This window comes from Arthrobacter sp. B055-34 (assembly GCF_059090425.1).
On sequence record NZ_JBNHFQ010000001.1, the window covers coordinates 400409 to 631094 of the forward strand.

A 230686-nucleotide genomic window follows, 5' to 3' on the forward strand; every position below is an offset into this window, starting at 1 on the left:
GAAGTTCGCCCAGTCCGTGCTCCACGCGCGCTTGGTCGAGTGCTTCGAGCTCGGCCACCAGCCAGGCGGAGGCTTTGACCTCCTCCAGGCCGGTCTCCGGGCTACCGTGGAGTCGATGGCTGAAGTCCACAATCCGGTCCAGTCCCGCCTCGAGTGCCTCCTCGGCCTGCTGCTTCAAGATATCCACCGTGCTCATGCCGTGGCTCCCTGAATGCTCTCGGCGATGGCCAGTCCGAGGCGTCGGACGCCTTCGCGCAATCGTTCAGGCGTCTCGAAGGAGAATGCGATGCGCAACTGGTTATCGCCGGCGCCATCCGAATAAAAAGCACTGCCGGGAACGAATACCACCTTGTGGCCGATCGCCCGGTGCATAACGTCTTCGCCGGAAATGCCCTCGGGCAGGGTCACCCACGTGAAAAAGCCGCCGCCGGGCACGGTCCAGGTGGTGCCGGCCGGCATGAAGTCTGCGAGCGCTGTCATTGTGGCCTCGCAGCGGTCCCGGTAGAGATCGCCGGCTGTGGCTAGGGTTTGGCGCCATTCGGTTTGGCTCAGGTACTCCTGCACAAGCATTTGGCTCAGAACTGAGGGGCAGATGGTGGTGGCTTCGGAGGCCAGTTGCAGTTGCCGGCGCACGTCATCGGGCACTACCGCCCAGCCCACACGAACCCCTGGGGAGAAGATCTTGGAAAAGGAACCGAGGTAGAACACGTTCTCCGGGTCCAGCTGGTGGAGGCTCGGCAGGTAGAGGCCATCGAAGCTGAGCATGCCGTAAGGGTTGTCTTCGATGATGGCTAGGCCCGCCTCCCTGCAGATACGGACGACGTCCGCCCGCCGCTCGGCGGAGAGCGTGACGCCGGAGGGATTATGGAAGTTGGGAATGGTGTAGAGCAGCTTGACCCGTTTACCTTCGGCAGCCAGCTCGCCTAATTTTCGCTCAAGTTCCCCTGGGATCAGGCCGTCGTCGTCCATTGGGACATGAACCACGTCCGCCTGAAGTCCGTCGAAGATGCTGATGGCGCCGACGTAGGTGGGACCCTCGGCCAGGATGACATCCCCGGGATCGCAAAAGAGCTTGACCAGCAGTTCAAGCGCCATCTGGGATCCCGCCGTTACCTGCACATTGGCGGGAAGTGCCGGGTTTCCTTCGGCCGCCATGACTGAGCAGATAAGCTCCTGCAACTCCTTGGTCCCGCCGCCGCCACCATACTGAAGCGCGTCCAGGCCCTGGGTGCGAACCAGCTCGGCCGCCGTATCTGCGAGTGCGTCCAGGTGCAGAACGCTGAGGTCTGGATTGCCGCCAGCCAGGGAGATCATCCCCGGCTGCATGGAGATGTCGAAGACCTCGCGCACCGGCGACGGCTTGTAGCCGGAGGCACGGGCTGCGAACAGGTCCGCTGCCGTGGAGGACGGAAAGGAGGTGATGGTCATGAACTTCCTCATTCTGTTGGACTTGCGCAAAAGTGGATTCGGCGGACAAAAGCGGCTGGTCAGCGTTCTGCTGCGTAGGCGAGCGTGGACTCCCACGCGGACGTATCAACGCCCAGTTCGGCAGCGGCAAAGCGATAGAGCAAGCGCCGCATATCCTCGGGGCTACTGCCGTAGGTTCCGTTCACGGTCTGGATGGCAAGACCATCGACGACGGCGAGCAGGAGCCGGGCCGCGTCCTCGGGGTCATGCACAGGATTGATGCTGCCCTCAGCAACGGCTTCCTCCAGCACGTCCAAGAAGAACTTGCGCCATAGCTCGAGAATGGTGTTGACCTCCTGCCGCATGGCTGGGTCCTTATGCGACGCTGCATACAGCTCAAGCCAGAAGCCCCAGGCGTCCGCGAAGGACTTGTCCCCTTCTACGGAGAACGTCAGGAGGTCACGAATCTTCGCCAGTGCGTTGGCCCCACGGGAGGCGATCTCGCGCCATTCCTCCTCGGCTTCGTGGATCCGGTGGTCGATGGTCGCCAAGATCAGGCGGTCCCGCGTGCGGAAGTAATGCTGGATCATCCCGATGCTGAAGCCGCTCGCCTCCGAGACCGCGGCAAAGGAGCAGCCGTCTACCCCCGAGTCGGAGATGATGGCAGCCGTGTGATTGACGATAGCCAGCCGGCGCTCTGCGATGGCTTCATCCGTCACAGCATGTTTGATCCTTGATCCACCCACGGCTTACTCCCTCTGATCGCACCTCAGCTGCGGCCGGCTGGGGATTCCAACTCGGCGCATTCTCAAAAATAGCCCTTGACAGTGATCTCTGTCACTTCAATAATAAGTTGAACATATTGAACTTATCAACACTTCTTCGCAAACTCATTTCGCCGATGGAAGGCCCACCATGAACATGACGTTCCGGAACTCTTGCCTCGCAGTCACCGCACTCGCGCTGATGGCAGGTGCTACGGCCTGCACGAATACAGAGAGTGCCGCCTCGTCGGGCGGCGAAGGCTCTACCCAGGCTGCGGGACCCGTACTGGGTGCAGGCGGACAGGAGGCTGCGCAGGCGGCGGAAGAAGACCCAGCCGTCAGTGCACTCGTCCCCCAGGACCTCAAAGAAAAAGGAACCATGGAGCTGGTGACGGATCCGACCTACGCGCCCATCGACTTCACCGATGACAAGGGCAATATCGTCGGACTTGAACCGGACATGGCTTTGGCAGCCGCCAAAAAGATGGGCCTGGATATCACCATCAACAAGGGGGATTTCAACGGCATCCTCGCCGGCATTGAGGCCGAGCGGTACGACGCCTCCTGGGCCGCCTTCTCCATCACCCCGGAACGCCAGGAGCGGGTCACCATGGTCAGCTACATGCAAGGTGGCACATCGGTCATGGTCAAGAAGGACAACCCCGACAGCATCGCTTCGGTTCTGGACCTGTGCGGCAAGACGGTAGCCGCCCAGACCGGCACCACCCAGGCCCTGACCGTGTTGCCAGGCTTCCAGAAGGAGTGCAAGAAGGCCGGGAAGGAAGAGGTTACCGAACTGGTCCTGCCCCAGCAGGACAATGTGAATCAAGCAGTGGCAACCGGCCGGGCGTCCGCCATGGCGGCCGACGGCGCGCTGATCGCCTACTACTCGCAGCTGCAGCCCGACGTCTTCGCTGCCGTCGAGGACATCCTCGTCGAGCCGTCGCTGGCCGGCGTCGTCGTGAACCAGAAGGACAAGGACCTTGCGGACGCGTTCAAGGCCGCCATCGACTCGTTGATCGCCGACGGCACCTACACGGAGATCATGGAGGCTTGGAGCCTGGGCAACACCGCAGTGGAAGAGTCCGAGATCAACCCCGCCAAGTGAGCCGGACAAACCAGGAAGGCCAGGCCCAGACATCATGACCATGGAACGAACGAGCAAGCCCGCCCCGGCATCCGGGTTGCCAGGCACGGACATCGACTTCCTCGCTTTAACCGGGAGGCCGGTGCTTAGGCGCAAGCGCCCGGGTCAGGTGGTGGCGATCATCACCGTCGCATTCTGCATCCTCATCGCGGGCATCACGCTGGTTACCAACCCGGGCTTCGGCTGGGACGTGGTGGCCCGCTACTTCTTCGATACGCGGATCCTCGGCGGCCTTCTGACCACGCTGCAGCTGACTTTCATCGCCATGGTCATCGGGTTCGTTGTCGGACTGATCGTCGCGGTTATGCGGATGAGCGACAACTGGCTCCTAGCCGGCGTTGCGGGAGCGTACGTTTGGTTCTTCCGCGGAACGCCGTTGTTGGTCCAGCTGCTGTTTTGGGGCTTCGCCGCGGCGCTCTTCCCCAAGATCGGGATCGGCATCCCCTTTATCGGGCCGAACTTCGTCGAGTGGAACACCAACGACGTCATTTCCCTCATGACCGCGGCCATCCTCGGCCTCGGCCTGAACGAGGGCGCTTACATGGCCGAGATCGTCCGCGCCGGCCTGCTCAGCGTCCCGCACGGCCAGACCGAAGCCAGCCGGGCCATGGGCTTCAGCAAGATGTCCACGCTGTGGCATGTAGTCATCCCTCAGGCCATGAAGGTCATCATTCCACCGGTGGGCAACAACGTGATTTCCATGCTGAAAACAACCTCGCTGGTCATCGTCATCGGGGTGGGCGACCTGCTCTACAACACCCAGCAGATCTACGCCCAGAACCTGCGCCAGATCCCGCTGCTGATCGTCGCCAGCATCTGGTACATCATCCTCACCACCATCCTGACTTACTTCCAGGGCAAACTGGAAAAGCGCTATTCCAAAGGCAACTTCCTCATTGCCGGAAAGGCGGCCCGCTGATGGCAACCGTCGAATTCCTCAACGTTCACAAGAGTTTCGGTGACGTGGAAGTGCTCAAAGGCATCAACCTCACCGTCCAGCCGCAGCAGGTGGTCTGCCTGATCGGCCCGTCGGGTTCCGGCAAATCCACCCTGCTGCGCTGCGTGAACCATCTGGAGATGACCACTGCCGGCGCCATCCTGGTGGACGGACGGATGATCGGTTACGACGTAAAGGGCGACCAGTTGATGGAAGCCCGCCAAAGGGAGATCAACAAGCGCCGGTCGAAGATCGGCATGGTATTCCAAAACTTCAACCTCTTCGGCCACATGACTGCGCTGGAGAACGTCATGCACGGCCCGCTGAAGCTGCTCAAGGCGCCACGGGCCGAAGCAGAGGCCAAAGCACGCGATCTGCTGGGCAAGGTCGGTTTGGCCGACAAGATCGGCAACTACCCCTCACAGCTCTCCGGCGGCCAGCAGCAGCGCGTGGCCATCGCCCGGGCCCTGTCCATGGACCCGGACGTGATGCTCTTCGACGAGCCCACGTCCGCCCTGGACCCGGAGCTGGTCGGCGAGGTCCTGGAGGTCATGAAGAAGCTGGCGCGCTCGGGCATGACGATGATCGTGGTCACGCACGAGATGGGTTTCGCCCGCGAGGTCGCGGACATGGTCGCGTTCATGGACAACGGCGTCATCGTGGAGCAGGGCGCTCCGGACGACGTCCTGCTTCATCCGCAGCACGAGCGGACCCGCAGCTTCCTGGCCCGCGTCTCCTGACCCACGAGCAAGGACTTTCGAGAACAACGACGGCGGGTGGTTGCGTTTTTTGACGCAACCACCCGCCGTTTCCGCTCGGCCTGCTTATAGAACAAGCGCCAACCCTCACCCGGACGCACGGTGCGTCAAGACTTGAGCAGTTCTTGGGCCAATATTGAGGCATTTTTGTCAGGTACATGCGTCTGAGCAGCGGTTTTTCTTGAGGTTAGCCCGCGAAAGTGAATCCAGAGCAGATCAGCTTCTCGACTCACTAACAAAGGGGCACATCATGAAGAAGTTCACACGCAAAAAGCGCGTAGCCATCACGACCGCAGCCCTCGTCGCCATCGGCGGCGGGGCCGCCTTCGCCTACTGGACCGCCACGGGCTCAGGCACCGGCGGCGCCACGACCGGAACCACTGAGTTTTTCACTGTCACCAGCAAGACTGCGACCGGCGGACCGCTCACTCCGGGGGGACCGAGCCAGACCGTCGCCTTCGACGTCATCAACCCCGGCACCGGTATGCAGCGCCTGAGCGATCTGAAAGTGACTGTGGCTGACGAAGAAGGAAATCTGTGGACTGATGACGCCGGGTGCTCGTGGAAGGACTATTCCGTCAGCACCCCGATCTTCGAGCCGGACTTTGTCAAGGGCGACGACATCGCGCCCGGCGATACAGTCACGGGCACCGTGACGATCACGATGAACAACCTACCCACGAACCAGAATGCTTGCAAGGGCCTGGCCGTGCCGCTGCACTTCGCCGCCAGCTAACCGATAGCCGTCTGTACCTCCCGGCCCGCTTGACCTTCGTGTCGCGGGTCGGGAGCCGTGTTTCTAGGAATGAGTCCGGAAGGTCGAGATGCTCGTGCCCAGCCAGCCCGCCATCCCCGAATCCCCTCCCGGGGTCCGGGCCAGTGCGCTGCCTTTGAGGCGCCTGTTACGCTCCAGCGCGATCGTCGTCGCTGTCTGGTTCCTTGCGGTTGTTCTGGGTGCGGGGCCAGCAGCGGCTTACTGGACGGCGACCGGATCCGTGACCGCGGAGGTGTCGACCGGAACGCTGTCGGCACCGACTGCCGTGACAGTTTCCCTGATCGGCGCTTCCACCGTCCCGGTCAACTGGACGGCATCTTCGGGTACTCCTATCCCAGAGGGTTACTACGTCACGCGCGCCAGCAGCAACGGGACGGCCGTGGCTGCCTGCGGAACCAGTTCGACTGTTCTGGTCACGGGCACTTCCTGCACTGACACCGCCGTGGCGGCGGGCACCTTTACCTACACCGTGACAGCGGTCTACAAGTCCTGGACTGCTGCCAGCGTACCCAGCGGTGCCGTTACCGTCGTTGCGGCGAACAAACTGGCTTTCACCTCCTCGCCAAGTGGGGCTACGGCCGGCGCCCCCATTAGCCCCGCCGTCGCGGTGAGCCTGCAGTCGGTGCTGGGCACCACTGTCGAGGCTGCCGGTGTTCCCATCACTGTGTCCTTAGGCAGCCTGAACCTCAACGGTGCCAGGCTCTCAGGCACGCTGACTGTCTTGACCAACGCCCAAGGGGTGGCCGTCTTTACTGACTTGTCCATTGATAAGGCAGGTCTTGGTTACTCGCTGAGGGCGACCAGTCCGGGACTGATTGAAGCAACGAGCACCCCCTTCACCGTCAGCGCCCCGTTACCGGCTTCCAAGCTGGCAATCACCACGCCGCCTGTTTCAGGTCCCGCATCCACCACTGCGTCTCTGGGGCCGGTGACCCTGCAACTGCAGGACGCGTCAGGAAATTCCGCTCCTGCGCCGGCCGGAGGTACTGTCGTGGCCCTGTCGTCGAACTCCACCGGAACCAAAGTCTTCTCTGCCACCGCCAGCGGCACGCCCATCACGAGCCTAACGATCCCGGCCGGTTCCTCCACCGCGTCCTTCTACTACGGCGACACAAAAGCCGGCACCCCAACCCTCACCATCAGCGCCAACGGCCTGACCAGCGCCACCCAGACCGCAAACGTCAGCGCAGCAACCGCCTCCAAAGTGGTATTCACTTCTGCGCCGGTCACCGGAACCGCTTCCGCAACGGCAACCCTCGGCCCGACCACCGTGCAGCGCCAGGACACGTTCGGCAACCCCGTCACCTCCGGAGCCACCACATTGGCCCTGTCGTCGAGCTCCACCGGAAGCAAGGTCTTCTCCGCGACCACCGGCGGCACGCCCACCACAAGCGTCAACATCCCGGCCGGCTCCTCAACCGCGTCCTTCTACTACGGCGACACCAAAGCCGGCACCCCAACCCTCACTGTCAGCGGCAACGGCCTGACCAGCGCCGCCCAGACCGCAACCGTCAACGCAGCAACCGCCTCCAAAGTGGTATTCACTTCTGTCCCGGTCACCGGAACCGCTTCCGCAACGGCAACCCTCGGCCCGGCCACCGTGCAGCGCCAGGACACGTTCGGCAACCCCGTCACCTCCGGAACCACCACGTTGACGCCGTCATCGAACTCCACCGGAAGCAAGGTCTTCTCCACCACCGCCGGCGGCACGCCCATCACAAGCGTGACGATCCCGGCCGGATCGTCCACGGCGTCGTTCTACTACGGTGACACCAAGGCCGGCACCCCGACGCTCACCGTCAGCGCCAGCGGCCTGACCAGCGCCACTCAGACCGCAACCGTCACGGCAGCCCCCGCAGCCAAGCTGATGTTCGGTCAGCAGCCACCCAGCACGGTGAGGGGAGGTCAGATCATTGCGCCAGCTGTCACCGTTCTGATCGTGGACGGATTCGGGAATCAAACCGTAGATACGGCGCAGGTAACGATGAGAAAAGGCTCTTCACCCGGAGATCTCAAGGGGTCCCTAACGACCACTGCCGTCAACGGCGTAGCCACCTTCAGCGACCTATCTGTCGCTGGACAGGCTACGGCATCCCACGTCCTCATAGCCTCCGCACCAGGTTTTGCAGACGTTACCAGCAATACGTTCACTGCAAACTGATGAACCGCTGCAGCAGGAAGACCCTCCCATGAACTGTAACCAGCTCGCCGCCACCGGCATGCCTATAACGGCGCTGATAGCACTGGCCGTCGCCTTCGTGGCTGCCGGCCTGTTGTTGGTGGCCGCGGCCCGACGACGAGTCGGCACCAGACGGGGAGGCATCACTGTCCTGCTGCTGTTACTGCTCTTTGCTGGCGGCTCCGGCGCCGAGGTTCCAGCGCATGCCGCGCCTGACTGCGGCCCGGCGACCCACGGCACGGTCGGAACCGGGCCGGACGGGGATGTCACGGCTGAGCAGATCTCGACGATCACCGGCATAGCCCCCGGAGTCGAGCCCGCACTCATCACTGGGACCGTGACCAACGGCAGCACGGAAACCAGATACATCACCACGGTTACTACCAGGATCAGCTCCGTGGTTACGGCCCCCAGTGCGGCACCTGGAACGTGCGACGTCAGCGACTACATCCTGACCGACGCACAAATGCCAGTGCACCGCGCTCTGGCACCAGGAGAAAAAGCGGCATTCACCGGCGCGAAAATCGGCTTCAACAACAAATCTGTCAACCAGGACGCCTGCAAACGGGCCACAGTTACCCTGCGCTACGACGTTAGCTAGGTCCACCCCACGGTGTAGACGGGGTTGTAGCCGGCCGGATTCGCGGGGTCCTTCACGATGTCGAAGATCTTGCCGTCCCCGGCGGTCTTGGCGGCATAGGCTGCCACTGCGGAATCGACGACGTCGGCAGAGGCCTTTCCGGAACGGACGGCCGTCTGCACATCAGTTTCCAGCGGGAGCTCGGCAACGTTCACCGGCTCGGAGCCCTTGTCCTTGCACTGCTGGTCGTAGCTGCGGAGGATCTCCCCCTGCACCGTCGCCTTCTGCACGGCGACGTTCTTGCCACACAGGTCCAGCACGGTGGTGATGTTCTCCGGATTGCCCTCCGGGACCAGGATGGAGAACCCGGCGTGGAGGTAGTCCACAAAGTCCAGCATCTCCTGGCGCTCAACCGTGTCGTTCATGCCGGACATGATGATGTCGTTCTTGCCGGACTGCAGCGACGGGATGATGCTGTCGAATGCCTGCGTCTGCAGTTCCAGCCGCACGCCCAGCTCGGCGCCCATGGCCTGGGCAAGGTCGTAGTCCAGGCCCGTGAGTTGCTGGTTTTCATCGAACATCTCCAGCGGCGGATAGGGAATGTCCGAGGCCACCTTGATCACTCCGGCCGATTTGTATTCCTCCGGCAGGGCCGCTGCGGCGGCGGGGTCGATGTCGGCGGTGGAGATGGGCTGCGGCTCTGCAGCCGGGGCGGCTCCTCCTGCACACCCGGTGAGTCCGACGAGGAGGCTCAGGCTAGCGACGCCGAGGACGTGGCGCACGCTGACTGTTCGATTTTTGTGGCGCATTGTTTACTCCTGGTGTTGGGTGTAGGTCAGGCCTGGCTAGATTTGGTCAACCGGTACCACCCGGCCCGGGTGACCCCGGTGGCGCTGTAGCCGGAGGCGAATGCGGATTCGAAGATCCCGCGGATCGTCAACCGCCATTGGCTTGCTTCGTGAGGGTTCGCCGCCCTCAAGGCGACGATGTCCTTCGGTGCACGGCACCAGAGCATGCCGGGGGTTCCGCGGAGCAGTGGCCCGGAGTCAGGGCCGTATTCGAGGATGTGGACCAGATCGGATTCGGGCAGCTGCGGCTCTTCGACTACGCCTTCGCTGCAGTTGATGCTCCGCGTGGCGGTCAGCGGCCAGACGGCCACGAGCCGGTCACTTTCGTCGTTGGCGTTGATATCGTCCTGCATTTCGCCGTAGAAATCGCGGGCGTACTCCGTGGCGTGGGCACCGAGTTTCGTCAGGTTGAAGCGGGCGTTCCGGCTGACCACCGGATCGAACGTCCACGTCATGGTGTCGATCCCGCGGGCAAGGGACCAGGCCCGCTGGTGTTGTTTGAGAGCGAAACCCACCCCTTGTCAGCAGTGCCGGGCAGAACGCCGGCGATCAGTGCTTGTGCATATCAGTTCGAGCGTCAGTCAGCCTCAGTGATCCCAAAAGTACATCCGCGTTCGGCAGGTCCGCGAGTCCATTCCCGATATCCACAGCTAGTTGACGGAGAAGGCCTATCCCTTAAATACCGCGTCGATGACGCCTTGGGCCCATTCGAGGACGGCTTGGTCGGAGAGGTCGCGGCCGCCGATGCGGGAGGTTTTGGGCTTGGGGATGAGGATGAAGTCGAGGTTGGGTTTGACCTGAGAGCCGGGGTACATGCGGTTCAGGCGCATGGTCTTGGACTCCGGCAGTGATGCCGGGGCGAACTTGACGAAGTTGCCCTGCAGCGCCACGTCGGTCAGCCCGACTTCGCGGGCGCCGACCCGGAAGCGCGCCACGGCAATGAGGTTCTGCACGGGCAGGGGCGGTTGGCCGTACCGGTCGGTCAGTTCCTCGACCACTTCGTCGATGCCCTCAAGCGTCGTCGCTGAGGCGAGCTTGCGGTAAGCCTCCAGGCGCAGCCGCTCCCCCGGGACGTAGTCGTGCGGGAGGTGGGCGTTGACTGGCAGCTCGATCTTCATCTCGGCGGCCTTCTCTTCGGCTTCGCCGCGGTAGTCCGCTACGGCTTCGCCGACCAGGCGGATGTAAAGGTCGAACCCGACGCCCTGGATGTGCCCGGACTGCTCGCCGCCCAGCAGGTTGCCGGCGCCGCGGATCTCGAGGTCCTTCAGGGCAAGCTGCATGCCGGCGCCGAGCTCGTTGTGGGAGGCCACGGCCTTCAGCCGCTCCAGCGCCACCTCACCCAGCGGCTTTTCCGCCGGGTAGAGGAAGTAGGCGTACGCCCGCTCGCGCCCACGGCCCACGCGGCCGCGGAGCTGGTGCAGCTGGGACAGGCCGTAGTTGTCCGCCCGGTCCACAATCAGGGTGTTGGCGTTGGAGATGTCCAAGCCGGTTTCGATGATGGTGGTGCAGACCAGCACGTCGAAACGCTTCTCCCAGAAGTCCACAATGATCTGCTCGAGTTTGGATTCGCTCATCCGGCCGTGCGCCACTTCCACCCGGGCTTCGGGCACCAGTTCGCGGATGTGCGCGGCGGTGGCATCAATGGAGGAGACCCGGTTGTGCACGAAGAACACCTGCCCTTCGCGCATCAGCTCGCGCCGGATAGCGGCAGAGGCCTGCTTGTCCGTGTACGGGCCCACATAGGTCAGGACAGGGTGCCGCTCTTCCGGCGGTGTGGCCAAAGTGGAGGTCTCGCGGATCCCGGTCAGCGACATCTCCAAGGTACGCGGAATCGGCGTCGCACTCATGGCCAGGACGTCCACATTGGTGCGCATCTTTTTCAGCGCCTCCTTGTGCTCCACGCCGAAGCGCTGTTCCTCATCCACGATGACCAGGCCCAGATCCTTGAAGTCCACTTCCTTGGACAGCAGCCGGTGCGTGCCGATGACCACGTCCACCGCGCCGTTCTTTACGCCCTCGATGGTCTCCTTGGATTCCTTGGCGGTCTGGAAGCGGGAGAGCGCCTTGACCCGGATGGGGAAGCCGCTGAACCTCTCGGAGAAGGTCTCGTAGTGCTGCTGCGAGAGCAGGGTGGTGGGCACCAGCAGCGCCACCTGCTTGCCGTCCTGCACCGCCTTGAATGCGGCGCGGACGGCGATCTCGGTCTTGCCGTAGCCAACGTCGCCGGAGACGAGGCGGTCCATGGGGATCTCGCGCTCCATGTCCTGCTTGACCTCGTTGATGGTGGTCAGCTGGTCCGGCGTTTCGATGTACGGGAACGCCTCCTCCAGCTCGCGCTGCCACGGGGTGTCCGGGGCGAAGGCGTGCCCGCGCGAGGCCATCCGCGCCGAGTACAGCCGGATGAGCTCGCCGGCGATCTCCTTGACGGCCTTGCGTGCCTTGTTCTTGGTGTTGGCCCAGTCCGAGCCGCCCATCTTGGACAGCGCGGGCGCATCGCCGCCGACGTAGCGGGTGACCTGGTCCAGCTGGTCCGTGGGCACAAACAGCCGGTCCCCCGGCGCCCCACGCTTGGACGGCGCGTACTCCAGCACCAGGTATTCGCGCATAGTTTTGGTGGGCCCGGCCCCGGACGAGCGCTGCAGCAGCTCCACGAACTTGCCCACGCCGTGCTGCTCGTGCACCACAAAGTCCCCCGCGGTCAGCTGCAGAGGATCGACGGCGTTGCGGCGCTTCGAGGGCATCTTGCGCATGTCGCGGGTGGAGGAAGCCGAGGTCCGGCCCAGCAGGTCCGCCTCGGTGAGCAGCCCGAGCTTCAACCCGTCGAAGACGAACCCCTTGCCCGCACTCGCCGTCGTAATTTCGATGATGCCCGGCTGCGGCTGGTCCTCGAGGGAGTCGACGCGGGTGGCGGGGATGTCATTGTCGTGGAAAAGCTCGGCCAGGCGCTGCGCGGGGCCGGGGCCTTCGGTCGCGACGACCACGCGCCACTGGTCGCGGACACGGCCGCCGATGAACTCCATCATTTCCGCCACATCGCCCTGGTAGCCGCGGGGTTCGCGCGCGCTGACGGTCAGCGAGTCCACGTCCAGCACGGTTTCATCGTCCGGGTTGAAGGAGGTGATGGACCACCAGGAGACCTTGCGGTCCAGTGCGGTGGTGCGCGTGTCGGCTAGGGAGCGGAAGCTGGCTTCGTCCAGGTTCCCCTGCAGGGCCAGGTCCAGCGGCGCGTCGCCGCCGTCGGACGCAGTGGCCCACGCCGCGGCGAGGAACTCCGCGTTGGTCGCTTCCAGATCGTGGGCGCGGGCGCGCACCTTCTCCGGCTCAATAACGACGGCGAGGGAGCCTTCCGGCAGCTCGCCCAGGAACGGGACCATCGCGTCCACCAGCACCGGGGCCAGCGACTCCATGCCCTCCACGGCGATGCCGCCGGCAATCTTCTCCAGCATGTCCGCCGCGGCCGGCATCTGCGACTTCAGCTTCGCGGCCCGGCTCATCACGTCCGGGGTGATCAGCAGCTCGCGGCACGGCGGGGCGTACAGCGCGCTGGGGTGCTTGACGTTCTCGCCCGAGAGGCTGCGCTGGTCCGCCACCGCGAACCAGCGCATCTGGTCCACCTCGTCGCCGAAGAAGTCGATGCGCACCGGATGGTCCTCGGTGGGCGGGAAGACATCCAGGATGCCGCCGCGCACCGCGAACTCGCCCCGGTGCGTTACCATGTCCACGCGCGCGTAGGCGGCATCGGCCAGCTGCCTGACCACGGATTCGAAGGAGACTTCGTCCCCCACCTTCAGCGATACCGGCTTCAGCTCGCCCAGGCCCTTGACCAGCGGCTGCAGCACCGCGCGCACCGGCGCGATCACCACGCGGAGCGGGCTGGCGGCGTCGTCGTACTTGAGCCGGCGGAGCACGGACAGGCGCCGGCCCACTGTGTCCGAGCGCGGGGAAAGCCGCTCGTGCGGGAGCGTCTCCCAGCTGGGGAACTCCTCGATGGACTCGGCCGGCAGATAGCAGCGCAGCGCCGTGGCCAGATCCTCGGTCTCGCGCCCGGTAGCGGTGACCGCAAGAACGACGCCGGAATCCTGCCCCTCGACCATCTCCGCCAGCAACGCCGCACGCAGCCCGGGAGGCGCGCCGATCTGCAGATCCTCGCTGCGCTCCCCCGCCGGCCGGGACGCGTAGAGCCGTACCCGCTCGAAGGACTTATCTTCAGCGAGGGCAGTCCGCAGTCCGTTCAGGCTCATGGTCTTTTATCCTTACTCTTCCCCGGCAGGGCGCAACACAAGTACCCGAAGTTCAGCAGAACTCCGGGGTCACGGGTAAAAGTTTACCGCCAACGACTGACGTTCTGAGCCGGAGCCGTATCCAAATTCAGCGATCGCAGCTTCTCTCCTACGGTTGATTTGACCCCTTCGATCTCTGTCGTCAGAGCATCGAGCTTGGTGTCCTGTTCGGCTTGTTTGGTACCAACGCATCATTGGCTGATTGAGCCTTGCGTGGGAACTGGACTACTGGGTGTTTCCAGTTACGAGTTTTGAACCTCCCAAGAAGCAGCTGCCCGAGTTGTCGCTCGGGGAGGAAACGGACTTTACAAATGCTAGGGTCGTGGCCTTCAACTTCAACGGAGTGGAACGAGCGGTTTCGAGTTGGCGAGACCTGACCTCACAGGTGATTCGACTACTTGATGAGGTTAACCACGATGCGGTCTTTGACACAGCCGGAAAGAGCACCTGGTTTACCGTCGGGCAAGAATTGCCGGACTGGCAGGTCGAGATCATGCCGGGTCCGTCCATGGACATGAACAACAACACGTTGACGAAGACCCAGCAGATTCGTGCAATGTTCCACGCAGTGGGAGTTAGCCGGGATGACCTCACACTGTATTTCCCTGCCGATGAACCTCCGAAGCCGCCGTCCCGTCCCCCGCCGTGGCCGATTTGAATTTCCATCCATTCACGGATCTAACGGCGTTCCTTGATATCTTCGAAGAGCGTTCCGGGAAACATCTGGCCCCGGATGACAACGCCCAGCTGATCGAGCAGTTCTTGACTGCTCTGGCCCCTCATCAATGTGCTGATGTCTTGGCGGAGTTGGGTATGAACGCACTTCAGTTCGCGCACACGAAGAACGACTCCACGCGGCGACTACGATCCAGATACTAGCGCTCATCTCGGCAAAAGCAGTAGAAAAGGAGTCGTTCAATCCACACGCCCTGCACGCGGCAATCATGGATGGAACGCTGCTCGATTGGTTGCGACGTTTGGACGCTAGTGCGCTGTCCCCTGCCTGACGAGGACACCAGAGCAGAGCCTGCCTTTTCGGATCTGACGACGCCAGGATCGCGGCGCCCACGACGGTCTCGTACCTGCCGACGCGCCGTCCACCGACCCAAGGGAGACATGCCTTGGACAGTACGGCGTGATTAGCGCCGCCGCGCTTAGAGTAGCTGGCGACCAAAATCGTGAAATCATGCATTAGTCAAGGCCGTAGTCGAAGTACGCCGATACGGCCAACATTGTGGGTATGCGCGTATCGACGCAGCAAACACCAGATTTGCAAATGGCATGGATAGCGGCAGAGGGCAATGAGGGCCGGCGCCTTATCGACGAGGCCAACGGCTACGATCTGTGGATCAGCCCGGCGCAAGTGCAAAGACTCGGTCTGCTGGCCTCCGCTGCCGCGCGAAGGCCAGCATCAAACCAGCAGACCATGTCAGGCTCCTAACGCACAAACACAATCTTAGGACCGCTTAGGGGATTGACTCTGCACGTTTAATCGTCAAGCAAACGTCCGCACCTCATTCAGTATCATGACGGATTTGGACATGTGTTTGTTGACAGCAATCACTATTGTTGCTTTTTTCAATATAGGCGTTTACCTAGCGAATACAAGGTTCTGAGACTTCCTGAGATGAGCACATTTATTCATCCTGCTGCGGACCCTTGGGCCACTGATTATCTTCACCGTTCCTGTTACAAGCCGGACAACTGAGTTCGGCCGCTTACCAACCTGTTCAGCGCGTCCAAGGGAATGCGCCGGCAAGACATCGTAACAATCGGATTACGGCCAAGATTAACCGTTCACCTCCCCGGCTTTTAGGGTATTTCCGTCCCACAGTCACTCTTGTCGATTCGTTTAACTCAGCGTGTCTTTCCCGGCGTGTCGGAATCGCCTTACGTCATAAACTCACTTTGGCCGACCTCATTCTTTCCCGCATCTGTCTTTTAGGCCTGATCTACATTAGGTTTTTGCCACGCCTTAGGATTTATATCGGGGCAAACGCCCATCGCGCACTTCCATTGCGCATTCACCGGCATTTCGCGCCGGGCCTTTTCCCTGACGGAACTACGTATTTCTGCCAGTCAGAGAGGGCAAGGGCTGAACGATTCAGGGGAATATCGTGCACACAGGGGGAAAGAAATGCAAACCATACCGACTCTTAATATTTATGCTTTGGTAGGTTATCAAAGTTTCTTCAAGGTCTGTTTTCTAGGGTCGTGCTCTCTTCAATGCTCCGCCCCGAGAAAATGTGTGCGGGACAGCCAGCCTCTCCTAAGGAACAGAAAATGACAGATATTTTTGCATCCCTGGAGTCTGCGGTCCGCAGCTACTGCCGGGGCTGGGACACTGTTTTCGATCATGCTGTTGGGGACTCCTTATACAGCGAGGACGGCACAGAGTATCTGGATTTTTTCTCAGGCGCCGGAGCACTCAATTATGGGCACAATAATCCGCTCCTGCTGGAACCGCTGATTTCGTACTTGCGCTCGGGCTCGGTCATTCATTCGCTCGATATGAAGACAACGGCGAAGCGGCGATTCCTAGAGACGTTCCAGGAACTTATCCTGGTACCGCGCGGGCTGGACTATAAGGTGATGTTCACCGGTCCCACCGGGACGAACAGCGTTGAGGCAGCGCTCAAACTGGCTCGTAAGGTGACTGGCCGGCATCAGGTGCTGAGCTTCACCAATGCGTTTCACGGGATGACTCTCGGCGCACTGGCGGTAACCGGAAATTCCATGAAACGCCAAGGGGCAGGCATTCCGCTCAACAACGCCTCCACCATTCCTTACGATGGCTACCTTGACCGGCAGACAGACGATTTCCTGTGGTTGCGGCGTTTATTGGAGGACAGCGGGTCCGGACTGGATAAACCCGCCGCGGTCATAGTGGAGACTGTCCAAGGCGAGGGAGGGCTCAGGGCAGCCACTGGAAATTGGTTGCGGCAGCTCTCCGAACTTTGTCAACAGCACGGCGTGCTCGTCATCGTTGACGATGTTCAAGCCGGGTGCGGGCGTACAGGTACGTTTTTCAGTTTCGAGGAAGCAGGCATCCGCCCCGACATCGTCTGCCTGTCCAAGTCGCTGTCCGGTTTCGGACTTCCGCTTGCCGTCACACTGTTGAAGCCCGAATTAGACATCTGGAAGCCTGGGGAGCACAACGGCACCTTCCGGGGCCATAATCCGGCCTTCGTGACCGGGACTGCTGCGCTGGAGCATTTCTGGAACGGACGCGCATTCGAACGACAGATCGCTGCCCGGGCGTCGCAGCTGCACGCGGCTCTGGCAACGCTGGCGGCCGGCACCGAAGGCGCTCTCGTCCGGGGCCGGGGGCTCCTGGCCGGTATATATTTTCCGGACCCGACAATGGCACGAAAAGTTGCCGCTGAATCCTTCTCCCGCGGCTTACTGGTAGAAACCTCCGGCCCGGAGGGAGAAGTCGTCAAAGTCATGCCGGCTCTGACTATCAGCGCAGTGAATATGGCGCGCGGGCTTGACCTTCTTGCAGGAGCAGTCCGCTCAGTTACCGGTGAGGGACCCGAAGAAATACTACGCGACCTCGGCCGGGAAGTCCCTAAGCCGCGAGTGTCTAGCTCGGCTCTGCAGTAGACGGTTAGCACGCAGGATCCGAACACATTTACAAACACCGGATAGCGCTCCCGATGCATGTAGGAGAGCGCCGGAACTGCAGCACCAGACGCCGCTGAGGTGCAGCGGCCGTCCACGAAGTTGGGGGTCAGGGTGAAAAACTTTAAACGTCTGGATGAAACTACTGTCCACATGGCGAAAGACTCTTTCGCCCCACCGCCCAGCGCACCAACAATGCGCGCACCACTGCCGCTTCGCATGCTGCCGGCGGCGATGGGCTCGACTAGATCGTCGAAGAAAGTCATCGTGCAGAAGTATGGTGGCTCGTCAGTGGCGGATGCCGCAGGTGTTCGGCGCGCTGCGCAGCGGGTGGCTAAGACACAGGCGTCTGGATATCAGGTAGTAGCGGTGGTGTCCGCTATGGGCGACACCACCGACGAATTGTTGGATCTCGCGGCCAGTGTCTCCCCTCATCCCCCTGCCCGCGAGCTCGACACCCTATTGACGACCGGTGAACTCGTTTCGGCGGCCATGCTGGCGATCGCACTGGCGGATCTCGGAGTCGATGTCCGGACATTCACAGGCAGCGAGGCGGGCCTCATCACCGACGACCTCCATGGCAAAGCCCACATTGTCGATATCGATCCGCGCCGGATCCTGGCCTGTCTGAAGAACGATCAGATCGCCGTCGTGGCAGGTTTCCAAGGCAGAAGCCGCATAGGGAAGACGGTCACCACTCTCGGGAGGGGAGGTTCGGACCTGACCGCCGTCGCCCTCGCCGCAGCACTGGGTGCAAGCGTCTGTGAGATCTATACGGACGTCGACGGTATCTACACGGCCGATCCGCGGATAGTTCCCAATGCCCGCAAGATCGACGTGCTCGCCAGTGAGGAAATGCTTGAATTCGCAGCCTCGGGAGCAAAGGTTCTCCACCTCCGCTGCATCGAGTACGCTCGCCGCTTCGGCATTCCGATTCATGTCCGATCCTCGTTCACGCAAAAGCAGGGCACAATGATTCTGCCCAGTCTTGACCACTACCATGCAGACGCGCATCCGGGCGAACAGACTCTGGTTTCGGGTGTGGCCAGCGTTAACTCTGCAACACAAATCACCGTCGCTGGCGTCCCCGATTGTTCCCGAACCACCGCACGGCTCCTTCACGAGCTCGCCGCAGCGGGCCTGAACATTGAAATGATCGCCCAAAACCGGAGCGATACAGGCACCAAATACGCCGATGTCGCCTTCACCCTTCCGTCCTCGGAAGCGCCGGCAGCCATCGCTGCGCTGGACGCGGCCCAGAGCCGAATAGGATTCGAAGCCCTCCATCACATTGACGAAATGGGCAAGGTCTCGCTCACTGGACTCGGCATGCGTTCTTCGCCCACTTCCTTCAGCACATTTTTCAAAGCGCTGACCGACGCCGGAATAAGTCCGGAAATTATCTCAATTTCGGAGCTGTGCATCGCGGCTGTGACGCGCTCCAATCAGCTTGCCGATGCTGTGAACGCGCTCCAGATTGCTTTTGGTCTAACGCCGCAGGAGAAGGACGTTGCGACCGAACCGCAGGTTAGACACACTTCCGCTGTTCGTGTTCAGGCGGTCGCCTCAATGAGGCAAGGAGATGTTCCTTGACATTCGGCTGGAAGGGGAAGGCGGATGCCTGGACACCTGCCCGTGTCCGGCCCGTTCCTGCGGTGAAATCCACCGCAGGCGACCCCCTAAACGAGATAACCCCCAGACAAGGAAAAACCGCAACAACGGAAGATACGATGGTTTTGCCCGACAACTCATACCCTGTACGCGCCGACAGTGAGGGCCCTGCCCTTGCGGGCCGGGACGACGAGCATGTCAGACTCGCCGAACGGAGAGTCGAACTCACCGAGACAGCGTGCAGCGCAGCACCGTACGAGGTGCTCTCGGATTATTCGGCGAGCGCGGCTGACATGGCTCATGAGGCGATGCCCGCTACTTTGGACCCGTTGCTGCTGCAGTCCTCCCACCGCCAAAGTGTGCGGTGGTCTCCAGGCGAGCGTCTGGAGGGGCTTTTCGAGAGCCGATGCGACTCGTTACGCCGTGAAGGTCGATCAGGCCAGTTGGCAGTTGATTCCGGGGACTCGACGTTGACCTACGATCAGCTTGATGCGCGAGCTAATCAACTCGCCCGTCACCTGTTGGCAGACGGCGCCCGGGCCGGCGACCGTATAGCGCTGCTGTTTGACCATGCGGTATGGTCCTACGTTTCGATGCTGGCCGTGTTGAAAATCCAGGCGGCTTATGTGCCGCTGGACGCCGGATTCCCCGCGGACCGGATGGGCTACATCATGGAGGACTCCGGGACCAGCCGTGTGCTGACCCTGAGCCACCTGACCCGTCTATTGCCGGGAATGTGCTGCCGCGCTCTGAATTTGGACGCAGCAGACACGGACATCAAGGGTCTGTCCGGCTCCCGACTCACGGACATCGAAAAGCCCGACCCAGTTGAGGACCTGGCCTACGTCATCTATACCTCAGGGTCTACCGGCCGTCCCAAGGGGGTGGGCATCGAACATTCCAGCATCTGCAACTTCGTCCGCGTCGCCGCCGAGGTCTACGGATATCAGAGCGACGACCGTGTCTATCAGGGGCTGACAATCGCCTTCGACTTCTCCGTCGAGGAGATGTGGGTACCGTGGATGGTCGGCGCGACACTCGTGCCCAAGCCGAGTTCGAAGAGCCTTCTCGGAGCCGATCTGGGACGCTTCGTAATCGACAATCGTATTACCGCGATGTGTTGTGTACCCACCCTGCTGGCCACGCTGGAGGACGAGCTCCCTGACCTGCGCTTCCTGCTCGTCTCCGGTGAGGCCTGCCCGCGCGATCTGGCCGAGCGCTGGCACCGGCCGGACCGGCGATTCCTCAATGTCTATGGACCCACCGAAACTACCGTGACCGCCACGTGGGACGTCATGCACCCCGACAGGCCTATTACCCTCGGGCAGCCCCTGCCGACCTACACAGCCATGATCCTGGATCCCGACGAGCCACGGGCGCTACCGAGAGGCGAGATGGGTGAGATTGGCATCGCCGGGATCGGGCTCGCAGTGGGATACATGAACCATCCCGAGAAGACGAATGCAGTTTTCATCCCCGACTTCATCGGCATTCCGAACAACCCCTCCGGACGCATTTACCGCAGCGGCGACCTCGGCCGCATCACCGACGACAGGTTGATCGAGTACCACGGCCGGATCGACACCCAGGTCAAGATCCGCGGATACCGGATCGAGCTGTCCGAGATTGAATCCGTGCTCCTGCAAGTCCCCGGAATCGCGCAGGCAGTGGTCGAGACCCATGAATCAGCACCGGGGGTAACAGAGCTCGCCGCGTTCTATACATTGCGCAAAGGCGTCTCCGATCTCGCGCCTCAGACGATCAGGGAGGAGCTGCGCGACCGGCTGCCGAGCTACATGATCCCGGCCTTCTACGAGCAGCTTCAGCATATGCCGATGCTGCCCAGTGACAAGGCCGACCGGAAGAACCTTCCGACGCCGAGCAACCGGGTGAGCGCCTCGGTCTGCGCCGAGTACTGTGAACCCACCACGGATATAGAGGCGGCTTTGGCCGCGCAGCTTGCTGCCGTGCTGGGATTGGAACGCGTCTCCGTCGAGGATCATATCTTTGACCACCTCGGGGCCAACTCCATGCTGATTGCGCACTTCTCCGCCGCGCTGCGCAAAAATACCGACCTGCCGCCAGTCGGAGTACAGGTCATCTACGAGCATCCGACAATCCGAGGGCTAGCTGAAGCGATCGCTGCTCCGACCGCTGCCCAGTCGTGGGCTGTACAGGACTCAGGACCCTATCGAGGGCGGGCCAGCACTTTCGATTTCGTCCTCTGTGGGGTCCTGCAGGCCGTGTTCGCCATCGGCTACTCTTATGCCTTCATCGCCGCGATGGTGGCTGGCTATACCTGGGTCGCTGAAGGGGCTGGGGTCTTGGAAGTCTGGGGACGTTCGGTCATCTTCGGGACCGGCGTCTTCTTCGCCCTCGCTATCGTCCCGATCCTGCTCAAATGGATGATCGTTGGGCGCTGGGAAGAACAGAACATCCGCATCTGGAGCCTGGCATATGTCCGATTCTGGTTCGTCCGGGTCCTGCTCAGGATCAACCCGATGGTCTTCTTTATCGGCACTCCCATCTTTCCGTTCTATCTGCGTTTGCTGGGAGCCAAGATCGGTTCCAACGTCACGATCCTCACCCCCACCATTCCTGTGTGCACCGATCTATTGACGATTGGTGAGGGAACGGTGATTAACAAGGACACCCGGTACCTGTGCTATCGCGCCGTCAACGGTTGGATCCAGACCGGACGCGTCACGCTCGGCCAGGGCGTCCAGATAAGCGAAAAGTGTGTTCTGGATATCGACTCCGCGATGGGGAACGGGGCGCAACTTGGACACTCGTCGTCCCTGCAGCGACTTCAGTCCGTACCCCCGGGCGAAAGCTGGCACGGATCCCCTGCCATACCGACCGATGTGAACTACCGGGTGGTAGAGCCGCTCGAGAGCAGCGTGCGCCGGCGGGTCATCTACAGTGCCTTCGTCCTGATAAACAATACGGCGCTGTTTAGCCCACTGGGCCTGCTTGCCATCGCGCAGCTTGTGCCGGCCTATTTGGAAACCGGGCATCTGAATTATGCGAACCCGGGGTTCTACGCCGATCTGGTGCTGGTCTCGCTCGTCTTGCTGCTCGGTGGCCTGCTTGTCTCTTTGGTCGGCGTGCTGACGCTTCCTCGGCTGCTCAACCTGTTACTCACACCGGGGCGGACCTACCCTCTGTACGGTCTGCACTACGCAGTCCACCGGGCGATTTTCCGGATGACCAATGTTTTCCAATTCATGCATATCACCGCGGACAGCTCCCTGGTCGTGCACTACCTCCGCCTACTGGGTTACAAACAACCCAACCTGGAGCAAACCGGATCGAACTTCGGCCCCGAACTCACCCACGAGAATCCATACCTGACCACCGTGGGATCCGGGACCATGGTCTCAGACGGCCTGTCGATCATGAACGCCGAGTACTCGGGCACGTCCTTCCGTGTGTCCGAGGTGAAAATCGGAGCGAAGAACTTCTTTGGCAATGACGTTCCGTATCCGGCCAGCGCCCGTGCCGGCGATAACATTCTCTTTGGCACTAAAGCCATGGTCCCCATCCACGGCGAGGTTCGCCGGGATGTCGGGCTGCTGGGTTCGCCGGCGTTCGAGATTCCACGAACGGTCGATCGAGACGCAGCATTCCTCAAGATCGACGGCCGGGAAGAGATCGCCCGCAAACTGCCGGGCAAGAACCGGCACAATGCAATGACGATTGGCCTGTACCTAGTCAGCCGGTGGACCCTCGTCTTCGCCGGCCTGCTCTCGGCCTCGCTCGCCCTCACCTTATTCCCGGACGTTGAGGGTCTCGGGCTCTACGTGGGCACCGTCAGTTTCTTCGCCTTCATGATCGCCTTCTTTATCCTGCTCGAGCGGGCCACCCAGGGATTCAAACCGCTGAATCCGACGATGTGTTCGATCTATGACGTGAAGTTCTGGCGGCACGAACGGTTCTGGAAGTTCATAACGTATCCGCTGCCTTTCTTCGATGGGACCCCGTTCAAGCCCCTGTTCTGGCGCCTGCAGGGTGTGCGGATGGGCAGACGGGTCTTCGACGACGGCTGCACCATACCGGAGAAGACTCTGGTCAGTATCGGCGACGACACGACGCTCAACGCCCACAGCATCGTGCAGTGCCACTCAATGGAGGACGGTGTCTTCAAACTGGACGCCATCACCATCGGCCGCGAAGTCACAGTTGGCATCGGCATCTATCTGCACTACGACGTCGTCATGGGCGATGGTTCAGTGCTGGAGGCCGACTCCTTCCTGATGAAGGGGAGCCATGTGCCGGAAAGCGCCCGGTACGGCGGCAACCCCGCACAGGAAATCATCTAAACACCGAAAGAAGGACAACGATGGGCTTACCTCATCACAAGAGAGGACGCCACTCCAGCCCCGCAGACGTCACCGCTGCACAGAGCCGGAAACGGCTCATCGGCCTCGATGCGGCACGCGGTCTAGCCCTAATCGGGTTGATCGCTATTCATATCTTCCCTACCGAGAACGAGACCGGCGACCCGACCCTGGCGTGGAACCTGTTCTCCGGCGACTCTGCCGCGCTGTTCGCCCTGCTTGCGGGAGTGGGCCTGGCCCTGTCCTCCGGTGGGCAGCGACCGCACAGGGAGCAGAGGATGGCGGGCGATCGCCTGGGACTGGTGGCCCGCGCCTTCCTGGTCGGCGTCGTGGCCTTGGTGGTCGCGGCCTTCATGCCACCCGACCCGCCTGCTTTCGGCATTCTGCTCTACTACTCGGTGTTCTTCTTGCTCGCCATTCCGTTCCTACACCTGCGACCCAGGACTCTATTCCTCAGTGCCGCCGTCTTCGGCATCGTCGCACCGCTCCTGCTGCAGAAGCTGGGGCCGCTGCTGCCCGAAACGTCGGACTTCAACCACACGCTGATAACTCTCGTTTCAGAGCCGGCCGGGGTTGCCTCGGAGCTGCTGTTGACCGGCTCCTACCCGGCACTGGCATATATGTGCTACATCCTGACCGGAATGGGAATCGGACGACTGGACCTGCGAAAGCCCGCGGTCCAGGGGTACCTCGCCGCTTTCGGCGCGGGACTGGCGCTCCTGGCCAATGTGGCATCGACCGTTCTGCTATATGCCATGGGAGGTTATGAGCAGCTGCTGGACACCCCGGGAATGAGCGTGGACTCTCTGGACGATGCCCTTCTCTTCGGACCCGCGGTCGTTCCGGACACCTCCCCGTGGTGGCTGGCCATTGCGACGCCGCACACAAATATGCCGCTGGCAATCGCCAGCAGTCTCGGCATCGCCCTGTCGGCGACCGGCCTGTTCCTCCTGATCGAGCGGGCGGTCACACCCTGGCTGCGGCCTCTGGCGGCGATGGGCACAATGACCCTGACCCTCTACTCTGCGCATCTCCTCGCGCTCAGCTTGGAGGTCCACTATGAGGAACCCGTCGTGTGGTTCATCGTGCACCTGGCGGTCGCCGTGGCGTTCGGCATGCTCTGGAGCCAGTGGCTGGGACAAGGCCCACTGGAGAGACCGGTCACCGCGGCCGCCAAAAACTTCCGGCAGATCGTGGACTATGGAGGTGCAGCAGGCTCTACCACCAAGGTGCCCGGGACGGTTCCCCGTTGATTAAGGACCTTCTCCCCCCTGACACATACGCCGAGGAGTGCTTCGGTGACCTGACGCCGACGACGGTTCTGCCGGATGAGCTTGCGGCAGTCACAACGGCAACTACTGCACGTCGCCGTGAATTCCACACGGTGCGAGCCCTTGCTCGCAGGGCCTTGGCACGACTCGCACCGGAATCCCCGCGACAGTACGAGGTCCATGCACTGCTACCGGACGCCCGAGGAGCGCCGATCTGGCCCCCCGGTATCGTCGGCAGCATGAGCCATAGCCAGGGCTACCGGGCCGCCGTCGTGGCCAGGTCGAGCGCGTACGCCGCCATTGGACTGGATGCGGAATCGAACCGGCCATTGCCGCCGGAAGTATGCGAGATCGTCTGCCGACCAGAGGAGCGGTCGATGATCGATGCGCTTACACGGCGGGAACCAACGCTGCCCTGGTCCTGCCTGTTGTTCAGCGCCAAGGAGTCCGTCTATAAAGCTTGGTATCCCCTTACCGGGGCCTGGTTGGATTTCAACGGAGTATCCGTGCAGCTCGAGCTCGGTTCCCACTCGTTTCGTGCTGCTCTGCCGTCGCACGTCAGAACAGGTCAGGCCCGCACATTCGAAGAGCTCAAAGGCCAGTGGATGATTACTGCAGACTTCATCCTCACGACCGCATATTTGCCGTCAGACAGTCCCCGAGCAACGCCCAGCGCTAGAATATTGCCGTGATGCTGTACTCATGAGGAATGAAATGACGCTGAACCGGCAGCGGAGCCGGCCCCGGAAAAAGACGGTCGTCATCACGGCGCTCGGGTTGATTGTTCTCCTCTTGGCGCTTGTCCTGGCCACAAGGCAAGCGGAGCCGCAGGCGCAAGCTTCTACAGCATACGAGCATCTGGAAGAGTTTCAAGCGATTGCCGATGTGCACGGAGACCGAGCTACCGGCACGTCCGGATACGAGGCCGCTGCTCAGTACGTTGAACAGCAACTCGCCAGTGCTGGTTATCAAAGCAGCCGCCAGTACTTCACCTTCGAAGATCAGGGCGAAGATTTCGAAACTTTCAACATCATCACCGAGACCGATGGCGGCACCGACGACGACGTGATCATACTTGGCGCGCACCTCGACGGGGTGCCGGACAGTCCTGCGATCAATGACAACGCTTCCGGCGCGGCGGCGCTTCTGGAGGCCGCGAAAGCGCTCAGCCAGCAGGAGGAGATCAACAACAAAGTGCGTTTCGCGTGGTGGGGAGCGGAGGAGTTTCCGGAATCGCTCGGTTCCAAGCACTACGTAAAGGACTTGGCGGAGCACAACAGCGGCGAACTCGACAACATCGCCGCCTATCTGAACTTCGACATGATCGCCTCACCCAACTACGCCATCAAGGTCTACGACGCACGGGAACTTGATCACAACTCCCGACTCGAAGTGCCCGACGGTTCCGTGGAGATTATGGACTTCTTCACCGGCTACTTCGACTCCCGTGACCAGCCCTGGGTGACTACGGAATGGAATTTCGATTCCGATCAGAGGGCGTTCCTTGACGAAGGCGTTGCAGTGGGCGGCCTCTTTACCGGCAGCAACGAGCGGAAATCGGGTAAGCAAGCCGACCTCTTCGGCGGCGCTGCAAGGGAGCCGCACGATCCCAACTACCACACGTCGGGTGATGACATCAGCAACATCCATCAGGAGGCGCTGAGCATCATGACCGACGCGATCACACATGCCGCCACCAGCTTGGCTAAGGACAACAGCGCTATCAAGTAGTCGGGTCAGCGACGAGAACAGCCAGGGAAGTCGAAAGCCCGCTGGCAGATCGCTTCTTCTGCAATAGCCCGATTCGGCAGCAATATGCGCCTGCGTCACCTTCGACTGCAGCCGGTCTAACGCCGATAACGGCCCATCTGTCGCTCTAAGCTCTCCTGCCAGTCAGAACGGCTATGGTCGGCAAAACAACCTGTCTCGTAACGACGCACGCAGCTTCGGAAGCTTGCAATAGGAAGGCAAGTGACACGGCCTCGGCCGCCGCACGCTCGATAGAATTCCCGGTTGCCGGCTTACTCCTGGCCCTCACGGTTATGGAGCAGCGTGCGCAGCAGCTCTTCGAGTTGCTGCCGCTGACGGGTGGTCATAGTCGCGAGCAGGCCTTCTTCATTGGCGACATGGTCCTTCAGCGCCGCATCGATGACTTCCTGACCCTGTCGTGTCAGGGCCACACGAATGGTGCGGCGGCTGAGCGGATCCGGCCCTCGGGTGACGAAGCCCTTGGCGACGAGTCGGTCAAGCCTGTTGGTGATCGCGCCGGACGTCACCATGGCACTGGCCGCAAGCTCCCCCGCGGTCAGGCCGTGTCCCTCCACATCCGCGCGCAGGAGAGTCGCCAGGATGTCGAACTCACCCGGTTGCAGGCCGTGCTGCGAGAAAACCTCCCGCAACTCACGCTCGAACAGACGGCTGAGACGGGACAGCCTGCCGAGCACTCCCATCGGGCTGACATCCACGTCGGGACGAGCCGCCGCCCACTGCGCGATGATCCGGTCGACACTGTCCTCCATGCGACACCTTTCAACGTTGAACTGTTTGACGCAAGCGATCGTACCACGTAGTCTTTTCAACGTTGAACATTTCAAGACCGAGGAGTTGTTGTGGACAGACGGACAATCACGTTGCTCACAGCGATCGCGCCAGCGGTGTGGGGAACCACATACATCGTGACTACGGAGTTACTGCCTTCCGGGCATCCCCTGTTCGCATCGCTGGTGCGGGCGTTACCCGCGGGACTGCTCGCCATCGCTCTGACCCGCGTCCTGCCCACAGGCAGCTGGTGGTGGAAATCTGCCGTGCTGGGAGTGCTGAACATCGGCGCCTTCTTCCCGCTGCTCTTCGTCGCCGCGTACCATCTGCCCGGCGGTGTTGCAGCGACCTTGGGGGCTGCACAACCTCTTGTGGTCGCCATCCTCGTCGTCGTCATTTTGGGTGAACGGTTCTCCGCGTGGCGCTTGTCGTGGGGGATCGTCGGGATTATCGGGGTCGCCCTGGTCGTGCTGCGTTCCACGGCGACACTCGACGCGGCAGGTGTCATCGCCGGGTTGCTGAGCGCAGTGTCCATGGGGTTCGGAGTCACCCTCACAAAGAAATGGGGACGGGCCTCAGGGGTGCCCCCGATGAGCCTCGCCGGGTGGCAGCTGACCGCCGGCGGACTGTTCCTGCTGCCCATCACGCTGATCTTCGAGGGCGTCCCAACGAACATCGACGCCGCGGCACTCGCCGGCTACGCATGGCTCGGACTCATCGGCGGGCTCCTGGCCTATACGCTGTGGTTTAGCGGCATCGGCCGCCTACCCGTTGCCTCGGTCGCCGTGCTTGGACTGCTTTCACCACTGGTAGCGGCTGCCCTTGGAGCGCTCCTCCTCGGAGAAAACCTTGGCATCGCGCAGCTGGCTGGGTTCGCCCTTGCCCTGACGGCGATCGCGGCAGGCCAGATCACCCCCGGCACTAAACGGACTAACGCCTCCGACGTCACCAACGCCTTCGATTCCGGCACCAGCAAGCCGGCCATGGCCGCCACGCACACAAGGAGTGAAGCATGAGGATCGCCATTATCGGAGCAACAGGAATGGCGGGCTCCCGCATTGCTGCAGAAGCGGCCCGCCGAGGGCACAGCGTCTCCGGAATCTCGCGATCAGACGGGGGCCGTGCACAAGCCCTTCCCGGCCTTACGTTCTCCACTGCGGATGCCACCGACCCCGGAGCCATGGGCCGCATGGCGAGCGAACACGATGTGCTGGTGCTGACAACCAGACCAGCTCCCGGAACGAATGACGACGCCGAATCCCCGGTGGCCAATGTTCTCGACGCCGCACTGGACTTCGGGTGCCGAGTCCTGGTGATCGGCGGCGCCGGACCACTCCGAAGCCCTGACCGCTCAGATCAACTCGTGATCGATGATCCGCGTTTCGTCCCCGAGCAGTGGCAAACCGTCGCCCAAGCCAGCATCGACCAGTTCAATGTGTGCACGGCACATCAGGCGGACTGGACCTATTTGAGTCCGCCCGCTCTGTTTGAACCGGGCACACGCAGAGGAACCTACCGCCGCGGAGGAAACCGACTCCTCATCGATAGCAAAGGAGTGTCTCGGATTTCAGCTGAAGACCTGGCAGTGGCCGCAATGGACGAGATCGAGAACCCATGGCCCGGCCTGCGGCACTTCACGGTTGCGTACTGAGGCTTAGCGGCGACTGTTGAGTTCGGGTTCGACGGCGGCGGTGCCAGTCACTGCTGCGAGTGCGGGGAAAGCCGCTCGTGCGGGAGCGTCTCCCAGCTGGGGAACTCCTCGATGGACTCCGCCGGCAGGGAGCAACACAAGTACCCGAAGTTCAGCAGAACTCCGGATCATGGGTAAAGATTTACCCCCATGACTGACGTTCAGGGAGCGCGCTCACCTGATGCGCCGCATATGTAACATCCGGGGATTCGGAAAGAAATGTGCCATATACGTCGCTTTTCTTCCAAATTCAGGTATGGTACATATATGTCACATCCTGAAAGCCGCACAGCGTTTTTCCGGGCTAGCACCGCTGCCTCATTCGGCGCCGCGCTGCGCGGCGCACGGCAGGAAGCCGGCATGACCCAGCAGCAGCTGGCCGACGCGATCGGCACCAACCGCCGCACCATTGTCCGCCTTGAGGCCGGCTCCGCCGTATCGATGGGGGTCGCAGTTGATGCAGTACGGGCCGTTGGTCGGGACATCGCGCTGATCCCCCGTTTCTCCAGGCTGGAGGTCCGGGAGTGAGTCCGCGGAAGACACTCGAAGTTTTCCTGCACGGACGGCATCTGGGGACTCTGGGCGGAACCTCCATCCGCCCTGAGCTTCGCTACGACACCGCGATCGTCAATGAGTACGGCGCCGGCTCCGTGCTGCTCTCCCTGTCGCTGCCCCTGTCACCGAAGAAGATCACCGGCCCTGCCGTCTACAACTTCTTCGACGGTCTCCTGCCCGAGGGCCAGGTCCGTGCACATCTGGCCCACCTGCACGGCGTCCCGACTACCGACGTCATGGGGCTGCTCGAAGCCCTTGGATCAGACTGCGCTGGCGCCATCCAAATCCTGCCCCAGGGACAGGAACCGCCTGCCGTTGCCGCGCCCTTGCCCATGACACGGCAGGAGGTCGTGTCGGCGGTAGAATCTCTGCCCACATGGGAGCTGCCGGATGACTTCACGATCACCACGTCTCTGGGCGGCGTCCAGTCCAAAATCCTGCTGAGCCAAGAAGGAAACGACTGGTCCTGGCCGGCTGCGGGAGCCCCCTCGACCCACATCATTAAACCGGACCCCCTTGACTCCCCCGTTCCCCACCTTCTGCAGGCTGGAGACTGGGCCTTGCGGCTGGCGGCGGCGTCAGGCCTGCCCGCGTCGGAAGCATGGCTGGAGACGTTCGGCGAAAGGCTGGCGATCATCGTTGCCCGCTACGACCGGCAGCCAGGCGGAGGCAGGATCCATCAGGAAGACTTCACTCAGGCGCTGGCCCTCGGCAGCAATGCAAAATACGAGGGCGGCACCGCCGGATCATCCCGGCTGTCCAGCCTCGTGGACACGGCGGTTCCGCATGTTCGGGACATGGCATCTTTCCGTTCGGCCCTGCTGCAGTACATCACCCTGAACCTCGTGATCGGCAACGGTGATGCCCATTCGAAGAACTACTCCCTGATCATTCGGGACGGCGGCGAAGTTCTGCTCGCGCCGATGTACGACATTGCCCCGACCCTGCTGCTGTATTCGAAAAGCCGGAACGCCGGCCACACCGTGGGTGGGCAGTCTGTGCTGAACTACATCACCTTGGAGCATCTCGTGCGGGAAGGAGCCTCCTGGGGCATGAAGGAGCCCGACGCCCGGGCCGCGGCGGCCGGCCTGCTGGAACAAGTGAATGCGGCAGCCTCCGGTGTGCCTTGCGGACAGGAGCTCAGCTTCATACCGGAACTGGTCACGCTCAGGGCGCAGGACCTTCTGGCGGGCAAGACCGCCCGCAGGAGCCTGCCAGCATCCTGAGGTCCCGACACCAAAGGTTTATGAGCCTTGTGATCGCCACATCCGCGGTCAAAGACCTCGTCTGCCGAGTCCGCGGCCGGAACCACGGTCATGAGGTCGAGGGGCTGGAACGGGTACATGATCGGCAGCTGAGCCTGGCCGGAATGCGGGCAGGCTCTTCCCAGCGCTGCCCGCACCCCGTTTAAGCACAACCTGAAGAGACAGCTGCGAATGGTCCAGGCAAGGGGCGTCCGGACTGTGCCGCTGCAGGTATGCGCTGTCAGACAGTATTTGGCCAACACCTCAAGGACAGCGTCTGCGCCAGCTCAGTATTTCCTCAAAATTTTAGGTCAACGCGAGCGGATAAATCGGATTCGATCTAGCCGTTTGATTTTCTTGGCGTCGAGCTCTCCACCTCCGCTGCGACTACCGTTATGCTCGGTCGTGGGGCCGCTTCCGCCGGCGGCCGGCCGTAGCTACGACTGCTAAGGGGATTCCGGAGAATGCGCGAAAAAGAAGTATGGAACCGAGCGCTGGACTACGACTATGAGGGTCCACGGGCCGAAGGGGACCGGGCCCTTTATGACCTGTTGATGCTGGACAACGTCGCCCAGAACGGTGGCCTGCTGCACGGGATCCAGGTTCTCGATGAGGATGAACTCGCCGCCGCTGTGGCGGGCTACCGCTGGTTCGGGCTGGATGCCCTGGCCGACGGCATCGTATCGATCGCCACTGATGCCGAAGACATCGATGTCGATGACCCTGATAGCGTGGACGCCCAAAGCGAACTGGAGGAGCGCGCGGACGAACTCTTCTTCGGCGAGCAAGGCAGCGACCTCCTGGGCCGGGCGTTCAACAAGAAGCTGGCCGATCAGCCGGACGCGTTCGCGGACCCGGCACCGGTCAGCGGGTAGCTCCAGTCAGCTGACGGGCTCGGATTCCCGCCATGAGTCCAACAAACTGGGTCGAGGTTCCCGACGGCGCCCATAGCAGCGAATGGGCCGAGGTGCCCGAAACCGGCTGGGGCATGCTCGCCGCATGGGCAGCCGGCACCGAAAACATCTGCAAGCTGCCCGCCGATGACACCGGCCGAGAAGTGCGGGTCACGATTGAAACCGGCGGCGTCACCGAAACGCGTATGGAACCGTTCACGGTGAATGACCGGCAGACCATCGACGAGAGTGTGGAGGACTATCTCCGGGACGCCGGCGTACCGGCACCCCCTCGCGGCTTCGTGTGGTTGATGCGGCTCCCGCCCGGCATCTCCTCGGAAGAGGCCCTGTCACGCGAAATCAACCGCGGCATCACAGCGGCCGCCCCCGGAGCCGTAAACCCGGCCGACATCGCATCGATCATGGTGCGGATCGTCGACGTACTTTACGGGAGGGACTGAGCCGGAGCGTCCCCGGCGTCTGGAAACTTGGCTGCCGACTCCCCCCCTGCTAACCGTCGCTTCTGTAGCTGCGAATCGTTGCCGCGAAGCGGGTTCTTTGGCCTGCGAATTAGCCCATTGTGCACCGTGTTTTTGGCGCTTATCCTGATGCCAAGGGCAGGAGCTCGACATGGAAATTACCCTTTACGTTATCGTCCTCGTACTCACCTTCACCCCTTTTGCGGTGGTGATGCTCGGTCCCAATCTAAGGGCAGACAAACCTGTTGCGAGACGCCATCGCTCCGCTTCCAGCATGCCGGGTTCCCACCGGACTAGGGAGAGAATTCTCCCGGAAGGAGTAGGGCTCCCACTCCCCCTGCCTCCGTCGGGTGTCCGCGGAGGAGCGCCAACGCGGGTGCGGCCAGCCCGGCGGACTGTACGACCCAGGTTCCACCGACGTCCGAGAGGTCACGCGCCAGGAACGTGATGAAGTACCCTCGCCAATTTGGCGGCTCAGGCGGGGGCGGCATCCCGATAATGCTCGAATGTGCCAGCCGGACCCAGGTAATAACGGGTGTCGAGCCGGAGCCTGCGGGTTGGGAAACGTAGGCTCCGGCTCGACCGGCCGTCCCTTCGGGAATCTTCGCTGCTGGGACGGCTATACCTAGTGTCCAATCCATTGACCTGACCGGTAAGACCCGGACGAGGGACATCTGCACCCCTAGTTTTCGGGATAGTTACGTTCGGCTGTTCCCCGCCGAAACTCCCACCTGCGATTTCATAGCCGTGGCACCTCCGCCGGGGTTAGCATATGCGTGTGCATGTGCCTTGAATCACATGTCCATGCGGGACCCTTTCACCCAGTGACTGCTTCAAAGGAGTCGTAGATGGGCAATGCCGCCGCCGTGATGACCGGCTTGAACAGCATCGAGATTCAGGAACGCCCGACGCCGGAGCCCGCTCCCGGTCATGCCGTGATCCGTGTGGAAGCCGTGGGGGTCTGCGGCTCCGACGTCGCCTACTACCGCTACGGAAAGATCGGCCCGTTCGTCGTCGATGGCCCGTTCATCCTGGGCCACGAGGTTTCCGGCGAGGTGGTGGCCGTCGGCGAAGGAGTCGACAATGTCCGCGTTGGTGACCGGGTGGCCGTCGAGCCTGGCACGCCGGACCGCAGCTGCGAAGAATGCCGGGCGGGACGCTACCATCTCTGCCCCAACCTGGAGTTCCTGGCCACCCCGCCCTACGACGGCGCACTGCTGCAGTATCTGGCCATGGATGCCCGCTGCTACTTCCCGATCCCGGATTCGATGAGCTACGAGGACGGCGCGCTGATCGAGCCGCTGTCCGTGGGGCTGTGGGGCTGCCAGCGGGCGAATCTGCAGGCGGGCGATGACGTGCTGATCACCGGCGCCGGGCCGGTTGGCCTGCTGGCCGCCGAAGCTGCGCGGGCCCTCGGCGCGGGCAGCGTCACGTTGACGGACATCTCCGACTACCGGCTCGGTATCGCCGCCGACCATGGGTTCACGGTGGAGAAAAGCGACGCGTCGACCTCGCGGACCTTCGACGTACTGCTGGAATGCTCGGGCGCAAATGGCGTCCTCGCCTCCGCGCTGGGCCGGCTGCACGAGGCCGGGCGGGCCGCCGTCATCGGCATTGCCAAGACCGAAGAGGTGCCGCTGCCTCTGTCCATCCTCAATTGGAAAGAAATCACCATCTCCATGGTGAACCGGTACAACAACACCTGGCCCCTGGGCATCGCCCTGGTTTCGTCCGGCCGGATCAACCTGGAGGGCCTGGTGACGCACAGCTTTTCACTGCCGCAAACCGCGGCCGCACTGGACAACACGTCCACCGAACCCGAATCGCTCAAGGCGATGATCTACCCCCAGCAGCTCTGACCGCGGGAGTCGGAATCATAACCAGCCGCAACGGAGCACATCACCAGTACAGAGGAGCACCGATGAAGAAGCACACACGGGGAATCCTGGGCCTCACCACGGCCCTGTTCCTGGCAGCCGGCATGACTGCCTGCGGTGGCGGTGGCGGCGGCGAAGGCGGCGGAGGCGGGAACGGCGGCGAGGCCGAGGGAAAAATCGCCTTCCTGATGCCGGATCGGGCCTCCACCCGCTACGAGCAGCAGGACAGCCCGCTGTTCAAGGCCAAGGTAGAAGAACTCTGCGCCGGCTGCGAGGTGCTCTACCAAAACGCAGACGGTGACGCGAACAAGCAGCAGCAGCAGGCCAACGCGATGATCACCCAGGGCGTCAAGGTCCTGGTCCTCGACCCGGTAGACAGCACCGCTGCCGCCTCGCTGGTCAACACCGCAAAGGGCCAGGGCATCAAAGTGATTACGTACGACCGGCCCGTTCCGGATACGCCCGCCGACTTCTACGTCTCGTTCGACAACAAGGAGATCGGTTCCCTCATCGCCGAAGACCTGGTCAAGAAGCTGGACGCCGACGGCAAGGAGACCGGCGGGGTGCTGATGGTCAACGGCTCGCCCACAGACCGGGCTGCACAGCTGATCAAGGAAGGTGCGAAGGAAGCCATCGATGCCAGCGAGCATCCGATTTTGGCATCCTATGACACGCCCGAGTGGCAGCCGTCCAGGGCCCAGGACTGGGTGGCCGGCCAGATCACCCAGTTCGGCGAGGAGATCACCGGCGTCGTAGCCGCCAACGATGGCACCGCCGGTGGCGCCATCGCGGCGCTCAAGGCAGCCGGCGTCTCGCCCTTCCCGCCGGTCACCGGGAACGACGCGGAGGTTGCGGCGATCCAGCGGATCATCAGCGGCGACCAGTACAACACCATCTCCAAGCCGATCAGAATCGTCGCGGAGAAGTCGGCCGAGGTTGCGGTCCAGCTGCTGAACGGCGAAACGCCGGAACCGGATGCCACGCTCTTCGACACCCCGTCGGCGCTGTTCGTGCCAACGGTTGTCACCAAGGAGAACGTCAAGGAAGTGATTTTCGACGGCGGCATCTACGAGGCCTCGGAAGTCTGCACCGGCGAATACACGAAGGGTTGCGACGAACTCGGCATTGAATAGGACGTCACAGGGAAAGGGAAAGCAGTGTCCACTGTCTCAGCGGAACGCCCGGAGGCAACCTCTCCGGTGCTGTCCATGCGGGGTGTCAGCAAGCACTTCGGTGCCGTCGCCGCATTGACCGACATCGAGCTGGACGTCCACGCTGGCGAAGTCGTCGCCCTTGTCGGGGACAACGGCGCCGGGAAGTCGACTCTGGTCAAGATTCTCGCGGGCGTGCATCCGCAGGACACTGGAACGGTGAACTTCGACGGCAAGGACGTCACCATCCACACGCCGGTGGATTCCATTCAGCTGGGCATTGCCACCGTGTTCCAGGACCTCGCCCTCTGTGACAACCTCACCGTCGTCGACAACCTTTTCCTTGGCCGGGAGCTGGGACCATGGCGGCTGAACGAAGTGGAGATGGAAGTCCAGTCCTGGAAGCTACTGCGCCAGCTCTCGGCCAAGATCCCCTCGGTCCGAATCGCCGTTGCCTCCCTGTCCGGCGGCCAGCGGCAGACCGTCGCCATCGCCCGGTCGTTGCTCGGCAGCCCCAAGCTCATCATCCTCGACGAGCCCACGGCTGCCCTCGGCGTGGCGCAGACAGCCGAGGTCCTGAATCTGGTCGAGCGGCTGCGTGAGAACGGCCTCGCGGTGATCATGATCAGCCACAATATGCAGGATGTTAAAGCGGTCGCCGACCGCGTTGCGGTGCTGCGGCTGGGGAAGAACAACGGCACGTTCCGCATGAAGGACGTGTCTACCGACGAACTGATCGCCGCCATCACCGGCGCCACCGACAACGTCGTGACCCAGCGCGCCGCTCAAACCGGCGCCGCAGCCGCCGCGAACGCGGCAGGGACGGCAGGAACGGTGGGCGGGGCTGACCGGCTGGACGGACCAGGTGGAGGTTCGCTGCCGCCCGGCCAAGCCCCCGGAAGCGCCGGGCAACCGGGGTCCGGACCAGCACCGGAAGAAGGAGCCGCACCATGACAACCAATCCAACCAGTCCGGTCGTCCCGGTGGCCACGGATCTGCAGGATGAACGGCTGATCCGGACCGAGGGCTTCAAGGGCGCCGTCAAGGTCGGGATCAACCGGGTCCGCGGCGGCGACTTGGGCGTGCTGCCCATCGTCGTCGGACTGCTGGTAATCTGGAGCATTTTCCAGCTGCTCAACCCCTTCTTCCTCTCCAGCGCCAACCTGGTCAACCTTTTGTTGGAAAGCGCCGCCGTCGGAGTCATCGCGCTGGGCATCGTCTGCGTCCTGCTGGTCGGCGAGATCGACCTGTCTGTCGGCTCCGTCAGCGGCCTATCGGCCGCGATCGTTGGCGTCACCTTCATCAAGCAGGACTGGCCGATCGGGCTGGCGATCCTCACGGCGATGGCCGCCGGTGCTGCTATCGGCCTGGTCTATTCGCTGGTGTACACCAGGTTCGGGGTGCCGTCCTTCGTGATCACGCTGGCTGGCCTCCTCGGATTCCTCGGCCTGCAGCTGTTTGTGCTCGGTGTCGAGGGCACCATTAACCTGCCGTTCGATTCCTTCCTGGTCTGGTTCGGCCAGCAGGCGTTCGTGCCGGGATGGCTGTCTTACGTCCTGGCGGTCCTCGGCGTGGCAGGCTTCTTCCTCAGCCAGCTCACGCTCTCCCGCCAGCGGGTCAAGGCAGGCCTGTCCGGGCGGCCGATGCGGCTGGTCGTGGTGCAGTCGATCCTGTTGGCCGTGATCCTGCTCTTCGCGGTGTGGTACCTGAACCAGGCCCGCGGCGTCGGCTGGATGTTCGTCTTCTTCGCAGCCCTGGTGCTGGTGATGCATTACGCCTTCACCCGGACCCGGTGGGGCCGCTCCGTCTACGCCGTCGGCGGCAATCGGGAAGCGGCGCGGCGGGCCGGCATCAGCGTCAACCGCATCTACGTGTCCATCTTCGTTCTGTGTTCGACGTTCGCGGCTGTCGGCGGCATGCTGGCTGCCGGCCGGCTAGCAGCCTCGGCGCAGAGCAGCGGTACCGGCGACGTGAACCTGAATGCGATCGCCGCCGCGGTGATCGGCGGAACCAGCCTGTTCGGCGGCCGCGGCTCCGCGTTCTCCGCCCTCCTGGGCATCCTGGTGATCCAGTCCATCTCCAGCGGCCTCACACTGCTTAACCTTGAATCCTCGTTCCGTTACATGATCACCGGCCTGGTGCTGCTGCTTGCCGTCATCCTCGACGCCGTCTCACGGAAGTCCCGCACCTCGCACGGCCGCGCTTAGTGGCCGGCCTTTTGAGTGACATGTTTCTGGGCATCGACATCGGTACAGGCAGCAGCAAGGCCGTACTGGCCGACGCCGAGGGCCAGGTTCTGGACAGCGCAACGGTCACGCACGACGTCGACTACCCGCGGCCTGGGTGGGCCGAGTTCGACGCCGAGGGCGGGGCCTGGGCAGAGGTGGTCCAGCTGTGCCGGGAGCTTTTCTCCCGGCACGACGCCGGGGCTGTCGCTGGCATGTGCGTCAGCGCGATGGGTCCCAGCCTGGTCGTCACAGACGAAAACCTGACCCCGCTGCGCCTGGCGATCCTGTACGGAATAGACGCGCGGGCCGTCGTCGAAATCCGCCAGCTCACGGAGGAGTTCGGTGCCGAGGCGATCTTCCGCGATGCCGGGAAGGTCCTGTCCTCGCAGGCTGTGGGACCAAAGCTCCGCTGGCTGCGCAATCGGGAACCGGAGGTCTTCGCCCGTGCCCGGAACTGGCACAGCCTGAACTCTTTCATCCTGGCGAAGCTTACCGGAGAGCTGGTTTTGGACCACCACACCGCCAGCCAGTGCGATCCGCTGTACGACCTCCGCGCCAACCGGTGGCATCCGGAGCGGTACGACGCCGTGGCCGGCCATCTGCCGAAACCCCGGCTGGTCTGGCCAGCAGAAGTAGGCGGCAGCGTGCACCGTCAGGCAGCCGAGGCGACAGGGCTGCCGGAAGGCCTGCCGGTCTGCGCAGGCACGGTCGACGCCTGGGCAGAGGCGTTCAGCGCCGGCGTCCGACAACCGGGCGACCTCATGCTGATGTACGGCTCCACCATGTTCTTCGTCCAGGTCCTCGGGGAGTTCCGCGCCAAACCAAAACTCTGGACCACGGCCGGGGTGGACCCGGGGTCTTTGACGCTGGCCGCGGGGATGTCGACGTCCGGAAGCCTGACCACCTGGCTGCAGCGGCTTTTCGGCGACGTCCCCTTCGAGCAGCTCGTCACGGAGGCCGCCACTGTGCAGCCGGGGTCTGACGGGCTTCTGCTACTGCCCTACTTTGCCGGCGAACGCACGCCTGTTTTCGATCCCGACGCCCGCGGACTCATCACGGGTCTGTCGCTGCGCCACACTCGGGGCCATCTGTTCCGCGCCGCCTACGAGGGCATCGGCTTTGGTATCCGACAGATCCTGGAGTACCTCGAGAACGCCGGCGAACCGATCCGTCGCGTCGTAGCCGTCGGCGGCGGCACCAAGGCCAGACTCTGGACGGAGATCGTCAGCAACATCACCGGACGCGAACAGCTGGTCCCGGAACAGACCATCGGTGCCAGCTACGGGGACGCGCTGCTCGCCGCCATCGGAACCGGCGCCGTGCCTGCCGGGACAGACTGGGCCCGGACGGCGGCGACGGTGAAGCCCGATCCGGCGACGGCCCCGCTTTACGAAAAGCTCTACACCACTTACGGGCTCCTGTATCCGTCGAATCGTGAGCACATGCACGTGCTCGCCGCCCTGCAGGAGCCCGCGGACGAGTAGGCGGTTCGAACTGCCGACTCTGCTAACGTCAGTCCGGCCGGGCCCTGTGCCGGTGTGTCACCTACCGCCGTCTCCGCGGTCTCCTGTGGCGTCACGTTCCGAGGGCCGGTAGCCGGCGACAGCGGCGCATGACTCGCGCTCGGTAGCGGTTACCACAAGAACGACGCCGGAATCCTGCCCCTCCACATCCCCCCAGCAATGCCGCGCAGCGCGTGCTTTCCAACTGGTAACCGCTGGCTCCGCGGCCTTGCGAGTGACGTGTAACCCACGCCTTTCCGTACCCAATCGAAGCCATGACCCTCCCGCCGGCCTCGACCGGACCTGAGCCTGCCTTGCCAAGAGTTTCCTCACCGACGCTTGTGTGACCGCGAACACAGTGATACATTCTCTGCCGCCTTATAGAGGACACGGTCCTTATATATAGGACAGCATTCCAATCCTCGCCTTTTGCTGACTTCAAGGAGCTTCATGAGCGTCACCATTCCGTCACTCCGGCCGCCTGAACAGGTCATGCATCCGCGCTGGTTGGGTGCCTTGCAACCCAACCGGCTCAGCGCCGCTCGTAGCTTCGTTGCCAAGATGGTGCGGGAGCAGTGGGACATCCGGTTGAAGAGCATTGATGTCGATACGCACGGCAACGGGACACTGCTGTATAACATTGAGACCCCTCAGGGCACGATGTCCTTCGCGGGGTTCACCTCCGAGCCGCAGTCCGTAAACCGGACGTCCAGAATCATCGGTTCCAGCTGGGACATGCTGGGGGCGCTCATGGATGGCGAAGCCGACGAGACCCGCGTTGCGCAGAACCGCCGGGAACTTCCAAAACTCTATGCCGGCCGGGCGCCCAAGGGGACGTTGACGTGGTTCCGCGCCAACCAGAGCGTACGCCTCTTCGAACACGTTCGGGCAAGCTTGGCCGCGGGACGCCAGCCGGATCAAGCGTTGGTCGCGGAGGTCGGCTATTTGATGCGTAACACGGGCTTGGACGGCAACGGGACGTTCGGCACCCGTGACTTCCGCGACTACGGACCTGACCATCCGCTGAGTGCGCCTTACCACGCGCAGATGCTGTCCGCCTATCTGATGCGCGAGCTCTCGATCGACCTGGTCCAGCATCTTGCACGGCTTGACTCGCCGGCCGCGGTGACTCTGTCCCCCGCGATTCGTCGTACGCTCGCGGTCGGCAACGGCTCTGCTCTGGGGCTCGTCCTCCTTGCCTTTAACCGGCCGCGGCTGGTCGGGACCCTGATCGAGCAATACGAGAAGGCCCTTGCTCATGTCCTCGAGCGGGAGATGCTGCCGGAGGATCCGGCTTGGGAACGTCTCGAAAACCTGGTGAACCGCTCAATCCTCTACCGCCAGCAGGATATGGGTCGATACGTCTCCTTGCCCAACGGACCACAAATCTCCGCAGAACTACGGTCCGTCAAACGCTTGATTGAAGCCGCCAAGCACGGAAGCTTTGCCCTACCACTACGTGAACTCGAGGAATCCGTACGGTCCTTCCTCCCCGAGACTCAGGAGACGCTACATGCGATCCTACTCGAACTCGATCCCGACGAGACGGACCGCTACCTGACTACCGAAGCGGTGGATGAGAGTCTTCTGATCGATGGAACGGTTCCGTTGTTCGAACTACGGCAAATCGTGGAGGAAAAGTTCGCCTGGGCGCTGGAGTTGCCCTTGGCCGCGGACGATGAGGCAACGCGTGTCTGGTACAAGTCTCGCGATTCCGAGGAGCCACGGTGCGGACCGGAGGGGGAAGTCCCGGAGGGAACTCACGAGCTCGCCTTCGACGTGCCCCGCGAGATGCGCCGTCTGAGGGAGTCAATCCTCGCATGCCCGGAAGCGGGGACTACAGGGCAGCTACTGGTCAGGGATCCAACGTTGGAGCAGGTAGTGGCGCATGTGCAAAACCTGGCTGACGTTGCCTACGCCATCCCGCGGCTGGACATCAAGGACGATGATCTGGTGCCGGTGTACTTGATCCATCTGCTCAACGGATTCGCATTCGGCCTCGACAAGACAGTCGACCGGTTGGAACGGATCTTGAGAGGTCTGATTTTCGACGGCGCTCCGTTCCGAGACGAGCTCTCAACGGATCAGGCCCAGGACTGGTACTGGGCGCCAATCAACGATGTCTTTGAGCTGCCGGTATCCGACTCCGCCCAATGGAGCGAAATCTAATGGCCGACGAAAGAGGCGGAAACGGCGGGACCAATCTGCTGACCACGGGACTGAAGATCCTGCATGTCGTTGATACCGTGGCGGACTTCAAGGACGGCGTTGGGGTATCGGAACTGGCGAAAGTCCTCGGGTGGTCCCGCAACGTCACCCATCAATACCTAACAACCGGTGTTGCGGCCGACTGGCTGGTCCAGGGAGAGAACCAAAAGTACCACGTGGGCTTCCATGCGGCTGTGGTGGCACGGAACGCTTCCCCCCATGGACGGATCAGGCCGTTGCTACTCGCGGAGATGAGCGAGATGGTGGAGCTCGTTAACGCCCCGGTGTCGTACGCGGTCCTGGACAAGGGCCGCCCCATAATTGTCGACCGGGTAGAGCCGGACCGAGCCATTCAGGTCCGTGGCGGTTTGGAGTCGCGCGTCTCGCTACGGACTTCCGCCTCCGGTCAGGTCTTCCTTGCCCATACGCCCGAACTCATCCCCGCGGGGGCATTGGACGTGGCCGACGAAGAGGTCCAGCAAGCAATCCGCCGGGTCCATGAACGCGGTGCCTCAAAGGTGCGATCACGCTGGCGCGGCGACGAGATCATCGCCGTGGCCGCACCCGTTTTCCTCAGGGGACAGTGCGTCGGTGCCCTCAGCGTGATCATGCCGGCTGCCAGGACTGACGACGACAAAGTGGAAGCCGTTCTCATCGACCGGGCGGCCTCGGTTAACCAACAGCTATTGGAACAACAGAACGGAATGAGGGAATGGTGAATTCATTACAGGGATCCAGCAGCGAGCCCGCCCCAGTCAATCTGGACGAGGTTGATGACGAGCCTCTACTGCTCAAACGCCGGGAACTGGCGCTCATCAGCGAGCGAATCTTCCAGCACTGCGGCGTCCCTGCCGGAGCTTGGGCCGCCGCCCGCAACAACTTCCTCGACACAGTGTCGCAACTGGGTCCGGAAGCGCTGGTCGGTTTGGCCGAGGTCGCCGATGCCGAAGCACCAGTTCACCCGGACGGATTCGGCGTAAACGTGTCAGCCAAGGGCCACCGGATCGACGCCCGCCAACAACATTCACTTGTCGTTGGGGCCATCGTTGGCAATGCCCTCGAAGGCCATCTTGCGACGTCGGACGACGTGACCGTTTCTGTCATCAACGTAGACAGCCCCCGTTACTTGGCCGGTGTCGCACATCGTCTCGCACGGCGTGGCATTCAGGTGGAAATCGTCTACGGGGACGCCGCTTCCACCCTGCGCGCCCGTGGACGAATTCAGGGCGACCAACCCTCCAATCACACAGATCTTATCGACGGCGTCGTGGCCGATCCCCGGCTCTGGTGGAGAATCTACAACGCCTCAACGCTGGCCCTTAGCAAGGTCACGGAGATTTCCCGGTTCCACACAGGAAATACCGCGGCACCGCCCAGTCGCCGGCTGGCGATCAAGTAAGGAGTAAAGATATGTATTTGGACAGTCTGATCTGTTCACGACTCGACCGCCAGGGGCTGCAGGACCTCGTGGACGGCGGTGTCCGCGCTGCCACGGTTACCTGCGGCTTCTGGGAGGACGCCACTGAATCAATGGACTCCTTGGTTCGATGGCAACGGCTCATCACCGACAACAGTGATCTCGCAGGAATCGGAACCTCCCCTGGAGAAATCGACAGGATCTCCGCCGAGGGACGCGTAGCCGTAATTCTAGGATTCCAGAACAGTGCCTTCCTGCAGGGCCGGCTGGGCTACGTCGACCTTTTCCACCAGATGGGGGCACGAGTCGCCCAATTAACCTACAACATTCAAAACGACGTCGGAGGGAGCTGCTATGACCCCGAGGATGCAGGGCTGACCCGGTTCGGCGAGGAGGTCGTCGCAGAGATGAACCGGGTGGGCATGGTCATCGACCTCTCCCACGTGGGCAACCGTACCTCGCTCGAGACAGTCCAGCTATCCGAAAAACCCGTGGCCATCACCCACGCCAACTGCTCGGATCTGGTCGATCATCCCCGTAACAAGCCGGCGACGCTGCTCAAAGAAGTGGCCGAACGCGGGGGCATGGTCGGCTTGACCGTCTACCACAACATCACCCGGGGCTACAGCGCCTCACCGGACGATTGGGCAGGCATGGTTGCCAAGACAGCGGAGTTGATTGGGACGGAGCACATCGGCATCGGCACGGACGATAACCAGGGCGGCGACGCCGGATACCTCGCCTGGATGCGCAACGGCCGTTGGAGCCACCGGGCGCAGCCGGGCGCGAGCGTCGGTGCAAGTAGCGAATCCGTGCAGAAGACTGATTGGTACCGCAGTCCCGCCGACTTTGAAGTATTCGGGCCGGCATTGCGACGTGCTGGATTCAGCGAAGAAGAAACCAGCGGCATCCTCTGGGACAACTGGATGCGCTTCTATAAGGAGGTCATGGTATGACGACGACAATCCAGCCGCCAGCCGTAGCGACGGCGACGAGCGTTTCGATTCAGAACGTCACGAAGTGCTATCACCGCGCAGGGAAAACTATCCATGCCTTGGCCGAAACGTCCCTGGACTTCGAACCGGGAAAATTCATCTCCCTGATCGGCCCCAGCGGCTGCGGCAAATCGACGTTGCTTAAAATCATGGCTGGGCTTGAGTCAGCAACGAGCGGTCGTGTCCTGGTCGACGGGGAGCCGCTGACCGGGCCTCACGACGGAGTTAGCGTCGCCTTCCAGAAGCCGACGCTGCTGCCTTGGCGCACCGTCATGGAAAACTTGTTGCTGCCGTTGCAGCTGAAGGGATCAAAGATCGACTCTTCAGTCCACGACCATGCCAGGCAGTTGCTCAAAGTCATGGGTTTGGAGGACTTTTCCGGGCACTATCCGCGTGAGCTGTCCGGTGGCATGGAGCAGCGTGCAGCGATAGCCCGCTCGCTGATCTCCAGGCCGAGGCTGCTGCTAATGGACGAGCCGTTCGGTGCCCTCGATGAGTTCACCAGAGAAGATCTCAACGACGAACTGCTATCGCTGTGGTCCAACGAGCCAAAGACCCTCATCTTCGTTACCCACAGCATTTCCGAAGCGGTATTCCTCTCCGACCACATCGTCGTTATGAAAGCCCGGCCAGGAGAAATCCACGACATCATCGACGTGCCTCTCCAGCGCCCCCGCTACCGGGACATCCGCAACAGCGCGGAGTTCTACGAAATCATCCGTACGGTACGCCTGAGCCTCGAAGAGGCCAAATCCTGCCGTGTTCCCAGCGAGAATGGAAAAAAGCCATGACAGTGATCGAAGAGCGGCCGCCGATTGGCCATCAGGGCTCGCAGAGTCCTGCGACCCATGAGCAGACACCCTCGCCCTTAACGCAAAGACTGCAATCGACCAGTGTACGCGGCGGCATCATCGCCTTCGTGATGCTTGTCGGTGGCTACGTGCTCTGGCGGGCGGCATCAGATAAGGGATGGATATCCCCACTGATCCTTGCCCACCCCGACGACGTCGGCAAGGCTCTCGGAGACATGTTCGCGACCGGTGCCGTGTGGAGCAACCTTGGTGCCACAGCCTATGTCACGCTGATCGGCTTCCTGGCAGCAACGGTGGCAGCTTTGCTCGTGAGCTTCATCTTCGTCTTCTCCGAGTCACTCCAGAAGGCCGTCTACCCATTCCTCGTCATCATCCAGACCTTTCCCAAGGTCGCTATAGCGCCAATGATCATTGCCGCTTTCGGGTACGGTCTTTCACCGAAAGTCATCCTCGCGGCCCTTATGGCGTTCTTTCCTGTCTTGGTCAACGCCATGGTGGGCTTGACCAACATCAACCAGGACCAGTTGAATCTGTTCCGCTCCCTGCGTGCAAGCCGCTGGCAGATCTTAGTGAAGCTGCGGATACCCAACGCAATCACGTACATCCTGCCGGCGCTGAACACCGCATTGGTTCTCGCGCTCATCGGCACGATCGTTGCCGAGTTCGTCTCGGCACGGCAGGGCCTCGGATTCGCCATTCAGTCGGCGACCCAAACCGGCTCGGTAGCCACAACGTTTGCGCTACTGATCGTCCTCGGCGTCTTTGGTGCGCTGATATGGGTAGTCATGGCCATCCTCAACCGTCTCCTTAAGAACTACAAACAATGACAAAGGGACTCAAAATGAAATACAAGGCAGGAGCCGCCCTCGTCGCGGCAGCATTGACCGCTGGACTGGCCGGATGCGCGGACAATTCCGCCCAGGCTGATGGTCTGACCAAAATCACCTTTGCAGTCGCTGATCAGTCGCTGAGCCCTACCTCGGCCAGCTACGCCACGGTTCCGGCCACAATGGGCTACTTCGAGGAAGAGGGACTGCATGTCGACATGCAGCCGGTGGAGACGGCTCTCTCGGCAATCCAGTCGGTCGCCTCGGGCAACACCTTCTGCACGTACGCGTCCACCTTCAACGCACTTCAAACCGTCAAAGACGATCCCACGCTGGTGGTCGTTGGGACGACCACCGGCAACATCTTCCGGGTCATTGCGCCGGCCTCCCTCGGTATAACAGAATCCAAGGACTTGGCTGGCAAGACTATCGGTGTCTCTTCGCTGACATCGATCGCCACTGACGTGGCCAGCATCGGGATGCGCCATGACGGCGTTGAGCCCGAGGCAGATCAGTTCCTCGCCGTCGGCTATGGTGCCCAAACCGCGCAGGCTTTCAAGAATGGGGATATCCAAGCCTACTCAGGATTCGATGGACCCAACCTCGTCATCGAATCCCTGCTGGGTGAGGATGTCGTCGACGTGGCCTCCGAAACCGATTCGCTGACCGGGACATCGTCCCTGGTATGCCGCAAGGACGATGTGGAGAACAGGTCGGAGATGGTGGCTGGACTTTGGCGGGCATTTTTCAAGGCAGCCGTATTCTCACGGGAGAATCCGAAGGCCGCAGTGCAGATGCACTGGGAAAAGTTTCCGGCTAGCAAGCCAACCGAGGGAGACATGGAAGCAAATCTGGAGACTGCCGCGAGCCAGCTCCAGTTACGCATGGAAACGACCGGTCAGATCGGCTCCGCTGGCAACTACGGGCAACAGACCGACGCCGATATGGAGCGCCTGATCCAGGAAGGCGTCAACGGGGGCATTCTTGACGGCACGGTCGCCGACTATCCGTTGGATAAGGTCTTCGACTACTCGGTCGTCCCTGAATACAACGACTTCGACGAGGAAGCCGTGGTCAAGCAGGCCAAGGACTGGGTACAGAAGTGACCACAGTGGTAACGAGTCCGAGCGCGCCGCTGTATGCGAGAGTTGGCAATCTGGTCTTCGCCGGAGCCCCCTGCCACGCCGGCCAGATGGAACCGTACCCGAAGACTTCGCAGCGCAGGTCAGACTTGTCCTCGCAAAGCTGGGCCGCACCCTGAACGAGGCAGGGTCAGGACTGGATCGGCTTGTGAAAGTTAGTGTCTACATGGCCGATATTGACAGGCTGCCCGAATTCAACGCGATTTACTATGAGATCCTCAAGGGACTACCGATACCGCCACGGACCGCAGTGGCGGTAGTCCGGTTCCGGGACATCTCAATGCTTGAGGTCGAAGCCATCGCCCGGGCAAAAGCTTGAGGTGGCGGAGGCCGGGACCACCGTCGGTCCCCGCCTCCGCTTCAGCGGCGCAATGGTGCAGCGAGCAGGAATCCTGGCTCGATCAGTCCCCCAAACAAGGCCCGGCAGGATTCCGGCCGGGCCTTGTTCCCGCGTGTTACTTGCCGCCGTCTCCTGCGGCGTCGCGTTCCGGCGGCCGGTAGCCGGCTACAGCGGCGCGGATGTCGCCCTCTTCGTGCCCGCCCTTCTTCTTGCCGAACGGCAGCAACTTCACCAGCGGGTGCACGATGGCCATGACCACGAGGCCCCATGCGAGTCCGAGCACAGCTGAGCACAGGGTGTTCACAAGCCAGGCCAGGAAGCCGCCAACCGCCGGGATCCCGGCGAACGGGTGCTCGAGGACGTGGACCAGGTCATACGGGGCGTGCCAGCCGAGGTCGTACGCACCCTGGAGCATGATGTGCCCGCCGACCCAAAGCATGGCGATCGTGCCGATGAAGGTGATCGCGGCCAGCACCGTCGGCATGCCCTTTACGAGCAGGCTGCCAAAGCGTTTCGCGCCGGCCGAGTTCTTGGTGGTCATGTGCAGGCCGATGTCGTCCATCTTGACGATGAGCCCGACGGCGCCGTACACGATTACCGTGATCGCGATCGCCACGAAGACCAGGATGAACGCCCGGACCCACAGGGACTCGTCGGCCACCTCGTTCATCGAGATGACCATGATCTCGCAGGACAGGATGAAGTCGGTGGTGATCGCACCCTTGGTGACCTTGGCTTCCGCCTCCGGGCCCTGTTCGACCGCCGGCGCGTGCTCGGCCTCGTGGTGGCCGCGGACCTTGTGCCAGACCTTCTCGGCACCCTCGTAGCAGAGGTAGGTGCCGCCCAGCATAAGGATGAACGGGATGATCACCGGGATGAAGGCGCTGATGAGCAGCAGTGCCGGCAGGATGATCAGCAGCTTGTTCCGGAGCGAGCCCCAGAAAATCCGCTTGATCATCGGCAGTTCGCGGGACGGGTCTGCGCCGGACACGTACTGCGGAGTGACCGCCGCGTCGTCAATCACCACGCCGGCGGCCTTGGTCCCGGCCCTGGCGGCACCGGCGGCGACATCGTCCACCGAGGCGGCCGCTATGCGGGCCAGGGCTGCGACGTCGTCCAGCAGGGCGACGAGGCCGCCGCTCACAGCTCGCCCCCGCACTGCACGACGGCGGACTGCTGGGCGAGGGGGACACAGTTGAGACACCTGATCAGCATGCTTTGAGTATATGACGACGGCGAAGCCCGCTGGCCGGATCCTCCGTATTCCTGCCGTTGGAGGTCCGGGTTACATTCGTGCTGGCGAGCTAGCGGATGGTGATACAGGCGAGGCGGTCTCCGGCCTCGCCTGCTTCACCTTCTTGCATGCCGGTATGCGTGGCGTGGATAACAACAGACCGGCCTTCGCCCTCGCGGAACTGCCAGCCGACGGTGCTTTCGACTTCGGCGTTACCTTCGGCATCGGTGATGAAGTCCAGCCATACTTCGTTCTTTGGGTTGGCGTAGACCGGATCCGTCGACGCTACGACGTCCTCCTGACCCTGTGTCGCAGGATCCTGCTGATCCTGGTAGTGCAGGCCGGCATCATCCGGATCGGAACCGCACGCCGCGACGTGGACATGCGAGCCGAACTCCGATTCGGGTTCGAGCCCCTTCACCGACAGGGTCACGGTCGTTTTGGCACCGTCCTCGTTGACCGTAACATCGGCGGAACTGCCGTCGGGTACACGCTTGTCATAAGTCACGGCGGTGGCACCCTCGGCATACGGTGCAAATTCGCCAGAACCTAGCTCGCCCGTAGGTTCCGGTACTTGGCTTTCGGTGGCTGGCGTTGGGTTCCCCGTCTCCTCTTCCGTCGGTCCGGGCGCCGGTTCATCCCCGGCGCCTTCCGGAGCGCCGACGCACGCGGTCAGGCTAAGAACCAGGGCGGCGAGGGTTGTCGGAACGATAGTGTGTAAGGGTTTCACGATGCAATCCTCCGTGCCGTGGAGTGGACTGATGTAGCTTGGATGAGCTCAAGCGAAGGTTCGTTTTTTCAGGGTGGCACGACCGGTACCGAAGTACCAGAGAGAACAGCGTTTTCGCACCCTCCAATAATGAATTCGAGCTGCCCGGTGACGCCCCGCTTCATTCGCGTTGAGGACGCGGCCCTCGAATGGTGGACACAACTTGTACACGGTGCCAATATGTATGCACGCTTCAGCCGGCTCATGTGAATTCCGATTGAAGCCGGAGGCTGGAGGAGAAATGACTGGATCTGCTTTCGATGCAGCTGTGGAGCAGTACCACCAAGCTGTGAATGCGATCGTCCAGGGAGATGCGTCCCCTCAGAAGCAGGTGTGGTCAAGACAGAGCGACGTCACGCTGGCGAACCCCTTCGGCCCGCCCATTCGAGGATGGAGCGCAGTCGAAAAGGTGATCAGTCGCGCAGCTTCCCACCTCAGGGGCGGTGAACCCAACCGCTTCGAGCGGATCTCCGGGCATGTCGGGACGGACATGGCCTACATCGTCGAAATCGAACGGACCCGTGTGAAGGTAGGCCAGACGAATGAGCTGTCGCCCGTATCCCTTCGGGTGACAACGATATTCCGGCTAGAGGAAAGCCAGTGGAAGGTTGTTCACCGGCATGCAGATCCGATAACTTCTCCACAGCCAGTTGAGTCCATCATTGAAAAGTAGCGGTAGATCACCACGCCACGGTCGTATTCTCAACAACCTCGACAATTCTGGTTTCAGGCGTTCCTACCAGCGCCGGGGCAGCTGAGCCTGACTTCCAGACCTCTTCCTCAAGCCTGGCCAGAAACATGACTGCCCCTTCCTGAGTATCGAAGTCCAGCTCAATCAGGACGGAATCATCTCCCACGGGTCGATAAATCCGGAAGGAACGAACGCCGGATCCGGCACGGTCGAGCGGGTCGCTGTCGAAAACCTGTCGCCATATCGAAAAGTCCCGCACCTGATGCTCTATCTGCAGGGAATACATGGGATTAGTCCCTTCTCCTCGGTCTTGCTGCCCATCATAGGCCTCGAGGGTGCCTAGTAATCCCTATTCTCCGCCGTCCTATTAGCTCAAACCAGACTTGACCGCGTCGTTCCGCCCAGTACCGGAGACGTCAGCGGTTGATCCGGTGGAGCATTCGGAGTGCTTGACGGGCGGTAGGCCTCTCTGCTGGCTGCAGGTCCGTCATGGCTCGCAGCAGCACTGTCCATCGGCGGCCGAGGGTGTACGGCATGCGCGGTTTGTTGAGTGCGCGGGCGACCATCGTCTCCATGGGAGTTCCCGGGAAGGGTTTTACTCCTGTGAGGCACTCGAGCGCGACCAGACCCAAAGCATATATATCGCTTGCTTCGGTAGCTGGAGCGCCGTGGACCTCTTCAGGACTCATGTAGTGGGCGGTGCCGGAGAGGGAAGCCAGCGGTGCATACCGCCGGCTGGTGGCGATGCCGAAGTCGGTGAGTTTGGCAAGGGCGCCGCTGCGCTCGTTCCCGAGCGATGGGATGAGGATGTTTGCCGGCTTTATGTCGTTGTGGACAATACCCTTGCGGTGAACATACGAAAGCGCGTGCAGAATGGCAGCCATCCACGCCGCTGTCACAGCAGGATCTGCGGGACCCTCTTGCAGCACGTGCCGAAGGTTCCGGCCCTCCACGTACTCCATAACCATGAATGCCGGTCCGGTGGTTCCGCCAGCCGCAGGCATTGGGCCGTAGTCGGTCATAGGCACGATGGCCCAGTGGTTCAGCCGCCGGTGGATACTGACTTCCCGATGGAACCGCTCGCCCGAGTGCACGGCGTCGGTTCGGAAAATCTTGACGGCCACGGTGCGTCCCGTGTGCGTGTCCAGGGCCTTGCGGACCGCGGCTTCAGAGCCATAGCCCAAGAGCGGTCCCAACCGGTAGCGCCGACCGGCTAGATAGGAGTCTTCCCACGCCGGCCCATCGGCTGTCGGCTTGAGCGCCTCCTCACGGTCGGCCGTGATGACCGGCGGGGTCACTTCAGCACATCTTCAAGCTCGGATTCCGTCATGTCGGATGCCAGGCACAGCGCGGACCTAGCCGCTCCGGCGGCGGCAGCGTTCCGGATCGCTTCAACGAGCGTCAACTGCGCCGCATCGAGTTCCCACTGCAAGCTTTCCTGCCTGGCTGCGGCCAGTCGAACCATGCCCAGTGCATCAGCCGCTCGGCTCGAGCTCGGCGCACCACAATGCACAGGGGGCGAGAGCACAGCCGCCGCGTCGCTCATCCAAGGAAACGTGTCGTCTCGCTGCAAAGAAAACGCGCCGCCCGGTAGGGCGCTTTTCCATCCGGTTGCGTCGGGGGCATCAACCACTTGCGTCACAGCACACTCCTCAGACTACTGATAATTCGGATAAAAAGTATCTCGTCTGACTAGTTATATGACGGTTTAGCGGTTAAGTCCACATAGCGCTCAATCTTGGCTGGCGGGATCGATGGCGTCCACCGTGCCGCGCATGCGCTGCAGGAAGTCCGCAACGGTTTTGGTGTCTTCCGGTGAAAGTGATGAGGCGATCTCCGCCATCCGCCGGTGCGTGAGGTCCATCAGCCCCCGCACTTCCTGGCTGGAACCCGGCGCCGGGCGCAGCAGCAGCGCCCTCCGGTCCGAGGGATGCGGCTCTCGGCTGACGTGCCCGCTCTTGACGAGCCGATCAATTAGCGCAGTCATGGACGCAGAAGTAACGCCGAGTTTTTGCCCCAGCTCCTTCGGTCCTATCGGCCTGTTCGCCGCATCGGCTTCAATCACATACCGCAGGGCAAGCAGGTCTGTTTCCCCCAAATTCATGGACCCGCGCATGCGGCGCCTCATCGCGATTTCAGACGCCCCATAATCGCTTAAGGCATCCAACAGGCCCGAACCCGCTGGCCGCTGCTCCACTTCGTCTGCTTTTCCCAGGCCGTCTTGGGCCGCTTCGTCTTGCATAAAGCTGATCCTTCGATGGACATATATCTTGCTTGTCTAGCTATCGAATATAGCGTCGCAGCAAAGGCATGTCCACGTCCGACACCAGCTGCCATGCCTGGTGTCGCCACACCTAACAAGATCATCTCCTAGCGGATCTGCTCCCCGCTGACGGCATCAATGACCACTTCAGTGAGGCCGCCACCCTCAGCCCGGATTTCCACTTCCCACACCGGCTTGTCGCCCTCGTCCTCCAACGACGCTTCCTCGAGGTCGCCGACGGCGGCCTGTTGCGCGGTCTCGATCGCCTCAATTAGAGATACAGTCGCCGATTCGACAGCGAGCCGGTCTTCCTCGTCGGCCGGGCCCTTGTCCCGTTGATCCAGTACTTCGCTGCCGTCAGCCAGGACCAGGACCTCATGCTCGGTGCCACCACTGACGAGCTCTACTTCCCAGCCCTGCCGGTCTGTGCTGTAATCAACGTCCACTGCGGCGCTGCCCGGCACGGCTGCTACCGCAGTTTCGACGGCGGCACGACCGTTGGAATCTCCGGTTGGCGGTGTGCCGGTCGCTCCCCCGACCCCGGGACTCGTCTGCCCGGCGGTCGCTCCCCCGGCCCCCGGACTCGTCTGGCCGGGAGACGCCGCGCCCGGCGAAGTAGCCCCAGGGATCGGACTGGTCGTCTCCGGCGTCACCTGTGTTTGCGTGCCTTCGCCGGTGGTCGCAGGCCCATCTTCCGCGCCATCACACCCTGTCGCGACCAAAACCACGCCGGCAGCAACCGAAAACAAAGGAAGTAGTCTTATCTTTTTCATGGTTTCATTGTCCGTTGGATCGCTCCCGTCGTCGAGGGGCGAGATCCAACGCTTCATCTTCGGTGCCGATGCGGCATTTCCCTCGCCCCACGAGCAGAGGAAACGTCGCCGCAACGTATGAAACTTGCGACTTCCTACCCCTAAATAGCTGAATCCGGGCACCTTGGAATTCCTTGGAAACGCTCCTTCTTTGGAAGAATTCATATCAACATCGGATGCAGAAGTCCCGGAACTAGGATATTAATCGATTAACTTGTTTAACCGGGGGGAACTTCGACTCGGGCGGTTTACATCCAAAACCCGCTCCCGCTGCCTCGTTGTCCGGGAAACAAGTGAGCAGTATCTTGTGCGCCGGACGCGCCGGTGCTCGTAGTTGGGGAGAATATTATGGGGAATATTGTTAATGGTTCCAGGCGGAAGAAAGCTACTGCTTTCGCGGCCGCAGGCGTGGTACTGGTTGCTGGGGCAACCGTCACCTCGCTGGCAGCCTGGACCGATACGGAATGGATTTTCGGCGGCGCCAACGGCACACCGGCCGTCGGTACGAGCAGCTTTGAAGTCGAGCAGAACGTCACGGCCGACACATCCGATCCCGCGCTCTGGGTAAACGAAGAAAACGCCCCGGGTGGCCAGATCGATTTCAGCACCAAGGCCTCAGCTCTCACTCCCGGCGACACGGTCTATGCTTTCGTCCGCTTGAGGACGGAAGCCAAATCAGATGCCGGTGAACTGACGCTGAATCCCGCCATACCAGGCAAAGGATCCTCCGAGCCGCTCTTCGCCGCTTTGACCTACCAAGCGGCCGTGGTTCCTGATTCCGCTGCCTGCGATGAGACAGGGCTCGCCGCAGCGACGGAAGGCCTTGTAGCGGCAGGTTCAAGCTTGGCCACGGGTTCAGGCACGACGACCTTCGAGCTCGCCGCCGACGGCGCGGGCCTCGGCGCTGCAGGCGAAAAGACCGTCTGCTTCGCCCTGACCTTGCCAAAAACCCACGCTTCGGGAGAGGCACTCCAGGGCCTGAGCGCCACTCCGGTCTGGAACTTCACCGCCGAATCCCTATAAGGCCATGGCCGCTGACAGCGCCCGCGATACCCGCCGGCGCACCCGAAGCGCGGGCAGGCCCTACCGCTGGACCACGCTGATCTATGCCCTGGCCATGACCGCCATCGCGGTGGCCATTGGCGTCGTCGTCGTCGGTCCGGCAGTGGGTCTGCACACCGTGCGCCTGGCTACCGGTTCCATGTCGCCGGGCCTGCCCGCCGGATCGCTGCTCGTGGTGCGTGACACCGCGGCAGCGGCGGTGCAGCCTGGTGACGTGGTCATGGTCCAGCGCCCGGACCATCGCCCGGTCACGCACCGCGTGGTCGCCGTCCGTCCGCCCACGGAAGTGACGGACGGCAGGGTCGCCCTGACCCTGCGCGGGGACGCCAATGCCACGGACGATCCGCAGCCGTACCTGGTGGACCGTGTCGGCCGGATGGTCTTCGGTATCCCGTGGGGCGGGCAAATGGTCCAGTTCGTCCGGTCCCCGGTGGGCATGGGCGTGCTGACGATGCTGCTCAGCTCCTTGGTGCTGTGGGTGCTCTGGCCAGCCGGTAGGCAGACCGATATCCAGCGGAGCGGAGCCAGCTGAAATGTTAACCAGGGCCATACCGGCAGCGGGGGTGCTGCTGCTCGCCGGCATGATGGTTCCGTCCCCTGCGTGGGCAGCGGACGCGGCGCCTGACGAGCGCCCGCAGACCGTTGTCAACACAACGCAGGGTCCGCTGAGTCTGGAGGTCTCGCCTTATCCGCTCCAGTTCGAGGATCTGACTCCGGGTGATTCGGTAGCTTGGACCATCACGCCCCGGCTGAAGGGGGGTTTGTCCGGACCCCTGAGCCTGCAGATCCTCTCGGATGGACCATTGGCAAACAACGACGCCGGTGCCCGGCTTACGCTGCGGCGCTGCAGTGAGCCATGGGTACAGGAACATTGCGCCTCGGGCGGGACCGTGGTCCTGGAGGCCCCGCTCAGCCGGCTCGACCCGGAGACGGTGCATGACCTCGGGTTCCTGTCGCCGGACAAGGGTGCGTACTTCCACGCGACGTTCACCATGCCGGCGGACCTGCCCGACGAGCTTCAGGACAGCAGCGCCACGTTCGGCCTGGGCTTTGCCTCGCTCGGCGATGAAGAGAACGTCGACGGCCCGCCGTCAGCCTGGAAGGTTCCACCGGGGCCGCTGCCCTACACCGGGGCCGACGGTCTCCTGGGGGTCTTCGGTCTCGGCCTGCTGCTGGCCGTGACCGGGATCGTCATGCGGTTCCGCAAACCAACAGGGGCCGGCTCATGAGGCGGCGGCTGCGTGCACTCGTCGCCGCTGCGGCCGGCAGTGCCCTCATCGGCACGCTGATGATTCCCGCCTCTGCCGCGAGCTGGACGGACCGGGAATGGATCCACGCGAACGCGGCCACGCTCAACTGCGCGGCCATGGACAGCGCAACAACGCGCGGGGCGGGGAAGCTTCTGGGCGGCGAGCTGCTCGACAAGGATCTGGACGACCTCGGGGAAGTGGAGGACGTCGTCGTCGTTAATGACGGGACGGCTTCGAGCGTCGATCCTCAGAACGCAACAATCCTGGGCGATGACGCCTATGCCAACCCGCTGAACGTCGAGGCACTCCAGTCGGTCAACGCCGAGCTCACTGGCCTGCTGGTCCTGCCGCTGGGTGCCGAAGCCGGCATGGTCAACCAGTTCGGCCAGGCCAAGGACACCGGTTACTCAGCGGGGGCGGCCGGCGCTGTCAGTGACTCCGGCGGCATAGATCTGCACCCTGAAACCGACCCCAAGCTCCCCCGCTTCGCCACCCTGGAGCTCGGCGAGGTATTAGACCAGGCGCTTGGGGAAGGAAACGGGGCCGGCATCGCCAACCTGGCCGATGTCCGCCTTGGCATCGGCGCCGTCGCCAGCAGGGCCACCTTGGATGCTTGCGCCGCCGAATGGCAAGGCAATATCTATTCAGCGCTCAAGCGGCAGTATGCAATCGCCGGCTTGGACGCCGAGCTGGACACTCCCCTGGCCGGAGACCTCATGTCCACGGTGGACACCACGCTCGGCACGCTCGAATCCAACGTGGAAACCCTGACCGGGCACGATGGAGCCGTCGACGACATCACAACTCTGGTCCTCGGTCCCGACGGACTCGGGCCTGTCCTCGGCGGCCTGTTGCTGGATGAGAAGAACATGGAGGCAGACCTCGGCCTCACCGTAGATCTTTCCGCCGTTCGAACGCTCCTGACCGAACCGATCAGCGACGCCGAAGGAACCTTCGTCATCGATCCGCAGCACGGCACGGTCACCGTGGATTTGGCCGCGCTGCTCGGACCGGAGTACCAGGATTCCGCCGGCCTCAACGGCCTGCCGCCCAATAGCCAACTGCAGGTCAAGAGCGCCGCGCTGAACACGCTGACGGGCGCCCTGACATCGGCGCTGGACAATTGGACTGCCCGGATCATGACGGCGGTCAACCAAGCCCTGGATGCCATCGAAGTGCAGCTCAGCGTCACACTGCCGGTAACGCTGATGGACGACGGGCTGCTGGGCGAACTCCTTCCCGTTGAAGTAGGCACACTCAGCATCACTGTTGGAGACGCGGCCACCGGGACAGGAGTCAGCCTCGCAGCGCTGAGGGCCGGACAAGCGGATGTAAAAGTCGCCTTGAAGCCCTCTGGCGTCTGTTCGGGCATCCTTGTCGGATCACTTTGCAGCGTGGTCAACGGGGTTATCGATGGCTTGGCAGGATTCGCCTCGAACCAGATTCTTGGTCCGCTCATTGCCGAAGTCCTAGACCGCAGCCTTCAGCCCTCGGTCACCAACCTCGGAACCCACCTGCAGGCGATGACCAGCCCGCTGGTCTCCGTGGTTTCCGAGTCATTGTCAGGACTGTTCGGCCCCGAAAGCGCCTTGTCGCTTACGGCGAACGCCCAGAACCAGCCGGACCCGGCAGAACTCGAGGGCCTGGATCCTTCGTGGACAGAGCGAAACCCGTGGCCTGATCTCGACGGTACGGGGCAATACGACGTCGCGGCCCTACGGATCGATGTTCTCGACCCGCTCGGGCTGGCCGAACTGGAACTGGCGCGCTCCTCCGTAGGCCCCAACGCCGTCAGGTAGCCTGGCTGCGCTCACAGCCTTCCCGCAACACGGTTCCGGCAGGGATCAGTTGCGGATCAGTTGCGGAAGTCGAGCTGCTCCGTGTAGCCGTAAGGGACGGAATCGCTGATCGCCACGGTAAACCGCCCGGGTTCGTGGCGGGTGACGAGGATGCCCCCGTTCCGGCAGCGCCTAGCCAGCCCCGTCATTTCCTCGACGGCGGCATTGAGCCTCTCGTCCATGGCGGCCCGGCTCTCAACCCGCACCTCGATGGTGGCCTCACATGGCGTTGTCATCGGACTGCCAGCTCGGGCTCGCCGGACAGCGGCCAGGCGGTATAACCTTCTGCCTTTTCAAAAAGTGTCCGCAGCTGGGCTCCGTGGCTTTCCAGCCAAAGGGCGTCTGCTCCGCGGGTCACTGCGCCGACATGGCCGGTGCGGATGCTTCGCCCGTCCTTCTTGATCTCGACTTCAAGACCGGTCAACTCGTTCCAGTCTCCATACAAAACGCTGCTCACGGTGATGCCCCTTCCTGCTGACATTTGCCGCCCTGTTCCGCCGCGACGGCGTGGGGACAAAAACGACCCGCCCCTCCCAGGGCCAACACCGAACGCTACTCGCCGGTCACGTGTTCCGATATGTCCGGTGGAACGGAACTAGCGACAGGTCCTTGTTCACCTGCCCAGTCGCAAGCAGCCTCCGCAGACGAACGCGCCCGGTGTCATTGTCAGAAGTCGCCTGCACGGAATGTCAGAACCCGGCCTGATTGAGGAGGTCCGGATACCCGGAGGACTGTCCCGAGCCATGTTCTACAGGCGGTCCGGGCACTCACGACCTGACCGCGTTACGACCTCCGTTAAGGCTCCCCCATGGGCGCAGACGGCGGAGGCAGGAAAAATGCTGCCTCCGGCCCTTGGCCACTTGAGCGAAGCCGAAACGTCGTTACTCTCGCCATGTAACTGGGCATCCGGGTCGCCGGCGTCATGGCAGAAATGCCGTCTGCCCACGACTGTCGAATTTCTTCTTCTCCATGTATCACGTGCTCGACGGCGTGCGTCAGCGGTCGGTGATCAGGTCGTCGGTCACGTGCCGTGTGCGGCGCGAACCGCTCTGCGATCATAAGACTGTGGCGAAAAAGTTGACGGTGCGAAGGATCATGCCGCTCGCGACCTTGTTCGTCGTCGTCGGGCTCCTGATTGGCATGCCGTGGTTCTTCCAACGCTCGCTCATCTATTTTCCCGACCGCGGCCAGCCACGCCCGGCCGCCGAGCTGTTGCCCGGAGCCCAGGAAGTCACGCTCATGACGAGTGACGACCTCAAGCTCGGTGCCTGGTACTTGCCAGCCGCAGACGGCTGCCGCGCGACCGTGCTCGTCGCACCGGGCAACGGCGGCAACCGGGCTTATCGGGCAGGGCTGGGACGAGCGATCAGCGAGCTCGGCTTCGGCGTGCTGCTTTTCGACTATCGCGGTTATGCGGCGAATCCCGGGTACCCGTCCGAGGACGGTCTCGCGCGCGATGTCCGCGCCGCTCGCGAGTTCCTGACAGGTGCGGCAGGAGTACCGGCGGGCTCGCTCGTCTATTTCGGGGAGAGCATCGGCGCCGGGGTGGTCACGGAGCTCGCCACCGAGCATCCTCCAGCCGCGATGGTGCTGCGCTCACCTTTTACCTCGCTCGCCGACGTCGGCCGGGCAGCCTACGGCGTGCCGGTGGGCTGGATGCTTCGCGATCACTACCCGGTACGCGAGAACGTAGTGCGGGTGGACATCCCGACCGCCGTGGTCTACGGGAGCGGGGACACCATCGTGCCCGCACAGCAGAGCCGGGACGTGGCTCAGGCGGCCCGGGACGCCGGAAACTACGTCATCGAGGTGGAGGTAGCGGCGGCGGACCACAACGATGCAGCACTGGCGATGGGTCCCGAACTCATCGGTGCCCTCGTCGACGTGGCTGGCCGCGGCGGGGCGACCGGGTGCCCGTGACGGTTCAGGACGCCGAGTACAAGCGCGTTTCGGCCGCTCACCACACACACTGCACGTCAATGGCCAGGTGGAAGTCCCCTGCGGAAGGCGTCCAGACGCCGCAAGAGCACATTCCCGTGCACACCTGCCTTGTTCTCGACGAAGGTCAGCGGTAAATCCGTGAATGCGTCCAGTACTTTGTCCTGATTGAGACCGTCTTTCGGCCCGGCGGGCGCGTCTGGCGCTGGAGGGCGTGCATCAGCGACCACCGGGATCGCAAGCATGCCAGCGAGAATGAACGCGCCGGTGACCTTCAAGAACGGTTTCTTGCTCAATGAGGAGGACATGATCCGGCTCTCTGTTCATGGCGCAACATCTGCGGCCGCTGAAAGCGGCGGGGAACCTGCCTGAAAGAGCGCCTGGACTTATGCGCTTATCCGAGAATACGTAGATCGGCAGTTGGAAAACCTTGGAACGGCTCGGAACGCACCTCATGCGAGGGTCACAATCCCCCGGCAACACTGATGACCGTTCCCGTGACGTAACTCGCCTCGTCGGACAGCGCCCAGAGAACGGCGGCGGCAACCTCCTCCGGATTCCCAACCCGCCGCAGCGGCACGCGCGCCGCAACCCGGCCCGGCCGCTCCGGATCTCCGGCAGCGGCGTGGATCGAGGTGTCCGTTGTCCCCGGCGAAATGGCGACTACCCGGATTCCCTGAGGGCCGAGCTCTTTACCCAATCCCTTGGTGAAAGTTTCAACGGCAGCTTTCGACGCCGCATAGGCCAGGTACTCACCGGGAGCACCTGTCGCAGCTGCAACGGATCCAAGATTGACGACGACGCCGGCCGCCCCTCGTTCCAGCCACCGCTGTACTGCGAAGCGGCTGTAGGACATCGTGCCGTGGACATTCACGTCGAAGATGCGCCGTGCCGTTTCCTCGTCCGAATCGAGAAAGGAGCCGAGCGGACCCGTGATGCCTGCGTTGTTCACCAGCAGGTCCACCGGCCCGAATTCTGCCTCGGCCTCGTCAAAGAGGGACGGAGATGCCGCTCCCGCGTCGGCCTGCAGAGCCTGGACACGATGCCCATTCGCTGCCAGTTCGGAGGCCAGTGCATTGGCATTATCTGCATCGCGGCTGTAGCTGAAGGACACGGAGTAGCCCCGTGCAACAGCACCCCTGACAACGGCAGCCCCGATTCCGCGGCTTGCGCCGGTGACCAGCAAATGTTTATCCATGCGAACAAGTCCTCTCCTCGATTCTCGCCGGAACCTAGCCGGAGTGGTGCGCGTCCTCCGGGTTCTCAGGCGCGTCATCACGGCGTTCCTTCACCAGCTTGCTGGCGCTCACCAGCCGCAGCGCGGTCACTAGCACGATCCCGCCAAGCACGTTGAAGACCACTACATAGGAAAACCAGCCGAGCCACTCAAGGTAGTTGATGTCAGCTCCCGCGTGGATGGCGCCGAAGATCAGCAGCGAGTCCAGGATCGAGTGGAAGAGTTGCATCCCGGCGAGCAGGAAAGCCCCTACGATTGCGGCCGCGATCTTGCCGGTGACGCTGTCCGTACCGTGCTGCATGCGGGTCATCAACGTGATGGTGCTTCCTCCTAACACGGCAAGACACACGGTTTCCCAGTTGAACCCGGCGTCGAGAAAGTGGTTGGCCGCCGTCGTGATGGTCTCGCTCCACTGCGGGAACGCCGTCATGATCAATGCCATGAACAGCCAACCGCCCATCAGGTTGGCAATGAGCGTGCCGCCCCAGAGCTTCCCGAGCTGCGCGTAGCTTGCCTCCCGTGCGACGACGGCCGCAATGGGCACCAGGAAGCCCTCCGTGAACAGCTCGCTCTTGGCTAGCAGGAGGGCGACGAGGCCCGCGCTGAACGCCAGTCCCGCGAGGAGGTGGTTCCCGGTCTCATGGAGCACGCCGAGGTAGGCCATAATGCCAATACCTATCTCAAACCCGCCGAACAAGCCGGTGATGAGCACGTCCCGAAAGGAACGGTTCAGCCGCTGCGCTCCTTCCTCAACCGTGCGGTCGAAGGATTCCTCCACCTCCTCCTCAACCGGGCCTGAATTGTCGCCAAGTTCCCGCCGGCGTGCATCGCCTTCGGTGTCGCTCATACGTGTCGCCTATCCGCCGGAAAGTGTGTGGTCATTCTACTGTTCCACCAGACCCGAGCTCAGCGGTGATGGCCGCGTCACGGCGTGCCGCCCTGTTGCCCGCCCGGCGGTTCCCGGTCCGCTATCCTGTCCTATGGCAAGCTCCGTCTAAAGCCAATTACGCCCGGCTGCGGCCGTGCGGAACCCACGTCAATCGCAGCTTTCCCGGTTGAGCATCCGCCAACCCAACCGATCCCCCGCTCAGGGGCGACAAGGAGAGAAGATGCACCGGCCCGGCGCCCAACTGCCTTTCGCCGAGAACTTTCACAGTCTCGGCCTTCGGGCCAGGGTGGTGCTCTGCCAGTTGCCGCTGGTTTCCTGCATGCTCGTGGTTGTCGGCGTCTTTGCCCTGGCTGAGCCTGCCATGTTCGCCAATCCCTGGTTCCGCTTGTGCCTGCTGCTGCACGCTGTGGTCCTGGCCCTCTGCGCACTCATCCCTTGGGAACGATTGCCGGTTCGGAGTTTCCAGATCATCCCGATCATCGACTTCGCCCTGATCGCGCTGTTGCTGCATGCCGACGGCGAGGCGCTCAGCGGATTGGGCATGCTGCTGGTTTTCCCGGTGATCTGGCTTTCCGTCAGCGTCCTGAAAAGCCGCATCCTGATCAGCTTTGCCGGGAGCCTGCTGGCCGTCCTCGTGCCCGTGCTGCTCTCCGAAGCCGTTAATGCCACCCATCTGCTGCGCCTGGTGCTCGCACCGGCCATCATGCTGGCCATCTCCGTCTCGGTGCACATTATCGCCAACAACCTGGAGTTCCAGCGCGCCCAGATCGCAACGGCCGAGGCCGAACTGCAAAAGGTGCTGCAGGCCAGCCGGGAACGCGAGCAGTTGCTGCACGCGGTCGTGGACAGCATGGACGTCGGATTGGTCGCCGTGGACTCCCGCGGCGGCGTCACTCTGGTCAACCGGCAACAGGAAGAATTCGCCGTTCGCGCGTCATCGCCGGGACGCGAAGTGGCATCCCCGGATCTGCAGGCAGACCACTCAAAGATTTACGACGACGACGGCGCCACTCCCCTGCCGCTCGATGCCCGCCCCGTGCACAAAGCGGCCAGGGCGGAGGAATTTTCCGGCCAGATCGTGTGGCTCGGCGACGGACCCCAGCGGATCGCGGTGTCTGCCTCCGCATGCAGGATTTCCGCTCAGCAGACGGAGCCGGCGTACGCCGGATCGGTGGTGTTGTTCAAGGACGTGACTGCCCAGTTGGCCGCACTGGCCGCCAAGGACGATTTCATGTCCGCCATTTCGCATGAACTCCGTACGCCGTTGACCTCGATCCTTGCCTACGTGGACCTGGCACTTGAGCACCCGGACCTGCCCGGCCAAGCCGCCGATTACCTCGCGGTGGCTGACCGCAACGCCGAGCGGCTGCTGGAGCTGATTTCGGACTTCCTCTCCTCATCGGCCGGGACGCTCGAAATCCAGCCCGAAGCCGCAGACCTGGCGGACGTGGTCCAGAGAAGTATGCTTTCCGCGGCAGCCGGCGCAGCGGCCAAGGGCATCGCCCTGATCAACGAAATCGACCAGGAACTGCCAGCGGACATAGACCCCGGGCGGATGACCCAGGTGATGGATAATCTGCTCTCCAATGCAGTCAAATACTCCCCTCGGGACAGCACCATCAGAATCCGAGGCTGGCGAGATGGCGGCTCGTCGGTTCTGGAGGTCGAAGACACCGGCTATGGAATGGATGCCGCGGACCAGCGCCGCGTGTTTGACCGGTATTTCCGGTCCAGCTCAGCCCGAAGTGCAGGCATCCACGGCACGGGGCTCGGGCTGGTGGTTACTAAGGAAATAGTGAACCGCCACGGTGGCACCATCGAAGTTGCCAGCCGGCTGGCTGCCGGAACCAGGGTTACCGTCAAAATTCCGACGGCGGGTAGTCACCAGCGAGCCGAAGCGCTGCCTTCGAGAGCGACGGCGATGGACAACAAGCGTTAGCAGTTCCGGACATGGCTGCGGGCCGGTGGGAAAACCCCACCGGCCCCAGCCTTTGCAAGGCAACAAAGGATCAGACAGCAGCCCCCTGCAGGTCCTCCTCGCCAACAAACGTGGCGCCCTTGTCGCGGTTGACCATCAGTGCCAGCAGGTCGAAGACCACCGTCGCCGCCGCAAGAGTCGTCACGTCGGCATGGTCGTAGGCGGGCGCAACCTCAACAACGTCGGCACCCACAATGTTGATGCCGTTCAGTCCGCGCAGCAGCGCCAGCAGTTCGCGTGAGTGCAGGCCACCCATCTCAGGCGTCCCGGTCCCCGGGGCGAAGGCCGGATCCAGCACATCGATGTCGATGGAGACGTAGACGGGCGTGTCGCCCAGCCGGTCCTTGACCCGCTGGATCGCAGCGGGCACCCCGATGACGTCCAGGTCCGAACAACGCAGGATCTGGAAGCCGAACTCGTGGTCCCGCAGGAAATCGTTCCGGTCATAAACCGGCCCGCGAATGCCCACGTGCATCGAGCTGTCCTCCACCAGCAAGCCCTCCTCAAATGCGCGGCGGAACATGGTGCCGTGCGTGACCGGCTGGTCGAAGTAGGTGTCCCAGGTGTCCAGATGCGCGTCGAAGTGCAGCAGCGCCACCGGACCGTGCACCTTGTTCAGCGCCCGCAGCATCGGCAAGGCAATGGTGTGGTCCCCGCCGATCGAGATGAGCCGCTTGTCCAACCCCAGCAGCGGCAGCGCCTGCTCCTCGATCTCCTGTACGGCCCGGGTGATGTCGTACGGCGTGCAGGCAATGTCGCCCGCATCCACTACTTGGGTCTCGTTCACGGGTTCGACGTCGAGCTCCACGTGGTAGCCCGGACGGAGCAGCCGGGAGGCTTCGCGGACGCCGGCCGGACCAAACCGGGCGCCAGGCCGGAAGGAGGTTCCGCCGTCGAACGGTACGCCGACAATGGCGATGTCGTAGTCGGGGACGCGGTCAATCTGGGGCAGCCGGGCGAACGTGCCCAGGCCTGCGTAGCGCGGAACTTTAGTGGCGTCGACGGGTCCGATGGGACGGTGGGTGGTCATAGCGAGGATCCTTCCTTGGTACGTTCTGCCGGAAAGGCCGGCTTTTTGTCAGAGGTGAGTTCGGAAAGGGTCTTGTTGGCGGTTTCCGGCGCGAGCAGGAACGTGGCCACCAGCCCCACCAGGGAGATAACGGCGCCGATCAGCAGCGAGCCCGCGGCACCGAAGCTGAGGATCGCCACCGGCATCAGGTACGTACTGGCGGCGGACCCCACCCGGCTGATCGCGGTGCCGAATCCAACCGCCGTCGCCCGGATCTCCGTGGGGAAGAGCTCGTTCGGGTAGACCACCTCGAGGAAGCTGGAGGCACCCGAAGCAATAGCGAAGATGGCGAGCGCCAGGAACAGCGGGCCGGCCTGCACGTCCGGGATGAAGGCCGGGATGGCTAGCGCCACGGCGATGACTCCGAAGGACCCCAGCAGCAGCTTCCGCCGCCCGATCTTCTCCACCAGCCAGAGGCCCGGCACTCCCCCGATCACAAACAGCATGGAGATCAGGAAGGAGCCGCCGTAGAGGTTGGCATCCCCGGTCAGGCCGAAGGAGGCCAGCAGGTCCGGCGCGAAGGTGTAGACCGCGAAGAGCGGAATCACTTGGGCCGTCCAGAAGATGGAGACGAACAGCGTGCGTTTCCACAACTGGCCCTTGAAGATATCGGTAAAGCTGGCCTGTTTGGCGCTCGCCTCAACATCAGAGGAAATGTCGCTGATGTCGTATTGCTCCCCGTACACCTTTTTGATCACCGCACGGGCTTCGTCCTGCCGGCCGCGGGAGAGCAGCCAGCGCGGGGATTCCGGCGTTCCCAGCCGGCAGAGCAAAGTAACGACGGCGAAGATCGCCGGGCTCGCCACCATGAACCGCCAGGCGTCCGGTCCCATGTCGCGCAGCAGGTATCCCACGGCGAAGGCCGCCGCAGCACCAACGGCCCAGACCACAAAGGTGGCGCCGAGCAGCCGGCCGCGCACCTTGCGGGGCAGGAACTCCGCGAGCAGCGAGGTGGCAATCGGATAGTCCGCTCCGATGGCCATGCCGAGGAGGAAGCGGCACAGGACAACGTGCCAGACTTCGGTGGCGAAGCCGTTCAGCAGAGAAAACAGGGCCAGCGCGATCAGGTCGGCGATGTACATCTTGTGCCGGCCGATCTTATCCGTCAGCCAGCCGAAGATGGCGCCGCCGAAGAAGATGCCGATCAGGCTCGCCGCGCCGATCAGCCCGATCTCCCCGGTGGTCAGCTGCAGCCCCGGCGTCATCGTAATAAAGGCAATCCCGATGATCGACAGCGCGTACCCGTCAATGAACGGACCGCCCGAGGCGAAGAAGGTCAGTTTCTTATGGAATGTGGTCAGCGGGGCATCGTCAATGAGATTGCTCGTTGCGCTCATGGCCGCCCTCTCTCGTGAATGCTCATCATTGAGCTGGATCGTGATGGTTCCATCATTCGTGATCCTGCTCACGGCCAAAACCCATAGAATGACTACAAAGAAAGAGGACGCTTAGACATATGTATAAAAACCGCAAACAACGACGGCGTTCTGCCCGCCTTCAGGAGGGCGCATGGCGATAACGGTCGCCGAACTGCTGGCCGAGCCGCAGCTGGGTTTGAGCCTACTGGCGGGCGCGGACGGTTTGCAGCAGCGGATCACATGGGCGCACACGTCAGACCTGCCCAGACTGTGGGAGTGGGTGACCGGCGGGGAGATCATGATGACCAACGGCCTCTCCATCCCGGCTGACCCCGCGGGTCAGGTCGGGCTGGCGGAGGCCTTGGTGGCTGCCGGGGCGAGCGCGCTGGCCATCGGCGAAAAGATGCATGCACCGGAACTCACTCCCGAATTCCTGGAGGCCTGCGACCGGCTGCCGCTGCCGGTGCTCAACGTGCCGTACCCGTTGCCGTTCATTTCCATCGCGCGGTCCGTCGCCGAGTCCTCACTGCTTGAGGAATCGCGCAGGCTCCGGCAAACGGCCAGGATCTATGACCTGCTGCGGCTGGCCGGCCCGCTCGCAGAACAGTGGCAGGCCCTGGTCCAGGGGGTGGCCGCCCAGCTGGAGGCCCAGCTTTATGTAGTGGACCGCCGGTGCCTCCACCCTTGGCACCCCGGCGGAGAAGCCCTGCCAACCGAACTCGCCGGGCAACTGCAACCGCTGATCGCAGCGGCTCCGGCTGCGGGCAAGAAATTCCAGTGGCATCACGTGGACGGAAGCCACGTCCTCATGATGGACGTTCCCACCCATGACAACGCACTGCTGCTGGTCCTGCCGCTGTCCGAGCCGCACCCGGACGCAGTTGTGCTGCTGCACGCAGCTTCCGTCCTGGGGCTGGAGCTGTCCCGCACCATGCTCGCGTTGGAAGACCAACGGCGTCTGGGAGCGGAGTTCCTAGCCCAAGCGCTCGAAGGCCGCTATGCCCTTGCGGATTTGGAAAGCCGATTCAAGAGTTTCCAGCTGCCGGCCGAGCAATTCCTCATCGTGTCCGTCTCGGGGCTGGATGAAGAGAGTTTCGCCACTATCCATGCCGAATTGTGGCGCCATGGCCTAGCCCATGTAAGTCTGCGCCAGTCCAACACCCTGCATCTCGTCCTGCCGCCCGAATGCACCGAAGACCAGCTGCGGCACACACTCCCCGACGGCGCCAGAATCGGAATGAGCCGACCCACCGACGCCAACGGAATACAGCGCGCCCTACAGGAATCGCTGTGGGCGCTGGGCACGGCGGCCAGCACAGGCCAGACACTGGTCCGCTACGGAGACGGCCCCTCGTGGTTGGGCTTGACCAGTATGGAAGAAGGACAGGCGATGGTCCAACGCCTGCTGGGACCAATCCTGGAGTATGAACGGGGCAAGCAGCCGGATCTGCTCAAGACCTTGAAGACTTACCTTGACCATCAACGGTCCTGGCAGAAGACCGCCGCGGCACTGTTCACCCACCGGCAAACCGTCATTTACCGGATCCGGAAGATCAGCGAACTGACCGGGTTGGACATGGCCGAGACATCGTCCTTGGCCCAGCTGTGGTTTGCGTTGCAGATCCACCAGACGATGGATCAGCAGCAAAATTAGTTACAGAAGTCGAGCTGCTCCGTGTAGCGGTAAGGACCCGCATCGCTTATCCCACAGTAAACCTACGAGCTGTGTTCATCGGGCAGCCAGCTCGGTCTCACTGGACAGCGGCCAGCGGCCTAGCTGTATAGCCTTCCGCCTTCTCAACAGTGTCCGTAACTGTGCCTGTGGTTTTCGAGCCACATCGCATCGGCCCAACGGGTGACTGGACCGACATGGCCTCTGCAGACAATTCGTCCGTCATTCTTGATCTCAAGACCGGTCAATTCGTTCCAGTCTCCATACAGAGCGCTACTCATGGTCGTGCCTTTCAAGGGACCCGAGCACGAAGACCCCGGCGCCAAGCGATGACGAGCACCGCAGCCAACGCCAAAATTTAGGTACCCAACGGGGATTACCTATCCCTGGCATTGATCAGTCGGATTTTTTCCAAGTAGCCCACGTCAGACTTACATTGTCTTGATCATCGGGAGCTGACACCCGCGGGAGAACGATCAAGTTCGGTGCCCGGCCTATTCCCTAACGGGGCCGGCACCTTGCTCATCCCCGCGTACCATTGGCAGAGTCCTCGGTGCTCATTACGATGCTATGATTCGGGCATGTCGTTGGGGGAACAGCTTCTTTCGCTTGCCGTTGAGTACGTTCGATCTATTGAAATGCGCAGTGAGGCCGAGACTTATGCGTCGTTTGGTGGATTCCACGCCGGCAGGGATCCATCCGAAATCGCCACTGAGTCTGAAGCCGTATTGAAGCGAGCCGTCAACGGAAGCTAGATCGATTGCCGTAGACGTTAGGTACATGCGGCGTGCTTAGACGACGTAAAGAAAACACCGGGTGACGTGATGCTGGCACCAGCCGTCACGCCCAAACCGGAGGTCTTCAATGTCCCATGCTAATGCGGCCTTTACTCCAAAAGGAACGACTGTGCCCGACAGAATATGTCGCCGACGCTGTACACTTCGGTTGAGCGTTCCAGGTCTCCTTCACGGTCTCCAGCGCTGCCCCCTGGCCGACGCGATACCGTCAGGAGGCGAAGCCGGTTGGCCTATGCGAACTCCCACATCTCAGAAACCCAGCCTCCCACAGCGTTTGCGGCTGACTGCACCTAACACCACAGAAGCCTTACCCGCCTAAAATCAACCCCGCAACCAACCGTGTACCCTAACTTCAGGACAATCGAACTTGCCTGAGTTTTACATACGTCAGTGGCCAACGGTCATGATGCCGGCTGAGCCGCTTGTTATCGGCGAGCCGGACGGGCCGACCACCACAAAGTCTGTCTAGTCTTCCCTCGATGGCTTGTTCTAAGGAGAACACGCTTCTTCGTGAGCGTTCAATCGTCGGCTGGACAAGGCTAAGTTGACGCGTCACCTAAAGGTCCCAGCTTGAGCTGTCTCTATCGAGCAGCCCCAGACGCTTTTATTTGTGTCTTCCGCTCGTCCCCGATAAGCCACGCGGGAGGTTCCAAGAGGAACCTAAGTCTGGACTTGCCGACCCAGATGCCGGCTGAAAGTGACATACATACCAGTGCCATAGTAAGGACAGGCACTGTCAGCAGACTCAACCATCCTGGATTGCCTAGGTACAGACTAGCGACGGGAGTTCGAGTAGTGGCTTCCAGTATCACGGAGATTAGCACAATGTGGAAGATGTAAATCGGCAAAGTCGACCGACCCACCCGCGCGAGCGCAGCCTGAATGGCTCCGGTACCGGTGAGAAAGTTGCACGTCAGGCAGACAGCGAATAGGCCGACAAGGGAAAGGACCGGCTCTAGTGTTTGCGCCATTCCGGCTGCCTTGAGTGCCAGGTAGAGGATTAGATACGTACCCCCCAAGGCGACAGCGGCAGGTACAGACGCGCGACCAGCGACCCTTTCCCACGCGTTGCGTCCGAAAGCGCCCGCATAGAACCATACAAAGTTGGCCAAAATAGCAGGAATCTGCGGAGAGCTCCATGGATGCGATAGCAGGTCCCGCGCTAGATCGGAATACAATATTGCGACTGAGGACAACACGAGAGCGGCCAATCCCACGCCGATCTTCGCACCTGGGCCACACTTGGCGACGGTAAAGCACATAAAGAAGTATCCAGCCAAGGCGTAGATGTACCAGAACGTCGTGGGCAGTAGGAGCGACGACACAAAATCGCTGAGTTGCAGATTTTCGATCCACCCCACTAACGAAGCAGGAACTAATCTTAGTGCGAATAGAGCTGTCCAAATTACGTAGAGATAAAGTGGGCCCAAGACTCGCTTCCGCAGTGCAGGGACGCGTCGCTGCAGGGCAAAGCTGATAACAAACCCGGACAGCAAGAAAAACAGCGGCATCCGCAGCGGAACAAGAACATTAGAGAACTCGGTCCAGACGCCCCACCCGCCAGGGTTTAATTCTGCATCAAATCGGGTTGATACATGCTGGATTACGACCATGACGATCGCGACACCCTTCAGAACGTCGACCCATTCAAGACGTCGGTCAGACTGTGCGATTTTCCCACTCCTCTGCTACGCATTGAGCAACAACTACTCCACCTTACAGTTTCTTGAACCGTCTGCTAAGGGATCCGACGATGACGATGGAGAGTTGCTAGTCTAGTATGAAGATTTGTATTTCTTTCAATTTCTTGGAGAACAGATAATGAATCCTCTTCAGCGCTTCCGCATGCGGTTCCTCGGTTATCTTTCAGAAGAAGACTACCGCAAAGCAGGTGCGAAAATCGGACAACAATTCATGCCTGCTAGAGGGTTTAACCTGAATTTGAATGACTGCTGGATGGTTACTATTGGCGATCGTTTTGCAACTGGCCCTGACGTCATGATTTTAGCTCATGACGCATCGCTCCGTAATCGAATAGGCTATTCGAAAATGGCCCCAGTTGATATTGGCGATGACGTTTTTATAGGTGCGCGATCATTGATACTGCCCGGGGTGACGATCGGTGATCGAGCCGTAGTCGCTGCTGGCGCTGTAGTTATTCGCGATGTTGCGGCCGGCACCATTGTTGGAGGAACGCCCGCCCGAGTAATCGGCGATGTGGCCGAAATGGAATCCAGATGGGAGACCGCTGCAAAAAACGGCTCCAAAGCGGGCCCAGGCTGGAAGGAACTCACTCGTACCGCAACGGGCCGTACATCCCTCAGAAGTCTGGTTGGCGAAGGCCAGATCTGGGTAGATTAGCTTCTTCTTATCCTGATTGAGTTATTAGGGAGTACGCCACACACCAGCCAGCCATTTCCGAGTTTCGTTTATGGGACGTAAGCCCGATAAATCCCCCTTAGTTCTGCTTAATCTTTAGGTAGATCTCGATAGAAGCTCGATATCCATTCAATAAACGCGCCTTTTTCCACATGAGCAGATCCTCTATACAAATTTCATGTCGCCCGGCAGGGCCTCAAAATCCGGCTCTTAACAGGGCATCGAGAGGGCCTACACATCGTCTCCGTCATCTAGGATGATGACAGACTGGTCCTGCAGATCGAATCCTGCCGGCAGGCACGGACGCAGACGGGTACGCCTGCACGATATCCCGTGCTTCGGCGGGCCCGTCCGGTTGGTTTGGCCAAACGGCTCTGGCGGTGCCCGGATGCCGACGGCCCGACAACTGCTTTCACGGCTCATCGACTTTGAACGTGCTGTCCTTCAAGTGAAGGGGCTCGTAGCCTGCGAGCATAGGTGTTGTAGAGACATCTATTGCTGAGGGAAAACAACAGCCGGACGGCGGGTTTTCATTGAACCAGTCGAGAGGGAAGCCGCGTGCCCTGAATGCGGGGTCTCTTCGCCCCGGAACCACGGCCGGTCCACCTGTTCGGTGGTCTTCATTGCGGCGGCGCACCGTTGGAAGTCTTTGTCGGGAAACGACGCTTGCGATGCCGGAAAGAACTGTGTCCGCGGCGTTCTTTCGTGCAGACCACCGAGCAGCTCCCGCTACGCGCCCGGCTGGACATAGCATTGTCTCGGTTCTCGCTGCAGAGATGCATGCCGTTTCGGCCTGGCAACAATCTGCCAGGTTTCCTGGACGACGGTGATGCGGGTCCTGAACCACACGATTCTGCTGGAAGGAAACCTGGATCGCCGGCTTGTTTCGTCGTCTTGGCATTGATAAGCACCGATTCCGGACGGTACGGTACCCGAAGAGCGAGGGCAAGGTGAAACACGTTGAACCGTGGTCAATCGTGTTCACCGATTTGGACTGCGGCACGCCCCTCGACATCGTTGACGGCCGCCCGGGGGTCAAGCAGTTCGGGACTGGTCCGTGCAATTCCGCGGCGACGGAACAAGATTCAGACGGTCGAGACGGATATATCCGCGGAGTTTCACCGGGCTGTACGCACGGTCCTGCCCAAAGCGGTGATCGCAGTCATTTTCATGTGGTGGCAAGAGCAAACCAGATGATCACGGAGGTGCGTAGTCGCCCTTCCCACGATCTGCATATCCGACGTGGCAGGGCCAGCGATCCGGCATGGCGTATCGGAAACTGCTGACCTGCAATCAGGAAAAACTTCCCGTGGCCCAGCGCGACAGGCTCAAGGAAATCATCGCCGCCGATATCGAGCTAGGCGTTGTCTGGGGGATCAATGAAACGCGTACGGCAACTCCTCAAAACATGGGACATTGAGGAGTTCCAGCGAGCGTGGGCCGCCATTGAGCAAGCAGTGAAGGCCACGAAGATCGAAGCGAAATCGCTGGTCCGGACGATGAAGATGTGGCGGCGAAAGCTTCTGCAGGACCGGGATCACAAATGCCCGCCGCGAATGAGCTAATCTCACGGCAAAAACCTCAAGCGCGCTGACCGTGGCCACCGGAACCATGCACACTGCCGAACGCGGATACTCTTATACCCAGCCGCCCGCCGGGTCGGCTAAGCACCTACCGTTACGCGGAAAGTGGAAGAGCCCCATACGTTGGCCAGGGCCAAGGCGAACCTGACCATCCGCGCCGTCGCCTGGGCCACCGATGCTCTGGAGTGTTTCGGTTCGTTCGTCGCCGCGCTGGCCCCCTGCTGGACGTCTCCTGGCACACCGTCTGGGACGCCATCAGGCCTAAAGTTGAACGGCGCACGAGCAGCACGAACCGGCTCCAGGGCATCAACGCCCTAGGCGTCGACGAGCATAAACGGTCCGACATCGACCCCTCGGGCACCGGCACGGTCACCGGGTCATCGACTACACCCGCGACGCCCCCGGCGGGGTCCGCGCCGACTTGATCGTCCGCTACGTCTCGGAGGAGGGCCCTGAACTCGTCACCGGGTTCCTCGCCGCATTCCCGACCTAACTACAGACTCAGACCATTACTCGCAGCTGGCGGCTATCGACTAAACCGAGAGAAATCCATCAGCCATCCTAGATGCGAAGAGCCTAAAATTCAGGCACTACATAGCAAAGGCGTTCTGTCTTATGACTGGAAGTATGACTTTCCCTTAACGAGAGGAGCGCGCGGATGTGGTATTCGACAATGGATAGAAAGAAGCGCCCGATCTGATATTTTGACGAACGAAGTCACGAGACGGTCCGCAATAAGCGGCATCCGTGGTTTATGCCGCCGCATGACGGCTTTCGATTCGTCCTGGCTTCCCTTTTGGGACGAAATGCTGCCCGCATGAACTCGAAACGATGCTAGTTCCTTCGGAACGTATAAGACGCGCCCCATCTTAGCCAGCTTGAGAAAGAGATCCTGATCCATTGAGTTCATTAGCGCCTCATCGATGCCCCCAACATGATCAAAGTGCTTGCGACGCATAAGCGATCCGGGCTGACCCATGAAATTGTGTCCGAGACGAGCGTATACTGCTGACCATCGTCCGGGTCGGATCACCCATTTAGACTGGTCCCGCCCGTCAATATATCGAACGCGGCCCAAAACTAACGAAGCGTCTGGAGCACGGTCCATGACTTCTACCGTGCTGGCTAGGGAACTAGGTGCCAAAACATCGTCGTCGCCCAGCCATGCGAGATATTCTATATGCTCGCCCATTTCCTCGAACCCTTGGTTGAGTGCGGCTGACAGACATCGTCCTCTTTCCCAGATGATCTTGGCACCATACTTGGTAGCAAGATCATGGATTTGGGCACCAGCCGGAGCAACGACAACCAATTCTACAGTAACACTCTGTTCAAATATGGACCGTAGCGTCGTCTCAAGCCAAACTCGGTTTCGGCCTAACGTAGGCACCACGAACCGTATCCGCGCTGCGTTACTTATATTCTGCGTCTCAACGTTTTCCAAGAGATGGTCCCTCATTTAGTTGCATGAAATTCTTCGTAGTGCTAACCGGGTATTCAACACGACGCATTCCACCAGACCACCAGAAAGCAACGGAAGCAAAACCCCACAAAACAATAGTGTAGTCAGTAAAATTCGAAAAGAGACAATCCCACACTACCTGAAAAGCAATAAATGTTGTTAAAGCAGCCCATCTAACATTCATGGTCATCGTCGACTTAATCGCTGCATAAATTATCCAGAGACAGAATATGGTACTCAGCACTCCTCCCTCAACCCAATATTGGGCCAACACGGAGTGCAGGGTCACGGCTTCGTTGCCCCGGTACCATCCAGCATAAATAACTGAGGTGTTCTGTACCCCCAGGACCTCAAGCAGGTGGGCGCCTTCACGCACCAATTCGTCAGGAACGACGCTCACATCGCCCCAGCCCAAAAATGGCCGTTCTGAGATGATAGAGAATGACATCGCTGGTTCGGTTCGGCCCGCCAAGAATAGTGGACCTTGATCAGCCTGAGCGATAGTTTTTGCCCTTACGGCATCACCAAAATAACCTTGTTCTATCGCCCACGGAACAACTGCCAGCGGCATCAGAAAGAGCGTGCACAATCCTCCCCTCGTGATCATGCGCATCACGAGGCTCTGAGACGATCTGCCTGCGAGATGGCGCCCCAGGTAGATGGCAGCAGTTAGCAAGCATATGATCGCATGTGACCGGAAGTTCATGAATAACGATGCTGAACCTATGCAGCCAAGAACAATGGCGTTCGGCCACACTCTCTCTCTGTTACGCGATAGAAAATACAATGCGCAGATGGTCACAGGTATGGCAATGCCATACTTCCACAGCATGTCGAACCCGCCTGAAGTCAATCGGCTACCCACGATTACCGAACGTAATATCCATCCAATGGAAACTCCGCAAATGAGAGCCATAATTAGCGTATAACGCCCTTTGGCTAATGCGGAAGCAGCAATAAATGAGGCGGCTAGAACAAGAAGTATGATGAAGCTTCTTTGCCATATAGGTGCCGCATTGTTCAACATTGCGAATATGTATGAAATCGCCGATATGAATACGACGATCAATGGAACCTTCACGGATCTGGCCAGTTTCCCGAATGGGACGCCCATGGCAACGACCAAGCCTGCGATAAGTGGTATCCCGACATAAGTGGGAAGGATGGGCAAGGGAATAGCAAACAAACCGCCTACTAGCACGATCTTCCAAGCGGGGGTGTCTGTTGTCCTGAGCATCGCTCACCATTGTTCCACTGAACCGGCTCCGAGCCTATTCCGTGAACACCGCTGGATTCAGTGCGGTGCCCGAGCATAACGCTCCTAGCGGTTCGCTGGGCCTCCACCTTCGACCGTCGATCCACTCAGGCTGGGTATGTGATTACCCCGGTCAGGGTTTGTCATCATTTTCGAGAAGAGAGGACTGCCCCTAAGCTAGGTGTATGAATCAGGGCTTGAAAGACGCTGTCATGAAGGCTGTCCGTGCACACATTGGCCCAAGTCGATCACGTATTTCTGTGTTTCAGTCCCTACGGTCAGCCATCATCTTCCGATCAAGGAATACGATGGTTGGCGCAGGATTCCGCATAGTGAATAAGGGTTCGGTGTCAGTGGACCCTTCCGCTCGAATTCGCTTCGGCACCGGATTCTTCGGCTTCACTGATGGAACAGAAAAGGGACTTATACGAAATCGAGGACACCTCATATTACGTGGTCCAGTTTCAACCGGACCTGGTTCAAGGTGGGACATAGGTACTGATGGAACTTTGGACATAGGGCAGGACACATACTTCGCCCCAATGGCTCTAGTAGTATGTAGTCGGTTAGTCCGTATCGGGACTGGTTGTGCGATTGGCTGGAACACGCAAATTCTCGATGCTGACTTTCATGTTCACGGAACAAAAAACAGTATTGATAACTTCTCAAGGAACCAATTCGAGTCTCCGGTAGAAATAGGCCACCGAGTATGGATTGGGAGCAACGCGCAGATTTACAAGGGCGTCAAGATTCCAGATGGTTGCATAGTAGCCGGCGGTAGCGTTGTAATCAGCTCCTTTGATGAGCCCAACTCGCTAATAGCAGGCAACCCGGCACGGATCGTAAGATCAAATGTTGAGTGGCGGTAAGTCCGTTGCCTAGAAACGTCGCAGTTTGGAAGAACACCTGGCTTCCATATTCAGAAACATTTGTCCAGAACCAAATTCGCTACTTGACGCGTTGGCACGCCATCAAGATCGGTTTTCATCAGCTCGACAGTCCACTAATGCCTGCAGATCTCGCACCCTACGGTCTCTCGCTCAAGGCCAAGAGTTTACGACGAATTGCTGGAGTTCGCCCTTACAAGCGAGCGTACGTCGAACTCCTCAAATCCTCATCTACAGAAGCCATTCATGCCCATTTTGGCAGCGGCGGCATAAATGTTCTCCCCCTGGCTCGATCGCTAAGACTCCCCTTACTCACTACCTTCCATGGGTCTGACGTAACGCGCTATGGAAGTTCGCTTCCCATTCTCGAAACTCGCTATCGGCAACAGCTTCGCTCTCTGTTCGAGTTTTCGACCACGCTCATTGCCGCGTCCAACTACTTGGCTGACAATCTCATGCGTTCCGGAGCACCGCATAAAAAGATCGAAGTCCTGTACACCGGAACTCCTATCCGTGAACCTGTGGCAGTGGGCAGACGTCATGGAATTATATTCGTTGGGCGCCTGATAGAGATCAAAGGCGTCGCAGACCTACTACGAGCGGTATCATTACTTCCAGCGGCGGAGCTTCGACGCACTCCCGTAACCATAGTCGGTGACGGTCCCATGAAACCTGGTCTCGAACGATTGGCCAAGGAACTGGGCGTACAGGCAACTTTTGCCGGACGCAGGCCTACAGAGGAAATACCAACATTACTAGCTAGGCATAAAATCTTTTGTGGACCCTCTAAGAGAAGCTCAGCGGGCACCCGCGAGGGTTTCGGGATGGTTTACGTTGAGGCGGCACTTCAAGAGCTGCCCGTTGTTGCTTACAGTTCCGGTGGGGTTCGGGAAGCTGTCGAAGATAGGACGACGGGCCTATTGTGCGCGGAAGCAGACGTTGTGGCACTCTCCAACAATTTGAACGCCCTCCTTACCGATCCTTCGGCAGCGAGACAGATGGGGAAAGCCGGACGTTTGCGTGCAGTTGAAAAGTTCAACATCGAGTCTCAAACAAATCTGTTGCAGAACATCTATGAGGCTGCCGCCGGCTGATCTTATTGTCCCGGCCTCAGTTCGCTTTGGGCGCGAAGCAATCCTGGCGTCACTTGAAACATCAAAACAGCTACTGCTGTAACGAGCCCGGGCGCAACAGCGCCCAAGAAGGGGCAAAGCATCCATGAGCCGACCGCTGCCACTATAGCAACCGAGACCGCTCCGACGCTTTGGAAGGCTAATCCGCTCGCCTTCGTCAAAAACATTCCTGGAACCTGCTGCATCGCTTGGACCAGAATAAGCGCGCCAGTAGATAGGAGTAGAGGAAGTCCGAGAGATATCGTTCCGGCCGAGACTATATCTGCAATCCATTCCCCGAAAACCAGTAAGCCTATCAGGGCAACAAACCCACCTAAACTGAACAATCCAAATGTCGATCGAAATATACGTCGCGAGGATAATGGATCTTCACGATGTTTTGCAAAGATAGGCCAGAGAGACATAGCAGCAGCGGAAACGAAAGACCATAGAGGCGAGTAAAGCTGCATGGCGAGGGTGTATTCCGACAGTTCAATGTCGGAGGAACGATAGGATAAAATAACTCGATGTGAATGAAGCGCTATAGGTAGCGCAATCATCAGCAACAACATCGGGGCAGCGGTATTAATAATGCCCCTCAGCGGACTGCTGTTACGCACCAAAAGCTTCAGCAAATTGAATTGCAATCGTCGACTAGCCAATATAAAAGAAATTGCTTGGGACAGGAATATACCTGCAGGTACAGCAGCGGCAAGAAAGAGCTGATCCACATTCAGACCCGCTAAGACAATTGTAACAATCAGAGTAAAAACACTCGTGGTTGCCGAAACACCCAGCGCTATATCGTTCCGTCCCAATCCAATTAGTATGCGTTGCCCAATGGATAAAGGCACGGAAAAACCATACAACGCCAGGCTAACCGCGGTGGCGTGATCAATTCCGGATGATGAATAGCCTTCTGCACTTAAAATATCAGCCCAAGACCAAAGCAAAGAACCGGAAATGGCAACCAAGAATATGCAGAGTCCCGAGATAGTCAGGAGTCTCAGTACAGCGGCAATTTTCTCAAGCTGATACTTCCGGGAACTACCAGATTCGGATAGGACATTAATTACGACCGCACCTGTGCCTAGATCTGCAAAAGGAATTAACAAGAACAAGCTCGATATCAGCATAATCACGCCATAGACTATGGAATCTGTATGGCGTATAACAATCGCTGTAGTGGCGAGCGTGGCCAAGGCGGTGATTGGAAATGTCAGGATTCGGACGATTAATGCCCTACCTATGCCCCTCATGGAGTTTCCACAGCTCAGTGCATGCTTAGTTTGTCAATGGCATGACGCCAACGAGTGACCGCCGTCTCCCAAGCATAGTTTTCTTCAGCACAAACTCGCGCGGCTAACCGCCTAGATTCGGCAGTAGCGCCGCACACTAGGTCTTTAATGGCATTTGCTAAATCGTCCCCAGACGGAAGTGTGACTACGCGGCCGGCATTCGAACTCAGATAGCGTGCCGATGCCACGCCTTTGCTCGCTACAACGGGTACTCCATGCGCAAGCGCCTCAGCAAGCCCAATGCCGAAATTCTCATCATCGCTTGGAAGCAGGAAGACATCTGCGTCGAGGTATACGGCCTTTTTCTCCGCCCCTACTAGTTGACCGCGAAAGATTACAGCATCGTCAACAGATTCTTGCACCGCAAGATTTTGTAAATCACGCACGAGTGATTGGTCCCCTATTCCAACCACGTCCAGTTCCGCGGCAATACCCACTTCTCGGAGTCTCGATAGGGCTTGAATCGAAAGGTCGATACGTTTCTTAGGAGCTATACGGGAGAGCGACAGAAGACGAAGCGGTTTGCCCCACTCGCCACCTTTCCGATACTCAGCGGGCAAGCTTGTACCCACCCCGGCAACCTCGACGGGAACCCGCGGGAACTTCTCACTAAGCTCCGTCGCCTCAATTTCAGATCCGGTGACAAACCCCGAAATTTGTCTACGTACAATCCATCCAACCGTTGCCTCAAACAGTTGCTTCTTGCCAGCGGAGGACTTCTGTTGATGTTTAGTCAGAGACCCATGCGGAGCAATAACACAGGGAATTTGCATTAACTTCAAGAGCAGCACAACGGGCGGGACCCATGGCAAAAAATAACCGTGGATAACAGCTGATTCGGTTCCTCGTAACTGACCTATAAGTTGGCGTAACGATATGAGACGCTGGCCGTTTTTGCTGGATAAGGAGAGTTTTCGAGGTGCGCATTCTGGTAGAGGGCCAATTTCACCCGAATAAGACTTGAGGACCGACTCCTCATAGGGCCCACGCATCCAGATCAGTTGTGCTTCCAGGTCGCGTTCCTTGTTAAGGGACAAGTTGAGCTCAAACGAATTCCGTGCAGGTCCACCATCGGCGGCGGACAATGTGTTAACGAATTGGACTATCTTACGAATTTTACAGGCCATTTTCTCTATTCAATTCCCGACTCTTCAGTCCAATTTGCCAATAGTAAAACGACAAAGCAACAGCATAGCTAAACCCCTGACGGCCGTCTAGGAACCCGCGTTTGACTATGTAGGAGTATATGAAGAATATGATGGATTTTGCAGGTAGCTTCGCAGCCAATCGCCCCAAGTAACTTCGTGCCTGCAGTGATGCTTTGTCATTCTCCGTGAGCATATGAGCTTCCCAATCGCTATAACGATTGTGACGAGCAAAATAATCGTACAGACCGTCTTCATCCATGTGGCCTAGTGGATTCTTGAGCTGACGAACATCTCCCTGCCCGGGATCCACCTGTGGTTGATAATGTCCTTCGACTTCCCACATATTCTTGACATGCAGATCGTTCGGCCGTGGCCACCAGGCCTTAGATTGGCGCATCCCTATCCGCTTACTAACACGGTGGCCATGCTGAAGTTCCTTACCAAGCCAGTGATAACGGATCGGGACTTCAAAGGCCGCTAGTTGTGGCTCGCTCACGGCGTCTCTAATCTCGTCGACCAGTACCTGTAAGAAGAACTCATCAGCATCTAGATAGATGACCCAATCATGGGTGGCGTGCTGCAACGCCCATTCCTTCTTCTTGGGATAAGCACCATCCCAGACAAAAGGGATTACACGTGCGCCGCCCTTGGAGGCCAACTCTTGGGTTCTATCGCTACTCGAAGAATCTATAACAAGAACTTCGTCAAATTCTGACGCACTTGCCACTGCTCGCTCAATATGAAGTTCTTCGTTTTTAGTGAGTATAATGACGCTTGCTTTGATTTTAGTGATCAATCTACTTCTCACTATTCTTCGCGAATCGACTGCCGACAATTTTGGCTGGTATGCCAGTAGCAATCAAGCCACATCCAATCGTGGATTTGGGCCCAACTACCGAATTTGGCGTTATCAGCGCCGACTTTCCAATTCTGGTACCGCCGAGCACCATTGCACGGGACGTAACCCAAACACCAGACTCTATGTGTATCGGACTGGTCACTAAAGCCATATCTCGACGGTGGGCATGGCTTCCCGTAGTAAGAAACACATCCTGCGACAATACGACGTCCTGGCCTATGTACACATTATCTTGATTATGGATCCAGACTCCTTCACCGATCCATGAACGAGCCCCTACACGAAGTTTCCAGGGAAACTTCACGCGTGTCCTTGGGCGGAAAATCACGCCCTCATCAATCCTCGCCCCGAACATTCGCAGCACTATAATTCTCAGCCTAGAGCTGATCTGCCAAGGATTCGACACAACCAGCAGCTCGAAGATCGACCACAAGTAAATCAAGAACTTCGGACGGTCCCACGCCTCTTGTTCGCCGGGCGCGGCCGACAAGTCGATGACCGGCACGTCGGCTCGCTCCTGCGAATGATTGTTAAGATGTCCCGTCATGGTCCCCGCATGTCCCAGTAGTACTAATTACCCCGTCTATTCTTACATGTGTGAATGGAACGAAACTCCGAATTACAGTCCTCGGGCTTAACTACGCGCCCGAGGCCACTGGCATAGCCCCCTATACGACAAAACTTGCCGAAAGTTTGGCATCCGAAGGTCATGTCGTCCATGTGATCACAGGTTACCCTCACTATCCAGAGTGGAAGTTACGAGACGGTTACTCAGGTTGGTCCCAGGTTGAGGAAATCAACGGAGTCAATATTCTGAGGCTGCGCCACTTCATTCCCCGCAATGTGAACAGTTTCACCAGGATGCATTTGGAGCTCAGCTTTGGCATCAGGCTGCTCTTCGTGAACTGGAAGGAGCCTGATGTTTTGCTTGTCGTCTCGCCTGCTTTACTCTCGTCCGCAATCGCGCTGGTCCGTGCTCGTATCGGAGTCAAAAAGCCGGCGACCGGGCTGTGGGTTCAAGACATATACAGCCGGGGTTTGCAAGAAACGGGTGCAGGAGGCTCACTTGCAGCTCATTTCATGAAAAAGATCGAAGGCTTGGTGTTTCGTTCTGTAACGTGCGTCACCGTGATCCATGATCGATTCAAGAATTACGCCGTTTCTTCTTTGGACGTCCCTTCCAGCAAAATAGAAGTAATTAGAAATTGGACGCACGTCAAGAAGAAGTCCCAAATCGATCGAAGGTCAATCCGCTCCCGTTACGGATGGACCGACATAGACATAGTTGTGCTCCATGCAGGCAACATGGGTGTAAAACAAGCCCTCGAAAACGTAGTCGAAGCCGCGCAGCTGGCTGAGGAACGAGATTCAAAGGTCCGGTTTGTTTTACTTGGCGATGGCAACCAACGTCGTCACATACAGAAGTTGGCAAGTGACGTTGGGCACATCCAATTCATTTCCCCGTTACCGGATGAGGATTTTTCAGCTGTGCTCCAGTCGGCAGACATCTTACTGGTCAACGAAATGATCGGACTGCGAGAAATGGCTGTGCCGAGCAAGCTGACGTCCTACTTCTCAACGGGCCTTCCTGTCATCGCCGCAACAGAGGCCGATAGTACGACTGCCAGCGAACTGCAACATTCGATGGGAGGAATCCGCATCGATCCGAATGTCCCCATACAGCTACTCGAGGCTGCCGAACGCCTCGGATCAGACAGGGACTTAGCAGATGCTCTGGGAGATGCTGGACGACGCTATGCCGCTGAGACGCTGTCCCAAGACACGGCTATAGTTCGGTACAGTGCATGGTTAAATCGGATAGCTAGTTCCAAAGATTGAGCTATCCGTCCAATCACCGATCATTTGCTAATCACAAGGCAGGGGGCTTGCGTTGACGAAGCGCGCTTTCATTACTGGAATAACGGGCCAGGACGGCTCATATCTAGCCGAGTTTCTGCTCAAGAAGGGGTATGAAGTACATGGTCTTATTCGACGTGCTTCTACTTTCAACACTACGCGCATCGATCACTTATACGTGGATCCCCATGATGCGGCAGCCAAACTCTTTCTGCACTATGGCGACCTCAGCGACGGTGCTCGCCTAGTCACGCTGCTCGGACAAATTCGCCCGGACGAGGTTTACAATTTGGGCGCTCAATCACACGTGCGCGTCTCGTTTGAAGAACCCGAACACACCGGTGACACAACTGGCATGGGGACTATACGGCTTCTAGAAGCAGTTCGTATGGCAGGTATTGATACTCGCTTTTACCAAGCCTCATCTTCGGAAATGTTCGGTGCGACGCCGCCACCTCAGGATGAAGAAACACCGTTCTATCCGCGGTCCCCATATGGCGCTGCCAAGGTGTACAGCTACTGGGTGACTAAGAATTACCGTGAGGCTTACGGTATGTATGCCGTAAACGGTATTTTGTTCAACCATGAATCACCTCGTCGTGGTGAAACATTTGTGACGCGGAAGATTACTCGTGCGGTTGCCGCCATTAAAGCTGGTAAGCAGGACGAACTATTTATGGGCAATCTGGATGCAGTACGAGACTGGGGCTATGCCGCCGAGTATGTCGAGGGTATGTGGCGCATGCTGCAAGTCGATGAGCCTGATGATTTTGTTCTTGCCACCGGAGTAGGGTACACAGTGCGCGACTTCCTTGAGGTTTCCTTCCAACATGCGGGGCTTAACTGGGAAGATTTTGTTAAATTCGACGAACGCTATCTACGCCCGACTGAAGTTGACGCCCTTATCGGTGATGCGTCGAAAGCTCACGAAAAGCTGGGATGGAAAGCTACAGTCGAGACGCCTGAACTTGCCCGCATCATGGTTGACGCTGACATTGAAGCGCTCAAACATGCAGGCAATCACTGGATAGATAAAGTTCAGCTCGGAAGCTGGTCTCAGTAAAAATGGGAGTGAGGAATCCGAGTGCAACTAGCGCGGGTGACGATGTCGAATTCATACCTACACTGCTAAATCGCGAGTCGGTATTCTACGTGGCCGGGCACCGTGGCCTAGTGGGATCAGCTATTTGGCGAAAGCTCCAATCTGAAGGATTCACCAACCTTATAGGCCGAACTTCATCTGAATTGGATCTGAAAGACCGCGACGCTGTTTTCGCATTTTTCGCGAAAACAAAACCGCGTTACGTGGTCATCGCGGCTGCAAAAGTTGGTGGAATTCTTGCAAACAATACGTATCCGTTAGATTTTCTTAGCGAGAATTTGCGTATTCAAACTAATGTTCTCGATGCCGCCCTCGAACACAGAGTTGAAAGACTACTGTTCCTAGGCTCGTCATGTATTTATCCTAAGTTCGCTGAGCAGCCCATCAAAGAGGAATATCTGCTTACGGGGCATCTGGAACCGACGAATGATTCCTACGCGATCGCCAAGATAGCTGGAATCATGCAAGTCCAAGCTGTTCGTCGTCAATTCGGTCTACCGTGGATATCGGCTATGCCGACAAACCTCTATGGCCCAGGGGATAACTTCTCTCCGGAGGGTTCTCACGTGTTGCCTGCATTGATCCGTCGATACGATGAAGCGGTTAGAACGGGAGCCGGCTCAGTCACGAACTGGGGAACGGGGTCACCACGACGCGAATTCCTTCATGTGGATGATATGGCAGCGGCATGCCTGCACCTCTTGGAGCACTATGACGGTCCCGATCAGGTGAATGTTGGCACGGGTACAGACGTCAGCATTAGAGACCTAGCCGAAATCGTCGCAAAGACCGTCGGATTTCAAGGCGCCATGGAATGGGACACGACGAAACCGGACGGAACGCCCCAGAAGCTGTTGGACGTCACGAAGCTGTCTGTGGCAGGGTGGAACGCGCAGATCAGCCTTATAGAAGGCATAGCTGACACTGTGCAGTGGTATCGACAGAACGCAAAAGATATCCGACAGTAGCTCGCTTGAAGGGTAGGGTCGTACCACCTGTTCGGCCTTACCCTGAGTGGACATCCTCGAGTTCCAAGTGCTCGTGAAGATCCCTCTGACTGGCGCCATTGAAGGTCCCTGCGCCGACATCTACGGATCGGTTCCCGCCCGCGACAGCTCGTGTCGGTTCAGCCTCCGCCCGTCAACCGAACTCTTCCTGCCCCTGAATGCAGAAGCCACCGACACCGCAACACTGGATGTCAAGGGCCAGTATTTCCTGCCCACTGGCGGCCAGGTTAAGTGCCCGCCGATGGCCAGTTAAACTGCCCGGTGGTGGCCAGCAAATCTGCCCACGTCGTGTTCTGCGGGGCTGGCCGTCCACCGGTTCGGGTTAGTTCAGGGCGTTGACTCCTTTCCCGGCGAGGGCCTGGGTCAGGCGGATGGATTTACCGCTGGTCTGGCAGACGTGGGCGTGGTGCAGCAGCCGGTCCACGGTCGCGGTGGCGAGGGTCTTGGGCATGAGCTCGTCGAAGCCTGCCGGGTGCAGGTTGGAGGAGACCGCGACGGAGCGTTTTTCGTAGGCGGCGTCCACGACGCGGTAGAGGCCTTCGGCGGCGTCCGCGGCGACCGGGAGCAGGCCGATGTCATCGATGACGACGAGTTCGGCGCGCAGGATCCGGGTGACGGCTTTGGTGACGCTGTCATCGGCGCGGTGGGCGCGGATCAGGGTGCCGAGGTCTTCGAGGGTGAACCACGCGACGCGCATTCCGGCTTCGACGGCCTGCTGGCCCAGGGCTTCGAGGAAGAAGGTTTTCCCGGTCCCGGAGGGCCCGCAGACGACGAGGTTCTCGCGCCGGGTGATCCATTCCAGGGTGCGCAGGGACTGCTGGGTTGGTGCCGGGATCGAGGACGCGTCGGGGTCCCAGGCGTCGAAGGTTTTCCCGGTCGGGAAGCCGGCGGCCTTGCGCCGGGTGGCGAGCATGGAGCGGGCGCGGCCTGCTGTTTCCTCGGTGAAGAGGGCTTTGACGATTTCGGCCGGTTCCCAGCGCTGGGCGCGGGCGGTGTCGAGCAGTTCCGGGGCCAGGGCGCGGGCGTGGGGCATTTTCAGTTGCCGCATTAGCTGCTCGAGGTCTGCCGGCAGCGGCGGGGCGGTGGTTGTGGGCACGGGGTTCATTCGGTGTCCTTCTTCGTGGTGACGCCCAGGGCGGACCAGGCGGCGGTGCCTTGGGTCAGGGAGCGGGTTTCGCCGGCGGCGTGGGTGGTGGTGCGGCGGGCGCCGGCGTTGAGGATGGAGGCCAGGTCGCCGTGGGCGAAGCGCCCGTTGACGGCGGCGTTGCCCAGGGCCCGGTCGACCGCGGCGGTGCCGGCTATTTTGGCCAGGGTCACGGCTTCGGCCATTTTCACGTTCATCCGGGCTGTTCCGGCCGCGGCGGCTTCGAGGAGCCAGGTCCGGGCGCCGTCGCCGATCGCGAGGAACTCGGCCTCCGCGGCGGTGCGGGCCGTGACCGTGTAGTCGCCGGGGATTTTCTCACCGCTGCCGGGGAAATGCTCGTCAATGATGGCCGGGCTGCCCGGGCGGGCACGTCGGTGGCGGGCGACCTCGACCGGTCCCGCCGGGCCGTGGTGGACGAAGATGACCTGTTCATCGATGCCGGTGCCGTGGGTGCGCACGAACACGCGGGCGCCGAGCAGGTGCGCCGGCACGGAGTACTGCGCGTTTTCGAACGTGACCATCGGCGTGTTCTGGGGAACCGTGCGGGAGAGCCCGAACGCGACCGTATGCGCGGCGTCCGGGATCCGGTGGAGCCGGGGCTGTTCCTCGCCGAGCATCGCCACCGGCTTGCGCCGGGTCACCCGGTGCTCACGGTGGTTGACCTCGTCCATGAACGCCTCGCACGCCGCTTCCAGCCCCGCGAACGTGGCGTACTCGGCCAGAAGGTTGGTGTCGGTGGGCACAATGTCGGCCTTGGCCAGTTTCACCGAGGCTTCGACGCCGCCCTTCGTCGCCGGATCGGCCGGCTGGCACGTCAGCACACTCACCCCGTAATGCCGGGCGAACTCCAGGGTCTGCTGGTTACGTACCGGCACCCCGGCAACATGCATCGTGGTGACGGTTTTCTCGTTATCGGTCAGCACATACGTCGGGGCGCCGCCCACGATGCGGAAGCACCGGTCCAGGGCGGCGAACACGCTCGGCGCAGTCCGGTCCCGCAGCGGGATCACGATCCGGAACCGCGACCAGGCCAGCCACGCGACGAACAGGATCGTCTTGACCCCGCCGATCCGGGGACCGTCGCCGAAATCATACTGAAGCCACATCCCGGGCTCCGTGATCCAGGGCCGGTGCACGCGGGTATGGCCCAGCCGCCAGGCCGCCTTGACCCGGTGGACGGCGCGGCGGGTGGAACGCTCGGAGCCCTCGTAGCCGAGCAGGCGCAGCGTCCGGTGGACCTTATCCGCCCGGACCCGGCCCTTGGAACGCTCGACCAATTCTTCGATCTTCGGCATGAACGCATCCGTGACCCGGTCCCGGACCGCGCGTTCAGCGATCGGACGCCCGGCATCACGGGCAGCAACATGCTTGGCCACAGTGTGGTGCGAACAGCCGGCCAGCTCGGCCGCGGCACGGAACGACCCGGTCAGTTCGTAGGCAGCAAGAATTTCCATGATTTCTCCGTCAGACTTCATACAGGGTCTCTTCCTGGTTCAGTTTTGATGCGCTTAGACACCGTCATCAAACCCCAGGGAGAGGCCCCCACCGCTTAAGACGCGGTCGGTTCAGTAAGAAAGTGGGCAGATTACATGGCCGCGAATGGGCAGTTTTACTGGCCGCCAGCGGGCACTTTCGTGGCCATCTATGGGCAGTTTTTCATGGCCGCTGACAACTGGACAAAGTGGCTCTCCGTGGTTGGTGGTGAAAACGGGTACCGGGCCAGTTATGTGAAGGGCCCGTAGCCCTGCTGTGATGGATGTTCTCGACGCATTCATCACTGACAGGAACTACGAGCTTGACCGAGCTTACTCCCGCGCGCCGCGATGCTGCCACCGCGATCTTCAACTTGCCCGATTACCGGGTTCTCAACGCAGACATCCTGACCTTCGGCCAGCGCCGGATCCACGTGGAAACAACCATCGAATCCGGTTGCCCGTCCTGCGGAGTGATCGGCACGCGGCGGCATTCCCGGCGGAAACAGCGTGTCCGCGATATTCCCCTCGCCGGCCCGGTGGAAGTCCTCTGGTCCAAGCGCCGATTCTTCTGCGACGAGCCCGAATGCCCACGGCAGACCTTCGTTGAGTCGACCGCGGAGGTCCCGCGCCGGGCACGTTCCACCCGCCGGTTGCAGGACGCGCTGGTCTCCGCCGTGATCGGCTCGGGACGGGCCGCCACCGAAACAGCGGCGGCGTTCGGAGTCTCGTGGTGGCTGGTGCAGCGTTCCCTGAACAATGCCATGACCGAACTACCCGACGTGAACAACCTGCAGCCGAAGAGACTGGGAATCGATGAACACCGCTTACGCTCCGTGCGCTACTTCAGGGACCCTGAAACCAATGCTTGGAAGCGCTACGAACCGTGGATGACGACGATCGTGGATCTGGACAGCGGGCAGGTGCTCGGCGTCGTCGACGGCCGCGACAGCAGGGGCGTCGGCGACTGGCTCTTCGCCCGCCCGCTGGACTGGCGGCTCGGCGTGGAGGTCGTGGCCATCGACCCGTCGGCGGCGTTCCGCAAGGCCCTGCGGATGTGGCTGCCCCGCACCGCGGTCTCGGTCGACGCGTTCCATATGGTCATGCTCGGGAATAACATGCTGACCGAAGTCCGCCAGCGGCTGACCCAGGAAACCAAGGGCCGGCGTGGCCGTTCCGGCGACCCGGTCTGGGCCAACCGACTTCTGCTGCTCCGCGCCTCCGAAACCCTCTCCGACCGTGCCCGGAACCGCCTGCAGACAGTCTTCGACGTCGATGATCCCACCGGCAAGCTGAAGGCAGCCTGGGACGTGAAGGAACAGCTACGTGCACTGCTGCGGACAGGTTCGCTGGCCGACGCCGCGGCTGCCAAGGACACGCTCCAGCGCTTGGTGGAACGCGCCGGACAGCCTGAAACCAACCGGCTCTGGCGCACCGTCTGCCGCTGATGGCAGGAGATAGAAGTCCTCATCGTCAGCGACGCCACGACCAGCAAAGTGGAAGCCAACAATACGGCGATCAAACACATCAAAAGAACCGGCCGCGGGATCGTAAATAGCGCCAATTACACGGCGCGTATTATGCTCAGAAGCGCCGCCAGAACGGCCGCCTGATCATGCATCGCAGCAGTGGAATTCACCACGAAACACGGAGAGCCGACAAAGTCCGGGACACCGTCCTGAACTTGGTTAGGGAATAAGCATGACAACACTTGGTACCGAGAAGTCGGATGTGCTGGGCCGTTTTTACGGTGTTATTCCGGCTGGCGGGGTGGGGACCCGGTTGTGGCCGCTTTCGCGGGCGGCGGCGCCGAAGTTCCTGCATGATTTGACCGGGTCCGGGAGCACGCTGATCCGGGCGACGTATTCGCGTCTGGAGCCGTTGTGCGGGGACCGGACCATGGTGGTCACCGGGACCGCGCACCGCAAGGCGGTGCTGGCGCAGCTGCCGGAGCTGACGAAGAACAACCTGGTGCTCGAGCCCGAACCGAAGGACTCCGCGGCCGCGATCGGGCTGGCCGCGGCGATCCTGTACCACCGGGATCCGCGGATCATCATGGGTTCCTTCGCCGCGGACCAGGTGATCAACCCGGTGGAGAAGTTCCAGGACGCGGTGCGCGAGGCCATCCATACCGCCGCCGAGGGCTACATCGTCACGATCGGGATCACCCCCAACCACCCCTCGACCGGGTTCGGGTACATCCGCACCAACGGGAACCTGGGCATCGGCGCGGCGCCGAACGCGCTCGGGGTGACCGAGTTCGTGGAGAAGCCCGACGCCGAGACCGCGCAGGCATACCTGGCCGAGGGCGGGTATTCGTGGAACGCGGGCATGTTCGTGGCCCCGGTGGAGCTGCTGCTCAAACACCTGGAGACCAACGAGCCGCTGCTCTACGCCGGTTTGATGGAGATCGCCGCGGCCTGGGACACCCCTAAGCGCCGCGACGTGGTCCGCCGGGTGTGGCCGGGACTGGCGAAGACCGCGATCGATTACGCGGTGGCGGAGCCGGCGGCCGCGGCCGGGGACGTGGCGATGATTCCCGGCGACTTCTCCTGGGACGATGTGGGGGACTTCGCCGCGATCGGCCGGCTGAACGCCGCGTCGGAGACGAACAACCTGACAGTGCTCGGCGAGGGCGCGCGGGTGTATGCGGAGAACTCGACCGGGATGGTGGTCTCCGATACCAAGCGCGTGATCGCGCTGATCGGCATTAACGACGTCGTTGTCGTAGACACCCCGGACGCGCTGCTGATCACCACCAAGGAACACGCCCAGCAGGTCAAGAAGGCCGTCGAATCCCTCCGCGCCAGCGGCGACACCGACGTCCTCTAAACGTTCACATCTCCAATTGGGGTGCGGCATCCCGGATGGGTACCATTGTCGAGGTCTCACTCACGCTTTCACAAAGGACGTTTATGCCAGGCGCCGCAGATGCCACCACGGAAGCACGTCAAGGAAGCTCTGTGGTGACAGTGAAAAGGCGGCGGTCAGGATATGGGCGCAAACGGTCCCGACAACGGATGTTTCGCGTAGTACTTCCGCTCACGGCACTAGTGCTACTACTCCTCTTGGCCGTAGGGTGGTTGGCCTTCCGTGCAATGCAGGTCAAAGACAATCTGGAAGCTACCACCCAACTCGTACCCGCCATGCAATCCGCTATCGCTGAGGGCAATATCAAAGAAGCGGCTGCGTATCTGGAACAGATAGAAACGCACACAGCCGAAGCACGGGGTGCCGGGACCGACCCGCTTTGGCGCGCAGCCGGCGTGTTGCCATGGTTTGGTCAAAACTTCTCCGCAGTTACCGACATCACAGTTGCGGCCGACGTCGTGGTTGGCGCCGCCGGTCCCCTCATGGATTCCATCGGACCTGGCGGGCTCGACGCCTTCGTCCCCAAAGACGGAAAAATCGAGTTACAGCCGCTTCGAGAACTTGCACCAAAGTTAACACGAGCTTCCGCTACCGTCTCGGCCGCATATGAAAGCCTCAACCAGATCGATGAGGGACAGCTCCTCCCGCAACTGTCGGAGCCGCTTGACCAGGCCACGTCAGCGCTGGAGGGCGTCCAAGGAACTCTCCATGGCGCGGCCTCGACGGCGGAAATCCTCCCGGCAATGCTCGGAGGAGACGGTGACCGGAACTATCTGGTTCTGGTTCAGAACAACGCGGAGATCCGTGCTACGGGTGGTATCCCGGGAGCCCTGGTTGTGCTCAAGACAAGCGACGGCCAAATCGCGTTCACAGACCATGGCAGCGCATCGGCTCTGGGCAGGTTCAAGCCACCGCTGGAAGTGGATGAAGAACAGGAACAGATTTACACCACCCGTCTCGGTGGATATATGCAAAACGTCAACCTCACTCCCGACTTCCCGACTGCGGCCTCTACTGCGCAAGCAATGTGGGAGAAGGAGAATCCGAAGGCGAAGATCGACGGTGTCATTGCACTTGATGCTGTTGTTTTGTCGCAACTTCTGGTGGCCACGGGACCGGTAGAACTCAGCTCGCTCGACTCTCTACCGGTAGGTACGGGTGACCTCCCGACGACGCTCGACAGCGAGAACGTGGTCCAGACCTTGCTCTCCGACGTTTACCGGGAAATCGAAGAACCTCAAGTTCAAGATGCTTATTTTGCTGCAGTTGCCAGCGACATTTTCGCTGCCTTGACCGACGGGAGTACGGATTCTGTGCAGATGCTAAAGGCCGTACAGGATAGCGCCGAGGATCAGCGATTGTTCGTATGGTCCGAGTTCGAAGATGAGCAGACGGTAATTAGTGCTTCGACGCTCGGTGGCTCCATCTTGACCGATGAGCCGACAATTGGCGTGTATTTCAACGACGGCACCGGCGCCAAGATGGATTACTACGTGGAACGCGAAATACAGCTGATTGAGCGATGCCATCCGGACGGATACTACCGTTATGCAGTTCAGGCGACGCTGACTAACAATGCACCTTTAGATGCGGCGGAGACTCTGCCTGAATATGTCACAGGAGGTGGCAACTTTGGCGTGAGCCCAGGGACGATCAGGACGAATATCTATGCTTATGGCCCGTCGGAATGGCTACTTGCGTCGGCAGATGTCAACGGCGAAACATCGTCGTTCGGCTCCTACCGTCACGGGACCAGTCCCGTGGGCGGGCTGACGGTCTCGCTCAAGCCTGGAGAATCGACCACAGTTGAGTTTGAATTTTCCACTTTGTACGAAACGGACGAGCCTCAATTGCGCGTTACTCCAACAGTCCAAGCTCGTTCAGAAGTAGTAGCTCCAGCGAAATCTAGTCCGAATTGCACTTCCTAATGTTAACTCGGGGTTAAACGTTGGAATTTTCAGTTGCCCAAGTTGCTTCAATCGTTTCATCGATGTAGCGTCATACACGAATAAAGCTAGTCTGTCTTCACACCTGCACCTATACATCTGACCCACGGGGGATCACTTATGAAAAAGACCTTGACTGCCTTGGCCATCGCCGGATCGCTGACCTTCCTGGGCGCCGGCGCTGCACAGGCCTTGCCCTACCCGGCCCCGCCGGTTGCCGAAGTTTCCGACAGTACAGTAGCTCCGGGCGAGACATTCGTCTTCAGCGGTGAAGGATTCATTCCCGGCGAAACCATCATCATCACCATTACCCTTGAAACCGAGCCCACCGCTTCTGGCGTTGGCGGCCTAGGTCTCGGTGGCGGACTCGGCGCCGGTGTAACCGGCGTCATCGTGCCGGCAACGGTTGTTGACGACAGCAGTGTAGTAGCCGACGAAAACGGCGCATTCGCTACCGAAATTGCACTGAGCGAACCGGGCACCTACACCCTCACCGCTGAGGGCCAGGAGTCAGGCGTAGTCCAGTCCGCCACGGTTGAGGTTGTCGCCGTAGATGGTGCGGCCACTCCGGGCGACGATAGCAGCAACGGTGGCGCCGGAGCCGGCGACGAATCCGCAGCCAATGACGAAGCTGTAGCAAACGGCGATCGCTTGGCCGACACCGGCTTGGATTCCAGCGCCCTCCTCTGGGGCGGTGCCGGTGTACTGGCCCTTGGTGCAGGTGCTACCGCAGTGGTAGTGTCCCGCCGCAAGAATGCCTAGTCGACGCTGACGTATAAAGAATGCCCGGAACCGATCGGTTCCGGGCATTCTTTATACCGGCATGCATTAATTGGCTGCCAGAAGAGCTTCTTCCAATGCAACCCAAGCGAGCATTGCGCATTTGACGCGTGCTGGGTACTTCGAAACTCCTGAGAATGCTGCCGCGTCCCCAAGAATCTCTTCGTCCGCCTCAATGCTGCCACGGGACCGCATAACCTCACGGAACTGATCCACGAGCTTCATAAGCTCATCTCTTTCCATTGAAAGCGCCATGTCGGAAAGGACTGATGCGGATGCCATGGAAATAGAACAACCTTGCCCGTCCCAGCTAATGCTCGAGAGCGTGCGCTTATCACCGTCTGCATGCACGGATGCACGGAGGGTGATCTCATCACCACAGGTGGGGTTGAGCATGTGCGACTCCCCCACCTTGTCGCCCTCAGGTGTCTCGGCTAGTCCAGCGCCATTTCGGAGCTTCGTATGCTCCAAGATGATCTGTTGGTACAGCTGCTGTAGCTCGGAACTCACTTACTTCACTCCAAAGAACGGGCGGACTCCGGCGACGGCTTCCAGGAAGGCATCGATGTCGTCCGTGGTGTTGTACAGATAGGTGCTGGCCCGGGTGGTGGCTATCAGGCCGAGCCGGCGGTGCAGTGGCTGAGCACAGTGGTGGCCCACGCGGACGGCAATGCCCTTGTCGTCTAGGAATTGGCCGACGTCATGGGCATGGACCCTGTCTACGTCGAAGGCGGCCAGACCGATCCGCTCGGAGCCGGCCCTCGGCCCTAGGACCCGGATGCCGTCTATCTGCTCCAAGCCGGTGACGAGTCGCTGTCCGAGCTCAACTTCCCATGCATGGATACGGTCCATGCCCGTTTCCTGCAGGTAATTCACGGCCGCCGCCAGTGCCACTGCTTGCGAGATCCGCTGTGTTCCGGCTTCGAAACGCGTAGGTGCCGGCAGGTACGCTGCGTGCTCCATGGTGACTGTCGTGATCATCGAGCCACCCGTCAGGAACGGTGGCATCGCGTTGAGCAGCTCAGCCTTGCCGTAGAGCGCGCCGATGCCAGTAGGAGCCAGCATCTTGTGACCGGAGAAGACAGCAAAGTCGACGTCGAGCGCTTTCACGTCCACAGGTAAATGCGGCACGGACTGGCACGCGTCCAGGACAACAAAGGCCCCTGCCTCTCGGGCCATAGTCACCAGTGTCTCAACAGGATTGATCGTGCCCAAAACATTGGATGCGTGGGTGAACGCCAGGATCTTTGTCTGTGGCGTGATCACCGTGTTGGCGCGCTCGAGCTGCAGGGCGCCGTCGTCGTCCACTGGCAGGTAGCGCAGTGTGGCGCCGGTACGGAACGCCAGTTCCTGCCACGGAATCAGGTTCGCGTGGTGTTCCATCTCGGTCACCACGATTTCGTCCCCCTGCTTCAGCACGAACGGCTCGGCTTCCTCTCCCCCACGGCCTGCGGTGGCGTTGGAGAAAGCATAAGTGATGAGGTTGATGGCCTCGGTCGCATTGGAAGTCCAGACCAGTTCGTTGGTGCGGGCGCCAATGAAGCTGGCGACAGTTTCACGCGCCGCCTCGTAAACGTCGGTGGCTTCGACCGCAAGGCTGTGTGCGCCGCGGTGGACGGCGGCGTTGCGCTGCTCGTAGTACTCCTGCTCGGCTTCAATGACACTCAGCGGGTTCTGCGAAGTGGCTCCGGAGTCGAGATAAACCAGCGGGCGTCCGTTGACTTCCCGGTTCAGGATGGGGAAATCATTGCGTATACGCAGGACTTCGGCGTTATTGATGGCGCCGACAGAGTGCTTCAGCGTTGTTGGAGTGGAAACCACAGGCACTGCGGGTGCTCCTTGTTTGACTGGGCAGGATCAGTTGCCTGCAATACGCAAGACAACTCTGCCCTAATCTTCCCATGTTCGGCCCGCAGCGGTCATGTGAGTAGCGCCTAATTTGCTTTCAGATGAATCGAATCCGGGCACGAAAAAGGGACCGACGATGGGATGGGGGTGGCCCAGTCTCAGAGGCCGCCCATCGTCGGCCCCCGCTTTCGGAGCCATTAAGGCTGTGAGCGACAAGAGCGCTCGGCGGGATGGCTTTCGCACTCCCGACAATTGATACTAGACGTTCAGGTCAGTTTCGTCTAGCTGATCTTCGAATGGAACTTCTGCTGGGCTGCCAGCAAGCCCTCGTCAACCATCAACTCCACGGCGTCAGCGGCGTCATTAATCAGGAATGGCAGTTCCTTCTTCTCCACGATCCCAAAGTCCCTGAGGACGTAGTCCGCCGTGTCCATTCGGCCCGGAGGACGCCCCACGCCAACACGGACCCGATAGTAGTCCTTGGTCCCGAGAGCTTTGGACATGTCCCGCAGACCGTTGTGGCCCCCTTCTCCGCCGCCCATTTTCAGCTTGAGTGTGTTGAAGGGGATGTCGATCTCGTCATGTACCGCTACGACGTGGTCGGGCGCGATATCGAAAAACTTAGACAACGCCGAGACCGGACCGCCGGAGAGATTCATGAAGGTGAGAGGCTTTGCCAGGACTACTTTGGGACCGCCGATACGAAGTCGGGCTTCGAGCACTTGGGCGTGGGCCTTGTGGGACTTGAAAGATCCGCCAATTCTGGAGGCCAGTTCGTCCAGCACCATCTGCCCGATATTGTGCCGGTTATGACTGTAGCCGGGCCCGGGGTTCCCGAGCCCGACTACAAGCCAGGTGTTGCTGTTCACTGAGGAGAATTACTCGGCAGACTCAGCGGGAGCAGCAGCTTCTGCAGCGCCGCCTTCAGCCCCCTCAGTCTCCTCAGCAACGGTCGGAGCCGAGATGGCGGCGATCAAGGTGTCGGCCTCGATCACGAGGGTGGTCCCCTTCGGCAGTTCCAAGTCACGGGCGTAAATGTGCTCGCCCACCTGGCGTCCTTCAACGTTGATGGTGACCGACTCAGGCAACGCCGTAGCGTCGGCTTCCACTGCTACGGTGTACTCTTCCAGCTCCAGGACAGCGCCCGGAGCAACTTCGCCTTCAACATGGACGTTGACGTCGACGTGCACCTTTTCGCCCTTACGGACGGTGAGCAGGTCCACGTGCTCAACGATCTGCAGGATCGGATCGCGCTGGATGTCCTTGGCGAGGGCGAGGTGCTGTTCGCCCTCGACGTCCAGAGTCAGTAGAGCGTTGGACGTACGCAGTGCGAGGGTGGTTGCCTTGGCGGGCAGCAGGATGTGCATCGGCTCTGCGCCGTGGCCGTAAATCACTGCGGGGATTTGCTCGTTGCGGCGGGCGCGGCGGGCAGCGCCCTTGCCGAATTCGCTGCGGACTTCGGCAGCCAGTTTCAGATCAGACATATCTGTCTCCTTGGGAGTAATAGGATTCTCTACGGTTCAATGGCCGGAGCTACAGGAAAATGTCTAGAAAGATCATATCTAGCCACCGTCGATAACGGACACTCCACAAGATCTATGGAGTTCCCTCGCCTAGGCATCGGCAGTCAGTCTATCAGCGCGCCACTGGGACGCCGAATCCGCATAGAGCGGCACCGTGAGTGAAATCTTTAACTCGAACGAGCCTACGCGGTACCTCGTTACCTTCCGTTCATGTAACCTGCGTTAGACTTTAGGCTGACTTGGGGCCAGATGACCGCCATTGGAAGGACTGCAAGAGTCTCGTGGAATTGAACCAAACCGAAGAGCAGCCACAAGGGCTTGAGCTCCGGGACTACCTTAGGGTCCTACACACATACTGGCGCGGCATCGTCGCCATCACGCTTTTGGTAACCCTGCTGGCCTTCGGCTGGACGTTCCTGCAAAAACCTGTTTACGAGGCTCAGTCCATGGGTCTGGTGACGGCCGGCGCGGGCGAAGACATCAATCAGACTTTGGCCGGCGACAACCTCGCTAAGTCAAAGGCGACCAGTTACGCCAGTGTTGCCACTACGCGTCCTGTCGCCCAGGCCGTCATCGACGAATTAGGCCTCGACACGACACCGGCGCAGCTCATCGAGCGAATCGAAGTCGAAACTCCTTTGGACACCGCGGAGCTCCGCATCACGGCGTCTTCCGAAGACCCTGCCGACGCGCGCAATCTGGCCGACGCTTGGGTCACGGCATTGATGAACCAAGTCGAAGAAATCGAGACTTCCGGCACTGGCGCAGAGCAAGCTGCTGTGCAGATTGTCGCGCTGGCAGATGCGGCCCTCCCGACCTCGCCCGTCTCACCCAACGTCAAACTCACCTTAGCCATCGGGGCCGTCATTGGTCTGATGCTCGGCCTTGCCTACGCACTGATTCGCAACCACTTGGATCGACGAATCCGTTCGGCGGAAATGATCGAGAAGCAGTTCGGCGTCCCCGTCATCGGAACCATTCCTGTGGATAAGCGGATGCTGGATCGCCGTAAGGTTGTCGAGACCGGGACCGTTGAGTTCCAGAGTGACCGAGCAAGCCACGCCATGTCAGAGGCCCTGCGTGAACTTCGTACCAACCTGAGTTTCGTAGATGTCGACAACCCGCCCCGGATCATTGTTGTCACCAGCTCGGTTCCTGGCGAAGGCAAGTCCACAGTCACAGCCAACCTCGCGGTTACCATCGCAGCCGCCGGTAAGCGCGTAGTTGTAGTAGACGGCGACCTCCGGAGGCCTGTTGTAACTAGCATGTTCGACCTCGTTCCTGGCGCTGGAGTTACCGACGTTCTCAGCGGTCAGGCAGACCTCGAAGACGTGCTGCAGGTTTGGGGCCAGGTTCCAAACTTGGCCGTCCTCGGTGCTGGCCGTATTCCGCCGAATCCTAGCGAACTGCTGGGATCGCATTCGATGGCGGACATGCTAAGGCAGCTCGCCGAACACGCAACCGTACTGATTGACGCTCCACCGCTGCTCCCCGTCACTGACGCCGCGATCCTGTCAAAGGTTGCAGACGGTGCGATGGTGGTCCTCAACGCCGGCAAGACCACGGTGGACGCCTTCGACAAGGCACTGGGAAACCTTGCCCGCGTTGATGCCCATGTTCTTGGCGCCATCCTCAACCGTGTTCCCACCCAGGGTGCCGACGCGGCCCAGTACGGCTACTACGGTCAGTACTACCAGCAGGACGAAGAGGAGCCTGCACCGAAGGGCGGCCGCCGTAAGCAGAAGCAGCCGCGCCGCGCCGCTGCGCCTGTTCCTGCTCCCGCCCCGGACTTCGGTTCGGAGTCCGAAGAGGAGTTCAGGGCATTGCTGAGCGGGGAACCGGTCCAGGACCGGCGCGTGCCTCCGGCACGACGCTAGCTTCTCCCCGTCGCGAACGTAACCAATAACTCGACCCCGGTGTCCTCGGATGCCGGGGTCGAAGTGTTTCCAGGAGGAGTTCAATCACGCTGTTTGTTCAGCGTGGCACAGTAGTTTCATCTGTACCTAAGCCAGGCATGCTCGGAGCAACCGGTCTCCCCAGCCGCTGACACTCTTGTGAGAGGCTAGAAAGCCCGTCGCGCATGTTGGCATAGGAAAAGGCTCCGGCTCCTCTGTTCCAGAGAATCCGGAGCCTATACGTATTCCGGTGACCTTAGTGAAAGGTGACGCTCGCTGGTAAGTCTGGACGCCGCCGTCGTTCTTAGTAAGCCCCGTCCTTGGCGACTACAGCTTTGATGGTGCGCATGATGATGGTCAGGTCCCCTGCCAGCGACCAGTTCTCCACGTAATAGAGGTCGAGGCGTACGCTCTCTTCCCAGGATAGATCCGAGCGACCGCTGACCTGCCACAGACCGGTGATGCCGGGACGTACAAGAAGTCGACGGTGGGTGTGCTGCTCATATACAGCTACTTCCCGCTCCAATGGTGGACGCGGGCCAACTAGGCTCATGTCGCCAATCAGAACGTTCCAGAGTTGGGGTACTTCATCGAGAGAGTACTTGCGGATGAAAGCACCGACGCGGGTTACCCGTGGGTCACGCTTCATCTTGAACAGCGTGCCGTTGCCCTCGTTCTGCTCCGCCAGTTCCTTCAGCCGCGCCTCGGCGTCGACCACCATGGACCGGAACTTCATCATGTGGAACCGGCTGCCCTGGATGCCTACGCGCTCCTGGCGGAAAAACACCGGGCCCGGATTGTCGAGCTTGATTGCGATGGCGATGGCCAGCATGACGGGTGAAAGGACGATTAGTCCGAAGGCCGAAGCAACGACGTCGAGGGAGCGCTTCCAGGTGAACTTGGCGCCGTCGTACTGCGGCATCTCGACATTCATCAACGGCAGGCCCTCGACCGGCCGCCAGTGGATTCGCGGACCAGCAACGTCGACCAGCTTGCTGGCGACAACGAGCGAGGTGTTGGTCCCCTCGAGCTCCCAGCTCAGTTCCTTGAGGTAGCGCTGTCCGTTCTGTGCTGTGCCGGCGACGATAACAGTGTCAAAGTTGTGGTCCTTGACTGCCTGAACGACGGATTCCGGAGAGCTGATGACGGGAAGCCTATGGCCCGTGGCAAGCGTGACCTCGGATTCCTCAGTTCCGCGAATGGCTGCACCGAGCAGCCGGTAGCCAGTCTGCGGGGACTTGAAGATCTTGTCTCCTACGAAAGTAACGTCCGAGACCGAGCCGACGATGATGGCGCGGTCCGTATAGTTCCCCTTGGATCGCTGCCGGCCCAGCCAAAGGCGCCAGACATGCCTGGATAGGAGGAGAAGACCAAGACCGACAGGCAGGGCGATGGCAAGATAGCCTCGTGCGACGTCGTATTTCAACAGCATGGCGGCGATGGCGAAGGCGCCGAACGTTCCGATGGTTGCGTTGATAACGCGTCGGTACTCGTCATTTCCTACTCCGAGGACCGGTAGGGCGCGGCTTTGCGTAATCATGAGTGCCACGAGCCACATGAGGCCGAGAACCAGCGAAACCATCGAGTACGTCTGAGCGGCGCCAGCCAGCTGGAGTTCCTGCTCTGTGACACCGAAGCGCAGAAGCTGGGCCAGGAACAGGGAGGTCGCGACAACCAGCGTGTCAGTCACAACCAGTCTGTTCTTGAGGCATCTACCCCAGCTTCGGTCCTGCCCAGCCGTACCTGCAGACATCGGTGATGGCGCCGGCAGTGGATCGGCCGTTTTCTGTTCTGGTTCCACGGTGCGAATGTGTTCCCTGATGTCGTGACTCGGTTCCTCGACGGTTGTACGCATTAAGTTGAAGCTCCCCCTACGATGCCTGCCTTTCCCCGACAGACCATTCCCGTATGAAGTATACGGGCGATCAAAGGGTTTATCTAAGCTCGGGAGTAATCTTCGCTTCGAATTCGACCAAACGTTCCACTGCAGGTATAAGATCCCTGACCATCTGCTGGTAGACGGTGTCGTCACGGCGGTACGGATCCACGATTTCGTCTTCGTTTTGGTCCACAGCGCGGGCCTGGTAGCGCTTGAGGGCGGCTAGGTGGGGCAGTCGCTTCCACCGGTATTCGACTTCTTTGTCAGATGTGCCGCCGGGGATTTCCGTGTCCGGGTCTGCTTCGAGAGCATCGATCATCCGGGCGAGTTCGCGCACCGTAAAGGTCCGCTTCAACAGGCGGGGCATCAGGTTGAGGATCCGGTCCCGGTGCTCGATACTCATGGCCAGCACCAAGTCGACGTTTGCCAGATGGGATTCTTGCAGTTGCCTGGCGGCAAAACCTTCAGAAGATCCGCCGAGGACATGGAGCAGGCCTGCCGCGCGGGTGTCCATAGGCGAATTGACGAGGGCTTGGATGCCGGCACTCTGGACATCGAAGACGCCTGGGCGGACTTGGTCCAGTTTTTGCTGCAGCAACCGCTCCGCCATTGGAGAGCGGCAGACGTTCCCGGTGCAAATGGTCAGAATGCGGATCATTCCAGAACTCTAACGTCTGGCTCCGCCTTCGGTCATTCCGAGTCGCCGGGCCCTTTCACGTTGGCTTGAGCGAGAGCACGATCAACCCAGTCCAGGTCCCGTGACTTTTCGCGTAGCAGCAGGTAGCGGGCAGTCATCAGGAACGCGCCACCGAGCGGCAGGGCGATCAGGAAAAGCCCGGGAGCCACGTCGATCTCGACCAGCAGTACCCACGCGGCGAAGAAACTGAAGGCCCAGAACGTTGCCTTGGCTGCGCTCCAGCACTCCGCCATTGCCCGGCGTGGAAACAGGATGTCACTCCGGTAGGTCAGGGCCAGTGCGCAGAACCACGCGAAGCCGAGAACGAAGGCAGCCCAGCCGGAGCCTCCGTCAGCACCTATTCCGGACACGGGGACCAGGAACAGGCCGGCAGCAACCGAGGCAGTGATGGCGATGGCGTCGGACGTCCGCAGAACTGAGCCGGCGCTCAGGTGCCGGCGGACGGACTTGGTGATGGGAACAGTAACCACGTGCACACCGGACCTCTCTGGATGGTGACGAGACGCTCTATTTGTAGCAACGAGTGGTTGGCGAAACCTTGGAGTCCGCGGTGCCCGGGTGAGGCAGCCAATCGACCGGCGCACATTGTCGCGGCCTTGCCTGGCTCATAGTGTTGACATCCGAGTCTTGATCCATCAATCACGAGAACGGCAGGGCTGCATGCGTACATTCGGAGTCGAAGAGGAACTGTTGTTGGTGGACCCCGAGAGCGGACACGCGGTGCCGCTCGCCCTTGCACTGATGGACTGCTACCAGCAAGGGCTGCCGGACACGGTGCGGGACATTTCTGCTGATCCGTCACTTCCGGAATTCAACGGTTCAAGGCTGGCAACAGAATTCCAGCAGGAGCAGATCGAAGTCATCAGCAGGCCTCACAGCTCCCTCGCGGATTTGGCTACTGATATCAGGACGGGGAGAGCCTTTGCCGATGAGTGTGCCAAGGACGTTGGTGTACGGACGGCTGCCTTGGCAATGGCTCCCCTGCCCACGGTCCCCCACCCCGCACCCGATGAACGTGTGGGGATCATGATCGCGCGTTATGGGCTGACGGCCCGGGAGCAGTTGACGTCCGGATGCCACGTCCACGTCAGTGTGGACTCGGATGAAGAAGGCGTGGCCGTCCTCGACCGCATCCGGATCTGGCTCCCCGTCCTGGCGGCGCTGGCCAGCAATTCCCCGTTCTCGCAGGGCATCGATACCGGCTATGCCAGCTTCCGCGGCCAAGCCTGGTCGCGTTGGCCATCTACCGGGCCGCTGGACATCTTCGGCTCGGCGTCTGCCTATTACCGCACGATCGAGCAGATGCTGGCGACCGGCGTCGTACTTGATAAAGCGATGCTCTACTTTGACGCCCGGCTGTCCAACAACTACCCGACGGTGGAGATCCGGGTCAACGATGTCTGTCTGGAGTCCGACGACACCGTGCTGATCGCCGCCCTCACCCGGGCCCTGGTTGCGACGGCCGCCCGGGACTGGCGGTCGGGCAAGGCTCCGGACCCCGTACCCGTTGCTATCCTGCGGCTCGCGGCTTGGCAGGCGAGCAGGTGGGGAATCGAAGGCGATCTACTGCACCCAATGACGGGCAGGCCCTGCAAGGCTTCCCACGTCCTCGACATGCTGCTGGAGCACGTCAGGGAGGCGCTTGCTGACAACGGGGATGAGGCGCAGGTACGGCGGCTGTATGGGCAGTTGCGTGGCAGGGGAACCGGGGCCCGGCAGCAGCGCAATGCGCTGGAGCGCACGGGTTCACCGGAGGGCGTTGTTGCGGAATCGATCCGCCTCACACATACGCGAAGCGTTGACCTTCTGCGCGCCGAAGTTGGGCCAACGGCAATATGACCGTACAGCTTCGAGGCAGGAGGCTATTCGCCGTCGCTGTCCCGGGCGGCGAGTTCAAGTTCCACGAGCGACTGCCGCAGTAGGGTTTCCGGGTTGGCTTCACCCGCCCCCGCGTTGCACTCCCGGAAGACTTCCTCCTGCAGCTGCTGCGCCAGCAGATCCAGCTCCTCGCGGGAGAGAGTCTCCAAGTGCGCGGGGAAGGCTTCCTTCGGCGAAAGGTAGGGCTTGCCTGACATTCGTGCTCCTTATGCTCGATGCTTCCCCGGAGTGCCCCCTGCGAGGGTGAATCCACCCTACGCCACTGCTCGGCCTGCTGCCTAGCGTCAAGATTGCGGGAAGGCGAGCAACATGTGAACTGCCTGTTCACGGCCAAGTTCAGGAGCGTTTGCGGGCTGCAAAGAGCACTGCGCCGTACGCGCCGATCAGGAGTATCACCGCGGCGATGGCGGACAGAGTTCCCGTTTCAGACAGGGCGAACGCGGGATCCAGCTGGAGCAGCTGCGGTCGCATCATGCCCTCTGCTGCCACTGGCTGCTCAGCCTCGGTCTGTGACTCCCCCGGGCTGGCCGGTTGCTGGTCCTCGTTGGCGTTGGTTGCCTCGGGTGCTTCGGTCTGGCCGCCGAGCGGAGGAATGGGCAGGAGGTCCGCTTCCGCACGTTCGATGTCAGGAGCGCTGGCTCCCGGCTGGTCAGCTTCCGGCGCTGCTGTGAAGACCGGCTCCCCGCTGGGTGCCGGAATGCAGATGCTGCCGCGGCCCTCTTCATCAAGCTGCACGGTGTTCCGCAGCCCGGTTCCCGAGGCGGCATCGGCCACGCAGTCCAGTTGCTCGGCCGGAATGTTCGGATCCAGCTTGATACGCACATTGACCAGGTAGAGGTGGCTGTCCAGGAGTTCAAGGCTGCGGTCGGTGGCGAGCACAGCGGCAGGATCCGTTTCGGGATCAGGCCATTCGCCGCCGTCGGATGTTCCCAAGAGCATCCACCGGGCGTTCAGGATGTCCACGCCGGCGCCGAAGTCCAAGGTGTCGGTCAGGTTGTAGGTGGCGCCGGCGACCACGGACGGGTTCTCCACGGAGACCTCGTACACCACGTCCCAGACGCCCTCCCCGGCGCCGGAAACCTTGACCGGCTCGCGGGCGGACTTGGTGACGTTCAGGGCCGGCGCTTCCCAACTGCTGACGATGGCGCAGACGATGCTCTGCCCGTAGGACGGGACCACGATGGTGCCGTCCTGGTGCAGGGTGCCGCTGCCGCTGTCCAGTTCGCAGGACCAGTCGCTGGCGAGGAACTCCGTGCCGCCGATGAAGCCGGCCGTTTCGGATAGGTCGTAGGCGGTGCCGGCGGCCACGCTGCCGGCGATTCCGGTGGCGCCGGCGACGGTGGCGGCTTCGCCACCGGCCGGGGTGGCGGAGAGCTTCCAGTCATCCGGGCTGATGCCGGCCGGCGGCCGCGGGCCGACGGCCTTGATGAGGGTGAGCTGCTGCTGGCAGTCGATGTTGTTGGTGACGGCGACCTCGTTGGCGATCATCAGCTTGGTGATCTTGCCGAGACCGTCCGAGTTGGCCACGGCGCAGCCGGCCGGCAGCGTGAGGTTGGCGCCGAGCGCAAGGCGGGTGCCGGCGTCGTACGCATAAACCGTGCCCCATTTGCCCGGGGCCGGCGCTCCCCCGCCGTCCGGCAGGACCAGCTCGGCCGCGAAGCCATCGGGCTGGCTGCCGCCGGCGTACACGGTGCCGTTGATGTTCCAGCTGTTGGTGGCCTTGAGGGTCACGGGCAACGGCTGGCAGGCCTTGGCGCTGAGCCCGTTCAGCTGCACGGAACTGGTCAGCCCGGTGCCGCTGCCGCTGTCGATCCGGCAGTCCAGGTGGGCGGCGCGGGTACCGTCGGGCACGGCGACCACGGCGTGCACGCTGTAGGTGTGGACGGTGTTGCCGTCCGGACTGTGGCCGATCACGGTGCCGGCTGGCGCGAGGACGGTGGTGCGGTTGGCATCGGGGCTGGCCCAGGAGCCCGACGCCGGTGCCCCGCCGGTGCGGGTCCAGGTGGCGGACTTGATGGTGACGCCGGGGCCGAAGCCCAGCGTGTCCGAGAGGCTGTAGGTGTTGTCCGAGCTGCGAGAGGTGTTGGTGACGGTGATGTCGTAGCTGATGCTCCAGCTGCCGGCCTCGCTCGGGACCGGGGTGCCCGCGGTCTTCAACAGCTGCAGGTCACCTTCCTGGTTGCTGCAGTCCAGGGAGTTGGTGATGGTGAACGAGTTGACGCCTGCATTTAGTGCAACGGTGGCGCCGCTGTCCGGGAGGGCCTTGCCGGCGAGGGAGCGCGAGAGCAGCCGGCACTGCTGGCCGGGCGAGAAGCCCTCCTTGATGGTGACGCGGCCGCCATCTTCGAAGCCGATGGCGGGGACGCCGAACTGCGCGCCGTTGACCGAGCCCGGGGCCAGCATCAGGTGTGCGCTGACGCCGAGGCTGCTGACCTCCTCGTGGCTGGCGGAGCGGCCGTTGACCTGCCAGTTCACGTTGACCAGGACGTCCGCGTTCTTGATGCCGTCATTGTCATCGTCGTCGTCGCGGGGCTCGGGCTTTTCGATGCTGTTGCCGTTGGCGTCTTCCTTGGGCGTGGGCTTGCCTTCGACGACGGTGATGTTCGGGGCGACCGCGACGGGCTCGCCTGCGCCGTCCGGGGTGCCGGGGGTTTCCGGGGCGGCTTCGCCGTTGGTGTTGTCCGGGGTGTCCGGGCTGCCTTCGCCGGTATCCGCGGGCGGGGCCTCGGTTTCCTTGGGCGTGCCCGGGTTGATCTCGTCGACGGGCGGCGGGACGGGAATGTCCACGTTGCCGCCGTCCGTGGCGGGCGGGGGCGTGGTGGTTCCCCCGGTGGCCGGCGGATCAACCGTGGCCGGCGGTTCCACCGAAGTGGGCGGCGGGCTGACGACCGGCGGCGTTGTGGTGGGCGGAGGCGTGGTCGGGACGACTTCTTCCGGCGTCGTCGTTGTTGGCGGTGGCTTTGTCGGATCCGTGGCAGGGGGCGTGGTGCCTGCCGGAGCCGGGTCCGGAGTGGTTGTTTCCGCCGGAGGCGTTGTGTCCGGAGCAGTGGGCGAGGTCTGCGGCGCGGGCGACGGCGAGATGCCGGAGAGCTCAGGTGCCTGGGTGCTCAGCTCGCGGGTGGTGGAATCATCCACGAGTTCCTTGACCGTCCTGGCGGCTCCGTGGTCATCGGCTGGTGCCGTGGCGGTGGCGGAGGGGGTGGCGGAGGGGCTGGGAGAGGGCGTTGCCATCGCGGCGGCGGGCCAGCCGAGCACGAGCATGGCGAACATTACTGCCGTGGCCAGCGCGGTGCGCATTATCGTCAGCGCGGTATGCCGGCCGGATTTCGCGCGGACACTTCCGCGGCTTCTGGCTGCTGCGCGCCGGCGGTGCCGGGGCACAGCGGAACTGGACCTCTCACCTCCGGTTTCCCGGAGAGGGAAATACCTCATCTGTTCCCCCAAGCGGTTGTACGCAGTCACACCGGGCGGCTTCGCTGCCTACCGGTTTCGACGTCAAACCTCTACCTCATATGCCCCGCGAAACCGCAGGGTACGATGCTTCGGTCCTCCCCCATGAAGGGCCGCAGCGGATGGTGATGCGGTACGGTGCGCGTTCCCGCATCACGCCAACTGGTGCCGCCCCGAGCACCGCGTGCGAGTGTCCTGCTCCCCAGCAGGACCCTTTCCAATACGTCCAAGCTACCAACCGGCACTTGTAAAAACCATAGTCGTTACCGTACTGCGCCCCGTAAACACGCGGAAAAACAGGTTATACGATGCGTTTTACGCCAACGTTGCGGCGGCCCGGATCAGCGAGGGTGCAAAGTTCCGGCGCTGGCGAACAACCGCGATAGTAAGTAGGGTTAGGAATGTCCGGCCTGCCGGGTGATACACCGGCAGCAACCATCGACCGTAGGAGAAACACCATGGGTTTGGATGACAAGATCGGAAACGCCGCAGAGCGTGCAGGCGGCAAGGCCAAGGAAGCAGCCGGAGACGCCACCGACGACCAGAGCCTGCAGTCCGAGGGCAAGAAGGACCAGTCCAAGGCAGACCTCAAAGACGCCGGCGAGAAGGTCAAGGACGCGTTCAAGAAAGACTGACTGAATCACTACTCAAGAGGGTGCGGCCACACGTGGCCGCACCCTCTTCGCTTTTCATTTGGTAGCTGCTCCACCCTCCCCCAAGAAGGGCGGATCAGCTTTGGTTATGCGCGCCGGCCGATATTGACTACTTTGACGGCCGGACCTCAAGGAACGCGCCGGGCTTCACGAAGCTTCGGCTCAGACTTTGCTCAAGGTTGGGACCGTGCTCAAGATTGGCTCAAGCCGCGCGCAATGGCTGGCCGAACACCAAAGGCGACGTCCGCCGTCGGACGTCTTATAAGTCTGCTTACTATTGTCGGACAGCAACCCGATCAAGCAGTCCAGCAGGAGGACGCCATGAACCAGCCCAAGCAGCAGCAGGAAGTACCCGGCACCCAGTCCGAGATGACACCGGTGCCCGATTGCGGGGAACAGAGCTATCGCGGCATGGACAAGCTCAAAGGCAAGGCCGCGGTCATCACCGGAGGCGACAGCGGGATCGGCCGGGCGGTGGCCATCGCGTTCGCCCGCGAAGGGGCAGACGTGCTGATCTCCTACCTCAGCGAGGACGAGGACGCCCGCGACACAGCCCGGCTGGTGGAGGAAGCCGGGCGGAAAGCAGTCCTCGTGCCCGGCGACCTGGATACGGCCGAACACTGCCGGAAGATCATCGATACGGCCGTGCAGGAGTTCGGCAAGATCGACATCCTGGTCAACAACGCCGCCTACCAGATGACTCACGAGACGATCGAGGAAATCAGCGACGAGGAGTGGGAGCACACCTTCAAGGTGAACATCAACGCGATGTTCTATCTGGTCAAGGCGGCACTCCCCCACATGGCGCCGGGGTCTTCAATCATCGGCAGCTCTTCGGTCAACTCAGACATGCCCAACCCCACCCTGGCACCCTACGCCGCAACCAAGGCGGCAATCGCCAACTTCTCCGCCAGCCTGGCACAGCTGCTCGGCGAGAAGGGCATCCGGGTGAACAGCGTTGCGCCCGGTCCGATCTGGACTCCCCTGATCCCCTCGACCATGCCGCCGGAGAAGGTGGAATCCTTCGGAAGCAACACGCCGTTGGGGCGCGCCGGGCAGCCTGCTGAACTGGCGCCCACCTACGTCCTGCTTGCCTCCGACGACGGCAGCTACATCTCCGGCGCCCGCATTGCGGTCACCGGCGGGCGACCAATTCTGTAGCAAACGAAAAAAACAGACAGGTCTGTCTTGCAACAAGAAAGTAAGCATGCTTTGCTTCTAACTACGGAATAGAAAGCATGCTTACGAGAAAGGCCACCCCCATGAAGCCTGTAGTACGGGACAATTTCGGCGCCTCACAGTTCGATGCCTACATTGACGGAGCTGTGGTGGCCTCCCTGCATTACCGCATCCACAAGGGCGAAATCTGGATGCTCTTTACCGATGTCCCCGGTGGACGGCTGGGCAAGGCGCTGGCCTCGAGCCTGATCACCACGGCACTGTCCGACGCGCAGCGCAGGCGCCTGGCGGTCCGGCCGTTCTGCCCCAAGGTACGGCACATGATCGCCACGCTGCCGAACTACCTGATGCTGGTCCCGCAGGAGGAACGGCTCCGCCTGCACTCGTCCCTGATCGCCGACAAGCAGGAAGCCGAACGCCAGCAGCAGCTGGCGCGCGTGCAGGAACAGCGCAACGCCCGGCGCCGGGCCGTCCGGGAACACCAACCGGCTGCCGCCTGAGGAACTGCATGAGCAGCAGCATGGCCAGGCAAGACGGAACCTCGCCGGGTGCACGGGCTTGGCAGGACGGATTGGGCCGTGCGGGAAGCCGCGCGGCCCAGGTCCTGCTGATTCTGGCCCTTGTAGCGGTCTCCATCTACGGCCTGCTGCAGATCCGGTTGCTGGTCATCCCCGTGATGATCGCGCTGATCCTCGCCGCGGCGATCGGCCCGTTTGTGAACCTGATGCGCCGGAAGGGCGTGCCGGGAGCGCTGGCGACAGTAATCGCCTTCCTCAGCCTGCTGGTACTGCTGGCCGCGACCACCACCGTGATTGTGGTGGCGGTCCGGAGCGAATGGGACGAACTCGTCACGGCCGCCGCATCCGGTCTCGACGAGCTGCAATCCTTCCTGCTGACCGGCCCGCTGCCGATCGATCAGGCACAGATCAATGAGGCTCGCGAGGCGCTGATCGATTTTGCCACCAGCCAGCAGGTCCGATCCGGCGCCCTTACAGGTCTCTCGGCGGTCACCGAGTTCATCGCCGGCACCACGCTGATGGTGGTCGTGCTGTTCTTCTTCCTCAAGGATGGCCAGAAGATCTGGAACTTCTTCCTGCGCCCGTTCGGTGGACGGCGTGCGGCCAAATTGCGCCGGGCAGGCTCCCGCACGCTTGAGGTTCTGGGCGGTTACGTCCGCGGCACGGCGATCATAGCGCTGGTGGATGCCACGGCCATCGGCATCGCCCTGCTGATCCTGCAGGTTCCGCTGGCCATCCCGCTGGCCATGATCGTGTTCCTCGGCGCATTCATCCCGCTGGTGGGTGCCACCGTGGCCGGCATTCTCGCCGCGCTGGTGGCGCTCGTGGCCAACGGGCCCGTAGTGGCGCTGATTGTGGTCATTATTGTGATTGCGGTGAACCAGCTGGAGGGCGATCTGCTGCAGCCGATCGTGATGGGCAACGCCCTGAAGCTGCACGCTCTCGTCATCCTGTTCGCGCTCACCGCCGGTACCATCCTCGCCGGGATTATCGGTGCGGTGCTCTCGGTGCCGCTGGCCGCCGTTATCTGGGCCATACTCCAGGTTTGGACCGCGGAGGATCCGCGCATTGAAGACCTGAATCCTGACCTGCCGCCAGCGGGGTCGGAGCCGACTTGATCCCGATCTGGCTGCAGGCGCTGATCTGGGGAACGGTGGGCGGCGCGGCGTTGTGATTCCGTTGTCTTTCGTACTTGGCAGATTACGGAACGGTTGCGGACCCCAGGGGCCCCTGTCACCCGGAACCCACGAGCCGTAGGATTGAGGTTGTCGCCGGCAACGAAGCCGGCCGGACAAAGGAGCCACGGAATGCGTCGAGGACCTGTCCTGCCTACGCCCCGGGAAAAATCAGTATGACCGCTGTAGAAGCATTTTCGTCAGAAGGCCTGCGGTGGCGCGGCTGCACGGGGAACTCCGCTCCCGCCGCCTCTGAAGCCTCCGCGGCCTGCCAGGAAGACGAGGCACTCGCACGCACCATCGCCGAGCATGTCCACTGCGGGGAACCCATGCAGTTGGTCAACGCCGCAGATCTCCCCATCACCGCACCGCTCATGATTCTGACCGCCGAAACGGTCCTGCCTGAGCCCGAGGCAACGACAGTGCGCACCTACCGCTGCAGCTGCGGCTTCACCCTCGACTCCGATCTCTGAACCGCGAACCGCGAGCGCTGAACCCGCCACTCATATCCAGGGCAGGGCCTCTTCATAGCTGGGGCATAGCTTCGCTTCCTACGGTGGATCCCAAGAGCACATAACGCATCGAGGGAGTGGCTGATCATGACCGGCACAGCAGACGAAAGCACCCGCAGGAACGCAGTTCCCGTTACGCTCGTCATCCGGGCCTGGCAGGAAACCGGCCACGATGGTTTCCGGGCGCGCATCATCCGTGGCCCACGCCGGGCCCGGCGTCCTGCGATCGAAACAACCACCGATCCGGAGCAGGTGATGAAGATGGCCCGCGAGTGGCTGACCGGCCTGCAGAATCCGCGGTGAGCGTCTCCTGCGCCCGACCTCTGCTAGGCAGCTGCGCCTATCGAGGCTGGCGGCCTCGCGCGTCCGGACTCGGCGGCAGCGAGGGCTGCCCCGGCGGCCAAGACGCAGTCAACTACGGGAAGACCGAGCCGCCGGTTCAGTTCCTTTCCTATGCCCATGCTCGTGAAGCCGGTACAGGCCAGCAGAATCACATCCGCCCCGGCATCCGCCAGCCTGTGGCCGGCGTCGAGAGTTTCGAACACTCCGGTCGGCGTCAACAGCTCTGTACTGAAGTTGACGCTCTGCGGTGATTCAACTGCAATAAGCCGGGTGCCCAGGGCGGAGGCAACGGCTTCGGGCGCCTCCTGCGTTATGCCGAGGACGCCAATGCGAACGCCCATGGCCATTGCCGCCGCGGCGCCCGCTGCCCCGGCTCCAACTACCGGCACGTCCACCGCCAGGCGAGCTTCTGCCAGGCCTGGATCGGCGGAACAGCTGATAATAATGCCGTCGACCGCGGGAGCAAGTTCCCTGGCCAAGGCAACCACTTTGGGTGCGGCGCGGACGCAGGATTCCGCATCGTGCACCGCCTCGGGCTGGAACGGAATGGCGCGGGAGACCACAGCAAAGGGAAAGGCCGATTGCAGGATCTGTCCGTGGAGCTGAAGCAGCCCTCGAGCCTCGGTAGATAGAGTGCGAATCAATCCAACACGTTTCATTCTGACTCCCTGTCCCCAATTGCTTGTCCCTTTCCATGCTGTCGGTTGGACGTTGCCGCAACATTACGTCGAGGTAATTTTTCACTTTCTTCAAAAAAATCCAATCCGTGGTGCGGGTCACTCCGAATGCCTTGTATGCGCTCCACAACCGGAGCGTTGACAACCCGCATTCTGGAGGATCCTTTCGTGAACAAGAAGATGCGTTTGATGACCATTCCCGCACTGGCCCTCGGCGCCGTCGCCCTGGCAGGCTCCCCCGCCATGGCCCACGGCGATTCCGACCACTACCAGGCCAACCTCGGCGCGCTAAACGGCAGCAGCGCCACCGGTACCGTCATGGTGGACGTCACCGGCAACCAGGCCCACGTCAAGATGGATGTTTCCGGGCTGGCCGAAACCTTCAACGACGCTCCCTACCCGCACGTCCAGCACATCCACATCGGAGCCCAGGGCACCTGCCCCGGCCCGGAAGCAGATACCGACGGCGACGGCGTGGTCTCCACCACCGAAGGCCACCCCTTCTACGGCCACATCGGCACCACGCTGGCCACCTCGGGCGACACCAGCCCCGACGCCGGGCTGACCCTCGAGGTCGGCGGCCAGGGCGGCGCCTACACCTACGACCGCACGTTCGAGCTCAACGCCGACACCGCGGCCTCGCTCGAGGCGGGCACCGCCGTCGTCGTTGTCCATGGCCTGGATCCGGCAACCCTGAGCGCGGAGGCGCAGGAGAAGATGAGCGACCTCGTTCCCGAGCTGCCGCTGGCCGCGACCTCGCCGGCAGCCTGCGGCACGCTCGCCGCCTCCCAGATGGGCGCAATGCCCGACGGCGCCCCGGACACGGGCGTGGAAGTCACGGAGAACAACACCACCGAAATGCTCGCCCTCGGCGGTGGCCTGGTCCTGGCCGCAGCGGCAGGCGGAACGTGGATTGTCCGCCGCAGCATGGCCAAGTCCTAGGCACGGCAGGACAGCACACCAGCCATGACGATTGGTAGAAAAGGCCGCCGCGGACCAGCACTGCTGACCGCGGCGGCCGCCCTGCTCCTGACCGCCTGCGGCACCTCGCCGCCCTCCAGCCCAACACCACCAACCCCAACAACGACGGCGGCGCCCGCCCCCGCTTCTGACCCCACGTCCGGCGCTGGACGTGCGGCCGCCTCCCCGTCCGGTTCCGCAGCTGCTTCCAGTTCCACGACTGCATCCAGTTCCACCCCGGCGGAGGCTGCGAAGCCAAGCGAACCGGCCGCCGAGCCTGCAGCCGCGCCGGATTCGATGCAGATTGAGAAGATCGGGGTCTCCTCGGAACTGCTCCACCTCGGCCTGCAGGAAAACGGCACACTGGAAGTACCGCCGGAGGACGACGGCGCCCCGGCCGGCTGGTACACCGGCTCCCCCGCGCCTGGCGATCCGGGCCCGGCCGTGCTGCTGGGTCATGTGAACTCGCTCAGCCAGACCCCCGGTGTCTTCGCCCGGCTGCCGGAACTGACCAAGGGCGACAGCATCCGCGTCCAGCGCGAAGACGGCACCAGCGTGGTCTTCACCGTGGACCGCGGCGAGCAATACCAGAAGAACCAGTTCCCCACGCTCGAGGTCTACGGCAACACTGAAGGACCGGAACTGCGCCTGATCACCTGCGACGGCTACAACCCCGACACCGGCATCTTCGAAGACAACTACGTCCTCTACGCCTCGCTCGCCGGCTGAAACGGGACCAACACAGCCCACGGGCAGCGCGGTCCAAGAACAGCTTGAACACATGAGTGAAGCCATGGAGGCGGCCACCTGCGCGCAGGCTGAACGCCGGCACCTCCTGCAGCTTGTCTGCGCCGCCGAGACCGCCTCCGATGTTTGAGCCTCGATCAGCCCGGGTACGGAGCGGACATCCGGGTGCATCCGCAGCTGCAGCCCCGCCTGCCCACCACTGAAGTTCATGGCCCGATGGCTGCAGCAGAAGGGTCGCGACGGCTGGCCGACCCAGTACGCCGACACCAACGCATAGCAAAATTCCTCCCGGCCAATGGTGAAGGCCGGTGCCGGCATGTTGCGGGCCGATCCCGCACCGCCGTCGCCCCTTCAGACTTCGGCGGCACCGGAACAGCTTGCGAATCAGGCTACTTCCAGGGTGCCACCGACGTGGTTTCGGTCGCGCTGTTGTTGGCGGTGTCCGGGTCAGGCTGGTTTGCCCTCACCGACGCGGAGTTGCTGACCGTCCCATCCCTGGCCGGTATGACGACAATCGTAACGGTGGCTGTTTGTCCCGCGGTCAGGGTCCCGAGGTCGCAGGCAAGACTGATGTCGCCATTGACCTTCTCTTCCAGGCAGGTGCCCTGGGTCGTGGTCACGGAGACCAGGTCCTCGTCCGGCAGTTGATCCTTGAGCGAAATCCCTGATGCCGCTGTCGGGCCATTGTTGGTTACCTCCAGCGTGTACGTAAGCTCCTGCCTGGCGGTGACCGGATCCGGCGAATCAGTCATCGTCAGGCCAAGATCCGCCGCGGGACGCATATCGCGGACAAAGATATCGCTGGTCGACCCGTTGGAATCCTCCGGTACCAGGGTCGAGGACCGCGAATCGTACGCGGTGACCTTCCCGTCCGGCGTCATTGACGGGGCCAGGCTGGCCAAGTCACCGAACGTGCCGTCGCTGGCCGCGCTGATCAGCGATGTGGTGCCCGTGGTCAGGTCGCGCTGGTAGACGTTTTCGCGGAAGTTGGCCGGGCCGCCGAAGTTCGTGGCCCTGGAGACCAGCGACACGTAGCGGCCGTCGTCGCTGACGTCCCCGCCGAACGTGAATTCATCGCCCTGCTCACCGGCGTCGTTGACTCCCACCAGCGTGTAGTCACCGGTGACCGTGTCGTAGAGCCAGGCGTCGTCGGTGAATCCGTTGGTATCGGTACTCTCGTCCGCGAACTGATCGTCCTTCGTGGTGAAGCTCAGGTACCTGCCGTTGCTGCTCATGCCGTCCGCCATACCGTGCACCAGCACGAAGGAGTCGGGGTTGCCCTGGCCTGCCGTCACCGCGGTCATCTCCCCGCTGGCCCGGTTGAACAGGAACGCGTCGGTGTCGCCGTCGCCTTCGATGCCCGGCACCAGGTTGGACGCCGACGAGGAGAAGTAGACGAAGTTCCCGTCCGCGCTGAGGTGCGGGGCGAACGAGGATCCGCCGTTGGCCCCGGTCCCGTCCGGTGCCTGGCTGATCCTCTCGGTGGTACCGGCCTGGATGTCGTGCACGAAAATATCCGGCGCGAAGTTCGTATCGCCGGGCACCACGTCCTCGGCGAACGAGGTGAACGCGATGTACCGGCCGTCGGCGCTGATGTCCGGGCCCTGTCCGCCGCCGGTCTCGTCTCCGCCGCTGGCCACACTGACCCTGGTCGTGGTTCCGGCCTGCCGGTCGCGGACAAAGACGTCCACGGTACCGTTCTTATCGCCGCTGACCAGGTTGGTCGCTTCGGAGGCGAAGGCCACATACCTGCCGTCGGCACTGATCGAGGGTCCGCCCATATTGCCCAGGAACCCGCTGTCCCCGTCGGCTTCGCGTCCGTTGCTTGACACGCTCACGCGCTCCGTCGTGCCGGTAAGCCGGTCACGGACGAAAATGTCATAACCGGAACTCGTGGAGTCCAGACCCCCGTTGGTGTCCTCCGGCACGAGATTCCCGGCAGCCGATACAAATGCCACATAGCGCCCGTCCGCACTCACCGAAGGTGCCTGGCTGTCACCATCTCCCTGGATCGAACCGCTGTCAACGCTGACCAGCTCGGTAAAACCGGACGCCACACCGGCATAAGCCACACCCGGCGGCAGAAGCAGGGCCGCCGCAGCAACCGCAGCCACCCCCACCGGTCCCTTGCCCCTGAGAACAGGGGCACCTGCTTTTCTGGTTCTTGATGTCATTGTGAAACCACTCCCAACAATCTCATGGTGCGATCCGCCGCAACGCCCTCCAATCCCCCACTATCCAAGGCCCGCGGCCTGCCCGGAAAGGCTCGCACATCGCCCTTGGATAAAGGTTGCACTACAACATCCAGATCGATATGCAGCATCTGTCTGACTTCAGAGGATGGCGTCAGGGAGCCGTGCGTCATGGCCTTCCGGTGGGGTATGTGGCGGTCCACGCTGTAGCGGCGTCAATGTCGGCGGATCCAACGCCCTCGGGACTCTTATCTGTCCGATGACCACAGCCAGCAAGTGGCAACAAGAGCAGTTGTTGCCATACAGCGCCAGCGAGCAGCACGACATGTCCGTGTAGGTGGAGGCATGTCCCCGCCGCCGAACAGGCTGACCGGTTCCCCTGCCCTGCTCTGGAGAGTCTCTCCTGACGAGGCCATAATGAATCAAAGTATTCAAGGCGAACACCGGTACCGGCCGCCTGTTGGCCGTTTCCACCTGACCGGCCTACCCAAGGACAAGAAGGCTTCGATGTCGTTATCGGATGAAGAGCGCAGGCGTCTTCGGGAGCTCGAAGAGGAACTCGCCGCAGAGGACCCGGATCTGGCCCGCCAATTACAGGACAACGGGCCCTCCGACAGGAGCGGAGCCCGAATAGTATACGGCCTGCTGATCATCGTGGCCGGCTTCGCCCTGGTCATCACGGGAATCAGCACCCAGCTGATCGTTCTTGGTGTCATCGGTTTCCTGGCAGCAGGCGCGGGCGCTTACCTCTTCCTCAGCGGCCGCAGCAGGCGCCGCTCCCCCGGGTAGCCGGATCACCGATGAGACAACCAGCCTGCGGGTGTTTCGCCCGTGGGTTTATATGGAATTGATGAGCAGCGGGCGGATGAGTCCGGTGACCTCCGCCGGGATGGCGGCGCCGAACTCTGCCCGCATCCGGGAGCTGAAGCCCCGGTAAGCGGCCAGCGCGCTGGCGTGGTTGTGGATCGACGTGTGTATCGGTTGTGCCTCCGTCTACAGCTACGGAACATTGATCATTATCGGGTCCGTCTACTCAGAAATCACCTCACCGTATGTTTCCTACTCAGCCGGCGGCTACCTCGGGGTCTTCCGGTTCTTTAGACGGGGTTTCTTGGCCGGCAGCCATGGACGCGGCCTTGTCTCGACCTCATCAGGAAGGGCATTTTCGATCCGGTCATCAATCCGCTCACCAAAGTGCTGGTCGAAGTTCGTGGAAAGGCTGCCGGTGACGTCAGCACTGACCTCGCGGGCAAGTTCCTCCCGCCGCTGACGCCGTTCCGCCCGGAGGAGCACCTGGTGCTCGGCATTGAGAGCCTTATACAGACCGATACACATGCCGACGATGATGACACTGAGCGGCAGGGCCGTCAGGATGGAACCGGTTTGCAATGCCGACAATCCACCGGCAAGCAGCAGCGCGATTGCCACGAGCCCTTCCAGTATCGCCCACATCACACGACTCCACTTCGGCGGATCGGTCTCGCCTCCGGAGGCGAGCATGTCCACCACCAGGGAGCCCGAGTCTGACGACGTAATGAAGAAGATGGCGACCAGGAACACGGCAATAACGGAGAGCACGCCGCCCAACGGCAACCCGTCGAGCATGCTGAACAGGACTCTCTCGGACACGATCCCCTCGTCCGGGTCGAAAAGTCCGCCGTTAAAGTCGTTGAACGCCCGCTGGATGGTGGTGCCGCCCATGACGGCGAACCAAATAAAACTGACCATCGAGGGGACCAGCAACACACCCAGGACAAATTCACGGATGGTCCGGCCACGGGAAATGCGGGCGATGAACAGCCCGACAAATGGTGCCCACGACATCCACCAACCCCAGTAGAAAACGGTCCAGCCGCCCTGCCACTCCCGGCCTTCCTGTCCGGCATAGGCCGTGGTGTTGAATGTCAGGCCGACCGCGTCCTGCAGATAGGCCCCGAAGGACTGCACAAACTCGCGGAACAGAAACAGCGTGGGCCCCAACAGCAGGATCGAAATCAGGAATACGCCCGCCATGCCGAGGTTGATGTTCGACAACCATTTGATGCCTCTGCCAACACCGCTGACAACGGACATCATCGCGATCAGCGTGATAACCGTGATGAGGCCGATAAGCAGCGCATCGCTGCTTTCAGGGAACACCCCCAACTGGACCAGCCCAGCGGATATCTGCTGGACACCCAAACCCAGCGAAGTGGCCACGCCAAACAGTGTTCCGACAATGGCGACAATGTCTATGACGTCGCCGATCCGGCCACGGACCCGGTCCCCCAGCAAAGGCTCCAGCGCCCAGCGAATGGACACCGACCGTCCTCTGCGGTGAATGGCGTAGGCCAGGGAAAGGCCGACCACGGCGTAGATCGCCCAAGCATGAAATCCCCAGTGCAGATACGTCTGCGTCATGGCAGCCTGCGCCAATTCTGCAGGGCTGCCTTCGACGCCCGGCTTGGGGTTCACGAAAAAGGTCAGGGGTTCAGCGGCTCCCCAGAAGACCAGACCGATCCCCATACCGGCGGCGAAGAGCATCGCGAACCAGGAGACAAGCTTAAACTCCGGTTCTTCCTCGTCCTTGCTTAGTTTGATATCACCGAAGCGGCTCAACCCTGTCCAGATTGCGAAGACCACAAAGAAGCCGACAACCAGCAAATAGTAGGGCCCGAAGACAGCAACGACGCCGTTCTGCGCCGACGTCAATGCGCCTTCAGTAGCGTCCGGAAAAATAATGGCTATTAGAACCGCGAAGGCGATGATGATCAACGCCGGCCAGAAAATGTGTGGAGCGGCGATGGCGAAACGGCCGGGCGGTCTGGCAGGGACGCCTCCTGTCGATCCGTCCGATCGGTCCCTTTTGGGTGAGGCACTCATGGTCGTGACCATCCTTGGTAGGCGTAAAGGACACACTTTTTCTGAGTCTGACGCCAACTACTATCCGGGTCAAGGTTCACGAACCAAGGCCTCAGCCCGCAATCCATTCACCGCCGAGGCAGCCCAGCCGTCGTCGTGATCATGGCCTGAATTCGGAAGCACTCACAGGCAATGACGGTGGAAGCGGTGGAACCCCGGCGCTCAAGTTATTTGTTTAGGCCGCCGGCGTACGGGCGCTGAAACGCCGTCGGTACTCCGAAGGCGTCGTGGCATACGCGGACATGAAGTTCTGCCGCATGGTGATAGGGCTCGAGAACCCGCATTGGGCTGCGACCTGATCGATCGGAAGGTCCGTGATCTCCAGGAGCTTCCGGACCTCATCCAGGCGTCGTGCGCGAAGCCAGGTTGCGGGTGTCGTGCCTGTTGCCGCACGGAAGGTTCGGATGAAGCTGCGGCGGCTCATATGCGAGGCGCGGGCAAGATCGTCAACACTGATCTTGTCGCCGAGGTGCTCGATCGCCCAGTCGAGCGCTTCCGCAATGGGGTTGGCGCCTCCCGGGTGCAGAATGGGGCGCTCGATGTACTGGGCCTGGCCTCCGCTGCGGTGCGGCGCGACGACGAGACTGCGGGCGACGTGGTTCGCGGCCTCAGCTCCGAGGCGGGAACGGACAATGTGCAGGCACGCGTCGATCCCCGCAGCTGTGCCCGCGGAGGTCAGCACGTCACCGTGATCGATGTAGAGGACAGTTCGGTCCACCGGGATGTCGGGATAGTTTTCGCTGAACGCGTCGAGTGCGTGCCAATGCGTGACGGCAGGGCGAGCGGCGAGGAGTCCGCTGTCGGCGAGCGCGAATGCCCCGAGACAAAGCCCGACGACGGTGGCGCCCTGCCCATGCGCTTGTTGCAGCGCGCCAGCCAGTTGCACCGACGGACGCTTTCCGTCCTCGTCCCAGGAGGGAATGACCACAACGTCGGCAGCGGCCGCGGCGTCGAGGCCGGCCAGCCCGCCGATCTGGTAACCCTCCGCGGTGCGGATGGCATCGCCGTCGTCGGTGAACAGAATTGTTTCCCAGTCGGCCAGCCCCTGGCGGGCCACCTCTCCGAACACCATCTGCGGTACGGCGAGGTGGAACATCGTGACGCCCTCGAAGGCGTAGACAGCGATTCGCAAACCCATCCTCTCCTAGTTGGCCTGTTTCCATCGTTTATATGCACTTGTGCCAATTGTCGCACGAATACGGGGCGGACAGACTGGGGAAGAGCGTGAAAACCGCGCCCACCAACCACCCAGGAGGTAGACATGACGGCTCCCCGTCGCGCCCTGATTGTTATTGATGCCCAGCAGGAATACTTCACCGGACTCCTGCCTATCCAGTACCCGCCGCGCGAGGAATCGATCCAGCGTATCGCCGCGGCCATCGACGCCGCGGAGAGGGCGAACATCCCGGTGGTCACCGTCCAGCACTCGGCCGGCGAAGAATCACCCGTGTTCAACCCGACGATGACCGAGTTTCAGCTTCACTCCTCGCTGGAAGAACGCAAGTCCGACGCGTGGAAGTCCGTGGTCAAGCAGTACAGCTCCATTTTCCCCGGCACCGGCCTGGTGGAGTGGCTCCGGGAGAACGGGATCGACACGATCACGCTCACCGGATACATGACCAACAACTGCATCATCGCCTCCGCCAGCGACGCCGAGATCCACGCGTTCAACACCGAGGTCCTCTCGGACGCGACCGGCGCCATCAACATCTCGAACAGCGCCGGCACCGTGGATGCGAAGACCGTGCACACGACCCTGATGGCCCTGCTGAACTCGAATTTCGCCGCCGTGGCTTCCACTGACGACTGGGCCCGCGCCGTTGAGACTGAGCAGCCGCTGGGCAAGAGCAACCTGGTCGAGTCTGCGGCCGACGGAGCCGCGGCCTCGTTGGCCCGCTAATTACCTGAACCACCAGGAAGTTAGCGTCTTGCGGGCGTCGCTGTTTCACGACGCGACGCCCGCAAGAAACTTCGAGCACCGCATTGTGTCACGGTACAAGTTGCCTTTTACCGTGAAGAAAGGATAGTCTCAGGATCACGCCAAAAGCGTTCTACATCCGTGAGAAGTAAGGTAGTTCATGAATCGCCCAGCCCCGTCCGGTACCGCCCCGTTCGTCCTGTCCGTGCTCGATAACGCGCTAACCGGCGTCGGCCACTCTGTGCAGGAAGTATTCGAGGATGTCATTTCGCTGGCGCAGTTGGCCGACCGGCTTGGATTCCACCGGTTCTGGATGTCCGAGCACCACGCCATGCCGGGAGCTTCGACGTCGTCACCTCAGCTCATGGTGGCCCGGCTGATCGGCGAGACCGAGCACATCAGGCTCGGTGCGGGCGGGATCATGCTGCCCAACCACGTGCCCCTGATGATCGCCGAGCAGTTCGGCATGCTCGAGACGCTGGCCCCGGGACGAATCGATCTCGGACTGGGACGCGCGCCCGGCACCGACGGTGCGACCGCGATGGCATTACGCCGGCACCACACGGCGAACGACGAGTTCCCCGAGCAGATCGAGGAACTGCTCGGATTCATGGGCAACGACTTCCCGCAGGGCCACCCCTACCAGCATGTGCACGCCGTGCCGGGACCCTGGCAAGACGAGCAGAATCAGATCCCGCCGACGAAGACCAGCCCTGATGTCTGGATCCTGGGTTCCTCGATCTACTCCGCACACGTGGCCGCGCGGCTGGGCCGGCCGTACGCCTTCGCATTGCAGTTCGGCAGCGCCGACGTCCTCAATGCCATGCGGATCTACCGCGAGAACTTCCGCCCTTCCACATTCCTGGACGAGCCGTACAGCCTGGTCAGCGTAGGAGCAATCGCCAATGACGATCCGGCCGAGGCACGGCGCCAGGCGGCAACCACGGCCATGGGCATGATGCGCATGTTCAAGCAGCAGGGCTTCTCCATCCTTCACCCGAAGGACGTTGAAGACTATCCCGCCACATTCCCGGAGCGGCAGTTCCTCGACGAATGGACCGACCGCACCCTCCACGGAACCGCCAGCGAAGTTGCCGAGGGACTTGAAGAACTCCACGAGCAAACCGGCGCCGACGAGCTGATGCTGGTTACCGGAGGGCACTCACGGGCCATCCACGCGCGCACGGTTGAGTTGGTCGCTGAGCACTACAACCTGCCCACCCGCTAAGCCTTAGAACAGGGTCACCCCGCCTCCGCCGCAGTCGATAACGGCGGAGGCGGGGAAACCCAAGTCCAGCCCCCGCGCTGGCACGGCAATCCGGTTGGCCCGGCAGCCGCCGCCGTCATCGTTATTCATGGACTGGATCCGACCCGCTTCACTGCCACCGGTCAGTTGTGATGCAGGTATACGTCAGCGGTCGTCGGCAGACGTTAGGACCACGTGGCCGCGCATGGCCAGCCAATGGAAGAGCCCACCGAGGACCGCCCCGAAGACCCAGGCAAAACCGCTAAGCTGCGCCAGTTGCGGCAACCACACAGTCAGGATGGAGAAGACGCCGGCGATGGCGAAGGCCACCACCGCCCGCCGGTTCCAGCCGCGGGTGAAATGGTAGATCCCCTTCGGGTCCGCGGAGTAAAGGTCGTTCAGGTTCAACCGTTGCTTCCGCACGATGTAGTAGTCGGCGATGATGATGCCGTAGAGCGGTGCGAGGACCGCTCCCAGTGTGTCCACGAACCGCGGCAGGCCGATGTTCGCGATGACGGCCACCCAGAGCGCACCAATGACGAAGCCGGCAGCCGCGGTGATCATGCCTGCCGTACGGAACGAGATCCTGGCTGGATTGATGTTGGACAGCGAGTATGACGGTGGGATGAAGTTTGCGACGACGTTGATGCCTAGCGTCGCGAGGAGGAAGGTCACTGCCGCCAAAACCGTCAGCGGGACGTTGTCTACGAGCCCGACGATGTCGGCAGGATTGGTCAGCGGGTTGCCCTCGCCGTCCTGGTAGAGGAGGTAGGCGCCGGCTGTAATGAACACCGACAGGAAGGTGAAGAGCGCCAGGCTCAGCGGCAGTCCGGTGAAGTTGCCGAAGCGCATGGCCCGTTCGCTGCGTACATTGCGGGCGAAGTCCCCGAAGTTGATGACGACGGCGGCGAAGTAGGCGATCATCGTACCCACCACTCCCACGAACGCGGCCACGGCAGCCCAGCCGGTTACGTCATCGTTGGAGAAGAGGGTGCCCACCGCCTGCGGCAGACCGGACCCGACCTGCACCCAGATGGCAACCAGCAGGGCGATCATCACCACGTAGACGCCAGGCCCGACGATGTTGAGGAAGTTCGCGATCCTGTCGATTCCTCCAAGGAACAGGGCAACCTGCAGCACGGAGGCGAGCACGTAGGAGACCCAGGAAACCCAGTTCATGCCCAGGAACTCCGCTCCGCCAGGATCGCCCATAACCGCATTGAGCGCCAAGGCGATGGCAGTGGACGCGAAGTAGGTTTGCGCGCCGTACCAGAACACAGCGACGACTGCCCTGACGATCGCCGGGAACTGCGCGCCCCGCACACCCATGGAGGCGCGCGCGAGGACGGGATAAGGGAAGCCGTATTTGACGCTGGGCCGTCCACTGAGATCGACGAGGAGCTTCACGATGAAACCGGCAAGGAGGATGGCAGCGAAGACAAACCAGCCATTGATGCCCGCGGTAATGAACAGGCTCGCCGCCAAGGTGTAGCCGGCAAGGCTTTGGATGTCGTTCGACCAGACGTTGAAGATGGCAAACCATCCCCAGGTCCGCTGAGACGCCGGCAGCGGAGCGAGATCTTCGTTATACAGGGAAGGATCGGCGTTGCGGACCGCCAGATCGGAATCGCCCAAGTCGTTGTTCCAAGCACTCATGGCTGCCACTTCCCCGTCCGGAGAGCCCGGACGTAAACCGTATCGTGGAACTTTATGACCTGCATCACAATCCGTCAAGAGTTCGTACCGCTTCATCAACAAAGGCCGGGCTGTCTCCTATCGGAAGACGGCCCGGCCTTCTGTTGTCCAAGCAGCCACTGTTTATGGCCGCCCCGCCGTCGTCGTTATCGTGGTGTGGGGCCAACTGGCATTGTCGGTCCGGCGCGCACTCGAGCGTTCCAGCTCCATGGAGCTGGAACGCTCGTTGCAGGCCGAAGCGCAGCTGTCGGTCGTGGAGTACACCGTCCTTGATGCGCTCAGCCGCCAGGACGGCTGGCACATGCGCATGCAGCAACTGGCCCGCGCCACCGCGCTCAGCGCCAGCGCCACCACACGCCTGGTCAACCGCCTCGAAGACCGCGGCCTCCTGACCCGCATCCTCTGCGCCGACGACCGACGCGGCATCTACACCGAACACACGCTCAGCGGTATCGCCCTGCTTGAGCAGAGCAGGCCCGTCCACGACGCCACCCTGGAACGTGCGCTATCCGACGCCTTGGAAGTGCCCGAACTGAAACCGCTGGTCCCCGCCCTCACACGGCTACACGCCGACGCCTATGCGAGCCTAGGTCGGGGTTGGACACGTTCCGTTCCGCCATCAGGCAGGTCGCAAAGAGGTCGACGAGGTTTTCCTCAGGTGGACAAGAACCGGTCCAGCTTCCAGTTATCCAGTCTTGATGAGCAGCGGTCGAATGATCCCGGTGACGTCCGCGGGGAGGGCGACACCGAACTCGGTCCGCGTGCGGGAGCTGTAATCACGATAGGCGTCCAGTGCGCCGGCGTGGTTGCCTTCTTCCAGGTAGGCCCGCAGGATCAGCCGGATCGCATTGGCGTGCAGGGGTTCTATCCGCAGCGCGGCGTGGGCCGCTTCCATGGTGCCGAGTGTTTCGCCGCGTGTAAGCATGACTTCGGCCATGGTCTCCAGCGGGTTTGCATCGGCTGCGGCCGGATCATGAAAACGTACAGGCAAGCAGTTGCGAAAACCTCAAGAGGCAACAGCCGGGTTCGACGGTTCCGGTGCACGGCGCAAGCGGCGGGGAAACGATCCTCAAGGCTGGAAGGCCAGGTGCGCACCTTCTCAAGAGGCGTCGGATTTACTGCCCTCCCCACGATTAGGGGGCTTTGGGGATTGAATTGCGGGACTGAGGTTTTTCGAAGCACGGCACGCGAAAATAGGCTCAGTCTTGATCCCGAGGACCAACCACACTGGCGCCGAGGCGGCCAAGGCTCCGGAGTCCGGCGGAACGCGCCCCCACCCCGCCGGGCTCCGGCCCTGTGTCCATAACGGTCTCGGTCATTCGTGCAGCTTCATCGGATGCGATGGGCCGTAATGGCGCCATTGGCATCCCGCACCCGCAGCACCCAGTCCTCCGACGCTGCTTGGACCCCCAGGCCACAAGGCAGCGCTGCCTGCCGCGCGCCGCACCTGGTGGAGGTCGCGAAGCTCTAGACGGGGACCGGGTGGCCCTGCCGACCACGGGCGGTGAATTCCGGACGTTGTTGCACCTGACGTAGGCGGGGGCCAGTGCCGGTTTCGGCGCCGGGCCCGGTTCTCCAAGACAGCACACTACTCAACTTACGGTCAGGATCTACGGGTGGCCTGCGCTGGTAGTGCCATCACGATGATGGCCCGGATGGTGACGCCCCGGCGTCCTCCCCGGTCGCCGAGCCCTCGGCGAGGCCGCCCTCGATGCCGCCGAGCGAGACCGTCGCGCTCATGAGGGTTTCGGTCATTTGCTCCAGCATGGCCATGTCCACGTTCTCGATGTTGTCGCAGGCGAGGTGGAAGCACTCGTCGTACTGCAGTCCAGCCTGTCCGCCGAATGTGCGTGCCTCGGCCTCGCTCTTGGTCCCCGCGTCGCCCGTGAACAGGCCACCGGCCGGGATGCCACCTTGCACGAACGCGTCGTAGTCCGAATCGCCGATGAACCCGAACGGCAGCGCCTCGACCCCCTCGGCGCGCAGGATGTCCAGGAATACCTGCTCGACAGCGCCCGACCCCTCGGGCCCGGCTTCCTCGCTGTCGGAGCCGTCGCCGTCGTACACGAACACCACCGCGTTCGGCGAGCCCACCACGTCGAGGTTCAGGTACGCGACGTGCGCGGCGGACTCCGCGCGGGAGAGCTCCTCGACGTAGTGTGCCGAGCCGTACAACCCGTCCTCCTCGCCGCCCCAAAACGCGAACCGGATCCGCTCCCGCGGCACGGCGCCCTCCTCGGCGAGCCGCAGCGCGACCTCGAGCACCGCGGCGACCCCGCTGCCGTTGTCGTTGAGCCCGGGCCCCTCCTGGACCGAGTCCAGGTGCGCGCCGAGTACCAGCACGCTTCCCGAGCCGCTGCCGGTGTCGGCCAGGATGTTGAACGTGTCGACGGGGTTGTCGTGGCCGTCGTAGCTGAACTCCTGCCGACGCGGTTCGTACCCCGCCGCACGCAGCTGCTCCTCGACGTATACCGCGGACGCCTCGTAACCCCCGGTGGCAGCGGCCCGGTTCCCGCCGTTCGCGTCGGCCGCCGCCTGCAGCGCCTCCAGGTGCCGCGTCAGCGCACTGGGCTCAACCACCTCCCGCACGATAGTCGGGTCCGGCGGGTCCTCCACACCTACAGCCGGCCGCGGCTCGCCCGAACAAGCGGCAACACCGCCGACCAGTGCCGCGCACAGCGCAACGCTCCACAGCCGGGTGTACTGATGAGGGCGGTTCTGGAAACACTTCGGAACGGATCTAACAAGTCGCATGTCGACTCCCCCAAGTCTGCGTCCTGGACGCCGGTCAGTTGTTTGACGGACCCGGTCACCGGGGATTCCGGAGCGGAACCGGCGGCGAAGCTACTGCTACACGATGGTGCGGACGTGCAATCTATCAAGATTGCTTGTCATACGTCCACGGTCGGGCCCGGCCATAAGGCCCCACTGTGGCCAAACTGTGAGGATGCTGTGAAACAAAACGGCAATGACGGCAATCAAAGTCAGACAAACTGAGCGGCTCATCTCTTGGTGCGAAGGTGCAGGTCTTCATGCAATTCGCCGAAAGGCTCTCCCCCGCGGCGTTCCTTCATGGTGAAATGGGAGGGTTAGACCGGCTGCCCGAGTCCGACCTTGGCCTCGGCCACATGGAAGGAAGCACATGACCGATCACCAGGACCATCCCCCGATCCCCACCCCGGGAAGTGCCCAGGGTCTGGACCACAAGGTCGAAGGTGGGTGTCCGGTCGCCCCTGACAGCGTGACCTCGCATGGCAGCGAGAGCGAGAACCCGGCGATCGACTCACCGCAGCCCAAGGCGCACCGGCCGCGGACCGTTGCGGACTGGTGGCCGAACCAGCTTGATCTCTCCGTTCTCCACGCGCATAACCAGGCAGGCAACCCGCTCGGCCCCGCGTACAGCTATCGCGAGGAGTTCCGGAAGCTCGACGTCGAAGGACTCAAGCAGGACATCATCCAGGTCCTGACCACCTCCCAGGACTGGTGGCCCGCGGACTTCGGCCACTACGGCGGCCTGATGATCCGGATGAGCTGGCACGCCGCCGGCACCTACCGCGTCCACGACGGCCGCGGCGGGGCAGGGGACGGCAGCCAACGGTTCGCCCCGTTGAACAGCTGGCCCGACAACGCCAACCTTGACAAAGCCCGGCGGCTGCTGTGGCCGGTGAAACAGAAGTACGGCCGGAAGCTCTCCTGGGCCGACCTGCTCGTCCTTGCAGGCAACGTCGCCCTCGAGTCGATGGGCTTCAAGACCTTCGGATTCGCCTTCGGCCGCGAGGACGTATGGGAACCCGAGGAGATCTTCTGGGGACCGGAGGACACATGGCTGGGCGACGAACGCTACATCGGCGAAGGCACGATGGCACCCGAAGTCGGCTCGACGGAAATGGGCCTGATCTACGTCAACCCCGAGGGCCCCATGGGCAACCCGGACCCCAAGCTCGCGGCAGCGTTCATCCGCGAGACCTTCAAACGGATGGCGATGAACGACGAAGAGACCTTTGCGCTCATCGCCGGTGGCCACACCTTCGGCAAGACCCACGGCGCAGCCGATGCTGATGGACACGTGGGCCCCGAGCCCGAGGCCGCAAACCTGGAGGACCAGGGACTCGGCTGGCTCAGCACCTACGGGACGGGCAAGGGCGGTGACACGATTACCTCCGGGCTCGAGGTCACCTGGACGGACCGGCCGACGCAGTGGAGCAACCGCTTCCTGGAGATCCTGTTCGAGCACGAGTGGGAGCTGGTCAAGAGCCCTGCTGGCGCCCACCAATGGGTGGCCAAGGACGCCCCGGAGATCATTCCCGACGCCCACGACCCGGAGAAGAAGCACCGGCCCACGATGCTCACCACGGATCTCTCGCTACGCTTCGACCCGATCTACGAAAAGATCGGCCGACGGTTCCTGGAGAACCCGGACGAGTTCGCGTTGGCATTCGCCAAGGCCTGGTACAAGCTCCTGCACCGGGACATGGGTCCTGTTGGTCCGCACATGTTCGGGCCGTGGGTTCCCGAGCCGCAGCTGTGGCAGGATCCGGTCCCTGCGGTGGACCACGAGCTGGTCGGTGAGCAGGACATCGCCTCGCTCAAGGCCCAGCTCCTGGATGCCCTGTCCGTCCCGCAGCTTGTCAGCACGGCCTGGGCCTCTGCCTCCACCTTCCGCAAGACCGACAAGCGGGGCGGCGCCAACGGAGCCCGCATCCGGCTGGAGCCACAGCGCAGCTGGGAGGTCAACCAGCCCGACCAGCTGGCCGGCGCCCTGCAGTCGCTGGAGGCCGTGCAGCAGCAGTTCAATACCGCACAGGCCGACGGCAAGAAGGTGTCGCTGGCGGACCTGATTGTCCTCGGCGGTTGCGCGGCGGTGGAGAAGGCAGCCCGGGACGCCGGATTCAACGTCATGGTCCCCTTCCGCCCCGGCCGCACCGACGCCTCTCAGGAGCAGACCGACGTCGAGTCGGTCCAGTACCTGCAGCCGCGGGCGGACGGATTCCGCAACTACATCCGTCCGGGTGAGAAGCTCCAACCGGAGACCCTTCTAGTGGACAAGGCGTACCTGCTGGACCTCTCCGCGCCGGAAATGACAGCGCTCGTCGGCGGCATGCGCGCCCTCGGCGCCAACGTCGGCGGCACCGCCCACGGCGTTCTCACCGACAGGCCCCAGGTCCTGACCAACGACTTCTTCGTCAACATCCTCTCCCCCGGCACTCGGTGGAAGGCGTCGGAGGCCGAGGAGAACGTCTACGAGATCAGCGATGTTGCCACCGGCGAGCTGAAGTGGACCGCCACACCGGTCGACCTGGTCTTCGGCTCCAACTCCCAGCTCCGCGCGCTGGCCGAGGTCTACGCGAGCGACGACGCCGGGGAGAAGTTCGTCAACGACTTCGTGGCAGCCTGGGTGAAGGTCATGGAGCTCGACCGCTTCGACCTGCGCTGACCGAGGCATCCGGGCCGGCTGCACTTGCGGCCGGCCCGGAGCAGCCGGCCGGCAGCGTCCGGACCTGTGCGGCGGAGGCCCGATGACAGGACTTCCACCACCTGCACGCAAACCCTCAGAATGGCTTCATGACCGTCACCGATGTCTTCCTTGCTACGCCCGAGCAAGCGTGCACTGTCGGTCGCCTGCTGTACGACTTCAACAACGAGTTTGAGACACCCGGCCCTACCGCCGAGCAGCTCTCCGCCCGATTCAGGTTACTGCTGGTTCGCGATGACGTGCTTGTACTCCTGTCCGGGACTGCTGAGGCTCCGACCGGGTTCGCATTCCTGACCCTGCGGCCCACGCCGTATTACGACGGGACTCTGGCCCAGCTTGAGGAGCTCTACGTGCACCCCGACCTGCGGGACCAGGGCATCGGGACCGCCTTGCTAAAGACTGCGCTCCTGCGGGTCCGTGAGCGGGGCGCAGCCGAAATGCACATCAACGTCGATGAGGTTGATATCGACACCCGCCGCTTCTACGAACGCCATGGCTTCACCAACATCCAGCCTGGTCAGGACTACAGAATGCTCTGTTACCTTCGCGAGCTCTAGGATCATCGCTGGCCTGTCCGGGTCCTAAACTTCCGCGGAACCAGGGCCATGTGGGCCGCCGGGCAAGCCGCGTCCTCGACGGCGAGTTTTCCCGGATATGCGAAATGGCCTGAAGCCAGGCCTCCCCAAGCCAACTCGCTTCAAGCCATTTCACTTGTTGCCGCGGATCTCGGGTGTTCCCACCCCGGCCGCGTTTACGGCCGCCCCCAAGGAAGACGCTGCGGACGGAACCGGACAGTTCTCCCGGCCGCTTCCGACGTAACCATTCTGGCCTCCCCTGTTGACCAGCACCACCGCACAATGCCCCAGTCCTTGATTACTGGGGTGCGTCTGGGCTTCCGGCCGTCACCCCGTCCCCGCGATGACGGCGGAAGTACGGGAAACTTGACGACAATCCACGACGGCGGCAATGGCCCGGGCGATCTTGGCGCCACCCTGGACCGACGGCTCGATGGGATTGGCGTAATCGCCGTCCTGGTTGCAGATTAGTCGCAGGTCGATCAGCGACAGGCCGCGGGCGAAGGCTGCGGGGGTGATGCAGTCATTGAAGAAGGCCGCGGCAGTCCTGATAATCCTGTAGTCGGGGCCGGATGCGGGAGTGTCATAGATCGTGCAGACAGCAGCGGGCAGCCCGGTTGCCGCGGCTGCTTCCGCATGGCTTCGTAATCCGTCGCGAACAGGTCCTGCGCGTCACCGAACCACCGAAGGACTTCCGCTACGGAGCTCGCAGGAGACTGCAGCAGGTAGGCGTAGCCCAGCGCGTCGTTTCCGCCGGCACTGATCACCAGGTGGGTCGCGTCGAGCGGCAGGGAACGAAGCTGCCGCGGCACGCCTGAGATGACGTCGCCGTCAATGGCCAGGAGGGTTGCCTTCCACCCGGGCGGAAGTTCACCGCGGAGTTGATGAACGACGTCGGGGCCGCCTTCGACATAGGCCTTGTTGTCGAAGACGGAGTCGCCGAGCAGGACCACGTGGCCGCTTGAAGGGGGCAAAGGATTCGCGGTTGCTCCTAGTGGTGGCCGGCCTTGGTGGTACCGAACATGAGGGTCTGGCGGCCGATGTCGTAGTACACGGTCTCTGCGGTGGAGAGAAGATCCTGCAGGTTGTCGGCGTCGTCGGCGTCGATGGTCAGCACTTCCTCCCACGCGCCTTCATCGAGGACGAGCTGAAGGGTCCAGGTTCCCGGCTTGCCTGGGTCGCCGGCTACCCAGGTGAACTGGTAGTGGCTGAGTTGGCGGACCTTGATGCTGTCATCAGTTATGGGTTGCTTTGGTGTGGGGGTCATGGTCCTGCTCCTTTAAGGCTGAAATCCGGATGGCAGTTCCCCAAGGTGCTAAGTGTGCTTACCAGCTTCCATCATTGCCTCTCTGCTTTCAAGCCTTGTCCCGCGCGTCTTCGTGCAGCGTGATCGTGCTGGGCTTGTAGGGACGTCCGAGGGCACGGTAGTCCCACCCGTGCGAGGCGTAATGGTCCGCATCGAGGGCGTGCCGCCCGTCGAAGATGCGGCGGTGCCTGACGAGGGCTCCGAGAGCACCGGCATCCGCGCGGCGGATTCGTCCCACTCGGTGAGCAGCGCGACCACATCGGCCTGGGCAACCGCTTCTGCCAGCGAGCCGACGTAGTTGAGGTCCGGGTAGAGGCGGTGGGCGTTGACGTTGGCCTCCGGATCGTAGACCGTCACCACCGCTCCCTCGAGATAGAGCAGCCGGGCGACGTCGAGCGCCGGGGCGTCACGAACGTCGTCGGAATTTGGCTTGAAGGCCGCGCCCAAAGCGGCAATGCGGACGCCTGCCAGGTCTCCCCCGGAAAGCTCCCGGATGAGGTCTACCGTCCGTACGCGGCGGCGGTTGTTGATTGAATCCACCTCGCCCAGGAAACTCACGGCTTGCCCGACGCCCAACTGCTCGGCGCGGTATTTGAAGGCGCGGATGTCCTTGGGCAGGCACCCGCCGCCGAATCCGAGTCCGGGTTTCAGGAAGCGGCCCCCAATCCGGCCGTCCAGGCTGAGCGCCTGCGCGAGCACGCCTACATCCGCTCCGGTAGCTTCGCAGACTTCGGCCATCGCGTTGATGAAGGAGATCTTCGTGGCGAGGAAGGAGTTGGCTGCGACTTTGACCAGCTCGGCCGTGGCCAGATTCGTGATGATGACCGGCGTTCCATCGGCCAGCAGGGGGTTGAAGACGCTTCTCAACTGGCCTTCCGCCCATTTGGAAGCGACGCCGAAGACGAGCCGGTCCGGATGCAGCGTGTCCTGAACGGCAAATCTTCCCGCAGAAACTCCGGATTCCAGGCAAGCTCAAGCTCGGTCCTGATCGGTGAAATGTCCTGTGCCAGCCGCGTCAGCCGCGCTCAAAATCAGGGGGCAAAGGTTCCTATTTGCCCCAGCTGTTGCCGCCCGTACCCGAACACCTCAAACGTGTCAGGGTCCATCAGCCCGAAAGTCAGCGCAACAAGGAAGCCGGCGGCCGTTATGGCCCGCGCGCGGGTTCACGTTCAGGTTCCGCAGAAGGTCCGGTAGGGGCCGAAGCTCTCGGGTGCGGCGGTGGCGTACCGCTCGAGGCCGGGGCGCTCCTCGAAAGGCGCGGTCACCGCGGCCAGGAGTTGGCTGAACGGCTCCAGGTCGCCGTCGACGGCGGCGGCGAGGGCCTCCTCGACGAGGTGGTTGCGGGGAATGTAGACGGGGTTGGTCCGGCCCATCAGGTTTGCGTCCGGGTCGAGTGCCCGCCAACGCTCGGTCCAGGCGTCGAAGGCTGCCGGGCTCAGGAACATGGAGCGCGCGGGCCCCGCGTCCTCGCGGGCCGCCTTGGCGAGGCTCCGGAAGAAGGATGTGTAGTCCAGGTGGGCTTCCTGCAGCAGAGTGAAGAGCTCGTCCACCAGCGGCGAAGCGACGTCGTCGTCGAGGCTGTCGGGCAGACCGAGTTTTGCTTTCATGCCGGTCAGCCAGGCAGCGCTGTACTGACTGTGGAAGGCGCCGAGCGATTCCTGTGCGAGCGCGACGGCCTGTTCCTGGTCCTCGTGGAGCAGAGGCAGCAGAGCCTCCGCGAGGCGGGCGAGGTTCCACTCCGCCACCAGCGGCTGGTTGCCGTAGGCGTAGCGGCCGTTTTCGTCGATCGAGCTGTAGACCGTGGCCGGGTCGAAAGCGTCCATGAAGGCGCACGGCCCATAGTCGATGGTCTCCCCCGAGATGGTCATGTTGTCGGTGTTCATCACGCCGTGGATGAAACCCACCAGCATCCAGCGGGCCACGAGGGACGCCTGGGTGGCGACCACTTCTTGGAACAGGGCGAGATAGGGGTTATCCGCGTCCGCCGCTCCGGGATGGTGGCGTGCGATCGCATGGTCGGCCAGCCGGCGCAGCAGGTCGTCGTCGTTCATTGAACGGGTGTACTGGAAGCTGCCCACGCGCAGATGGCTGCTTGCCACGCGGGTGAGCACGGCTCCCGGCAGCAGGGTCTCGCGGCGTACCGGCCGCCCCGTCGCAACCACGGCGAGGGAGCGGGTGGTGGGGATGCCCAAAGCGTGCATCGCCTCGCTGACCACGTACTCGCGCAGCATCGGACCGACCGCGGCCAGTCCGTCGCCCCCGCGGGCGAACGGCGTGCGGCCGGAACCCTTGAGATGGAGGTCCCGGAGGCCGCCGTCGGCGTCGGCGATTTCACCGAGCAGGAGAGCGCGTCCGTCGCCCAGACGCGGCGAGTAGAAGCCGAACTGGTGGCCGGCGTAGCCCTGGGCAACCGGAGTGGCACCGCTGGGTACCGTGTTGCCGATCAGCAGGCGCAGGCCCTCGGCCTTCCGCAGAGACGCGGGGTCGAAGCCCAGCTCCGTCGCCAGCGGCTCGTTGAGCACGAGCAGCCGCGGGTCGGGAGCTTCCTCCGCCTGCCACGGAACGGCCAGCTCCGCGAGCTCGCGGGCGAACTGGCCGTCAAAGGTGACGTTTGACTGGGCTTCGACACTCATCTATCCAGAATACCTTCCGCGATTGGGCGGGTTTCTGCGCTTTTGGGGCAGGTTTCTCAGTGCTTGAGCAGCCCCTCGAAGATGCGCTTGGGCCGCTGCATTTCCCCGTGCTTCGCCCCCAGCACGATGACGGTTCCGGCGAAGACCGGGATGGTCCACTGAAGCACCTTCAGCTGTTTCTGGGCCGCCTTCAGCTCAGCCGATGCCGTGGGTGCCGGCTCGGTTGCGCCTTCGGCCCCTTCGCTTGCCAGCTGCTCGACTTTCTTGCCAAGAATGCCGGCATAAAGCGTGACCAGGGCGCCGAGCAGGGTGACGCCGGTCTTGACAACCGTGAGCCGGGTGGCGCCTTCCTGTTTGGCCATTCGCCCCTTGTTCTCCCACATCAGCGGCAACCCCGCCATGATGTGGGATGCGAAGGCAGCAGTCTGCACCGGCGCCCATTTCTTCCAGCCAAGGCTGGACAGGCGGGTGCGTTCGGCAGGATTCTGTGCCTTGGCTGCAGCTCCGTTGAGTCCGACGGCTCCCATCAGGGATCCTCCGAACCACGTGGCTGCGGTGAGGTCGTGGACCGACCGTGCGAAGAGATTTCCGGACATGTTGGGCTCCTATGGATGGTGGCTGGAGTGGGCTGGGTTACTGATGGCCGGCCTTGGTGGTACCGAACATCAAGGTGCGCCGGCCGATGTCGTAGTACACCGTCTCTGCCGTGGAGAGCAGATCCTGCAGGTTGTCGGCGTCGTCGGCGTCAAGGGTCAAGACTTCTTCCCAGGCGCCCTCGTCCAGGACAAGCTGCAAGGTCCAGGTGCCTGGAGCTCCCGGCTCGCCGGCCACCCAGGTGAACTGGTAGTGGCTGAGTTGGCGAACCCTGATGCTGTCATCGGTGATGGGTTGTTTTGGTGTGGGTGACACTGTTCCGCTCCTTCTCTGGCAAGACTCGTTGGGATACCCTGCAGAGGTGCTAAGTGTGCTTACTACCTTCCATGTTGGAAGGGCCGTTTTCAAGGTCTGGACCCGGATTGGCAGAAAATCCGGCGGGCGCTGCGCGAGAGGCTGGAAGCACAACGAAGCCCCCGGAAGGGATCCGGGAGGCGCATGGTCCGTCTCGATGAACGGTTAGATGCGAAGGCGCATCAGCCTGACCTCCGGAATCCCGTCGAGGGGCTCCGTGAAAATATTTTCACGCTGTCGTCCAGTACTGTCAATAACCTGTAATTTTCGTTCCGGGACTCCTAGGGTGAGCCTAAACGAGAGGTCCGGTGAGGGGTGGTTGGTCGGTGAAAGTCTGGGCAGGCAGCGCGTATCCCCTGGGGCCACGTACGACGGCAACGGTACAAATTTCGCGATCTTCAGCCAAGCAGCCACGTCCGTCCAGCTCTGCCTTTTGATCAATGGTCGGATTGCACAAACGGCGCATTTGTCTTCTGAATGTTCTGCCGTCGTGAGGCACGCCTCGCAATGCTAATCCCGGTACAGCGTCAGCTTCGGATCTGCAACAGGATTGGCTTCCGGATCATCAAGCAGAACCGGTGTTTGCTGCTCCAGCCAATCGGCGTCAGGTCCGCCCCTGCAAGGCAGGTGGTTCTTCCTTATTCAAGGTCTCCTCCTCGTCGATGCTGTCCTGTGCACTTTGTCGTCAGGCCGGACGAAGGCTTCTCCTCGTAACTGTTATTTCTCACCATGCCATGGAGGGCGCCGAAGGCGATAGAGCAGTAGCCGCCCCCGCTGATGGGTAGAGCGCCGATGGCCCAGCTGCCGGTAACCAGATGCAGCAAACCGAGGATGATCAGCCCGAACGCGGCGCTAAAGCTCTTCTGCTGCTGTGCTGCGGAGCATCTTCATGGCTTCGCGGATCTGCTCGGCTCCCATGCCGGACTCCACGATGCTCATGTGTTCGGGCGGAAGGCAGATTTCGAACCTTTCGTCTGCCTCGATTTTTGCTGACCGCTGATGGCGCCGACGAGGTCGTTGAGCGCCCGCCACCCATCGCTGGTATTGCCCTTGTCGATCCGGAAGGCTGCATAGCGGCCGCCTTCAAGGTACCCGTTGTCCAGCCCTTCGACGTTCGGCCACTCGTAGTCAATCCAACGCGGCTTCATGGGCTCAGGGCTGCCCAGTCCATCGATTTCATTGATGGTCCGCAACTCGTAGTGCTTGTTCACACGCTCTACCGTTGTTCCTTGAGCTGTTCCAACACCTTCGACAGCTGCGCCAGTACCCGTTCCGCCTCTGCGAAGCTTAGGTCCTCGGGATCTTCAAGGTGGATCAGGATACCGGCGCCGGGGGTCCACGTGGTCGTTACCCGGCCCTCGGAGGGGCCAATCCAAGCGGCGAAGCCTAAAAGATCACGAGGTGCCGCGAAGAAGCCGGCAGGGGCTACCGGGACGGCGGCTTTATTCTTATCTGGCACCAGGAGTGTCCCTCTCATCGTTGACCGCTCCCGCTGAACTTTTGGCGGCATCCAGGTCTCCCCCCGCCGCGACGCTGTTGGCAATAAAGTCCATACGGTCTGCCGGAGTGAGGGTTTCGTCCTGTTGGAGTTCTTCGATTTCGTCGCTGTCGATGTTCTCGTTCGGGTTCTGCGGGTTGTAGGTCATTGCTGGCGCCTCCCTGCCCAGGGAACTCTTGAAGTTTGCCCGCTTCAGCGTCGCGACAAGCTCTGACATCACCCGCGCGCTGCCCTCAGCGACACGAGGAAGGAGCTGCGCCGGAGCCTATAGCGGATACTAAGGGTGCTTTTTATTTTGTCGTATTCGACGCGGTGCTACAACCCCTTGGTTTGTTAGCCGCGCTTTCCAAGTACTCCGCTGCTGCGGGAATCGAATTCGGGTGCTTGGTCCCCGCCTCCAACATGATCCCGGGGCCACTTGTTTACCCAATGATCTATTTTGCAGCTTGCCGTTCCGCGGCGCTCCCCCATGGTGAAAACTAAAGATATGCGCAGCTTCGGTGTCGAGGAAGAGCTGCTTCTGGTGGACGCAAAGACCGGAGCTCTGGCCCCGGTTTCCGAGCAGCTGCTCGGGGACAACCAGCAGGCGGATCCGTCCATGCCAGGGACGGCGGATTCCACGATTGCCTACACCGGCGCGCTTGTTCCGGAGCTGAAGCAGGAGCAGCTTGAAGCCGTGTCGGCACCGTACAAGGACCTGAGGAAGCTGGCAGCAGGCCTGCGCGCGGGCAGGGCCGAGGCCGACCGGCAGGCCAAGCGGTTCGGCGCCAGGGCCGTTGCGCTCGGCACCTATCCGTTGCCCGCTTCCACCCAGCTGGTCCGGCGCCCGCGCTATCAAGCGATGGAAGGCCGCTACGGGATGACGCTACGCGAGCAGCTCACCTGCGGCTTCCATATCCACATCGGCGTTGCTTCCGACGACGAAGCCGTTGCGGTCCTTGACCGGATCCGGGTCTGGCTACCCATCCTGCTTGCCCTGAGCGGCAACTCCCCTTACTGGCAGGGCGCCGACAGCGGCTATGCCAGCTTCCGGTACCAGGTCTGGAAACGCTGGCCCACCGCGGGACCCACCGATCTTTTCGGGTCTGCCTCCGCCTACCACAACCTTGTGCGGGTTCTCCTGGACTGCGATGTACTGCTCGACGAGGGAATGATTTACTTCGATGCCCGCCTCAGCAGACGCCAGCCCACCGTGGAAATTCGCGTCGCCGACGTCTGCCTCGAAGCAGACCACGCCGCGGCGCTGGCCGGCATGTGCCGTGCCCTTGTCGAGACGGCGGCCCGGGAGTGGCTTGACGGCCGGCCACCACTGGCCGTTCCGACGGAACTGCTGCGGCTCGCGTCCTGGCGGGCAAGCAAGTCCGCCGTCGCTGACGATCTGATCCATCCGTTGCGGAACGGGCGTTGTCCGGCACGATCCGCCGTCGGCGCTTTGCTCAAGTACGTGGAACCGGTCCTGACCGAAACCGGAGACCTGGAACCGATCAAGCACCTGGCCAGCCGGATTGTCCGCACTGGAACAGGAGCAGACCGCCAGCGGGCTGTCTTCGCCCGCCACGGCAAGCTCACCGACGTCGTCTTCGACGCTGTCCGGCGCACGCATCTGCCTGCCGCTTATCTCTGACCTGCGTCAACGCAACAGCCCGTGAAAGATACGACGGCGAACTCTGGAGAGTGGCCGGGAAAGTGCCCATAATGTGAAGGAAAAGCACAACCCCGCGGCCAGGTGCTGAACACCCGGACCGCGCCAAGGAAGAAGACTTCGATGCCGTTGTCGGACGATGAGCGCAAGCGCCTCCGCGAGCTCGAAGAGGAGCTCGCCGCGCAAGACCCCCATCTTGCCCGGAAGCTGGGCGCCCGGAGACTATCCAATAGGCCGGATGCTCGAAAGGTTTACGGTCTGCTGGTCACAATCGCCGGTCTTGCTCTGGTCATCCTGGGTATTAGCCTGCAGCTCACGATACTGGGGGTCATGGGGTTTTTGACCGCAGGGGTGGGTGCTTACATTTTCCTCGATAGCTTCAGCCCGCACTGGACTTCCCCAGGCCGAAAGACCCGCGTTTAGGGTTCGTCCACAATCGAGAGGAGCCACAGTGCGGGCAAGAAATTCCGTTGTCGTTGTTACCGGAGCTTCCTCTGGAATAGGGCGCGCCACTGCTCTCCGCTTCGCCAGCAAGGGAGCAAAGGTTGTCCTCGCCGCCCGCCGTGGACCGGCGTTGGAAGAATTAGCGGCCGAGTGTGAACGTCTGCGTGGCGAAGCCCTGGCCGTCCCAACGGATGTCAGCGACGCCGAGGCGGTACAACGGTTGACAGAGCAGGCAGTTGGCCGCTTCGGCCGGATAGATATCTGGGTCAACAACGCGGCCGTGGGCGTCTTTGCGCCGTTTTCCGACGTACCGCTCGCGGACTTCCGGCGGGTCATGGACGTCAACGTCATGGGCTACGTCCACGGCTGCAGGGCCGCGCTGGAACAGATGCAGGCACAAGGGTCCGGCGTCATTGTGAACGTCTCATCGGTTGTAGGGGAAATCGCCCAGCCCTATACCTCGGCCTACTCGATGTCCAAGGCTGCGGTCCGGGAGTTAGACGTAAGCCTGCGTTCGGAGCTGCGTCTGGCCGGCAGGAAGCGGATCAAAATCTGCACGGTGATGCCGGCGACAATTGATACCCCGTTCTTTGAGCATGGAGCCAACTACACCGGGCGGAAGGCGCTGGCCATGCCTCCGGTCTACGCACCTCAAAAAGCAGCCCGCACCATTGTCGACGTCGCGCTTTCGCCTCGCGCAGAAACAATCGTCGGCCCGTTGGGACGTGCGATGGCATTGCAGCACAGGCTCACTCCACGCGCCATCGAGACCATGATGGCGGTCCAGGTAAACAGCGCGCAACTGTCCCGTAAGGAACCGTCCCCACCGTCAACGGGAAATATCTATGAGCCCCTGCCCAATGGTCCTTCAGCGACAATGGAAGGTGGATGGCACGGAAGACGAAAAACCGCCGTGCGCAAAATGGCTGCAGGCTTGCTGATCTTTGCCGCGGTCAAGGGATTGGGCCGCGTTGTGGCGCGCCGTACCGGCTGAAGGCCCAACCAGTCTTCCCTGAAGTCTTGACCGCATGAAGGTTTAGGCGTGAAATAGTTGCACCTCTGCTTACGGCTAAGCAACTGCCACGGCACCCCTCCTGCAGCGGCCCTCCATCGCAATACCTGCTCAACGCCGCTTCAGGTAAGCACGGAGGAATCACCATGATCCTGTCGAGCCGTCCGGCTTCACGCCTCCTGGCAACCTTTGAAATCCATTGCCCCGCATGTGACCAGACCAGCGAACATCGGCTGATGGAGTGGGCCAACCAACCCGCGGCCAGAGCCGACAGACCTGGCGTCTTGGTCTGCGCTAGCTGCGGGGCTTCGCAGAACCTCACAAGACCGGAAAGGCAAAGTGCCCTGGAATATGTTGCGTCTAATCGGTACGCGTCATGACCACGGGGCAAGAAGTCCACACCGGCCACCGGTCCACTCCAACCGCAGGAACGGAATTGTCCTACAGCGGCGGGCCACTCGCCGTCGTTATTCCCCAGTCCTGTACATACCAGTACTTCGATGACCATAGACGTTTCCTCGTCACCTCTTTGGAGCTTTGGGACGACAAGGTCATCATTCACGTCCATTGCCCGACGGCGATGGAAACTACGGCGCTGTCCGACATTCTGCTGCAGGACAACATTGGGACCCGCTACCAATGCACTTCGAAAGACACGGTGGGCCATAGCGCAATGTTGACGTTTGCGCCGGCCGCGCCAAGAGGAATCAGGACCCTGTCGGTGCGCCCACAACCGCCTGGTTCAAGTTCCCGGTCCTCCGGCTTCGTTGCTGCCGTACGTCTCGACGCGGCTGTGCCAAGGGGCGGAAGGTTCCGAAGGCTGCGATAGCTGCGCTAGGAGCCAGGTTCCAATGCGAGAGGAGTGTCGCTGCAGGGCGCCTGGAGCGACAAGGGAGAATCCATGACCAGTTCATTGAGTGCTTGGGAGACTAGGTCACGTTCTTTGACAGGCAGGACGCCTTCGACGTCGATGTACGCCGCCATGGCACCTTCGGAGTCAGTTCCGCCGATGCTCAGGTAATGGATCCACAGCATGGAGACGCCTGAGCCTACCTCGGACAGCACGGCCGCGGTCAAGATCTGCTGGTCTGCTTCGTTCACTTGTCCGCACCTTCCCGAGAAAGTATTGAAGCGGCTGGCTCGCCGATGAAGCCGGCACCAGGCCCAGGATCTACTCGTCGAACGGAGTCTCTATCTCACGGTCGCGATTAACAGAGGCGACGATGGTCGCCGCGACTTCGCGAAGCTTGACGTTGCGCGTGCTGGACGCATTCTTGAGGATCTTGAAGGCGGCCTCCTGGCTGCAGCGGTTTTGCCCCATGACAATTCCAACCGCCAGATCGATGGTGGTCCGCGATTCCATGGTGGCCTTCAGATTGTCCCGGGCATCGGTGAGCTGGGCCATGCGCACTGACAGGTTCAGAGCCTTGGAGGCCCTGAGGGCATACTCCTCGGCCCGGTCGATCGCTTCGCCGGAAAATCCGTTGGCGGATCCGGCATAGAGATTCAGGCTCGCGCCGGCTTCTCCGTCAAGCGCCAGCGGGACCCCGAGGACGGATCTGACTCCGTTGCTTACGGCTAAGCAACTGCCACGGCACCCCGGTCCTTCACCGCGCCCATGTACTCGGGCCAGCGGTGCTCGATATCCACATCTGGAACGAGGACGCTTTCGTTTTCCCTGATGGCCGTCAGGCAAGGGCCGTCTCCGAACGTGTTCTGCAGTTCGTCCAGTTCCCGTGCGTTCTCATCGCTGCTGGCAATCGTCACGGCTTTTTTCCGCCGGGCCAGAGTGACCCCGCAGTAGATACTCTGTTCGGGCTCGGAGAGCCTGGCGGCGGAGAAAACCGCCAGTTCGCGCAGGAAAACCTCGACATCGGAGCTAGTGAGCACCAAATCCTGCAGATACTCGGCGATGCCGGTCCCGAATACTTCGTTCGTCGCCTCGGCCATGGAATGGCCTCGTTTCTGATTGTCTTCGGGAACCATCCGGAGCTGATCAGAAGGGAACCAAAAGTATGAGGCCGCGCATTGCATCACGGCTACCTTCAGCCTAGAGCTCCCAGCAGTGTTGAGGGGATTCCAGCGTGAGCCTATGTTGAGGAACCGCAAGCGGATCCGCTGCGCCGCTGGCTCGGGCCCTTGTGAAGGATAGGCCGGGCTGAGACCCTGTTGTATAGGGGCCAAGCGAACTCAGAATCCATCGCAGGAGCAGAACATGGACGCTAAGGCAGCAGCGAAGAAGCTTTTGGCGGTCGTGGCACTTAGCGCGCTTTTCCTCGTGGGATGCGACGATACTGAGCCAGAGGAAACACCGCAGGATGTAGTGGAAACCACTGAGTCTCCTGCTCCCGGGATCCCCAGCGGACCCACGGATCCCGCCATGCCCGGCGGATCACCCGATCCTGTCCTGCCCGGAGATGAGCAGGAAACACCCTAAGCTGTCGGCGTTATGCCTTCTGGTTTCCGCTCGTGGCTTCGCGGGCCTCCCGTGAGGAGGCGACATCATCGACGATGACGATGATGTGGCGCATGCTGGCGATGAGAGAACCGTAAATTGGCCACGCGCTTCGGGGTAAGTCTTCGCCATCCGACATGTTTGAGGCCAAGGCTGTGAGCCGGTCGCGGATGGGCTCCACTTCGGCATCAGGATCGGCGATGACCCGGCCGGAGTCGCGGACAATACCGACCCACTGCCGCCGGAACCGTGTGTCCCATTCACCCGGAGCGTAGGCGGCATCGCGCAGCGTACGGGCCAGATGTCGCAGATGCGAGAGTCCTTCATCAACACGAAGAAGGATTTCCTCATAGTTGACCTCTTGATCGGCCTCTCCGGATCGCCGTCGTCCGTTGTTTGGCTTGCTCGACTTGCTTGACATCGGAAAGTGGTGACGGGGGTTGCCACGCCGGCTTTCGCGGGCGAACCGCACCCATTGCCATGCCGATTCCAGCTCCTGGGTCATTGCTTCGATTTCACTGAACCATGCTTCGGCTTTGCCGGTGTTCCACGAGTCGGAGAATTCGCCCGCAATGTTGACCAGGACTTTGCCCATGCGGCGGTTGATGCTGTCGACGTGCCGGGCGGCTTGGTGCTCCCGCAGCGGGGGGACGATCAGTATATTGACCGCGATGCCCACCGCCGCTCCCACGCCAACCTCGACCAACCGATTGAGCAACAACGGTTCCTGACTGGAGAATCCACTGCCGAGAACGAAAATCGCCGTGGTTGCGACCGCCACTCCCTCGTCACGGATCCAACGGATTCGGGCCACGGCCAGGCCGACGAACAGCGCCAGGGCAAAGGTCCAGACACTGACGCCAAGGTAGTTGCCGATGAAGAACGAGAGCCCAACGCCAGCTGCGGAGGCAACGGTCATTTGCACCCCGCGGGACAGCGACCGATACACCGTGGCATGGACGGTCAACAGCGCCGTCCAGGGAGCCAGGAACGGTAAGGGGGATTTCAAGACCATCACCGCGAGCCACCAGGCACCCGTCGCCGCGATCACGCTCTTGACGATTTGCAGCAGGTCGGTGACGAATTCGGGGCGCTGCACTAACTGCAGCATTCGCTGCCCAGCGCGCCCTGACGGCTTGTCGCCTCCGGCTTCGGTCCTGGCCGCTCCGCTGCCCGGCTCCGGGCCGGACCTTTCCGCTGTTGGCGACACGCTGTTCTCCTTCCGCAGATCCGGCGTCGCGTCGACGTCGAAACGGCCTGCGCTGTCATTCAATCGTCGCCGAAGATGCCGACGATGGCGCTACTTATTCGACTTCCCCATCAAATTCTGCCGGCTCACAGATCGAGAACGACGGGATCTGCCTTCATCGGGCCGCCGCATTGTTCGCTGCCGCCCACCCGCTTCCACTTCAAAATGAAGTCTGCTTCCGCCAAGACTTTCCCGCCGTCCGTGAGCGCCCGGACGGTCACAACAGTGGGGGCCTGCATCATGAAGCCCATGCGCCAGGTGTTGTCATCCACCCGGGAAGCGGAAAACGTGGAAGGATCTTCCGGCTCCCTGCCCTCACTTACGGTGCCCATGCTTACAGCGCCGGTGGACGGAACTGTAGAAAAATTCTTCGACCCCTTGTCCGGAGCGCGCTGCACTGGATCCGAGCAGACTCCCTCAGAACACAATTCGACGAGGTGGACCTGGGAGGTCGCACCAGTCAGCTCGACGGTCAGACTGCTGGACCAGCCGATGGCCGGGCACGCCTCGGTCATGCACCCTGCGAGGGATGCAGCCAATACCGCGACGAGTGGCACTAGTGGCTTACGCATAAGAACAGTCTCCCGCACTTGCAACCCTCGCATGCGCTTGGGAGGCAAGGCTGGCGGGCCGGAACCGGCGGCTCCCGGCCTGAGTTCTCTGGCGCGGCGTACTTCGCCGTCCTAGCATGGGCAGTAAGGGCTTTCGGCCGTCGGCCCCTTGCAGGAAGGAGTCAGCATGGCGCCCATGCCGCAGGACGCTCAGCCTTCAGGCCTCGCCGCCGCCTTCCGCGCCGCGTTCGCCGACCATCCAGCAGGTGTAGCAATTGTGACCGCTGCGGGACCGGATGGGCCGGCAGGCATCACCGCGTCTTCCGTGATTTCCGTGTCTGCGGAGCCTCCCGTGCTTGCGCTTTCCATCATGCCCAGCAGCGAATCCGGAGCCGCACTGCTCGTGGCCGAAACGCTTGCCGTCCACCTGCTCACTACCGCCAACCGCGGGCTTGCCGAGCTTTTCGCACGTCCCGGTTCGCACCGCTTCGGGTTCAACATGGACTGGTACACGGCGCCGACCGGCGAACCGATCATCCGCGGCGTCGGCACAGCGCTCCGCTGCAAACCCCTTGACCGGATGCCCGCCGGAACCGGCATCGTCCTTGCTGCTCAGGTGCTGCAGATTCTCGACGGCGGCTCGATCGCCCAGCCTCTGGTCTACCAGCGGCAGACCTATTACGCTTTGGACGCCTGGTCCGCCCTGCGCAGCCGGAGCTAATTTCAGCAGCCGGGCCTGATTTCATCGTCACGGCGACAGCTCCCGAAGGGGGGGTCAACTCCCGGGCACCCGGCCCGTCAGAGCGCTCCGGCCAGCTGGCCGTACAGGAAGACCCCGGCCAGAATCACGACGGCGCCGGCGCCGAACTTCCACGCCGGCGAGCCGGGTTTCAGGATGCTCCAGGCGACCAGCAACGGTGCGGCAACCAGGATCAGCGCCGCACTGAGGGTGAGGACTCCGCCGAACGGATCCGGCTCCGAACATTCCAGGAAGCAGCCGCTGAAACTGACCATCGCGATGAATGCCAGAATGGCGGCCGGGTAGCCGACGATGAGCCAGCCGAGCAGCACGGCCAGCACCGCGGAGATGATCCTGGTGCGCCGTTTGTCTGGGTCCAGCACTCCTTCTGGCACGGATGCAGTCTACCGTCGGCTTCTGCGCAGGCTGACTATTGTCTGTCCGACACCCAGCCTCTACGCTGAAGCCAACGACAGGAGTCCACATGGAGTTCGCCATTGTCATGATCGTCCTCGTAGTGGGCGCCGTCGTGTGGCTGCTACTGGCAACCCGCGCTAACCGCGTGGCAGCCAAGCGTGACCGGGCCACCCGTCGCGCCGATGTCGGCTGGGTCGGACCCGGAGCATACGGGGCCGGGACCATTGGCGGGCTCGGCTTCTACGATTCCGGCAGCTCCTCCTGCGACTCCGGTGGCGGCGGTGGCGGCGAGTAGAAAGCGGTCCCGGGTCAGCTAGTACCGGGTTCGAAGCGGTAGCCCATCCCCGCTTCGGTGAGCAGGTAGCGCGGTTTCGCCGGGTCCGGTTCGAGCTTGCGGCGCAGCTGTGCGATGTACACCCGCAGGTACTGGGTTTCCTTCGTGTAGGCGGGTCCCCACACATGGGTCAGGACCTGCTGCTGGGAGATCAGCCTGCCGGGATTGCGGGCCAGCAGTTCCAGAATGTTCCACTCGATCGGCGTCAGCCGGACCGCCACTCCGTCGCGGGTGACGCGCTTATCGATCAGGCTGATCTCGAAGTCCGAGGTCTCCACGGTGGGGCTCTCCGGGGCGCCTCCTAACCGGCGCGTGGCGGCGCGCACCCGGGCCAGCAGCTCGTTCAGGTCGAAAGGTTTGGTGACATAGTCGTCGGCCCCGGCGTCCAGCGCGTCCACCTTCTCGTCCGAGGCATGCCGCGCCGAGAGAATGATGATCGGCACGTCCGTCCAACCACGCAGCCCGCGGATGACATCGATGCCGTCCATGTCCGGCAGGCCTAGATCCAGAATAACGACGTCGACAGCGTGCTTGGCTGCCTGGTCCAGCGCGGTGGCGCCGTCCGCCGCCGGGAGGGTCTGATAGCCCCGGGCGTTGAGGTTGATCTGCAAGGCGCGAAGGATCTGCGGCTCGTCGTCGACGATGAGCACGTTGGTCATGGGGCTCCTTCTACCGTGCGGTCGGGCACTATGCTGGAGCCATTCTGTCAGGGCGGAACTGGTTTTGCCGCCCTCAGCGTAGCCAGCCGCTCAGCGCCGCATCGCTCAGCGCCACCACCTGCCTGACCGGAGCAGCGAACGGATCAGGAGAACCAGCGCCGTTCCGCCCACGGCCAGCACCAACAGGATCTGCCACAACTCCGCTTCCATCAGGCGAACTCCATCTGTTCGGACGGGCTGCCGTGCCCGATGAGGTAGTCCCCCGCCTTGCGCATTTCCCGTCTCTTCAAGTCAACGCCGCAGAACTCCCTCAAAGTCCGGTGTTGATGGTTTCCTGACGGTACCGGGTCGGTTCTTTACGTATTTACAACGTGCAGGCAGCATTGTGGCATGAAACTGAGCATCAGTTTGCCGGATGAGGACGTCGCAATACTCGACGAGTTCGTTCGCTCAAAGGGCCTCCTATCGAGGTCGGCCGCGTTGCACCACGCCGTAGGAATGCTGCGCCTTCCCGAGCTGGAGCGGGACTATGAGGCGGCTTGGAACGAGGAAGCATCTGGAGATCACGCGATCTGGGACGCGTAATGGCAAAGCTCGACGACGCGTTGCGACCGCGCCTACAGCTGTAGCCCAAATCCGCTCACTGGCTCAGACCCCGGTCGAGAGCGGCAGCTGGATGACCATGGTCAGCCCGCCGCCGGGCGTGTGCTCGGCCAGCAACCTGCCGCCCATCGCCTCGGTGAAGCCCTTGGCCACGGCCAGTCCGAGCCCGATCCCGGTGCCGGCGGGTGCGTCGTCGAGCCGTTGGAACGGCCGGAACATGCTAATCACCTGTTCCGCCGGCACGCCCTGTCCGGCGTCGATAATCCGCAGTTCGCTGGCCGGGCGGCCGTCGACGGTGGCGCTGCCCATGCCGCCGATCAGGCCGGTGATCCGCACGTCCGATCCGCGGGCATACTTCAGCGAGTTCTCCACGATGTTGGCGATGACGCGCTCAAGCATGCCCTGGTCCGCGTCGACGGGCGGCATGTTATCCGGCAGATCGACCAGCACGTGCTCGGACGGGAGTCCGCGCAGTGCGTCGGCGACGGCGTCCTGCCAGTGGACCGGGCGGATCAGGGGCGCCATCGAGTCCCCGGTGATCCGCGACATGTCCAGCAGATTGCCCACCAGCGAGTCCAGCCGGTCCGTGTAGTCCTCGATGGTGGCAAGCAGTTCCGCTTCTTCCTCGGGCGGGAACTGGACGGCGTCCTGGCGCAGGCTGCTCACCGCCAGCTTGATGCCCGCCAGCGGCGTGCGCAGATCGTGCGAGACCGCCCGGAGGATGGAGGTGCGCATCTGGTTTCCCTCCGCGAGGCGCTGTACGTCACGGCGGCTGGCCATCAGCTGGTCGCGCTGCAGCATGGCCAGCAGGTGGGCGCCGAACGCGGTCAGCAGCCGCCGCTCCCGCTGGTTGAGGATCCGCCCGGTCAGTGCGAGCGTCCGGGTGGCGTCCATGCGTTCCAGGTTGTCCGCGTCCTGCAGTTTCGAAGGTACGACGCCGGCGCTGTGCACCGGGTGCCAGGCGTCCGGTTCGCCGTCGTTATCTTTGCGGACGTATAGCCCGGCGCCGTCGCTCTGGAAATGTTCGCGGACGCGCTCAAGGAATTCCGGCACGCTCTCCTGGGTGGCCACCGCGTTGCGGCTCAGCTCCCCCAGCGCCGCCGCTTCCGCCCCGGCCGCGGATGCCTCCCGGCTGCGCCGCGCCGAAAGCCCGACGACGAGCGATACCGCCACCGCGACGGCGAGGAAAACCAGCAGCGTGAGGATGTTCTCCGGGTCCCGGATGTCCATGCTGCCCACCGGCTGGACGGCGAAGTAGTTCACCATCACGCTGCTCAGGACCGCGGTGGTGACGGCGGGCCAGAGTCCGCCCAGCAGCGCGACGGCGATGGTGCCGGTCAGCTGGATGAGTAGGTCGGTGGCGAAATGGTCATGCGGCCAATGCCCCAGCAGGTATTGCAGCGCGGGCGGAAGGAGCACGGCCAGGACGAAGCCTGCAACCAGCCGCAGCCGGCCCAGGTCATTCGGTCGGCGGGCCGGCTTGTAGCTGCCGCCGTGTTCCTGCGCGACCAGATGCACGTCGATGTCCCCGGCAGCCCGGACGAGCCGGGCGCCCGTCCCCCGGCTGAACATGCTTCTCCGGCTAAACAGATTGGCGCGGCTGAGCAGATTAGCCCGGCTGAAAACGCCGGCCGTGGTGACGCCGTTGGTCCGGCCGCCACGGGGAACTCCCACCACAATCTGGGTGGCGCTGATGCTGCGGGCAAAGTCGAGCAGGGTCTGCGCCGGGTCGCCGCCGCCGACCGTGTGGTAGGTGCCGCCGAGCTCGGTGACCAGCTTGCGCTGCAGGTCCAGTTCCTTGGGCGATTCGGTTCCCGCCCTGCCCGTCGCCCGAACATGGACGGCGTGCAGTTCGCTGCCTGCCCTCCCGGCGACGATCCGTGCCGCCCTGCGAATGAGGGCCTGCCCCTCGGGGCCGCCGCTGAGCCCGACTAGCACGCATTCGCGCTCCGGCACGATGTCCGTCATGCGCCCATTCTGCCCGACCGGACCGCCCGCTGTCGCAGCCCCGCATTACAGGCACTGTCCAAGCTCCGCCTGCGCGGCTTCACCCGCGGACAGCCCCGCGCCGCCGTCGTATTTTGATGAATTCTTAACGCCCTGCATCGCGGAGTTCCGGCCTTTTCGGCGTTGTACAGTTGTAGGCTTTTGCCCCGGATCCCCACCGGATCCGGACCAGAAAGAGGCATCACAGTGGCCACTTCCACTCAGTACTCCATCCCCGCCAGCGTTCCCCGGCCGGGCCCGCAGCACAAGCCCGCCCACGGCGTCTCACGCTGGCTGACGGCGCACGTTGTCCACCCGGTCGGACCGGCGGGTCCGGAAACCCACGGCACCCAGCAGCCGTGGTGGAAGGTCATGTGCCTGACCGGGGTGGACTACTTCTCCACGCTGTCGTACTTGCCGGCGATCGCCGCGCTGGCCGCGGGCGTGCTCTCTCCGCTGGCCACGCTGCTGATCGTGGCCCTGACGCTGCTCGGCATGCTCCCGATGTACCGCCGGGTGGCGAAGGCGAGCCCGCACGGGCAGGGTTCGGTGGCGATGCTCGAGCACCTGCTGCCGTTCTGGCGGGGCAAGATCTTTGTGCTGATCCTGCTGGGCTTCGTCGCCACCTCGTGGATCATCACCATCACGCTCTCCTCGGCCGACGCGACGGTCCACCTCCTGGAAAACCCCTACGCGCCCGATGTCATCCGCGGCCACCCCGTCCCCGTGACAATTGTCCTGCTGCTCATCCTCGGCGGGGTGTTCCTGCTCGGCTTCACCGAGGCCGTGGCCGTGGCCATCCCGCTGGTGGCCGTCTTCCTGGGGCTCAACGCCGTCATCATCGGCGCGGGCGTGCTCGAGGTCTTCACGACGCCGGGCGTGCTCGCCGGCTGGACGGACGCCCTCACCACGGCCCCGGGCGGCCTCGGCGGCCTGGTGCTCCCGGCGCTGCTGGCCTTTCCGCTGCTGGTCCTGGGGCTCTCCGGCTTCGAAACCGGCGTCAGCATGATGCCCCTGGTTGCGGCGAAGGGGCGGACTCCCGGGGAGCGGCTTGCCTCCCGCGTCCGCAACACCCGCAAACTCCTCACGGCCGCCGCCGTCATCATGAGCGTGTACCTGCTGGGCAGCAGCTTCGTCACCACCCTGCTGATCCCCGCCGACGCCTTCGCGGAGGGCGGCGAGGCCAACGGCAGAGCGCTGGCCTACCTGGCGCACGAGCGCTTCGGCGACGGTTTCGGCACCGCGTACGACATCAGCAGCATCCTGATCCTGTGGTTCGCCGGTGCCTCCGCCATGGCCGGCCTGATCAACATCGTCCCGCGCTACCTGCCCTCCTACGGCATGGCCCCGGAGTGGAGCCGCGCCGTGCGGCCGGTGGTCCTGGTCTACACCGGCGTGAGCATCCTGATCACCATCGCGTTCAACGCCGACGTCAATGCCCAGGCCGGCGCCTACGCCACGGGGATCCTGGCCATGATGGTCTCGGCGTCGGTCGCCGTCGCTATTTCCACCGTACGACGGCGACAAAGACGGGCGGGGCTGGCCTTCACGGTGCTGTCCGCGGTCCTGGTGTATGCGCTGATCGCCAACATTGTTGAAAAACCGGACGGCCTGATGATCTCCGCGTTCTTCATTGGCGGCATCATCGCGGTGTCGCTGGTTTCCCGGGTCACCCGGACCACCGAGCTGCGCGCCGACCGGATCGAGTTCGATGAAACGGCACGGCGGTTCATCACGGATTCCTTGGTGCACGATAACCGGCTGAACATGATTGCGCACAAGCCGCACGTGGCCACCGAACAGGAGTACGCCATGAAGGAAGCGGCCCAGCGCAGCATCAACCCGGTGCCGGGCAGCGCGGACGTGCTGTTCCTGGAGATCGAGGTCAGCGACCCGTCAAGCTTCAGCGACGCGCTCCACGTCCGCGGCACCGATGTCGGCGGCCACCGCATCCTGCGCGTGAAGAGCCCCGCGGCGCCCAATGCGATCGCCGCCATCCTGCTGGCCCTGCGCGATGCCACCGGGGTACGGCCGCACGCCTACTTCGAGTGGTCGGAAGGCAATCCGCTCACCCACCTGATGCGCTACCTGCTGCTGGGTCAGGGCGACACGGCGCCGGTGGTCCGCGAGATCATCCGCGAGAACGAGCCGGATCCGGACCGCCGTCCCGCCATCCACGCCGGCTGAATACCGCCGTCAAGGAATTACGACGCCGGTGACGCGCCCAGGCGCATGGTCATGAAGACGCTGTGGGGATCCAGGCGGTAGTCGGCAAACGGCGGACATTCAACAAAGCCGTGGCTCCGGTAGAGCCGCCGTGCCGGGGCAAAGAATTCGTCCGAGCCGGTTTCAAGACTGACACGCTCATAGCCGCGGTCCCGTGCGACGCCGAGCAGATGGGCCAGCATCACGGTGGCGACTCCGCGTCGGCGGGCGCCGGAAGCCGTGCGCATCGACTTGATCTCGCCCTGCTTCGGCGAGAGCTCCTTCAACGCGCCGCAACCGAGGAGCATCTGTCCGTCCCGCACGGTCCAGAAGGCGATCCCCGGCGCGGAGAACGCGTCGACGTCGAGGGCGTGCACACTCTCCGCCGGCGAGATTGAGTGCATGTCCGCCAAGTGTTCCTGCAGCAACTGCCGGACATCTGCGGGCAGTACTGCCTCCGGCTCGATCCTCAGCGTCGTCGTCATTCGTGTCCTGGCCTCCCTGTTGTGCTGACGCTCCTGCCAGAAAAAATACCAGCCCGCCGCTGAACCACCCCGCGGCCAACGGCGGCAGTTAGTCCAGCCCGGTTCACCGGAAGCCGGCGTTCCGCTTCGAAAATGAACAGTCCAAAGGTGTTGGCAGACCCATATGTGACATGTACCATTTTACAGACAGTGAGACAGCCCACAATCAACTGTGACTACCTTCATCCCCCAGGAGCCTCCATGAGCTTACCCCCGCCCGCCGACCAAGCCCTCGACACTGTGCCGATAAGTGACAGACCGTCGGCCACACCGCCCTCGGGCCTCAAACGAGTCGTGGCAGCAGCCATGGCCGGCACTGTTGCCGAATGGTACGAATTCTTCCTTTATGGCACCGCGTCCGCGCTTGTATTCGGCACGCACTTCTTCCGCCAGACAGGCAATCCCGTGGACGGCATCATCGCGGCCTTCGCACTGTACGCCGTTGGTTTCGCAGCGCGGCCGATCGGAGGACTGGTCTTCGGCCACTTTGGCGACAGGCTTGGCCGGAAGGCACTGCTGCAGTTAAGCCTCATCGTCGTCGGCGTCACCACCTTCCTGATGGGTTGCCTGCCCACCTTCGACGTCATCGGTTATTGGGCGCCCACCCTGCTGGTCACGCTCCGTCTGATTCAAGGCTTTGCGTTCGGCGGAGAGTGGGGCGGAGCCATCATCCTGGTAAGCGAGCACAGCCCGGATAACCGCCGTGGCTTCTGGGCCAGCTGGCCGCAGGCCGGCGTTCCCGCAGGAAACCTGGTCGCGACGCTGGTCCTGCTGGGTCTCTCCACGGGACTCTCCGAGGAAGCCTTCCTCTCCTGGGGCTGGCGCGTGGCCTTCTGGTTCTCCGCCGTCGTGGTCCTGATCGGATATTGGATCCGCACCAAGGTAGATGACGCCCCCATCTTCAAGGAGGCGCAGGCACGCCAGGCAGAACTTCAGGAATCCCAGCCGGGCGTGGCCCATGTCCTGCGTTATCACTGGCGGGCGGTCCTGATCGGGATCGGCGCCCGGTTCGCCGAGAACATTCTGTACTACATTGTCGTCACGTTCTCCATTACTTATCTCAAGCTCGTCGTCGAGATGGATACCAGCAAGATCCTGCTGCTCATGCTCGGTGCGCACGCGCTGCATTTCTTCCTGATTCCGCTCGTCGGATACCTCTCCGACCTCATCGGACGCAAACCCGTTTACCTGACCGGCGCGGTCCTCACCGCCTTCTGGGGTTTCGTCGGATTCCCCATGATGGATACGGGCAACGCCTGGATCATCATGCTGGCCATCAGCATGGGGCTGGCGATCGAATCCCTGACTTACGCCCCCTACTCGGCACTGATGGCGGAAATGTTCCCCACCAATGTCCGCTATACGGCGCTTTCGCTCTGCTATCAGTTCGCCCCGATCCTGGCCGGCTCCCTCGCCCCGCTGATCGCGATCACCCTCCTGGAGCGCTTCGACTCATCCATCCCGATCTCCTTGTACCTGGTTGCCGCCGCAGCGATCTCCATCGTGGCTGTTTCTTTCGCCAAGGAGACACGAGGCAAGTCGCTGCGGGACGTGGACGCCGAGGCGGCAGCCCGCACCGCACAGACCACACAGAACGTCTAAAAACGCAGTTGCCCGAACAACCAAAGGAAACATATGGAAACCCTCGTCGCTATTAGCGATGGACTGTGGAATCCCATGGCCTACTTCGCGCTCGCCGTCGGCCTCTTCTTCACCGTCATCACCAACGCCGCCCAGTTCCGGCTACTGCCTGACACGGTGCGCCAGATATTCAAACCAAAAGCGGACGACGGCGGCATCTCGCCTTTGCAGGCTCTGCTTCTGACCATCTCGAGCAGGGTGGGCGTCGGCAACATCGCCGGTGTTGGCACCGCCGTCGCTGCCGGCGGCCCGGGCGCCCTGCTGTGGATGGTGGTGTGCGCACTGCTCGGTTCGGCAAGCGCATTCGCCGAGTCCACCCTCGCCCAGGTCTTCAAACGCAAGATCAACGGCGAGCACCGGGGCGGCATGCCCTTCTACGTCAGGTACGGGCTCCGCATCAAGTGGCTGGCAGCGCTGCTGGCCGTCATGACCATGCTCGGATATGGCTTTCTTTTCCCGGGTGTCCAGTCCAACAACATCGCATCCAGCCTGGAACACGCGTTCAATATCCCTACCTGGATCACGGCGGTGGGCGTCAGCGTTCTGCTCGGGTTCGTGGTGATCGGCGGCACCAAGCGCGTGGTCGGCGCAGCACAGTTCATGGTCCCGATCATGGCCGTCGGCTACATCCTCACCGCAGTCATCGTGGTCCTGTTCAACATCGACCAATTGCTCCCCACCCTGGGGCTCATCTTCTCCAGCGCCTTCGGCATGAACGAGGTATTCGGCGGAATCGCCGGTGCCGCGGTTGCCTGGGGCGTGCGGCGCGCGGTGTTCTCCAACGTGGCCGGCGTCGGCGAAGGCACGTACGGCTCCGCCGCGGCATCTGTCAGCCACCCGGCCAAGCAGGGGCTGGTCCAGTCCTTCTCCATCTTCATCGACACCGTAGTCGTCTGCTTTGCCACCGGCATCATGATCGTCATGACCGGCTCCTACAACGTGTTCGCGGACAACGGGGACGCGATTGTCTCCAATGTGCCCGGTGTGGAGGCAGGCTCCGCCTACACCCAGGAGGCGGTGGACGCGGTACTGCCGGGCTTCGGCCCCGGCTTCGTCGCCATCGCGCTCTTCTTCTTTGCCTTCACCACGCTGGTGGCGTTTTTCTACATTGCGCACACCAACCTGGTTTTTCTTGCCGGTCGAGAGCTCGGTCCCGCGTTGAGCTGGACACTCAAGCTGGGGATGATCGGCATCACTTTCTATGGGGCAGTGGAATCCGCCTCCGTCATGTGGACGATCGGCGATATCGGTTACGCCTCCCTTGGCTGGGTAAACATGGCCTGCATCCTGATGCTGAGTCCACTGGTCCGGAAGGTCATCAAAGACTACGACCGTCAGCGCAAGCTGGGCCTTGACCCAGTGTTCGACCCCCGCCCGCTGGGCATCACCGGCGCCGATTTCTGGGAGCCCGTCACACACGCCGCTGCTGCCTCAACTGAGACCAGCAGGTCCACGGGAGACGATTCCAGTGCTGGCGTCCAAAACGGCAGCCGCCGCTGACACCACCCCCTTGATTACAACGGAACGACCGCGCGCATTGAACAGTGCAATGTCACATGTTATAGTTAGTGGCATGGATCACGGATCCACCTACTTACGTCACCACCACAACGCATTCCCCTTCGAAAGGAACCACCATGACTGAGACCAAGAAACCCTGGCACGGAGTTCTCGTCGCCTCTGCGCTGCAGTTCAAGGACGACCTGAGCGTTGACTACGATGCCTTCGCCGAGCACGTGAAGTTCCTGGCCGACAACGGCTGCGACGGCATCGCACCCAACGGTTCTCTGGGCGAGTACCAGACCCTCACTGCCGAGGAGCGGGCCCGCGTCATCACCACCGCGGTGGAAGCGGCACCGGAGGGCTTCGCCGTCATGGCCGGCGTCGGCGCGTACGGTGCCCTTGAGTCCCAGCGCTGGGCCGAGCAGGCAGCCGAGGCCGGCGCCCAGTCGCTCATGCTCCTTCCGCCGAACACCTACCGCGCCACCGAGGATGAGGTAGTCGACCATTACCGCCGTGTGGCGCAGGTAGGGCTGCCGATCGTCGCCTACAACAACCCCATCGACACCAAGGTGGACCTGACCCCGCGGCTGATCGCACGCCTCCATGGCGAGGGCTTCATTGTCGGCGTCAAGGAGTTCACCGGTGATCCGCGCCGCGCGTACGAAATCAAGGAGCTGGCACCGGAGATGGACCTGCTCATCGGTACCGACGATACGGTGCTGGAAATGGGGATTGCCGGAGCGGTCGGCTGGGTGGCCGGGTACCCGAACGCTATCCCGCAGTCCACGGTTGAGCTCTACAAGCTTTCCACCTCCGGCAACCTCGCGGATCTGGAGCGCGCCCGCGAGATCTACGTGGATCTGCACAAGCTCCTGCGCTGGGACACCAAGACCGAGTTCGTGCAGTCCATCAAGCTGTCCATGGACGTCGTCGGGCTCAAGGGCGGCGTCTGCCGTCCGCCGCGCGGCCCGCTGACCCCCACAGACCACGAGCAGGTCATCCAGGACACCAAGGACGTCCTGGCCAAGGGCTACAAGTAAACTCCACCGCGTAAGAGTCCTCCGGAGCATCCGCGTCTGCGTGTTCCGGAGGACCTAAGGCCAGCCACCCACCTCCGTCAGAAAGCGAACCCAAGCATGAGGACCAACCGCGTGTTCCACGCCGTCGACTCCCACACCGAGGGCATGCCCACCCGTGTGATCACCGGGGGGATCGGCACCATCCCCGGCGCTACGATGGCCGAACGCCGGCTGTGGTTTATGGAGAACTCGGACTGGATCCGGACCCTTCTGATGACCGAGCCGCGCGGGCACGCGTCCATGAGCGGGGCCATCCTGCAGCCGCCGACCCGTCCGGATGCGGACTACGGCGTCCTCTATATAGAGGTCTCCGGGTTGCTGCCGATGTGCGGACACGGAACCATCGGTGTGGCTACGGTCTTGGTGGAAACGGGCATGGTCGAGGTGGTCGAACCTGTCACCACCGTCCGGTTGGACACCCCCGCCGGCCTGGTGATTGCCGAAGTTGCGGTCAAGGACGGACAGGCCAAATCGGTGACCATCCGTAACGTTCCGTCCTTCGTGGACCGGCTGAACGCCAAGGTGGAAGTTCCCGGTTTCGGCATGGTCGGCTACGACCTGGCCTTCGGCGGGAACTTCTACGCCATCGTTGATCTGGACGAGCTCGGCCTGCCGTTCGAACGGGAACGCAGAGACGACCTGCTCAAGGCCGGTCTGGCGGTCATGGATGCGATCAACACGACGGCGGAGCCGGTCCATCCCGAACGGGAGGACATCCGCGGTTGCCACCATGTTTACCTCAAAGCACCCGGGTCCACTGCCGAACATTCCCGCCATGCCATGGCCATCCATCCAGGCTGGTTCGACCGATCCCCCTGCGGCACCGGCACCAGCGCCCGAATGGCACAACTCCATGCCCGCGGTGAACTGGACCTGCACACGGACTTCATCAATGAGTCCTACATCGGGTCCCGGTTCATTGGACGCTTGGTGGAGGAAACCACCGTGGGAGGACGCCCCGCCGTCGTCCCCACTGTGACCGGCCGCGCCTGGATCACCGGCACCGCCCAGTATTTCCTGGACCCCACCGACCCGTTCCCGGAAGGATTCCTGCTATGAGCCTGCCTTATTTCGACGCCGCAGCGGTCCGCGCCGCAGTTCCTTTCGAGCGGGCTGTGCGGGCCATCGAGGAGGGACTGCTGGACAGCGTGGACCCGGAGCAGGACAGCAAGCGGCTGTTCAGCCCGGCTCCCGACGGCGAATTCCTGATCATGCCCACCGAAGGCGGCGGACGCTTCAGCGGCGTCAAGGTGGCAACCATTGCGCCTTCGAATCCAGCCCGCGGGCTGGAGAAGATCCAGGGCGTCTACGTCCTGTTCGACTCAGCAACCCTGGCGCCGGTAGCCATGATGGACGGCGCCGAACTGACGGCCATCCGCACTCCCGCCACAACGCTGGCCGCGGTCAAGCACATTGCCGCAGCAGCACCCGCCGGCGAAGGCTTCGGCACCGCGCCGCAGGTAGTGGTCTTCGGCGCCGGTGTCCAGGCCCTGAACCACATCCGGGCGGCACGCGCCGTCTTCGCGGACGCAACCTTCGCGGTCGTCGGTAAACGCCCGCAGCGCGTCGCGGAGCTGATGGCAACGCTCGCGGCCGAAGGAATCAGTGTCTCGGACGCATCCGGCGACCCTGAAGCAGCAGTGGCCGGCGCCGACGTCGTACTTTGTGTCACCTCCTCACCCGAACCGCTTTTCGACGGCCGGCTGCCACGCGACGGGGCGATCATCGCCTCAGTGGGCCAGCACGGGCTGGATGCCCGGGAAATCGACTCCGCGCTGGTGCTCCGCAGCGACATCGTGGTGGAGGGCCGAGCGTCCTCGTGGCGCGAGAGCGGCGACCTTATCCCTGCCCGGAGCGTGGCGGAATGGCAGCGGATAGAACCGCCCAACCTGCGCGATCTTGTCCGCGGCAAACTGGTCCGGCGGCCCGGCACCTGCTGCCTCTACACAGGCGTGGGGATGGCTTGGGAGGACTTGGTTACGGCCGCAGTGGTGTATGAAGAAGGCAGTAAATCATGCCACTAGGCACCACCGCTGCCCTTGGAGGAACCGTCATGGACGCCACTGCCCGCTCCGCCCTTGCCCCGCTCTCCCGCACCCTGAACCTGCGCGAATCCGTCACGGAGAAACTGCGGACCGCCATCATCACCGGTGAGCTGGCGGAGGGCGAAGTTGTCTCCGCCCCTGTCTTGGGCGCTGCGCTGGGCGTGTCCGCCACACCGGTGCGGGAAGCCATGATGGATCTGGCCCGCGAGGGACTGGTTGAGACAGTCAAGAACAAGGGCTTCCGGGTTACCGCCGTCACCGACAAGGAGCTCGATGACATCACCGAAATCCGCCTGCTGATCGAGCCGCCAACCGTGGGACGTGTAGTCGGTTCGGTCCCGGAGCAGGGATTCAGCGAGCTGCAACGGCTGGCGGATGAATGCCTGGCGGCAGCGAAGGCGGAGGACCTCAACGGCTACCTGGCCAAGGACCGGGAGTTCCATGCACTGATCCTCGCCTACTCCGAGAACCGCCAGCTGGCCGAGCTGGCCACGTCGCTGCGCCGCCGCACGCGGATGTACGGGCTGCAGGCGCTGGTTCGGGAGAACAAGCTGGCTGACTCGGCCCGGGAGCACCATGAACTGCTGGAGTTGATGCGGGCCGGCGACGCCGAAGCGAGCCGTGTCCTGATGGACCGGCACATCGGCCATGCCCGTGGCCTCTGGGCCCGCGGCACCGATGAAGAACCACCACACAGAAGCGAGTAACGCATGAATCCAGCCAGCGACGTCCTTGTCGTCGGCGCCGGCGTTGTCGGCTCCGCAATCGCCTACTTCGCCACCCTTGAAGGCCTGTCCGTCACCGTACTGGAACGAGGCCTCCCCGCCAGCGGCACCTCCTCGGCCTGCGAAGGCAACATCCTGGTCTCGGACAAGGAACCCGGTCCGGAGCTCGAGCTGACTAAGTATTCCCTCCGAGTCTGGAAGCAGGACCTTGCCGAGCACGCGGACCTCTGGGAGTTCGAGGGCAAGGGCGGCATCATCGTCGCCTCCCGGGAATCCAGCCTGGCCTCGCTCAACCGGCTCACCGCCGCCCAGCGCAGCTACGGAGTCGACGCCCGGGAACTGAGCACGGATCAGTTGCGGGACCTTGAGCCGAACATCTCCCCCGGCGCCCTTGGTGCCGCCTACTATCCCGAGGACAGCCAGGTCCAGCCCATGCTCGCGGCCGCACAACTGCTGCGCATGGCGCGGGCTAACGGCGCCTGGTTCTTCCCGAATACCAAGGTCACCGGCTTCATGAACGACGGCGGAAAGGTCACCGGAGTGCGCACAAGCGCCGGAAACTTCGCGGCCGGCGCGGTGGCCAACGCCACCGGCACCTGGGCTGCCGATCTGGCCGCGCTTGCCGGTGCCAACGTCCCGGTCAAACCACGCCGCGGCTTTGTCATGGTCACCGAACCGCTGCCGCCGATGATCCACCACAAGGTCTACGCCGCCGAGTACGTCGACAACGTGGGCAGCTCGGACGCCGGCCTGCAGTCTTCACCGGTGGTGGAGGGAACCCCCGCCGGCAGCATCCTGATTGGCTCCAGCCGTGAACGCGTCGGATTCGATGGCACCGTCAGCGTACCTGCGCTGCGGGCCATGGCAGAGAACGCCACCGCGCTGTTCCCCTTCCTCAAGACGGTGAAAATCCTGCGCCACTACCACGGCTTCCGCCCGTACTGCCCGGATCATCTTCCGGTCATCGGCCACGACGAACGGGCGCCCGGGCTCTGGCACGCCTCCGGCCACGAAGGAGCCGGCATCGGGCTCTCCGTAGGCACGGGCAAACTGATGGCCCAGGCCCTGGCCGGCAAGGAACCCGACCTGTCCTTGGCCCCTTTCGCACCCCACCGCTTCGGCGGATTCCAGTCCGGCTCCACGACCATCCAGGAGGCCTGCGCATGAGCCACAAAATCAACGCAACCTTCAACGACCGCCCGCTCACCGCCGAGAACGGCACCACCGTCGGCGCCGCCCTGATGGCCAACGGCGTCACCTCATGGCGCACCACCCGCAAGGAGGGCAGGCCGCGTGGACTGTTCTGCGGCATCGGTGTCTGCTTCGACTGCCTGGTGGAGGTCGACGGCGAACCAAACCAGCGCGCCTGCATGGTACGGCTGACCGACGGCATGCGCATCAATGGAGCAGGGCCTGACATCACCAAGGAGGAAGCATGAGCGCCAGCGAAAGCTACGACGTCGCTATCATCGGCGCCGGTCCGGCCGGGCTGGCAGCAGCCGCTACCGCTGCCGAACACGGCGCGCGGGTGGTCTGCATTGACGCCAACGACCAGCCCGGCGGCCAGTTCTGGCGGCATCGCCCCGAGGACACGCATCCTCAGGACGACGGCGCCCTGCACCACGACTGGAAGACCTACCTCCAACTGCGTGCACGATTCGATGCAGCCGCGACGGCCGGCAGCCTGCGCTTCTACCCCGGCCGCCAGGTATGGATGGCCCAGCGCGAAGACAACGGATTCACGCTGCGCACCACCGCCAGCGTTCAAGCGGGCCGAGCAGCGCCCGGCCCGCAGACTGTCCGAGCCAACCGGCTGGTGGTCTGCGCCGGAGGCTACGACCGGCAACTGCCCGTACCCGGCTGGGACCTGCCCGGCGTCATGGCCGCCGGCGGCATCCAGGCGTTCATCAAGGCCAACGGGATGCTGCCCGGAAAGCGTTTCGTGGTCGCCGGAACCGGTCCATTCCTGTTGCCGGTCGCCGCGAACATCGCCGAAGCCGGCGGCACCGTGGCCGCTGTCTGCGAGTCCGCCGACCTCACAGGTTGGTTCCCGCACCTGGCCACAGCCGCCCGCATTCCGGCCAAAGCACTCGAGGGAGCCGAATACGCCAAGTCCTTCCTCAAGCACCGGATCCCGTACCGCACGCGAACCGTAGTCACGGAAGTCCTCGGACGCGACCGGGTGCAGGCCGTCCGCACCGCAAATGTCGATTCCCATGGCCGGACCATGCAAGATAGCGAGCGGCTGATCGAGGACGTGGACGCGGTGGGCTTCGGCTGGGGCTTCACGGCCCAGATGGAGCTGCCGGTTGCCCTCGGCGCCGAAACCCGGGTCGACGACGACGGCTCGCTGGTCGGCGTCGTAGATTCACAGCAACACTCCAGTGTGCCCGGACTCTACCTCGCCGGTGAAGTCTCCGGCGTCGGTGGCGCGGCGTTGGCCGTCGTCGAAGGCTTAATCGCCGGACGTGCCGCGGCGGCGTCAACGGCAGCGCAATCATCCGCTGCAGAAGCGTCGGCGGCAGATGCGCGGCTCGCCCGGAAAGCGGGGACGTACCGTGCCTTCGCTCGCGCCATGCACCTGGCCCATCCGGTTCCCGCCGGATGGCAGGACTGGCTGCGGCCCAACACCACCGTCTGCCGTTGCGAGGAAGTCACTGCCGGTGACATCGCCGCAGCCAAGGAACATCTGTGCGCTACCGACGCGCGGACCATGAAATCCATGACCCGCACCGGCATGGGTTGGTGCCAGGGCAAGGTTTGCGGCTTCGCCGTCTCCTGCCTCGCTGGCAAGGAAGGCGCGTCCGCGGAATCGCTGCGGTCCGTTGCCAAACGCCCCGTCAGCGTGCCTGTCACCTTGTCAGAACTGCTCACGCTTGAGGACGAGCAAGTCCTCGAAACCACCACCGACCACTAGGAGAATCGATGACCGCCACCACGGCAACCGTCCCCGAAACCACCACCGCCGATCAGCTTGAGTCCATCCTGGCCGCCGCCCATACTGCCTCCCGTACCTGGGGAGCGTGGCTTCCGGCCGAACGAGCCACCGCACTGGAGTCCGTAGCCGACGCATTGGACGCCGCCGCCGGGGTGCTGGTTCCCACGGCCGTGGCCGAAACGAACCTGCCCGAAGGCCGCCTCACCGGAGAACTGAAGCGCACCACTTTCCAGCTCCGCCTTTTCGCCGAAGTTCTGCGCGACGGCGGCTACCTCGACGCGCGGATCGACCACGCGGATCCGGACTGGCCGATGGGCGCTCCGCGTCCTGACCTGCGTCGTGTCCTTGAGCCGGTTGGCCCGGTGCTGGTCTTCGCTGCCAGCAACTTCCCCTTCGCCTTCTCTGTGGCTGGCGGCGACACCGCTTCCGCCCTGGCTGCGGGCAATGCCGTCGTGCTGAAAGCACACTCTGGCCATTTGAAGCTGTCCCGGCAGACCGGGGACATTGTCGCTGCAGCGCTCACCGCGGCAGGGGCGCCGGAGGGCATCTTCGCCGTTGTCTTCGGCACGGACGCCGGTCGAGAGGCGCTGAAGGACCCCCGCGTAAAGGCTGCGGGATTCACCGGCTCCATCCCCGGCGGCCGTGCCCTGTTCGACATCGCCAATGCCCGGCCGGAGCCCATCCCGTTCTACGGCGAGCTCGGCAGCAACAACCCCGTCTTCGTTACCGAAGCGGCCGCCACGGCCAACGGTACGGACATCGTCAACGGTTTCATCGCCTCCTTCACTGCGGGCGCGGGACAGTTCTGCACCAAACCGGGCACCATCCTGGTCCCCGCAGGATCCGGCCTCACCGAAGCCCTGCGCCAGAGCGTTCTGCCGGCGGCGGCCAAGCTGCTTAATGCCCGCATCCAGTCCGGCTACCAGGAAGTCCTCGGCCGGCTCGGCTCCGACAGCCGGCTGTCCGTCCTGGTCCAAGGGCCGGACCCGTTGGCCGATCCGCCCAGCCCCACCCTGCTGCACACTACTGCCCATGCAATGCTCGCCGCTCCCCACGAACTGCAGCAGGAATGCTTCGGCCCCACCGCCGTGGTCGTGGAGTACGACGACGAGACGCAGCTTGAGCAGCTGGCGGAAACCTTCGAGGGCCAATTGACCGCAACGGTCTTCGGTACCGAGAACGACCGGGTTGCCGGCCTCATCGGTGTGCTCGCGCGCAAGGCGGGCCGGGTGCTCTGGAACCAGTGGCCCACCGGCGTCTCCGTCACCTACGCCCAACAGCATGGCGGGCCTTACCCGGCTACTACCGCTTCCGGCTCCACTTCAGTCGGCACGGCTGCCATCGGCCGCTTCCTCCGCCCGGTCGCGTACCAAGGCATGCCCCAGCACCTGCTGCCGGAGGCCCTGCAGGAAAAGAATCCGTTGGGCATCCCGCGCCTCGTGAACGGCAAACGGGCCTAGTTTCACGTTGACATACAGCGACGCCGGCGCTCCCCACTTTGGTGAGCGCCGGCGTCGTACTTTGCTTGCCGGGATCAACCGGCAAAGGCTTCTTCATAGAGCGCGACCTGGCTGGGCTTCCACATCCGTCAGGCGGGTTCCAACGCCGCCCGCAGGGCGTTGATGAAGGCTTCAGGCTGTTCGAAGGCGGGATCGTCTCGGCAATCATCGATCACGTGCAGCGTCCACCCGTAACGGGCGGCGGCCTCTTCAGCGGTCTTGAGCCGCACCTGCAGTCCGTAGCGCCCGTGGATCAGCGTTGTCGGCACGTCGATCCGCGCCAAGTCCGCAGCCGGGATTGGCCGCATACCCAAGCCAGTAATCTGCTGGCGCACGGTCGACTGCACGGTTGGGGTGCGGAACCGGTCGAGGGCGTAGTCCATCAGCGTATCCCAGCTCTCACCGGTCCGTTGCCGGACCTGCTCCCGGTCCAGGAAACATTGGTCAAAGAGCCGGTCCCGGCTCTTTGCGGTGGGCCGGGCCATAAAGCCCATCATGGGGATGGAAAAGCGCGGCGGAGGCCGGTACCAGGCCAGGCCCATAGTATCCACGAGCACCAGGTGGGCGAGGCGGTGGCCGTGGTCAGCCGCGTACCGGGCAGCGATGGCACCGCCCAGCAGGTGTCCGGCCAATACCGGCGGAGAGTCGCACGTCGCGTCAATGAGTTGATCGAGCCATTTCAGTACGTTCTGCGCATCCAGCAGTGCGCCGGTATGTGTTTCGGAAGCGCCCTGCCCGGGCAGATCAGGTATGACCAGATGATGCGTCTTCATCAGTTCGGGTACCACCCGGAGCCAGATAGCGGCAAACTCTCCCTGGCCGTGCAGCAGCACGATCGGCGGGCCGTCACCGCCCTCCAGCACGGCGGTGGATACGCCGTTGAGCTCGCGGATCTTTTCTGTCAGTGGAATCGCGGCGAGCATTCGCTCCCGTATCCCGTTCCCTGCATTCCTGTTCATCGTCCTCACCTTCTTCAAACCGTTCCTTACGCTTGAGCATCCCACCGGGCAGCTCGGTGGCGCATCGGGAAAACGGACCACCGGGCCCGACGAAGGGCAATGGGCAATTTTGTGTAGGGCGCTGGGTTTTGTGTAGGGAGCTAGGTGCGAGACGCTGCAGCTCGGCAGGAAGTTGGCGTGCCGGCCCGGGTTAGGTGAGGTCGTTATCGTAGGCGAAGGCAGCGGCGGCCGTGCGTGACGACAGACCGAGTTTGGTCAGGATATTGCTGATGTGGCGCGAGACAGTCTTTTCGCTGATGACCAACGTATTCGCGATCTCACGATTGGTGGCGCCGGTGGCGACGAGCCGGAGTACCTCGATTTCCCGGGCACTCAGTCCTCCGGCTGCCTGCGCCGTCGAACGTCTCGAGACTTCCGCGATCTCCCTCTGATCCGGTGCCGCCCCCAGCTTCTCAAAGACGTGGGCCGCCGCGTCGAGTTCCATTTCTGCAGTGTCATGATCCCCCAGTGCATGGTAAGCGCGGGCCATGATGACGCGGAGCCGTGCCCCTTCGTAGGGAGCTTCCACCTCCTGCCACGCCAACCACGCCGCGCGCAGCGTGGGGCAGGCGGATGTGTAGTCGCCTTCGCTGACGAGCACCATGCCACGAACCGATCCGGCCATGGCCTGCAGGTACGGGGAGTCGAACCGATCGGCAATCTCCTGCAGATCCTCTGCGGCCAGCCTGGCCCCCTTGGTGTCGCCCGCTGCGAGCGCGATCTGGACGTACGCTGCGAGGATTTTCGCCCGCTCGACCGGACGCTCGGCCGCATCTGATGCCACCCGGCGGATCGCCGCATCTGCGTCTTGTACGTGGCCCTGGGCCAGCCGCAGCAGGGCCAGACCCGGATGCAGATTATGCCCATACGCAGCGGCCTCGCGATAAGCCAGCTCGGCGTCGGCGTACTTGCCCCGCAGTCGGAGGATCTCCGCCTGTTGGTATTGGGCCATCCCCATGACCGGGTTCTCCGGCTGCGCAGAAAGATGCTCACAGGCGCGACGTATCTCAACCACCGCGTCGTCCCATTGGCCGTGCAACTGCATGATCTCCGAGCGGTGCACAAGGCACTGGCCCCGGTAGGGCCGAAGGCCTTGCTGCTTGGAGCACCATTCACTCAGAGCCGCCGTCCACTCCTGGGCACGGCCCAAGTCGAAGGTGTTCCGGCACGCCAGTATGACGGCGCAGTAGACGATCCCGGCTGCGATCGGAGAAACCTCCCCTGTGGTCACACAGAGCATTGCCTCATCCAACATGGCAACGCCTCGTGCCGCCTCCCCCATCGCGACCAGCGCCTGGCCAAGGCCGAGCCGGCTGAGGGCGGTGAGATCGCCGTCGTCGAACTCATTGGCAATGGCCACCAGCTTGTCGAAGATCTCGTAGGCGCTTTTTGGGTCTGCCTCCAAGGCCTGCAGGCCCGCGGGAATCATCAAGTACCCCTGCTCGACCGAGCCGGGCAGCCTTTCGTCCACCAGCCGCTGAGCCCGGCCAAGCCATCCTCCGCCACGGGCATGCTGGCCGCGAAGCAGCAACGTGATCCCAAGCCAGAACGCGCACCTTACGGATCTTTCGATCCCGCCCTGATCGAGGTACGCCTGGTAGGCACGCTCCAGATCCGCGACGGCGGCCTCATCCCGGCCGGTGAGGTAGGCGGCTACCCCGAGGCGTTCAAGATCGGCAGCCTCAAGCGAGCATGCACCGTCCGCGTCCGATAAGAATTGGTACGCGTCGTCCCAGGCATGCCCCGTACAAGCTGCGCGGCCCCGCTCGATCGATTCTGTGATGGCCATAATTGCCTCTCATCGAGGGCTCCATTTTACGTCCGGGGTGAGTACGCTGTGGAGGGACAGCCAGCACCGCTGAGCCAGGAGGACATCGTGCGGCGGATTATCAACTCGACCTATATTTCGCTCGACGGTGTCATCAAGAATCCTCAGACCTGGCCAACCCTCGAAGGGCACGACGACGCCGGCGCGGATCTTCAGCTTGAGCTGCTGCAACAGTGCGACGCCGTCCTGCTGGGCAAAGAGACCTTCGAGAGCTTCGCCTCGGTGTGGGAGGGTCAATCGGGAGATCCCTATACCGACCAGATCAACCGCATGACTAAATACGTTGTCTCATCGACGCTGGCCGAGCCGAGCTGGGAGAACAGCATCGTCATCACCGGTGATCCCGCCGCCGAGGTAGGGCGCATCAAGGAACAGCCCGGCAAGGACATCGTGACCTATGGCTTCGGCCGGCTGGGGCGAGCGCTGATGGAACACGGCTTGCTGGACGAGATCCGGCTGTGGGTGCACCCGTTCTTCATCGGCGGGACCGATACGGACAGCCTGTTGTTCGGGCATAGTCCCGTCGCGCGGCTGGACCTGGTGAACACTCAAGCCCTCAAGAACGGCATCATCGTCCTGTCCTACACCGTGCGTCATCGGCCTGGCAACTAACCGCATGCAGACCTGATAACAGCGCTCCCGCCACCAGCAGACATCGCAGCGCGTTCAGCCTAGGCTGGCAACAGCATGATCTTGGATAGGCCATCTGCGTGTGAGGGGGTTGATGTGAAGATACTGCTGCTCACAGCTGGGACGCGCGGCGATGTGGAACCCTTCGCTGTTCTGGCGCGCCGGGCGGCGGACTCCGGACACGCTGTGCGGCTCGGGGTACCGGATAATTCCGGCGCGCACCTCGCCGGCCTGAATATCGCCAGCCTGGGCGTCGATTTCCGTCCTCTTATCGAATCCCAGGGGGTTTCTCCGCTCCTGGCCATCAGCGCGTTCCGCTCGTATATCCGGCCCGCCATGCGCCGGATGCTGGCGAACGCTTTACGCCTGATCGTCGATGAACGCCCCGATGTGATTGTGGCCCACCCAAAGGTCCTCACAGCCCCACTCGGCTCGGCTCACCTAGGAATTCCGTTCTATTGGGTCGAAACCGTCCCTTCCTGGACGCCCACCAGCGAATTCCCTGCCCCCGGCATCCCGATGTCCGGATCAGGCCCAATCAACCGGCTCACCTACCGGATCGCCGGAGCCGCCGGCGCCATGTTCCGCCGGGAAACAGAAGCGGCTACGCGCGCCGCCGGGATCAAACCGGCCACTCCGGCCGTCCCTCCCGGCTCCTTCGTTCCGGCCAGCCCGCAGATCCTCGGCCGTCCCCGTGATTGGCCGCCCACAACTTACCTCACCGGCGCCTGGGCCGTCGCCGGGAATATGAAACCGGCTCCGACCGAAATCGGCGAATTCGCAGACAAGGGGCCTTTCCTATATGCGGGGTTCGGATCCATGGCCGCCGGCGATCCCGAGATGCTCGCCAAGGCGATCATCGACAGCGCCAGGGACACCGGCCACCGGGTGCTCCTGGCGACCGGATGGGGAGGACTCCGCGTCCCTGCCGACCGGGAGGGGGACGATGTCCTGCAGGTCGACACCGTCGACCATCCGGCGGTGCTGCCTTTGGCCTTAATGGCCATCCATCATGGCGGGGCCGGGACAACACACGCGGCCGCCGCTGCCGGCATCCCCTCGATCGTCGTCCCCTTTGTCGCCGACCAGCCGTTCTGGGCCAGGCAGCTCGCCGCCCGAGGCCTGGCCCCCGCGCCCATTCCCTACAAGAAGCTGACCCGTGAACGGCTGACGCCAGCGATCGCGGAGGCTCTGGAACTGCGGGCCAACTCGGCAAAGATTGGTGCCCTCGTCCGTGAAGAGGACGGCCCGGGCGCCGCCCTCAAGATCATCGAAACAACCCACCATCAGCGGACCTGACGGCGGCTCCCTCCTTCGCCGCTTCTTGTGAATAGCATTGAAGCAGTCCCGCCTCGAGACCGGGCGAAGGCCAGGCAAGCGGCTGTTCCCAGTCGCAGCTGGCCGGGCTCTTCCATCGCAGATGCGCCGCTTGTAGGCTGGGCAGCGGAGAGCCGGGAAGCCTGGTCGGCATGCGGGTATTTGCCTGCAAAACGCTGGCTCACTCGTGGCCGCGTTTGCACTGCGCGGAAGGGGACTGGTCATGGGTACCGGGTCAATTGTTGAAACTGTCGCTCTCGTGAAGGATTTCGGTCGTGTCCGGGCCTTGGACGGCCTTCGACTTTCGGTTGCCGAAGGCGAAGTCCATGGGTTCCTGGGTCCCAACGGGGCAGGGAAATCCACTACGCTGCGGGTGCTGCTAGGCCATATCCGTGCCACCTCGGGAACAGTTCGGGTCTTTGGCCTGGATCCCTGGGCACATGCCGTGCGCACCCATCGGGACATCGCCTATGTTCCGGGGGATGTGAATCTCTGGCCGAATCTCAGCGGCGGCGAAGTGATCGATCTGCTGACCGGGCTGCGCGGAGGCGCAGACGAGTATCTGCGCCGGCAGCTCATTGACGAGTTTGAGTTCGACCCCCGCCGCAAGGCCCGGACCTATTCGAGGGGCAACAGGCAGAAGGCCGCGCTCATTGCCGCGTTCGCAAGACCGGCCCGCCTCTATGTGCTGGACGAGCCGAGCGGGGGCCTGGATCCGGTCATGGACACGGTCTTCCGCCGGCAGATCCGGCGTGTCCGCGCTGAAGGAGCAACAGTCCTGCTCTCAAGCCATATTCTGGGCGAGGTCGAGCAGTTGTGCGATAGGGTCACGATCATCCGTAAAGGAACGGTCGTGGAAACAGGTTCGCTGGCGGACCTGCGCCATCTCCGACGCACGCATGTGCGTGCCACCGGTGTGAGGGAACCCGGAGCCGTCACCTCGCGTTCGGAACTGCACGATCTGCGGGTCGAAGGTACAACGGTTGAATTCGATGCCGAAGCAGCAGATCTTGACGGTGTCCTGGCCAGTCTTGCCGAGGCAGGGGTCGGAGGTCTTGAAGTTGCGCCGCCATCACTGGAATCACTGTTCCTGCGCCACTACAGCCGTCTGGATGGACAGGCCCGCTGATGGGCGCGATACTGCGCCTGGCCGTGGCCCAGGCCAGACGGGACCGCTGGCAGCTGTGTATCTGGGTCCTGGGCATCTCCGTGCTGGGACTCGCTGCGGCCGCCGCGGTGGGCAGCGAATTCGGCAGCGAGGCCGAGCGCGCGGGCATCATCGCCGTGGCGGCCGCCAATCCGGCCTTCCTGTTTCTGCGCGGGCTGCCCGATGGGACCGGAATCGGGGCGGTCGTATTTTTCCAGGGCTATGCTTTCATGGCAGTGCTTGCCGGATTGATGAGCACCTTCTTGGTCATCCGGCACACCCGAAGCGAGGAGGAACTCGGGCGGGCAGAACTGCTGGGCTCCTCCCCCATCGCCAGAAGCGCTCCGCTGGCCGCGACCCTGCTGCTCGGTGCCGCTGCCAACGTCCTGTTATCGGTGTTCGCTGCCGTGGGTTTCGCCGCTGGCGGGCTTCCCGCCGCGGGTTCAGCCGTCGCCGGGCTTGCGGTCGGCGCCGCAGGCTTCTTCTTCATTGCCGCCGCGGCGGTGCTCGCACAGTTCTTGCCATCCGGCCGCGGGGCCAACGGTGCCGCGGCCGCCCTCGTCGGTCTGGCGTACCTCCTCAGGGGGATCGGCGACGCGCTCGGAACGGCAGAGTCCGGCCTCATGAGGGTCACCAGCGCCTGGCCGTCCCTGCTCTCACCGATCGGGTGGGGACAACGTTCGCGCCCGTTCACTGTTGCGGACCCGCTACCGCTGCTGGTCCCTGCCGTCGCGGCTGCCGTCCTGGCAGTACTGGCTCTCCGGATTCGGCATCGGCGGGATCTCGGGTCCAGCCTCCTGCCCGACAGGGCAGGGCGGGCACGCAGCAGCGAGTCGGGCCGATCGATGGTTGGCCTGGCATGGCGGCTGCAACGCGCGACTCTGGCCGGCTGGGCCTTGGGCGGGGCAGCTTTGGGAACCGTTGCCGGCGCGCTCGGACCCGTAGTATCCGACACCGTGGCCGGCAATCCTTCACTGGCTGAGCTCATCGCCCGGCTGGTACCGGGAAGCCGGGCGGACGTGGTCGATGTCTTCGCGGCCGCGCTGCTGGGTATGGCAGGTGTCCTTGGCGCTGCAGCCGGCGTGCAGGCCATGCTGCGGATGCGTGCGGAGGAAGCCGAGGCACGGGCAGAACTGCTGCTCGCGGCACCGAAGTCACGCGACCGCTGGCTGGCTGCGAATCTGGCCGTCGCCGCCTTTTCGGCCACGGCCGTATCCGCCGCGGCGGGCATAGCAGCGTCAGTCTCGCTGGAAGCCACGGGAACCACCACCGGCAACGGGGGAACCATCATTCTGGCTGCCCTGGCCCATGTGCCCGCGGCACTCGTATTCACCGCGGCAACCGCCCTGATCTTCGCCGTTGTGCCACGGCTGACCGTTCCCCTGGGCTGGGGACTGCTAGCGGCCGGCCTGGTCGTCGGCCAGTTCGGGGAACTGCTCCGACTGCCCGCGTGGCTGCAGAATCTCAGTCCCTTCCGGCACTCCCCGGCGCTGCCTGTCGACGACCTGGACATCACCGCCATCACCGGAGCGCTCCTCCTTACCGGAGCCGCGGCAGTCCTGGCTGCCGTAGCCACCCGCCTGCTCAACAGACGCGACCTCACAAACTAAACAAAGAGGACCAATGCCAGTGGTTACCCTGGCTGTTGGGCGGCAAGCGACAGGTCTATACACGACGCCGCCCGCGACATGGTGGAAGCGGGCGGTATTCAGGAGCACGCTCCGGCCCGCCACGTAGCCGGCCCGCGAGACCGCGTGCAGCGTGTAGCGCCTGGACCTTGTGAACACTCAAGCCCTCAAGAACGGCATCATCGCCCTCTCCTACACGGTGCGGCATAACTGAGTAGCCGACTGTGCTCAGAACCTGGCGACTACGCAGAATGTGCCGCAGCGAGCGCCCGGTGAGGACGCGGGCGTCACCGAGGACGTGGGTGGTCATCGCCGTTTCCTTCCTGCCGGGAGCGTGCCGTTGGCTCGGTCATCGTCGGCGGGCGGTCCCGCAAGTGGGCAGAATCAGCACGCCCGAGCGGACCAGCAAAACAATCGGTAAGACTCGCCCGCCGCGGTCAACGGGCATCCTTCCGATGCACACGCCGCTTCTTGATGATTTCTTAACGCCTCCATCTGCTGTTTTACGCTGTTTTGCCCCCTCCATCGGAGTAGTGTGATCAATCGCTTCAGAAACCGCATCAGAAAGAAGACCTGCCTTGGGTGGTTCAGCCCAGTACCTTTTTCCGGAAGGCGTGCCCCTGGCGTCCGTGATTCAGCGCCAGAACGAACCCGAACCACAGTGCCGGCGCGGGATCCACGTTGGTTGAGTCGCGCAACAGACCCTCAGCCACCAAGACCACGACGGCTGGCCGGGTCGGCAGAACCTTTGGGCGCGCCCTCGACCGGTTGAAGCCCAGGGCGCACACCGGTGCAGCCCTCCTGCAACAGGTACGTCCACGGCATCCGGCACAGGTCATAGCCCTCGGCTTTGTCGGCGCGATCCTGACCGGGACAGCGGTGCTGATGCTGCCGATGTCCAGGCAGGGCCCAGGCGGTGCCACGTTCCTGGAAGCGCTGTTCACGGCGACCTCCGCGGTCTGCGTGACGGGGCTGATCGTCGTGGACACGCCGGTCTATTGGACGACGTTCGGGCAGGTCGTGATCATGGTGCTGATCCAGCTGGGCGGTTTCGGTGTGATGTCATTCGGTGCGCTGCTGGGCGTGCTGATGGCCGGGCGGCTGGGACTGCGTGCGCGGATTTCGGCGGCGGCGGAGACCAAGAGCACCGGCTTCGGCGATGTGAGGCGCGTGCTGCTCGGTGTCCTGAAGTTCAGCCTGATCACCGAAACCGTGCTGGCCCTGGTGCTCACTGCCCGCTTCATCGCCGGCTACGGTTACTCGCCAGGCGAAGCCCTCTGGCACGGCGTGTTCCACTCGGTGTCTTCGTTCAACAACGCAGGTTTCGCGCTGTATTCGGACAGCTTGATGGGGTTTGTCGCGGATCCGTGGATCTGTCTGCCGATCGCCGCAGCTGTGATCGTCGGCGGGCTCGGCTTCCCGGTGCTGTTCGAGCTGGCGCGGCACTACCGGCGCCCGATCCACTGGTCCATGAACACAAAGCTGGTGCTGATGGGCTCGGCGACCCTGCTGGCCGGAGGGACGGTCTTCCTCACCGCAGTGGAGTGGACGAACCGGGCGACGCTCGGTGCACTGGATCCGGGCGCGCGGGTTCTGGCCGGGTTTTTCCAGTCCGTCATCACCCGCACGGCAGGGTTCAACAGCATCGACATCGGCCAGATGAACCCGGTGTCCTGGCTCGGCATGGACATCATGATGTTCATCGGCGGCGGACCGGCGGGCACCGCGGGCGGCCTAAAGATCACTACCTTCGCCGTGCTCTACTTCATCCTCTACACCGAGATCCGAGGCGAAGCCGCTGTAAACATCTTCGGCAAGCGGCTCTCCCGTTCCGTGCACCGCCAGGCCATGACCGTTGTGCTGCTGGCCATCGCCCTGGTCGTCGCAGCCACCATGGCCCTGATGTTCCTCTCCGACGCGGGCATGGAGAAACTGCTGTTCGAAGCCGTCTCCGCCTTCGCCACCGTGGGCCTATCCACCGGCATCACCGCCTCGCTGCCGCCGGCCGGACAGGTCATCCTTATCATCCTGATGTTCGTCGGCCGCCTGGGCCCGGTCACGCTGGCCTCCGCGTTAGCGCTGCGCTCACGGCCGATCCTGTACGAATTCCCGAAAGAAAGGCCACTCATTGGCTAGGATCCCCTTCCCCACACGATCCTTCGACCGGATCGCCGAGGCGGACTCCGTCGTCGTTATCGGCCTGGGCCGCTTCGGCGGCGCACTGGCATTGGAGCTTGAGTCCCTGGGCACCCAGGTCCTGGGCATCGACGACAGTGAAGAGACGGTCCAGTCCTTCAACGGGCTGCTCACCCATGTCGTCCGCGCCGACGCCACCAAGGACGAAGTGCTGCGGCAGCTCTCCGTGCACGAGTTCGACCGCGCCGTGGTGGGCATCGGCACGGATGTGGAGGCCAGCATCCTCACCACATCCCGGCTCCTGAAATTCGCCAAACCCGGAATCTGGGCCAAAGCCATCAGCGAACCGCACGCGGAGATCCTCGAACAACTCGGGGTGCACCATGTGATTCGGCCCGAGCACGACATGGGTCGCCGGGTCGCGCACCTGGTCCGCGGAGCGATGCTGGACTATGTCGAGTTCGAAGACAATTTCGTCATGATCCGCACCACCCCGCCGGCTGTGGCACAGGACCGCCCACTGGAGGTACTGCAGCTACGCTCAAAATACGACATCACCGTGGTCGCTGTTAAACGCAAGGGCGGCCAATGGGAACACACCACCCCGCAGACCGTACTTTACGACGACGACCAAGTCATCGTTCAGGGAGCAAAGGACAAAGCCGAAGCATTCAGCGCCCTCGTCTGATTAGCAGCGATTCAGCCGAGGTGGATCATGACCTTGGACGAGCCGGTAGATCTGTCGGCCGCGAGCTCGAAGCCGCGTGCTGAGGAGTAGGCGGAGGAGTAATATGGGGCACCCCAAAGCAGAGGAGAGCCCCGTGGGCAAGGTGGTCATGTACGGCTCGGTGTCGGTGGACGGCTTCATCGCGGACGAGAACGACCAGCCCGGACCCCTCTTCGACTGGTTGACCAGCGGTGACGTGCCGCTGGACGAGAGCGGCGTGTTGAAGGTGTCCCAGACGTCCTACGACTACACCCGGCCGTACTGGGACCAGATCGGGGCGACGATCGCCGGCCGCCACGTCTTCGACCTGACGGACGGCTGGGACGGGAAGCCTCCGAGCGGGGTCGACCACGTGGTCGTCGTGACGCACCGGCCGAAGCCCGAGGGCTGGGACCCCGATGCGCCGTTTCACTTCGTCGACGGCGTCGAGGCGGCCGTGGCCAAGGCGCAGGAGCTCGCGGGTGACCGCATCGTCGAGATCGCCGCTGGCGACGTCGGTGGCCAGGTGCTGGCCGCGGGCCTGGTCGACGAGGTGCGCATGGACGTCGTACCCGTCGTGTTCGGGTCCGGCAAGCGCTACTTCGGGTCGGTCCACGGACAGCACCTGTTGGAGGATCCCGACGTAGTGATTCAGGGCAACCGGGTGCTTCACCTGCGCTATCGGGTGCGCCGCTGAACCTACCCGCGGTCCAGCTCCCCTTCGGCCAGGCGCTGCACCACGGCGGTGAGCATGTGCAGGCCGGCGACGATGTCCTCGTCCCGGGTGTACTCGTGTTCGTTGTGCGAGATGCCCTCCACCGACGGGACGAACAGCATGACCGTGGGAACGATATCCTTCATGTTGGTCGAGTCGTGCCCGGCCAGGGTCTTGACCCGTCCGTACGCCAGTCCCAAGTCCACGGCAATCTTCTCCGACAGCTCCACGCCCTCGGGCTGGTACGGGGTGACCGGCCAGCAGTGCGAAGAGTGCTTCTCCACGGACACGTTGGCCAGCCGCTCGATCTCGGCCATCCGGTCATGCAGCAGCTGGTCCGCCTGCGCCAGCACTTCCTCGTCCGCCGAGCGCAGGTCCAGCAGCAGCGTGACCTTCGAGGGCACGACGACGGGCGAGTTGGGGTAGACGTCCAGCTGGCCTACCGAGGTGTGGAGGACACCGGGGAACCGGTCCGCGATTTCGCGTGCGGCAACCACCAGCATCGAGGCACCGAGCAACGCGTCCCGGCGGTCGGCGATCACAGTGGAACCGGTGTGCGCCTGCTCGCCGTGCACCACCAGCTGGTACTTGTTGGCGGCCCAGTTCGAATCGACCACGCCGATGGTGATGCCCTCGCGCTCCATGCTGCGGCCCTGCTCGATATGGATTTCCGCGCAGTAGGCGGCTTCCGGCCCGTCGCCGGCGCCCAAGCAGCCGATGGACTCCAGCGCCTCCCCCACCGTGACGCCGGCGGGGTCCGTCGTCGTCAGCGCATCCTCGAGCGCGAGCTTTCCGGTGTAGACGGAGCTGCCCATCATCGAGGGCTTGAAGCGCGCCCCTTCCTCGTTGAACCAATTGACGACGGCGAGGTTGTACTTCGGCTTCGACATCCCGTTTTCGCTGTGGGCGGCGACCCGGATGGCAGCGTGCGCCGCGGCGAGGACACCGTACGCGCCGTCGTACCGGCCCGCCGTCGGCTGCGAGTCCAGATGCGAACCGACCAGGACGTACGGCGCGCCGGGGACCAGTTCGAGCAGGCCGAAATGGTTGCCGATCCGGTCGAACTCCACGCGGAACCCGTGCTGTTCGAGCAGCCGGGTCAGCCAGGCGCGCTGTTCGCCGTCGGCCGCACTGCCGGCCAGCCGGTGCACGCCGCCGTTCGCGGTGGCGCCGAACGTGCACAGGGTAGCGAAGTCTTCAATGAACTTCGCGTCGCCGCCGGTGAAGGCTGCCGGGTTGGGTTCAACGATCGTGGCACTCATGGTTTCTCCTCGGGAAAGCTGTTCGGGCGAAAGTTGCGCGTGGTCAGGAATCCGTCCGCGGGGCGCGGGTTTCGGGGTCCTGCAGGACGTGCAGCACGGCGGGCTTGCCGCTGGCCACCGCGCGGCGGAAGGCTGCTTGGAAATCTTCGGTGCGTTCCACCCGCTCGCCGTAACCGCCGTAGGTTTCGGCCCAGGCGGCGAAGTCCGGGTTGGTCAGGTGCGTGCCGGAAGGCCGGCCGGGGTATTCCCGTTCCTGGTGTTCGCGGATGGTGGCGAAGCACTGGTTGTCCACCACGATGGCGATGAATCTGCCGCCGTAACCCACCGCCGTCGCAATTTCCTGGCCGTTCATCATGAAGCAGCCGTCGCCGGCCACCGAGACCACCTGGCGTTCAGGGAAGATCAGGCTGGCGGCCACGGCGGCGGGGATGCCCATGCCCATGGCGCCGTTGCGCGGTGCGGCCAGCGAGTTGGCCGCGGTGTGCTGCAGGTAGCGTCCCGGCCACAGTGCGTGGTTGCCGGCGCCGTACGTGATGACGGCGTCCTGCTCCAGTTCGCCGCGGAGGATCTCCATGCACACACCCATGTCGACGCCGATCCCGCCGTCGGGCCGCGGGGTGGAGTAGCTTTCATAGTCGGCGCGGGCGTCCGCAAGCCAGTTGGGCTCCGGCGCGGTGTTGTAGTTTTGATCGGCGAGCGCCAGGCTGAAGGCGGTCACGTCCGCGACGATGTGCTGGTCCAGCCGGCCGTGGTGGCCGAGGGTATCGCCGGGCATGACCAGCACGGTTTCGGCGGACAGGCCGCGAGTGTAGCCGTCGCTGAGCACGTCCCCGCGTGGGCACCCGATCAGCACCAGCAGGTCCGCCTCGTCCAGCAGCCGTGCGTTGGCGTCGCTGCGGGCATAACCGAGGTAGCCGATGTAGGAGTTACCGCCGTCGAGCACGTGCGGCACGGCGTCATACGCGCGCCAGTCCGCGGCGACCGGTACACCGTGCACTGCGGCCCAGCGGGCCAAGGCTTCGCCGGATTCCTGCGTCCAGCCTTCCCCGCCAACCACGATCAGCGGCCGCCGCGCCTGGGCGAAGCGGCGGCCCAGTGCTTCCAGATCCGCGGGAGCAGGAGCCGTCCTGGCCAGGGCACGAGGAGCAACCGGGGCGCCGCGCTGGACCGCGTGGGTCAGCACATCCTCGGGCAGGCCGATCACCACCGGCCCGGGCCGTCCGCTCAGGGAGGTGTGGACGGCGTCATCGACCACGGCGGCGGCCGAGGCTGCGTCGTCGAGCACCACCACCTTCTTGGCGGTGCTGCCGAACCAAGCGGTGATGTCGAACTCCTGGAACGCTTCGCGGCCGCGGTCCGCCACCGGGATCAGGCCGACAAAGAGGATCATCGGGGTGGCGTCCTGGTACGCGGTGTGCACGGCGATCAGGGCGTTGGCCGCCCCCGGTCCGCGGGTCACCATGGCCACGCCCGGCAGGTCCGTCAGCCGGCCCTCCGCGACGGCCATGAAACCGGCGCCGCCCTCGTGACGGGTAACCACCGTGTTGATCGACGAATCGTGTAGCCCGTCGAGGACGTCCAGGAAGCTCTCCCCCGGCACGCCGTAGACCCGGCGGATGCCGGCGGCCTCCAGTTGGGCGACGATCAGGTGCCCGGCGGAAATCGTGTCCGTCACGGTGGATGTCCGGGTCTCGGTCATAACGCTCACTGCTAATCGTCCTCCACAGGTCTTCGGTGTCCAGGTACTCGCCGCAGTTGCCCTACACAGCTATGTGCAGAACCCGGCGCTCTGGCTGTCGGTCTGTTCCCATGATCGCAGTCGGCCGGGCAGCTGGAACTAGCAATAGCCAACGCTTTATTTCCCCTACACTGTGCTCATGCACACACCCGCTGGCAGTGCCGCCTCATCCCCCGCATCCCGCGCCGACGATGCCCGCTGGGTGCAGCTAGTGCGCGGGCTGAAGGACAAGCTGCCCGGGATGCAGGAGACGTTCGTCGAGCGGGTGCGCGCCATCCCCGAGTACTCCGGGCACGCCGTTTCCGGCGAGGATCTGCAGTCCGCGGCCGCGAAGGCGATCGAGCTGACGCTGGACGCGATGGCCGGCAAGGAGCACTACCCGCGGCTGCTGGAGTTCGCCACCGATCTGGGCAACCGCCGTGCCCGCCAGGGCCTCCCGGCCGAGGCTCTCATCTCCGCCGTCCGGATGGACTTCCCTATCATCTGGGCCACGCTGCTAGAAATTTCGAACAACGACGACGCCGCCCTGCTGGTCAACCGGACCGAGGAAGTCTGGCGGGTGGTGGACGACTACGCCACGGCCACCCACTCCAGTTACCTGGCCGCCCGTGTGAGCATGGCGCAGGAGGAAGCCGGTGTCCGGCAGGAATTCATCTCAGCTCTCTTCGGTGCCCAGGGCCGCCTGCCCGAAACCCGCGATCGGTTTGCCAAGGCCTTCAACCTGAAGCCGGACGTGCCCTATGCCATCGCCGCAGCCAAGGGGCAGCCGGCGGCCGAGCTCCGGAAGGTCGCCTCGGCACCCAACCGAAGCCTGTCCATGTTCCTGCATCAGGCCGAGGAGTACACCTACCTGTTCTGGCCGGAACCGCGCGGCGGCGGATGGCCCGGCGCTCTTGGTGCCGGACTGTCTTCCCTCCCCTGCGGACTGGCTACCGCCGACGCCGGACTCGTGGATCTGGCCGCGGCCGGCCGCATTGCCGCCGCTCTATCGGATCTCGCCGCTCCTGACGACCAGGAGCCCATTACCGTCGAGCGGCACTGGATCAGGCTGGCCCGCGCCCGGATGGATGCGCTCGGCGTGCAGCTCGGCGCCGGGTTGGACGCCCAGCTTGCCGCAGCCCGGCCGGATGAGATGGAGCGGCTGCGCGAGACCGTCTCCACTTTCCTGGCCAATGGCAGCGTCAGCGCCACGGCGGACCAGCTCTACTGCCACCGCAACACCATCCTCAACCGGATGCGCCGCTTCAAGGAGCTGACCGGGATCGACCTGATGGTCCCGGTGCAGGCCGCCCGCGCCGTCATCGCTTGGGTTTGAATCGCATCCTGCCGCATGCAGGCTACGTTCTCACTGTCGGAGCGGCCCCGGTCAGCGGCCCGCCCGGCCAACCGGCATTACTTGTAGAAGCCCTCACGCAGGTTGATGCCGTGCTCGACCCACACCTTCAGCGCCGCGAGCATCCCGGTCCAGCCCTCGCAGTTACCGAAGGCACTCTTCGCCCCCTCCGCTGTGGCCAGCCACGACGACTCGGAAATGGTCACGAGCGTGCGGGTGTCGTCGTCGATAGGCTCTAACTCAAACGTCGTTGTCGTGACACCCTTCTCGCCCGAGGCGGCCTCACCCTCCCACTCGATCACGATGCGCCGGGGAGGTTCCGCAGCTACCACGGTGACCGGGAAGGCACCCGGGAAGTCATGGAAGTCCCATGTGACATCGTTGCCGGGCTGGAGGCGTCCCCGCGCTCCGCCCGTTGTGAAGTACTTCGAGAGCTGCTCGGGGTCGGCGATGGCTTCGTAAACCTCGGCGCAAGGGCGCGAGATGCGTCCGGAGACGCTGAAGGTAAGTTCGGAGAGCTGGGTCGAGGTATTCATGTGATATTTTTACAACATGTCAGCCGTCGATAGCAAGAGGTCGGACGACGATCTCGTATTCAAGGCGCTTGCCTCGCTCACGCGGCGCCGGATGCTCGACGCTCTGAAGCCCGGCTCGTGCACTACCGGCGAACTGTGCGACCACTTTCCCGAATTGGACCGCACCACTGTCCTCCAGCACCTCCGGATCCTGGAGAAGGCCGGCTTGGTGATCGGCCGAAAGGTTGGCAGGGAGCGGCACCTCGCTCTCGCCCCCATGCCCATCAAGCGCATCTACGACCGGTGGATCGGCGACTACGCACGCGCCGCCGTCGACCTGCTGCACCGCCTTGAGGACGGATGATCGCCGTCGTTCGGTTATTGCTCGGCGCCCTACCGCAGCAAGAACCCCGGCGAGATCCTTTCCGCTGGGTGTGAGGCGAGAGGGGACATCTTCGTTTGAAGCGCAACAGGTCCAGCTGTGGCACTAGACGCACACTTTTCCTGGATCGATCCTTGAAGAACCACCTAACAAGGGGTCAGCAAGACCACCGAGAGCTAAGGCAAAGCAATGAGCGATCAAGATGTTCTCAATGGAATCAAGGCAAAGCACCGGGCCATGTGGGCCTTGGGCGACTATCCCACGGTTGCCACGGAAGTGATTCCGGCGCTGGGCCCGGAACTCGTCGTGGCGGCCGGGATCCGCCCGGATGAGCGTGTGCTGGACATTGCTGCAGGATCGGGCAATGCGGCCCTCCCTGCAGCGCGGATTGGCGCTCAGGTCACGGCGTCCGACCTTACCCCTGCGCTGCTTGACGTTGGCCGCAGGCAAGCCGAAGGCGACGGACTGACTCTCGAATGGCGGGAGGCCGACGCCGAGAACCTGCCGTTCGACGATGGTTCGTTCGACGTCGCGATTTCACTCGTGGGGATCATGTTCACGCCCAATCATCAGGCCAGCGCCGACGAACTTGTCCGCGTGCTCCGGCCCGGAGGCAGAATCGGACTGATCAACTGGACACCTGAGGGCTTCATCGGCCAAATGTTCAAGACGATGAAGCCGTACGCTCCGCCGCCGCCTCCGGGAGCACAACCGCCGCCGCTGTGGGGCACGGAACAACACGTGCGGGATCTGCTGGGCGACCGGGTGACAGACGTCGTTGCTCGACGGGAGAAGCTGCTGGTCGATCGGTTCAGCACACCGGAAGAGTTCCGCGAGTTCTTCAAGACCTGTTACGGCCCTACCATCATCGCGTACCGCAACATCGCGGACAGCCCGGAGCGGGTGCAGGCGCTGGACGATGAACTCGCCGAACTGGCGCGGCGGAATGACCTGGGCAACGGCAGGATGGAATGGGAGTATCTGCTGTTCACCGCCGTCAAGAAGTGAGGGCGTGACCCCAGCGCAAAGGTGAGCGCGCCGCCCCAAGCGGGCGGCGCGCCGTCGTCGTTGGTTGAAAGGAAGTAGTTGGCGGGAAGGGAAGGGCGAGGCTGGAGCCGGTGTGCAAGTGCCCAATGTGCGGCCGCTAAACGTGTGTGGATCTTTCTTGTGACGCCCGCCACTCCGCGGGGATAGTGGTCTGCACAACCAGCTTGTTCCGCACCGCAGGGCGAACATCAGAGCCGCCCGGCGCACCTTCATCCCTTCCTCATTGGAGCTTACGAATGTCTTCTGCAGCCACGCGAAGCGCTTCGACAAGTGCACGACTCGACCGCGCAAAGATGCGCAAGATTTCCACCGCCAGCGTCATCGGCACCACCGTCGAATGGTACGACCTCTTCCTCTTCGGAACGGCGTCCGCACTGGTCTTCAACCGAATCTTCTTCCCCGAGCTCGACGGCGCCATCGGCACCCTCCTCTCCTTCCTCACCTTCGCGTCCGCCTACCTGGCCCGCATGGTCGGCGCCATCCTCTTCGGCCACTTCGGCGACCGCGTGGGCCGCAAGTCCATGCTGCTGATCTCGCTGATCGCGATGGGCGCGGCGACCTTCGCCATCGGCCTGGTGCCGGACTTCAATACCATCGGCATCGCCGCTCCCCTGCTGCTGCTGACCCTGCGCCTGATCCAGGGCCTGGCCCTGGGCGGCGAATGGGGTGGTGCGGTCCTGATGACCGTGGAGCACGCGCCGGAAAACAAGCGCGGATTCTACGGCTCCATGGTCCAGATCGGCGTGCCCGTGGGTACCTTGATTGCCAACGTGGCCTTCCTGCTAGTAGCCGCCAACCTCTCCGAGGCCGACCTGCTCAGCTGGGGCTGGCGCGTACCGTTCCTGCTCTCGGCCGTCCTGGTGGGCGTGGGCATCTACATCCGCCTGAACATCGAAGAGACCCCGTCCTTCCAGAAGGTCCGCGAGACCGGTGCCAAGGCGAAGATCCCGTTTGCCGACCTGATGCGCAAGTACTGGAAGCAGGTCATCCTCGGCGGCGTCGCCACCCTCTCCACCGGCAGCACCTTCACCCTGCTGGTCGCCTCCGGCGTCAACTACGGCACCACCGAACTGGGACATTCCAGCGACACGATGCTCTGGGCAGTCATGTTCGCCTGCGTCCTGGCCTTCATCGCCATCCCGTTCTTCGGCCGGCTCTCCGACCGCGTGGGCCGCAAACCCATCATCTTCGCCGGTGTGGCCGCCGAGGCGCTGCTCGCTTTCCCGATGTTCTGGCTGATGGACACCGGATCCGTGCCGCTGATGTTCGTAGGCTACGGCCTGATGATGCTGGCGTTCTCCGCCAACTACGGCCCGATCGCCACCTTCCTGGCCGAGCTGTTCGGCTCCAAGGTGCGCTACTCCGGCCTGTCCGTGTCCTACATGCTCTCCGGCCTGCTGGGTTCGGCCGCCACCCCGGCCATCACGGTGGCCCTGCTCGCCGCCACCGGCCAGAGCTCCTCCATCGCCTGGTACGTGATGGGTGCCGCAGTGCTGTCCCTGGTTGCGCTGTACCTGCTAACCGAGACCCGGCACGGCAACATCGATGCCGTTGAGGCAGCCCCGTCCAGCGAGAGCGTTGACGCTCCGACCGGCTCGGTTGAGAGTGAAGAGGTTGCCCGGTGACCATCCGGCGCATCCACGCGGCCCCCGGCTCAATCGAACCGGTGGGCCCGTACTCACAGGCGGTCGTCGCCAACGGCTTTGTCTTCACCGCGGGCCAGGTGCCCGCCAAGACCAGTCTGGAGGACCAGCCGGACACGTTCGCCGAGCAGGTCCGCCAGACCATCCGGAACCTGGAGGCCGCGCTGATCGAAGCTGGCTCCGGTCTGGAACACGTGGTCAAGGTGAACACGTACTTGACCGAACCGGATCAGTTGGCCGAATACAACGCGGTCTACGAGGAATTCTTCGGCCCCCACAAGCCGGCCCGCACCTCGGTGTGCGTCAGCTTGTGGGGCGTAAGCCTGGAGATCGAATGCGTGGCGGCAGTGCCCGCACAGGAGGAGAAATAACCCATGGAAATGTCCGCCACCGGAACCCTCGCAGCCGGGACCCCGAGCCAGCCGGCCGAGCTGCCGCAATGGCAGGAGCTGCAGGAGCTGCCCGAACTGCTTGACCAGCTTCGCAGCGTCAGCTTCCCCACCTTGGGCCACTTCCTCGAGGAGGGATTCTGCTCCTCGGAGATCCGCGCGATCGTGCCCGGTGCCCGGATGGTGGGCATTGCTTCCACAGCCCGGATTCCCGACGCCGATGCGGTGGCGGTCAACCACGCGCTCCTGCGCCTGCAGCCCGGCGAGGTGCTGGTGCTGGACATGGACGGCGACCGGCAGCACGCTCCGGTCGGCGCGGTCACCGGTGCCGCCGCCCGTGCCCGCGGCGCGGCCGGCATCCTGGTGGACGGCCCGGTGACCGACGTGGTGGAACTCAATGAAGCGAACGACGGCGGGGCGTTGCCCGTGTTTGCCCGCGGCACCACCTGCCTCACTACCAAGCGCCACGCGTCCGGCCGAGCCCAGTTCGGCGTCCCCGTGAGCGTCGGCGGTGTCACGGTCCGGCCGGGCGACATAGTCCTCGGTGACGACAACGGAGTGGTGGTGCTGGCACCCGAGGTGGCAGCCGCCGTCGTTCTTCAGGCGGTTGAATCCGACGCCGCCGAACCGAATATCCTCAGCCGGATTGCTGCCGGTGAGCCGCTCGAAAGGATCCTGTACCTTGGCCAGTAACGCGCCTGCGCCAGGCTCGACCGAAGGAGCAACCATGCCGGATCCGGACATCAGACAGCGCATCCTGGCCGCCGTCGACACCGCCTTCGACGAGCAGCTCGCGTTCACCGCCGAGCTGATCTCCGAACCCTCGCTGCGGGCGGACGAGGCCGACGCACAGGACCTGCTCTACCGGGCAATGGAGTCCCGCGGCCTGGAGATGGACCGCTGGGAAATCGACTCGGAGGAACTACGCAGCCACGTCGGCTACGGCCCGTCCACCGTGTCCTACGAGAACAGCGTCAACGTGGTCGGCACCTACAAACCACGGACGACGGCGGGGCGCTCGCTGATCCTGAACGGCCACGTGGATGTGGTGCCCGCCGGGCCCGAGGACACCTGGTCCCGCTCCCCCTGGCACGCCGAAATGAAAGACGGCTGGCTCTACGGACGCGGCAGCGGCGATATGAAGGCCGGACTGGTGGCCAACCTCTTCGCGCTCGATGCCGTCCGCGCCGCCGGGCTCGCGCCGACCGCCGAGATCATCGTCCAGTCGGTGGTGGAGGAAGAGTGCACCGGCAACGGTTCGCTGGCCGCGCTGCTGCGAGGCTACACCGCCGACGCCGTTCTCATTCCCGAACCGGAAGAGAACATGCTGGTCAGGGCCAATGTGGGCGTGCTCTGGTTCAAGGTGCGGGTGGCCGGCGAGCCCACCCATCCGCGCGAAATGTCCACCGGCTTCAACGCGATCGACTCCGCCTACACAGTGATGGCCAGCCTGCGGAAGCTGGAGGAGAGGTGGAACGAGCAGCGCGTCTCGCACCGCTACTTCGAGAACCTTGAGCATCCGATCAACTTCAACTTCGGCAAAATCGTGGGCGGAGACTGGCCCTCGAGTGTGCCGGCTTGGTGCGAGATCGACGTGCGCGTGGCCATCTACCCAGGTACGACGGCGGACCAGGCCTGGCAGGAACTGCAGGATTGCCTCGACTCCACCGGGCTACCGGTGACTGCGACTAAGACCGGCTTCTACTCCGAGGGCTACGTGCTGGAGGAAGGCTCCGACGCCGAAGCGGTGCTGGCCGGTGCCCACCGGGAGGCCTTCGGCGAGGAGCTGCAGAGCTTCACCACGCCGGGCTACCTGGACGGGCGGGTGTTCACCCTCTACGGCAACACTCCTACCTTGGTCTACGGTCCGGTCTCCGAGGCGATCCACGGTTTCGACGAACGTGTGGACATCGAGTCCGTCCGCCGGATCACCAAGGCCATCGCCCTGTTCATTGCGGAGTGGTGCGGCGTGGAGGAGGCTCCGGCAGCCTAAGATTTCGGGTCACGGCTTTATCACGACCTGCGTGTCAGGGCTTAGTCGGAACAGCATTTTGACCTCGAAAGAACAGAAACCAGCTCTCTGTGTTGCATGAGGGATAGTAAGCATGCTTGGCTTCAACTTGAAGCAGGATCAATTCTTGAACAGAGGAGAGATGGCATGCAGGTAATCACCAATAACTTCGGTGCTTCCCAATACGACGCCTATGTGGACGGAGCGGTGGCAGCGTCACTGCACTACCAGATCCAGGATGGCGAGATGTGGCTTCTCTGGACCACCGTGAGCGACAGCTGTGAGGTCGAAGGCCTTGCCCAGCGCCTGATCCGCGACGTCCTCGCCGATGCGCACAGGAGGCGGCTGGCCGTGCGCCCGTTCTGCCACGAGGTCCGCAAGATCATCTCGGCGCACCCCGTGTATCTGAAGCTGGTTCCGGCCAACGAGGTCAGGCGCCTTCACCTGACTGCCGTTCCCACGCCAAAGGAAACGAAGGAGCTGGCGACCGCCGCAGCCTGACCGCTTTTGCTGGTGCGGGTTCGTATTACACGGAACCCGCACCCGGTTGCGGAAGGCCAAAAGCGGCCAGGTCTGAGACCCATTTCGGCGTGGCCCGGCCCAGGCGCTTGTCAGTGGTCACGCACAGACGCGCCGCGTTGGTCTTGACACAATGGTCTTCCCCATCCCGCTCCGGTAGCGCTTTGGGCACTGTTGCTTCCTGCAGGGGCCGGATGGCTGCCGTGGCCAGGATTTCTATTTCCTCATCTGTGGCCAAATGGCTTTTTGCCAGCAACGCCAGCACACCAAGCCCGGTCGCCTTGCGCTCCATGTCGGCGGATAAGGAAGCGTCCAGCGCCCATTGCGCGCGCGACCACCACTCGGAACGGCGGTCCGCGAGGGACCGCGCCTTCAACGCCTGCCAAGCAATGAAACCCGCGACGGCGGCCGCCAGCAACGTGGCCAGCGGGCCCAAGGCCTCAAGGACGTTCCACCATTCCGACTGCTGGACAATCACTGCATCCGGTACCGTCATAGGCTCATCCTAGAGCTTGCGGCAGTCTGCGCCCGGTTCCAAAACCGCCCCATTCAGCGAACACGCTTGAGGCCGTTGCCAGCCATGGATGCCGGCAACGGCCTCAACCCATAAGGCCCTATGAATTGGGCTTGGTAACTCAGCCCGTCTTACGACGGCGTGAGAAGACGGTAGCCGCGGTTCCTGCTGTCATCAGCAGGAGTGCCGCCGAAATCAGTCCGATGGATTCCGTGCCGGTCATGGCCAGGCCACCTGTCTGCGGGTAGACGACGGGTGCCGGTTCGGGGTTCGGTGCCGGTGGTTCTGCCGGCGCAACCGGAGGCTCCTCCTCAGGGTTGGCCGGCGGTTCTTCCGGTTCCGGAGCCGGCTTGGCCGGAGTCTCCTCGTCCGGGGCCTCGACCTCGGCGCAGGCTTCGGCGGAGTACTTGCCGTTGAGCAGGGCCTCGTTCAACAGTCCGGTACCTTCATCTTCTTCCAGCCGGCAGTCCAGCTGGTCCTCCGAGGCGTCGGAGTCAACCACGACGCGTGCCCAGACGATATAGAGGTCCGTGGAGTCGGGCTCAATGCCGCGGCCGTCCGCCAAGGTGGTTGTAGCGTCCACTTCGGGATCCGCCCAAACCCCTTCCTCGCCGTCGTTATCCCTAATCCATTCGGCATTGGTGACCCTGATGCCGTCGCCGAACTTCAGCGTGTCGGTCAGGTCGTAGTCGCGCCAGGCGATCTTGGAATTGTTGGTCACGCTGACTTCGTATTCGATTTCCCAGATGCCGGCGCCGACGTCGATCGCCTCGTAGGCGGTCTTGTCGACGTGCAGCCCCTCGGGGTCGAGCGAGTTCTCGATGACGCAGCGGATGTCCTGGCCGTACGACGGCGTGATCTTGTCGCCGTCCTGGTAGACCTTGCCTTCCCCGTAGACCAGTTCGCAGACCCAGTCACCGGCTGAGAACTCTTCCTGGCCCTCGAAGTCTGCATCCTCGGCAAGGGTGTAGGTGACGTCCGGGTCCACGCTGCCGCTCACCCAGGAGGTGCCTTCAAGCGTGGGCTCATCGTCGCCCTCCGCGGTAGCGGTCAGCGTCCACTTCTCCGCGTAGTCCCAGTAGTCCTCGGGGTCGATGTCCTTGGCCAGGGTGAGGTTCTGTTCACACTCCACATGGTTTACCACGGTGAAGGCGCTGTCCTTGTGCTCGAGCTGCCGCTCGCCGAGGCCCTGCCGGTCCTCCACCCAGCAGCCCTCAGGGACAGTGACTTCCTCTTTGAGGTAGACATAGTCGCCCTTGTAGAAGTCTGTGTACTGCGTGCCCCATTCTGCGTCCGCGGCTTCCTCACTGTCCGGGCTGAGCTTGAGCCAGGCGTCGAAGCCATCCGGCTGCTTGCCGTGGTTGAAGTACTCCCCGTCGATGACCCACTGTTTGTCCACTTCGAGAGTGGCGCGGTACTTAGGCGCGTGCGGGATGTCGGCACAGGCTGAATCGGCGTAGTTGCCGTCCACGTAGATCTTGTTCAGCAGGCCGCCGGAATAGCCGTCCTTGCAGGTCAGCTCATATTCGGGGGTTTCGTCTGCAACCTTGACTGTGGCATACACATGGTAGAAATGGCTCTTGCCTTCGCCCAGTTCGACATCGTCGTCCTTGCTGACGAGTTCGGCCGTGTTGCCTTGGAATTGGTTTTCCTTGTTGCCCTTGCTCCAGGTAGCCCTCTCGACCTCGATGCCTTGGCCGAACGAGAGCGTGTCCGAGAGTGTGTATTCCTCTTCGTCCTTGTAGTCGCCGTCGCCGTTGGGCTGGTTAAGTACCTGGATGGTGTAGCTGATGTACCAGCGACCTTCGGACTCGTCGCCGAGGGCCTCCACCGAATTGGCCCTCTTGGTGGCGACGATCGGGCTGGCTTCGTCCTCGTGTTCGCCCTCTTCGTGCTCGGCTTCTTCTTCGTCTTCACCTTCTTCTTCGTGCTCAGTCTCGGCTTCTTCGTCCTCGACCTCTGCTTCCTCGGTCTCTTCCTCGACCTCGGGCACTTCGTCTTCGTGCCCGGCCTCATCGTCGCTCCCTGCAATCGCGGCCAGAGGTGCGGCGGGCTGGTTGGCCGGCGCGGCAGCCTGGGCGACCGGGGCCGGGGCGGATTCCTGGCCGGGGGCGGGCGCCGGTTCAACGGGCTGTTCGGCTGCCGGTTCAACAGGTTCGGGGGCCTCCTCGGCTTCAGCTTCAGCCGGCTCGTCTGTTCCCTCCGCGGGGTCTTCCGTTCCGGCCAGTGTGGCTTCGGCAGGGGCCGCCTCGGCCAGCCCCGCGATCTCGGTGGCTGATTCCGGTGACTCTGCTCCGCCGTCGTCCGCCAGAACCGGCAGGGCCAGGCCGGCCGACATGAGCGTGCCGGCGGCCACCGCGGCGAGTCCTCCGCGCAGCCGCCTCACGGCGTCGCGCCTCTTCGGGCGCGCTTCCTTGGGCGGTTTCGGATTGGACGCCGCTGACTGCGCTGGCTTGTCTGTCATCTTGTTCCCCCAAAAAAGGCCGGCACACGTCGGGTGCCGGTGCAGGTGCGAGTGTCGGACCGTCTCCCCTGGTCCGTTATTGCCGTGAGCGCCCATGCGGACGCTGCGGCAGCCCGCTCCCCAACGGGCTGCCGCACGCGCAGTCCCTCATAAAGAAAACTGCTTCCCCCAGGGTCCTCGCCATTGAGAACCCGCTCCGCTGCCTTCGTGCCCTGACAGCCGCCGGCAACGGAGGCGGTGGTGGCTGCCAAGTACGGCTAGCCTAGGCGAGGGGTTAGTGCGGGCGCTAGGGATAAACGTTGCTTTCGGCCGGATCAGCGCGGTTTTCCAAGGTATTTGCAAGGTCTCTGGACGAGTTTCGGTGGCAGACATGAGTAGCGGTCTGCGAACCGACGCTCAGACTCGTCCGATCAAATCGGCCACGAGGTCGAGCTCTTCCTCCAGGTTGTAGAAATGCAGCGACAGCCGGATTCTGCCTGCACGGACAGACGCCACCACGTTGGCTTGGCGGCACCGTGCCATCACAGCCTCGGTGTCGGTCACCGGGACAGAGACGATAGTAGAGCGGTGCTGCTCAGGGAAGGGGCGGAAGGCAGTGCAATGTGTGGCCAGCGCGTTCTGTAAGTAACTGGCAAGCTGGGCGTTGCGCTCGAGCAGGGTGGTGATCCCGAACCGGCCGAAGAGGCCAAGCGCCGCCTGGTCGGCCAGGGCAGGAAACCAGGCCAGTGAGACGTCGAGCTTCGACGCCGACTGCGACAGATCCATGTCCGGACCATAGAAGCTCTCGAGCGGCATTCGGGCAGCCTTCCAGCCCGGAACGATGGGCCGGAGTTGCTCCAGCAGTCCGGAGCGGACATAAAGATAACCCATGCCCCTCGAGCCGAGTAGGAACTTATGGCTGGCCGAGGCGAGGAAGTCAATGCCATCACGCGCCACGTCGAGCGGTACTGCACCGGCGGCCTGGCAGGCGTCAACGAAGAACCAGGCACCGGAGCGGGCGGCTATCCCGCTGAGCGCGGCCAAGTCGGCCCGGTAGCCGTTGGCCGAGTTCACCGCACTCACCGCAATTAGGCGGGTACCGCCGTCGGCAGCGTGAGCGTAAGCTTCGGCCGCCACGATGTCGGAGTCCGGCGCCAGGGTGCGGACCTCGTATCCGCGCTCCCGCAGCAGGAGCCAGGAAAAGTAGTTCGAAGTGAATTCGTCCTCGGCGACGACGACGTTCTCGCCGCGCTTCGCGGGAGGCAGATTCGCGGCCACGATCCCTGCGGCTGTACTCACCGCCGGCACGATGGCGATCTCATCGACGTTAGCGCCGACAATCTTCGCGAACATGACGCGGGCATCTTCCCCCGCCTGCTCAGCTTCCCTCCAATCGAACCGGCCAGTGGACCAGCGTTCGACCGCCTGTTCATAGGCGGCCCGGGCAGGGGCACAGCCCACGTTCATGGAGGCAGTGTTGAGGTAGATGGTGTCCTTGAGCCCGGGGAAAAGCTGGCGGATGTCGGCGGCGTGCATGGCTGGAACCACCCTTCATGCCGGTCGGCGTCCTCGCCTGAGTCCAGACGCGGGGTCACCAAGTAGGACAACCATCTTATGGCTGGCTGCGCTGACGGAACCAGTGCCTGCGGCCTTCCCTGAGAGCCCGACCGGATTCTACTGTCCGATGCGTGCGGTTCCTTCGTCCGGCACTTCAGTCACGGTCACGTGGCCGGGGTCGAGGTAACCGCGTTCCAACCGAGGAAATCCGGCGCGGCTTCACGACGATCGGAAGTTGATGGACCTGACCAAAAGCTCTGCCTTGGTCAGGTCCATCCATCCCGTGCCTTGGGGAGGTGGCATGCGCTGGGATGACTAATTCAGCCTAGGTTCCAGTAATTCGACACGCCAGAGTTTGGTGAAAAGATTCATCTTCCAATGGGTGACCACAAACACATGTCACGAGTTTGTAACGGTTCAGCGCGCTCGATACGTTTAATCGCGCCATGGCCCTAGGCAAGGGTTGTGGCCGGGTCCGCACGCCGAGCTCTGCCAGCGTACCTGTCCGTTCAAATTCACTGGCAGAGGTGGAGGAACCAGAAGTGGCGCCAGCGGCGCCTTGGGGTGAAGTGCGGCTAGTTGTCCGCAGCGTTCTGCTGCGGTCCCGGCCGGGCCGAGATGCTCCGTCTCGAATCCGACAGCTAACTTCGCAGGCGTGTAGAGAGGAATCCCGTGAAGAACCATTCTCGTGGACGCCGGCGCGCCGGCCCCACCGTCTCGTCGCATGGTGTCACCAGCCTCGTCCGCGGTCGCCGCCGCGCCAAGGCTGAAGCCCCATCCGCCGTCTCCTTCCGCAGCGTCGGTGCACTCACCGGACTGGCCGTAGTTGCCACGGTGGCTGCCGCGGCCGCCTTGCCCTTGGATCAGGCTGGATCCCAGGAAGCCAGCGCAGGCCGTCCCCAACTGCAGACATCTGTGAAAGCGTGGCCTATTTCAGCGCCGTCGAATGAAGCTGAGCCGACGTTCAGCCGACCGACAACGGACAGCACGGCAGCCGCGCAGAAGGATATAAAGGTCACTCCGAGTTCTGTGGCCAAGCCGACCCTTGGAGGGGACGCTACCGGGCGGCCCGCCCCAATGACGACGCAGTCCGAGACTGAGTCCACTGGCGAGGCTGCGGCACCGCTTGCCGGCGTCGTCGGGAAAGCAACCGGCGCCGCCAAAGACAAGGTTGCCGGCGCCACTCAGGCCGCCACGGATACGGCAGACAAGGCCACAGCGGCCGCCACGGATGCGGCCGACAAGGCTACAGCGGCTGCAACGGATACAGCTAAGCCGACAGCCTCGCCTACCGCTGACGCTGCGGTGCCGACAAGTCCGGCCCCGAGCCCTTCAGCCAGGCAGAGCACACGAGCTGTGCCTGAAGACCCGGAGCCCACCAGATCAAGCGTCCGCAGCAAGTCAGCGGCGCCCGTCGAGCCGGCTCCGACCAGCGAAGCCGCCGACCCGGAGGAATCGCGTTCACCCGAACCCTCGCCTACTGCCGATACCACCCGTGATGCCGAGAGGGAGAAGCATCGCCGGTTCCGCGTCCGGGCTGACGTGGATGTGGACTTGCGCCTCCCCCTCTCCCTGCTGGGTGAAGACGAAGACGGCAGCAGCACCCGGTAGACCCTGACCCAGCTCTCTCCACGCTGGCTTACAAAGAGGGAAGCATGGCGGAACCCGTGTTCCGCCATCCTTCCCTCTTTTCGAATATCCGTTCTACTCTTGATGTATGGATCGGGATGCTGCGGCGCGGATGGCAGCCCGTTACGCCAAGCGTGCGGAGCCGGTATCGCTGACCGCCGAGGAGCTGGATCTCGAGCACCACAACGTGACCCGGGTAGTTCCTGGTATGCCGGTGTGGGCCTGGATCCGTTTTCCCGGTGCCGCCGAGCTGGTCCAGGGCGAGGCGTTCGGCTGGACGTCGCGGGCGGTGCAGGTAACCTGGGAAGACGCCGGCATCCGGCGGACAACGTGGGTGTGGGCCTCGGCCGTGCAGCGGCGGACCGATCCGGTGCGCCAGACGTCGCTGGGCGAGAGGACCGCAGCTAACGACGACGCGGCGCCGGCCAGGTCTCAAGGAGACCGGCCGACGCCGCGCTGACAGTCAGGACGGAGGCTTAGGCCTTGCCGTCGAAGAGGCTGGTGACGGAACCGTCCTCGAACACTTCGCTGATGGCACGGGCGATCAGCGGAGCGATGGACAGCACGGTCAGCTGCGGGAACTGCTTGTCCGCGGTGATGGGCAGCGTGTTAGTGACCACCACTTCGCGGGCACCGGACTCGGCCAGACGGCGGGCCGCCGGGTCCGAGAACACGGCGTGGGTGGAGGCGATGATGACATCCTTGGCGCCGGCGTTCTTGAGCACCTGGACGGCGCCGGCGATGGTTCCGCCGGTGTCGATCATGTCGTCGATCAGCACGCATTCGCGGCCTTCAACCTGGCCGACAACAGTCTTGGCCACGGCCTGGTTGGGCACGTTGACGTCGCGGGACTTATGCACGAAGGCCAGCGGGGCGCCGCCGAGGCGCTCGGCCCACTGCTCGGCCACGCGGACGCGGCCGGTGTCCGGGGAGACCACGGTGACGTTGTCCAGGTCCACGCGGGTGCGGACGTACTCGGCCAGCAGCGGGATGGCCATCAGGTGGTCCACCGGGCCGTCGAAGAAGCCCTGGATCTGCGCGGTGTGCAGGTCCACCGAGATGAGGCGGTCTGCACCGGCGGTCTTGTACATGTCCGCCACCAGACGGGCCGAGATCGGCTCGCGGCCACGGTGCTTCTTGTCCTGCCGGGCGTACGGGTAGAACGGGGCAATCACGGTAATGCGCTTAGCGGAGGCCCGCTTGAGCGTGTCCACCATTATCAGGTGTTCCATGAGCCATTCGTTGATCGGTGCCGGGTGAGCCTGGATCACAAAGGCGTCGGTACCGCGGACGCTTTCCTCGAAGCGGACGTAGATCTCGCCGTTGGCGAAGTCATACGCGCTGGTGGGAAGCAGGTCGATCTCGAGCTCTTTGGCGATCTCTTTGGCGAGTTCCGGGTGTGCCCTGCCTGAGGCAAGGACCAGCCTCTTTTCGCCCTGGGCCTTAATTCCGGTCATGAATGGTCACTTTCTGCATTGGGGGGGGTTTGGGAAGAAGCAGCGGCGTCGGCCGCCTTTGCAGCTGCAGTACCGGCACGGTTCTGCTGGACCCAGCCTTCGATGTTGCGCTGGGCCGCGACGTTCAGCGCCAGCGCGCCGGCCGGAACGTCCTTGCGGATCACCGCGCCCGCACCCGAATACGCGCCGTCGCCCACCTGAACGGGTGCAACGAAGACGGTGTTCGATCCGGTGCGGACCTCGGAGCCGATGATCGTACGGTGCTTGGCCACGCCGTCGTAATTGGCGGTGATGTTGCCGCAGCCAATGTTGGAGTTCTCGCCGATCTCGGCATCCCCGGCGTACCCGAGGTGGCTCAGCTTCGAGCCCTTGCCGATGATGACGTTCTTGGTCTCGTAGAAGGCGCCGATCTTGCCCTTCTCCCCCAGCTGCGTGCCCGGGCGCAGGTAGGTGAACGGACCCACCGTCGCCTTCGGGCCGATCCGGCTGTCCGAACCGTGCGTGCGGATGACCTTGGCGCCCTCGCCCACCGTGACGTTTGTCAGGGTGCAATCGGGACCAACGACGGCGTCACTCGCCACGTGCGTGCTGCCGTGCAGTTGGGTGCCGGGCAGCAGCGTGACGTCCGTGCCGAACGTAACGGTGGAATCGATCCAGGTGGTGCCCGGATCGACGATGCTCACGCCCGAACGCATGGCGGCTTCGAGCACGCGCTTGTTGTGCTCCGCGCCGAGCTGCGCCAGCTGGACGCGGTCGTTCGCGCCCTCAACCTGCCAGCGGTCGGTGGTGACCACCGCGGCCACCCGGCCCCCGCCGTCGTTAGCCAGGCCGAGCACGTCGGTGAGGTACTTCTCGCCCTGGGCGTTGTCCGTGGTGATCTCCTTGAGCGCATCGCGCAGGACCTTCGCGTCGAACGCGTAGATGCCGGAGTTGATCTCGCGGATTTCGCGCTGCGCATCGCTGGCATCCTTGTGCTCCACGATGCCCTGCACGGTGCCGTCCGCGGTGCGGACAATCCGTCCGTAGCCGGCGGCGTCGTCGAGGACCGCGGTCAGCACGGTCACCGCATTGCCGTCCCCGGTGTGGGTCCGGACCAGCTCCTGCAGCAGGGCAGTTGTGAGCAACGGAACATCACCGTAGGTCACCACGACGGTGCCCTCGAGGTCCGCGGGGAGGGCTTCGAGCGCGGCTTCCACCGCGCGGCCGGTGCCGGGAATCTCGTCCTGGTCCACGATCAGCGCATCCGGATCCAGCTCCTGGATATGGGCGGCCACGCGGTCGCGCTCATGGCGTACGACGGCGGCCAGCACCTTGGGCTCGAGGCCCCGGGCTGCGGCCAGCGCGTGGCCGACCATGGAAATCCCGCCGATTTCGTGGAGGATCTTGGGTTTCTGCGACTTCATCCGGGTGCCCGCGCCTGCGGCGAGAACAATGACTGCGGCCGGCTGGATCACCGGTACTGCGTTGTCTGGACTGTTGTCTTGGGGGCTCACGAAGTGGCACTCCTACCCGGACTGAATCCGTGTCAAAGCTAAGCAAGGGTTAACGCCATGCTACTTGCCGGGACTTGCTCCGTTTACCAGAGGGTCCTCGTTCCGCCCATAGGATTCGAACCTATACTCCACAGCTCCAAAGGCTGGGGTGCTGCCATTACACCAGAGCGGACCGTGCCGGGGGCACAAGAAATCATTTTGCCACGTTTGCCGAGTTCCGCGCGACTTGAGCGCGCCGGAGCCGCAAAGTAGCCCGGAAGCGCATGTCCAATGGCCCGTCCCAGCACTTGCGGAGGCGGGTGATGGCAATATCAGGACTATTGCCCGGTGCCGGTCCAGCCGGCATCCGGATCGGGAATCTTCCCGTCGGTGGGGGTCTTGGCTTGCTCGGGCGTCTTGGCCTCGTCGGGAAGCGTGCCACCCTCGGGTTTCTTGGCTCCCTCCGAGGTTGTGCCAACGGTTGGCGCCTTGACGCGACCGGACATCTTGGCTCCGGTGTCTTCCTGCCTGCCACCGCCCGATGCGGGCTCCTCCGGCACCGGTTCCAGACGGACGATCACCTGCTTGGAGACGGGTGTATTGCTGACTTCTGCCACGCTGTCCAGCGGGACCAGCACGTTCGCCTCCGGATAGTAGGCCGCCGCGCACCCTTGGGCAGTGGGGTACGCAACAACACGGAACTTGCGCAGCACACGCTCGCGGCCGTCGTCGTGCTCGCCGTGGACGTCAACCAGCTGGCCGTCGTGGATCCCCAGCAAGGCCAGGTCCTGCGGGTTCACGAAGACCACGTGGCGGCCCTTTTTGATGCCGCGGTACCTGTCGTTGTAGCCGTAGATGGTGGTGTTGAACTGGTCATGCGAGCGCAGGGTCTGCAGGACCAGCCGGCCGGGCGGGCAGTCCAGCGCCTCCAGGTCACCGATGCTGAACACCGCCTTGCCGGTGGGCGTGTTGAAGGTGCGCGAATCCCGCGGGCCGTTGGCCAGCATGAAGCCGCCCTCCTGCCGGATGCGCTCGTTGTAGTTCTCGCAGCCGACCACCACGTTGGAAATATGCCGGCGGATCAGGTCGTAGTCCTGCTCGATGCCGGTCCAATCCACGTTGACCTTGTCCCCCAGCACCGCGCGGGCCAGCCGGCTGACGATGGCAACCTCCGAGAGCAAGCCGGGCGCCACGGGTTCCACACGGCCCCAGGACGGGTGCACCGCGCTGACCGTGTCCTCCACCGAGACGAACTGCTCGCCAGTGGCCTGCCGGTCGATTTCGGTGCGGCCCATGGTGGGCAGGATGAGCGCTTCCTTGCCGATGACGGTGTGCGAGCGGTTGAGCTTGGTGGAGATCTGGACCGTCAGCTCCGTGTTCTCCATCGCCTCCTCCGCCGCTGCCGTGTCCGAAATGGCGGCCACAAGGTTGCCGCCGAGCGCGATGAAAACCTTGATTCCGCCGTCGCGCATTTTGGCAATGGCCTGGACCGCGTCCACGCCGTGCTCCCGGGGCGGGTCGAAGCCGAATTCCTTCTGGATCGAATCAAGGAACGACGGCGGCATCTGTTCCCAGATACCCATGGTCCTGTCACCCTGCACGTTGCTGTGGCCGCGGATGGGGGACGCGCCGGCGCCGGGCTTGCCGATGTTGCCGCGCAGGAGCAGCAGGTTGATGATCTCCTTGATGGTGGAGACCGCTTTCTTCTGCTGGGTCAGTCCCATGGCCCAGGTGATGATGACCTTGTCCGCCTTGAGGTAGCGGGCGGCGAGCTCATCGATCTCCTCGGCACGCAGGCCGGTGGCTTCCAGCACGAACTGTTCATCCAGCTTGTCCAGGTGCGCCTTGAGCTCCTCGAGCCCCTCGCAGTGGGCCTGGATGAACTCGTGGTCCAGCACGGTGCCGGGCTTGGCGGCTTCGGCGTCGAGCACCCGCTTGGAGAGGGCCTGGAGCAGAGCCATGTCCCCGCCGAGCCGGATCTGCAGGAACTGGTCCGCGATCTCGGTGCCGTGGCCGATGATGCCCTTGACCTTCTGCGGGTTCTTGTACCGGCGCAGACCGGCCTCGGGCAGCGGGTTGACCGCGACAATCTCGCCGCCGTTCTCCTTGCACTCCTCCAGGGCGGTGAGCATGCGCGGGTGGTTGGTGCCCGGGTTCTGGCCCATGATGATGATCAGGTCCGCTTTGCCAAAGTCGTCATACTTCACCGTGGCCTTGCCGACGCCGATGGTCTGGCCCATCGCCCAGCCAGAGGACTCATGGCACATGTTGGAACAGTCCGGCAGGTTGTTGGTGCCGTAGGCGCGGACAAAGAGCTGGTAGGCGAAGGCGGCCTCGTTGGACGTGCGGCCGCTGGTGTAGAAGGCGGCCTCATCGGGCGAGGCCAGGCCGTTGAGTTTCGCGGCGATGATCTTGAAGGCGTCGTCCCAACTGACCGGGATGTAATGGTCCGCGCCGGCCGGCTTGTACACCGGCTCGGTCAGGCGGCCCTGCATGCCCAGCCAGTACTCGCTGCGGCCGCGCAGCTCTTGAACGGTGTGCTCGGCCCAGAACTCGGTGGCGATGGTGACCGGCGTCGCCTCCCAGGTGACGGCCTTGGCCCCGTTCTCGCAGTACTCGAAGGGCTTGCGGTGGTCCGGATCCGGCCACGCGCAGCTCATGCAGTCGAACCCGTCCTTCTGGTTCATCGCAAGCAGGGTCTTCCGGCTGCGGTCCACACCCATATGCTTCAGCGCCGGCTGCATGGAATGCACGACGCCGGGGATGCCGGCCGCCCAGGATTTGGGCTTCTCCACCTCGAGATCGTTCTCGTCGGCTTCCTCAACCTCAGGATTATTGCGCGTCATTGCCGCACGTCCCTTCTTCACCACAAACGCAGGTCCGATTGATGTGCTCATAGCAGGAGTATTGCGAGTACCTTAGGCCTAACAGTTATCCCACGGGGCCGCAAGCATTTTTGGCTGATTCCAGCAATCCTCTGGATGGCCCGGATGCCCTCCCGTAGGGTCGTCCGTACGGTCTCCTGGGGGCCGTCAGCAGAAAGGGGTCACCATGAAACCGTCCGTTGTGGTTTTCGATGTCAACGAAACGCTCTCCGACCTTTCTGCCCTGCCGGCCAAATTCACCCAGACGGGAGCGCCGGCCTTTCTGGCGAAGGTGTGGTTTGCGGGGCTGCTGCGCGACGGCTTTGCCCTGGCCGCCGCGGGTAATAACGAGAAGTTCGCGCTTATCGCAGCGGAAACCCTGCGCGGCGTGCTCCAGGACGCTCCGCTGAACCGCGACCTTGACGAGGCTGTCCGGCACATTATGGACGGCTTCTCTGCCCTGTCCCTGCATCCCGATGTGGCCGAGGGCATCAGCGCTCTGCGCGCCGCCAACCTGCGTCTGGTCACGCTGAGCAACGGTGCTGCAGACGTGGCGAGGAACCTGTTGGGCTCCGCCGGCCTGCTGGAGCAGTTCGAACAACTCCTGTCCGTGGAGGACGCACCGGCTTGGAAGCCGGCCCGGGCTGCGTACGATTACGCTGCGTGGGTCTGCGAGACGGATCCAGACCAGATGATCCTGGTGGCCGTTCATCCCTGGGACACTCACGGCGCCAAGCGGGCCGGCCTGCAGACCGCGTGGCTCAACCGCAGCGGCGCCGACTACCCGACTTACTTCGAAGCGCCCGACTATACGATTACCGGCTTTGGCGAACTCGCGCCGGCATTGGAGCAGCAATGAACACCGGGCTGTCCCGGGTCCGCAGAGAGCAGGTCGTGGTAGACGGCACCACCCTGTCCTACCTCACCAGCGGAAACAACGACGCCGAACCCTTGCTTCTCCTGCACGGCACCTTCTGGAGCCGTGTTTGGCAGCCCGTCCTGCCCGCACTTGGCCAACACTTTCACGGCGTGGCGCTGGACTTTCCCGGCTTCGGCCGAAGCGACGGCGAGCTGGACGTTGAACAGGCCACAGTGCCTGCGCTTGCCGGAACCGTCCTGCGTGCCGCCGATGCCCTCAAGCTGGACACCTTTGCTGTCGCCGCCCATGACATTGGCGGTGGCGTAGCGCAGCATCTGGCCGTCAACTCGGGGCGCATTAACCGCATGGTCCTGATGAACTCGGTCATGTTCGACTCCTGGCCGGTTCCCGCCGTCGAACGATTCCGTGACCCGGATGTGCGCGCCGCAACCAGTCACGAGGAACTGCTGGAAGGGCGGCGCGCAGCCACCCGCCGTGCCGTTAGCCGCGAACTGGACGACACCGAACTCAAGGACTATCTCTCCCCCTGGTCAAGCCCGGCTCGGGACAGGTCGTGGATGGCGATGGCAGCTGCGGCCGATGCAGGGTACACCCAGGAACTGGTCCCAGGGCTGACCGCGGCCGCGGTCCCGACCCTACTGGTGTGGGGGCGGGACGATGAGTTCCAAAAGGTTAGCTATGCCAGGCGCTACGCCGAAGAAATACCGAACAGCACGCTGGTGGAAGTAGAAGGAAAGCACATTCCAACGGAAGACTCGGCAGATGAGGTGGGCGCCGCCGTCGTACGCTTCCTGAGCTCCTGAACTAGCCGCTGAGGTTGGCCACGTGGGCCACCGTCAAGCGAGGTTCTGAAGCGCCGAGCCGTCGCCATAGCTGCTTTTGGTGATGACGCTGAATTTCCCGTTCGTTTCGAGGACCACCGCCGCTACGTCAGCCAGATCACCGGAACCACTGGCACGGATCGCCTGAAGGACCTCGGATTCGGCGAGCCTGTTCCTGCGCAAGGCGTCGTGCTGAAAGCAACCGTCGCGCAGCAGTACCGAGGGTTGAGCCGTCAGCGCGGCCCTAGTCCGGGGCCGGCGCGAGGAAATCCATGCCACAACCAACTGCAACACCGCCAGCAGCGCCAGGGCTGCTGCGCCCTCAGACCACGACACGTTGGAGTTGAGCAGGATGGTCGCGAGGGTAGACCAATGGCCACCGTCACGATGAGGTCGAACGCGTTGAGCTGGCCCAGTGTGCGTTTACCCGAAACGCGCAGAACAACCACCAGCGTCAGGTAGGCCGCCGATCCGACGGCGAGGGTCCTGAAGATATCCGCCCAGGAGTCAAACCACATACTGCTACCTCATTTTTCTTTTGTTGCCTTCGCTGTCCCTGCCGCGGCCGCTGATCGTCGCCGGCTAATCACCCGCGGGAGGCGGCAGGAGAAGCTCCGGAGGCAGCTGTTCGATATCGCGGACGCCGGACAGAAGGGCAGCATCGATAGGCTCTCCCCGCCGCAGCACGCTCACAACCCCTGTGGACTCCAGAATTACGCATGCCACTTCCGACCTGTTCCGTACCCCGGCAAGGCGCAGCTTCGCATGCAGTTCCTCCTCGACGATGTGGGCCCGGAGCAGGTTTTGGTGCAAGACTTCCGAGCCGGCCATGAGCAGTTGCGGCTGATTACGTACAACCGAGGCTCCGTAGCGGGTCCGCCGAATCTGGCCTGCGGCTGCCTGCAGGATGAAGAGTGTGGAAATTCCGACGACGCCAGCCGCCAGATTCGGCGTCCAGCCCAGGATTGCCCGTCCTGCTACTGAGCCCATGGCGACCACCGCGGCGAAGTCGAAACTGGACATGGTAGCCATGGTCCGTTGGCCCAACACTCTGATGAGGATCAGAAACGTGCAATATATACCTACTGTTGAAAGCACGACATTCAGCGCTTCCATCGGGCCTATTGACAGGTCGGACCACATGTCGCTTCCTTTCGCTGCCGATCGAAAAGCTGGTGCTGAAGAAGCGGCGAGTGCCGTCGTCGTACTAGGATTTTTCCGACAGGACGGACGCCTCCGGCTCATCCAGGTCATACCCGGAGACCGGCATATTGACCTCCTCTTGGGGCTTCGGCACCTCCCGGACCGTTGAATCATCTTCCCGATGCTGGTGCAGCCGGTCCGTTTTGGCCACGGTCAGCAGGACTACCGAATCCTCCGTGGCCCTGACCGAGTACAGTCCCGGCGGAACCACGAGCAGATCACCGTCGCGGCCGTCCCAGCGGTCGGCCTGGGTGGCCAGCCGAATACGGCCGTTCAGCACCAGGACGGTTGCCTCGCCCGGGTTCAGGTGTTCGTTCAGCTCCTGGCCGGCGGCGAGCGCGATCACGGTCTGGCGCAGGACGTGCTCGTGCCCGCCGTAAACCGTGTTGGCGCTTCTGCCGCTGGTCACCCGCCTGGCGGTGTCGAGATGACGGCGTCCGATTGCGGTCAAAGAAAACTTCTTCACTTCTGCCTCCCAGACTGCGTGAACCATGCTGTCCGCTTCGGATTCCCGTGGACCGCGATTCCCACCATCCTAGGCCTTTTATGCGCGGACTGTGGGGTGGGTCACACCAGCATCGTGTTCGCAGCTCAGCGGCGGGTGGAGTAGTGGGTGGTCTGCGCTGTGATTCGACCGCCACGGACCACAAAGCTGTCCACGCCGTCGTGAATTTCCAACTCATCGGTCGAACCGGTCCAGACCAGCATGCAAATCTCGCCGTCGGTCAGCAGCTTATGGCACTGGTACGAGCCGTCCTGAATGTAGCTCTGCAGAATGTCCGCGAGGTGGCGCACGCCGTCGTGGCCGCGGTGCACCCCCTCGGCCGACAGAAGTACGACGTCGTCCGCATAGTTCTCGCGCAGGTCACCTTCCAGCTCCCCCACCGTACGGTAGTGGAGGTGGGAATTGAGCACTTCCTGGATCGTGCGCGGGCTTCCCCGGCTCACGTCGGATTCCTGCTGTGTCATGGACATCCCCTCGCTCCTGGCGTTTCGACCCGCGGGTTTCGGCTTGTATCTCTGCCCGCGCCCCGTGCCCCGGCCCGCGGCCCAATGGGCACCCTCAGTGTTCCTGTACCCACCCCGGTCACGATCCAGACGCGCCGACGGTGCCGACTTTCTGCGGGGACTCCGCCAGGCAGAAAGCGGGCCTTCAGGGGTGCCGCACGCCCTCGCCGGCGAGCACGGCGCGATAGCCCTCGCGGAATGAGGGAAAGCGGAAGCGGAAGCCGGTGACGAGAAGCCGGCTGTTGCTGCAGCGCTTGTCCCCGCCGCGGGCGTTGTTGGCGCCTCCCGAGGCTGCCCCGCTTACCGAAGCCGCCGCGGTCTTCAAGGCCGCCCCGCTTCCCGAAGGCGCAGTCGCTCCAGCCAGCGGTTCCGGCACGTCCAGTTCGGCCGCCAGGAACCGCAGCACCTCCCCCAGGTCCGAAGGTTCGGAATCGACCCCCAGGTAGATCTGCTCCGGCGCTTCGACAGCCGTGGTCAGGTGCACGATCGCGGCGGCGGCGTCATCCCGATGGATCCGGTTGGTCAGCCGGGGCGGGTCCGGAATGACCGCTGTCCCCTGCCTCACCTGGTCGATCAGCCGGGTGCGTCCCGGACCGTAGATTCCGCCCAGGCGCAGCACGATGGCGGACGGCAGCCGGGCATGCAGCAACTCCTCTGCCTCGCGCACGATCCTGCCGGTGGCCGACGATGGCCGGGCCGGCGTGGTTTCGTCGACCTCGCCGCCGTCGTTGTCCCCATACACCGCGGTGGAAGACACGAACAACACCCGGCGCGGCCGGACGCCGTCGTGCTCCATCGCATCCAGCAGGTTGGCGAGAGCGTCAACATACGCGTTGCGGTAGGCCGCCTCTGTCCGCTCGGCGGCAGCCGTTGCCATGACCACAATCTCTGTGTCGGCCGGGATTGCGGGCAGCGGACCGGTGAGGTCGACGGCGGCGCCCTCCAGCTGCGCGGGCAGCTTCTCCGGCGAGCGGCGCCAGCCGATCACGCGGTGGCCGGCCGCGGCAAAACGCAGTCCCGCTTCCGTGCCCAGGTCGCCGCATCCCGCTATCAGCACTGTCATCTTTAGCTGCCTCTCCGTTTGCTTATGCCTCAGCATCCATATTCGGGCAACCCCCAATTTTGGGCGCCCGACATGCCCCAACTGCACCATTGAAACTCAATCGTTACCAGTCATGATGAAGGAAGCATTCGTGGGGAATGCGACGCATTGGGGAATGCGAGATGCAAGGGGGATGTGTGGAGCAATTAACCGCCGGGCACGCCACGCCCATTTCTGTACAAATGATCGGCAACCTTGAAGTCCGTCGGGGCAAAACCGTCCTGACGTCATCCACTCTCGGCAGCCCGAAGGCCAGGCAGATCTTTGAAATTCTGCTGCTGAGACTCGGCTCGCCCGTTTCCAAAGGCGAGCTCATCGAACTGCTCTGGGGCGGCAGGCCACCGGGCAAAGCACAGGCCACGCTGGAAAGCTACGTCAGCCTGCTGCGGCGCAGTTTGCAGCCCGGTGACGCCAAAACCGGACCGCTGCGGACCGCAACCGGCAGCTATGTCCTGGATCCGGATCTGGTGGAGGTGGATCTGGTCCGGTTCAACCAGCTGGTCGCCAAGGCCGACGAAAGCCCGCCGGCGGAGGCCTATCCCCTGCTGGCACAGGCGCTGAAGCTTGCGACGGCACCGCTGCTCGGGGACGAGCTGGCGACCGAATGGGCCGACGAGGCGCGTGTCCACCACGCGTCCCTGGTGACGTCGGTGCAGATCCGGGCGGCCGAAACCGCTGAGGTTCTGGGGCGCACGCTGGATGCGCTGCACTGGGCACAGCGGGCTGTGGCGTCGGAACCGCTGAACGAACGGGCATGGTCCACGCTGGTCACCGCGCTTGAGTCTGCCGGCCGCTATGCCGAGGGCCTCCAGGCTTACGACAAGTGCCGGCGGCTGCTGGACCGGGAGCTGGGCTGCACGCCGGGGCCAATCTTGCGCGCCGCCCACGCGCGGCTGCTGCAGAAAACCGTAGAGGACGACGGCGAACTCTCCGAAGTTCTCGCGGCCTTGCTCTACCTGAACGACCGCATGCGCTCGCAGCCGGCGCACCAGAACACGCGGGCCGTTACCAAACGCGCGCAGGGGGCGTCGTCGTACACAAATACTGCAGGCCGCGTCATCAGCGCCTTCCTGAACAAGGCGTTGACGGTCGGCTGATACTAGGAGGGGATCCACATGGATAACCAGATCGACAGCAACAAGACATATTTGTCCGTAGCCCAGGTCGCCGGGCACCTGAACGTCTCGAAAATGACCATCTACCGGCTGGTCCACACCGGACAACTGCCGGCCGTCCGGATCGGCCAAAGCTACCGGGTCAGCGAAGACGCAGTAGCCAAGTATCTGGAAGGCGGAACGGTGCGGGCCACCTAAAAAGACGTTGCCGCGCTGCCCGGCACCTGCTCGGGCGGCGCCGTAGTGAGAATCACCGTCGGCCCGAAATCCACGCTGCCGGCGGCACTTCCTCTCCACAGTCGGCACTTGTCCACATAAGCCCGAAGAGCCCTCCTCCTCGAACAGACGTTCCAATAGCGTTGAGGTATGGCCATTGGAACGCTGGAGGAAACGGACGGAGCAGGCAGCTCCCTCGCCGCCCTGCGCTCCGAAGTCCTCCGGATAACCGATGAGTTTGTCCAGGATTCACTGCTGATGTCCCGTCGGGATCTCGCTGACACTGTTGCCTTCACCGAAGAACTGGCTAAAGTCGTCGAATTTCTGCAGCTGGTCGGTGCCCGAGCAGTGGAAGACCAGAACGTTGCGGCCCTCGGTGAGTCCAGCAGCGGCCTTGGCTGGTCGGAACCTCCCGCGCAAGCGGACACGTCCGCTTGCGTTGCCGCTACATCAGACACAACGTCTGAGACAGCGACTGGCACTGTTCGGAAGAAGCCGCGCCCTGAGTTCAAAGACGTAGCCGACTATCTTCGGGGGCGCCTCGGCATCAGCCGGACGGAGGCGCGCCGCCGGCTCCGGGTAGCGGCGGACATTTTGCCGCGGCGCCAGCTCAATGGCGAATTTGGAGCAGCGAAACTAGAACATCTCGGCCAAGCGCTGGCCGAGGGATCCATCAGCGGCAAGGCCGCCACCATGATCCGGGATGCCGTGGACCGCGTCCGCCCGGTAGCGGGGCCTGAAGCCCTCGTCGCCATGGAGGAGAACCTCACCCGTCAGGCCCAGGAGACCAACGTAGACGTGTTGTCTACACTCGTGGCCACTTGGGAAGCAGGACCGGATCAGGACGGGGCCGAGCCATCTCCTGAACTGCTCAAGGCTCGACAAGGCGTCTTCTACAAGGGCAAGCGAAAACGGTCTCCACAAACTCGAAATCGCGGCCACGGACGAACAGCATGAGTACATCGCCACGGTCATGAACGTAGCCACCAACCCACGCATCGCCGCGAACCGCACCGGTGCCTCCTCCGAAAACCCTGAGGCTTTCGGCGCTGAGCCGGAGAACGGACAAGACAGCGGTCAAGCGTGGCAGGACCCGCGCACCAGAGAGCAGCAATTGCTTGACGGGCTCGTTGCAGGCTGCAAATTGGCACTGGCAACCGACGAACTACCGGACACCGGCGGACACCGCCCCCAGGTCATGGTTACTATCGGATACCAGGAACTGTGCGGGGCAATCGCGGGAAGCGGCCATGCCGTGTTTGGCGGGATGGTTACTCCCAAGACTGCACGGCGGATCGCCTGCGACGCCGATATTATCCCGGTGGTGCTCGGCTCGAAGGGTGAAATTCTCGACGTCGGCCGGAAGCACCGGTTCTTCAACCGCGCGATGCGCCGGGCACTTGTCGCAAGGGACAAAGGCTGCGCCTTCCCCGACTGCTGCATACCGGCTGTCTGGACCGAAGCTCACCACATCAAGCCTTGGTGGGACGGCGGCCTCACGGAAGTCGGTAACGGAACCTTGCTTTGTTCGTTTCACCATGCCCTCATGGACAACGGGAACTGGGAAATCGAGGTCCGGCAGGGCATCCCTTGGTTCATTCCGCCGGCGTACCTCGACCCGGAACGAAAAGCGCGACGCAACCTGTACTGGCACGCGGGAATTCCCGAAGCGTTGTCAGCCGCCCAAGCCGCCACAAGCACCTAACGCTCTCCTGACTATGTCTGGACATGTGCCTGGGCCTGGGCCTGGGCCTGGACTACTTTCCGCGTTCCCCGCCGGCAATCCTCGTCCACGTTTGCGTGGGGCTGGTCATGTTCACGGCGTCGCTGTCGCTTTTCCTGACGAACCTTTCCCTTGCGCTGCTGTGGGCCACAGCCGCGGCCGCCGCTTAGCGGCTACGTCTTCGATCCAGCCGATGGCGAAGAAAACCAGTCCCAGCAACGGCCAGACGACGATGAACTGCAGCAGTTCGCTTTCCAGGAGCCATGGCAGGTTTTCTTCGAGGACCGGAAAGTTCCAGAGCAGGTCGATCAGAGGTACAGATACGATCAGCACGAGGTTATGCCATAGGTACATGGTGATGGCGCGGTTGTTGATCAGCGCGATGATTTTGTCCAGGAACCGCAATGGTCGCGGAAGCATAGACCAGGAGGGCGAGATCCGCAGCAGCAACGCGCAGACGCCGAAGGACCATAAGGCCTGTCCCAGCGGGTTGGCCCCCAGGTCCCAGCCGAACTCCTTAAGGTGCGACCAAACCCAGAGCAGCCCCAGACCCATGATCGCCAGCGCCGCGACCAGAACAATACGGAACGGAACCCGGCGAAGGAGCCCGTCATGATAAGCAAAACCAAGAATCCAGCAGGCGCCGTAGGTGGCGAAGTCTGTTGCGGGACTGTCCGCGGCGCCGGGAATCACGACGATCTCCAGACCCAGCACGGTGACGAGTCCGAGCGGTGCCATCAGGGTGACCCACGGCAGTCTCCTGAACGCCTTGAGCAGCAGCGGCGACAGCAAGACAAACCAGAAATACGCCCTGATGTACCAGAGGATGTCGGCCGACTCCATCCCCCATGAAGTTTCGGTCAGGCCCGCATCGGAACCGATACTTTCGGGGAAGGGCGGGTCACCGATCGGGACGAACCAGAGCAGGATCCTGAGCCACCAGCCACCGGTATCTTCTTGCTCCGGCCGCCAGCCTTGAACAAGCAGAGCCGTCACCACCGTCAGACTGTAGGCCCACAGGGGCAGCAGGAGCCGCCGGGTTCGGCTCTTCAGGACGCTGGCGGCCGGACGCTGGAGGGAACGGGCCATCAGCGAGCCTGCGAGCGCGAACATCACGCCCATAGAGGGGAAGACCACGCTCAGCCAGACCGCTTGGAAGAAGGTATGAAAGGCCACGATGCGGACCAGGGCGATCGCGCGCAGCAGGTCAAGGTAGCGGTCGCGGCCGTTGGAAGCAGAGGCCAGGCCCGTATCTTGCCGAGCGGGAGCGTCCGGGCTTGACGTAGCCAGAGCTGCAGGCGCCGGACTTGGCATGCCTGGGACGGGACCTGGCTTGCCCGAAGTTGAGGCTCGGGCACCGGCAGTCATGGCCTGCTGCCCGGCAAAGGGGCGGACAGCGGGAAAGGAGCAGGCAACGGCGATACGATTTGCAGGTGCCTACCGTACTGACGCTTTCTGCCCTGGTTATCCGTGACGACGCCGGCCGGCTGTTGCTGGTCCGCAAGCGCGGCACTTCCAAGTTCATGCAGCCGGGCGGCAAGCTGGAGCCGGGCGAAAGCTTCGCAGCGGCAGCCGTCCGGGAGCTCCAGGAGGAGCTGGGCATGCGGGTGGCGGAGACGGAACTGACCGACATGGGCCGCTGGTACGGGGCGGCGGCCAATGAAACGGACACGTTTATCGATGCCGGCATCTTCAGCTGCAAGACACACCAGGCTCCTATTGCAGCGGCCGAGATCGATGAAGTTCTTTGGCTGCACCCCGATGAAGCGAAGGCACGGGACGATCTGGCTCCGCTGCTGACCGACCATATCCTCCCGCTCCTCGCAGAGGCGGCAGCGTGGTCCGCTCATGACAGTGCTAACTCGGCTAGCTCGGCTGCAGGCGGCGCGCGGGACTGACCCACACGCCGCTGGTTTTCCGGGTCCAGGCCTGCACGGCGGTAACCAGGCAAACCGTGGCATCAACCAGGCGCACCAGCGGAAAGACCAGTCCAAGCAGAAGCAGGCCGGGCCGCCTCAGTACGCAGGCGGTGATCACGGTCAGCAGGTAGTCCGGCAGGAGAATGCCCAGCAGGACATCCTGTGGCCGCAGGATCACCACATCCAGCAGGGCACCGGCCAGCAGCGCCGGAATGACCAGAACCAGAACCACGCTGGCGGTGATCAGTTCGACGATGTGCAGCAGCAGGGCGGCCCAGAAACGGCCGAGGTGCAGGCCATGGCGGCGGACGGTCTGCCAAAAGCCGAGGCTCCAGCGCCGGATCTGGCGGACGTAGTCCTGGAAGTTGTCCGGATCCTGGGTGTAGGCGACGGCCGCGGAGGGGTGGAAATCGATGCGGCCGAGCTTCTTCGCGTGGATCTCGAACGTCATGTTGAAGTCCTCGATCAGCAGCCCGGGTGCATCGACATCGATATCGGCCAGCACGCTGGTCCGGTACATGCTGGCGAAGCCGGGCACAATGGTGACCACGTTGGCAGGCTTGGCCGCCTGGCCGTATTTCAGCAGCAGCTGGACGATGGTGTACAGCCGTTCCCGGTAGGCCAGGAGAATCCTGCCCACGGCGCCTTGCTTCCCGCGGTCGGGCAGGGTGCGTGCCCGCCCCGCGACGGCCACCACCTCCGGATCGTTGAAGAGCGGCAGGCCCGTTGTCAGGTAGTCCGGGGCCAGGCGGGTGTCGGCGTCCAGCAGCAGCACAGCCTTATAGCTGCCGGTCAAATCGTAGTACTCCATGCCCGTCGCCAAGGCCCCCGCCTTGCCCCGGTTGGGGCTCAGCTCCAGAACGTTCACCCCCGCGCGTCCGGCGATCCGCGCCGTCGCATCGGTCGACCCGTCGGAGATCACGTGGATGTTGCCCGCCGGCACGAGGGCGGCGGCGGTCGCGATGGTCTCCTTGATGACGAGTTCTTCGTTGTGCGCGGCAATCAGCACCGCAACTTCTGCCGGCCGGACGGCAGGATCAACTTTGACGGCCAACTGCCGGGGTTTGGTCCTGTTCTGCCACTCCCCCACGAGCCGCAGCAGTCCGATGCTGCTCCAGAATGGTGTGCTGATGCCCAGTATCAACAGGCAGATCAGCAGTATTGTCCACGGTTCCATCTCTCCCCCTCATCTCGTTGCCAGCCATGCCGGTGCGGGTTGTGCTGCTGTTGGTAGGTGCTAGCCGCTTCGTTGTCCCTGCTGGACCTGGAGCGTCGTGGTCCGTTTGAGCCACGGGCCGTTGGGAACGTCCTCTTCGTCGACGAACTGCCAGTCCACCTTGTCCTGCGCGCCATTGAGCGAGCTGAATCCCAGGCAGCCGTTCAGCGCGGGTGAGACGTCCATGCCTGCGCCGTTGAACTCCGTGTTCGCGGGCCTATGGTCACCTTTGCCGAAAACGTACGTGGCGTCGTCGTATTTCCCGGGTCCGGCATCCTCGATCTGGCCGTAACAGGTGCGGTCGCCCTTCTTGATCCGGACCCAGCGGTTCTTCATGTAGCTGAAGGACTTGTCCGTTTCCTTGCCGGCGTAACCCGGTTCCTGAGCCCACGGGATCACGCTCCCGCGCATGGCGAAGGCGAGCGGATTGTTGATGTCGTCGAAGGGCAGATCGAGGTAGAACGGGTTCTGCTTCGGCACCATCTGCGTGGGGAAGTAGCCGTTGGTCTGGGCACGCGGTTCGGTGGTGCAGACATTATCGACGACGACGCCGTCGCAGCCTCCGTAATTCTCGAGCCAGAAACTGTCGTAGGCGGACTGGAGTTGGCTGCCATCGGGTGCGTTGGGGTCGAAGACTTCGCCGACCCAGAAAGTGGTGGCAATGATGTCCGTGTGCCACGGGTACTTCTGGTTGTTCGGCTCAAGGTCGCGACCGGCGCCGGAGGAACCGGCGGGAACGCATGATGCCAGGAGCGTTCCGGCTGCAATGAGTCCTGAGATGATTGCCACGGCGGTCGTGGCCCGCTGCTTCACGGTGCCGGTTCCGGCGAGGACTGGACCGGCGGTTGGGCCGGCGGCTGTTGGGCCGCTGGTTCCGGCGGCGGTTGTTGGGCCGATGGTTCGGCCGGCGGTTGTTGGGTCGGTTGTTGGGCCGCCGGTTGGGCTGCCGGTGAGTGGGCCGGTGGCGCTCCGTTGGCGTCGTAGAGGGCGTAGTTGTCGGTGACGAGGGTGCCGTCGCCGATGAGGCCGAGGCCGAAGGTCAGGGCAGTGGCGTGACCCGGAACCGGTGGCGTGGTCCATTCGGCGTGGACGAAGTCTTCGGCAGGATCAAGGTACGGACTGGCGGTCCAGTAATGCCAGGCGCCTTGCCCGTCCCGGTAGTAGACGCTGAACTGTGCGTTGGTTTCCGTTTTGTAGTCGGCACGCAGGGAGTACCGGTGGCCGGGCTCGACAGCCGGGGCGCACTCGCCGAGGTCCTGTCGGGTGATCAGCTTAGCGTCCCCGTCGACGTAGTCCGAGACCACGAGTTCCGCGGCGTTGGAGCCGTCCGGTCCGCGGCTGCGAATGAACTCGGCGCGGTTGTCGCCGTAGCCGCCTTCCACCCAGCAGAACGGCGCTGCATCCCGCTGCCACTGGTTCAGATCACCGTTGACCAGGGCGTTCTCCCCTGCGGCAGGCGGCTCGGGTGCGGCTACTTCGGCTGGTTCCCGGTTGGGCCCGCCGATGACTTGCTGGACGGTCCGGACCACGGTGCTGCTTCCTGCGGAGGCGACGCTGACGGAATCCGGGGCCTGTGCGCCGGGGCCGTTCCCGGCGTCGTTAGTGGTTGACTGGTCACCGGGGACGCTTCGCTGGGCCAGCCAGTCGACGAACTCGGTGAAAAGATCTTCTTCCACGTCGATGTTGGTGCACTCGAAGGGGCACATGCCGTGGAATGTCAGGATGATCCAGCCGCCGGTGTCCTCGGCGCGGGTGACCTTGTCCTGCAGGTCCTGCAGGGTCCAGTCGGCTTCGACCTGTTCCGGGGCCTTCAGCAGGTAGGGGTCGGCCGGACGAAGCGACTCGGTTTCCGGACAGTCCTCGCAGCCTTCGCCGGCGGTGTCCCCGAGGCCGCGGGCGCTGTTGTAGCCGCACTCGCTCACCAGGGATTCGAGTTCAGGCGTGCTGGAGGCGAAAGGAAAGGCGAAGTTGGTGACATCGAAGCCCCAGCCATCGAGGTTGGCCCGGTCCTGGCAGATCTGCCGTGCCGCTTCCTGGAAACCAAGGTCCTGGATGTCCGGATGGGACAGGGTGTGGCCGCCTATTTCGTGGTCGGCCAGGGCAATTTCCTTCGCCTGTTTCAAAGTCAGGTAGCGGGGTGATCCTAGGTTGCCGGAATTGAGGTAGAAGGTCCCCTGCAGGCCGGCGTCCGATAGAATCTCCGCGGCGCGTGCCTGGCCGCGGAAGCCGTCGTCGAACGTCAGGGATACCACCGTTTGTCCTGGTGTGGCTTCCATCGGATCGGCCGGCGCGTAGTCCGGCACGTCGATGGCCGCGGCGGGGTCCTGCCGGGGCGGGGAAACCTGTACCTCGGCCGGCTCTGCGTTGGCGGCGGGGCCGGACGTGTTCAGCCACTGGTCGCCGAAGACCAGGAAGGCTGCCGGGAGCGCCAGCAGCACCAGTGCCGCCAGCCACTGCAGCGAGCGTCTTGAACCGCGGGTGTCTGCGGCCGGGACCGCAGGCACAGAGCGGCGTTTGAGACCCATGATGTAAGTCCTTTCCTCCAGCGGTCCCACGGCTCTGCCCTTCGGGCTGTGGGACCGTCGCCCGGGCCGCCGCGTGTAGCGGCGGCCCGGCTGCGGGCCTAACGGGCAGCGAGTGCGGCCGGTTTGGTGACGGCGGCGGTGGTTGCGCCTGCGGTGGTTTCGGCGTCGATGGATTCGCCGGGGGCGGTGGTTATGCCTGCGGCGGTTTCGGCGTCGGACGTTGTTGCCGTTGCCCGGGTAGGGGCCCTCATGACGGTCTGCCAGGACATGGCCACGTTGGAGATGATCTCCGCGATGGTGGTTTTCGGGTTGAAGCCCACCAGCTCGCGGGCCTTCGAATTATCCGGAACCCGCCGGCGCATGTCCTCGTAGCCCGGCGCGTAGGCCTTGTCGTACGGGACCAGCCTGATGTCGCTAGCGCTCTCCAACTGGTCGATGATCCGTTCTGCCAGGGCGAGGATGGAGACTTCGTACGTGCCGCCAAGATTGAAAGCCTGGCCATACGCCGAGGGATGCTCGGCGATCCTGACCAGGGCTGGCACGACGTCCGCCACGTAGGAGAAGCAACGGGACTGCGTGCCGTCGCCGAAGACGGTCAAGGGCTCGCCGCGCTGGGCCTGCCCCACGAGGTTCGGCACCACCATCCCGTAACGGCCGGTCTGCCGCGGTCCTACCGTATTGAACAGCCGCACGATGGCCACGCGCAGGCCGAACTCCTTCCAGTAGGCGTGTGCGAAAGCTTCGTCGATACCCTTGGCTGCCGCGTAGGTCCAGCGGGACTTCAGCGGTGAGCCGAGGATGCGGTCGGAGTCCTCGGGCAGCGAGTCCGACGCGTTCTTGCCGTATACCTCGCTGGTGGACGCCAGCAACAGGATGGCACCGGCGTCGAGCGTTGCATCCAGCACTATCTCGGTGCCGTGGATGTTGGTGCGCAGGCTGCGCAGCGGTTCTTCGACGATGAGCTTGACGCCCACCGCTGCGGCAAGGTGGAACACCCGGTCTGCGCCGGCGACCACGCTGTCAACCGCCGCCCGGTCGAGAATGGAGCCTTCCACGAACCGGAAGCGCGGGTGGCGCTTCACGTTGGCCAGGTTCTCCAGCGAACCGGTGGACAGGTCATCCAGCACGGCCACGTCGTCCCCCGAAGCGAGCAGATATTCGGTCAGGTGGCTGCCGATGAACCCGGCGCCCCCGGTGATTGCTGTTTTCATTTCCGATCCCCAATGTGCAGTTAACTGTGCAGTGAACTTGTTTCTGCGGTGCAAGAGCTGGTGCTAGAGCCGGACGGTGTTCGCCGTCAGCGGCAGCCGGTAAGTGGTATCCAGGACGGTCGGCACGTCGGCCAGCCAGTCGAGGTCGAAGTTGCTGTGCGCGGTGTGCATGATGACCACATGGGCGCCGAACTTCTTCGGGTCGGCAACCGAGCGCAGTTCCAGTCCCTCGTGGTTGAGCTCGCCGATCAGTGGATCCACGTAGCCCACAATGGCTCCCTCCGCCGCGAGGCCGGCCAGGATTTCCAGCGCGGGCGATTCGCGCAGGTCCTCCACATCCGGCTTATAGGCCACGCCGGCTACCAGAATGCGCGCCCCGGCCAGCCCGTGGTCTGTGTCCGAAAGGATCTTCCGGGTCCGGTCCACCACCCGGTGCGGGCGGGCGGCGATGCCGTGCATGGCCTGCTCGATCACCGGGGCGTTCAACCGGTTCCGGCGCAGCTGCCACAGCAGGTAGTGCGGATCGCACGGGATGCAGTGCCCGCCCACGCCCGGCCCCGGGGTGAAGCGCATGAATCCGAACGGCTTGGTGTCCGCGGCGTCGATAACGTCCATCACCTGGATGCCCAGCACGGTGCAGATGTCGGCGAACTCATTGGCCAGTGCGATGTTGACCGCCCGGAACGTGTTCTCCACCAGCTTGGTCATCTCGGCGGCCTCCGCCGTCGGCACCACGTGCACATTCGGCACGTATTTGGCCAACAGCGCGGCGGCACGTTCCCCGCAGGCCGTCGTGACGCCGCCGACCACCCGCGGCACTTCCTCCTGGCTGAAGGTATCGACACCGGGATTGATGCGCTCCGGGCTGAACGCCACATGGACATCGGTGCCCGGCAGCAGCCCGCGGGCGGCCAGCGGATCCGCGAGCATGTCCTTGGTACTGCCCACGTAGGTCGTGGAGGTCAGCATCAGCAGCTGGCCCGGAACGGCGCTGGTCACCACGGTGGCGCACGCCCGGCGGAGGATGCCCAGGTCCGGCACCAGGTAGCTGTCCACGGGGGTCGGCACCGCAATAACGACGGCGGCAGCCCGCTTCAGTTGGACCGGATCGGAGGTCAGTTCGTAGCCGGAATCACCCAAGCCCCGCGAGAGCCGTTCACGATCCCCGGGCAGCAGGTCGGCGCGCTGCTGCCGAATGGTTTGCAACCGGAGCTCGCTGACGTCGAGGCCGAGCACGCGGTAACCGGCTTCGTGGAACGCCAGCGAGGTAGGCAGGCCCACATAACCCAGGCCGACAATGGCGACGTCGAACTCGAAATCGGTCTTCCTGACGGGCGTGATGTACATGTCCGGCAGGGCGTTGAAAGTCCTGCCGGCAACGCGCGGTGCCGCTGTCAGCGAATCCGGCGGACGGAGCCTCGGGTCTTGCAGAGTCATGATCTGATCCCCTGTCTGATCTGTGAATGGACTGGCACGAATGATTGAGCGGACGCTGCCCCAAACAGCTTCCCGGTGATGCTCCCCGCCTCGTTCCCCTGTTGTTCCCCAGTGCGTTGTTCCCGGCGACCTGGCGCTTCCGCAAGCGACGGGGCCGGCAGCGACGGGGCAAAAGTCTCGGTCTCAGAAGACTTCGTTCACCGCCGGTCCCGCCAGGTCCGGACCGCGGCAGCTGCGGGGGCTTTCCCGCCGCGGTCCGGATCAGGAGCGGGTTGGCCGTGGCGTCGCCTGCCCCATTTCCTTAGCCTAGGAAGCTGCGGCGGCCACGGCACGAGTGGTTCCTACGCGTTCTACCCGCCGCCTACTTGCATCGCGGGCACGGCATCACGTGGGGGCGAGCGCGGTAGGCTCCACTTGTTGCGGGCCACTAAGTACGACGGCGGCAAGCTCACCTCGGGTGCGTACGTGCAGTTTGTCGTAGATCCGGTAGATATGGCCTTCCACGGTCCGCACGGAAACGCCCAGCCGCGCCGCGATGTCCCGGCTGCGCATGCCCTGCGCCACGAGCGTGGCGACGTCACGCTCCCGGTAGGTCAGCTCCCGGGTGGCAAACGAGTCGCCCAGCTGGGAGGTCACAACGTCGGGCAGTTGCAGGCGCAGCTGCTGGACCAGCCGTGCGGCCTCCCGCTTCCTGCCCCGCGGCCCGTCGCGTTTGCCGTCGCGTTGCCCCTCGCTCGCCAGGAACCTGGCGCCGTAGGCTGCAGCTTCCGCGGCAAGCAGCGGGTAGCCGGCATCGGCTGCCTCCCGGGCGAGGATGAGGATGCGGTTCGCGTCCTTATCCAGCAGCGCCTGGGCGAAGGCATGCAGCAGCCCGTTTTCCCGGCCGGCCGGTGCGGCAGTGAGGTCCCGCAGCCGGGGCAGCCCGTCCAGTTCGCCGAGCCGCAGCAACAGGATGTGGACTTCGGTTTCCTCGCTCACCCGGCCGAGTTGGGCCAGGCGTGCCGCCAGCGCTGTGAGCTCCTGTACAGCAGCGGTCATGCCGTGCGTGGCGGCGCTGGCCGCGGCGATCCGGGCTTGGGCCGTGAGGGGCATGGTCTCGTGGATGCTGCCCCGTTGGTGGGCCAGATGCTCGTTGAAGGCGCGGGTGCACGATGCCACGATGCCGCGCTCGTTGAGCATGGCAGCGGTATCCGCGGCGAGGCCCAACGCGTAGCCGAACAGTTGGTGCGGGTCATGCATCTGCAGCGCCTCCACGGCCAGCAGCAGCCGGTCCAGGCTGGCCCGCACGCGCCCTTGCCTGAGCTCCAGCCAGCCGTGCAGGAACTCGGTGGTTCCGCCGAAGACCACCAGGGATTCAAGCCTGTTGGTCTCGTAGCGTTCCAGGTGCCCGGCGGCGTCGGTGGAGTGGCCGGCCTGGATCAGGCAGCGGATGAGGCGGAGCGCCAGGCCTTCCTGCAGAACGTTCCCGGTGTCCGGTTCGTGTTCCATCTGGCGAAGCACGGCGGTGGCGATGTCGGCGCTGGTCTGCCGGTCGCCGGTAACCAGTGCCGCCTCGGCGAGGAGTGTCTTGGCCACCAGGCCCTCGTCCGCTATCGGGCGATCCGGGCAATTCCCGTGCTGCTGCGGATCGGCTTCGGGTTCGGATTCAGTCTCGGCTGCCAGCCGCCACAGGCCCGGGATGCTTTCGGCGAACCGGCCTTCCAGCTGCATAGCGTGGTGGTGCAGCAGCCGGTCGAACCGGCGGTCCTCCGGCTTCAGGATCCGGCGCGTCAGCGCAATGTCCCAGTTCCGGAGCAGCTGGCTCAACTGCTCTGCCCCGGCACCGGTCCGCACCACTACTTCCTGGCCCAGCAGGACCGCGTCGCGGAGCACGGTTGGATCAGTGGACGTGGCGAGGACATTGGACAACCGGGCCAGCGCGCGGCCAGCATACCCCTGGCGCAGGTAGTTCCGGACGATCTCTACTTGCGCCGCGGGCGCCAGCTTCGGCGACTCGATCACCGTCGCGCACCGCAGCGCCAGCGCGAGGTCGTGCCGCCGGTTGGCCAGCTGTGCGGTGGCCAGCAATGTCTTCTCGCTCAGCGGCAACTGGGCGTCGAGGGCCCATCTAGCCGGTTCCACGCCGTCGGGCGTTAGCTCCGGTTCATCGGCGAGGATCTGCGTGAACCGGCTATACAGTTCGCGACGGGTGCCAGCGGGCGTGATGCCGCGCACCGCCGCTGCGGGGTAGGCGGCTCCCAGCCGGACCAACGGACCGAAATGGGCCAAGGCTTCCGCCCTGGCTGCCCGGTCCTGGTCCAAGCCCGCATTCCGGCTCTGGTCCGGATCCGGGTCCTTCTCCTGGTCCGTCTCTTCGAAATCGAACTCGAGAAGGCGGCCAGCTTGGAGCCGCTCGAAGTGGCCTCCCCCTGCGAGCCGCGACAGCAGCCGCAGGCGCAGCGGACCGGCGAGGGCCACGGCGTAGACCGCGTCCTGCTCTGCCGGGGCCAGCCGCTGCAGGTCCTCCCGCAGCATGTCCTGCAGGAGCTCGCTGGTTTCCGGGAACCGCCCGGTGGGCAGCCAATTGCCGTTGTGTTCGACCAGCCGGTTCAGCCGGCGGCTTTCCGCCAGCAAGGCCAGCAGGTTCCGCGGGTGGCCGCCGGAGTTCCGGGCGAGCAGCCGTGTGGCGGCCGGGAGCACCGGGCCGCCGAGGACATGCCGGACGACGTCGTGAACTTCCGGCACCGTGAGCGGGGCCAGTTCGCAAAGTTCCAGCTGGCCATCCTGCCGCAGGTCCGCCAGTTCCGGATCAAGCGGATTTCCCGGCCGGGCGGCCAGCAGCGCCTGAACGGCTCCGCTTCCGATCAGCTGGGCCAGTATGCCGGCGCTGTCGGAATCGAGTTCGTGGGCATCGTCCACCAGCAGCACGGGCGGTACGGCGTGGCCGGAAAGGAACCGCAACGTTGTCCGCAGGACCTCCACCGGCGGCGTGTTCGGTGCCGGCGGAACGTCGCCGCCGAGCAGCGGACCCAGCGCCGCGAACGGTACGTCGAGCAACGATGCCGCGCTGCCCGTCAGGCGGATAAAGCGGAAGTCCGCCTTCAACGCCTGGGCGATGTGTCCGAGAAAAGCAGTCTTCCCGATCCCCGGTGCCCCGACGATCAGTGCGCCGCGGACTGCCGCCTTGTTCAGGATTGCTGTGACGGCGGCCGTGGACCGCTCGCGTCCTGGCAACGGAGGAAGTGCTGCCAACGCTGGAAGGCGGGGCACCGCCGTCGTACTTATTGATGGTGATTTCCCAATGTGTGATTTTCCGAAGCGTAATTCCCCCAAAGCTGTTTCCCCGTTGTGTTCTGCCTCTTCCAAGGCTCCCGCGCGTGCGGAGATGATCGAGTGACTCATGATGAACCGTGTTTCTGCTGTGGTACCGCCCAGCTGACTTAGGCAAACGCGCCGGCCGGGACAGCCGGCGGGCCAACCTGCAATTTCCGGTAAATTTGCTGCAGGTGGCCTTCCACGGTGCGGATGGACACGTGCAGCCGTCGCGCGATGACCGCATTACCGGCGCCTGTTGCTGCCAGCGAAGCGATCTCACGCTCACGCCCACTGAGGGCATCGTGAGTGGCGCCGCCGCCGGGCGCGAAGTCCGGCAGCCGGCGTTCGGCAAGAACGAAACTGAGCGCGGAGCGCATCAGCGAGGTGTCGTGCTGCCGCGCCGCGAAGGTCAATCCGGCACGGGCGGCCTCCTGGGCGAAGACCCGGTTCCGCTGGGCCACGGCCTGGTCCGCCGCGGCGAAAAGCCGGCCCGCGTCCTCGCGCGCGAGGCCTTCACCGAAGAGCCCGCACAGCCGGGCAAAGTCCCCCTGCATGTGGCCCGCGATGCCGGCCAGCCGGGCGGCGGACCCGGTGGCGCCGAGCCGGACCGCGCCGCTGACGAACAGCAGCTCGTCCGCGAGCGCGCCGTTGGTGTTGGCCTGGGCGGCGCCTTGCAGCAGCCGGGCGATGGCCTCGCCACGGTTGTCTGGGACGCGTCGGGTGGTTGTGCTCGGTCCGCCACGGGTGGCGGCGGTGGCCGAGGCCATGCCGCCGAGGTAGCGGATCCAGACCTGCTGCTGCCAGCTCAGCCCGGTAGTGCCGGCACGAAGTACGACGGCGGGAAGCCGGCTGAGGTGCGCGCGTGCACCTTGCGTATCGCCGGCGAGGGCGGACGCGTAGGCGGCCGCCGCCGCGGCAAGCGCATCCAGCCCGTTCTTGGACGGGCCGGTCTGGAGTTGCGCCAGCACGGGACGCAGCCTGGCGAGCGCCTGGTCGGCCAGGCCTGCATCCGCGCTGGCTATCGACTCGGCGATGTCGATCCACAGCCAGGTTCCGGCGTGGCCGACCGGCGGACCGGGACTGAGGGAGTCCTGCCGGCGCGGGCTGGCGGCGGCGAACAACCGGCCGAAGCCGTCCCACATCCGCTGGTGCGCCAGCGACCGCAGCCCGCGGGCGGTCCCGCTTGTCCGGTGGGCAGCCCTGGCACTGGGATCGGCAAACCCAGGAGCAATCCTGCCCGGCTGGCTCGGCCCGCCCATGTGGTCGGGACCGAGCAGTTCGGCGGCGAGTTCCAGGGCCTCGGTTTCGTGGCCGGTGGCGGCCTTAGCCTCGCAGAGGACGGCGCCGGCGCGCAGCCGCAGGGAGGGGTCCCCCGATTGCAGGAGATCCACCACGCCCGCCGGAACCTCAAGGTAGCGGCCGTCGAACACCGCTTGCTCTGCAGCGGCGAGCACCGCCGGAGCCGGGCTCGTGGCAAAGGGCGCGGCCGGCTCCGGGTCTCCTTGCAGTGCGTCTGCCATCGGCCGCGCCTCGGTGAGGATCCATCCGTCGTCGCACTGGACCAGCCGGCCGGATTCAACCCATTCCCGGGTGAGCACACGCAGCAGCCGCGGGTTGCCGCCGCTGGCTTCATGCAGTGCCTGCACGGCAAGGAGGGTCAGTCCCGGGCCAAGTACCGCGCTCAGCCATTCAGCGGTTTCTTCCACGTCGAAGTCCGCCAGGTCTGTCCGCAACAGCCTGCCGTCCTTCCACAGGCGAAGCAGCCCGGCAGGTGTGCGACGCGCATCGTTGGCACACACCAGAAGGCGGGCGTCGCCGTCGTCGGCCATTGCGGCAATGATCGTGGCAGCGAGCGGATCGATCGCGTGCGCGTTGTCCACAAACAACAGCACGGGCTTGCCGCCCGATCGCCGGTGCAGGAAACTGGCCACACTGCGCACAACCGCCAACGGATGGCCCAATTGCGCTTCGGGAACCTCGGCGAGCAGCACGTTCAGCGCGCCGTAGGCAAGACGTTCGACGGCGTTGCTGCCGCGGAGGTACTCGATGTGGGCCTTGCCGTGCAGTCGGTGGAGGACGTCACGGGCCAAGGAAGTCTTGCCGGTACCGGGGCCGCCGATCATCAGCACGCCGCGGCCGGACCGGGACGCAGCGAAGGCGGCGGCCAGGTACCTGGCCAGGGAATCGGCGAACTCGCTGCGGCTGCCTACCGTGATTGGAGCCGGCGGCATGGAAGGCGGCAGGTGTATGTGTCGGTGCGAAGTCTTCTCATCCGGTGCGAGCGGTAGGTCAGACCACGCCGATGTAGGGCTGAACATGATGAGACCAATCGGCTGAAGCTACGTGCTATCGAGCCTAAATTTTTGCCGCTGCGGTGTCTTGCGTAGCCGGTACGGGTTCTTCGCGCCGAGGCGGCCGGACTGTACTCAGGAAACTTGGAGAAAGCTTGTCGACGGCGAGCGGACTACTCAGGTAGGTACGTGCAGGTACCGGCAGGCTGCCGCCGGGAGGCGCCGGCGGCCGGAAAGTCCGGACGGCTACTCGGTTTTGCAAGGCCGCGTCAGTCCAGGTGCTCCGCAGTCAGGTCCTCGCGGTTGCTAATCTGCAGCTTGGCGAACATGCGGTAAATGTGGCCCTCCACGGTGCGCACGGACAGGCTCAGCCGCGCGGCGATGTCCGAGTTGGCCAGCCCATCCACCACCAGACGGCCGATTTCCCGCTCGCGTCTGGTCAGCCTGGCCTGCACCGTGACAGTGCCGGCCTGGCCTCCGTATGCCCCCGCCATCGCCCAGCCGGCACCGGCAGTGGACAGGCCGAAAGCGGACGGGCCGGCCCCGGACGATCCGCGCGCCGCAAGTCCCCGCGCCGCGAGACCGCCCGGCTGCAGTCCGCCGGCTGGCAGTCCGCCCGCCCCGCCCGGTTGCGGCCCGCCGGCGGTATCCGGCACCAGGGACAGTTTCTGCAGCTGCCGTTTGACCTGCTGCAGAAAGTCCTGCCGTCCGGCGGCTCCACCGGTGTGCTCGGGCAGCAGGTCCCGCTGCTGGAGGCTCTGCAGCGTCAGCCGCAGGGCATGCCCCGCCGAGGGATCGCGGCTGATCCGCAGCACGGCGTCCATGTCTTCGTCGCGCAGGGCCCGGGCGAACGCGGTCAGTTGCGCGGCGGGCGTCCCCTCGGTCAGGTCCGCGACTTTGACCAGTTCGTCCAGTTCCGTCAGGTCGCCCAGGCGCAGGCTCAGCTGCCGCAGGTCCAGCTCCGTGCTGGCCAGGCAGCGCCTCCTGGCGTCGCCGCTGAGCGCACGCAGCTTCCCGAGTCCGCCGTCGTCGTTCTGAATGAGGTAGCCGGCGGCGGCCACGTAACCCCGGCTCAGCAGCTGCAGCTGCGGCACCGATTGGTAAGGCACGTCGGCGTATGCGGCGAGGTATGCGCCGGTTAGCGCGGTCAGTCCGGCCATGGCGGAGGCGTAGGCGCCGGACGCGAGGGCGATGGGCAGCAGGTGTTCGAGGTCGGACTGGCGCAGTCCCTCGACGGCGGCCGTGAGCATCTGCAGCCCGCTGGCAGTGCGCCCCTGCAGGATCTCGCGCATGGCGTAGGCGTAGCTGACGGCGCCACCGAAGTAGAACAGGCCGCGGTGCCCGGTGCCGGCGTACCGCTCCAGTTCGAGCCGCACCTCATCCCATTCGGCGAGCCGCACGCATGCCATGATGTGCGTGGTCAGGACGTATTCGTAATACCCCAGCAGCTCGTCTTCGTTCCGCCGCAGCAGCGCCAGCGCCTCGCGGGTCAGCGCAGCGCCACTGACGAGCCGGCCGGTGGCGGCATACACATCGCCCAGCAGAGTCTTGATGACCAGCTCGGTCTCGGGGAAGCCGTCCGAGGCCGCCTGCAGCTCGCGCAGTTCGGCTTCGGCTTCGGCCAGCCGGCCTTCGGAGAGTTTGGCGTGCACGCGCATCAGGCGGTAGCCCTGCTCCGCAATAACGACGGCGCGGCTCGCCTGCAGCTTCGGATTCGCACCTTGAATCCGCTCCACCGCCCGCGCCCATTGGTCGGCCAGGTCATACAGTCCGGCCGGCCCGCCGTGCAGGTGCAGATGCAGCTGGCCGGCCAGCAGTGCCGCCTGTTTGGCCGTGCCCAGAGCGTCGGTCCGGGCCAGCACGCCGGCCAGCATTTCCCCGGCGCGTTCATAATCGCCGGAGTGGAAATGGGCGCGGGCCAGGGCCACCTGCGCCGCGGGGCGGAACGCCGGATCCCTGACCGCGCCAGCGGCGCGCAGGGCGAAGCGCGAGTGGAACAGGCCGTTGGCCACCTGGGCCGCCTGCAGCAGCTGCTGGTCCGGCACCGGCACGCCGCACTCAAGAGACCAGTCCACCGAGCGCAGCAGCGTCTCCATCGGGAACGGCCGGGAGGCCTGCTGGCCGAGGTAGGCGGCCAGGCTGCGCCGGATCCGCAGGCTGCGCCCGGCGGGCACCATGGCCCGCAGCACCTGCGCGTAGATCGGGTGCGCCACGCGGACCAGCTGTTCGGCGTCGTCGCCAATGGTGATCAGCCGGGCTTCCACCAGCGCGTCGATCTGGCCCCCCGCGCCGGTCTGCAGCAGGACCTGCAGCGGCACCGGGTCCGCCAGGGCCACCGTCTCCAGCAGTTCGCGTTCGGCCTCGGTGCAGCGGCTGAAGTGGCCCTTGATCAGATCGGTCAGGCGCAGGTCAGGCGGCAGCGGCTCCCCGCCCAGCAGCCAGACACCGTTGCGTTCCACCAGCGTGCCCTCCCGGCGGACCTGGGCCAGCAGCGCCAGCAGGAACATCGGGTTGCCGCCGGCGGACTGGACCAGGGCTTCGCTGATGCTGGGCAGGATTTCGCCCTGCAGCACCTGGCGGCAGAGCTCGTGGGCCTGCGCCCGGTCCAGCGGCTGCAGGGTGTGCCGCAGGATCAGCCCGTCCGTGGCGAGCGATTGGATTTCCGGCGGCGGCGCCTGGATGGTCCGGCTCATCGCCAGCAGCCTGACCGCACCGGACGCCACCAGCTGCGCCGCCAGCAGGGAGCTGGACTCGTCGAGTTCGTGGACGTCGTCGATGACCATCAGCACGGGCGCCTTGCCCGGTGACAGCCGGTGGATGTACGCGAGCACGGACCGCATGGCCGGCAGCACGGAGTCCTTCCGCTCCACCTGCAGGGAGGACAGGTACGGGGCCAGCGCGCCGAACGGAATGCGCGCGAGGCTTGGGCTCGCGTAGACGCGCAGCGGGGTCATCTCGCTGCCCAGCTCCGCGATGACGGCGCGGGCGAGCGCGCTTTTGCCCAGTCCCTGGTCCGCCACCAGCAGGGCTCCCCCGGTGGTCCGGATAGCGTGCAGGACCGTGCCGACGTCCCGGTCCCGCCCCACCAACCCGATGCTTCCGAATCCCTCCATGGTCAGACGAGAAGTTCGGCAAGCTCGGTGCGGCTGGAGACATGCAGCTTGCTGTAGATCTTGCCCAGGTGCCAGTCCACCGTGCGCGGCGAGAGGTTCATTTGCTCGCCGAGCTCCACGCTGCTGCGGCCGCGTGCGGCGGCCACGGTCAGTTCCTGTTCGAACCTGCTCAGCGTTTCGAAGCTGCGGTGCAGATCGTGGTGCCGGCGCAGCCTGCGGTAGCTGGTGTTGGCCAGTTCCCGCGCCTGCCGGGCCGTCAACGGATCCGGTGCCGCGGCCTGGGCGGCGGAGGCGGCCTCGTAGGCAAGCAATTCGTTGCCGTCCCCTCGGGCGAGCTGCGCGGCCTGAAGCCAGGCGCCGCCGTCGTTGTTAAGCATTCCCGCGGCGAAAAGCCTGCCGGCCCTGGCCAACTGGCCCGCCGTCTCCGGAATCCGATCCAGGATTACGACGGCGGCTTCGCGGTCCCCCAGCCTCGCGGCCGCGGTCAGGAAGAGCGCGCTGTGTGCGACCAGGCCCCGGCCGGCGGCCTCCTGCGCAAGCCGTTTCAGCTCGGCGAGCGCAGTTTCCCGGGCGCCGAGCAGGGCCTGCGCGGTGAGGCGGAAATAGGCCGCGACCACGCCGATGTTCCAGGGCGGCTGTTCCCCGATGGCAGCCTGCTCGTCGAGGTAGTGCCGGGCGCGGGCGATGTCGCCCTGCAACGCGCTGCAGTAGGCTGCGGCCGCCAGCGCGGCGGGCTTCGCGCCCGCCGGATCGCGCCGCCGGAGTTTGGCCAGCGCCGGCAGCAGATGGTCCAGCGCCTCGTCGGGCAGGCCGCCGGACGCGTGCAGCAGACCGGCTGCCAGCTCCCCGCCGGTCCCGGTTCCGGAGCTGCGGGCAAGGCTGACGAAACCAGTGCCGCGCCGGGGCGACAGCAGGTCCGCGGCGCGGTGCCAGAGTCCGCAGTTGAAGTAGATTTCGAAAACCCGCACCAGCACGGTGTCCCGCAGGGCCGGCGAGAGATCAGGGTTCGCGGTACCGGCTTCCAACCAGGCGACGACGGCGAGCGCGTCCTCGCTCCGCCCGGTGAGGGACCAGCCTTCGGCCAGCAGGCAGCCGGCGTAGAGCCGCATGCCCAGCGGCAGGCTTTCGTCGCCGTAAATGTCTTCGAGCTCGCGGGGCAGCTGTGCGTGCCGGCCCTCGAAGGTGGCGTACTCGGATTCGATCAGCACCGCCTCCCAACGCAGGGGCGGGCCGCCGTCGTTGTTGGTGGTTCCGCCTTGCTCGGCCTGGTTGTCCCTGCCAATGGCGGCCTTGAGCTGCTCGATTACGGCGCGGGCCTCGGCGGCCCGGCCCGGGAGACGGCGGAGCACGCGGTGCCGCTCGACGCACAGCAGGGTCCAGAGCCGCAGGTTTCCGCGTGCCGCCTCGAGAACCGATTCCAGCGCCTCGGCGGCCGCGTTGAGTTCGCCCAGGCTGCGCAGGGCGTTGGCTTCCTGGAGCACCATTTCGGGCCGCTTCCGGTGGTCCGGCACGCTGCGGACAAAGCGGAGGGCACCGGCATGGTCGTAGAGCCGGTTGGCCAGCTGCGCGGCCCGCAGCGCGGCCTCGGGCGGGAGTTCGACGCCGCAGTCGATGCTCCAGGAGGCAAAGCCCATCAGCGTGCCGCCCGGAATCGCGTTGAAGTCGATGGTGGCGGCCACGGCCTCCCGCAGTTCCCGGCTGCGCGCCGGCGGCACGGATTCGCGCACGGTCTCGGCGCTGAGCTGGTTTTGCAGCCGGACGATCGGCGGCGAGGTGGCAAGCACGCGCATCACGCCGTGCTCTTCCAGGACGTCCAGGTCCTCCGGTGCGGCCAGCCGCTGCAGCGCCGCGAGCGGCAGTTCCACCGCGAAGGCCAGCAGCTCAATGATGCGGCGCTGCTCGGGGCCGTATCGGTTCAGGCGGGCACGGATGACCTCCGCAATCTCGCCCGAGCGGACCAGCGGCGCCACCAGGTCCCAGCTGCCGTCCTGCTCAACGAGGGTGCCGGCGTGGCGCTGCTCCGACGCGAGCATGCGCAGGAATCCCGGACTGCCAGAGGTGTGGCTGTGAAGATTTGCGACGGCGGTGCGGGCCACCCGCCCGCCGAGCAGTGCCTCGAGGTAGCCGGCGCTCTCCTCCAGCGTGAAGGGCGCAAGATCGATCCGCCGGACGTGGCCATCGGCCCAGAGCCGGATGAATTCCTCGGCCGCACCGGTCAATTCGCGCGCGAGGATCAGCACCTTCGCCTGGCCGGAGACCGCCATTTGGGTCACGGCCATAACGGACATCGGATCCAGTTCATGGGCGTTTTCGACTAGCAGGACCGGCGTCCGGCCGTCTGCCTGTTCGGTCAGCAGCCGGGACAACCCCTGCATCGCCAGCACCGGATGGTCCAGCACGTGTTCGGGCAGTTCGCTGAGCAGATAGCCCAGGGCCGCGTAGGGGACGTTGGCGGAGAAGGCGCTGCCGCGTACCGGGACAATATGGTGGTTGCCGTCGAAGGTCTTGAGCGCTTCCAGCGCCAGCGCGGTCTTGCCCACGCCCGGCTCCCCCACGAGCATCGCCCCCACCTGCAGGTTGTCCTGCAGTGCGGAACGCACTTCCTCGATCTCTCGCTGCCGGCCCACAAAAACGTTGGCTGGCGCCGGGAGTCCCGCCGCTGATACCGGGTTGACGCCGTCGCGCGTCAGTCCGATGGTCGACACCGTTCCTACGGCGCGCCCGGCTGGCTCCGGAAGATGGTCGGTTTGGTCCGATGCCCGCGCAGTCCTGGCACCCGGGTGCACTGCAGCCGCCCCCAAGACACGGCCGCGCACAGATCTTTTAACTGGTTCACGCCTCACACCTGCCACACATTCCCCAACGTCGGCGTTCCTGCATTGAGAATCAGCATACTGACGGCAGGCAGAAGTAACCAGTGTTTTGGAAAAACCTGTAACGCAGTAATAACGCCCGGCTGCTCAACAGCGGACGGATCCTGACCTGGCTGCGCGGTTGGGGCCAGACCCAAGGCGGTCTAATAGCCGTGAACAATGCGCAATTCGAAAGTGCTTTTTCCTGCGCGCGGATATGAAGTTCAAGGGTTGCTAACAAGTTCCGCCCTGTCGGTTAAAGCTATCAATTTCCGTTACAAATGCCCATACTTTCAACGCCGGAGACTAAGGCACTTTTCGAGATTAGCCGGGCGGAGCTGCGGGCGGGAGCGTAACCGGCCGGAATTTTGCCGTTTAACTAAGTCCGGTGCCGCACCGAGGATGCGGCACCGGACGGTGCGAGGAACTGATTCCGCTGAAGCAAGCGGATTCCTCTTTTCGGGACGGGTAGTCATCGGACCCGGCCACGTCTGGAATGTGCGGACACGTATTAGCCACCGGCGCACATTAGCTGGACCCCAAAAAATACCGACGGAACGTTGTACGTAGGCAACTTTTCGGTAAGAAAAGAATACTCCTGCCCGACGCCAAGGGCCAATAACTATTGGATAAACGCACCGTTCCGAAATGCAACGGTCTGGTCACCGGCTGATAGCACTTCAGCCGTCAGGCGGGTCAGCCGTTGAGTTTGCCCGCCAGACGCTCGCGCATCAGCACGGACGCTTCGTTCAGCCCGATAATCTGCAGGCTTTTCCCAAGGCTGCGGTACTTCTCCGCGATGGAATCGAGTGCGGCGATGGTGGAGGCATCCCACAGATGCGAGGCGTGCATGTCGATGATGATGTGCTGCGGATCGGTGGCGTAGTTGAACTGCGTGTAGAGGTCGTTGGACGAAGCGAAGAACAACTCGCCGTCCACGCGGTAGGTAGCCGCCTCCTCCCCGTTGACCTCCAGTACGGTGCGCTCCACGGTCACGAAGTGCGCCACCCGGCGGGCGAAAAGGACCATGGCGACCAGCACGCCGGCTCCGACGCCGATGGCGAGGTTGTGCGTCCAAACGGTCACGACGACGGTGCTCACCATTACCCCCGTTTCCGACTTGGGCATGTGCTTGAGGGTGGACGGCTTGATGGAGTGCCAGTCGAAGGTCGCGATGGACACGTAGATCATCACGGCGACGAGCGCGGCCATCGGGATCAGCGCCACCACGTCACCAAGCACGACCACCAGCAGCAACAACAGCGCGCCGGCCAGGAAGGTGGAGATTCTGGTGCGGGCACCGGATGCCTTCACGTTCATCATGGTCTGGCCAACCACCGCGCAGCCGCCCATCCCGCCGAAGAAGCCGGTGACGATGTTGGCCACGCCCTGGCCCCAGGACTCGCGCGTCTTGCTGGAGCGGGTGTCGGTAATGTCATCCACCAGCTTGGCGGTCAGCAGGGATTCGAGCAGCCCGACGAACGCCATCGCCAGCGCATACGGTGCGATGGTCCGGAACGTGTCCAGCGTGAGCGGGACATCGGGGATGAACAGGCCCGGCAGGCTGTCCGGCAACTGCCCCTTGTCCCCCACGGTGGGCACCTGGATGGCGGCCAGCACGGTCACCAGCGTTAAGGCGACGATCGCGACCAAAGGCGCGGGCACCGCCGTCGTTAGCTTGGGTAGGCCGAAGACAATCAGAAGGCCGACGGCGGTGATGGGGTAGACGAGCCACGGCACGCCCAGCAGCTCCGGCACTTGTGAACCGAACACGAGGATCGCGAGCGCGTTCACGAAGCCGATCATGACCGAACGCGGGATGAACCGCATCAGCCTGGCCACGCCCAGCACGCCGAGCAGCACCTGGAAGATGCCGCCGAGGATCACCGTGGCAATCAGGTATTGAACGCCGTGGCTGGCCATCACCGGCGCAATGACCAGCGCCACCGCGCCTGTCGCGGCCGAGATCATCGCCGGCCGGCCGCCGACGAACGAGATGGTCACCGCCATGATGAAGGACGCGAACAGGCCCATGCGCGGATCCACGCCCACGATCACCGAGAACGCGATGGCCTCGGGAATCAGCGCCAGCGCGACCACCAGGCCGGCGAGCACCTCGGTCTTGAGCAGCCGCGGGGACTTCAGCGTGCGCAGTACGGACTGCCGCTCATCGGGAGTCAGTTCTGGCTTGGTGGCAGGGGCCGGGGCGGGCATGGCTGTTCCTTATACGTGGTGATGTGGGCGTGGAGAGGGATGGATGCGGAAAAGGCATCAGGTGTACAACTCTAATCGCCCTGCACGGACAGTCGGGGCCAGAGGCACGGACAGAAGATGTCCACATAGCTTCGCGATCCCATGGACTGGCTCTTGCCGCAGGCGTAGCGTTTTCACATCGCGAATGCCATCGACCAGGGGTCGCCATGATCCACACGAGCAAGCTCACCAAGACCTTTACCGTCAAGAAAGAGAAGATCCAGGCCGTCAAGGGCGTGGATATCGACGTCGAGCGCGTGGATATCGACGTCGAGCGCGGCGAACTGGTCGCCTTCCTCGGGCCCAACGGCGCGGGTAAATCGACCACTCTGCGCATGCTCACCACGCTGCTGGCACCGACGTCGGGAACCGCGCGGGTGGCAGGGGTCGATGTCATCGCGGACCCCGCGGGGGTGCGCTCGCGCATCGGCTACATCGGGCAGGGCAATGGCGGCGGGCACAGCTACCGTGTGATCGACGAGCTCATCATGCAGGGCCGCTTCTACGGGATGAACACCACCGACGCGCACGCACGGGCAGACCAGCTGCTCAAGTCGTTGGAACTGGAGGAGCTGAAGAAGCGCACCGTCATCAAGCTCTCCGGCGGCCAGCGGCGGCGCATGGATGTGGCGCTGGGGTTGATGCACTCCCCCAGCTTGCTTTTCCTCGACGAGCCTTCCACCGGCATGGACCCGCAGAACCGCGCGAATCTGTGGGAACACATCATGCGCATGCGCCACGAGCACGGAACCACCATCGTGCTGACCACCCATTACCTGGAGGAAGCGGACACAATGTCCGAGCGGGTGATCGTCATCGATCACGGCGAGATCATTGCGGACAACACGGCCAGCCGGCTCAAGGCAGACCTGGCCGGCGACCTGCTGGCGGTGGAAGTCTCGGCTGCCGCGGCGCCGGAGGTGCGGGGCCTGCTCGGCCGGGCGGCGGCCGCAGGCGAGCTGGAAGAAACAGCGCACGACGGCGTCATCCGCTTCCGTCTTCGGCTCCCCGACGGCGCACGGCTGGCACCGGGACTGCTCAAGGACATGAACGATGCCGGTGCGCCGGCCCTGCGGCTGGAGCTGAAACCGCCCACCCTGGACGATGTTTTCCTCGAACTGACCGGCCGCAGCCTGCGCGAAGGAGGCAAAGTCTGATGCAGCTCCAGCAAGCCGCTGACGCCGGCACCGCCGTGAGGAAACCCGGGGTCGGGCGGATCCTACAGGACACCAAGTACGTGTTCTGGCGGGAAATGCTCCTGGTCATCCGGGATCCGTTCGCCCTGATCTTTTCGCTGGTGCAGCCGCTGGTGTTTCTGGCCCTCTTCGGGCCACTGCTTGGGGCGGCAGTGGGTGCGGAGGCCTTCGGCGGCGAGTCCTCGCTACAGTGGTTCCTGCCCGGCGTCGTCGTCATGATCGCCCTGTTCGGCACCTCCATGACCGGCTCGAACCTGCAGTACGAGCTGATGACCGGCTCCTACGAGCGGATCCTGGCCACACCGCTGTCCCGTTCCTCGCTGCTGATCGGCCGGGCGCTGAAGGAATGGGCGCCGCTGGTCCTGCAAGGTCTGGTGATTGCGCTGGCCTCCATCCCGTTCGGGTTCGTGTTCTATCCGCTGCACGTGCTTTTCGGACTCGTGGTGATCGGGATCTTCGGCATCGGCCTCGGTGCTCTCTCCTACGCGCTGGCGCTGGTGACGCAGGGGAAGGAGTGGGTGTTTTGGGGCGTCCAGCAGACACTGCTGTTCCCCCTGATGATCCTCTCCGGCATCATGCTGCCCATCGAAGCGGGTCCGCGCTGGATGCAGGTGCTGAGCCTGTTTAACCCGCTGACCTACATGGTCAACGCCGAGCGGGAGTTGTTCGCCGGCGGGCTCGGCTGGGACACCTTGTGGGGCGTCGTCGCGGCGGTGGTTACCGCCGTCATTGGTCTGGCCGTGGGAGTGCGGGTGATCAAGCACAGTACTGTTTGAACGCGGCGATTGACCCGATTAGGTGAAACATTCCAATCCTAGGCGGATTCAACACGCCCGGTCATTGTGACCTTTTCGTGATGGCCTCTACTCTGTATCCATGTCTCAATCAGTCTCAGCGACCAGTTTTTCGGATTTGCCCGACGGCCAGATGGAAACGGACGCAGGATTACTTCCGGGCGAGGACCAGCCGGCCATCGCAGTGCCGGACTCCGGAGCCATTGAGGACTCCGGAGCCAGCGCCGAGGTCGAGTCCGCTGAAGCCGCCGACCCTGTGAAGGACACCGAGGCCGAGCCTGAAGAAGGCATCGACGCCGGGGAAGGCACCGAGGAGGACGACGAGGCTGAGGCTCCCGATCCTGCGGCGGTGAAGGCCGTTATTGACGGGAAAGTCTTCGCCGCCGTGGCCAACACTGCATCGGGCGAGGTCGGGCGCACCACGCGCTTCCACTACAGCCAGGACGGCAGGATGATCTGGGCGGAATACTCCGGCGGCGCCGTTGTCCGCGGTTATCTGGTGGGAACGCGCGACGGCGACCGGCTGGATTTCCGCTACTCGCACCTGAACATCAACCTGCAGACCGCCAACGGAGTGTGCGCAAGCAAGCTGGAGGTACTCGAGGACGGGCGCATCCGGCTGCACGAAACCTGGCAGTGGGAATCACGCCCGGAACGAGGCACCAGCGTGGTGGAAGAAATCCCGGCGAGAAGCTGACAACTATCGGCAAGGAACTGCCATCCTCGCCGCCGGCCGGTGTGCCGTGTGGAGGAGTCGGATAATCTGACGGCGTGAGCTCCCCTACGCCTTCCGTGCCGGTCAAACCGCTGACGAAAACGTTGACCCCGCTCGTCCTGGTTGCCGTCGTGGTGACCGTGCTCGCCTGGGCCAGCGCGTTCATTGTGATCCGCGGCGTGGGAACGGACTTCACGCCAGGTTCCCTCGCCCTGCTGCGGCTGGGCGTCGGCGCCGCAGTCCTGGCCATCGGACTAATCGGCCGGCCGTGGGTGAAACCAAGTCCACGGGAATGGCTGCTAATCATCGGTTGCGGCGTGATGTGGTTCGGCGTTTACAACGTTGCCCTCAATACCGCGGAGCAAACGCTCGATGGCGGAACCACGGCCATGATCGTGAACTTCGCTCCGATCCTGATCGCCCTGGGTGCGGGCGTTTTCCTGCACGAAGGCATTCCGAAATGGCTCGCGATCGGCGCCGGCGTGGCCTTCATCGGCGTACTGCTGATCGGCTTCGGCACAAGTGCAGACAGCGCTGCAGGCAGCGGAACCGGCGTCATCTGGGCGCTGGTAGCGGCGTTGACCTATTCGGTAGGCGTGCTGCTCCAGAAACCTGCCCTGCGAAGAGTACCCGCGGCGCAGGTGACGTGGCTGGCCTGTGCCATCGGCACCGTTACCGCCCTGCCGTTCACCGGCGAACTCATCGTTGACCTGCAGGATGCTTCGGCCGCGTCCATCCTGGGCGTCGTCTACCTCGGCGTGGTGCCGACCGCCATCGCGTTCAGCACCTGGGGGTACGCGCTGACCAAGATGCCAGCCGGGCAGCTCATCGTTTCCTCTTACCTGGTGCCGCCTGCCGCCATTGTGCTCGGGCTCCTGTTCCTGGGCGAGGTGCCGACGCTGATCGGGGTGATCGGCGGGGCGGTGTGCCTGTTCGGCGTAGCACTCTCGCGCCGCCGCAGCTCTGAGCCCGGGATCAGACGCAGTGAGGCCGTGAACCAGGAATCGCTGGAATGAGCAGGTGGCGCAACGGACGGTCTACCCTATTGTGTGGGCCGCGGCGTTGAGTTGGTTCACGCTGGCCTGCAGTTGGCCCACACCGCGGCCTTCAGTTGACCCCGGCTGCTGCCTTAAGTTGCCCGAGGCGGCTGGCGATGCGGGCGATATCGACGGCGGAGGGACTCTCCGACGGGCTCAGGTCCAGGGGTACTTCGCTGATCAACGTCAGCGGAATGTCCGCGTCGTAGAGGATGTCCACAATATTGCTGAAGCGCTGCCAGCCGTTCATGCTGATCTCCTCCCGGGACGGCACCGCGGTAATCACCCAGTGCCGCCGGGGCCGAACCAACGCAAGGTAGTCCTGGGTGGCGGTGGGCGTCTCGCAAAGCTGCCGGAAATCAAACCAGAGTTCCGTCTCCGTTACGCGCAGCGCCTGCAGCGGCCACGTGGTGGGCCGCAATTCCACCGCCTCGTGCGGTTCCGGCACGGACAGGCCGGTTTCGTCGAGCGCGTGGCCCACGTCGTCTGCTCGGGCGCTGATCACGCTGCCGTCGCTGAACCGCGGACCTTCGCGGCCGCCGTCGTTATTTGAAGGCAGGGAGCGGTAGTCCACCGGGCCGGCGACGCCGGCCACCTGCATGTGTTTTTCGATCAGGGCGATGGTGGGAGCGAACAGATCGTGGAAGAGGCCGTTGGGCATCAGGGAACCCGGCGGGTAGTTGGAGGTGGTGACCAGCGCAATGCCGCGGGAGAAAAGTGCGCGCAGGAAACGGGCCAGCAGCTGGCCGTCACCGGGATCGTGCACATGGAATTCGTCCAGGACCAGCAGGGCGCAGTCCCGCAGCAGCGAGTCGATGGCCAGGTCCACGGCGCTGGTACCGGCCGGCCGCGACGGCGAATCCTGCGCTTCGCGGCGGCGGGCATGCAGCTCGCGGAAGAAGTCGTGGAAATGCCAGCGCTTCTTGCCTTCCAACGGCAGCGCAGCGAAGAACTCGTTGACCAGCCAGCTCTTGCCTCGGCCAACTGGACCCCAAAGGTAGAGATTCCGCCGCTTCTTATTGCTCGATGCCAGTGCGGAGGCTACGTTGGGAGCGTGCGCGGTGGAAGCATTAACTGTCCTGGCGGCAACCTCCGCCAGTTGCCGGATGGCTTGGAGCTGGTACTCGTCGAGATCGAAGCCAGCCGCTGCCGCACGATGCGCAAAGTGCGCCAGAATTTCCTGCTTGGTCTGCGACTTGCCCCTCAACACGTCATTCCTTTCCTTTCAGACAAGGTACTCTACATCTGTAGAGTACATCGAACGATCAGGAGCCTCCCCCGTGGAAGCAGCATTACCGCAGGTCCATCACAGCCCGGAAACCTCCGCGCACGACGACAAGGCGCAGCGCCGGACCCTGATGACAGAAGCAACCACGGAAATCATCGCCCACGAGGGCCTACGGGCCCTGACACACCGGGCCGTGGATGCGCACCTGAACCTGCCGACGGGCTCCACCAGCTACTACTTCCGGACAAAGGACGAACTGCTGGCAGGCGCCTTGGAGTACCTGCGCGAGCGTTCGATGGCGGACTTCGAGAACTCCCATCTGGAAGCGCCGCGGACTGTCGAAGAGGGCATGGACATTGAGCATGTGGCCACTCGTATTGCCCAGTACCTCGACATCCAGCTGAGCACCCGCCCGCACCACATCAAAGCGCGCGTAGCCCTGGCCCTGGAGCTCTCCGAGCGCGAAGAGTTCCGTGGAACGATTTCGGACGCACTGTTCTCGCAGTCGCGGGCGCTGGAGCTTTTCGAAGCGCTGGGCTCAACGGAACCGGCCAAACTCGCCAGCGGCTTTACGGCGCTGATCGAGGGGCTCGCCTTCCGCAGCCTGCTCGAGGGGAATTCATCCCTGGTCCCGGGCAGCCGGCGGGTGGATGTTTTTCACGAGGCCATCGCGTCCTACCTGCTGGGCGTGGGTGACCCCGAACCGCTGGACTAGGCAAAGTCCAGCTTGTGCTCCGCGAATGCCTCGCGGAGCACCCTGATGGCCTTGGGTCCCACGCCATGCAGGGCCAGCAATTGAGCCTCCGTATAGGCGGCCGCCTGCTCAAGGCTCGTAATACCCTCGCCGTTCAGCGCACGGGTAGCCGGCTGGCCGATTCCACGGGGTAGTTCCATGGTGGCTCAGCGCCCGAGCAGCACGAAGGCCCAGGCCAATGCCGCAATACCGAAGACGATCAGGACCACCCCCACGGCCAGCACCAGCCGCCGTCGTGCTTCCTGCCGCTCATTCACAGGGACACCTTCCCAGCCAGGTGCACCGCTGGCCCGATGGCGCGGGTTGCCTCGCTTGCCTCGGTTGCGCCGGTTGCCGGTGCCGGTCCGGGACCGCCCCGTCCTGGTCCTTGCCGCATGCGTGCTTCCTCCCCGTCGAATTCTTCCCCAGCCCTGCCGGCAATCGCCGCGGCCTCCCCGACCATGCCGTTACCCGTTCTGACGCATCGATCGTATCCAATCGGCCGTCATGAGGACACAGGCAGCACCGTACGGTGGATTAATAGACGGGGTGAATTAAAAGAACAAGCGCTCCATTCCCCCTCATGGGCAGGTGGGGGAACAGAGCGCTTGCAGCTTGGAGGTCCGCGACGCTGGCTGGTGGGCCGGCGCGCGGGGGGCCGCCTTAGCTGGCGGCGACGGCTGCCTCGGCGCGGACGGCCTCCATGGCGCGGGTCCACGGGATGAGCTGATCGAGCATCGGGGCCAGGGTGCCGGCGTTCTGCTCGGTCGGCTTGAAGTCGGAGAAGTTCTCGAAGTCGGTGAACAGGGAGAACATGACCTGGTTGCGGACGTGGGCAATCTGCAGCTCGGAGAGCACGTTGCGCAGGTGCTCGGCGGCGCGGGCGCCACCCATGGAACCGTAGGAGACGATACCGGC

208 protein-coding genes, 1 tRNA gene, 2 pseudogenes and 1 riboswitch (2 of these 212 cut by a window edge) are annotated in these 230686 nt (G+C 63.3%); of the genes and pseudogenes, 116 read left to right on the top strand and 95 right to left on the bottom strand.

The window, feature by feature from the left end; translation table 11 throughout:
* The 3 genes in view from AC5RWO_RS01745 to AC5RWO_RS01755 are tightly spaced (at most 59 nt apart) and all read right to left on the bottom strand, a layout consistent with a single transcriptional unit that may run on beyond the window.
* Positions 1–196, bottom strand: partial view of a M20 family metallopeptidase gene (locus AC5RWO_RS01745; protein WP_498728922.1) — the 5' end (the start) only. The gene continues 980 nt to the left of window position 1, outside the view; 196 of the gene's 1176 nt are visible here — the first part of the coding sequence; it begins with the start codon at positions 194–196; its stop codon lies beyond the left edge, outside the window.
* Positions 193–1428 (bottom strand): aminotransferase-like domain-containing protein, encoded by a 1236-nt coding sequence (locus AC5RWO_RS01750; RefSeq protein ID WP_498728924.1) that lies wholly within the window; start codon positions 1426–1428, stop codon positions 193–195. Before AC5RWO_RS01750 ends, AC5RWO_RS01745 begins: the two co-directional genes overlap by 4 nt.
* A 59-nt stretch (positions 1429–1487) precedes the next feature.
* On the bottom strand, positions 1488–2126 hold the full coding sequence (locus AC5RWO_RS01755) for a TetR/AcrR family transcriptional regulator (protein ID WP_498728926.1): 639 nt from the start codon (positions 2124–2126) through the stop codon (positions 1488–1490).
* A 196-nt stretch (positions 2127–2322) separates the two neighbouring features.
* Here AC5RWO_RS01755 and AC5RWO_RS01760 point away from each other — a divergent pair, with 196 nt between their 5' ends.
* The 6 genes from AC5RWO_RS01760 (at position 2323) to AC5RWO_RS01785 (ending at position 8568) form a co-directional block, all read left to right on the top strand.
* A complete protein-coding gene (locus AC5RWO_RS01760) occupies positions 2323–3279 on the top strand; it encodes an ABC transporter substrate-binding protein (protein WP_498728927.1) in 957 nt (318 codons plus the stop codon).
* Between the two features lie 34 nt (positions 3280–3313).
* The gene (locus tag AC5RWO_RS01765) at positions 3314–4237 is read left to right on the top strand and encodes an amino acid ABC transporter permease (protein WP_498728929.1); all 924 of its coding nucleotides are present in this window, start codon (positions 3314–3316) and stop codon (positions 4235–4237) included.
* Positions 4237–4995 carry an amino acid ABC transporter ATP-binding protein gene (locus AC5RWO_RS01770; protein WP_498728930.1) on the top strand — a complete coding sequence of 253 codons (759 nt, stop codon included), beginning with the start codon at positions 4237–4239 and terminating at the stop codon, positions 4993–4995. The genes AC5RWO_RS01765 and AC5RWO_RS01770 overlap by 1 nt, the downstream gene beginning before the upstream one ends.
* A 268-nt stretch (positions 4996–5263) precedes the next feature.
* Complete coding sequence (locus AC5RWO_RS01775; protein WP_498728932.1) at positions 5264–5749, top strand: hypothetical protein; 486 nt, start codon at positions 5264–5266, stop codon at positions 5747–5749.
* A 94-nt stretch (positions 5750–5843) separates the two neighbouring features.
* Positions 5844–7949, top strand: a complete 2106-nt coding sequence (locus AC5RWO_RS01780) for a beta strand repeat-containing protein (RefSeq protein ID WP_498728933.1) — start codon at positions 5844–5846, stop codon at positions 7947–7949.
* A 28-nt stretch (positions 7950–7977) separates the two neighbouring features.
* Positions 7978–8568, top strand: a complete 591-nt coding sequence (locus AC5RWO_RS01785) for a hypothetical protein (protein WP_498728934.1) — start codon at positions 7978–7980, stop codon at positions 8566–8568.
* Here the strand turns inward: AC5RWO_RS01785 and AC5RWO_RS01790 are convergent.
* The 3 genes from AC5RWO_RS01790 to mfd all read right to left on the bottom strand — a co-directional run bounded on the left by AC5RWO_RS01790 (position 8565) and on the right by mfd (position 13636).
* A complete protein-coding gene (locus AC5RWO_RS01790; RefSeq protein WP_498728936.1) occupies positions 8565–9356 on the bottom strand; it encodes an ABC transporter substrate-binding protein in 792 nt (263 codons plus the stop codon). The two genes, AC5RWO_RS01785 and AC5RWO_RS01790, sit on opposite strands and share 4 nt — an antisense overlap.
* A gap of 26 nt (positions 9357–9382) precedes the next feature.
* Entirely contained in the window at positions 9383–9850 is a 468-nt protein-coding gene (locus AC5RWO_RS01795; RefSeq protein ID WP_498728938.1) for a hypothetical protein, read from the bottom strand.
* Between the two features lie 213 nt (positions 9851–10063).
* Positions 10064–13636, bottom strand: a complete 3573-nt coding sequence (gene mfd / locus AC5RWO_RS01800; protein ID WP_498728940.1) for a transcription-repair coupling factor — start codon at positions 13634–13636, stop codon at positions 10064–10066.
* A 241-nt stretch (positions 13637–13877) separates the two neighbouring features.
* Here mfd and AC5RWO_RS01805 point away from each other — a divergent pair, with 241 nt between their 5' ends.
* From AC5RWO_RS01805 to AC5RWO_RS01840, 8 genes are all read left to right on the top strand, one after another.
* Complete coding sequence (locus AC5RWO_RS01805) at positions 13878–14333, top strand: hypothetical protein (protein ID WP_498728942.1); 456 nt, start codon at positions 13878–13880, stop codon at positions 14331–14333.
* Between the two features lie 618 nt (positions 14334–14951).
* The gene (locus tag AC5RWO_RS01810) at positions 14952–15116 is read left to right on the top strand and encodes a hypothetical protein (RefSeq protein WP_498728943.1); all 165 of its coding nucleotides are present in this window, start codon (positions 14952–14954) and stop codon (positions 15114–15116) included.
* A gap of 842 nt (positions 15117–15958) precedes the next feature.
* The gene (gene ectB, locus AC5RWO_RS01815; RefSeq protein ID WP_498729311.1) at positions 15959–17281 is read left to right on the top strand and encodes a diaminobutyrate--2-oxoglutarate transaminase; all 1323 of its coding nucleotides are present in this window, start codon (positions 15959–15961) and stop codon (positions 17279–17281) included.
* A 237-nt stretch (positions 17282–17518) separates the two neighbouring features.
* Positions 17519–18892: an aspartate kinase gene (locus AC5RWO_RS01820; protein WP_498729312.1), complete on the top strand. Its 1374-nt coding sequence runs from the start codon at positions 17519–17521 to the stop codon at positions 18890–18892.
* A gap of 62 nt (positions 18893–18954) precedes the next feature.
* Positions 18955–23232 carry a Pls/PosA family non-ribosomal peptide synthetase gene (locus tag AC5RWO_RS01825; RefSeq protein WP_498728944.1) on the top strand — a complete coding sequence of 1426 codons (4278 nt, stop codon included), beginning with the start codon at positions 18955–18957 and terminating at the stop codon, positions 23230–23232.
* A 20-nt stretch (positions 23233–23252) separates the two neighbouring features.
* The gene (locus AC5RWO_RS01830; protein ID WP_498728946.1) at positions 23253–24503 is read left to right on the top strand and encodes a heparan-alpha-glucosaminide N-acetyltransferase domain-containing protein; all 1251 of its coding nucleotides are present in this window, start codon (positions 23253–23255) and stop codon (positions 24501–24503) included.
* Positions 24500–25213, top strand: a complete 714-nt coding sequence (locus AC5RWO_RS01835; RefSeq protein WP_498728948.1) for a 4'-phosphopantetheinyl transferase family protein — start codon at positions 24500–24502, stop codon at positions 25211–25213. The genes AC5RWO_RS01830 and AC5RWO_RS01835 overlap by 4 nt, the downstream gene beginning before the upstream one ends.
* Before the next feature lie 22 nt (positions 25214–25235).
* The gene (locus AC5RWO_RS01840; protein ID WP_498728949.1) at positions 25236–26252 is read left to right on the top strand and encodes a M28 family peptidase; all 1017 of its coding nucleotides are present in this window, start codon (positions 25236–25238) and stop codon (positions 26250–26252) included.
* A 290-nt stretch (positions 26253–26542) separates the two neighbouring features.
* Here AC5RWO_RS01840 and AC5RWO_RS01845 read toward each other — a convergent pair whose 3' ends face one another.
* Complete coding sequence (locus tag AC5RWO_RS01845; protein ID WP_498728950.1) at positions 26543–27040, bottom strand: MarR family winged helix-turn-helix transcriptional regulator; 498 nt, start codon at positions 27038–27040, stop codon at positions 26543–26545.
* A 90-nt stretch (positions 27041–27130) separates the two neighbouring features.
* Between AC5RWO_RS01845 and AC5RWO_RS01850 the strand changes: the two genes are divergently transcribed.
* The 19 genes from AC5RWO_RS01850 (at position 27131) to AC5RWO_RS01940 (ending at position 46398) form a co-directional block, all read left to right on the top strand.
* The gene (locus AC5RWO_RS01850; RefSeq protein ID WP_498728952.1) at positions 27131–28075 is read left to right on the top strand and encodes an EamA family transporter; all 945 of its coding nucleotides are present in this window, start codon (positions 27131–27133) and stop codon (positions 28073–28075) included.
* Positions 28072–28710, top strand: a complete 639-nt coding sequence (locus tag AC5RWO_RS01855) for an NAD(P)-dependent oxidoreductase (RefSeq protein ID WP_498728954.1) — start codon at positions 28072–28074, stop codon at positions 28708–28710. The genes AC5RWO_RS01850 and AC5RWO_RS01855 overlap by 4 nt, the downstream gene beginning before the upstream one ends.
* Positions 28711–29016: 306 nt before the next feature.
* Entirely contained in the window at positions 29017–29277 is a 261-nt protein-coding gene (locus AC5RWO_RS01860; protein WP_498728956.1) for a helix-turn-helix transcriptional regulator, read from the top strand.
* Positions 29274–30530: a type II toxin-antitoxin system HipA family toxin gene (locus AC5RWO_RS01865; RefSeq protein ID WP_498728958.1), complete on the top strand. Its 1257-nt coding sequence runs from the start codon at positions 29274–29276 to the stop codon at positions 30528–30530. Before AC5RWO_RS01860 ends, AC5RWO_RS01865 begins: the two co-directional genes overlap by 4 nt.
* Before the next feature lie 482 nt (positions 30531–31012).
* Positions 31013–31423, top strand: coding sequence for a hypothetical protein (locus tag AC5RWO_RS01870; protein ID WP_498728959.1), 411 nt, complete (start codon positions 31013–31015; stop codon positions 31421–31423).
* 32 nt (positions 31424–31455) lie between these two features.
* Positions 31456–31902 carry a DUF5956 family protein gene (locus tag AC5RWO_RS01875; protein WP_498728961.1) on the top strand — a complete coding sequence of 149 codons (447 nt, stop codon included), beginning with the start codon at positions 31456–31458 and terminating at the stop codon, positions 31900–31902.
* Positions 31903–32768: 866 nt separating this feature from the next.
* Positions 32769–33779, top strand: a complete 1011-nt coding sequence (locus AC5RWO_RS01880) for an NAD(P)-dependent alcohol dehydrogenase (RefSeq protein WP_498728963.1) — start codon at positions 32769–32771, stop codon at positions 33777–33779.
* A 62-nt stretch (positions 33780–33841) separates the two neighbouring features.
* Entirely contained in the window at positions 33842–34930 is a 1089-nt protein-coding gene (locus AC5RWO_RS01885) for an ABC transporter substrate-binding protein (protein WP_498728964.1), read from the top strand.
* A gap of 75 nt (positions 34931–35005) precedes the next feature.
* Positions 35006–35902 (top strand): ATP-binding cassette domain-containing protein, encoded by an 897-nt coding sequence (locus tag AC5RWO_RS01890; RefSeq protein ID WP_498729313.1) that lies wholly within the window; start codon positions 35006–35008, stop codon positions 35900–35902.
* Positions 35899–37155, top strand: coding sequence for a sugar ABC transporter permease (locus tag AC5RWO_RS01895; RefSeq protein ID WP_498728966.1), 1257 nt, complete (start codon positions 35899–35901; stop codon positions 37153–37155). The genes AC5RWO_RS01890 and AC5RWO_RS01895 overlap by 4 nt, the downstream gene beginning before the upstream one ends.
* A 20-nt stretch (positions 37156–37175) precedes the next feature.
* On the top strand, positions 37176–38660 hold the full coding sequence (locus AC5RWO_RS01900; protein ID WP_498729315.1) for an FGGY-family carbohydrate kinase: 1485 nt from the start codon (positions 37176–37178) through the stop codon (positions 38658–38660).
* A 468-nt stretch (positions 38661–39128) separates the two neighbouring features.
* Positions 39129–40847 (top strand): hypothetical protein, encoded by a 1719-nt coding sequence (locus AC5RWO_RS01905; RefSeq protein ID WP_498728968.1) that lies wholly within the window; start codon positions 39129–39131, stop codon positions 40845–40847.
* Entirely contained in the window at positions 40847–41605 is a 759-nt protein-coding gene (locus AC5RWO_RS01910) for an IclR family transcriptional regulator (protein ID WP_498728969.1), read from the top strand. The genes AC5RWO_RS01905 and AC5RWO_RS01910 overlap by 1 nt, the downstream gene beginning before the upstream one ends.
* Entirely contained in the window at positions 41599–42285 is a 687-nt protein-coding gene (locus AC5RWO_RS01915) for a hypothetical protein (protein ID WP_498728971.1), read from the top strand. Before AC5RWO_RS01910 ends, AC5RWO_RS01915 begins: the two co-directional genes overlap by 7 nt.
* A gap of 11 nt (positions 42286–42296) precedes the next feature.
* The gene (locus AC5RWO_RS01920) at positions 42297–43259 is read left to right on the top strand and encodes a dipeptidase (RefSeq protein ID WP_498728972.1); all 963 of its coding nucleotides are present in this window, start codon (positions 42297–42299) and stop codon (positions 43257–43259) included.
* Positions 43256–44089, top strand: a complete 834-nt coding sequence (locus AC5RWO_RS01925) for an ABC transporter ATP-binding protein (RefSeq protein WP_498728974.1) — start codon at positions 43256–43258, stop codon at positions 44087–44089. Before AC5RWO_RS01920 ends, AC5RWO_RS01925 begins: the two co-directional genes overlap by 4 nt.
* Positions 44086–44937: an ABC transporter permease gene (locus AC5RWO_RS01930; protein WP_498728976.1), complete on the top strand. Its 852-nt coding sequence runs from the start codon at positions 44086–44088 to the stop codon at positions 44935–44937. Before AC5RWO_RS01925 ends, AC5RWO_RS01930 begins: the two co-directional genes overlap by 4 nt.
* A 14-nt stretch (positions 44938–44951) precedes the next feature.
* On the top strand, positions 44952–46043 hold the full coding sequence (locus AC5RWO_RS01935; RefSeq protein WP_498728977.1) for an ABC transporter substrate-binding protein: 1092 nt from the start codon (positions 44952–44954) through the stop codon (positions 46041–46043).
* A gap of 70 nt (positions 46044–46113) precedes the next feature.
* Positions 46114–46398 carry a RidA family protein gene (locus tag AC5RWO_RS01940; protein ID WP_498729316.1) on the top strand — a complete coding sequence of 95 codons (285 nt, stop codon included), beginning with the start codon at positions 46114–46116 and terminating at the stop codon, positions 46396–46398.
* 136 nt (positions 46399–46534) lie between these two features.
* Here the strand turns inward: AC5RWO_RS01940 and AC5RWO_RS01945 are convergent, their stop codons facing one another.
* Together AC5RWO_RS01945 and AC5RWO_RS01950 are read right to left on the bottom strand one after the other, a co-directional pair.
* Complete coding sequence (locus AC5RWO_RS01945) at positions 46535–47563, bottom strand: DUF808 domain-containing protein (protein ID WP_498728978.1); 1029 nt, start codon at positions 47561–47563, stop codon at positions 46535–46537.
* Between the two features lie 160 nt (positions 47564–47723).
* Entirely contained in the window at positions 47724–48383 is a 660-nt protein-coding gene (locus tag AC5RWO_RS01950; RefSeq protein ID WP_498728980.1) for a superoxide dismutase family protein, read from the bottom strand.
* Between the two features lie 280 nt (positions 48384–48663).
* On the opposite strand from AC5RWO_RS01950, the gene AC5RWO_RS01955 reads away from it, so the two are divergent.
* Positions 48664–49095 carry a YybH family protein gene (locus AC5RWO_RS01955; protein WP_498728982.1) on the top strand — a complete coding sequence of 144 codons (432 nt, stop codon included), beginning with the start codon at positions 48664–48666 and terminating at the stop codon, positions 49093–49095.
* Between the two features lie 7 nt (positions 49096–49102).
* On the opposite strand, the gene AC5RWO_RS01960 is transcribed toward AC5RWO_RS01955, so the two are convergent.
* The 5 genes from AC5RWO_RS01960 to AC5RWO_RS01980 form a co-directional block, all read right to left on the bottom strand.
* Positions 49103–49399: a hypothetical protein gene (locus AC5RWO_RS01960; protein ID WP_498728983.1), complete on the bottom strand. Its 297-nt coding sequence runs from the start codon at positions 49397–49399 to the stop codon at positions 49103–49105.
* Between the two features lie 130 nt (positions 49400–49529).
* Positions 49530–50411 carry a serine/threonine-protein kinase gene (locus tag AC5RWO_RS01965; RefSeq protein WP_498728985.1) on the bottom strand — a complete coding sequence of 294 codons (882 nt, stop codon included), beginning with the start codon at positions 50409–50411 and terminating at the stop codon, positions 49530–49532.
* Complete coding sequence (locus AC5RWO_RS01970) at positions 50408–50755, bottom strand: hypothetical protein (protein WP_498728986.1); 348 nt, start codon at positions 50753–50755, stop codon at positions 50408–50410. Before AC5RWO_RS01970 ends, AC5RWO_RS01965 begins: the two co-directional genes overlap by 4 nt.
* Positions 50756–50845: 90 nt before the next feature.
* A complete protein-coding gene (locus AC5RWO_RS01975) occupies positions 50846–51355 on the bottom strand; it encodes a MarR family winged helix-turn-helix transcriptional regulator (protein WP_498728987.1) in 510 nt (169 codons plus the stop codon).
* Between the two features lie 128 nt (positions 51356–51483).
* Positions 51484–52029, bottom strand: a complete 546-nt coding sequence (locus tag AC5RWO_RS01980; protein WP_498728988.1) for a PepSY domain-containing protein — start codon at positions 52027–52029, stop codon at positions 51484–51486.
* Between the two features lie 507 nt (positions 52030–52536).
* On the opposite strand from AC5RWO_RS01980, the gene AC5RWO_RS01985 reads away from it, so the two are divergent.
* Genes AC5RWO_RS01985 through AC5RWO_RS02000 form a run of 4 tightly spaced genes read left to right on the top strand, consistent with a single transcriptional unit; the run spans position 52537 to position 56299 of the window.
* Positions 52537–53211: a SipW-dependent-type signal peptide-containing protein gene (locus AC5RWO_RS01985; RefSeq protein ID WP_498728989.1), complete on the top strand. Its 675-nt coding sequence runs from the start codon at positions 52537–52539 to the stop codon at positions 53209–53211.
* A 4-nt stretch (positions 53212–53215) separates the two neighbouring features.
* Complete coding sequence (locus AC5RWO_RS01990; protein ID WP_498728990.1) at positions 53216–53782, top strand: signal peptidase I; 567 nt, start codon at positions 53216–53218, stop codon at positions 53780–53782.
* Position 53783: 1 nt separating this feature from the next.
* The gene (locus AC5RWO_RS01995) at positions 53784–54479 is read left to right on the top strand and encodes a hypothetical protein (protein WP_498728991.1); all 696 of its coding nucleotides are present in this window, start codon (positions 53784–53786) and stop codon (positions 54477–54479) included.
* On the top strand, positions 54476–56299 hold the full coding sequence (locus AC5RWO_RS02000; protein WP_498728993.1) for a choice-of-anchor G family protein: 1824 nt from the start codon (positions 54476–54478) through the stop codon (positions 56297–56299). The genes AC5RWO_RS01995 and AC5RWO_RS02000 overlap by 4 nt, the downstream gene beginning before the upstream one ends.
* Before the next feature lie 56 nt (positions 56300–56355).
* Here AC5RWO_RS02000 and AC5RWO_RS02005 read toward each other — a convergent pair whose 3' ends face one another.
* Entirely contained in the window at positions 56356–56574 is a 219-nt protein-coding gene (locus AC5RWO_RS02005) for a hypothetical protein (RefSeq protein WP_498728994.1), read from the bottom strand.
* Positions 56571–56795, bottom strand: coding sequence for a hypothetical protein (locus AC5RWO_RS02010; protein WP_498728996.1), 225 nt, complete (start codon positions 56793–56795; stop codon positions 56571–56573). The genes AC5RWO_RS02005 and AC5RWO_RS02010 overlap by 4 nt, the downstream gene beginning before the upstream one ends.
* A gap of 638 nt (positions 56796–57433) precedes the next feature.
* Here AC5RWO_RS02010 and AC5RWO_RS02015 point away from each other — a divergent pair.
* Entirely contained in the window at positions 57434–58258 is an 825-nt protein-coding gene (locus AC5RWO_RS02015; RefSeq protein WP_498728998.1) for an alpha/beta hydrolase, read from the top strand.
* A gap of 56 nt (positions 58259–58314) precedes the next feature.
* Here AC5RWO_RS02015 and AC5RWO_RS02020 read toward each other — a convergent pair whose 3' ends face one another.
* The 3 genes from AC5RWO_RS02020 to AC5RWO_RS02030 form a co-directional block, all read right to left on the bottom strand.
* Positions 58315–58584 (bottom strand): hypothetical protein, encoded by a 270-nt coding sequence (locus tag AC5RWO_RS02020; protein WP_498728999.1) that lies wholly within the window; start codon positions 58582–58584, stop codon positions 58315–58317.
* A gap of 155 nt (positions 58585–58739) precedes the next feature.
* Positions 58740–59474, bottom strand: a complete 735-nt coding sequence (locus AC5RWO_RS02025) for an SDR family NAD(P)-dependent oxidoreductase (protein ID WP_498729001.1) — start codon at positions 59472–59474, stop codon at positions 58740–58742.
* Between the two features lie 34 nt (positions 59475–59508).
* Positions 59509–60360, bottom strand: coding sequence for a formate/nitrite transporter family protein (locus AC5RWO_RS02030; protein ID WP_498729003.1), 852 nt, complete (start codon positions 60358–60360; stop codon positions 59509–59511).
* Between the two features lie 262 nt (positions 60361–60622).
* Between AC5RWO_RS02030 and AC5RWO_RS02035 the strand changes: the two genes are divergently transcribed.
* Positions 60623–62341: a sensor histidine kinase gene (locus AC5RWO_RS02035; RefSeq protein ID WP_498729004.1), complete on the top strand. Its 1719-nt coding sequence runs from the start codon at positions 60623–60625 to the stop codon at positions 62339–62341.
* A 70-nt stretch (positions 62342–62411) separates the two neighbouring features.
* Here the strand turns inward: AC5RWO_RS02035 and speB are convergent, their stop codons facing one another.
* Both speB and AC5RWO_RS02045 read right to left on the bottom strand, forming a co-directional pair.
* The gene (gene speB, locus AC5RWO_RS02040; protein WP_498729005.1) at positions 62412–63410 is read right to left on the bottom strand and encodes an agmatinase; all 999 of its coding nucleotides are present in this window, start codon (positions 63408–63410) and stop codon (positions 62412–62414) included.
* Positions 63407–64786: an MFS transporter gene (locus tag AC5RWO_RS02045; RefSeq protein WP_498729007.1), complete on the bottom strand. Its 1380-nt coding sequence runs from the start codon at positions 64784–64786 to the stop codon at positions 63407–63409. The genes speB and AC5RWO_RS02045 overlap by 4 nt, the downstream gene beginning before the upstream one ends.
* Positions 64787–64958: 172 nt before the next feature.
* Between AC5RWO_RS02045 and AC5RWO_RS02050 the strand changes: the two genes are divergently transcribed.
* Positions 64959–66461, top strand: coding sequence for a PucR family transcriptional regulator (locus AC5RWO_RS02050; protein WP_498729008.1), 1503 nt, complete (start codon positions 64959–64961; stop codon positions 66459–66461).
* Positions 66462–67857: 1396 nt separating this feature from the next.
* Here the strand turns inward: AC5RWO_RS02050 and AC5RWO_RS02055 are convergent.
* Positions 67858–68949, bottom strand: coding sequence for an acyltransferase family protein (locus AC5RWO_RS02055; RefSeq protein ID WP_498729317.1), 1092 nt, complete (start codon positions 68947–68949; stop codon positions 67858–67860).
* Between the two features lie 148 nt (positions 68950–69097).
* Here AC5RWO_RS02055 and AC5RWO_RS02060 point away from each other — a divergent pair, with 148 nt between their 5' ends.
* Together AC5RWO_RS02060 and AC5RWO_RS02065 are read left to right on the top strand one after the other, a co-directional pair.
* Positions 69098–69637, top strand: a complete 540-nt coding sequence (locus tag AC5RWO_RS02060; protein ID WP_498729009.1) for a DapH/DapD/GlmU-related protein — start codon at positions 69098–69100, stop codon at positions 69635–69637.
* A 1786-nt stretch (positions 69638–71423) separates the two neighbouring features.
* Positions 71424–71663 carry a hypothetical protein gene (locus tag AC5RWO_RS02065; protein ID WP_498729010.1) on the top strand — a complete coding sequence of 80 codons (240 nt, stop codon included), beginning with the start codon at positions 71424–71426 and terminating at the stop codon, positions 71661–71663.
* A gap of 188 nt (positions 71664–71851) precedes the next feature.
* Here AC5RWO_RS02065 and AC5RWO_RS02070 read toward each other — a convergent pair whose 3' ends face one another.
* A complete protein-coding gene (locus AC5RWO_RS02070) occupies positions 71852–72697 on the bottom strand; it encodes a glycosyltransferase (protein WP_498729011.1) in 846 nt (281 codons plus the stop codon).
* Positions 72669–73937: a hypothetical protein gene (locus AC5RWO_RS02075; RefSeq protein WP_498729013.1), complete on the bottom strand. Its 1269-nt coding sequence runs from the start codon at positions 73935–73937 to the stop codon at positions 72669–72671. Before AC5RWO_RS02075 ends, AC5RWO_RS02070 begins: the two co-directional genes overlap by 29 nt.
* A 560-nt stretch (positions 73938–74497) precedes the next feature.
* Between AC5RWO_RS02075 and AC5RWO_RS02080 the strand changes: the two genes are divergently transcribed.
* Positions 74498–74824 carry an acyltransferase gene (locus AC5RWO_RS02080; RefSeq protein WP_498729319.1) on the top strand — a complete coding sequence of 109 codons (327 nt, stop codon included), beginning with the start codon at positions 74498–74500 and terminating at the stop codon, positions 74822–74824.
* Positions 74815–75936: a glycosyltransferase gene (locus AC5RWO_RS02085; protein WP_498729015.1), complete on the top strand. Its 1122-nt coding sequence runs from the start codon at positions 74815–74817 to the stop codon at positions 75934–75936. Before AC5RWO_RS02080 ends, AC5RWO_RS02085 begins: the two co-directional genes overlap by 10 nt.
* 2 nt (positions 75937–75938) lie before the next feature.
* Here the strand turns inward: AC5RWO_RS02085 and AC5RWO_RS02090 are convergent, their stop codons facing one another.
* The 3 genes from AC5RWO_RS02090 to AC5RWO_RS02100 form a co-directional block, all read right to left on the bottom strand.
* Positions 75939–77096: an MATE family efflux transporter gene (locus tag AC5RWO_RS02090; protein ID WP_498729016.1), complete on the bottom strand. Its 1158-nt coding sequence runs from the start codon at positions 77094–77096 to the stop codon at positions 75939–75941.
* A 131-nt stretch (positions 77097–77227) separates the two neighbouring features.
* On the bottom strand, positions 77228–78379 hold the full coding sequence (locus AC5RWO_RS02095; protein WP_498729017.1) for a glycosyltransferase: 1152 nt from the start codon (positions 78377–78379) through the stop codon (positions 77228–77230).
* Positions 78369–79196 carry a glycosyltransferase family 2 protein gene (locus AC5RWO_RS02100; RefSeq protein ID WP_498729018.1) on the bottom strand — a complete coding sequence of 276 codons (828 nt, stop codon included), beginning with the start codon at positions 79194–79196 and terminating at the stop codon, positions 78369–78371. Before AC5RWO_RS02100 ends, AC5RWO_RS02095 begins: the two co-directional genes overlap by 11 nt.
* A gap of 660 nt (positions 79197–79856) precedes the next feature.
* On the opposite strand from AC5RWO_RS02100, the gene AC5RWO_RS02105 reads away from it, so the two are divergent.
* The 3 genes from AC5RWO_RS02105 to AC5RWO_RS02115 are packed head-to-tail and all read left to right on the top strand — an operon-like array spanning position 79857 to position 83186.
* A complete protein-coding gene (locus AC5RWO_RS02105) occupies positions 79857–81098 on the top strand; it encodes a glycosyltransferase family 4 protein (RefSeq protein WP_498729019.1) in 1242 nt (413 codons plus the stop codon).
* A gap of 52 nt (positions 81099–81150) precedes the next feature.
* Positions 81151–82179, top strand: a complete 1029-nt coding sequence (gene gmd / locus AC5RWO_RS02110; protein WP_498729020.1) for a GDP-mannose 4,6-dehydratase — start codon at positions 81151–81153, stop codon at positions 82177–82179.
* 2 nt (positions 82180–82181) lie between these two features.
* Positions 82182–83186, top strand: a complete 1005-nt coding sequence (locus AC5RWO_RS02115) for a GDP-L-fucose synthase family protein (protein ID WP_498729021.1) — start codon at positions 82182–82184, stop codon at positions 83184–83186.
* A 361-nt stretch (positions 83187–83547) separates the two neighbouring features.
* On the opposite strand, the gene istB is transcribed toward AC5RWO_RS02115, so the two are convergent.
* Both istB and istA read right to left on the bottom strand, forming a co-directional pair.
* Complete coding sequence (gene istB, locus AC5RWO_RS02120) at positions 83548–84330, bottom strand: IS21-like element helper ATPase IstB (protein WP_498729022.1); 783 nt, start codon at positions 84328–84330, stop codon at positions 83548–83550.
* Entirely contained in the window at positions 84327–85844 is a 1518-nt protein-coding gene (istA, locus tag AC5RWO_RS02125) for an IS21 family transposase (protein ID WP_498729023.1), read from the bottom strand. Before istA ends, istB begins: the two co-directional genes overlap by 4 nt.
* Before the next feature lie 281 nt (positions 85845–86125).
* Between istA and AC5RWO_RS02130 the strand changes: the two are divergent.
* From AC5RWO_RS02130 to AC5RWO_RS02145, 4 genes and pseudogenes are all read left to right on the top strand, one after another.
* Positions 86126–87454 (top strand): annotated as a pseudogene (locus tag AC5RWO_RS02130) (ISL3 family transposase).
* 88 nt (positions 87455–87542) lie between these two features.
* Positions 87543–88673, top strand: coding sequence for a mannose-1-phosphate guanylyltransferase (locus AC5RWO_RS02135; RefSeq protein WP_498729024.1), 1131 nt, complete (start codon positions 87543–87545; stop codon positions 88671–88673).
* 266 nt (positions 88674–88939) lie between these two features.
* Positions 88940–90640: a DUF4012 domain-containing protein gene (locus tag AC5RWO_RS02140; RefSeq protein WP_498729025.1), complete on the top strand. Its 1701-nt coding sequence runs from the start codon at positions 88940–88942 to the stop codon at positions 90638–90640.
* 138 nt (positions 90641–90778) lie between these two features.
* Positions 90779–91420 carry an LPXTG cell wall anchor domain-containing protein gene (locus AC5RWO_RS02145; RefSeq protein WP_498729026.1) on the top strand — a complete coding sequence of 214 codons (642 nt, stop codon included), beginning with the start codon at positions 90779–90781 and terminating at the stop codon, positions 91418–91420.
* Between the two features lie 66 nt (positions 91421–91486).
* Here AC5RWO_RS02145 and sufU read toward each other — a convergent pair whose 3' ends face one another.
* The 4 genes from sufU to AC5RWO_RS02165 all read right to left on the bottom strand — a co-directional run bounded on the left by sufU (position 91487) and on the right by AC5RWO_RS02165 (position 94770).
* Positions 91487–91948 (bottom strand): Fe-S cluster assembly sulfur transfer protein SufU, encoded by a 462-nt coding sequence (sufU, locus tag AC5RWO_RS02150; protein ID WP_498729027.1) that lies wholly within the window; start codon positions 91946–91948, stop codon positions 91487–91489.
* Positions 91949–93265 carry a cysteine desulfurase gene (locus tag AC5RWO_RS02155; protein WP_498729028.1) on the bottom strand — a complete coding sequence of 439 codons (1317 nt, stop codon included), beginning with the start codon at positions 93263–93265 and terminating at the stop codon, positions 91949–91951.
* 302 nt (positions 93266–93567) lie between these two features.
* Positions 93568–94155, bottom strand: a complete 588-nt coding sequence (pth, locus tag AC5RWO_RS02160; protein WP_498729030.1) for an aminoacyl-tRNA hydrolase — start codon at positions 94153–94155, stop codon at positions 93568–93570.
* A 9-nt stretch (positions 94156–94164) separates the two neighbouring features.
* Positions 94165–94770 carry a 50S ribosomal protein L25/general stress protein Ctc gene (locus tag AC5RWO_RS02165; RefSeq protein ID WP_498729032.1) on the bottom strand — a complete coding sequence of 202 codons (606 nt, stop codon included), beginning with the start codon at positions 94768–94770 and terminating at the stop codon, positions 94165–94167.
* Positions 94771–95090: 320 nt separating this feature from the next.
* Between AC5RWO_RS02165 and AC5RWO_RS02170 the strand changes: the two genes are divergently transcribed.
* Positions 95091–96686, top strand: coding sequence for a tyrosine-protein kinase domain-containing protein (locus tag AC5RWO_RS02170; RefSeq protein ID WP_498729033.1), 1596 nt, complete (start codon positions 95091–95093; stop codon positions 96684–96686).
* A gap of 322 nt (positions 96687–97008) precedes the next feature.
* On the opposite strand, the gene AC5RWO_RS02175 is transcribed toward AC5RWO_RS02170, so the two are convergent.
* The 3 genes from AC5RWO_RS02175 to AC5RWO_RS02185 all read right to left on the bottom strand — a co-directional run bounded on the left by AC5RWO_RS02175 (position 97009) and on the right by AC5RWO_RS02185 (position 99750).
* The gene (locus tag AC5RWO_RS02175) at positions 97009–98394 is read right to left on the bottom strand and encodes a sugar transferase (RefSeq protein WP_498729034.1); all 1386 of its coding nucleotides are present in this window, start codon (positions 98392–98394) and stop codon (positions 97009–97011) included.
* Positions 98395–98638: 244 nt separating this feature from the next.
* Positions 98639–99241, bottom strand: a complete 603-nt coding sequence (locus tag AC5RWO_RS02180) for an arsenate reductase/protein-tyrosine-phosphatase family protein (protein WP_498729036.1) — start codon at positions 99239–99241, stop codon at positions 98639–98641.
* Between the two features lie 32 nt (positions 99242–99273).
* A complete protein-coding gene (locus AC5RWO_RS02185; protein WP_498729038.1) occupies positions 99274–99750 on the bottom strand; it encodes a hypothetical protein in 477 nt (158 codons plus the stop codon).
* Between the two features lie 190 nt (positions 99751–99940).
* Here AC5RWO_RS02185 and AC5RWO_RS02190 point away from each other — a divergent pair, with 190 nt between their 5' ends.
* Positions 99941–101119 carry a carboxylate-amine ligase gene (locus AC5RWO_RS02190; RefSeq protein WP_498729040.1) on the top strand — a complete coding sequence of 393 codons (1179 nt, stop codon included), beginning with the start codon at positions 99941–99943 and terminating at the stop codon, positions 101117–101119.
* A gap of 23 nt (positions 101120–101142) precedes the next feature.
* Here the strand turns inward: AC5RWO_RS02190 and AC5RWO_RS02195 are convergent, their stop codons facing one another.
* Both AC5RWO_RS02195 and AC5RWO_RS02200 read right to left on the bottom strand, forming a co-directional pair.
* Entirely contained in the window at positions 101143–101355 is a 213-nt protein-coding gene (locus AC5RWO_RS02195; RefSeq protein WP_169990901.1) for a hypothetical protein, read from the bottom strand.
* 139 nt (positions 101356–101494) lie between these two features.
* The gene (locus AC5RWO_RS02200) at positions 101495–104539 is read right to left on the bottom strand and encodes a hypothetical protein (protein WP_498729042.1); all 3045 of its coding nucleotides are present in this window, start codon (positions 104537–104539) and stop codon (positions 101495–101497) included.
* A gap of 527 nt (positions 104540–105066) precedes the next feature.
* Here AC5RWO_RS02200 and AC5RWO_RS02205 point away from each other — a divergent pair.
* The 6 genes from AC5RWO_RS02205 (at position 105067) to AC5RWO_RS02230 (ending at position 108948) form a co-directional block, all read left to right on the top strand.
* Complete coding sequence (locus AC5RWO_RS02205; RefSeq protein WP_498729043.1) at positions 105067–105243, top strand: CsbD family protein; 177 nt, start codon at positions 105067–105069, stop codon at positions 105241–105243.
* A 339-nt stretch (positions 105244–105582) separates the two neighbouring features.
* On the top strand, positions 105583–106422 hold the full coding sequence (locus AC5RWO_RS02210) for a glucose 1-dehydrogenase (RefSeq protein WP_498729045.1): 840 nt from the start codon (positions 105583–105585) through the stop codon (positions 106420–106422).
* Positions 106423–106523: 101 nt separating this feature from the next.
* The gene (locus AC5RWO_RS02215) at positions 106524–106940 is read left to right on the top strand and encodes a GNAT family N-acetyltransferase (RefSeq protein WP_498729046.1); all 417 of its coding nucleotides are present in this window, start codon (positions 106524–106526) and stop codon (positions 106938–106940) included.
* Positions 106941–106948: 8 nt separating this feature from the next.
* Positions 106949–108076: an AI-2E family transporter gene (locus AC5RWO_RS02220; protein WP_498729047.1), complete on the top strand. Its 1128-nt coding sequence runs from the start codon at positions 106949–106951 to the stop codon at positions 108074–108076.
* Between the two features lie 233 nt (positions 108077–108309).
* Complete coding sequence (locus AC5RWO_RS02225; RefSeq protein ID WP_498729048.1) at positions 108310–108606, top strand: hypothetical protein; 297 nt, start codon at positions 108310–108312, stop codon at positions 108604–108606.
* Positions 108607–108732: 126 nt separating this feature from the next.
* Positions 108733–108948, top strand: coding sequence for a hypothetical protein (locus tag AC5RWO_RS02230; protein WP_498729050.1), 216 nt, complete (start codon positions 108733–108735; stop codon positions 108946–108948).
* 23 nt (positions 108949–108971) lie between these two features.
* Here the strand turns inward: AC5RWO_RS02230 and AC5RWO_RS02235 are convergent, their stop codons facing one another.
* Positions 108972–109646: an aspartate/glutamate racemase family protein gene (locus tag AC5RWO_RS02235; RefSeq protein ID WP_498729051.1), complete on the bottom strand. Its 675-nt coding sequence runs from the start codon at positions 109644–109646 to the stop codon at positions 108972–108974.
* A 186-nt stretch (positions 109647–109832) separates the two neighbouring features.
* Between AC5RWO_RS02235 and AC5RWO_RS02240 the strand changes: the two genes are divergently transcribed.
* Both AC5RWO_RS02240 and AC5RWO_RS02245 read left to right on the top strand, forming a co-directional pair.
* Entirely contained in the window at positions 109833–110606 is a 774-nt protein-coding gene (locus tag AC5RWO_RS02240; protein WP_498729052.1) for a GVDTG sorting domain-containing protein, read from the top strand.
* A 24-nt stretch (positions 110607–110630) separates the two neighbouring features.
* Entirely contained in the window at positions 110631–111353 is a 723-nt protein-coding gene (locus AC5RWO_RS02245; RefSeq protein WP_498729053.1) for a class F sortase, read from the top strand.
* Between the two features lie 407 nt (positions 111354–111760).
* Here AC5RWO_RS02245 and AC5RWO_RS02250 read toward each other — a convergent pair whose 3' ends face one another.
* The gene (locus tag AC5RWO_RS02250; RefSeq protein WP_498729054.1) at positions 111761–113485 is read right to left on the bottom strand and encodes a hypothetical protein; all 1725 of its coding nucleotides are present in this window, start codon (positions 113483–113485) and stop codon (positions 111761–111763) included.
* Positions 113486–114070: 585 nt separating this feature from the next.
* On the opposite strand from AC5RWO_RS02250, the gene AC5RWO_RS02255 reads away from it, so the two are divergent.
* Positions 114071–114352 carry a DUF3040 domain-containing protein gene (locus AC5RWO_RS02255; RefSeq protein WP_498729055.1) on the top strand — a complete coding sequence of 94 codons (282 nt, stop codon included), beginning with the start codon at positions 114071–114073 and terminating at the stop codon, positions 114350–114352.
* A gap of 285 nt (positions 114353–114637) precedes the next feature.
* Here the strand turns inward: AC5RWO_RS02255 and AC5RWO_RS02260 are convergent, their stop codons facing one another.
* Complete coding sequence (locus AC5RWO_RS02260; RefSeq protein WP_498729056.1) at positions 114638–116437, bottom strand: BCCT family transporter; 1800 nt, start codon at positions 116435–116437, stop codon at positions 114638–114640.
* A gap of 202 nt (positions 116438–116639) precedes the next feature.
* Complete coding sequence (locus AC5RWO_RS02265) at positions 116640–117602, bottom strand: GlxA family transcriptional regulator (RefSeq protein WP_498729057.1); 963 nt, start codon at positions 117600–117602, stop codon at positions 116640–116642.
* 123 nt (positions 117603–117725) lie between these two features.
* On the opposite strand from AC5RWO_RS02265, the gene AC5RWO_RS02270 reads away from it, so the two are divergent.
* Together AC5RWO_RS02270 and AC5RWO_RS02275 are read left to right on the top strand one after the other, a co-directional pair.
* Positions 117726–118364, top strand: a complete 639-nt coding sequence (locus AC5RWO_RS02270; RefSeq protein WP_498729059.1) for an isochorismatase family protein — start codon at positions 117726–117728, stop codon at positions 118362–118364.
* A 178-nt stretch (positions 118365–118542) separates the two neighbouring features.
* Positions 118543–119610 carry an LLM class flavin-dependent oxidoreductase gene (locus AC5RWO_RS02275; RefSeq protein WP_498729061.1) on the top strand — a complete coding sequence of 356 codons (1068 nt, stop codon included), beginning with the start codon at positions 118543–118545 and terminating at the stop codon, positions 119608–119610.
* A gap of 3 nt (positions 119611–119613) precedes the next feature.
* Here AC5RWO_RS02275 and AC5RWO_RS02280 read toward each other — a convergent pair whose 3' ends face one another.
* Together AC5RWO_RS02280 and AC5RWO_RS02285 are read right to left on the bottom strand one after the other, a co-directional pair.
* Complete coding sequence (locus AC5RWO_RS02280) at positions 119614–119739, bottom strand: hypothetical protein (RefSeq protein WP_498729062.1); 126 nt, start codon at positions 119737–119739, stop codon at positions 119614–119616.
* 54 nt (positions 119740–119793) lie between these two features.
* The gene (locus AC5RWO_RS02285; protein ID WP_498729063.1) at positions 119794–121284 is read right to left on the bottom strand and encodes an NCS1 family nucleobase:cation symporter-1; all 1491 of its coding nucleotides are present in this window, start codon (positions 121282–121284) and stop codon (positions 119794–119796) included.
* 190 nt (positions 121285–121474) lie between these two features.
* Between AC5RWO_RS02285 and AC5RWO_RS02290 the strand changes: the two are divergent.
* A pseudogene (locus AC5RWO_RS02290) lies at positions 121475–121894 on the top strand (MarR family winged helix-turn-helix transcriptional regulator); the annotation flags it as partial.
* Between the two features lie 114 nt (positions 121895–122008).
* Here the strand turns inward: AC5RWO_RS02290 and AC5RWO_RS02295 are convergent.
* A complete protein-coding gene (locus tag AC5RWO_RS02295) occupies positions 122009–122314 on the bottom strand; it encodes a bacterial transcriptional activator domain-containing protein (protein WP_498729065.1) in 306 nt (101 codons plus the stop codon).
* Positions 122315–122961: 647 nt separating this feature from the next.
* Complete coding sequence (locus AC5RWO_RS02300) at positions 122962–124077, bottom strand: M20/M25/M40 family metallo-hydrolase (RefSeq protein ID WP_498729066.1); 1116 nt, start codon at positions 124075–124077, stop codon at positions 122962–122964.
* Positions 124078–124465: 388 nt separating this feature from the next.
* On the opposite strand from AC5RWO_RS02300, the gene katG reads away from it, so the two are divergent.
* Positions 124466–126757 (top strand): catalase/peroxidase HPI, encoded by a 2292-nt coding sequence (katG, locus tag AC5RWO_RS02305; protein WP_498729067.1) that lies wholly within the window; start codon positions 124466–124468, stop codon positions 126755–126757.
* A gap of 128 nt (positions 126758–126885) precedes the next feature.
* On the top strand, positions 126886–127353 hold the full coding sequence (locus AC5RWO_RS02310; RefSeq protein ID WP_498729069.1) for a GNAT family N-acetyltransferase: 468 nt from the start codon (positions 126886–126888) through the stop codon (positions 127351–127353).
* Between the two features lie 500 nt (positions 127354–127853).
* On the opposite strand, the gene AC5RWO_RS02315 is transcribed toward AC5RWO_RS02310, so the two are convergent.
* From AC5RWO_RS02315 to AC5RWO_RS02340, 6 genes are all read right to left on the bottom strand, one after another.
* Positions 127854–128345 carry an SGNH/GDSL hydrolase family protein gene (locus tag AC5RWO_RS02315; RefSeq protein ID WP_498729071.1) on the bottom strand — a complete coding sequence of 164 codons (492 nt, stop codon included), beginning with the start codon at positions 128343–128345 and terminating at the stop codon, positions 127854–127856.
* 17 nt (positions 128346–128362) lie between these two features.
* Entirely contained in the window at positions 128363–128638 is a 276-nt protein-coding gene (locus AC5RWO_RS02320) for a hypothetical protein (protein ID WP_498729073.1), read from the bottom strand.
* A 48-nt stretch (positions 128639–128686) separates the two neighbouring features.
* Positions 128687–129643: a nucleotide sugar dehydrogenase gene (locus AC5RWO_RS02325; protein ID WP_498729321.1), complete on the bottom strand. Its 957-nt coding sequence runs from the start codon at positions 129641–129643 to the stop codon at positions 128687–128689.
* Between the two features lie 203 nt (positions 129644–129846).
* Positions 129847–131310 carry a protein adenylyltransferase SelO gene (locus tag AC5RWO_RS02330; protein WP_498729075.1) on the bottom strand — a complete coding sequence of 488 codons (1464 nt, stop codon included), beginning with the start codon at positions 131308–131310 and terminating at the stop codon, positions 129847–129849.
* Positions 131311–131366: 56 nt separating this feature from the next.
* The gene (locus tag AC5RWO_RS02335) at positions 131367–131906 is read right to left on the bottom strand and encodes a hypothetical protein (RefSeq protein WP_498729077.1); all 540 of its coding nucleotides are present in this window, start codon (positions 131904–131906) and stop codon (positions 131367–131369) included.
* Positions 131907–131943: 37 nt separating this feature from the next.
* A complete protein-coding gene (locus AC5RWO_RS02340; protein WP_498729078.1) occupies positions 131944–132219 on the bottom strand; it encodes a hypothetical protein in 276 nt (91 codons plus the stop codon).
* A gap of 208 nt (positions 132220–132427) precedes the next feature.
* Here AC5RWO_RS02340 and AC5RWO_RS02345 point away from each other — a divergent pair, with 208 nt between their 5' ends.
* Positions 132428–132772, top strand: coding sequence for a hypothetical protein (locus tag AC5RWO_RS02345; RefSeq protein WP_498729080.1), 345 nt, complete (start codon positions 132428–132430; stop codon positions 132770–132772).
* Between the two features lie 421 nt (positions 132773–133193).
* Here the strand turns inward: AC5RWO_RS02345 and AC5RWO_RS02350 are convergent, their stop codons facing one another.
* From AC5RWO_RS02350 to AC5RWO_RS02360, 3 genes are read right to left on the bottom strand one after another with little or no spacing between them, the layout of a single operon-like run.
* Complete coding sequence (locus AC5RWO_RS02350; RefSeq protein ID WP_498729081.1) at positions 133194–133469, bottom strand: hypothetical protein; 276 nt, start codon at positions 133467–133469, stop codon at positions 133194–133196.
* Positions 133470–133474: 5 nt separating this feature from the next.
* Entirely contained in the window at positions 133475–133717 is a 243-nt protein-coding gene (locus tag AC5RWO_RS02355; RefSeq protein WP_498729083.1) for a hypothetical protein, read from the bottom strand.
* On the bottom strand, positions 133707–133973 hold the full coding sequence (locus AC5RWO_RS02360) for a hypothetical protein (protein ID WP_498729085.1): 267 nt from the start codon (positions 133971–133973) through the stop codon (positions 133707–133709). The genes AC5RWO_RS02355 and AC5RWO_RS02360 overlap by 11 nt, the downstream gene beginning before the upstream one ends.
* A 252-nt stretch (positions 133974–134225) precedes the next feature.
* Between AC5RWO_RS02360 and AC5RWO_RS02365 the strand changes: the two genes are divergently transcribed.
* From AC5RWO_RS02365 to AC5RWO_RS02375, 3 genes are all read left to right on the top strand, one after another.
* Positions 134226–135380 carry a carboxylate-amine ligase gene (locus AC5RWO_RS02365; RefSeq protein ID WP_498729087.1) on the top strand — a complete coding sequence of 385 codons (1155 nt, stop codon included), beginning with the start codon at positions 134226–134228 and terminating at the stop codon, positions 135378–135380.
* A 141-nt stretch (positions 135381–135521) separates the two neighbouring features.
* The gene (locus AC5RWO_RS02370) at positions 135522–135821 is read left to right on the top strand and encodes a DUF3040 domain-containing protein (protein ID WP_498729089.1); all 300 of its coding nucleotides are present in this window, start codon (positions 135522–135524) and stop codon (positions 135819–135821) included.
* Positions 135822–135849: 28 nt separating this feature from the next.
* Positions 135850–136836 (top strand): SDR family oxidoreductase, encoded by a 987-nt coding sequence (locus AC5RWO_RS02375; RefSeq protein ID WP_498729091.1) that lies wholly within the window; start codon positions 135850–135852, stop codon positions 136834–136836.
* Between the two features lie 852 nt (positions 136837–137688).
* Here the strand turns inward: AC5RWO_RS02375 and AC5RWO_RS02380 are convergent.
* From AC5RWO_RS02380 to AC5RWO_RS02390, 3 genes are all read right to left on the bottom strand, one after another.
* Positions 137689–137955, bottom strand: coding sequence for a hypothetical protein (locus AC5RWO_RS02380; RefSeq protein ID WP_498729092.1), 267 nt, complete (start codon positions 137953–137955; stop codon positions 137689–137691).
* A 70-nt stretch (positions 137956–138025) separates the two neighbouring features.
* On the bottom strand, positions 138026–138259 hold the full coding sequence (locus tag AC5RWO_RS02385) for an ANTAR domain-containing protein (protein ID WP_498729093.1): 234 nt from the start codon (positions 138257–138259) through the stop codon (positions 138026–138028).
* Positions 138260–138432: 173 nt separating this feature from the next.
* The gene (locus AC5RWO_RS02390) at positions 138433–138804 is read right to left on the bottom strand and encodes a hypothetical protein (protein ID WP_498729095.1); all 372 of its coding nucleotides are present in this window, start codon (positions 138802–138804) and stop codon (positions 138433–138435) included.
* A gap of 265 nt (positions 138805–139069) precedes the next feature.
* Here AC5RWO_RS02390 and AC5RWO_RS02395 point away from each other — a divergent pair, with 265 nt between their 5' ends.
* On the top strand, positions 139070–139291 hold the full coding sequence (locus AC5RWO_RS02395; RefSeq protein WP_498729096.1) for a hypothetical protein: 222 nt from the start codon (positions 139070–139072) through the stop codon (positions 139289–139291).
* A 10-nt stretch (positions 139292–139301) separates the two neighbouring features.
* Here the strand turns inward: AC5RWO_RS02395 and AC5RWO_RS02400 are convergent, their stop codons facing one another.
* A complete protein-coding gene (locus tag AC5RWO_RS02400) occupies positions 139302–140519 on the bottom strand; it encodes an FUSC family protein (RefSeq protein ID WP_498729097.1) in 1218 nt (405 codons plus the stop codon).
* A 125-nt stretch (positions 140520–140644) separates the two neighbouring features.
* Complete coding sequence (locus AC5RWO_RS02405; RefSeq protein ID WP_498729098.1) at positions 140645–141073, bottom strand: hypothetical protein; 429 nt, start codon at positions 141071–141073, stop codon at positions 140645–140647.
* A 223-nt stretch (positions 141074–141296) separates the two neighbouring features.
* Between AC5RWO_RS02405 and AC5RWO_RS02410 the strand changes: the two genes are divergently transcribed.
* The gene (locus tag AC5RWO_RS02410) at positions 141297–141830 is read left to right on the top strand and encodes a flavin reductase family protein (protein ID WP_498729099.1); all 534 of its coding nucleotides are present in this window, start codon (positions 141297–141299) and stop codon (positions 141828–141830) included.
* Between the two features lie 77 nt (positions 141831–141907).
* On the opposite strand, the gene AC5RWO_RS02415 is transcribed toward AC5RWO_RS02410, so the two are convergent.
* Positions 141908–142231: a hypothetical protein gene (locus AC5RWO_RS02415; RefSeq protein ID WP_498729101.1), complete on the bottom strand. Its 324-nt coding sequence runs from the start codon at positions 142229–142231 to the stop codon at positions 141908–141910.
* A 101-nt stretch (positions 142232–142332) separates the two neighbouring features.
* On the opposite strand from AC5RWO_RS02415, the gene AC5RWO_RS02420 reads away from it, so the two are divergent.
* Positions 142333–142560, top strand: a complete 228-nt coding sequence (locus AC5RWO_RS02420) for a hypothetical protein (protein ID WP_498729102.1) — start codon at positions 142333–142335, stop codon at positions 142558–142560.
* 14 nt (positions 142561–142574) lie between these two features.
* Here AC5RWO_RS02420 and AC5RWO_RS02425 read toward each other — a convergent pair whose 3' ends face one another.
* On the bottom strand, positions 142575–143258 hold the full coding sequence (locus tag AC5RWO_RS02425) for a response regulator (RefSeq protein WP_498729104.1): 684 nt from the start codon (positions 143256–143258) through the stop codon (positions 142575–142577).
* A gap of 390 nt (positions 143259–143648) precedes the next feature.
* Between AC5RWO_RS02425 and AC5RWO_RS02430 the strand changes: the two genes are divergently transcribed.
* Complete coding sequence (locus AC5RWO_RS02430; protein ID WP_498729105.1) at positions 143649–143843, top strand: ribbon-helix-helix domain-containing protein; 195 nt, start codon at positions 143649–143651, stop codon at positions 143841–143843.
* 63 nt (positions 143844–143906) lie between these two features.
* Here the strand turns inward: AC5RWO_RS02430 and AC5RWO_RS02435 are convergent, their stop codons facing one another.
* A complete protein-coding gene (locus AC5RWO_RS02435; RefSeq protein ID WP_498729107.1) occupies positions 143907–145829 on the bottom strand; it encodes a DUF4118 domain-containing protein in 1923 nt (640 codons plus the stop codon).
* A gap of 225 nt (positions 145830–146054) precedes the next feature.
* Here AC5RWO_RS02435 and AC5RWO_RS02440 point away from each other — a divergent pair, with 225 nt between their 5' ends.
* Positions 146055–148034 carry an APC family permease gene (locus AC5RWO_RS02440; RefSeq protein WP_498729108.1) on the top strand — a complete coding sequence of 660 codons (1980 nt, stop codon included), beginning with the start codon at positions 146055–146057 and terminating at the stop codon, positions 148032–148034.
* A 17-nt stretch (positions 148035–148051) separates the two neighbouring features.
* On the opposite strand, the gene AC5RWO_RS02445 is transcribed toward AC5RWO_RS02440, so the two are convergent.
* Entirely contained in the window at positions 148052–148537 is a 486-nt protein-coding gene (locus AC5RWO_RS02445; RefSeq protein ID WP_498729110.1) for a GNAT family N-acetyltransferase, read from the bottom strand.
* A gap of 240 nt (positions 148538–148777) precedes the next feature.
* Here AC5RWO_RS02445 and abaF point away from each other — a divergent pair, with 240 nt between their 5' ends.
* The 10 genes from abaF to AC5RWO_RS02495 all read left to right on the top strand — a co-directional run bounded on the left by abaF (position 148778) and on the right by AC5RWO_RS02495 (position 159967).
* On the top strand, positions 148778–150178 hold the full coding sequence (abaF, locus tag AC5RWO_RS02450; RefSeq protein WP_498729112.1) for a fosfomycin efflux MFS transporter AbaF: 1401 nt from the start codon (positions 148778–148780) through the stop codon (positions 150176–150178).
* Positions 150179–150211: 33 nt separating this feature from the next.
* Positions 150212–151717 (top strand): alanine/glycine:cation symporter family protein, encoded by a 1506-nt coding sequence (locus AC5RWO_RS02455; protein WP_498729113.1) that lies wholly within the window; start codon positions 150212–150214, stop codon positions 151715–151717.
* A gap of 137 nt (positions 151718–151854) precedes the next feature.
* Positions 151855–152760, top strand: a complete 906-nt coding sequence (locus tag AC5RWO_RS02460) for a dihydrodipicolinate synthase family protein (RefSeq protein WP_498729115.1) — start codon at positions 151855–151857, stop codon at positions 152758–152760.
* A gap of 96 nt (positions 152761–152856) precedes the next feature.
* Positions 152857–153858, top strand: coding sequence for a proline racemase family protein (locus tag AC5RWO_RS02465; RefSeq protein ID WP_498729117.1), 1002 nt, complete (start codon positions 152857–152859; stop codon positions 153856–153858).
* A complete protein-coding gene (locus tag AC5RWO_RS02470; protein ID WP_498729119.1) occupies positions 153855–154823 on the top strand; it encodes an ornithine cyclodeaminase family protein in 969 nt (322 codons plus the stop codon). The genes AC5RWO_RS02465 and AC5RWO_RS02470 overlap by 4 nt, the downstream gene beginning before the upstream one ends.
* The gene (locus tag AC5RWO_RS02475; protein WP_498729121.1) at positions 154814–155551 is read left to right on the top strand and encodes a GntR family transcriptional regulator; all 738 of its coding nucleotides are present in this window, start codon (positions 154814–154816) and stop codon (positions 155549–155551) included. Before AC5RWO_RS02470 ends, AC5RWO_RS02475 begins: the two co-directional genes overlap by 10 nt.
* A 3-nt stretch (positions 155552–155554) precedes the next feature.
* Positions 155555–156736 (top strand): NAD(P)/FAD-dependent oxidoreductase, encoded by a 1182-nt coding sequence (locus AC5RWO_RS02480; RefSeq protein WP_498729122.1) that lies wholly within the window; start codon positions 155555–155557, stop codon positions 156734–156736.
* Entirely contained in the window at positions 156733–157008 is a 276-nt protein-coding gene (locus AC5RWO_RS02485) for a (2Fe-2S)-binding protein (protein ID WP_498729124.1), read from the top strand. Before AC5RWO_RS02480 ends, AC5RWO_RS02485 begins: the two co-directional genes overlap by 4 nt.
* Positions 157005–158486, top strand: a complete 1482-nt coding sequence (locus AC5RWO_RS02490) for an FAD-dependent oxidoreductase (protein ID WP_498729126.1) — start codon at positions 157005–157007, stop codon at positions 158484–158486. The genes AC5RWO_RS02485 and AC5RWO_RS02490 overlap by 4 nt, the downstream gene beginning before the upstream one ends.
* 8 nt (positions 158487–158494) lie before the next feature.
* Positions 158495–159967, top strand: a complete 1473-nt coding sequence (locus AC5RWO_RS02495; protein WP_498729128.1) for an aldehyde dehydrogenase (NADP(+)) — start codon at positions 158495–158497, stop codon at positions 159965–159967.
* A gap of 128 nt (positions 159968–160095) precedes the next feature.
* Here the strand turns inward: AC5RWO_RS02495 and AC5RWO_RS02500 are convergent, their stop codons facing one another.
* On the bottom strand, positions 160096–160965 hold the full coding sequence (locus tag AC5RWO_RS02500) for an alpha/beta fold hydrolase (RefSeq protein ID WP_498729130.1): 870 nt from the start codon (positions 160963–160965) through the stop codon (positions 160096–160098).
* A gap of 190 nt (positions 160966–161155) precedes the next feature.
* Positions 161156–162793 carry a LuxR C-terminal-related transcriptional regulator gene (locus tag AC5RWO_RS02505; protein ID WP_498729132.1) on the bottom strand — a complete coding sequence of 546 codons (1638 nt, stop codon included), beginning with the start codon at positions 162791–162793 and terminating at the stop codon, positions 161156–161158.
* Positions 162794–162880: 87 nt separating this feature from the next.
* On the opposite strand from AC5RWO_RS02505, the gene AC5RWO_RS02510 reads away from it, so the two are divergent.
* The 7 genes from AC5RWO_RS02510 (at position 162881) to AC5RWO_RS02540 (ending at position 171093) form a co-directional block, all read left to right on the top strand.
* A complete protein-coding gene (locus AC5RWO_RS02510; RefSeq protein ID WP_498729134.1) occupies positions 162881–163444 on the top strand; it encodes a dihydrofolate reductase family protein in 564 nt (187 codons plus the stop codon).
* A gap of 114 nt (positions 163445–163558) precedes the next feature.
* Positions 163559–164761: a glycosyltransferase gene (locus AC5RWO_RS02515; RefSeq protein ID WP_498729135.1), complete on the top strand. Its 1203-nt coding sequence runs from the start codon at positions 163559–163561 to the stop codon at positions 164759–164761.
* A gap of 241 nt (positions 164762–165002) precedes the next feature.
* Positions 165003–165908: an ABC transporter ATP-binding protein gene (locus AC5RWO_RS02520; RefSeq protein ID WP_498729136.1), complete on the top strand. Its 906-nt coding sequence runs from the start codon at positions 165003–165005 to the stop codon at positions 165906–165908.
* Entirely contained in the window at positions 165908–167536 is a 1629-nt protein-coding gene (locus AC5RWO_RS02525) for an efflux permease Rv1217c-related protein (RefSeq protein WP_498729137.1), read from the top strand. Before AC5RWO_RS02520 ends, AC5RWO_RS02525 begins: the two co-directional genes overlap by 1 nt.
* Positions 167537–168322: 786 nt before the next feature.
* Positions 168323–169690 (top strand): TrkH family potassium uptake protein, encoded by a 1368-nt coding sequence (locus AC5RWO_RS02530; RefSeq protein WP_498729322.1) that lies wholly within the window; start codon positions 168323–168325, stop codon positions 169688–169690.
* A complete protein-coding gene (locus AC5RWO_RS02535) occupies positions 169683–170378 on the top strand; it encodes a potassium channel family protein (protein ID WP_498729138.1) in 696 nt (231 codons plus the stop codon). Before AC5RWO_RS02530 ends, AC5RWO_RS02535 begins: the two co-directional genes overlap by 8 nt.
* 133 nt (positions 170379–170511) lie before the next feature.
* On the top strand, positions 170512–171093 hold the full coding sequence (locus AC5RWO_RS02540) for a dihydrofolate reductase family protein (RefSeq protein ID WP_498729139.1): 582 nt from the start codon (positions 170512–170514) through the stop codon (positions 171091–171093).
* A gap of 2 nt (positions 171094–171095) precedes the next feature.
* On the opposite strand, the gene AC5RWO_RS02545 is transcribed toward AC5RWO_RS02540, so the two are convergent.
* Positions 171096–172373 (bottom strand): M20 family metallo-hydrolase, encoded by a 1278-nt coding sequence (locus tag AC5RWO_RS02545; protein ID WP_498729140.1) that lies wholly within the window; start codon positions 172371–172373, stop codon positions 171096–171098.
* A gap of 43 nt (positions 172374–172416) precedes the next feature.
* The gene (locus tag AC5RWO_RS02550) at positions 172417–174072 is read right to left on the bottom strand and encodes a thiamine pyrophosphate-dependent enzyme (protein ID WP_498729323.1); all 1656 of its coding nucleotides are present in this window, start codon (positions 174070–174072) and stop codon (positions 172417–172419) included.
* Between the two features lie 178 nt (positions 174073–174250).
* Here AC5RWO_RS02550 and AC5RWO_RS02555 point away from each other — a divergent pair, with 178 nt between their 5' ends.
* Entirely contained in the window at positions 174251–175426 is a 1176-nt protein-coding gene (locus AC5RWO_RS02555) for a helix-turn-helix domain-containing protein (RefSeq protein ID WP_498729142.1), read from the top strand.
* Positions 175427–175503: 77 nt separating this feature from the next.
* Here AC5RWO_RS02555 and AC5RWO_RS02560 read toward each other — a convergent pair whose 3' ends face one another.
* Positions 175504–175980: an SRPBCC domain-containing protein gene (locus AC5RWO_RS02560; RefSeq protein WP_498729144.1), complete on the bottom strand. Its 477-nt coding sequence runs from the start codon at positions 175978–175980 to the stop codon at positions 175504–175506.
* A 16-nt stretch (positions 175981–175996) separates the two neighbouring features.
* Between AC5RWO_RS02560 and AC5RWO_RS02565 the strand changes: the two genes are divergently transcribed.
* The 7 genes from AC5RWO_RS02565 to AC5RWO_RS02595 all read left to right on the top strand — a co-directional run bounded on the left by AC5RWO_RS02565 (position 175997) and on the right by AC5RWO_RS02595 (position 181932).
* Positions 175997–176323 carry an ArsR/SmtB family transcription factor gene (locus AC5RWO_RS02565; protein WP_498729146.1) on the top strand — a complete coding sequence of 109 codons (327 nt, stop codon included), beginning with the start codon at positions 175997–175999 and terminating at the stop codon, positions 176321–176323.
* Between the two features lie 207 nt (positions 176324–176530).
* Positions 176531–177349, top strand: coding sequence for a class I SAM-dependent methyltransferase (locus AC5RWO_RS02570; protein ID WP_498729148.1), 819 nt, complete (start codon positions 176531–176533; stop codon positions 177347–177349).
* A gap of 275 nt (positions 177350–177624) precedes the next feature.
* Entirely contained in the window at positions 177625–179013 is a 1389-nt protein-coding gene (locus tag AC5RWO_RS02575; protein WP_498729150.1) for an MFS transporter, read from the top strand.
* A complete protein-coding gene (locus tag AC5RWO_RS02580) occupies positions 179010–179402 on the top strand; it encodes a RidA family protein (protein WP_498729152.1) in 393 nt (130 codons plus the stop codon). The genes AC5RWO_RS02575 and AC5RWO_RS02580 overlap by 4 nt, the downstream gene beginning before the upstream one ends.
* A 3-nt stretch (positions 179403–179405) precedes the next feature.
* Complete coding sequence (locus tag AC5RWO_RS02585) at positions 179406–180113, top strand: RraA family protein (RefSeq protein WP_498729153.1); 708 nt, start codon at positions 179406–179408, stop codon at positions 180111–180113.
* A 34-nt stretch (positions 180114–180147) separates the two neighbouring features.
* Positions 180148–181413 (top strand): ArgE/DapE family deacylase, encoded by a 1266-nt coding sequence (locus tag AC5RWO_RS02590; RefSeq protein WP_498729154.1) that lies wholly within the window; start codon positions 180148–180150, stop codon positions 181411–181413.
* A 165-nt stretch (positions 181414–181578) separates the two neighbouring features.
* Positions 181579–181932, top strand: a complete 354-nt coding sequence (locus AC5RWO_RS02595) for a GNAT family N-acetyltransferase (protein ID WP_498729156.1) — start codon at positions 181579–181581, stop codon at positions 181930–181932.
* Between the two features lie 25 nt (positions 181933–181957).
* On the opposite strand, the gene AC5RWO_RS02600 is transcribed toward AC5RWO_RS02595, so the two are convergent.
* The 3 genes from AC5RWO_RS02600 to AC5RWO_RS02610 all read right to left on the bottom strand — a co-directional run bounded on the left by AC5RWO_RS02600 (position 181958) and on the right by AC5RWO_RS02610 (position 186443).
* Positions 181958–182446 (bottom strand): hypothetical protein, encoded by a 489-nt coding sequence (locus tag AC5RWO_RS02600; protein ID WP_498729157.1) that lies wholly within the window; start codon positions 182444–182446, stop codon positions 181958–181960.
* Between the two features lie 139 nt (positions 182447–182585).
* On the bottom strand, positions 182586–184928 hold the full coding sequence (locus AC5RWO_RS02605; protein WP_498729159.1) for a hypothetical protein: 2343 nt from the start codon (positions 184926–184928) through the stop codon (positions 182586–182588).
* A 396-nt stretch (positions 184929–185324) separates the two neighbouring features.
* Entirely contained in the window at positions 185325–186443 is a 1119-nt protein-coding gene (locus tag AC5RWO_RS02610; protein WP_498729161.1) for an aminotransferase class V-fold PLP-dependent enzyme, read from the bottom strand.
* A gap of 517 nt (positions 186444–186960) precedes the next feature.
* A riboswitch (cyclic di-AMP (ydaO/yuaA leader) is annotated at positions 186961–187134 on the top strand.
* A 2-nt stretch (positions 187135–187136) separates the two neighbouring features.
* Between AC5RWO_RS02610 and AC5RWO_RS02615 the strand changes: the two genes are divergently transcribed.
* Together AC5RWO_RS02615 and AC5RWO_RS02620 are read left to right on the top strand one after the other, a co-directional pair.
* Positions 187137–188075 (top strand): hypothetical protein, encoded by a 939-nt coding sequence (locus AC5RWO_RS02615; protein WP_498729163.1) that lies wholly within the window; start codon positions 187137–187139, stop codon positions 188073–188075.
* A gap of 130 nt (positions 188076–188205) precedes the next feature.
* A complete protein-coding gene (locus tag AC5RWO_RS02620) occupies positions 188206–188553 on the top strand; it encodes a hypothetical protein (RefSeq protein WP_498729164.1) in 348 nt (115 codons plus the stop codon).
* A gap of 16 nt (positions 188554–188569) precedes the next feature.
* Here AC5RWO_RS02620 and AC5RWO_RS02625 read toward each other — a convergent pair whose 3' ends face one another.
* From AC5RWO_RS02625 to AC5RWO_RS02640, 4 genes are all read right to left on the bottom strand, one after another.
* Positions 188570–189550 carry a ribose-phosphate diphosphokinase gene (locus AC5RWO_RS02625; RefSeq protein ID WP_139005256.1) on the bottom strand — a complete coding sequence of 327 codons (981 nt, stop codon included), beginning with the start codon at positions 189548–189550 and terminating at the stop codon, positions 188570–188572.
* Entirely contained in the window at positions 189547–191043 is a 1497-nt protein-coding gene (glmU, locus tag AC5RWO_RS02630) for a bifunctional UDP-N-acetylglucosamine diphosphorylase/glucosamine-1-phosphate N-acetyltransferase GlmU (RefSeq protein WP_498729166.1), read from the bottom strand. Before glmU ends, AC5RWO_RS02625 begins: the two co-directional genes overlap by 4 nt.
* 100 nt (positions 191044–191143) lie before the next feature.
* Positions 191144–191215 (bottom strand) — tRNA-Gln (locus tag AC5RWO_RS02635).
* Between the two features lie 145 nt (positions 191216–191360).
* Positions 191361–193868, bottom strand: coding sequence for an FdhF/YdeP family oxidoreductase (locus AC5RWO_RS02640; RefSeq protein ID WP_498729324.1), 2508 nt, complete (start codon positions 193866–193868; stop codon positions 191361–191363).
* A 205-nt stretch (positions 193869–194073) separates the two neighbouring features.
* Between AC5RWO_RS02640 and AC5RWO_RS02645 the strand changes: the two genes are divergently transcribed.
* On the top strand, positions 194074–194745 hold the full coding sequence (locus AC5RWO_RS02645; RefSeq protein ID WP_498729168.1) for a haloacid dehalogenase type II: 672 nt from the start codon (positions 194074–194076) through the stop codon (positions 194743–194745).
* A complete protein-coding gene (locus AC5RWO_RS02650) occupies positions 194742–195569 on the top strand; it encodes an alpha/beta fold hydrolase (protein ID WP_498729170.1) in 828 nt (275 codons plus the stop codon). Before AC5RWO_RS02645 ends, AC5RWO_RS02650 begins: the two co-directional genes overlap by 4 nt.
* 33 nt (positions 195570–195602) lie before the next feature.
* Here the strand turns inward: AC5RWO_RS02650 and AC5RWO_RS02655 are convergent, their stop codons facing one another.
* The 5 genes from AC5RWO_RS02655 to AC5RWO_RS02675 all read right to left on the bottom strand — a co-directional run bounded on the left by AC5RWO_RS02655 (position 195603) and on the right by AC5RWO_RS02675 (position 198861).
* Entirely contained in the window at positions 195603–195923 is a 321-nt protein-coding gene (locus tag AC5RWO_RS02655) for a DUF421 domain-containing protein (protein ID WP_498729172.1), read from the bottom strand.
* A gap of 246 nt (positions 195924–196169) precedes the next feature.
* Positions 196170–196610 (bottom strand): DUF421 domain-containing protein, encoded by a 441-nt coding sequence (locus AC5RWO_RS02660; protein ID WP_498729174.1) that lies wholly within the window; start codon positions 196608–196610, stop codon positions 196170–196172.
* Positions 196611–196794: 184 nt separating this feature from the next.
* Positions 196795–197241, bottom strand: a complete 447-nt coding sequence (locus AC5RWO_RS02665; protein ID WP_498729175.1) for a cupin domain-containing protein — start codon at positions 197239–197241, stop codon at positions 196795–196797.
* Positions 197242–197381: 140 nt separating this feature from the next.
* Entirely contained in the window at positions 197382–197765 is a 384-nt protein-coding gene (locus AC5RWO_RS02670; protein WP_498729176.1) for a nuclear transport factor 2 family protein, read from the bottom strand.
* Between the two features lie 178 nt (positions 197766–197943).
* Positions 197944–198861 carry an NAD-dependent epimerase/dehydratase family protein gene (locus AC5RWO_RS02675; protein WP_498729177.1) on the bottom strand — a complete coding sequence of 306 codons (918 nt, stop codon included), beginning with the start codon at positions 198859–198861 and terminating at the stop codon, positions 197944–197946.
* A gap of 176 nt (positions 198862–199037) precedes the next feature.
* Here AC5RWO_RS02675 and AC5RWO_RS02680 point away from each other — a divergent pair, with 176 nt between their 5' ends.
* The 4 genes from AC5RWO_RS02680 to AC5RWO_RS02695 all read left to right on the top strand — a co-directional run bounded on the left by AC5RWO_RS02680 (position 199038) and on the right by AC5RWO_RS02695 (position 201936).
* Positions 199038–199997 carry an AfsR/SARP family transcriptional regulator gene (locus tag AC5RWO_RS02680; protein ID WP_498729178.1) on the top strand — a complete coding sequence of 320 codons (960 nt, stop codon included), beginning with the start codon at positions 199038–199040 and terminating at the stop codon, positions 199995–199997.
* An 18-nt stretch (positions 199998–200015) separates the two neighbouring features.
* Positions 200016–200213: a helix-turn-helix domain-containing protein gene (locus tag AC5RWO_RS02685; RefSeq protein ID WP_498729180.1), complete on the top strand. Its 198-nt coding sequence runs from the start codon at positions 200016–200018 to the stop codon at positions 200211–200213.
* A gap of 168 nt (positions 200214–200381) precedes the next feature.
* A complete protein-coding gene (locus AC5RWO_RS02690; RefSeq protein ID WP_498729182.1) occupies positions 200382–201188 on the top strand; it encodes a DUF222 domain-containing protein in 807 nt (268 codons plus the stop codon).
* Positions 201163–201936, top strand: coding sequence for an HNH endonuclease signature motif containing protein (locus tag AC5RWO_RS02695; RefSeq protein ID WP_498729325.1), 774 nt, complete (start codon positions 201163–201165; stop codon positions 201934–201936). The genes AC5RWO_RS02690 and AC5RWO_RS02695 overlap by 26 nt, the downstream gene beginning before the upstream one ends.
* A 111-nt stretch (positions 201937–202047) precedes the next feature.
* Here the strand turns inward: AC5RWO_RS02695 and AC5RWO_RS02700 are convergent, their stop codons facing one another.
* Entirely contained in the window at positions 202048–203268 is a 1221-nt protein-coding gene (locus AC5RWO_RS02700; protein ID WP_498729183.1) for an acyltransferase family protein, read from the bottom strand.
* Positions 203269–203387: 119 nt separating this feature from the next.
* Between AC5RWO_RS02700 and AC5RWO_RS02705 the strand changes: the two genes are divergently transcribed.
* Positions 203388–203852, top strand: coding sequence for an NUDIX hydrolase (locus tag AC5RWO_RS02705; protein WP_498729185.1), 465 nt, complete (start codon positions 203388–203390; stop codon positions 203850–203852).
* Here the strand turns inward: AC5RWO_RS02705 and AC5RWO_RS02710 are convergent.
* From AC5RWO_RS02710 to AC5RWO_RS02755, 10 genes are all read right to left on the bottom strand, one after another.
* Entirely contained in the window at positions 203821–205050 is a 1230-nt protein-coding gene (locus AC5RWO_RS02710; protein WP_498729187.1) for a glycosyltransferase family 2 protein, read from the bottom strand. The genes AC5RWO_RS02705 and AC5RWO_RS02710 overlap by 32 nt on opposite strands.
* Before the next feature lie 60 nt (positions 205051–205110).
* A complete protein-coding gene (locus tag AC5RWO_RS02715; protein WP_498729188.1) occupies positions 205111–205902 on the bottom strand; it encodes a hypothetical protein in 792 nt (263 codons plus the stop codon).
* Complete coding sequence (locus AC5RWO_RS02720; protein ID WP_498729190.1) at positions 205899–207614, bottom strand: polysaccharide deacetylase family protein; 1716 nt, start codon at positions 207612–207614, stop codon at positions 205899–205901. The genes AC5RWO_RS02715 and AC5RWO_RS02720 overlap by 4 nt, the downstream gene beginning before the upstream one ends.
* 98 nt (positions 207615–207712) lie before the next feature.
* The gene (locus AC5RWO_RS02725; protein WP_498729191.1) at positions 207713–208825 is read right to left on the bottom strand and encodes a dTDP-glucose 4,6-dehydratase; all 1113 of its coding nucleotides are present in this window, start codon (positions 208823–208825) and stop codon (positions 207713–207715) included.
* Between the two features lie 63 nt (positions 208826–208888).
* Complete coding sequence (locus AC5RWO_RS02730; RefSeq protein ID WP_498729192.1) at positions 208889–210262, bottom strand: nucleotide sugar dehydrogenase; 1374 nt, start codon at positions 210260–210262, stop codon at positions 208889–208891.
* 384 nt (positions 210263–210646) lie between these two features.
* On the bottom strand, positions 210647–213475 hold the full coding sequence (locus AC5RWO_RS02735; protein ID WP_498729193.1) for a LuxR C-terminal-related transcriptional regulator: 2829 nt from the start codon (positions 213473–213475) through the stop codon (positions 210647–210649).
* A gap of 206 nt (positions 213476–213681) precedes the next feature.
* Positions 213682–215787: a LuxR C-terminal-related transcriptional regulator gene (locus AC5RWO_RS02740; protein ID WP_498729194.1), complete on the bottom strand. Its 2106-nt coding sequence runs from the start codon at positions 215785–215787 to the stop codon at positions 213682–213684.
* A 329-nt stretch (positions 215788–216116) separates the two neighbouring features.
* Positions 216117–218960: a helix-turn-helix transcriptional regulator gene (locus AC5RWO_RS02745; protein ID WP_498729195.1), complete on the bottom strand. Its 2844-nt coding sequence runs from the start codon at positions 218958–218960 to the stop codon at positions 216117–216119.
* A gap of 2 nt (positions 218961–218962) precedes the next feature.
* Positions 218963–221665: a helix-turn-helix transcriptional regulator gene (locus AC5RWO_RS02750; protein ID WP_498729196.1), complete on the bottom strand. Its 2703-nt coding sequence runs from the start codon at positions 221663–221665 to the stop codon at positions 218963–218965.
* 843 nt (positions 221666–222508) lie between these two features.
* Positions 222509–224026 (bottom strand): SulP family inorganic anion transporter, encoded by a 1518-nt coding sequence (locus AC5RWO_RS02755; protein WP_498729198.1) that lies wholly within the window; start codon positions 224024–224026, stop codon positions 222509–222511.
* A 206-nt stretch (positions 224027–224232) separates the two neighbouring features.
* On the opposite strand from AC5RWO_RS02755, the gene AC5RWO_RS02760 reads away from it, so the two are divergent.
* The 4 genes from AC5RWO_RS02760 to AC5RWO_RS02775 all read left to right on the top strand — a co-directional run bounded on the left by AC5RWO_RS02760 (position 224233) and on the right by AC5RWO_RS02775 (position 227786).
* Positions 224233–225222 (top strand): ATP-binding cassette domain-containing protein, encoded by a 990-nt coding sequence (locus tag AC5RWO_RS02760; protein WP_498729200.1) that lies wholly within the window; start codon positions 224233–224235, stop codon positions 225220–225222.
* A complete protein-coding gene (locus tag AC5RWO_RS02765; RefSeq protein ID WP_498729202.1) occupies positions 225222–226037 on the top strand; it encodes an ABC transporter permease in 816 nt (271 codons plus the stop codon). Before AC5RWO_RS02760 ends, AC5RWO_RS02765 begins: the two co-directional genes overlap by 1 nt.
* A gap of 151 nt (positions 226038–226188) precedes the next feature.
* Positions 226189–226752, top strand: coding sequence for an avidin-fold protein (locus AC5RWO_RS02770; protein ID WP_498729203.1), 564 nt, complete (start codon positions 226189–226191; stop codon positions 226750–226752).
* A gap of 74 nt (positions 226753–226826) precedes the next feature.
* Positions 226827–227786 carry a DMT family transporter gene (locus AC5RWO_RS02775; RefSeq protein WP_498729204.1) on the top strand — a complete coding sequence of 320 codons (960 nt, stop codon included), beginning with the start codon at positions 226827–226829 and terminating at the stop codon, positions 227784–227786.
* 91 nt (positions 227787–227877) lie between these two features.
* Here the strand turns inward: AC5RWO_RS02775 and zapE are convergent, their stop codons facing one another.
* Positions 227878–229017 carry a cell division protein ZapE gene (gene zapE, locus AC5RWO_RS02780; protein ID WP_498729206.1) on the bottom strand — a complete coding sequence of 380 codons (1140 nt, stop codon included), beginning with the start codon at positions 229015–229017 and terminating at the stop codon, positions 227878–227880.
* A 70-nt stretch (positions 229018–229087) separates the two neighbouring features.
* Here zapE and AC5RWO_RS02785 point away from each other — a divergent pair, with 70 nt between their 5' ends.
* Positions 229088–229750 carry a TetR/AcrR family transcriptional regulator gene (locus AC5RWO_RS02785; protein ID WP_498729207.1) on the top strand — a complete coding sequence of 221 codons (663 nt, stop codon included), beginning with the start codon at positions 229088–229090 and terminating at the stop codon, positions 229748–229750.
* Here the strand turns inward: AC5RWO_RS02785 and AC5RWO_RS02790 are convergent.
* Both AC5RWO_RS02790 and AC5RWO_RS02795 read right to left on the bottom strand, forming a co-directional pair.
* Complete coding sequence (locus tag AC5RWO_RS02790) at positions 229747–229929, bottom strand: helix-hairpin-helix domain-containing protein (RefSeq protein ID WP_498729209.1); 183 nt, start codon at positions 229927–229929, stop codon at positions 229747–229749. The genes AC5RWO_RS02785 and AC5RWO_RS02790 overlap by 4 nt on opposite strands.
* Positions 229930–230431: 502 nt before the next feature.
* Positions 230432–230686: the final stretch of an NADPH-dependent FMN reductase gene (locus AC5RWO_RS02795; protein WP_498729211.1), read on the bottom strand. It continues 324 nt past the right edge of the window; the window shows 255 of its 579 coding nt (coding positions 325–579); the start codon falls outside the window, past its right edge; it ends in the stop codon at positions 230432–230434.

Coding starts and splice junctions, on each gene's coding strand:
- AC5RWO_RS01750 (WP_498728924.1), bottom strand. CDS start 1,428: ATGACCATCACCTCCTTTCCGTCCTCCACGGCAGCGGACCTGTTCGCA.
- AC5RWO_RS01760 (WP_498728927.1), top strand. CDS start 2,323: ATGAACATGACGTTCCGGAACTCTTGCCTCGCAGTCACCGCACTCGCG.
- AC5RWO_RS01765 (WP_498728929.1), top strand. CDS start 3,314: ATGACCATGGAACGAACGAGCAAGCCCGCCCCGGCATCCGGGTTGCCA.
- AC5RWO_RS01770 (WP_498728930.1), top strand. CDS start 4,237: ATGGCAACCGTCGAATTCCTCAACGTTCACAAGAGTTTCGGTGACGTG.
- AC5RWO_RS01775 (WP_498728932.1), top strand. CDS start 5,264: ATGAAGAAGTTCACACGCAAAAAGCGCGTAGCCATCACGACCGCAGCC.
- AC5RWO_RS01785 (WP_498728934.1), top strand. CDS start 7,978: ATGAACTGTAACCAGCTCGCCGCCACCGGCATGCCTATAACGGCGCTG.
- AC5RWO_RS01790 (WP_498728936.1), bottom strand. CDS start 9,356: ATGCGCCACAAAAATCGAACAGTCAGCGTGCGCCACGTCCTCGGCGTC.
- AC5RWO_RS01795 (WP_498728938.1), bottom strand. CDS start 9,850: ATGACGTGGACGTTCGATCCGGTGGTCAGCCGGAACGCCCGCTTCAAC.
- mfd (WP_498728940.1), bottom strand. CDS start 13,636: ATGAGCCTGAACGGACTGCGGACTGCCCTCGCTGAAGATAAGTCCTTC.
- AC5RWO_RS01810 (WP_498728943.1), top strand. CDS start 14,952: ATGGCATGGATAGCGGCAGAGGGCAATGAGGGCCGGCGCCTTATCGAC.
- ectB (WP_498729311.1), top strand. CDS start 15,959: ATGACAGATATTTTTGCATCCCTGGAGTCTGCGGTCCGCAGCTACTGC.
- AC5RWO_RS01820 (WP_498729312.1), top strand. CDS start 17,519: ATGCTGCCGGCGGCGATGGGCTCGACTAGATCGTCGAAGAAAGTCATC.
- AC5RWO_RS01830 (WP_498728946.1), top strand. CDS start 23,253: ATGGGCTTACCTCATCACAAGAGAGGACGCCACTCCAGCCCCGCAGAC.
- AC5RWO_RS01840 (WP_498728949.1), top strand. CDS start 25,236: ATGACGCTGAACCGGCAGCGGAGCCGGCCCCGGAAAAAGACGGTCGTC.
- AC5RWO_RS01845 (WP_498728950.1), bottom strand. CDS start 27,040: ATGGAGGACAGTGTCGACCGGATCATCGCGCAGTGGGCGGCGGCTCGT.
- AC5RWO_RS01855 (WP_498728954.1), top strand. CDS start 28,072: ATGAGGATCGCCATTATCGGAGCAACAGGAATGGCGGGCTCCCGCATT.
- AC5RWO_RS01860 (WP_498728956.1), top strand. CDS start 29,017: ATGTCACATCCTGAAAGCCGCACAGCGTTTTTCCGGGCTAGCACCGCT.
- AC5RWO_RS01870 (WP_498728959.1), top strand. CDS start 31,013: ATGCGCGAAAAAGAAGTATGGAACCGAGCGCTGGACTACGACTATGAG.
- AC5RWO_RS01875 (WP_498728961.1), top strand. CDS start 31,456: ATGAGTCCAACAAACTGGGTCGAGGTTCCCGACGGCGCCCATAGCAGC.
- AC5RWO_RS01880 (WP_498728963.1), top strand. CDS start 32,769: ATGGGCAATGCCGCCGCCGTGATGACCGGCTTGAACAGCATCGAGATT.
- AC5RWO_RS01885 (WP_498728964.1), top strand. CDS start 33,842: ATGAAGAAGCACACACGGGGAATCCTGGGCCTCACCACGGCCCTGTTC.
- AC5RWO_RS01890 (WP_498729313.1), top strand. CDS start 35,006: ATGCGGGGTGTCAGCAAGCACTTCGGTGCCGTCGCCGCATTGACCGAC.
- AC5RWO_RS01895 (WP_498728966.1), top strand. CDS start 35,899: ATGACAACCAATCCAACCAGTCCGGTCGTCCCGGTGGCCACGGATCTG.
- AC5RWO_RS01900 (WP_498729315.1), top strand. CDS start 37,176: ATGTTTCTGGGCATCGACATCGGTACAGGCAGCAGCAAGGCCGTACTG.
- AC5RWO_RS01905 (WP_498728968.1), top strand. CDS start 39,129: ATGAGCGTCACCATTCCGTCACTCCGGCCGCCTGAACAGGTCATGCAT.
- AC5RWO_RS01910 (WP_498728969.1), top strand. CDS start 40,847: ATGGCCGACGAAAGAGGCGGAAACGGCGGGACCAATCTGCTGACCACG.
- AC5RWO_RS01915 (WP_498728971.1), top strand. CDS start 41,599: ATGGTGAATTCATTACAGGGATCCAGCAGCGAGCCCGCCCCAGTCAAT.
- AC5RWO_RS01920 (WP_498728972.1), top strand. CDS start 42,297: ATGTATTTGGACAGTCTGATCTGTTCACGACTCGACCGCCAGGGGCTG.
- AC5RWO_RS01925 (WP_498728974.1), top strand. CDS start 43,256: ATGACGACGACAATCCAGCCGCCAGCCGTAGCGACGGCGACGAGCGTT.
- AC5RWO_RS01930 (WP_498728976.1), top strand. CDS start 44,086: ATGACAGTGATCGAAGAGCGGCCGCCGATTGGCCATCAGGGCTCGCAG.
- AC5RWO_RS01935 (WP_498728977.1), top strand. CDS start 44,952: ATGAAATACAAGGCAGGAGCCGCCCTCGTCGCGGCAGCATTGACCGCT.
- AC5RWO_RS01955 (WP_498728982.1), top strand. CDS start 48,664: ATGACTGGATCTGCTTTCGATGCAGCTGTGGAGCAGTACCACCAAGCT.
- AC5RWO_RS01960 (WP_498728983.1), bottom strand. CDS start 49,399: ATGTATTCCCTGCAGATAGAGCATCAGGTGCGGGACTTTTCGATATGG.
- AC5RWO_RS01975 (WP_498728987.1), bottom strand. CDS start 51,355: ATGCAAGACGAAGCGGCCCAAGACGGCCTGGGAAAAGCAGACGAAGTG.
- AC5RWO_RS01985 (WP_498728989.1), top strand. CDS start 52,537: ATGGGGAATATTGTTAATGGTTCCAGGCGGAAGAAAGCTACTGCTTTC.
- AC5RWO_RS01990 (WP_498728990.1), top strand. CDS start 53,216: ATGGCCGCTGACAGCGCCCGCGATACCCGCCGGCGCACCCGAAGCGCG.
- AC5RWO_RS01995 (WP_498728991.1), top strand. CDS start 53,784: ATGTTAACCAGGGCCATACCGGCAGCGGGGGTGCTGCTGCTCGCCGGC.
- AC5RWO_RS02000 (WP_498728993.1), top strand. CDS start 54,476: ATGAGGCGGCGGCTGCGTGCACTCGTCGCCGCTGCGGCCGGCAGTGCC.
- AC5RWO_RS02005 (WP_498728994.1), bottom strand. CDS start 56,574: ATGACAACGCCATGTGAGGCCACCATCGAGGTGCGGGTTGAGAGCCGG.
- AC5RWO_RS02015 (WP_498728998.1), top strand. CDS start 57,434: ATGCCGCTCGCGACCTTGTTCGTCGTCGTCGGGCTCCTGATTGGCATG.
- AC5RWO_RS02020 (WP_498728999.1), bottom strand. CDS start 58,584: ATGTCCTCCTCATTGAGCAAGAAACCGTTCTTGAAGGTCACCGGCGCG.
- AC5RWO_RS02025 (WP_498729001.1), bottom strand. CDS start 59,474: ATGGATAAACATTTGCTGGTCACCGGCGCAAGCCGCGGAATCGGGGCT.
- AC5RWO_RS02030 (WP_498729003.1), bottom strand. CDS start 60,360: ATGAGCGACACCGAAGGCGATGCACGCCGGCGGGAACTTGGCGACAAT.
- AC5RWO_RS02035 (WP_498729004.1), top strand. CDS start 60,623: ATGCACCGGCCCGGCGCCCAACTGCCTTTCGCCGAGAACTTTCACAGT.
- speB (WP_498729005.1), bottom strand. CDS start 63,410: ATGACCACCCACCGTCCCATCGGACCCGTCGACGCCACTAAAGTTCCG.
- AC5RWO_RS02045 (WP_498729007.1), bottom strand. CDS start 64,786: ATGAGCGCAACGAGCAATCTCATTGACGATGCCCCGCTGACCACATTC.
- AC5RWO_RS02050 (WP_498729008.1), top strand. CDS start 64,959: ATGGCGATAACGGTCGCCGAACTGCTGGCCGAGCCGCAGCTGGGTTTG.
- AC5RWO_RS02060 (WP_498729009.1), top strand. CDS start 69,098: ATGAATCCTCTTCAGCGCTTCCGCATGCGGTTCCTCGGTTATCTTTCA.
- AC5RWO_RS02070 (WP_498729011.1), bottom strand. CDS start 72,697: ATGAGGGACCATCTCTTGGAAAACGTTGAGACGCAGAATATAAGTAAC.
- AC5RWO_RS02075 (WP_498729013.1), bottom strand. CDS start 73,937: ATGCTCAGGACAACAGACACCCCCGCTTGGAAGATCGTGCTAGTAGGC.
- AC5RWO_RS02080 (WP_498729319.1), top strand. CDS start 74,498: ATGGCTCTAGTAGTATGTAGTCGGTTAGTCCGTATCGGGACTGGTTGT.
- AC5RWO_RS02095 (WP_498729017.1), bottom strand. CDS start 78,379: ATGGCCTGTAAAATTCGTAAGATAGTCCAATTCGTTAACACATTGTCC.
- AC5RWO_RS02115 (WP_498729021.1), top strand. CDS start 82,182: ATGGGAGTGAGGAATCCGAGTGCAACTAGCGCGGGTGACGATGTCGAA.
- istB (WP_498729022.1), bottom strand. CDS start 84,330: ATGAACCCCGTGCCCACAACCACCGCCCCGCCGCTGCCGGCAGACCTC.
- istA (WP_498729023.1), bottom strand. CDS start 85,844: ATGAAGTCTGACGGAGAAATCATGGAAATTCTTGCTGCCTACGAACTG.
- AC5RWO_RS02135 (WP_498729024.1), top strand. CDS start 87,543: ATGACAACACTTGGTACCGAGAAGTCGGATGTGCTGGGCCGTTTTTAC.
- AC5RWO_RS02140 (WP_498729025.1), top strand. CDS start 88,940: ATGCAGGTCAAAGACAATCTGGAAGCTACCACCCAACTCGTACCCGCC.
- AC5RWO_RS02145 (WP_498729026.1), top strand. CDS start 90,779: ATGAAAAAGACCTTGACTGCCTTGGCCATCGCCGGATCGCTGACCTTC.
- AC5RWO_RS02165 (WP_498729032.1), bottom strand. CDS start 94,770: ATGTCTGATCTGAAACTGGCTGCCGAAGTCCGCAGCGAATTCGGCAAG.
- AC5RWO_RS02180 (WP_498729036.1), bottom strand. CDS start 99,241: ATGATCCGCATTCTGACCATTTGCACCGGGAACGTCTGCCGCTCTCCA.
- AC5RWO_RS02190 (WP_498729040.1), top strand. CDS start 99,941: ATGCGTACATTCGGAGTCGAAGAGGAACTGTTGTTGGTGGACCCCGAG.
- AC5RWO_RS02195 (WP_169990901.1), bottom strand. CDS start 101,355: ATGTCAGGCAAGCCCTACCTTTCGCCGAAGGAAGCCTTCCCCGCGCAC.
- AC5RWO_RS02205 (WP_498729043.1), top strand. CDS start 105,067: ATGGGTTTGGATGACAAGATCGGAAACGCCGCAGAGCGTGCAGGCGGC.
- AC5RWO_RS02210 (WP_498729045.1), top strand. CDS start 105,583: ATGAACCAGCCCAAGCAGCAGCAGGAAGTACCCGGCACCCAGTCCGAG.
- AC5RWO_RS02215 (WP_498729046.1), top strand. CDS start 106,524: ATGAAGCCTGTAGTACGGGACAATTTCGGCGCCTCACAGTTCGATGCC.
- AC5RWO_RS02220 (WP_498729047.1), top strand. CDS start 106,949: ATGAGCAGCAGCATGGCCAGGCAAGACGGAACCTCGCCGGGTGCACGG.
- AC5RWO_RS02225 (WP_498729048.1), top strand. CDS start 108,310: ATGACCGCTGTAGAAGCATTTTCGTCAGAAGGCCTGCGGTGGCGCGGC.
- AC5RWO_RS02230 (WP_498729050.1), top strand. CDS start 108,733: ATGACCGGCACAGCAGACGAAAGCACCCGCAGGAACGCAGTTCCCGTT.
- AC5RWO_RS02235 (WP_498729051.1), bottom strand. CDS start 109,646: ATGAAACGTGTTGGATTGATTCGCACTCTATCTACCGAGGCTCGAGGG.
- AC5RWO_RS02245 (WP_498729053.1), top strand. CDS start 110,631: ATGACGATTGGTAGAAAAGGCCGCCGCGGACCAGCACTGCTGACCGCG.
- AC5RWO_RS02255 (WP_498729055.1), top strand. CDS start 114,071: ATGTCGTTATCGGATGAAGAGCGCAGGCGTCTTCGGGAGCTCGAAGAG.
- AC5RWO_RS02260 (WP_498729056.1), bottom strand. CDS start 116,437: ATGGTCACGACCATGAGTGCCTCACCCAAAAGGGACCGATCGGACGGA.
- AC5RWO_RS02265 (WP_498729057.1), bottom strand. CDS start 117,602: ATGGGTTTGCGAATCGCTGTCTACGCCTTCGAGGGCGTCACGATGTTC.
- AC5RWO_RS02270 (WP_498729059.1), top strand. CDS start 117,726: ATGACGGCTCCCCGTCGCGCCCTGATTGTTATTGATGCCCAGCAGGAA.
- AC5RWO_RS02275 (WP_498729061.1), top strand. CDS start 118,543: ATGAATCGCCCAGCCCCGTCCGGTACCGCCCCGTTCGTCCTGTCCGTG.
- AC5RWO_RS02280 (WP_498729062.1), bottom strand. CDS start 119,739: ATGAATAACGATGACGGCGGCGGCTGCCGGGCCAACCGGATTGCCGTG.
- AC5RWO_RS02285 (WP_498729063.1), bottom strand. CDS start 121,284: ATGAGTGCTTGGAACAACGACTTGGGCGATTCCGATCTGGCGGTCCGC.
- AC5RWO_RS02300 (WP_498729066.1), bottom strand. CDS start 124,077: ATGCGACTTGTTAGATCCGTTCCGAAGTGTTTCCAGAACCGCCCTCAT.
- katG (WP_498729067.1), top strand. CDS start 124,466: ATGACCGATCACCAGGACCATCCCCCGATCCCCACCCCGGGAAGTGCC.
- AC5RWO_RS02310 (WP_498729069.1), top strand. CDS start 126,886: ATGACCGTCACCGATGTCTTCCTTGCTACGCCCGAGCAAGCGTGCACT.
- AC5RWO_RS02320 (WP_498729073.1), bottom strand. CDS start 128,638: ATGACCCCCACACCAAAGCAACCCATAACTGATGACAGCATCAAGGTC.
- AC5RWO_RS02330 (WP_498729075.1), bottom strand. CDS start 131,310: ATGAGTGTCGAAGCCCAGTCAAACGTCACCTTTGACGGCCAGTTCGCC.
- AC5RWO_RS02335 (WP_498729077.1), bottom strand. CDS start 131,906: ATGTCCGGAAATCTCTTCGCACGGTCGGTCCACGACCTCACCGCAGCC.
- AC5RWO_RS02345 (WP_498729080.1), top strand. CDS start 132,428: ATGCGAAGGCGCATCAGCCTGACCTCCGGAATCCCGTCGAGGGGCTCC.
- AC5RWO_RS02360 (WP_498729085.1), bottom strand. CDS start 133,973: ATGTCAGAGCTTGTCGCGACGCTGAAGCGGGCAAACTTCAAGAGTTCC.
- AC5RWO_RS02365 (WP_498729087.1), top strand. CDS start 134,226: ATGGTGAAAACTAAAGATATGCGCAGCTTCGGTGTCGAGGAAGAGCTG.
- AC5RWO_RS02370 (WP_498729089.1), top strand. CDS start 135,522: ATGCCGTTGTCGGACGATGAGCGCAAGCGCCTCCGCGAGCTCGAAGAG.
- AC5RWO_RS02385 (WP_498729093.1), bottom strand. CDS start 138,259: ATGGCCCAGCTCACCGATGCCCGGGACAATCTGAAGGCCACCATGGAA.
- AC5RWO_RS02390 (WP_498729095.1), bottom strand. CDS start 138,804: ATGGCCGAGGCGACGAACGAAGTATTCGGGACCGGCATCGCCGAGTAT.
- AC5RWO_RS02395 (WP_498729096.1), top strand. CDS start 139,070: ATGGACGCTAAGGCAGCAGCGAAGAAGCTTTTGGCGGTCGTGGCACTT.
- AC5RWO_RS02405 (WP_498729098.1), bottom strand. CDS start 141,073: ATGACCGAGGCGTGCCCGGCCATCGGCTGGTCCAGCAGTCTGACCGTC.
- AC5RWO_RS02410 (WP_498729099.1), top strand. CDS start 141,297: ATGGCGCCCATGCCGCAGGACGCTCAGCCTTCAGGCCTCGCCGCCGCC.
- AC5RWO_RS02420 (WP_498729102.1), top strand. CDS start 142,333: ATGGAGTTCGCCATTGTCATGATCGTCCTCGTAGTGGGCGCCGTCGTG.
- AC5RWO_RS02425 (WP_498729104.1), bottom strand. CDS start 143,258: ATGACCAACGTGCTCATCGTCGACGACGAGCCGCAGATCCTTCGCGCC.
- AC5RWO_RS02430 (WP_498729105.1), top strand. CDS start 143,649: ATGAAACTGAGCATCAGTTTGCCGGATGAGGACGTCGCAATACTCGAC.
- AC5RWO_RS02435 (WP_498729107.1), bottom strand. CDS start 145,829: ATGACGGACATCGTGCCGGAGCGCGAATGCGTGCTAGTCGGGCTCAGC.
- AC5RWO_RS02445 (WP_498729110.1), bottom strand. CDS start 148,537: ATGACGACGACGCTGAGGATCGAGCCGGAGGCAGTACTGCCCGCAGAT.
- abaF (WP_498729112.1), top strand. CDS start 148,778: ATGAGCTTACCCCCGCCCGCCGACCAAGCCCTCGACACTGTGCCGATA.
- AC5RWO_RS02455 (WP_498729113.1), top strand. CDS start 150,212: ATGGAAACCCTCGTCGCTATTAGCGATGGACTGTGGAATCCCATGGCC.
- AC5RWO_RS02460 (WP_498729115.1), top strand. CDS start 151,855: ATGACTGAGACCAAGAAACCCTGGCACGGAGTTCTCGTCGCCTCTGCG.
- AC5RWO_RS02465 (WP_498729117.1), top strand. CDS start 152,857: ATGAGGACCAACCGCGTGTTCCACGCCGTCGACTCCCACACCGAGGGC.
- AC5RWO_RS02470 (WP_498729119.1), top strand. CDS start 153,855: ATGAGCCTGCCTTATTTCGACGCCGCAGCGGTCCGCGCCGCAGTTCCT.
- AC5RWO_RS02475 (WP_498729121.1), top strand. CDS start 154,814: ATGCCACTAGGCACCACCGCTGCCCTTGGAGGAACCGTCATGGACGCC.
- AC5RWO_RS02480 (WP_498729122.1), top strand. CDS start 155,555: ATGAATCCAGCCAGCGACGTCCTTGTCGTCGGCGCCGGCGTTGTCGGC.
- AC5RWO_RS02485 (WP_498729124.1), top strand. CDS start 156,733: ATGAGCCACAAAATCAACGCAACCTTCAACGACCGCCCGCTCACCGCC.
- AC5RWO_RS02490 (WP_498729126.1), top strand. CDS start 157,005: ATGAGCGCCAGCGAAAGCTACGACGTCGCTATCATCGGCGCCGGTCCG.
- AC5RWO_RS02495 (WP_498729128.1), top strand. CDS start 158,495: ATGACCGCCACCACGGCAACCGTCCCCGAAACCACCACCGCCGATCAG.
- AC5RWO_RS02500 (WP_498729130.1), bottom strand. CDS start 160,965: ATGAACAGGAATGCAGGGAACGGGATACGGGAGCGAATGCTCGCCGCG.
- AC5RWO_RS02505 (WP_498729132.1), bottom strand. CDS start 162,793: ATGGCCATCACAGAATCGATCGAGCGGGGCCGCGCAGCTTGTACGGGG.
- AC5RWO_RS02520 (WP_498729136.1), top strand. CDS start 165,003: ATGGGTACCGGGTCAATTGTTGAAACTGTCGCTCTCGTGAAGGATTTC.
- AC5RWO_RS02525 (WP_498729137.1), top strand. CDS start 165,908: ATGGGCGCGATACTGCGCCTGGCCGTGGCCCAGGCCAGACGGGACCGC.
- AC5RWO_RS02545 (WP_498729140.1), bottom strand. CDS start 172,373: ATGAGTGCCACGATCGTTGAACCCAACCCGGCAGCCTTCACCGGCGGC.
- AC5RWO_RS02550 (WP_498729323.1), bottom strand. CDS start 174,072: ATGACCGAGACCCGGACATCCACCGTGACGGACACGATTTCCGCCGGG.
- AC5RWO_RS02555 (WP_498729142.1), top strand. CDS start 174,251: ATGCACACACCCGCTGGCAGTGCCGCCTCATCCCCCGCATCCCGCGCC.
- AC5RWO_RS02560 (WP_498729144.1), bottom strand. CDS start 175,980: ATGAATACCTCGACCCAGCTCTCCGAACTTACCTTCAGCGTCTCCGGA.
- AC5RWO_RS02565 (WP_498729146.1), top strand. CDS start 175,997: ATGTCAGCCGTCGATAGCAAGAGGTCGGACGACGATCTCGTATTCAAG.
- AC5RWO_RS02570 (WP_498729148.1), top strand. CDS start 176,531: ATGAGCGATCAAGATGTTCTCAATGGAATCAAGGCAAAGCACCGGGCC.
- AC5RWO_RS02575 (WP_498729150.1), top strand. CDS start 177,625: ATGTCTTCTGCAGCCACGCGAAGCGCTTCGACAAGTGCACGACTCGAC.
- AC5RWO_RS02585 (WP_498729153.1), top strand. CDS start 179,406: ATGGAAATGTCCGCCACCGGAACCCTCGCAGCCGGGACCCCGAGCCAG.
- AC5RWO_RS02590 (WP_498729154.1), top strand. CDS start 180,148: ATGCCGGATCCGGACATCAGACAGCGCATCCTGGCCGCCGTCGACACC.
- AC5RWO_RS02595 (WP_498729156.1), top strand. CDS start 181,579: ATGCAGGTAATCACCAATAACTTCGGTGCTTCCCAATACGACGCCTAT.
- AC5RWO_RS02600 (WP_498729157.1), bottom strand. CDS start 182,446: ATGACGGTACCGGATGCAGTGATTGTCCAGCAGTCGGAATGGTGGAAC.
- AC5RWO_RS02605 (WP_498729159.1), bottom strand. CDS start 184,928: ATGACAGACAAGCCAGCGCAGTCAGCGGCGTCCAATCCGAAACCGCCC.
- AC5RWO_RS02610 (WP_498729161.1), bottom strand. CDS start 186,443: ATGCACGCCGCCGACATCCGCCAGCTTTTCCCCGGGCTCAAGGACACC.
- AC5RWO_RS02620 (WP_498729164.1), top strand. CDS start 188,206: ATGGCAGCCCGTTACGCCAAGCGTGCGGAGCCGGTATCGCTGACCGCC.
- AC5RWO_RS02625 (WP_139005256.1), bottom strand. CDS start 189,550: ATGACCGGAATTAAGGCCCAGGGCGAAAAGAGGCTGGTCCTTGCCTCA.
- AC5RWO_RS02640 (WP_498729324.1), bottom strand. CDS start 193,868: ATGACGCGCAATAATCCTGAGGTTGAGGAAGCCGACGAGAACGATCTC.
- AC5RWO_RS02645 (WP_498729168.1), top strand. CDS start 194,074: ATGAAACCGTCCGTTGTGGTTTTCGATGTCAACGAAACGCTCTCCGAC.
- AC5RWO_RS02650 (WP_498729170.1), top strand. CDS start 194,742: ATGAACACCGGGCTGTCCCGGGTCCGCAGAGAGCAGGTCGTGGTAGAC.
- AC5RWO_RS02660 (WP_498729174.1), bottom strand. CDS start 196,610: ATGTCCAGTTTCGACTTCGCCGCGGTGGTCGCCATGGGCTCAGTAGCA.
- AC5RWO_RS02670 (WP_498729176.1), bottom strand. CDS start 197,765: ATGTCCATGACACAGCAGGAATCCGACGTGAGCCGGGGAAGCCCGCGC.
- AC5RWO_RS02675 (WP_498729177.1), bottom strand. CDS start 198,861: ATGACAGTGCTGATAGCGGGATGCGGCGACCTGGGCACGGAAGCGGGA.
- AC5RWO_RS02685 (WP_498729180.1), top strand. CDS start 200,016: ATGGATAACCAGATCGACAGCAACAAGACATATTTGTCCGTAGCCCAG.
- AC5RWO_RS02690 (WP_498729182.1), top strand. CDS start 200,382: ATGGCCATTGGAACGCTGGAGGAAACGGACGGAGCAGGCAGCTCCCTC.
- AC5RWO_RS02700 (WP_498729183.1), bottom strand. CDS start 203,268: ATGCCAAGTCCGGCGCCTGCAGCTCTGGCTACGTCAAGCCCGGACGCT.
- AC5RWO_RS02710 (WP_498729187.1), bottom strand. CDS start 205,050: ATGGAACCGTGGACAATACTGCTGATCTGCCTGTTGATACTGGGCATC.
- AC5RWO_RS02720 (WP_498729190.1), bottom strand. CDS start 207,614: ATGGGTCTCAAACGCCGCTCTGTGCCTGCGGTCCCGGCCGCAGACACC.
- AC5RWO_RS02725 (WP_498729191.1), bottom strand. CDS start 208,825: ATGAAAACAGCAATCACCGGGGGCGCCGGGTTCATCGGCAGCCACCTG.
- AC5RWO_RS02730 (WP_498729192.1), bottom strand. CDS start 210,262: ATGACTCTGCAAGACCCGAGGCTCCGTCCGCCGGATTCGCTGACAGCG.
- AC5RWO_RS02740 (WP_498729194.1), bottom strand. CDS start 215,787: ATGCCGCCGGCTCCAATCACGGTAGGCAGCCGCAGCGAGTTCGCCGAT.
- AC5RWO_RS02745 (WP_498729195.1), bottom strand. CDS start 218,960: ATGGAGGGATTCGGAAGCATCGGGTTGGTGGGGCGGGACCGGGACGTC.
- AC5RWO_RS02755 (WP_498729198.1), bottom strand. CDS start 224,026: ATGCCCGCCCCGGCCCCTGCCACCAAGCCAGAACTGACTCCCGATGAG.
- AC5RWO_RS02760 (WP_498729200.1), top strand. CDS start 224,233: ATGATCCACACGAGCAAGCTCACCAAGACCTTTACCGTCAAGAAAGAG.
- AC5RWO_RS02765 (WP_498729202.1), top strand. CDS start 225,222: ATGCAGCTCCAGCAAGCCGCTGACGCCGGCACCGCCGTGAGGAAACCC.
- AC5RWO_RS02770 (WP_498729203.1), top strand. CDS start 226,189: ATGGAAACGGACGCAGGATTACTTCCGGGCGAGGACCAGCCGGCCATC.
- AC5RWO_RS02790 (WP_498729209.1), bottom strand. CDS start 229,929: ATGGAACTACCCCGTGGAATCGGCCAGCCGGCTACCCGTGCGCTGAAC.